General features: G+C 45.5%; 216 protein-coding genes and 1 pseudogene (1 of these 217 cut by a window edge). 192 read left to right on the top strand and 25 right to left on the bottom strand.

Annotated features, from left to right (window positions below):
* The 12 genes from AAC978_RS03355 to pyrE all read left to right on the top strand — a co-directional run.
* A protein-coding gene (locus AAC978_RS03355; RefSeq protein ID WP_341546554.1) for a TraR/DksA C4-type zinc finger protein crosses the window boundary here: on the top strand, positions 1-121 show its 3' end. 548 nt of this gene lie to the left of the window's left edge; only the last 121 of its 669 coding nucleotides appear in the window; its start codon lies beyond the left edge, outside the window; its stop codon occupies positions 119-121.
* A gap of 76 nt (positions 122-197) precedes the next feature.
* Positions 198-656, top strand: a complete 459-nt coding sequence (gene lspA, locus AAC978_RS03350) for a signal peptidase II (protein ID WP_341546553.1) — start codon at positions 198-200, stop codon at positions 654-656.
* 34 nt (positions 657-690) lie between these two features.
* Positions 691-1689 carry an RluA family pseudouridine synthase gene (locus AAC978_RS03345; protein ID WP_341546552.1) on the top strand — a complete coding sequence of 333 codons (999 nt, stop codon included), beginning with the start codon at positions 691-693 and terminating at the stop codon, positions 1687-1689.
* Between the two features lie 227 nt (positions 1690-1916).
* Positions 1917-2471 carry a bifunctional pyr operon transcriptional regulator/uracil phosphoribosyltransferase PyrR gene (pyrR, locus tag AAC978_RS03340; protein WP_341546551.1) on the top strand — a complete coding sequence of 185 codons (555 nt, stop codon included), beginning with the start codon at positions 1917-1919 and terminating at the stop codon, positions 2469-2471.
* Between the two features lie 260 nt (positions 2472-2731).
* The gene (locus AAC978_RS03335) at positions 2732-3670 is read left to right on the top strand and encodes an aspartate carbamoyltransferase catalytic subunit (RefSeq protein ID WP_341546550.1); all 939 of its coding nucleotides are present in this window, start codon (positions 2732-2734) and stop codon (positions 3668-3670) included.
* Positions 3657-4961 carry a dihydroorotase gene (locus AAC978_RS03330; protein ID WP_341546549.1) on the top strand — a complete coding sequence of 435 codons (1305 nt, stop codon included), beginning with the start codon at positions 3657-3659 and terminating at the stop codon, positions 4959-4961. The genes AAC978_RS03335 and AAC978_RS03330 overlap by 14 nt, the downstream gene beginning before the upstream one ends.
* 141 nt (positions 4962-5102) lie before the next feature.
* On the top strand, positions 5103-6191 hold the full coding sequence (gene carA / locus AAC978_RS03325; protein ID WP_341546548.1) for a glutamine-hydrolyzing carbamoyl-phosphate synthase small subunit: 1089 nt from the start codon (positions 5103-5105) through the stop codon (positions 6189-6191).
* Positions 6192-6232: 41 nt separating this feature from the next.
* A complete protein-coding gene (gene carB, locus AAC978_RS03320; protein ID WP_341546547.1) occupies positions 6233-9409 on the top strand; it encodes a carbamoyl-phosphate synthase large subunit in 3177 nt (1058 codons plus the stop codon).
* Positions 9410-9536: 127 nt separating this feature from the next.
* Complete coding sequence (locus AAC978_RS03315; protein ID WP_341546546.1) at positions 9537-10382, top strand: dihydroorotate dehydrogenase electron transfer subunit; 846 nt, start codon at positions 9537-9539, stop codon at positions 10380-10382.
* The gene (locus AAC978_RS03310) at positions 10372-11340 is read left to right on the top strand and encodes a dihydroorotate dehydrogenase (RefSeq protein ID WP_341546545.1); all 969 of its coding nucleotides are present in this window, start codon (positions 10372-10374) and stop codon (positions 11338-11340) included. The genes AAC978_RS03315 and AAC978_RS03310 overlap by 11 nt, the downstream gene beginning before the upstream one ends.
* Before the next feature lie 181 nt (positions 11341-11521).
* Positions 11522-12250, top strand: a complete 729-nt coding sequence (pyrF, locus tag AAC978_RS03305; protein WP_341546544.1) for an orotidine-5'-phosphate decarboxylase — start codon at positions 11522-11524, stop codon at positions 12248-12250.
* A gap of 71 nt (positions 12251-12321) precedes the next feature.
* Positions 12322-12927, top strand: a complete 606-nt coding sequence (gene pyrE / locus AAC978_RS03300) for an orotate phosphoribosyltransferase (protein ID WP_341546543.1) — start codon at positions 12322-12324, stop codon at positions 12925-12927.
* A 131-nt stretch (positions 12928-13058) separates the two neighbouring features.
* Here pyrE and AAC978_RS03295 read toward each other — a convergent pair whose 3' ends face one another.
* Positions 13059-13898 carry a MerR family transcriptional regulator gene (locus tag AAC978_RS03295; RefSeq protein ID WP_341546542.1) on the bottom strand — a complete coding sequence of 280 codons (840 nt, stop codon included), beginning with the start codon at positions 13896-13898 and terminating at the stop codon, positions 13059-13061.
* A gap of 103 nt (positions 13899-14001) precedes the next feature.
* Between AAC978_RS03295 and AAC978_RS03290 the strand changes: the two genes are divergently transcribed.
* The 3 genes from AAC978_RS03290 to AAC978_RS03280 all read left to right on the top strand — a co-directional run bounded on the left by AAC978_RS03290 (position 14002) and on the right by AAC978_RS03280 (position 17348).
* Positions 14002-15735 (top strand): FAD-binding protein, encoded by a 1734-nt coding sequence (locus tag AAC978_RS03290; RefSeq protein WP_341546541.1) that lies wholly within the window; start codon positions 14002-14004, stop codon positions 15733-15735.
* A 286-nt stretch (positions 15736-16021) separates the two neighbouring features.
* Positions 16022-16657: a cytochrome c3 family protein gene (locus AAC978_RS03285; RefSeq protein ID WP_341546540.1), complete on the top strand. Its 636-nt coding sequence runs from the start codon at positions 16022-16024 to the stop codon at positions 16655-16657.
* A 4-nt stretch (positions 16658-16661) separates the two neighbouring features.
* On the top strand, positions 16662-17348 hold the full coding sequence (locus AAC978_RS03280; protein WP_341546539.1) for a formate dehydrogenase subunit gamma: 687 nt from the start codon (positions 16662-16664) through the stop codon (positions 17346-17348).
* Between the two features lie 377 nt (positions 17349-17725).
* On the opposite strand, the gene AAC978_RS03275 is transcribed toward AAC978_RS03280, so the two are convergent.
* Positions 17726-19651, bottom strand: a complete 1926-nt coding sequence (locus AAC978_RS03275; RefSeq protein ID WP_341546538.1) for an Rqc2 family fibronectin-binding protein — start codon at positions 19649-19651, stop codon at positions 17726-17728.
* A 153-nt stretch (positions 19652-19804) separates the two neighbouring features.
* Here AAC978_RS03275 and AAC978_RS03270 point away from each other — a divergent pair, with 153 nt between their 5' ends.
* From AAC978_RS03270 to AAC978_RS03250, 5 genes are all read left to right on the top strand, one after another.
* Entirely contained in the window at positions 19805-22546 is a 2742-nt protein-coding gene (locus tag AAC978_RS03270; RefSeq protein WP_341546537.1) for a calcium-transporting P-type ATPase, PMR1-type, read from the top strand.
* Positions 22547-22715: 169 nt separating this feature from the next.
* Positions 22716-22913 (top strand): hypothetical protein, encoded by a 198-nt coding sequence (locus tag AAC978_RS03265; RefSeq protein WP_341546536.1) that lies wholly within the window; start codon positions 22716-22718, stop codon positions 22911-22913.
* Positions 22914-22958: 45 nt separating this feature from the next.
* On the top strand, positions 22959-23813 hold the full coding sequence (gene dapF, locus AAC978_RS03260; protein WP_341546535.1) for a diaminopimelate epimerase: 855 nt from the start codon (positions 22959-22961) through the stop codon (positions 23811-23813).
* 298 nt (positions 23814-24111) lie between these two features.
* Positions 24112-24606, top strand: a complete 495-nt coding sequence (locus AAC978_RS03255) for an RNA polymerase sigma factor (protein WP_341546534.1) — start codon at positions 24112-24114, stop codon at positions 24604-24606.
* Positions 24603-25976, top strand: coding sequence for a hypothetical protein (locus AAC978_RS03250; RefSeq protein ID WP_341546533.1), 1374 nt, complete (start codon positions 24603-24605; stop codon positions 25974-25976). The genes AAC978_RS03255 and AAC978_RS03250 overlap by 4 nt, the downstream gene beginning before the upstream one ends.
* Here the strand turns inward: AAC978_RS03250 and AAC978_RS03245 are convergent.
* The 3 genes from AAC978_RS03245 to AAC978_RS03235 all read right to left on the bottom strand — a co-directional run bounded on the left by AAC978_RS03245 (position 25969) and on the right by AAC978_RS03235 (position 28843).
* On the bottom strand, positions 25969-26955 hold the full coding sequence (locus tag AAC978_RS03245; RefSeq protein ID WP_341546532.1) for an HlyD family secretion protein: 987 nt from the start codon (positions 26953-26955) through the stop codon (positions 25969-25971). The two genes, AAC978_RS03250 and AAC978_RS03245, sit on opposite strands and share 8 nt — an antisense overlap.
* A 147-nt stretch (positions 26956-27102) precedes the next feature.
* The gene (locus AAC978_RS03240; RefSeq protein ID WP_341546531.1) at positions 27103-28119 is read right to left on the bottom strand and encodes an ABC transporter permease; all 1017 of its coding nucleotides are present in this window, start codon (positions 28117-28119) and stop codon (positions 27103-27105) included.
* A complete protein-coding gene (locus tag AAC978_RS03235) occupies positions 28109-28843 on the bottom strand; it encodes an ABC transporter ATP-binding protein (protein WP_341546530.1) in 735 nt (244 codons plus the stop codon). Before AAC978_RS03235 ends, AAC978_RS03240 begins: the two co-directional genes overlap by 11 nt.
* Before the next feature lie 196 nt (positions 28844-29039).
* Between AAC978_RS03235 and AAC978_RS03230 the strand changes: the two genes are divergently transcribed.
* The 7 genes from AAC978_RS03230 to metK all read left to right on the top strand — a co-directional run bounded on the left by AAC978_RS03230 (position 29040) and on the right by metK (position 34185).
* Positions 29040-29645 (top strand): TetR/AcrR family transcriptional regulator, encoded by a 606-nt coding sequence (locus AAC978_RS03230; protein ID WP_341546529.1) that lies wholly within the window; start codon positions 29040-29042, stop codon positions 29643-29645.
* A gap of 145 nt (positions 29646-29790) precedes the next feature.
* On the top strand, positions 29791-30672 hold the full coding sequence (locus AAC978_RS03225) for a YicC/YloC family endoribonuclease (RefSeq protein ID WP_341546528.1): 882 nt from the start codon (positions 29791-29793) through the stop codon (positions 30670-30672).
* Between the two features lie 15 nt (positions 30673-30687).
* Positions 30688-30963, top strand: a complete 276-nt coding sequence (gene remA / locus AAC978_RS03220; RefSeq protein WP_341546527.1) for an extracellular matrix/biofilm regulator RemA — start codon at positions 30688-30690, stop codon at positions 30961-30963.
* Positions 30964-30975: 12 nt separating this feature from the next.
* Positions 30976-31578 carry a guanylate kinase gene (gmk, locus tag AAC978_RS03215; protein WP_341546526.1) on the top strand — a complete coding sequence of 201 codons (603 nt, stop codon included), beginning with the start codon at positions 30976-30978 and terminating at the stop codon, positions 31576-31578.
* Between the two features lie 2 nt (positions 31579-31580).
* Positions 31581-31787: a DNA-directed RNA polymerase subunit omega gene (gene rpoZ / locus AAC978_RS03210; RefSeq protein ID WP_015263128.1), complete on the top strand. Its 207-nt coding sequence runs from the start codon at positions 31581-31583 to the stop codon at positions 31785-31787.
* Positions 31787-32989 (top strand): bifunctional phosphopantothenoylcysteine decarboxylase/phosphopantothenate--cysteine ligase CoaBC, encoded by a 1203-nt coding sequence (gene coaBC, locus AAC978_RS03205; RefSeq protein ID WP_341546525.1) that lies wholly within the window; start codon positions 31787-31789, stop codon positions 32987-32989. Before rpoZ ends, coaBC begins: the two co-directional genes overlap by 1 nt.
* A gap of 5 nt (positions 32990-32994) precedes the next feature.
* Entirely contained in the window at positions 32995-34185 is a 1191-nt protein-coding gene (gene metK, locus AAC978_RS03200; RefSeq protein WP_341546524.1) for a methionine adenosyltransferase, read from the top strand.
* A 109-nt stretch (positions 34186-34294) separates the two neighbouring features.
* On the opposite strand, the gene AAC978_RS03195 is transcribed toward metK, so the two are convergent.
* From AAC978_RS03195 to AAC978_RS03180, 4 genes are all read right to left on the bottom strand, one after another.
* Complete coding sequence (locus AAC978_RS03195; RefSeq protein WP_341546646.1) at positions 34295-35467, bottom strand: MFS transporter; 1173 nt, start codon at positions 35465-35467, stop codon at positions 34295-34297.
* A gap of 337 nt (positions 35468-35804) precedes the next feature.
* Positions 35805-37412, bottom strand: a complete 1608-nt coding sequence (locus tag AAC978_RS03190) for a gamma-glutamyltransferase family protein (RefSeq protein ID WP_341546523.1) — start codon at positions 37410-37412, stop codon at positions 35805-35807.
* A gap of 94 nt (positions 37413-37506) precedes the next feature.
* Positions 37507-37977 (bottom strand): flavodoxin, encoded by a 471-nt coding sequence (locus tag AAC978_RS03185; protein WP_341546522.1) that lies wholly within the window; start codon positions 37975-37977, stop codon positions 37507-37509.
* 201 nt (positions 37978-38178) lie between these two features.
* A complete protein-coding gene (locus tag AAC978_RS03180; RefSeq protein WP_341546521.1) occupies positions 38179-39420 on the bottom strand; it encodes a solute carrier family 23 protein in 1242 nt (413 codons plus the stop codon).
* A gap of 429 nt (positions 39421-39849) precedes the next feature.
* Here AAC978_RS03180 and AAC978_RS03175 point away from each other — a divergent pair, with 429 nt between their 5' ends.
* The 16 genes from AAC978_RS03175 to hslO all read left to right on the top strand — a co-directional run bounded on the left by AAC978_RS03175 (position 39850) and on the right by hslO (position 56816).
* A complete protein-coding gene (locus AAC978_RS03175; RefSeq protein WP_341546520.1) occupies positions 39850-40170 on the top strand; it encodes a heavy metal-binding domain-containing protein in 321 nt (106 codons plus the stop codon).
* A 172-nt stretch (positions 40171-40342) separates the two neighbouring features.
* Positions 40343-42640 carry a replication restart helicase PriA gene (gene priA / locus AAC978_RS03170; protein ID WP_341546519.1) on the top strand — a complete coding sequence of 766 codons (2298 nt, stop codon included), beginning with the start codon at positions 40343-40345 and terminating at the stop codon, positions 42638-42640.
* A 68-nt stretch (positions 42641-42708) separates the two neighbouring features.
* Positions 42709-43161 carry a peptide deformylase gene (gene def / locus AAC978_RS03165; protein WP_341546518.1) on the top strand — a complete coding sequence of 151 codons (453 nt, stop codon included), beginning with the start codon at positions 42709-42711 and terminating at the stop codon, positions 43159-43161.
* 441 nt (positions 43162-43602) lie between these two features.
* Positions 43603-44571: a methionyl-tRNA formyltransferase gene (fmt, locus tag AAC978_RS03160; RefSeq protein WP_341546517.1), complete on the top strand. Its 969-nt coding sequence runs from the start codon at positions 43603-43605 to the stop codon at positions 44569-44571.
* Positions 44564-45925 (top strand): 16S rRNA (cytosine(967)-C(5))-methyltransferase RsmB, encoded by a 1362-nt coding sequence (gene rsmB, locus AAC978_RS03155; protein WP_341546516.1) that lies wholly within the window; start codon positions 44564-44566, stop codon positions 45923-45925. The genes fmt and rsmB overlap by 8 nt, the downstream gene beginning before the upstream one ends.
* A 14-nt stretch (positions 45926-45939) precedes the next feature.
* Positions 45940-47007 (top strand): 23S rRNA (adenine(2503)-C(2))-methyltransferase RlmN, encoded by a 1068-nt coding sequence (rlmN, locus tag AAC978_RS03150; protein ID WP_341546515.1) that lies wholly within the window; start codon positions 45940-45942, stop codon positions 47005-47007.
* A gap of 2 nt (positions 47008-47009) precedes the next feature.
* Positions 47010-47831 carry an FhaA domain-containing protein gene (locus AAC978_RS03145; RefSeq protein WP_341546514.1) on the top strand — a complete coding sequence of 274 codons (822 nt, stop codon included), beginning with the start codon at positions 47010-47012 and terminating at the stop codon, positions 47829-47831.
* Positions 47832-47870: 39 nt separating this feature from the next.
* Positions 47871-48320 (top strand): FHA domain-containing protein, encoded by a 450-nt coding sequence (locus AAC978_RS03140; protein ID WP_341546513.1) that lies wholly within the window; start codon positions 47871-47873, stop codon positions 48318-48320.
* Positions 48301-49020: a Stp1/IreP family PP2C-type Ser/Thr phosphatase gene (locus tag AAC978_RS03135; RefSeq protein WP_341546512.1), complete on the top strand. Its 720-nt coding sequence runs from the start codon at positions 48301-48303 to the stop codon at positions 49018-49020. Before AAC978_RS03140 ends, AAC978_RS03135 begins: the two co-directional genes overlap by 20 nt.
* Before the next feature lie 4 nt (positions 49021-49024).
* Complete coding sequence (locus tag AAC978_RS03130; protein WP_341546511.1) at positions 49025-50311, top strand: FtsW/RodA/SpoVE family cell cycle protein; 1287 nt, start codon at positions 49025-49027, stop codon at positions 50309-50311.
* Entirely contained in the window at positions 50308-51726 is a 1419-nt protein-coding gene (locus AAC978_RS03125) for a peptidoglycan D,D-transpeptidase FtsI family protein (protein WP_341546510.1), read from the top strand. Before AAC978_RS03130 ends, AAC978_RS03125 begins: the two co-directional genes overlap by 4 nt.
* On the top strand, positions 51723-53444 hold the full coding sequence (pknB, locus tag AAC978_RS03120) for a Stk1 family PASTA domain-containing Ser/Thr kinase (protein ID WP_341546509.1): 1722 nt from the start codon (positions 51723-51725) through the stop codon (positions 53442-53444). The genes AAC978_RS03125 and pknB overlap by 4 nt, the downstream gene beginning before the upstream one ends.
* A gap of 137 nt (positions 53445-53581) precedes the next feature.
* Complete coding sequence (rsgA, locus tag AAC978_RS03115; protein WP_341546508.1) at positions 53582-54475, top strand: ribosome small subunit-dependent GTPase A; 894 nt, start codon at positions 53582-53584, stop codon at positions 54473-54475.
* A 2-nt stretch (positions 54476-54477) separates the two neighbouring features.
* A complete protein-coding gene (rpe, locus tag AAC978_RS03110; protein ID WP_341546507.1) occupies positions 54478-55152 on the top strand; it encodes a ribulose-phosphate 3-epimerase in 675 nt (224 codons plus the stop codon).
* Positions 55149-55826, top strand: coding sequence for a thiamine diphosphokinase (locus tag AAC978_RS03105; protein WP_341546506.1), 678 nt, complete (start codon positions 55149-55151; stop codon positions 55824-55826). The genes rpe and AAC978_RS03105 overlap by 4 nt, the downstream gene beginning before the upstream one ends.
* A 105-nt stretch (positions 55827-55931) precedes the next feature.
* A complete protein-coding gene (hslO, locus tag AAC978_RS03100) occupies positions 55932-56816 on the top strand; it encodes an Hsp33 family molecular chaperone HslO (protein WP_341546505.1) in 885 nt (294 codons plus the stop codon).
* A 157-nt stretch (positions 56817-56973) separates the two neighbouring features.
* Here hslO and rpmB read toward each other — a convergent pair whose 3' ends face one another.
* Positions 56974-57165 (bottom strand): 50S ribosomal protein L28, encoded by a 192-nt coding sequence (rpmB, locus tag AAC978_RS03095; protein WP_341546504.1) that lies wholly within the window; start codon positions 57163-57165, stop codon positions 56974-56976.
* A 173-nt stretch (positions 57166-57338) separates the two neighbouring features.
* On the opposite strand from rpmB, the gene AAC978_RS03090 reads away from it, so the two are divergent.
* From AAC978_RS03090 to AAC978_RS03050, 9 genes are all read left to right on the top strand, one after another.
* Positions 57339-57695: an Asp23/Gls24 family envelope stress response protein gene (locus tag AAC978_RS03090; RefSeq protein ID WP_341546503.1), complete on the top strand. Its 357-nt coding sequence runs from the start codon at positions 57339-57341 to the stop codon at positions 57693-57695.
* 56 nt (positions 57696-57751) lie between these two features.
* Positions 57752-59392: a DAK2 domain-containing protein gene (locus AAC978_RS03085; RefSeq protein ID WP_341546645.1), complete on the top strand. Its 1641-nt coding sequence runs from the start codon at positions 57752-57754 to the stop codon at positions 59390-59392.
* Positions 59393-59522: 130 nt separating this feature from the next.
* Positions 59523-60194 (top strand): L-serine ammonia-lyase, iron-sulfur-dependent subunit beta, encoded by a 672-nt coding sequence (gene sdaAB, locus AAC978_RS03080; RefSeq protein ID WP_341546502.1) that lies wholly within the window; start codon positions 59523-59525, stop codon positions 60192-60194.
* Positions 60195-60206: 12 nt separating this feature from the next.
* Complete coding sequence (gene sdaAA, locus AAC978_RS03075) at positions 60207-61070, top strand: L-serine ammonia-lyase, iron-sulfur-dependent, subunit alpha (RefSeq protein ID WP_341546501.1); 864 nt, start codon at positions 60207-60209, stop codon at positions 61068-61070.
* Positions 61067-63643 (top strand): ATP-dependent DNA helicase RecG, encoded by a 2577-nt coding sequence (gene recG / locus AAC978_RS03070; RefSeq protein ID WP_341546500.1) that lies wholly within the window; start codon positions 61067-61069, stop codon positions 63641-63643. The genes sdaAA and recG overlap by 4 nt, the downstream gene beginning before the upstream one ends.
* Positions 63644-63786: 143 nt before the next feature.
* Positions 63787-63909, top strand: a complete 123-nt coding sequence (locus tag AAC978_RS03065; protein ID WP_341546499.1) for a small, acid-soluble spore protein, alpha/beta type — start codon at positions 63787-63789, stop codon at positions 63907-63909.
* A gap of 223 nt (positions 63910-64132) precedes the next feature.
* Positions 64133-64702 carry an RNA polymerase sigma factor gene (locus AAC978_RS03060; RefSeq protein ID WP_341546498.1) on the top strand — a complete coding sequence of 190 codons (570 nt, stop codon included), beginning with the start codon at positions 64133-64135 and terminating at the stop codon, positions 64700-64702.
* Entirely contained in the window at positions 64692-65456 is a 765-nt protein-coding gene (locus tag AAC978_RS03055; protein WP_341546497.1) for a DUF4367 domain-containing protein, read from the top strand. Before AAC978_RS03060 ends, AAC978_RS03055 begins: the two co-directional genes overlap by 11 nt.
* An 89-nt stretch (positions 65457-65545) precedes the next feature.
* Entirely contained in the window at positions 65546-65977 is a 432-nt protein-coding gene (locus tag AAC978_RS03050) for a hypothetical protein (protein WP_341546496.1), read from the top strand.
* Between the two features lie 117 nt (positions 65978-66094).
* On the opposite strand, the gene AAC978_RS03045 is transcribed toward AAC978_RS03050, so the two are convergent.
* Entirely contained in the window at positions 66095-66235 is a 141-nt protein-coding gene (locus AAC978_RS03045; protein WP_341546495.1) for a hypothetical protein, read from the bottom strand.
* 485 nt (positions 66236-66720) lie between these two features.
* Here AAC978_RS03045 and AAC978_RS03040 point away from each other — a divergent pair, with 485 nt between their 5' ends.
* The 4 genes from AAC978_RS03040 to AAC978_RS03025 all read left to right on the top strand — a co-directional run bounded on the left by AAC978_RS03040 (position 66721) and on the right by AAC978_RS03025 (position 70676).
* Positions 66721-67911, top strand: coding sequence for a hypothetical protein (locus tag AAC978_RS03040; protein ID WP_341546494.1), 1191 nt, complete (start codon positions 66721-66723; stop codon positions 67909-67911).
* A 110-nt stretch (positions 67912-68021) separates the two neighbouring features.
* Complete coding sequence (locus AAC978_RS03035; RefSeq protein ID WP_341546493.1) at positions 68022-68618, top strand: hypothetical protein; 597 nt, start codon at positions 68022-68024, stop codon at positions 68616-68618.
* Positions 68619-68744: 126 nt separating this feature from the next.
* Entirely contained in the window at positions 68745-69155 is a 411-nt protein-coding gene (locus AAC978_RS03030; RefSeq protein WP_341546492.1) for a hypothetical protein, read from the top strand.
* Between the two features lie 648 nt (positions 69156-69803).
* A complete protein-coding gene (locus AAC978_RS03025; protein WP_341546491.1) occupies positions 69804-70676 on the top strand; it encodes a M23 family metallopeptidase in 873 nt (290 codons plus the stop codon).
* Positions 70677-70743: 67 nt separating this feature from the next.
* On the opposite strand, the gene gpr is transcribed toward AAC978_RS03025, so the two are convergent.
* Positions 70744-71730: a GPR endopeptidase gene (gpr, locus tag AAC978_RS03020; protein ID WP_341546490.1), complete on the bottom strand. Its 987-nt coding sequence runs from the start codon at positions 71728-71730 to the stop codon at positions 70744-70746.
* 286 nt (positions 71731-72016) lie between these two features.
* Between gpr and rsmD the strand changes: the two genes are divergently transcribed.
* The gene (gene rsmD / locus AAC978_RS03015) at positions 72017-72559 is read left to right on the top strand and encodes a 16S rRNA (guanine(966)-N(2))-methyltransferase RsmD (RefSeq protein WP_341546489.1); all 543 of its coding nucleotides are present in this window, start codon (positions 72017-72019) and stop codon (positions 72557-72559) included.
* 19 nt (positions 72560-72578) lie between these two features.
* Positions 72579-73088, top strand: a complete 510-nt coding sequence (locus tag AAC978_RS03010; protein ID WP_445900275.1) for an ATPase — start codon at positions 72579-72581, stop codon at positions 73086-73088.
* A gap of 152 nt (positions 73089-73240) precedes the next feature.
* Here AAC978_RS03010 and AAC978_RS03005 read toward each other — a convergent pair whose 3' ends face one another.
* Entirely contained in the window at positions 73241-74398 is a 1158-nt protein-coding gene (locus AAC978_RS03005) for a nucleoside recognition domain-containing protein (protein ID WP_341546488.1), read from the bottom strand.
* Between the two features lie 80 nt (positions 74399-74478).
* Here AAC978_RS03005 and AAC978_RS03000 point away from each other — a divergent pair, with 80 nt between their 5' ends.
* The 4 genes from AAC978_RS03000 (at position 74479) to rpmF (ending at position 77550) form a co-directional block, all read left to right on the top strand.
* Positions 74479-75237 (top strand): patatin-like phospholipase family protein, encoded by a 759-nt coding sequence (locus AAC978_RS03000; protein WP_341546487.1) that lies wholly within the window; start codon positions 74479-74481, stop codon positions 75235-75237.
* Positions 75238-75565: 328 nt separating this feature from the next.
* A complete protein-coding gene (locus AAC978_RS02995; RefSeq protein ID WP_341546486.1) occupies positions 75566-76765 on the top strand; it encodes an acetate kinase in 1200 nt (399 codons plus the stop codon).
* A gap of 65 nt (positions 76766-76830) precedes the next feature.
* Positions 76831-77340 (top strand): YceD family protein, encoded by a 510-nt coding sequence (locus AAC978_RS02990; protein WP_341546485.1) that lies wholly within the window; start codon positions 76831-76833, stop codon positions 77338-77340.
* Between the two features lie 30 nt (positions 77341-77370).
* Positions 77371-77550 (top strand): 50S ribosomal protein L32, encoded by a 180-nt coding sequence (gene rpmF / locus AAC978_RS02985; protein WP_015263092.1) that lies wholly within the window; start codon positions 77371-77373, stop codon positions 77548-77550.
* Positions 77551-77727: 177 nt separating this feature from the next.
* Here rpmF and AAC978_RS02980 read toward each other — a convergent pair whose 3' ends face one another.
* Complete coding sequence (locus tag AAC978_RS02980; RefSeq protein ID WP_341546484.1) at positions 77728-79035, bottom strand: thiolase family protein; 1308 nt, start codon at positions 79033-79035, stop codon at positions 77728-77730.
* Between the two features lie 19 nt (positions 79036-79054).
* On the bottom strand, positions 79055-80359 hold the full coding sequence (locus tag AAC978_RS02975; RefSeq protein WP_341546483.1) for an acetyl-CoA hydrolase/transferase family protein: 1305 nt from the start codon (positions 80357-80359) through the stop codon (positions 79055-79057).
* Positions 80360-80732: 373 nt separating this feature from the next.
* Here AAC978_RS02975 and AAC978_RS02970 point away from each other — a divergent pair, with 373 nt between their 5' ends.
* Positions 80733-82196, top strand: coding sequence for a sigma-54 interaction domain-containing protein (locus tag AAC978_RS02970; RefSeq protein WP_341546482.1), 1464 nt, complete (start codon positions 80733-80735; stop codon positions 82194-82196).
* Between the two features lie 86 nt (positions 82197-82282).
* On the opposite strand, the gene AAC978_RS02965 is transcribed toward AAC978_RS02970, so the two are convergent.
* Complete coding sequence (locus tag AAC978_RS02965; protein ID WP_341546481.1) at positions 82283-83194, bottom strand: LysR family transcriptional regulator; 912 nt, start codon at positions 83192-83194, stop codon at positions 82283-82285.
* Positions 83195-83396: 202 nt separating this feature from the next.
* Here AAC978_RS02965 and AAC978_RS02960 point away from each other — a divergent pair, with 202 nt between their 5' ends.
* The 7 genes and pseudogenes from AAC978_RS02960 (at position 83397) to AAC978_RS02930 (ending at position 91064) form a co-directional block, all read left to right on the top strand.
* A complete protein-coding gene (locus AAC978_RS02960; RefSeq protein ID WP_341546480.1) occupies positions 83397-85451 on the top strand; it encodes an alkaline phosphatase family protein in 2055 nt (684 codons plus the stop codon).
* A gap of 43 nt (positions 85452-85494) precedes the next feature.
* Positions 85495-85594 (top strand): annotated as a pseudogene (locus tag AAC978_RS02955) (TRAP transporter large permease subunit); the annotation flags it as partial.
* Positions 85582-86070: a tripartite tricarboxylate transporter TctB family protein gene (locus tag AAC978_RS02950; protein ID WP_341546643.1), complete on the top strand. Its 489-nt coding sequence runs from the start codon at positions 85582-85584 to the stop codon at positions 86068-86070. The pseudogene AAC978_RS02955 and the gene AAC978_RS02950, both read left to right, overlap by 13 nt.
* A 15-nt stretch (positions 86071-86085) precedes the next feature.
* Entirely contained in the window at positions 86086-87591 is a 1506-nt protein-coding gene (locus AAC978_RS02945) for a tripartite tricarboxylate transporter permease (RefSeq protein ID WP_341546479.1), read from the top strand.
* 149 nt (positions 87592-87740) lie between these two features.
* Positions 87741-88781, top strand: a complete 1041-nt coding sequence (locus AAC978_RS02940; RefSeq protein WP_341546478.1) for a tripartite tricarboxylate transporter substrate binding protein — start codon at positions 87741-87743, stop codon at positions 88779-88781.
* A gap of 307 nt (positions 88782-89088) precedes the next feature.
* Positions 89089-89832 carry a 3-oxoacyl-ACP reductase FabG gene (fabG, locus tag AAC978_RS02935; protein ID WP_341546477.1) on the top strand — a complete coding sequence of 248 codons (744 nt, stop codon included), beginning with the start codon at positions 89089-89091 and terminating at the stop codon, positions 89830-89832.
* A 53-nt stretch (positions 89833-89885) separates the two neighbouring features.
* Complete coding sequence (locus AAC978_RS02930) at positions 89886-91064, top strand: acetyl-CoA C-acetyltransferase (RefSeq protein ID WP_341546476.1); 1179 nt, start codon at positions 89886-89888, stop codon at positions 91062-91064.
* A 180-nt stretch (positions 91065-91244) separates the two neighbouring features.
* On the opposite strand, the gene AAC978_RS02925 is transcribed toward AAC978_RS02930, so the two are convergent.
* Positions 91245-92147, bottom strand: coding sequence for a LysR family transcriptional regulator (locus tag AAC978_RS02925; RefSeq protein WP_341546475.1), 903 nt, complete (start codon positions 92145-92147; stop codon positions 91245-91247).
* 425 nt (positions 92148-92572) lie between these two features.
* Between AAC978_RS02925 and AAC978_RS02920 the strand changes: the two genes are divergently transcribed.
* The 6 genes from AAC978_RS02920 to fabG (AAC978_RS02895) all read left to right on the top strand — a co-directional run bounded on the left by AAC978_RS02920 (position 92573) and on the right by fabG (AAC978_RS02895) (position 100630).
* A complete protein-coding gene (locus tag AAC978_RS02920; RefSeq protein ID WP_341546474.1) occupies positions 92573-93037 on the top strand; it encodes a tripartite tricarboxylate transporter TctB family protein in 465 nt (154 codons plus the stop codon).
* A gap of 15 nt (positions 93038-93052) precedes the next feature.
* Complete coding sequence (locus AAC978_RS02915; RefSeq protein WP_341546473.1) at positions 93053-94561, top strand: tripartite tricarboxylate transporter permease; 1509 nt, start codon at positions 93053-93055, stop codon at positions 94559-94561.
* A gap of 23 nt (positions 94562-94584) precedes the next feature.
* On the top strand, positions 94585-95598 hold the full coding sequence (locus tag AAC978_RS02910) for a tripartite tricarboxylate transporter substrate binding protein (protein WP_341546472.1): 1014 nt from the start codon (positions 94585-94587) through the stop codon (positions 95596-95598).
* Positions 95599-95801: 203 nt separating this feature from the next.
* Positions 95802-97535 (top strand): methyl-accepting chemotaxis protein, encoded by a 1734-nt coding sequence (locus AAC978_RS02905; protein WP_341546642.1) that lies wholly within the window; start codon positions 95802-95804, stop codon positions 97533-97535.
* A 183-nt stretch (positions 97536-97718) separates the two neighbouring features.
* On the top strand, positions 97719-99758 hold the full coding sequence (locus tag AAC978_RS02900) for an alkaline phosphatase family protein (RefSeq protein WP_341546471.1): 2040 nt from the start codon (positions 97719-97721) through the stop codon (positions 99756-99758).
* Between the two features lie 131 nt (positions 99759-99889).
* On the top strand, positions 99890-100630 hold the full coding sequence (gene fabG, locus AAC978_RS02895) for a 3-oxoacyl-ACP reductase FabG (protein ID WP_341546470.1): 741 nt from the start codon (positions 99890-99892) through the stop codon (positions 100628-100630).
* A gap of 102 nt (positions 100631-100732) precedes the next feature.
* Here the strand turns inward: fabG (AAC978_RS02895) and AAC978_RS02890 are convergent, their stop codons facing one another.
* Positions 100733-101473 carry an SIMPL domain-containing protein gene (locus AAC978_RS02890; protein ID WP_341546469.1) on the bottom strand — a complete coding sequence of 247 codons (741 nt, stop codon included), beginning with the start codon at positions 101471-101473 and terminating at the stop codon, positions 100733-100735.
* A gap of 466 nt (positions 101474-101939) precedes the next feature.
* Here AAC978_RS02890 and AAC978_RS02885 point away from each other — a divergent pair, with 466 nt between their 5' ends.
* The 17 genes from AAC978_RS02885 to smc all read left to right on the top strand — a co-directional run bounded on the left by AAC978_RS02885 (position 101940) and on the right by smc (position 121104).
* Positions 101940-102239: an iron-sulfur cluster repair di-iron protein, ric gene (locus tag AAC978_RS02885; RefSeq protein ID WP_341546468.1), complete on the top strand. Its 300-nt coding sequence runs from the start codon at positions 101940-101942 to the stop codon at positions 102237-102239.
* Positions 102240-102339: 100 nt separating this feature from the next.
* Positions 102340-104193 carry a heavy metal translocating P-type ATPase gene (locus AAC978_RS02880; protein WP_341546467.1) on the top strand — a complete coding sequence of 618 codons (1854 nt, stop codon included), beginning with the start codon at positions 102340-102342 and terminating at the stop codon, positions 104191-104193.
* Positions 104194-104283: 90 nt separating this feature from the next.
* Complete coding sequence (locus AAC978_RS02875) at positions 104284-104517, top strand: heavy-metal-associated domain-containing protein (protein ID WP_341546466.1); 234 nt, start codon at positions 104284-104286, stop codon at positions 104515-104517.
* 183 nt (positions 104518-104700) lie between these two features.
* Complete coding sequence (gene ku / locus AAC978_RS02870; protein WP_341546465.1) at positions 104701-105474, top strand: non-homologous end joining protein Ku; 774 nt, start codon at positions 104701-104703, stop codon at positions 105472-105474.
* Positions 105475-105478: 4 nt separating this feature from the next.
* On the top strand, positions 105479-107908 hold the full coding sequence (gene ligD, locus AAC978_RS02865; RefSeq protein WP_341546464.1) for a DNA ligase D: 2430 nt from the start codon (positions 105479-105481) through the stop codon (positions 107906-107908).
* 156 nt (positions 107909-108064) lie between these two features.
* Positions 108065-108634: a transcription factor FapR gene (fapR, locus tag AAC978_RS02860; protein ID WP_341546463.1), complete on the top strand. Its 570-nt coding sequence runs from the start codon at positions 108065-108067 to the stop codon at positions 108632-108634.
* A gap of 17 nt (positions 108635-108651) precedes the next feature.
* The gene (plsX, locus tag AAC978_RS02855) at positions 108652-109659 is read left to right on the top strand and encodes a phosphate acyltransferase PlsX (RefSeq protein ID WP_341546462.1); all 1008 of its coding nucleotides are present in this window, start codon (positions 108652-108654) and stop codon (positions 109657-109659) included.
* 38 nt (positions 109660-109697) lie between these two features.
* Positions 109698-110693, top strand: coding sequence for a beta-ketoacyl-ACP synthase III (locus tag AAC978_RS02850; RefSeq protein WP_341546461.1), 996 nt, complete (start codon positions 109698-109700; stop codon positions 110691-110693).
* 3 nt (positions 110694-110696) lie between these two features.
* On the top strand, positions 110697-111644 hold the full coding sequence (fabK, locus tag AAC978_RS02845) for an enoyl-[acyl-carrier-protein] reductase FabK (RefSeq protein ID WP_341546460.1): 948 nt from the start codon (positions 110697-110699) through the stop codon (positions 111642-111644).
* Between the two features lie 206 nt (positions 111645-111850).
* Positions 111851-111982 carry a hypothetical protein gene (locus tag AAC978_RS02840; protein ID WP_341546655.1) on the top strand — a complete coding sequence of 44 codons (132 nt, stop codon included), beginning with the start codon at positions 111851-111853 and terminating at the stop codon, positions 111980-111982.
* Between the two features lie 239 nt (positions 111983-112221).
* The gene (fabD, locus tag AAC978_RS02835) at positions 112222-113166 is read left to right on the top strand and encodes an ACP S-malonyltransferase (protein ID WP_341546641.1); all 945 of its coding nucleotides are present in this window, start codon (positions 112222-112224) and stop codon (positions 113164-113166) included.
* Position 113167: 1 nt separating this feature from the next.
* Positions 113168-113911 (top strand): 3-oxoacyl-[acyl-carrier-protein] reductase, encoded by a 744-nt coding sequence (gene fabG, locus AAC978_RS02830; RefSeq protein WP_341546459.1) that lies wholly within the window; start codon positions 113168-113170, stop codon positions 113909-113911.
* A 40-nt stretch (positions 113912-113951) separates the two neighbouring features.
* Entirely contained in the window at positions 113952-114179 is a 228-nt protein-coding gene (gene acpP / locus AAC978_RS02825) for an acyl carrier protein (RefSeq protein ID WP_341546458.1), read from the top strand.
* A 313-nt stretch (positions 114180-114492) separates the two neighbouring features.
* Positions 114493-115437, top strand: coding sequence for an NAD(P)H-dependent flavin oxidoreductase (locus tag AAC978_RS02820; RefSeq protein ID WP_341546457.1), 945 nt, complete (start codon positions 114493-114495; stop codon positions 115435-115437).
* Positions 115438-115465: 28 nt separating this feature from the next.
* Positions 115466-116704, top strand: a complete 1239-nt coding sequence (fabF, locus tag AAC978_RS02815) for a beta-ketoacyl-ACP synthase II (protein WP_341546456.1) — start codon at positions 115466-115468, stop codon at positions 116702-116704.
* A 22-nt stretch (positions 116705-116726) separates the two neighbouring features.
* Positions 116727-117515 (top strand): ribonuclease III, encoded by a 789-nt coding sequence (gene rnc, locus AAC978_RS02810; RefSeq protein ID WP_341546455.1) that lies wholly within the window; start codon positions 116727-116729, stop codon positions 117513-117515.
* On the top strand, positions 117508-121104 hold the full coding sequence (gene smc / locus AAC978_RS02805; protein ID WP_341546454.1) for a chromosome segregation protein SMC: 3597 nt from the start codon (positions 117508-117510) through the stop codon (positions 121102-121104). The genes rnc and smc overlap by 8 nt, the downstream gene beginning before the upstream one ends.
* 187 nt (positions 121105-121291) lie before the next feature.
* On the opposite strand, the gene AAC978_RS02800 is transcribed toward smc, so the two are convergent.
* The 3 genes from AAC978_RS02800 to AAC978_RS02790 all read right to left on the bottom strand — a co-directional run bounded on the left by AAC978_RS02800 (position 121292) and on the right by AAC978_RS02790 (position 124668).
* Positions 121292-122530, bottom strand: a complete 1239-nt coding sequence (locus AAC978_RS02800; RefSeq protein ID WP_341546453.1) for an FMN-binding protein — start codon at positions 122528-122530, stop codon at positions 121292-121294.
* 109 nt (positions 122531-122639) lie between these two features.
* On the bottom strand, positions 122640-123293 hold the full coding sequence (locus AAC978_RS02795) for a response regulator transcription factor (protein ID WP_341546452.1): 654 nt from the start codon (positions 123291-123293) through the stop codon (positions 122640-122642).
* On the bottom strand, positions 123271-124668 hold the full coding sequence (locus AAC978_RS02790; RefSeq protein ID WP_341546451.1) for a sensor histidine kinase: 1398 nt from the start codon (positions 124666-124668) through the stop codon (positions 123271-123273). The genes AAC978_RS02795 and AAC978_RS02790 overlap by 23 nt, the downstream gene beginning before the upstream one ends.
* A 252-nt stretch (positions 124669-124920) precedes the next feature.
* On the opposite strand from AAC978_RS02790, the gene AAC978_RS02785 reads away from it, so the two are divergent.
* From AAC978_RS02785 to AAC978_RS02585, 41 genes are all read left to right on the top strand, one after another.
* Positions 124921-126714 (top strand): HD domain-containing phosphohydrolase, encoded by a 1794-nt coding sequence (locus AAC978_RS02785; RefSeq protein WP_341546450.1) that lies wholly within the window; start codon positions 124921-124923, stop codon positions 126712-126714.
* Between the two features lie 132 nt (positions 126715-126846).
* Positions 126847-127275: a metal-dependent transcriptional regulator gene (locus AAC978_RS02780; protein WP_341546449.1), complete on the top strand. Its 429-nt coding sequence runs from the start codon at positions 126847-126849 to the stop codon at positions 127273-127275.
* A 219-nt stretch (positions 127276-127494) separates the two neighbouring features.
* On the top strand, positions 127495-127743 hold the full coding sequence (locus AAC978_RS02775; protein WP_015263045.1) for a FeoA family protein: 249 nt from the start codon (positions 127495-127497) through the stop codon (positions 127741-127743).
* A gap of 44 nt (positions 127744-127787) precedes the next feature.
* The gene (locus AAC978_RS02770) at positions 127788-128537 is read left to right on the top strand and encodes a FeoB small GTPase domain-containing protein (protein ID WP_341546448.1); all 750 of its coding nucleotides are present in this window, start codon (positions 127788-127790) and stop codon (positions 128535-128537) included.
* Positions 128534-129958, top strand: coding sequence for a nucleoside recognition domain-containing protein (locus tag AAC978_RS02765; protein ID WP_341546447.1), 1425 nt, complete (start codon positions 128534-128536; stop codon positions 129956-129958). Before AAC978_RS02770 ends, AAC978_RS02765 begins: the two co-directional genes overlap by 4 nt.
* A 222-nt stretch (positions 129959-130180) precedes the next feature.
* Positions 130181-131119 carry a signal recognition particle-docking protein FtsY gene (ftsY, locus tag AAC978_RS02760; protein WP_341546446.1) on the top strand — a complete coding sequence of 313 codons (939 nt, stop codon included), beginning with the start codon at positions 130181-130183 and terminating at the stop codon, positions 131117-131119.
* On the top strand, positions 131116-131907 hold the full coding sequence (locus AAC978_RS02755; protein ID WP_445900280.1) for an S-methyl-5'-thioinosine phosphorylase: 792 nt from the start codon (positions 131116-131118) through the stop codon (positions 131905-131907). The genes ftsY and AAC978_RS02755 overlap by 4 nt, the downstream gene beginning before the upstream one ends.
* 15 nt (positions 131908-131922) lie before the next feature.
* Positions 131923-132960, top strand: a complete 1038-nt coding sequence (mtnA, locus tag AAC978_RS02750; RefSeq protein WP_341546445.1) for an S-methyl-5-thioribose-1-phosphate isomerase — start codon at positions 131923-131925, stop codon at positions 132958-132960.
* Positions 132960-133592: a class II aldolase/adducin family protein gene (locus AAC978_RS02745; RefSeq protein WP_341546444.1), complete on the top strand. Its 633-nt coding sequence runs from the start codon at positions 132960-132962 to the stop codon at positions 133590-133592. Before mtnA ends, AAC978_RS02745 begins: the two co-directional genes overlap by 1 nt.
* Positions 133593-133651: 59 nt before the next feature.
* Positions 133652-134971, top strand: a complete 1320-nt coding sequence (locus AAC978_RS02740) for an amidohydrolase (protein WP_341546443.1) — start codon at positions 133652-133654, stop codon at positions 134969-134971.
* A gap of 223 nt (positions 134972-135194) precedes the next feature.
* Positions 135195-135563, top strand: a complete 369-nt coding sequence (ylxM, locus tag AAC978_RS02735) for a YlxM family DNA-binding protein (protein WP_341546442.1) — start codon at positions 135195-135197, stop codon at positions 135561-135563.
* 32 nt (positions 135564-135595) lie between these two features.
* Positions 135596-136957, top strand: a complete 1362-nt coding sequence (gene ffh / locus AAC978_RS02730) for a signal recognition particle protein (protein ID WP_341546441.1) — start codon at positions 135596-135598, stop codon at positions 136955-136957.
* A 58-nt stretch (positions 136958-137015) separates the two neighbouring features.
* Positions 137016-137282: a 30S ribosomal protein S16 gene (rpsP, locus tag AAC978_RS02725; protein ID WP_341546440.1), complete on the top strand. Its 267-nt coding sequence runs from the start codon at positions 137016-137018 to the stop codon at positions 137280-137282.
* Positions 137283-137304: 22 nt separating this feature from the next.
* On the top strand, positions 137305-137535 hold the full coding sequence (locus tag AAC978_RS02720; RefSeq protein ID WP_341546439.1) for a KH domain-containing protein: 231 nt from the start codon (positions 137305-137307) through the stop codon (positions 137533-137535).
* 509 nt (positions 137536-138044) lie between these two features.
* The gene (locus AAC978_RS02715; protein WP_341546438.1) at positions 138045-138266 is read left to right on the top strand and encodes a hypothetical protein; all 222 of its coding nucleotides are present in this window, start codon (positions 138045-138047) and stop codon (positions 138264-138266) included.
* Positions 138267-138311: 45 nt separating this feature from the next.
* Entirely contained in the window at positions 138312-138818 is a 507-nt protein-coding gene (gene rimM, locus AAC978_RS02710) for a ribosome maturation factor RimM (RefSeq protein ID WP_341546437.1), read from the top strand.
* A gap of 1 nt (position 138819) precedes the next feature.
* A complete protein-coding gene (gene trmD / locus AAC978_RS02705; protein ID WP_341546639.1) occupies positions 138820-139647 on the top strand; it encodes a tRNA (guanosine(37)-N1)-methyltransferase TrmD in 828 nt (275 codons plus the stop codon).
* 2 nt (positions 139648-139649) lie between these two features.
* Positions 139650-140207 (top strand): RNA methyltransferase, encoded by a 558-nt coding sequence (locus tag AAC978_RS02700; protein ID WP_341546436.1) that lies wholly within the window; start codon positions 139650-139652, stop codon positions 140205-140207.
* A gap of 134 nt (positions 140208-140341) precedes the next feature.
* A complete protein-coding gene (gene rplS / locus AAC978_RS02695) occupies positions 140342-140683 on the top strand; it encodes a 50S ribosomal protein L19 (RefSeq protein ID WP_341546435.1) in 342 nt (113 codons plus the stop codon).
* A 221-nt stretch (positions 140684-140904) separates the two neighbouring features.
* Positions 140905-141414 carry a signal peptidase I gene (lepB, locus tag AAC978_RS02690; RefSeq protein ID WP_445900274.1) on the top strand — a complete coding sequence of 170 codons (510 nt, stop codon included), beginning with the start codon at positions 140905-140907 and terminating at the stop codon, positions 141412-141414.
* Between the two features lie 29 nt (positions 141415-141443).
* Entirely contained in the window at positions 141444-142355 is a 912-nt protein-coding gene (gene ylqF / locus AAC978_RS02685) for a ribosome biogenesis GTPase YlqF (protein ID WP_341546433.1), read from the top strand.
* On the top strand, positions 142300-143079 hold the full coding sequence (locus tag AAC978_RS02680; RefSeq protein ID WP_341546432.1) for a ribonuclease HII: 780 nt from the start codon (positions 142300-142302) through the stop codon (positions 143077-143079). The genes ylqF and AAC978_RS02680 overlap by 56 nt, the downstream gene beginning before the upstream one ends.
* A 125-nt stretch (positions 143080-143204) precedes the next feature.
* Positions 143205-143561, top strand: coding sequence for an NADH-quinone oxidoreductase subunit A (locus AAC978_RS02675; protein ID WP_341546431.1), 357 nt, complete (start codon positions 143205-143207; stop codon positions 143559-143561).
* Complete coding sequence (locus AAC978_RS02670) at positions 143552-144073, top strand: NuoB/complex I 20 kDa subunit family protein (RefSeq protein ID WP_341546430.1); 522 nt, start codon at positions 143552-143554, stop codon at positions 144071-144073. The genes AAC978_RS02675 and AAC978_RS02670 overlap by 10 nt, the downstream gene beginning before the upstream one ends.
* The gene (locus AAC978_RS02665) at positions 144063-144554 is read left to right on the top strand and encodes an NADH-quinone oxidoreductase subunit C (protein ID WP_341546429.1); all 492 of its coding nucleotides are present in this window, start codon (positions 144063-144065) and stop codon (positions 144552-144554) included. The genes AAC978_RS02670 and AAC978_RS02665 overlap by 11 nt, the downstream gene beginning before the upstream one ends.
* 12 nt (positions 144555-144566) lie before the next feature.
* On the top strand, positions 144567-145679 hold the full coding sequence (locus AAC978_RS02660; RefSeq protein WP_341546428.1) for an NADH-quinone oxidoreductase subunit D: 1113 nt from the start codon (positions 144567-144569) through the stop codon (positions 145677-145679).
* A 24-nt stretch (positions 145680-145703) separates the two neighbouring features.
* Positions 145704-146750, top strand: a complete 1047-nt coding sequence (gene nuoH, locus AAC978_RS02655; protein WP_341546427.1) for an NADH-quinone oxidoreductase subunit NuoH — start codon at positions 145704-145706, stop codon at positions 146748-146750.
* Between the two features lie 4 nt (positions 146751-146754).
* Positions 146755-147162, top strand: a complete 408-nt coding sequence (locus AAC978_RS02650; RefSeq protein WP_341546425.1) for a NuoI/complex I 23 kDa subunit family protein — start codon at positions 146755-146757, stop codon at positions 147160-147162.
* Entirely contained in the window at positions 147159-147671 is a 513-nt protein-coding gene (locus AAC978_RS02645) for an NADH-quinone oxidoreductase subunit J family protein (RefSeq protein WP_015263021.1), read from the top strand. Before AAC978_RS02650 ends, AAC978_RS02645 begins: the two co-directional genes overlap by 4 nt.
* On the top strand, positions 147668-148000 hold the full coding sequence (gene nuoK, locus AAC978_RS02640; RefSeq protein ID WP_015263020.1) for an NADH-quinone oxidoreductase subunit NuoK: 333 nt from the start codon (positions 147668-147670) through the stop codon (positions 147998-148000). Before AAC978_RS02645 ends, nuoK begins: the two co-directional genes overlap by 4 nt.
* Before the next feature lie 19 nt (positions 148001-148019).
* The gene (gene nuoL, locus AAC978_RS02635; protein ID WP_341546424.1) at positions 148020-149978 is read left to right on the top strand and encodes an NADH-quinone oxidoreductase subunit L; all 1959 of its coding nucleotides are present in this window, start codon (positions 148020-148022) and stop codon (positions 149976-149978) included.
* Entirely contained in the window at positions 149978-151537 is a 1560-nt protein-coding gene (locus AAC978_RS02630; RefSeq protein WP_015263018.1) for a complex I subunit 4 family protein, read from the top strand. The genes nuoL and AAC978_RS02630 overlap by 1 nt, the downstream gene beginning before the upstream one ends.
* Positions 151537-153000 (top strand): NADH-quinone oxidoreductase subunit N, encoded by a 1464-nt coding sequence (locus tag AAC978_RS02625; protein WP_341546423.1) that lies wholly within the window; start codon positions 151537-151539, stop codon positions 152998-153000. The genes AAC978_RS02630 and AAC978_RS02625 overlap by 1 nt, the downstream gene beginning before the upstream one ends.
* A gap of 338 nt (positions 153001-153338) precedes the next feature.
* The gene (locus AAC978_RS02620; RefSeq protein WP_341546422.1) at positions 153339-153704 is read left to right on the top strand and encodes a YraN family protein; all 366 of its coding nucleotides are present in this window, start codon (positions 153339-153341) and stop codon (positions 153702-153704) included.
* Between the two features lie 76 nt (positions 153705-153780).
* The gene (locus tag AAC978_RS02615; protein ID WP_341546421.1) at positions 153781-154473 is read left to right on the top strand and encodes a response regulator transcription factor; all 693 of its coding nucleotides are present in this window, start codon (positions 153781-153783) and stop codon (positions 154471-154473) included.
* Positions 154474-154505: 32 nt separating this feature from the next.
* Complete coding sequence (locus AAC978_RS02610) at positions 154506-156311, top strand: ATP-binding protein (protein ID WP_341546420.1); 1806 nt, start codon at positions 154506-154508, stop codon at positions 156309-156311.
* Between the two features lie 31 nt (positions 156312-156342).
* Entirely contained in the window at positions 156343-157266 is a 924-nt protein-coding gene (locus tag AAC978_RS02605; RefSeq protein ID WP_341546419.1) for a LysR family transcriptional regulator, read from the top strand.
* Positions 157267-157279: 13 nt separating this feature from the next.
* On the top strand, positions 157280-157477 hold the full coding sequence (locus AAC978_RS02600; RefSeq protein ID WP_341546418.1) for a LysR family transcriptional regulator: 198 nt from the start codon (positions 157280-157282) through the stop codon (positions 157475-157477).
* A gap of 47 nt (positions 157478-157524) precedes the next feature.
* Complete coding sequence (locus AAC978_RS02595) at positions 157525-158211, top strand: substrate-binding domain-containing protein (RefSeq protein ID WP_341546417.1); 687 nt, start codon at positions 157525-157527, stop codon at positions 158209-158211.
* Between the two features lie 258 nt (positions 158212-158469).
* Complete coding sequence (locus AAC978_RS02590; RefSeq protein WP_341546416.1) at positions 158470-159846, top strand: MFS transporter; 1377 nt, start codon at positions 158470-158472, stop codon at positions 159844-159846.
* A 35-nt stretch (positions 159847-159881) separates the two neighbouring features.
* Entirely contained in the window at positions 159882-161768 is a 1887-nt protein-coding gene (locus tag AAC978_RS02585; RefSeq protein WP_341546415.1) for an aryl-sulfate sulfotransferase, read from the top strand.
* A gap of 177 nt (positions 161769-161945) precedes the next feature.
* Here AAC978_RS02585 and AAC978_RS02580 read toward each other — a convergent pair whose 3' ends face one another.
* Positions 161946-163469 (bottom strand): YifB family Mg chelatase-like AAA ATPase, encoded by a 1524-nt coding sequence (locus tag AAC978_RS02580; protein ID WP_341546413.1) that lies wholly within the window; start codon positions 163467-163469, stop codon positions 161946-161948.
* Between the two features lie 362 nt (positions 163470-163831).
* On the opposite strand from AAC978_RS02580, the gene AAC978_RS02575 reads away from it, so the two are divergent.
* From AAC978_RS02575 to AAC978_RS02555, 5 genes are all read left to right on the top strand, one after another.
* The gene (locus tag AAC978_RS02575) at positions 163832-164518 is read left to right on the top strand and encodes a CDGSH iron-sulfur domain-containing protein (protein WP_341546412.1); all 687 of its coding nucleotides are present in this window, start codon (positions 163832-163834) and stop codon (positions 164516-164518) included.
* Positions 164519-164751: 233 nt separating this feature from the next.
* Positions 164752-167682 (top strand): AAA family ATPase, encoded by a 2931-nt coding sequence (locus AAC978_RS02570; protein ID WP_341546411.1) that lies wholly within the window; start codon positions 164752-164754, stop codon positions 167680-167682.
* Positions 167683-167840: 158 nt separating this feature from the next.
* On the top strand, positions 167841-168464 hold the full coding sequence (locus AAC978_RS02565; protein ID WP_341546410.1) for a sigma-70 family RNA polymerase sigma factor: 624 nt from the start codon (positions 167841-167843) through the stop codon (positions 168462-168464).
* Complete coding sequence (locus tag AAC978_RS02560) at positions 168457-168828, top strand: hypothetical protein (RefSeq protein ID WP_341546409.1); 372 nt, start codon at positions 168457-168459, stop codon at positions 168826-168828. Before AAC978_RS02565 ends, AAC978_RS02560 begins: the two co-directional genes overlap by 8 nt.
* Positions 168829-168949: 121 nt before the next feature.
* Positions 168950-169189: a Nif11-like leader peptide family natural product precursor gene (locus AAC978_RS02555; RefSeq protein WP_341546408.1), complete on the top strand. Its 240-nt coding sequence runs from the start codon at positions 168950-168952 to the stop codon at positions 169187-169189.
* A 257-nt stretch (positions 169190-169446) separates the two neighbouring features.
* On the opposite strand, the gene nlpM is transcribed toward AAC978_RS02555, so the two are convergent.
* On the bottom strand, positions 169447-170847 hold the full coding sequence (gene nlpM / locus AAC978_RS02550) for a nif11-like peptide radical SAM maturase (RefSeq protein ID WP_341546407.1): 1401 nt from the start codon (positions 170845-170847) through the stop codon (positions 169447-169449).
* A 368-nt stretch (positions 170848-171215) separates the two neighbouring features.
* Between nlpM and AAC978_RS02545 the strand changes: the two genes are divergently transcribed.
* Genes AAC978_RS02545 through AAC978_RS02530 form a run of 4 tightly spaced genes read left to right on the top strand, consistent with a single transcriptional unit; the run spans position 171216 to position 178382 of the window.
* Positions 171216-172349, top strand: a complete 1134-nt coding sequence (locus tag AAC978_RS02545) for an ABC transporter substrate-binding protein (protein WP_341546406.1) — start codon at positions 171216-171218, stop codon at positions 172347-172349.
* Between the two features lie 15 nt (positions 172350-172364).
* Entirely contained in the window at positions 172365-173303 is a 939-nt protein-coding gene (locus AAC978_RS02540; protein WP_445900279.1) for an NHLP bacteriocin system secretion protein, read from the top strand.
* Between the two features lie 31 nt (positions 173304-173334).
* On the top strand, positions 173335-175554 hold the full coding sequence (locus tag AAC978_RS02535; RefSeq protein ID WP_341546404.1) for an NHLP family bacteriocin export ABC transporter peptidase/permease/ATPase subunit: 2220 nt from the start codon (positions 173335-173337) through the stop codon (positions 175552-175554).
* A 26-nt stretch (positions 175555-175580) separates the two neighbouring features.
* Entirely contained in the window at positions 175581-178382 is a 2802-nt protein-coding gene (locus tag AAC978_RS02530; protein WP_341546403.1) for an NHLP bacteriocin export ABC transporter permease/ATPase subunit, read from the top strand.
* Positions 178383-178525: 143 nt separating this feature from the next.
* On the opposite strand, the gene AAC978_RS02525 is transcribed toward AAC978_RS02530, so the two are convergent.
* Positions 178526-179020, bottom strand: coding sequence for a CarD family transcriptional regulator (locus AAC978_RS02525; protein ID WP_341546402.1), 495 nt, complete (start codon positions 179018-179020; stop codon positions 178526-178528).
* A 400-nt stretch (positions 179021-179420) separates the two neighbouring features.
* Between AAC978_RS02525 and AAC978_RS02520 the strand changes: the two genes are divergently transcribed.
* Positions 179421-179852, top strand: coding sequence for an Hsp20/alpha crystallin family protein (locus tag AAC978_RS02520; protein WP_341546638.1), 432 nt, complete (start codon positions 179421-179423; stop codon positions 179850-179852).
* 75 nt (positions 179853-179927) lie between these two features.
* Here the strand turns inward: AAC978_RS02520 and AAC978_RS02515 are convergent, their stop codons facing one another.
* On the bottom strand, positions 179928-180107 hold the full coding sequence (locus AAC978_RS02515) for a small, acid-soluble spore protein, alpha/beta type (RefSeq protein WP_341546401.1): 180 nt from the start codon (positions 180105-180107) through the stop codon (positions 179928-179930).
* Between the two features lie 253 nt (positions 180108-180360).
* On the opposite strand from AAC978_RS02515, the gene AAC978_RS02510 reads away from it, so the two are divergent.
* The 48 genes from AAC978_RS02510 to AAC978_RS02275 all read left to right on the top strand — a co-directional run bounded on the left by AAC978_RS02510 (position 180361) and on the right by AAC978_RS02275 (position 230251).
* Positions 180361-181197: a TIM barrel protein gene (locus AAC978_RS02510; protein WP_341546400.1), complete on the top strand. Its 837-nt coding sequence runs from the start codon at positions 180361-180363 to the stop codon at positions 181195-181197.
* Positions 181198-181324: 127 nt separating this feature from the next.
* A complete protein-coding gene (locus tag AAC978_RS02505; RefSeq protein WP_341546399.1) occupies positions 181325-181927 on the top strand; it encodes a DUF3786 domain-containing protein in 603 nt (200 codons plus the stop codon).
* 378 nt (positions 181928-182305) lie between these two features.
* Positions 182306-182866 (top strand): hypothetical protein, encoded by a 561-nt coding sequence (locus AAC978_RS02500; protein ID WP_341546398.1) that lies wholly within the window; start codon positions 182306-182308, stop codon positions 182864-182866.
* Positions 182867-183140: 274 nt separating this feature from the next.
* Positions 183141-184244 (top strand): DNA-processing protein DprA, encoded by a 1104-nt coding sequence (gene dprA, locus AAC978_RS02495; RefSeq protein WP_341546637.1) that lies wholly within the window; start codon positions 183141-183143, stop codon positions 184242-184244.
* Positions 184245-184388: 144 nt separating this feature from the next.
* Positions 184389-186479, top strand: coding sequence for a type I DNA topoisomerase (gene topA / locus AAC978_RS02490; protein ID WP_341546397.1), 2091 nt, complete (start codon positions 184389-184391; stop codon positions 186477-186479).
* 1 nt (position 186480) lies between these two features.
* Complete coding sequence (gene trmFO / locus AAC978_RS02485) at positions 186481-187794, top strand: methylenetetrahydrofolate--tRNA-(uracil(54)-C(5))-methyltransferase (FADH(2)-oxidizing) TrmFO (RefSeq protein ID WP_341546396.1); 1314 nt, start codon at positions 186481-186483, stop codon at positions 187792-187794.
* A gap of 611 nt (positions 187795-188405) precedes the next feature.
* Positions 188406-189302, top strand: a complete 897-nt coding sequence (xerA, locus tag AAC978_RS02480; protein ID WP_341546395.1) for a site-specific tyrosine recombinase/integron integrase — start codon at positions 188406-188408, stop codon at positions 189300-189302.
* Positions 189303-189401: 99 nt separating this feature from the next.
* Positions 189402-189932: an ATP-dependent protease subunit HslV gene (gene hslV, locus AAC978_RS02475; RefSeq protein ID WP_341546394.1), complete on the top strand. Its 531-nt coding sequence runs from the start codon at positions 189402-189404 to the stop codon at positions 189930-189932.
* Positions 189933-189943: 11 nt separating this feature from the next.
* Entirely contained in the window at positions 189944-191320 is a 1377-nt protein-coding gene (gene hslU, locus AAC978_RS02470) for an ATP-dependent protease ATPase subunit HslU (protein WP_341546393.1), read from the top strand.
* Between the two features lie 63 nt (positions 191321-191383).
* Positions 191384-192172, top strand: coding sequence for a GTP-sensing pleiotropic transcriptional regulator CodY (gene codY, locus AAC978_RS02465; protein ID WP_341546392.1), 789 nt, complete (start codon positions 191384-191386; stop codon positions 192170-192172).
* Between the two features lie 32 nt (positions 192173-192204).
* Positions 192205-192648 carry a hypothetical protein gene (locus AAC978_RS02460; RefSeq protein WP_341546391.1) on the top strand — a complete coding sequence of 148 codons (444 nt, stop codon included), beginning with the start codon at positions 192205-192207 and terminating at the stop codon, positions 192646-192648.
* Between the two features lie 153 nt (positions 192649-192801).
* The gene (gene rpsB, locus AAC978_RS02455) at positions 192802-193539 is read left to right on the top strand and encodes a 30S ribosomal protein S2 (protein ID WP_341546390.1); all 738 of its coding nucleotides are present in this window, start codon (positions 192802-192804) and stop codon (positions 193537-193539) included.
* A 160-nt stretch (positions 193540-193699) separates the two neighbouring features.
* Entirely contained in the window at positions 193700-194353 is a 654-nt protein-coding gene (gene tsf, locus AAC978_RS02450) for a translation elongation factor Ts (RefSeq protein WP_341546389.1), read from the top strand.
* Positions 194354-194448: 95 nt separating this feature from the next.
* On the top strand, positions 194449-195171 hold the full coding sequence (gene pyrH / locus AAC978_RS02445) for a UMP kinase (protein ID WP_341546388.1): 723 nt from the start codon (positions 194449-194451) through the stop codon (positions 195169-195171).
* Positions 195171-195728, top strand: coding sequence for a ribosome recycling factor (gene frr, locus AAC978_RS02440; protein WP_341546387.1), 558 nt, complete (start codon positions 195171-195173; stop codon positions 195726-195728). The genes pyrH and frr overlap by 1 nt, the downstream gene beginning before the upstream one ends.
* 79 nt (positions 195729-195807) lie before the next feature.
* Positions 195808-196578: an isoprenyl transferase gene (locus tag AAC978_RS02435; RefSeq protein ID WP_341546386.1), complete on the top strand. Its 771-nt coding sequence runs from the start codon at positions 195808-195810 to the stop codon at positions 196576-196578.
* A 10-nt stretch (positions 196579-196588) separates the two neighbouring features.
* Positions 196589-197371, top strand: coding sequence for a phosphatidate cytidylyltransferase (locus AAC978_RS02430; protein WP_341546385.1), 783 nt, complete (start codon positions 196589-196591; stop codon positions 197369-197371).
* A 4-nt stretch (positions 197372-197375) separates the two neighbouring features.
* Positions 197376-198473: a sporulation integral membrane protein YtvI gene (ytvI, locus tag AAC978_RS02425; RefSeq protein WP_341546384.1), complete on the top strand. Its 1098-nt coding sequence runs from the start codon at positions 197376-197378 to the stop codon at positions 198471-198473.
* Between the two features lie 58 nt (positions 198474-198531).
* The gene (locus tag AAC978_RS02420) at positions 198532-199674 is read left to right on the top strand and encodes a 1-deoxy-D-xylulose-5-phosphate reductoisomerase (protein ID WP_341546383.1); all 1143 of its coding nucleotides are present in this window, start codon (positions 198532-198534) and stop codon (positions 199672-199674) included.
* 47 nt (positions 199675-199721) lie between these two features.
* A complete protein-coding gene (gene rseP, locus AAC978_RS02415) occupies positions 199722-200786 on the top strand; it encodes an RIP metalloprotease RseP (protein ID WP_341546382.1) in 1065 nt (354 codons plus the stop codon).
* Between the two features lie 12 nt (positions 200787-200798).
* Positions 200799-201884, top strand: coding sequence for a flavodoxin-dependent (E)-4-hydroxy-3-methylbut-2-enyl-diphosphate synthase (gene ispG, locus AAC978_RS02410; RefSeq protein WP_341546381.1), 1086 nt, complete (start codon positions 200799-200801; stop codon positions 201882-201884).
* A complete protein-coding gene (locus tag AAC978_RS02405; RefSeq protein ID WP_341546380.1) occupies positions 201884-203611 on the top strand; it encodes a proline--tRNA ligase in 1728 nt (575 codons plus the stop codon). Before ispG ends, AAC978_RS02405 begins: the two co-directional genes overlap by 1 nt.
* A 339-nt stretch (positions 203612-203950) precedes the next feature.
* Entirely contained in the window at positions 203951-205258 is a 1308-nt protein-coding gene (locus AAC978_RS02400; RefSeq protein WP_341546379.1) for a putative DNA modification/repair radical SAM protein, read from the top strand.
* On the top strand, positions 205237-206094 hold the full coding sequence (locus tag AAC978_RS02395; RefSeq protein WP_341546378.1) for a TIGR03915 family putative DNA repair protein: 858 nt from the start codon (positions 205237-205239) through the stop codon (positions 206092-206094). The genes AAC978_RS02400 and AAC978_RS02395 overlap by 22 nt, the downstream gene beginning before the upstream one ends.
* 207 nt (positions 206095-206301) lie before the next feature.
* A complete protein-coding gene (rimP, locus tag AAC978_RS02390; RefSeq protein ID WP_341546377.1) occupies positions 206302-206760 on the top strand; it encodes a ribosome maturation factor RimP in 459 nt (152 codons plus the stop codon).
* Positions 206761-206823: 63 nt separating this feature from the next.
* Entirely contained in the window at positions 206824-208311 is a 1488-nt protein-coding gene (nusA, locus tag AAC978_RS02385; protein WP_341546376.1) for a transcription termination factor NusA, read from the top strand.
* 9 nt (positions 208312-208320) lie between these two features.
* Entirely contained in the window at positions 208321-208587 is a 267-nt protein-coding gene (gene rnpM, locus AAC978_RS02380) for an RNase P modulator RnpM (RefSeq protein ID WP_341546375.1), read from the top strand.
* Positions 208584-208880, top strand: a complete 297-nt coding sequence (locus AAC978_RS02375) for a L7Ae/L30e/S12e/Gadd45 family ribosomal protein (protein WP_341546374.1) — start codon at positions 208584-208586, stop codon at positions 208878-208880. The genes rnpM and AAC978_RS02375 overlap by 4 nt, the downstream gene beginning before the upstream one ends.
* Positions 208881-208923: 43 nt before the next feature.
* Positions 208924-211962 carry a translation initiation factor IF-2 gene (gene infB / locus AAC978_RS02370; protein WP_341546373.1) on the top strand — a complete coding sequence of 1013 codons (3039 nt, stop codon included), beginning with the start codon at positions 208924-208926 and terminating at the stop codon, positions 211960-211962.
* 23 nt (positions 211963-211985) lie between these two features.
* Positions 211986-212363: a 30S ribosome-binding factor RbfA gene (gene rbfA / locus AAC978_RS02365; protein ID WP_341546372.1), complete on the top strand. Its 378-nt coding sequence runs from the start codon at positions 211986-211988 to the stop codon at positions 212361-212363.
* Positions 212353-213333 (top strand): DHH family phosphoesterase, encoded by a 981-nt coding sequence (locus AAC978_RS02360; protein WP_341546371.1) that lies wholly within the window; start codon positions 212353-212355, stop codon positions 213331-213333. The genes rbfA and AAC978_RS02360 overlap by 11 nt, the downstream gene beginning before the upstream one ends.
* Positions 213317-214201 (top strand): tRNA pseudouridine(55) synthase TruB, encoded by an 885-nt coding sequence (gene truB, locus AAC978_RS02355; protein ID WP_341546370.1) that lies wholly within the window; start codon positions 213317-213319, stop codon positions 214199-214201. Before AAC978_RS02360 ends, truB begins: the two co-directional genes overlap by 17 nt.
* 72 nt (positions 214202-214273) lie before the next feature.
* Entirely contained in the window at positions 214274-215230 is a 957-nt protein-coding gene (locus AAC978_RS02350) for a bifunctional riboflavin kinase/FAD synthetase (RefSeq protein WP_341546369.1), read from the top strand.
* A gap of 162 nt (positions 215231-215392) precedes the next feature.
* The gene (gene rpsO, locus AAC978_RS02345) at positions 215393-215659 is read left to right on the top strand and encodes a 30S ribosomal protein S15 (protein WP_341546368.1); all 267 of its coding nucleotides are present in this window, start codon (positions 215393-215395) and stop codon (positions 215657-215659) included.
* 175 nt (positions 215660-215834) lie between these two features.
* Entirely contained in the window at positions 215835-217976 is a 2142-nt protein-coding gene (locus AAC978_RS02340) for a polyribonucleotide nucleotidyltransferase (RefSeq protein ID WP_341546367.1), read from the top strand.
* 81 nt (positions 217977-218057) lie between these two features.
* Positions 218058-218810 (top strand): polysaccharide deacetylase family protein, encoded by a 753-nt coding sequence (locus tag AAC978_RS02335; protein ID WP_341546366.1) that lies wholly within the window; start codon positions 218058-218060, stop codon positions 218808-218810.
* A gap of 21 nt (positions 218811-218831) precedes the next feature.
* Positions 218832-219998 carry a D-alanyl-D-alanine carboxypeptidase family protein gene (locus AAC978_RS02330; RefSeq protein WP_341546365.1) on the top strand — a complete coding sequence of 389 codons (1167 nt, stop codon included), beginning with the start codon at positions 218832-218834 and terminating at the stop codon, positions 219996-219998.
* A 5-nt stretch (positions 219999-220003) separates the two neighbouring features.
* Complete coding sequence (locus AAC978_RS02325) at positions 220004-221278, top strand: M16 family metallopeptidase (RefSeq protein ID WP_341546364.1); 1275 nt, start codon at positions 220004-220006, stop codon at positions 221276-221278.
* Positions 221279-221366: 88 nt separating this feature from the next.
* Positions 221367-221825 carry a dUTP diphosphatase gene (gene dut, locus AAC978_RS02320; protein ID WP_341546363.1) on the top strand — a complete coding sequence of 153 codons (459 nt, stop codon included), beginning with the start codon at positions 221367-221369 and terminating at the stop codon, positions 221823-221825.
* Between the two features lie 88 nt (positions 221826-221913).
* Complete coding sequence (locus AAC978_RS02315; protein ID WP_341546362.1) at positions 221914-222216, top strand: hypothetical protein; 303 nt, start codon at positions 221914-221916, stop codon at positions 222214-222216.
* Positions 222217-222227: 11 nt separating this feature from the next.
* Complete coding sequence (locus tag AAC978_RS02310) at positions 222228-222509, top strand: YlmC/YmxH family sporulation protein (protein ID WP_341546361.1); 282 nt, start codon at positions 222228-222230, stop codon at positions 222507-222509.
* Positions 222510-222616: 107 nt separating this feature from the next.
* Positions 222617-223420 (top strand): 4-hydroxy-tetrahydrodipicolinate reductase, encoded by an 804-nt coding sequence (gene dapB, locus AAC978_RS02305; protein ID WP_341546360.1) that lies wholly within the window; start codon positions 222617-222619, stop codon positions 223418-223420.
* Positions 223421-223503: 83 nt separating this feature from the next.
* Positions 223504-224439 carry a dipicolinate synthase subunit DpsA gene (dpsA, locus tag AAC978_RS02300; protein ID WP_341546359.1) on the top strand — a complete coding sequence of 312 codons (936 nt, stop codon included), beginning with the start codon at positions 223504-223506 and terminating at the stop codon, positions 224437-224439.
* Entirely contained in the window at positions 224436-225023 is a 588-nt protein-coding gene (locus AAC978_RS02295; RefSeq protein ID WP_341546358.1) for a dipicolinate synthase subunit B, read from the top strand. Before dpsA ends, AAC978_RS02295 begins: the two co-directional genes overlap by 4 nt.
* A 91-nt stretch (positions 225024-225114) precedes the next feature.
* A complete protein-coding gene (locus tag AAC978_RS02290) occupies positions 225115-226104 on the top strand; it encodes an aspartate-semialdehyde dehydrogenase (RefSeq protein ID WP_341546357.1) in 990 nt (329 codons plus the stop codon).
* A 51-nt stretch (positions 226105-226155) separates the two neighbouring features.
* Positions 226156-227382, top strand: coding sequence for an aspartate kinase (gene dapG, locus AAC978_RS02285; protein WP_341546356.1), 1227 nt, complete (start codon positions 226156-226158; stop codon positions 227380-227382).
* Between the two features lie 30 nt (positions 227383-227412).
* The gene (dapA, locus tag AAC978_RS02280) at positions 227413-228288 is read left to right on the top strand and encodes a 4-hydroxy-tetrahydrodipicolinate synthase (RefSeq protein WP_341546355.1); all 876 of its coding nucleotides are present in this window, start codon (positions 227413-227415) and stop codon (positions 228286-228288) included.
* A gap of 298 nt (positions 228289-228586) precedes the next feature.
* Positions 228587-230251 carry a ribonuclease J gene (locus AAC978_RS02275; protein WP_341546354.1) on the top strand — a complete coding sequence of 555 codons (1665 nt, stop codon included), beginning with the start codon at positions 228587-228589 and terminating at the stop codon, positions 230249-230251.
* Positions 230252-230686 lie beyond the last annotated feature (435 nt).

The following is a 230686-nucleotide window of genomic DNA, read 5'->3' as shown; positions in this document are numbered from 1 at the left end:
CTTTTATGAGGATGGGGATGAAGCGATCGGAGCAGTTCAAGCGGTGGAGACATTGGAAGTTGATGTGGAACCTGGCTTGGACAATACGGTATATTATGGAAGAAGACACGGTCGATCTTAGTAGGTACAGCATTGCCCGCCCCCGCCTTCGTATGTTAAGATAGATGAGCAAATATAGAGTCGGGGAGGGTAACAGATTGTTGGTATGGCTAACCATTGCGGGGATTTGGATTTTCGACCGCGTTTTGAAGGTCTATATTCAAGGGAATATGGTCCCCGGTGAATCAGTCATTGTGATACCCAAAATTTTTCATTTAACCTATGTCTTAAATCCGGGAGCAGCTTTTGGTTTATTGCCGGGTCAGTCCTGGGTGTTTATTCTTACAGCAGTAGTGGTCTTAGCGGGAATAATCTATGCTCAATTGAAGATGTTCCCACGGGAAGAATGGGTGACTCGTTTGGCCTTAGGGCTCATCGGCGGAGGCGCTTTAGGTAATCTTTATGATCGGGTTTTTATTGGTAAGGTTGTGGATTATCTTGACTTCCAGATTTGGCCTTTCGTATTTAATTTCGCCGATAGTGCTATCGTTGTTGGTGTTGGTCTATTGATGCTGATGATGTTCCGGAATGAAACTAAGGAACAGAAGGCCGAGTAAGTTTGGAGAAAAGGGAATGGAATAGGGGACAAGTATGGATTGCGAAGGGTTAAATGGATTAGAAACCTATGAAGAAAATCTAGAGACGGATTTAGGGATAGAAGACTTGGAGCAGGTCGGACTAGGTGAAGCATTGGCACTCGAGCTACCGGAAGGAACCCGCCTGGATGTTGGTGTCACCGAAGTGGTCGACAAGAGCCGCTCTTATGTCCAAGGTCTGATTGGGGACGGTCACGTTCTCGTCAATGGAACCGTAAAAAAATCGAATTATAAGGTACGCTCTGGAGATAAGATTACAGTCGTGATTCCTCCACCGCAAGAGTTGAAGGTGGAAGCAGAAAACATTCCTCTAGATATAGTATATGAGGATGAGGATTTGCTGGTTGTCAATAAACCACAGGGTATGGTGGTTCACCCGGCACCGGGGGCTTGGACAGGGACTTTGGTCAATGCTTTGCTTTATCACTGTCAGAATCTCTCTGGCATCAATGGCGTATTACGTCCGGGAATCGTGCACCGCATTGATAAGGATACCTCGGGGTTACTTGTGGTGGCAAAAAGTGATTTAGCCCACCATGGCTTGGCTGAACAAGTTAAGGCCCATAGCATGACACGCCAATACCAAGCTATTGTGCATGGTGTGTTGTTCGAACCTTCGGGAACGATTGATGCTCCTATTGGCAGGGATCAGGCTGATCGTAAAAAAATGGCGGTGGTTTTTCATAATTCTAAAGAAGCTATAACTCATTATGAGGTTCTGGAGCGTTTTTCTGATTTTACCTATGTTCAGGCTCGCTTAGAAACAGGTAGAACTCATCAGATTCGCGTTCATCTGGCCTACCTTAAACATCCGGTTTTGGGAGACCCGTTGTATGGACCAAGGAAAAATCCTTTTGCTATCCAAGGTCAAATGTTACATGCTCTGCGCTTAGGGTTTATCCACCCGAGGACAGGAGAATATCTCGAGTTTAGTGCTTCGCCACCGGAACGTTTTCAGAAGACTTTACAAGCGATTCGTGAAGGAGAGAGGTAGTTACTATCAGCCCCTGCCCTCTGGATAAGTGAATAAATTATTGATTAATATGCTTTGAAAAATACATGGGAATTCTGATTGACAATGGTTGGCATCTAAGTTAGACTAAAATTGTGATAGCCTTTAAAAAGGTCCTGTGAGACGCAGAAGGCAGAAAGAAGTGGGATAACTGTCTGCTGCGCAAGTAGGCAGTTTTTTTGTACGTATTTAGGCAAGGGGGCAAAGCTTTGGAAGGGATCACAAAGAGCAAGATTCTGGATGCGGATGGAATCCGACGGGCAATCACGCGGATTGCTCACGAAATCATCGAGAAGAATAAAGGAACAGACGGGGTCGTCCTGATTGGAATCCGACGTCGCGGCGTTCCCTTGGCAGAAAGAATTCGACAACGCATCGAAGAATTTGAAGGCGTTAAACTTCCCTTAGGGATACTAGATATCACCTTATATCGAGATGATCTAAGTCGGATTGATATACAGCCGGTGGTTCATCAAACCGAGGTGCCCTTTCCTATAGAGGGGAAGACAGTGGTTTTAGTAGATGATGTTTTATTCACGGGACGAACTGCCCGAGCCGCTCTCGATGCTACCATGGATTTAGGAAGGGCGGAAAAAATCCAATTAGCCGTCCTTGTGGATCGCGGTCATCGAGAACTCCCTATCCGTGCCGATTATGTGGGAAAGAACCTCCCCACCTCGAGCCGGGAGATTGTCTCAGTCTGCATTCAAGAGATTGATGAAGTGGATGAAGTACTTTTGCTAGAGCGTTCTGAACAAAAGTAATTAACATAAGGTATGAAATCAACGCGACTAACTTAAGATACCCTTTAAGAGCTTTCCAGAGAGTGAGCCAAGGGTAGAGAATACAGGGTACTTGTATCCTTATATCCTCTTACCTTTGGTAAGGGGATTTTTTGTGCAACCAACGACTTCGCCTTCAGTAGTTGTGCTCTTAAAGGTTCGGCGAAGCCGGGTTTCTTTAGAGGTATCAGTAAGTTTAAGCTTTTGCTTATTAAATAATAGAACTGTAAGGGGAGAAAAGTATGGGCTGGACTCGAAAAGACATTCTGCATATGGAAGATCTTAAGCCAAGTGAGATTCAAATCATCATCAATACAGCAAAACCCATGAAGGAAATCTTGTCAAGGACCGTAAAAAAGCTACCAACCTTTCGCGGGAGATCGGTGTATAACTTGTTTTTTGAATCCTCTACCCGCACCAGAACTTCCTTTGAAACAGCAGCCAAGATTCTCGGTGCCGATACTACCAGCTTGGCCGTGGCTCAGAGCAGTGTCAATAAGGGCGAAAGTTTGCTGGATACCGTGAGAACCTTGCAAGCCATGAAGCCGGATCTTGTAGTCATTCGACACTCTAGTTCGGGAGCGGCACATTTTCTTGCTAAGGAACTTAAAGCCGGTGTGATTAACGCTGGGGATGGCCAACATGAGCACCCCACCCAAGCCTTGCTCGATTTATTTACCATGCAGGAGCATCTAGGTAGCGTTGAAGGAAAGAAGATTCTTCTCGTGGGAGACATTCTGCACTCCCGAGTCGCCCGCAGCAATGTTTGGGCCCTTAAAGCCTTGGGGGCAGAAGTAGTGCTTGTCGGCCCCCCGACCTTGCTCACCCCCGAAATAAAATCCTGGGGTGTGAAAACAACCTATCATCTCGATGAAGAACTGGCTGGAGCTGATGTCATCATGGCTTTGCGGCTGCAGCTCGAGCGGCAAAAGGCAGGGCTACTGCCAAGTCTGCGGGAATACTCACAGCTTTACGGAATTACTGCCGAACGAGTCCAGCGGACCGGTAAAAAGACCCTGATCATGCATCCCGGACCGGTGAATCGAGGGGTTGAAATTGAAAGCAGTATCGTCAATTCCAGCCAGTCGGTTATTGAAGAACAAGTAACCAACGGTGTCGCCGTCCGCATGGCTATTATGTATCTATTATTGGGAGGAGGGACAAATCATGTGGTGGATTAAAAATGTGCAAGTAGTTGATCCGGCTCAAAGCTTCTCGGGAAACTACGATGTCTTGATAGGAGAAGGTAGAATTATTGAGCTTAAGAAGAGCATGACTGCCGAAGAGGTTCGGGAGAAACTAGGAGAGTCCTCGACATGGGAGGAAATTGACGCTACAGGGAAGTATCTTTTTCCGGGCCTTATCGATGTGCATACCCATCTCAGAGAACCGGGCCGTGAGGATAAAGAGGATATTGCCAGCGGTTCCCAGGCAGCAGTCCGGGGTGGCTTTACCACCATCTTAGCCATGCCCAACACAACTCCTGTACTAGATCAAAAGGCCCTGATCGAATATGTAGTGAACCAAGGAAAAAAGGTTGGCTTAGCCAAGGTTCATCCCATTGCCGCGATGACTAAGGGACAAGACGGGAAGGAACTTGTGGAGATGGTTGAACTGGCCGCGGCTGGGGCGGTAGGCTTTTCCGATGATGGACGAGGGGTTCAGAGTGCAGAAATGATGCGTTTGGCTCTGGAATACGCCAAGCTAACCCGCTGCCCAGTCGTCAGTCATTGTGAGGATGAAAGCCTCGCCCACCATGGGGTGATGCATCGGGGTTTTGTGAGTACTCATCTCGGCTTGCGGGGAATTCCTAGCAGTTCGGAAAGTGTTATGGTGGCCCGCGATCTTCTCTTAGCAGAAGAGGGGGGCGGAAAGCTTCACTTAGCCCATATTTCAGCTAAGGAAAGCGTGGCGCTTATACGGGATGCGAAGAAGCGAGGGGTGGATGTGACTGCTGAAGTGAATCCGCACCACCTGATCTTTACCGACGAGGCCATTGCTGAAACTCCTTACGCTACTTCCTATAAAGTCAATCCTCCACTTCGTACCGAAGCGGATCGACAAGCGTTGATCGAAGGATTGTTGGATGGAACCATCGATATGTTAGCCACCGATCACGCCCCCCACACTTGGGAAGAGAAGGCGAATCCATTTGATGAAGCCCCCTTTGGAATTTCAGGTCTAGAGACGGCTTTGGCGGCAGTATGGCAGCACTTAGTTGTCCCAGGTGTGTTGCCAGTAGAAACACTGATCCAAGCTTGGAGCATGAACCCCGCTCAGCGCTTTCAGCTGACCGGAGGGTCCATAAAGCCGGGGGCAGTCGCCGATTTGGTGCTTTTTGATCCTGAGTACGCAGAGACCATCACCGCTGACTCTCTCGCGACAAAAGGTAAGAACACACCGTTCTTAGGCCAAAAACTTCAAGGGTTGCCCGTGAAAGTATGGGTTGAGGGACGCCTTTGGGAGAGATAAGTAAAGCTCCAGATTATTGAATGGCAAGCGAAATGAAGCGAATTTTAAGTTTAATCAGAATCAAGAGGTAAACAACGGTTAAAGGTAAAGAGTTGTGAAATGGGACCTGTCCCCAGTTCACACTTAGAAGGAGGGCTTAGGATGGCGTTTCTTGTATTGCAAGATGGAACTATGTTTGAAGGTGAAGGGTTTGGAGCATGGCCGGAGGATTTTGAAAAGACGCAAGCTGGGGAAGTGGTTTTTAATACTTCGATGTCAGGGTATCAAGAGATGATCACCGACCTATCCTATTCAGGTCAGATTCTTGTTCTGACCCATCCGCAGATCGGTAACTATGGCTGGCACGATGAGGAAAATGAAGCGGATAAAATCCTCCTTAGAGGGCTAGTGGTTCGGGAACTTTCCCAAGGGGAAGGCAGTGAGCACGGGGATCGATCCTTAGAAGAGTTCTGCAAGGTTCAGCGCATTTGGGGATTGAAGGGAATCGATACTCGGGCCTTAACCCGGCATATTCGCAAGGAGGGCACCTTGCCGGGAGTTTTTGCCCATACTTACCAACAAGGAATGAAGTATTGGGAAGAAAACCCTCAGAATCCCATGGATATGGAAAAGACTAAGCACTGGGTCTACAAGGCAACAGTCCAGGAGAGCTACGAGATCCCCGGGAGTGGTCCTTATGTGGCGGTACTAGACTGTGGGGCCAAACGCAATATCCTGCGCAGCTTGCAACAGCGTGGACTGCGCATTCGCGTGTTTCCAGCTTGGAGCAGTGCCGAAGAAATCTTAGCCAGCTCGCCCAAGGGGATTTTCTTGAGCAATGGACCGGGAGATCCCAGTGACCTTCCCGATTTAGTTAAGACAGTTCAGATCTTGTTGCCCAAACTCCCCATGATGGGAATCTGCTTAGGGCATCAAATTTTAGCCTTAGCAGCTGGTGGTAAAACCTATAAATTACCCTTTGGGCATCGTGGAGGGAACCACCCGGTTCAGGATCTGCGCACCGGCAAAACGACCATGACAGCCCAGAATCACGGGTATGCTGTCGAAGCCGACTCTTTAGCAAGCACAGGCTTTGAAGTGATTTACAAGAATTTAAATGATGGAACGGTGGAAGGGATGGAACATACTCAATACCCCATCTTCTCTGTGCAATATCATCCAGAAGGTGCCCCCGGTCCTGATGAGAATATGGAGCTTTTTGAACGTTTTTTTGCGGCGATTGGGGCGTAAGCTCACCTATTCGACGGCACTTTAGCTAGGAGGAAGAAGTTATGAAAAATATGAAGTGGAATAAGGTGCTCGTGATCGGATCAGGTCCGATCGTGATTGGTCAAGCTGCAGAATTTGATTATGCCGGAACACAAGCCTGCCGTGCCTTGCGGGAAGAAGGAGTTGAGGTAGTTCTCGTCAACTCTAATCCTGCCACAATTATGACGGATCGGGAGGTCGCTGACCGGGTCTATATCGAGCCCCTGACAGTGGAATTTTTAGAACGGATTATCGAAAGAGAACGGCCCGATGGTCTTATTCCCACTATGGGGGGACAAACGGGTCTGAACTTAGCCTTCCAATTAGCGGAGCGAGGAATACTGGAACGCTGCGGGGTGCAGCTCATGGGTACCTCTCTCGAAAGCATTACCAAGGCTGAAGATCGGGAGCATTTCCGGAGTCTGATGAATTTTCTGGGGGAACCGGTACCGCCCAGCGTGATTGTTTCAGAGGTGGGAGAAGCTTTAGAATTCGCTGAGGGAATTGGTTATCCCGTGATTGTCCGACCGGCCTATACTCTTGGCGGTACCGGGGGCGGAATTGCCCAAGATCGTGAATCCCTGCAGGAAATCTGCAAAAGCGGTCTGCAAGCCAGCCTCATTGGCCAAATTCTGGTGGAAAAAAGTGTGGCGGGTTGGAAGGAAATCGAATACGAAGTGCTTAGGGATGGTGCGGGCAATTGCATCACCATTTGTAATATGGAGAATATGGACCCGGTAGGGGTTCATACCGGTGACAGCATCGTGGTGGCTCCTTGCCAGACTCTCACCGATCGGGAGGTTCAAGCCCTGCGTACCTCATCCCGCAGGATTGTGGAAGCTTTGGGGATCGAGGGTGGGTGTAATGTTCAATATGCTCTGCATCCGGAACGCTTGGAGTATGTGGTCATCGAGGTGAACCCGCGTCTGAGTCGTTCCAGTGCTTTGGCTTCCAAAGCCACAGGCTACCCGATTGCTAAAGTAGCTGCAAAAATTGCTTTGGGCTATACTCTTCCGGAGTTGACCAATGCTGTAACCGGAAAAACTTCAGCCTGTTTCGAACCGGCCCTAGATTATGTGGTGGTTAAAATTCCCCGCTGGCCCTTCGATAAATTCTCAGATGCAGATCGTCGCTTAGGTACTCAGATGAAGGCTACGGGGGAAGTGATGGGCTTAGGCAGGAATCTGGAGACGGCATTGCAGAAAGCTGTACGTTCCTTAGAAATAAAAGCTTATGGACTGCTCCTACCCGAGTTGGGAGACCTTTCTGATGAAGAAATTATTAAACGCTGCCAAAAGCCTGATGACCAGCTGCTTTTTATCCTGGCGGAAGGCTTCAGACGAGGCTTTAGCCTAGAGCGGATTCAAAAAGCTAGCCGCTGGAATCCTTACTTTCTGCTGGCTATCCGGCGCATCGTCAAGTTGAGCAATGAGCTCCAGACTACGACTTGGCAAGATGATCTTTTGTTAAAAGCGAAAAGAATGGGCTTTGCCGATCGAGAAATTGCTCGTTTATGGGAGACCACAGAAAAAGAACTTTATGACTATCGTGAGAACAAAGGAATTCGTCCTGTTTTCAAAATGGTCGATACCTGTGCCGGAGAATTTGAAGCCCTCACCCCTTATTTCTACTCCAGTTATGATCAAGAAAATGAGGGAATCCCCTCCCCTAAACGTAAAGTGGTTGTTTTAGGGTCCGGACCGATTCGGATCGGACAAGGGATCGAATTCGATTATTGCTCGGTCCACTCCGTATTGGCCCTCAAGAAAGCTGGGGTGGAGACGATTATCATCAATAACAACCCGGAGACCGTATCCACGGACTTTGATACGGCAGACAGGCTCTATTTTGAGCCCTTAACCCTCGAAGACGTCTCGGCGGTTTTGGACCTAGAACAGCCGGAAGGGGTCATCGTCCAATTCGGGGGGCAAACAGCCATCGGTCTAGCCAAGCCCCTAGCGGAGCGGGGCTATAAAATCCTCGGCACCAGCATTGAGGATATCGACCGGGCAGAAGAGCGGGGTCTCTTCGATGTGGTTCTCAACGCCATCGGCGCCAAACGGCCCAAGGGGGGTCAAGCGTCATCTCTGGAAGAAGCTCGTGCTGTAGCGCTGCAAATTGGCTACCCGCTGATGATTCGCCCTTCTTTTGTCCTAGGTGGCCGTGCCATGGAAATTGTCTATGACCCTGCCGAACTGGAAAACGTAGTCAACCGAGCCATGGCCGATTTCCCGGGTCAAGAGCTCTGGATGGATCAATATTTAGTGGGAACGGAAGTGGAAGTGGATGCGATCTCCGATGGAGAAAATGTGAGTATTCCGGGAATTATGGAGCATCTGGAAAGGGCGGGCGTGCACTCCGGGGACTCCATCGCGGTCTATCCCCCTTTGACCTTGCCCGAGCCGCTAAAAGAACGAATTACAATACTCACCACAGAGATCGCGCGGGCACTCAATGTGTTGGGCCTCTTAAATATTCAATATGTCATACACCAGGGTGAGGTCTATGTGATTGAAGTGAATCCACGCTCCAGTCGTACGGTGCCATTTATCAGCAAGGTCACCGGATTGTCCATTGTGGATTACGCCACAGAAGTTATTTTGGGGAAATCCTTGTTGGAATTAAACCTACCACTGGGTCTGTGGACGGTACCGGAGCGCGTAGCAGTCAAGGTCCCTGTCTTTTCCTTCTCCAAGCTTCATCAGGTGGAGCCCTCCCTAGGGCCGGAGATGAAATCTACCGGCGAGGTAATGGGGGTAGACCGAACTTATGAAAAGGCTCTCTACAAAGCCCTTTTAGCGGGAGGATTCAATATGTCTGCTCATGGTAGCTTGTTGGTTACCTTAGCGGACCGTGATAAGCAAGAAGGGCTATCATTGGTTAAGAAGTTTGTGGACTTAGGATTTCGGATATTGGCTACAGAAGGAACAGCCAAAGCCCTTCGTGAGGAGGGGATTGAAGTAATCCCGGTGGAGAAGCTTCATCAGGGGTCGACGGAAATCACTGATGCCATCCGCCAAGGTGTGATTCAATGCGTACTCAATACTACGACTCATAATAAGAAACAAGCCAGCGATGGCTTTGCGATTCGCCGCACAGCGGTTGAGCAAGGTATCCCTTGCTTTACAAGCTTAGACACGGCCTCGGCCTGGGTTCATGTACTGATGTCCTTTTTACCCAGTCTGATGCCACTCAGTTGAAAAAAGGGGTCTCATCCATAGATTTATGGTCCATTGATTCATTTCGATTCACGAATAAAGAATTGCAGGATTAAAGGTATGTAGAACTGAAATACTTACAGAAGGAAACAAGAAAGGTGGGGTTCTTTTGTTAGGAAAGGCCCATATTATTGCCCATGATTTTGTGGGTGACCCTCTCTACAAAATCAGGAGACTGATTCTCCGGACGGAAGTTGCTCGAGAGGCTCAGCCCGGACAATTTGTCCATGTGCAAGTGGCCAAAGGAATGGATCCGCTGCTACGCCGCCCGATCAGTATCGCGGACATTCAGAGGGAGGCTCAGGAAATCACACTGCTCTACCGCATCAAGGGAAAGGGCACAGAGATATTATCCGAAGCTAAGGTCGGGGAGGAACTGAGCCTGATGGGTCCTCTGGGCCACGGATTTACCCTGCCTGCACGAGGCGAACTCATTTTGGTGGCCGGTGGGATTGGGGTATTTCCCTTGCTCCCCTTGGCTAAAGCAGCTCAGGAGAAGAATCTTGACGTGAGTTTATATTGGGGTGGGGAAAATAAAGGCTTCTTTACTAGCTCTGGGCTGGATCTGTGGCAAGAAGCTAGAATCCCCGTTTTTCTAAGCTCAATGGATGGAAGCATCGGCGAGAAAGGGAATGTTCTGGATCTCCTGAAGAAGCAGGTGGGAAGCCGGCTCAATCATGGTGAGGGTGCTACACAAGCTGCACAAAGTGAAGTTTTATCCGTCGCAGTGTGTGGACCCCAGGTTATGACTCAGGTCGTCAGCGATTACTTTTTACAAAAAGGGGCTGCGGTGGAGGTTTCCTTAGAAGAACGGATGGGTTGCGCGGTAGGAGCCTGTTTGGGCTGTGTCTGCACTCTTAAGGATAAAGTGAGCGGTAGAATTTACAGGGGTAAAGTGTGCAAGGATGGACCAGTGTTTAAAGGGGAGGAGGTGCTCTGGGATTATGAAGGTTAATGGGAAAATCGAAGATAATTATGAGAACTATACAGAAAAGTCTAAGGAAGATATCGACTTGACGGTGGAGCTTGGTCCTTTAACCCTTAGGAATCCTATCATCACTTGTTCCGGGACCTATGGCTTCGGGGATGAGTATGCCCCCTACTGTCCTGTGGAAAAGCTGGGAGGAATCACTCTCAAGGGACTTACTCCCGAGCAGCGCCTAGGTAACCCCTTACCCCGGCTGGCAGAAACCCCTGCGGGAATGCTCAACTCTGTAGGTCTGGAGAATCCTGGATTAGAGGACTTCCTCCAATCCTATCTCCCTAAGGTACGGGAATTACCGACGACGGTTATTGCTAATATCTCTGGGTTTTCCTTAAGGGATTATGAAATTATGGCCAATGCTTTTCAAGCAGGTTCGGGAATTGATGCCATCGAAGTTAATATTTCCTGCCCTAATGTGAAGCATGGAGGAATGCATTTTGGCACTCATCCGGACAGTGCTCAAGAGGTCATCGCTTTGGTCAAGGCTAAGACGAATCTTCCTGTGATTGCCAAGCTGTCGCCCAATGTCACAGATATTGTGCAGATGGCCAAGGCAGTAGAGCAGGGTGGCGCTGATATTATCTCTATGATCAACACCTTGCTGGGTATGAGTATTGATATTGAACGGCGTCAACCCATCTTAGCCAACAAAGTAGGGGGGCTTTCCGGACCGGCGATACGACCAGTGGCTGTGCGTATGGTTTGGCAAGTGGCGCAAGCCGTGAATATCCCGATTATCGGTATGGGGGGAATCCTCACCTGGCAGGATGCAGCGGAATTCATGCTGGCTGGTGCCAGAGCGGTGAGCATCGGCACGGGGAATTTTGTGAACCCGCTGGCTCCTCTCGAGGTGCTTGAGGGAATCGAGGAGTATTGCCGGAGACATGGCTTTGCCGCTGTGAGTGATATCGTGGGATTAGCGCACTAGAGTTAGTACACAAGGATAATGTACTCCGATTAGTACATTAGGTTTTCAAACCCGAGCTGTAGGAAAGATCATCCAATAGAGTGTAAAAAACTAGGTGATACAATGATTCTTACTTCAGATGGATTTTTCATAAAAGTTAGGAGTCTTACAGCTTGCAGTCATGGAAGAAAGGAAGATAAAGATGGAGCAAGAAAGAACTCTTCAGGAGACCACCTCTAAGGTGATGGTAGCCTTGGATGTGGACAGCAGGGAGAAGGCCCTAGCCTTGGCGGACCAATTGCAGGGGAGCGGGTGCTGGCTCAAAGTAGGGATGGAGCTATATAACGCAACAGGGGCGAGTATAATCAAGGAGTTAAAGGAAAAAGGTTTCTCCATCTTCTTAGATCTAAAGCTCCATGATATTCCCAATACGGTGGAAAGAGCGGTTCGGGTTTTAGCGGGCTATGGCGCCGACATGCTCACCATTCACTGTAGTGGTGGTTATGATATGATGGCTCGGGCAGTCCAGGCCACTCATGAGGTCAAGGAACAAGGAAACTCTGAAAAGCGGATGAAGATTATTGGGATCACAGTCTTAACCAGTCTTGATGAAGGAAGACTGCACGTGGAGCTAGGAGTAAACCGTACCCTGCAAAATCAGGTGGTGGCCTTGGCCGAACTTGGGCAAAGGGCAGGTATCGATGGGGTCGTTGCTTCGGCACAGGAAAGTCAGGTCCTCCGTGAGCATTTAGGTCCGGATTTTCTAGTCATTACGCCTGGGATCCGCCCCAGAGGAAGCGAGACCCATGATCAGGCCCGTACTCTCACTCCCATTGAAGCTCTTGAGGCGGGTAGCTCCTATCTGGTGGTAGGCAGGCCAATCACCCAAGCTCCAAGTCCTCGGCAGGCTTTAGAACGTCTCTGGGATTAGAGCCTTAAAATGATATTTAGCTGTAGGGTCGAGATGGATCACGAAGTGATGTTTTGAAAGGAGTTAATTACATGACTATATCCAATAAATCTATATCCCCTGAAGAGGTTTTAGGTATTTTCAGAGAGAGCGAGGCCTTACTGGAGGGGCATTTCCGACTGACTTCGGGAAGGCACAGCCGCCAATACATGCAATGCGCTAAGGTTCTGCAATACCCGCACCATGCAGCTCGCTTGGGTGAGGCACTGGCAGGATCCTTTAAGGGTCACAAGATTGACCTAGTCATCGGACCCGCCATGGGTGGAATATTGGTTGCTCATGAGGTAGGCAAGGCCTTAGGAACGAAGGCACTGTTTACTGAACGAGAAAACGGAGAAATGAAATTACGGCGGGGTTTTGAACTTCATCCGGGTCAGCGTGTCTTAGTTGTGGAAGATGTGATTACAACCGGAGGCTCAGTTCGGGAGGTTATCGAGGTCGTTAAAGCCTATGGAGCTGAACCCGTCGGTGTGGGAGTAATTGTGGATCGCAGTTGTGGAAAAGCTGAGTTTGGAGTGCCTTTAGCCGCTTTGCTGGAGATCGAGATTGAGACCTTCGATCCAGAAGGTTGTCCTCTCTGTGCAGAAGGGATTCCAGCGATTAAACCGGGAAGCCGTGCACTGCCTACGGGAAAATAGGGGATATAATTTTTTGACCTGTCTCAGGGATAAGCAGTCGATTAAAGTTTGGGAGTTAACCATTGAGCAATTTTCCACAAAAAATCCGAACGTATTCTGTTGAATCGTTCGGATTTTTATTATTAACCAAATCAATGTGAAAGTGTTTTGTCCAATGAACTAGGAGTGCTTTTTGGATCCACGCGCACCCATACCAGTAGGTAGAAAAGAGGTCCCTTTTCGGTGTGGTCAATATGTAGCAACCGCCCACCCGTGCAGCTTGCAAAGACATACTCGTGTGCCTCCGCGTATTCCAGCAGAGGAGAAATATCTTGTGGGCACAGGGAGAGGAGGTCATGAGTGGTGATGCAGGTGCGGATGAAATGGCCGCCGGGTTGATAGTAGGCGCGGCCACCCAGTGGGAGTCGAAACTTTTCCACATAGTGGATAAGTGCGCCCAAACCAAGTTGGATGCTGTAAAGGTCAAGCCCTTTTCGGTAGTTCAATTCCTCCAGCGGGATGGTCGCAGACACATAAGTGAAGGGAAGCTGCTTCACCCACTGCTCCATTCCGTAGTCTGGAAGAAAGCCCTCTTTGCGGTTGATTGACACCACAGCCCAGGTTGCCGGGCCGTCGAATTCTTCAACCTTATTCAGAATCCGCACGCCACAGCTCGCGTAGATCCGGGTTTCATGCATTCGTGATAGCTCCAGCCGGAGCATCTCTATTTCACGCTCCAACTCCGCCTCCCGATGTCCCAAGAATTTGTTGTATTCGCAGATGCTGACGAAAGAATCCCGTATGGATTCAAGTTGCATGCCATAGGTGCGCATTTCCTTGGTCAGAAGCGCCACAAGCGCATCGTTTACACTGTAGTCGTAATAGCCGTTTTCCCGCATTTTTGGATTCAGCAGCCCGATCTCTCGGTAATGTCGGATGGTTTCCGGTGTTACACCAATACAATCCGCCAATTTTCGAATGGTAACTTTCACAAATATTTACACCTCCGAGTATTGACTCTGTGGTTGCCCCATAGTTTAAAATACATTTCACAAGCAGTATAGCATATATACAGCTTAATAAGGAGGAAGAAGGATGAAGAAAACAAAGATTATCTCAATTCTATCGGTATTCCTGTGCCTAACGCTGGTGCTGTCGGCCTGTTCCGCCGCCCCCGCCAGTAATGGAGGATCTGCCCCAGCAAAGACAGGGATAGTCCCTGGCGACTACCTTGGTGTGGGTGACGGCCGCAACGGTCAGATCGTGGTTAAGGTCACACTGGGGGCAGACAGCATCGACGCCATCAAGGTTATAAGTGAAAAGGAGACCTACAACACAGGTTCTGTCCCAATTCAGAAATACCCTGATCTGATCGTGCAGAATCAGACCTTGGACCTTGATGTGGTGAGCGGGGCGACAATCAGTAGCTTCGCGTTCCTGAATGCGGTTAAGAATGCTATTACCCAAGCGGGCGGTGACCCGGCCAAGTTTACAGGCAAGGTTACCACGGAGGTGCCTCATGAAGACAGCACAGCGGATGTGGTGGTAGTTGGGGCGGGTGGCGCAGGCATGACCGCTGCCATCAGCGCGGCTAATGAGGGTAAGAAGGTCATCCTGCTAGAGAAGCTTGGCATTTTGGGCGGTACCTCAAATTATTCCATCGAAAGCTTTGGTGCGATAGGGGATAAGACCCATGTTGCGCTGGGCAGCGATGTGACAGCAGACGAACAAGCGGCGACCTTAACAAAGCAAAACCCCAAGGGAACGGCGGAGGCCTTCAGCGTACTGACACATAACAATGGCGCTGCGGCGGACTGGCTTCGCAGTATCGGCGCCCAATTGCCGGTGGCAAGCGGTCAGATCAGTTCCACCGCTTCCCGCGAAGTGGGTGAGTTTGGCAACGCAATCGTGTCAGCCCTTAAAGCGGAATGTGAAAAGGCCGGCGTGGACGTAAGGATCAACAGCAAAGCGACTGAGCTGGTTATGAAGGATGGTGCCGTGGACGGTATCAAGGTTTCCACTAAGCTGGGGGACTATACTATTACAGCTAAAGCGGTGGTCATCGCTTCCGGTGGATTCGGAGCAAACAAGGATATGGTGGTCCAATATGCCCCCGAGCTGAAAGATTATAGGAGTTCCTGTTCCTCCGGCGCCACGGGAGATGGCCATCAAATGGCTCAAGCTGTAGGTGCAGATCTAAAGAATATGGATTATATCCGTGTCAACTTCACCTATACTACCGCAGAAAATGGCTATTTCTATTATATGGGCAGCCTATTCAATACCGGTGCGATTTTTGTAAACAAGGATGGTCAGCGTTTTGTGAACGATCAGGGAGGATATGGAGTAGGACCTAAGGTCGTTGCACAGGGTGGCAGCGGTTGGGCAATCTTCGACAATTCCCTTGTTGCGGGCGTTAAGGATGTGCGTGAGTATGAGAAGCTGGGTCTCTTTGTGAGCGCGAACAGCATTGAAGAACTTGCGGACAAAATCGGCGTGAACAAGGAGAACCTTGTTAAGACGATCAACAACTACAAGGGTTATGTGGCTAACGGTAAGGACGAAGAGTTCGGCCGCGCCATGTTGAACATGACATTCGATGAAGCACCTTTCTATGCCTCCCCCATGACCTGCCGCGTGCAGGGTACCTTCGGAGGTATCGACACAGATGTGAATACCCAGGTGCTTAAAGCAGATGGAAAACCTATTCCGGGGCTGTTCGCAGCAGGTGAATGCGCTAACGTCGGGACTTGGGGAGCCAACCCGGCCGCCGTCAACATCGTGTTTGGCCGTATTGCGGGTCAGAATGCCGCTGCTTACATTAAATAATATCGGAATCACCTGACTTCAGGGTGCCATGTAAAAACATTAGGCAAGATAGTAAATAAAAGAGATAACCTAAGCAAAACAAGAAAAGAAGTAGAAACTGCACTTAAAAATAGTTTCTACTTCTTTTTTATGTCCCCAGAAACTGTAATAGATAAAATCTTTCTTGGTCACAATAATTACTCGTGCATATCCTTAGATATTTCGAGATACAATAACCTTGCTGTGGTCACAGACCTAGACAGGGTCCCCCTTAAATGTTTCGATTTCAGAATATGAGGTAGGGAATATGACGAAGAAAAACCAATGGGTACTTAAAAAACTTATTTTCCTTATTGTCTTTAGCTTCTTGCTGCTCTTTAGCGGAGCAACAGTGCTGGCGCAAGTAGATTGTAATCAGTGTCACGCTAATCAAGTGAACAAACTAAAAGACTCGACACATGCCTCCCTGAGCTGCACGAGTTGCCACAGTGATGTGACTGCCTATCCTCATCCTGAGGGGGTGAAGGTCACAAAGAAGGAAAGTGTTGCCATCTGCAACACCTGCCATACAGGTCGCGTGGCCGAAACCTATCAGCAGAGTTTTCATGGCAAAGGGGTCTTTCTGGGGAGTCAAAGATCAGCCAGTTGCGTAGATTGTCACAGTGCCCACGCGGTTTTAGGACAAGATCATCCTAATTCACTTGTAGCAAAGGAAAATATCCCCCAGACCTGCGCCAAGTGCCATGATAATCCCTCCCCAGGCTTTGCCCAAGGGACGGAGCATTTCGAACTGACTGCTATGGGGCCGGGGAAGCCCATGTATTATACCGCGAAATTCTTTGTTTGGTTAACAATAATTGCTATGACCTTGTTGGTGATTCACATTGAAATGCAGTTGTATCGCGAGCTGCGAACTATATTGCAGACCCGCAACAGGAGGTGACCCCATGGGACAGGATAAAGTGTATGAGCGGTTTGATATACATCAGAGAATTCAGCATATGGGTATGTTCACCAGCTTTTTTGTTCTTACCCTTACAGGTTTGCCAATAAAATTTGAACAAAGCAGTTTTGCCCAAGGAGTTGTGTCCTTGTTTGGTGGTTTTGATAATCTTTTTTATGTCCATCTCCTGGGAGCTGCGCTTATGATTTTCGTAAGTGTATATCACTTGATATATCTGGTGGTTGTGCCTTTAGGTGGCAAAAGAAAGTCCTGGGCGATTATGCCCAATTGGAAAGACTTTAACGATCTCTTTCAGAACCTGGGCTACTTTTTTGGATTCAGAAAGGAACCGGCCCGTTTTGACCGCTACTCCTACAAAGAGAAGTTCGACTACTGGGCGGTATTCTGGGGTATGTTTATCATGGGCGGCTCTGGTCTTTTGATGTGGTACCCTCAATTCTTTACGCAATTCCTACCCCGCTGGGTAATCGATTCATCCCGCTATGCCCACACGGATGAGGCTATCTTGGCTATTAGCGCCATTTTTATCTGGCATTTTTATAATGTCCACTTTAATACCAGATCCTTTCCCATGAGTAAAGTATGGTATGTGGGGACGATGAATCAAGAGGAGATGGAGGAGGAGCACCCCGTTGAATTAGAAAGAATGGAAAGAGATAAAAATATCTAAGGGGTGAAGGTGATGGGAGTACCTCGGTTCAAATATAGTGTGACCCTAATTCTTGTGGAAATGGTTGTTTATGCAGCAGCCCTTGCAGTGATTCTTAATTGGGCCTTTCATTCTGCACTGTAATGAGCTCGTAGAGCTTTAGAAACTATTGTAAGGCTGGTTTACTAGTAGGAGAAAACTTCTTCTGAAGCTATCAATCACTCAATGGCTAACCATGTTAAAGAGCAAGCTCTCCAATTACACCCGCCTCTACCTAATCAGGCTAGGGTGCTAATTGAGAGCTTGCTCTTATTTGGGGGTCAAGATCCTTTGCTTTTCTCAGGATCCGTCATCTGTAGATTTGTTTGTAGATTTATTTGCAGACTAAATTTATAGACTTATTCATGATTCTGGGGAATTTCCTCCGCTTCGCTGGCCAGTAAGCGTTCCAGGATTTCTTCTTTAGGAGTTAAATAAAGGGTCCAATTGGTATCATAGATTACCATGCCGGGTTTAGCGGCATTGGGTTTTTTAATGTTCTTCACATGAGTATAATCCACCGGGACTAAAGTAGAGCCTTTAGCCTGGCTGAAATGAATAGCGAGGGCTGCTGCTTCTTCGAGAGTAGCATCGTCAGGAAACTCTTCGCCTTCGGCAAGTGGTATGAGGACATGGGAACCGGGAATATTTTTGGTATGCAACCAAAGGTCCTGAGGGCGGCCCTTCTTGAGGGTGAGCCAGTCGTTTTGGCGATTATTTTTACCCACGAGAATCGGATGGTTTTGACTGGAAAGATAAACTTTTGGCTGAGGGGACTCGGGTTTGTTGCTGTTCTTATTTCCGTTTTTCTCTTTACCACTGTATCCGGCTTTGCCGTGTTTAGGGGTTTTGCCACGATTTTTATGGTTTGAAGTCTTCTTCCCTTCGTCTTGCGGGGATTTTCCGTGATGCTTTCCTGATAAATAATTTTGCTCAATGAGTTCTTTATGGACTTCGTCTAGCTCCGAGGGAGTGGATGCTTGTTCTAAGCTCAGCAGAACGGAGTTGAGATAAGTAAGTTCACTCTCAACGGCTTCTTGAAGCGGAGTGGTCTTTTGGATGGTGGCCTTAGCTTTATTGTAAAGGCGGTAATAGCGTTGGGAGTTTTCAATGCCCGTAAGCTGTGCGTCAAGGGGAATAGTCAGCTTGGGGAGAGTTTCTTCATTGTAATCTTCCACGAGAATTTCTTTCATGCCTAGTTCAAGCCGGAAGAGGTTAGCGGTAAGCAGCTCACCCCAACGTTGGTACTTGAGACTTTTTCCGGCATTAGCGATAGTATCCTCATAGATGCCCTTTTTCTTGGACAAATGTTGCAAATGCTCCTGAAGGATTTTGCGCAAGGAGCCCCGTTTGGCCTCCAAGGTATTGTTTGAGGCCTTGGTCTGATAGAAGTTTTCCACGGCCTCGGCCAGAGTGGGAAAATCCTGGCTGGGAAGCCCTTGATAGATTTGAAAAGGTAAAAATGTGAAGGCAGTGGGTAGAGAGTTAGGACGTGTTGGTTGAACTCCCTTTTGATAGTAAAGGGTTGGCTCTAAATTAGGGGTAAAAGCAGGGTTAGCCAATTGGGTATAGGCCTGGAAAATTCGCGAAAGGTCAATATCCCCGCATTGGTCAAGAGAAGTCCCCAGTTCCAGTCCGGAGCGGGTCATGATTTCTCTGGCGAGCTCAGGGCTAATTCCTGCATAATGTTTGACCAGGAGATCCACAACCCTTTCGTGGATTGCTTCTTGAAATAGGGCCTCACGCCATTCCTCTTCATTGGTGAGGGGATCTACCTTACCTTGGGAGGGGGGAGCGATGTATTGGCGCCCGGGCAGAACCTCCCGGTGGCGGCTTAAGGCATGGGAATAACGCTTAAGGCCATCTAAGATGGTACCGCTTTGGGGATCTACCAGAATCAGATTACTATGTTTACCCATGATCTCCAGATAGAGATGAAGGGTAGCTAAATCACCATATTCGTTATAGTTTTGCACGGATAAAAGGATGATGCGTTCCAAACCCAGTTGTTCAATGTTAAGAATCTTACCGCCTTCGATATGCTTGCGCAAGATCATGCAAAACATGGGGGGAGAAGCGGGGTTCTTCTTGTTTTTTTGGCTAAGATGGAGACGAGCTGCAGTAGCAGAGATATTGAGGAGCAGACGATAGGATTGCCCTTGGCTACGAAGGTGCAGGTGGATTTCTTCCTTCTCCGGTTGGGTGATTTTATCGATGCGAGCCCCCGTAAGTTGGGGCGCTAATTCACGGATTAGATGGTGCAAAGTGATGCCGTCTAAGGCCATAAGGAATCTCCTCTCTGAGCTTGAAGATCTTTTGAATAGGCTTCATATTAGATTGTCCATAGTATAACACAAATCTTGGGTATTTTTCCTTCTCTTCCTGAATAAGCATGTACAAAAAGGTTGGACAGGTGTCCAGAGGAGGACGATAAAGAGATGCGTCAGCAAGCATGGCATGTTTTGCCTTGGCTCGATGTAGTGAAGGCCTTGGGAGTGAATCCCGGCAAAGGGTTAAGCCCTAGAGAGGTTAGCCATCGGTTGAGTGAGGTTGGGAGAAACATTCTAGAAAGCAAAAAAGGGGTGCATCCCGTTTTCCTGTTTCTCGGTCAATTCAAGGATTTTATGGTGCTCGTTCTTTTGGCGGCAACGATTGTTTCGGCACTCCTAGGTGAAATTGCTGATGCCGTGACGATTATGGCTATTCTCGTACTCAATGCAGTCCTCGGATTCATTCAGGAGTATCGAGCTGAGCGCTCTATCGAATCGCTTAAATCGCTCACAGCACCTGAAGCACGCGTCCTACGGGATGGCCTGGAAAGCAGAATTCCAGCTGCAGAGCTTGTGCCTGGGGATATCGTACTCCTAGAGGCTGGGGATCGCATTCCGGCTGATATTCGTTGGATTCAAGCTGTAAATGTGGAAGTGGAAGAATCTGCCCTGACCGGGGAGTCCCATCCGGTGTCAAAAAGGGTAGCTACCCTGACAGATGAACTAACTCCGATGGCTGATCGGGCAAATATGGGTTATATGGGGACTGCCTTAGTCGCTGGCCGTGGGGCCGGTGTGATCGTGGCCACAGGTATGGAAACGGAAATGGGTATCATTGCCGGCATGATTCAAAGCGTAGAAGAGGAAGAGACTCCTCTGCAAAAGCGCTTAGCCCAATTAGGAAAATACCTCGTCGTTATTAGTATTGCGGTCTGCGGTGTTGTGGTTTTGACCGGTATTTTAAGGGGTGAGGGCGCCTACAAAATGTTTTTAGCGGGGGTATCCTTGGCTGTAGCGGCTATCCCGGAAGGATTACCGGCTATTGTCACTGTAGCGCTGGCTATTGGTGTCCAACGAATGGTTAAACGCAAAGCTATCGTTCGTAAACTACCGGCGGTGGAGACCCTGGGCTGTGCTACCGTAATCTGCTCCGATAAAACCGGAACCCTGACCCAAAATGAGATGACTGTGCGTCAAATCTATGCTGATCGCAAAATGATTGCCGTGACAGGACAGGGGTATGATCCGAAGGGTGAATTTCACGGGGCTGATCCACTAAAGGAAAAGGGACCCTTGCAAAATGCTTTGAAAATCGCATCTCTGTGCAATAATTCTTCCTTGACCCGAAAGGGTGTTCAAGTGGCAGGCATGTTTCGATCAGCTGGCAAAGAGGCGCCCTGGGGAATCGAAGGGGACCCGACCGAAGGAGCTTTGCTCGTTGCGGCTGCCAAGGCAGGAATTTGGCGGGAGACTTTGGAACGCAAAGAAGAGCGGGTTGGCGAAATTCCCTTTGATTCGGATCGTAAGCGTATGAGTGTTATTTATAAAGGTAAACGTGAGAAAAACGCTTATGTTAAAGGGGCACCTGATGAAATTCTTAGACGCTGCACCCATGAACTGACCAGTGATGGGGTGGTTGAGCTCAGTGAAATACGAAGAAGGGCTATCTTTAGAGCTAATGATGAGATGGCTAAGAAAGCACTAAGGGTACTGGCTCTGGCTGAGAAACCCTTGAAAGAATATGAACGAGTCGATGAACGGGTGGAGGAGAATCTGGTTTTTGTTAGCTTAATGGGGATGATTGATCCTCCCCGGGCCAGTGCCAGCAAAGCTATCGTAGTGTGTCACAAAGCAGGAATTAAACCGGTGATGATTACCGGAGATCATCGTTTAACTGCCGAGGCTGTGGCCCGCGAGCTGGGAATTCTTAAAGGAAACAATGGGGGTATCCTGACCGGAGTCGATCTGGATAAAATGTCCGATGAAGAGCTGGAAAAGGAAGTTATGGATGTTTCTGTGTACGCACGTGTGACACCGAAGGATAAGCTAAGGATTGTGCGTGCTTTGAAAAAGAACAATCAAATAGTGGCTATGACCGGGGATGGGGTAAACGATGCACCGGCTGTAAAAGAAGCAGACATTGGCATATCTATGGGCAAGACCGGAACGGATGTGACCAAAGAGGCTTCAGCCATGGTTCTGGCAGATGATAATTTTGCCACGATCGTCGCCGCAGTTGAAGAGGGGCGAGCCATCTATGACAACATCCGTAAGTTTATTCGCTACTTACTTTCCTGTAATATCGGTGAGGTGCTGGTCATGTTCTTAGCAGCATTGGTAGGATTACCCTTACCTTTGTTAGCCATTCAAATTCTTTGGGTCAATCTGGTGACTGATGGGCTGCCGGCGATGGCCCTCGGTGTCGATGGTATGGATAAAGATATTATGAATCGTAAACCGAGAGAACCTGGAGAAAGCATTTTTGCCCGAGGGCTAGCTCGGAAAATTCTTACCCGTGGCTTAATAATAGGTTTAGGAACTCTTTTTGTCTTTGTTGCTGCCCTCTTCCTAGGGGTCAATATGCTGGCCGCTCGGACCATGGCGTTTTCCACCCTGGTCTTCTCACAGCTCTTCCACGTCTTCGATTGCAAATCGGAGACTCGAGGAATTTTCGAGATCAACTTATTTTCTAACCCCTATCTAGTTGCCGCCGTCACCGGCTCAACGATTATGCAGCTCAGCGTCATCTACTTTCCACCTCTGCAAGCTATTTTCAAAACTACGGCTCTCCTTGGCTGGCAATGGGGATTGATTCTATTGGTAGCAGGGGGTCCATCGATTCTTATTGGTATTTATCGATTGGTCAGTAATACTTGGCGTGGCAAAAGAATAATGGTAGGCTCGAAATAAGAAACGTGCTTCTGGGGTCTAGGTGAGTGATTTGCTTGCCTAGACTTTATATTTGACTAAAATCCGTTCAACATGGGCAGAAGAAAGAAAGGGCCCTTTTTAAAAAAGGATTTTATCTGACGGTGAAGAATACCTAGAGGGTATTATTTACGGTAAGAGGAGGACCAAAATGATTGAACTATTCAATGGAGGTATAGTATTAGATAATATTGATCTGATCACATATGCCGTGGTTGGGATTTTAGCGATTTTTACTTTTTCCTTAATCGTAAAAAAGGTGTTTAAGCTGGCTCTTATTTTTGTATTTATCACAATTATTGCCTATTACAATGTTCCAGATCTCATTGCCCTCATAGCCTTTCCCTAAGAGGCTGAGTATGGAATATAAGGGATAAGGAGTTGAGTGGTGTTCATGGAATTCGTCAAAATGCACGGTTTAGGCAATGATTTTGTCTTTCTAGATCAATTTGAGAGTACTACCGACCTAATAGACAGGTCGTATTCGGAACTCGCGCTTAAACTCTGTCATCGTCAATTTGGGGTGGGCGGCGACGGATTTATCGTCGTGCTTCCTTCAGAACAAGCCGATGCCAAGATGCGTATTATTAATTCAGATGGTTCTGAGCCAGAGATGTGCGGCAATGGCATACGTTGCTTTGCCCGCTATATCTATGATCGGGGATATGTGAAAAAGAACCCACTGCAGGTTGAGACCTTGGCAGGTATTCTCACTCTACAACTCGCTCTCGAGGGAGATCGGGTGACAGGGGTTAAAGTGGATATGGGAGAGCCCATCTTAAAGCCGGAGTTGATTCCCGTCAAGGTTCAAGGGGAGCCTGTCGTGGCTGAGACACTACAAGTCGAAGGACAAGAATTTAGGTTTACAGCAGTTTCCATGGGAAACCCCCACTGTGTTGTTTTTGTGGAGGATTATGAAAGCCTCGACTTTAAACGTTGGGGTCCCGCAATTGAAAAGCATGAACTTTTCCCCCGCAAGACAAATGTAGAGTTCATTATCGTTAATAATAGAAACGAACTGACCATGAAGGTTTGGGAGCGTGGGTCAGGCCCGACCCTAGCCTGTGGAACCGGAGCATGTGCTTCTGCCGTGGCGGCGGTCCTGAATGGAAAGACAGAAAGAAAGGTCACGGTACATTTGCCCGGTGGCGATCTTCTGATCGAGTGGGGAAGCGATAATCGTGTGTATATGACCGGACCGGCTACCTATGTCTTTAAAGGGGTAATGCTGGAGGATAGCATAAATTGATTTCTGCCATTAAGAGTAATCTAGTCAATGAATCCATGATACTAACAAATTATTGAGTTGTAGAACATATGGACTGCTTTATTGGGTAGAAGCAGTCCATATTTATCCGATGACAAGCAGCCGTAAAACTATCATGTTCGGGGGGGTTACGGCTGTTCTTAATATCGCTGTTACTAAGTAGCGAACATTAGCAGTGCTGATCATTAGCAGTGCTGATCATTAGCAGGATTTAGAAATAATTCCGGCTGATCGGTCACAAAAACGACTTCCCACCGTCTTATAGTGTGGAGGGGGAAATATGAAAGAAGATTTTTTAACCCTATATAAAAATTCTTTTGACGATATCTATAGATATGTTTTCTTCAAGACAGGAAATCGGTGGGAAACGGATGATATTGTTAGTTCTATCTATGAGAAGGCCTTTCATCGTTATGATCAAGTCCGCGGAAATCCTCGTGCTTGGCTTTTCACCATTGCGCGGAACTCCATAACTGATTCTTATCGGGCTAGAAAGGATACCACTTGGCATGAGTCGACGGATCGTCTTCCCTATATTGATGAAAATTTTAATTCCCTAGAAGATCAAGAGACCTTACTCTGTTTAAAAAAGTCCCTAGCTTTTCTTCCTAGCGAAGATCGAGAATTGATTAAGGCAAGATACTTTGGCAAATTAAAATTCAGGAAAATCAGTGAACTGGTCGGTAATGAGGAGGGGAATTTGCGCAAAAGGGCAAGCCGTATCCTTCAGAAGCTCCGGGTTCTCATGGAAAAATGTTTGGAGGGAGAGTCATGAACGAGGAAAGGGTAGAAAAAAGTTTAGAGAGCCTCGCACAATCCATACCGGTGAACCAAAAGCTCAAGCGGAGCTTATATCAGAAGTATTTGTTTAAGACCTATCGAAAATTTGGCTCGCTAATTGTGGCGGGCTTATTATTGCTTGTTCTCGTGCCAACACTTCTTTGGGAATCACCTTCAGTCAAGGCTGCTGATTTAAAAATTGGTCAATACCTAGTTTTGGCCAACTTGGAGCCGGGCACACCTCATGGGGTCAGCGATTATCATGGAGTAGTCTATATACCTTATCCAGGAGAAGGAATTATTAAAAAGGAAGGCGATGTGCAGAAAACGATCTATGCAGGAGCAGTGAATTGGGTAAAGGTATCCCCTTCTGGTCAGCAGCTCGTGTTTTCGGAAGAGGGGAGCCTCAAGGTGTTGGAGCTCTCTTCTAACCGGGTTACTTCTTTGTTAACTGGGGATGAGAAGGTTTTATATCTCCAGCCTTCCTGGAAAATGGAGGATTCGCTATTTTACACCCGTCAGGAGCTCAGTCCCGGCGAGGTAACTTCAACTATCTATGCTCTAAATCTAGAGACCATGGAGTCCCAAGAGATCACCGCGGGGAGCTTCCCTTCGTATTTAAAAGAAAATAACTCTTTGGTGTATGAGTTTGAAGAGCAAATTGTTTTGCGAGATATGCAGAGTGGAATAGAGACGATTATGGAGCAGGGGAATCAGCCGCAAGCCTCTCCTGATGGCCGTTATATCGCCTATACAAAATACTCCATAGAGCGAAAGGAGCTACAAAAAAACATCGAGCAGGAAGTAATCCTACAAGATGTTTGGATTGCTAGTGTGTCTGATTTTAAGGACAAAAATAAGATTACGGATAACTTTGTCTTGAAGACCATTGATGAGCAAGCATGGCTAGCTAGTCTTGAACCTTCTGCAGAAGTGCAAATATTATCCCTCAGTGGCCGGTATAGCTACTTCTATCCATCCTGGAGCGATGACTCCAAGGGGCTCTACTTTGGGCGAAGGGATTTTCAAGAAAGTCAGATTCCCCTTGCACCTCAGTTAATTCGTGTGGATTTTGTCAATCAGCCACTAGCTGCCCAAGCGACCGTCGAGCAATATTTGCAGGCTATAATCAACGGCAATGATGACTATGCCACAAGCCTCGCTCGCCAGCCTTTTTTAGAAGAGAAGCTAAAGCAGCAACGTCTGTCGTCCTACCAAGTGATCGATACGGGTAAGGAGAAAAATAGGGAATATATAGATGTGCAACTGAGCTGGGAAAAGGAAGATGGATTGCTTAAGAACGAAATTCTTCGCTTCTATCTAAGCAAGGATGAGGGACATTATTGGATTGAGGAAGCTATTTAGCAAGGATGAGTTCGGCTTTTCCGCCTATTTTCAAGGGAACATCCTCTGCAAGGGAGACCTTTACTTTCATACTTTCTTTATTCTTATTGGCCGAGGTTTGCAGGTCCTTAGGTGTATATTGTGCGACTACGTCAATAAAGATGATCGTTCCCTTGTATTCCTCTGGCCCGTTTCTTATGATCATTTCCTGACCGTAGCTGATCTTAGACAGATATTCTTCGGGAATGTAGACGACTAAATGCTTTTCGGTCTCGGAAGCGATATCGGCAATATTGTATCCGGGAGAGACCATATTCCCCAACAAATAGTTCTTGCTGATTATGGTGCCGCCCTGAAGAGCAGTAAGCTTATATTTTGCTAGGTTCTCTTGAGTCTGGCGAATTTGAATCTCCGTCAAGGCTATATCAGCTTGGGCGGAGTCAATTTTTTCCTGAGGAGTTCCCTTTTGAACCAGGACCAGTTTTTGTCTGGCATTGTCTGCTTGCAAAGTCGCAGTTTTAACCGCAGTATCTGCCAGATCCGCTTGGTATTTGACTTTATCCAAATCAGCTTGGGGCACGGCGCCGCCTTTCCACAAGGCTTGGGCGTTTGCATAGTCTTCTTGAACCCGATCTCTGGCCAACTGGGCATTAGTCAAAGCGATTTCAGCCAGTGCGACATTGTTCCGGCTTTGTTGAATTTCTTCAGAATCAACACCGGAGGTAAGCTCAGCCAAGGTTGCTTTTTTCTTGGTCAAGGTTGCCTCAAGTTGCTCTAGAGCATCTTGCTCCTTGCTGTCATCGATTACTGCGATCAGATCCCCAGCCTTGACCTCTTGTCCCAGTTCCAGGGGAAGCTGAGTAATTTTTCCGGCGACCTCGCTGTAATGGGAATAGATTGTCGTCTCCACGATTCCCTCAAACTTCAAGTCGGATGAAGCGCAGCCGCTCATTGCCAGAATCAGGCCACTCAGTCCTACTATCCAAAAGATTCTCCTCATATCCTTGTCTCCTCCCACTGTTCAATATCCTACTGTTCAAAGTATAAAAACTAATGGATTGTTTATTGCTAAGGAAACTGTACCGTAACTCAAAATAATTAAAATCCAATTAACTACTCCAAATTATATGCGATTACAAAATACTGCTTAGATCCGGCGGTATTTCTTTAAGAGGATAGTATTAAGAACCATAAAAAGCACCGAGCACGCGAGGATAACTCCTAAGTCCCAGGCGATTGCCATAAAACCGCTTCCTCTGATCATCACTTCAGTCAAGGCATCGGCTATATAGTACAAAGGCATAACCTTGCCCACAGCCTCGATTCCGGGGGGAAGGTCAAACAGACCGGAAAAAAAGATCTGGGGAACAATAATCAGAGGGATGAATTGAATCATTTGAAATTCATTATTGGCTAAGGTGGAAGCTAAAATTCCCAGGGTAAGGGCGATGATAGCAGAAAGTAAGGTGATAAGGAGTATCAGGGCAAAGGAACCGATCATCATGACTTTTAACACATATACGCAATACCAGGAAATCAGGAAAGACTGCAGAACTGTAAACACACCGAAGCCCAGTACATAGCCGACCACGATCTCCCAGCGTCGAACCGGGGTAGAGAGCAACTTCTCCAGGGTTCCTGAGGTTCTCTCCTGGAGAAAGGAAATCCCCGAGACCAGAAAAACAAAGAAGAAAATTATGAAGCCGATGAGGGTTGCTCCGAAATTGTCGAAGGTGGGCAAGTCCTCTTTGCCATAGACATATTTGACATCAGACTTCAGGTCAGCCCTAGAATAAAGGGTGTTGACCTTGGCCTGTTCCATAGCCGTTAGAGCAGCCTTGGCCTTGCCCGGGTTACTACCGTCTACTTCAATAGAGGACTTGCCGTTATTGATGCTAATAGTGGCGATAACTTCTCCCTGCTCTAAAGCCAAGCGAGCAGTATTTTCGTCATAGCGTAAAGCCTTTACATTAAAGTCCTCGAGCCGATTGATGAAGCCAACCGGGGCATTAACGACGGCGACTTTTATATTAGGAACTGAATCGGCAAGGATAAAGTAAACCAGAGTCAGCAGAAAGATTGGAGCAACCAGCATGAGAGCTAGGGTGCGTCGGTCATGTCGCAACTGGTTTAAGATCCGCAGGGTCATAGCTCTAACTCTCATTGGCTTGCCCTCCGTAATAGATGAAAGCTTCCTCGAGACTGTTTACGCCGATCTGCGCCTGCAGTTCCTGGGAGGTCCCTTTGGCAATTAACCGGCCATCCCTCATCATGGCTAGGTTATGACACTTGTCTGCTTCATCAATGACATGAGTTGTCACTAGGATGGTGGTACCCTGTTCGGCTAGTTTATTTAATTCTTGCCAGATGTTTTTGCGTAAGAGGGGGTCAATGCCGACTGTTGGTTCATCCAAAACCAATACGGGAGGGCTATGCAAGATGGCCATGGCTAAGGAAAGCCGTCGCTTCATCCCACCGGAAAAGGCCTGGACAGGTTTGTGGAGATCGGCGGAGAGATTGACTAAGTCCATAACTTCCGCCGACTTTTTCTTAATGTCAGCTTTACTCATGCCGTAAATTGCTCCGAAAAAATGCAGGTTTTCCGCAGCGGTCAGAGAAGTGTATAAAGCATCGGACTGAGCCATATAGCCAATTTTCGCCATTAAGCTCAGCTTTGGCATCGCTTCATTGAGGACATAGGCTTCACCGGAGGTCGCTTCAAGAATGCCAGCGATTATCTTCACAGCTGTTGTTTTCCCACAACCGGAAGGCCCGAGTAGACCATAGATATGACCATAAGGAATCTCCAGATCAATATCCTTCAGAACATGTTTTTTGCCGAAGAATTTATTTACTCTGCGGACAACGATGCACTGAGAATTTTCCATTGCAATTCTCGTAAAGACACCCCCAATGAGTCTAATTAGTTTCGACAGAGAGTTAGTTTTTAGACAGTGAGTTGATTATTTATCCAGTTAGATTATAATTGAACTGGATTTATCCTTCAATAAACAAAATAGTTCGATATGACTTTTAATAGACGAAGTGGCTAAATCTGTCTATTAAGTGGAAGGGGAATGGCCTATGGCTCCTGCAGATGATCGACGAGTGATAAGAACAAAAGCTGCAATTCGCAGTGCGATGATCTCTTTAATCGAAGAAAAGGGATTTGAAGCTCTGTCGGTTAAAGATATCACCGATAAAGCTAATATTAATCGCAGTACCTTTTATTTGCATTATGTAGACAAGTTTGATCTCTTTGATCAGACCCTCGAAGGAATAACTCAAGATCTTCATAGAATACTCACAGAAATCATTACTCTCACCCCAGACGACTTGCAAGATATCAAAATGCCCTATGCTGTAGTAGTAAAAGTATTTGAATATTTTCTTGCGAATGCAGCATTGATGAAAACAGTCTTAGGCACCAAAGGGAATATAGCCTTGCAAAACAAAATGAAGAAAATAATGTGGAGCGCTCTGTTTGAGAAGAATTTCTCCCCATTAATAAAGAAAGAGAATCTAGTGGTGCCCTTTGAATATTTCGCATCCTATATCGCTGCTGCCCATTTTGGGGTTATTCAGCAATGGCTGGAAAACGGGTGCCGGGAAACGCCTGAGGAGATGGCCCGCATCCTGACAAATCTAACTTTCCGCGGTCCTCTCTTTGCCGCTGGAGTATTCCATTAATCGAGGAGTCTCAGGTGGGTTCCTATTCCTTTTTAGACCTTTTCAGTTGCGTAGATTGCATCAAGGAATAAGAAGTACCCTTAAATTGTTTTTTTGAAGTCCACTAGCTATAATGGAATAAAAGGTTAGAGAAAGTAGGCTTGATATGGCAAATAGCATGACAGGATTTGGTCGAGGGGAAGCCTCAGGCTACGGCTATCAGTTCACCATCGAATTAAAAGCGGTCAATCATCGATTCTTTGAAGCGGCAGTGCGGATGCCTCGCCATCTGAATAGCTTAGAAGATAGGATACGGAAAATCCTGCAGGGAAAGATCAACCGAGGACGCATTGATGTCTTTGTTAATGTTAAGGAAACTGAAGAAAAAAAGAGATTGGCGAAGGTTGACAAAGATTTAGCCCTATCGTATGATAAAACCTTGAAGGAACTGGCTACAGCTCTAAATACGACCTATGAGACAGATATTTATCGCTTAGCGGCTTTGCCGGAGGTTTTTTCAGTGGAGGATGCGGAGATTGATCTAGAATTGATCTGGGAGCCTTTAAGCCTTGCTGTCTCTGAAGCCTTAGCTGGATTCATCGCCATGCGACAGTTGGAAGGCGGGCGCTTAGCTGAAGACCTTTTAGAGCGCTTACATATCATCAAGAATGCCAAAGACGAGATAGCCGGATATACCGATAGTATCGTGGCAGATTACCAAACCCGCTTACAGGAAAGGATTGAGGTTCTTCTGGGAGATAAGGCTATTCTCGATGAAGCTCGCCTGGCTAACGAAGTGGCTTTTTTTGCAGATCGGGCATCGATTACGGAAGAATTGGTTCGCTTGCAAAGTCATATGGACCAATGCCAAGAAGCTCTTAATAGCTCTGAACCCGTCGGGCGTAAGCTTGATTTTCTGGTTCAAGAGATGAATCGGGAGATTAACACCATTGGCTCGAAGGCTAATAATATCAGTATTACACAGCATGTTGTTCAGATGAAAAGCGAATTAGAGAAGATCAGAGAACAGGTTCAGAATCTAGAATAATTGGAGGGTAAAGTTTTGGACATTAAATTGATTAACATTGGGTTTGGCAATATTGTGTCAGCTAATCGTATCATCTCCATTGTCAGCCCGGAGTCCGCTCCGATTAAGCGGATTATTCAGGAAGCGCGAGACGCAGGGATGCTGATTGATGCCACCTATGGCCGCAGAACACGAGCTGTTATTATCTGCGATAGTCATCATGTCATTCTGTCCGCTGTTCAACCAGAAACTGTAGCCCATCGCTTATCGGCGAAAGAAGCTAACAACACTACAGAAGACCCAGCGGATTAAGGGGGAGACATGGTGGAACAGAATCATGGATTGTTGATTGTTCTATCCGGCCCTTCTGGGGCGGGGAAAGGAACCCTTTGCCAGGAACTGTTGAGACAAATGCCTCAGGTAAAGTATTCCGTGTCAGCAACGACGCGCCAGCCTCGTCCGGGTGAAGTAGATGGATTGCATTATTTTTTCCGCAGCCGGGAAGAATTTCAAGCCATGATCGAGCAGGATCAACTTTTGGAATGGGCGGAGTTTTGCGGGAACTTCTATGGAACACCGAAGTTTGCTGTGGAACAAGCCATTCATGCAGGCAATGATGTCATTCTCGAGATTGAAATTCAGGGAGCTTTGCAGGTCAAGAAGCGCTTCTCCCAGGGGGTGTTCATCTTTGTTGTTCCGCCTTCCATGGATGAGCTTGCCCAGCGCATTCATAAGCGTGGAACGGAATCTGAGGAGATCATCCAGAAGAGACTGAAAACTGCCGCACGAGAGCTGGAATACGTCAGCGAGTATGATTATGTGGTCATCAATGATGAAATTCCTATCGCGGTGGATAAGCTAAAAAGTATACTCGTTGCCGAAAAATGTCGTGTCAAAAGAAAACCATATGTATTTCAGGGGGTGTAAATATGAAACAACCTTCCCTCGATATTCTACTCAGTAAAGTGGATAGTAAGTATACTCTGGTATTGGCAGCCGCCAAGAGAGCTCGTAACCTGATGGAAGAACCGGAATTCGAAGCAAACCATCCGGGAGAAAAGCCGGTCAGCATTGCTTTTGAAGAAATTGCTAAGGGAAAATATCATTTTGAATTGACCACTGAGGGAATTAAATAATGTTGGGGAATAAGAAGATCTTAGTGGGGGTTACCGGCGGTATTGCTGCTTATAAGGCGGCAGATGTTGTCAGTAGGTTGCGCAAGCATGGTGCAATTGTATATGTGGCAATGACTAAAGGGGCAACAGAGTTCATTGCCCCTTTGACCTTAAGGACCCTTTCCGCTAACCCTGTCTATGTAGAGATGTTTGAAGAACCCAAGGTATGGAATGTTGAGCATATTGCTCTTGCGGAAGCTGTGGATGCAGTTCTGATTGCTCCTGCTACTGCTAATATATTGGCCAAAATGGCTGTTGGCATCGCCGACGATTTTCTAACCACTGTCTTGCTTGCTACCAGAGCTCCTATCTTCGTGGCGCCGGCTATGAATCATAATATGTATCATCATCCGGTCACCCAAGATAACCTACAAAAGTTGCGGGAACGTTCTGTAGGCATCTTAGGACCGGCTACTGGCTTTTTAGCTTGTGATACGGCCGGAGATGGGCGGATGAGTGAGCCTCAGGAGTTAGTCGAAGCTTTACAGCACTATTTTGCTGCTTCGGGAAGACTGGCGGGAAAAAGGGCTCTAGTTACGGCTGGAGGAACCCAGGAGCCGCTTGATCCAGTGCGCTACCTTGGTAATCGCTCCTCGGGAAAAATGGGCTACGCTGTGGCAGAGGCTTTACAGGAAGCAGGAGCAGAAACAACCCTTATCTCTGCTCCCACTGAACTAGCGACTCCACCGGGAGTAAAGCGAATTTCAATTATGACAGCCCAAGAAATGTATGATGCAGTCATGAGTGAATTTGCGGATGCAGATATTGTGGTCAAAGCAGCAGCAGTTGCTGATTATCGCCCTCAAGCAAGTGCTGCGCAGAAAATAAAGAAGGATGGAACAAGCCGAACCCTTGAGCTTGTTCCTAACCCAGATATCTTAGCAGAGTTAGGTAAGAAAAAAGAACAACAATTCTTGGTGGGTTTTGCCGCTGAGACGGAAAAGCTCTATGAACATGCTCAGGCCAAGATGCAGCGTAAGAATGTAGATATGCTGGTAGCCAACGACGTCACCCAGCCCGGAGCGGGGTTTGGTAGTCCGACCAATATTGTTAGCTTTCTTTTTCCTGAGGGGAGAAGAATCGATCTACCCCAGATGAAGAAGCTAGAAGTGGCTAGGCGCTTGGTTCAAGAGATTGTGGAACAACTCAAGGAGAAGGAGTGATTGATATGGCAAGGAAATTGTTTACTTCCGAGTCGGTAACGGAAGGACATCCCGATAAAATCTGTGACCAAATATCCGATGCGATTTTAGATGCTATCTTCGCCAAAGACCCCAATGCTCGAGTAGCCTGTGAAACCTCAGTGACCACAGGATTGGTGTTGGTAAGTGGTGAGATTACAACCAATTGCTATGTGGATATTCCCAGCACGGTAAGGCAGACCATTCGCGAGATTGGTTATACCCGCGCTAAATTTGGCTTTGACGCTGATACCTGCGCAGTTCTCACTTCTATTGGGGAGCAATCTGCTGATATCGCCTTAGGAGTTGACAAAGCCTTGGAAGCCAAAAACGGTGAGATGTCGGACGAGGCTATCGAAGCTATCGGTGCCGGAGACCAAGGTATGATGTTTGGCTACGCCACTAACGAAACGGATAGCTATATGCCCCTTCCTATCGATTTGGCTCATCGCTTGGCACGCCGCTTAAGTGAAGTTCGCAAGACCGATCTTTTAGATTATCTCCGTCCGGATGGCAAGACCCAAGTCACTGTCGAATATGAGGGCAATCGTCCGGTGCGGATTGATACTATTGTTATTTCCACCCAGCATCATCCGGAATCATCTCAAGAAAGGATTCGCCGCGACCTTCTGGAGCATGTGGTGTTCCCAGTAGTCCCTTCAGAACTACTGGACGAAAAGACCCGTTATTTCATTAACCCAACAGGTCGTTTTGTGATTGGTGGTCCCCAAGGGGATGCCGGCTTGACTGGGCGCAAAATTATTGTGGATACCTATGGTGGTATGGCCCGCCATGGGGGCGGCGCCTTCTCCGGAAAAGATCCCACCAAGGTTGACCGTTCCGCTGCCTATGCTGCTCGTTATGTCGCTAAGAACGTCGTTGCAGCAGGCTTGGCCGATCGTTGCGAAATTCAAATCGCCTACGCTATTGGGGTGGCTCATCCTGTCTCTGTCAACGTGGAGACCTTTGGAACAGCCAAGATTGCCGAAGATAAGATTGTTGAACTGATCCGCACCAACTTCGATTTGCGTCCCGCAGGAATCATTAAGACCTTGGATCTGCGTCGACCCATCTACCGCCAAACAGCAGCCTACGGCCATTTTGGCCGCAATGACCTCGATCTTCCATGGGAAAAGACCGATAAGGCAGCTACTCTTCGGGAACAAGCTGGATTATAAGTTAGAACGTAAAAAGGGGTCGGGTAACATTTTTCCTTTCTTCAAAAATGTTACCCGACTCCCTTTATTATTGCATTATTCTATTCCTAGTGGCTTTGGTTTGAGAAGGTCAAGCCGGTGCGGATTTGTTTTTGGTGAAAAGAATTAAAAATACTATCAAGAGTGCTATAAAACCTGCTGTTCCGCAAAAATATTGGAATCTCAGGGTGGTGATGCCGAGAGCCCCCATAATCGCGGCGTAAACATAACCGGAAAGGAAGCCGCCCAAGTTCATACCGGATACGATGATTGACATGGCCATCGGAGTTTGGCTCGGATGCACTGAGGCACCGGCTAGCATGTTGATAGAAGTCATAACCAGGGTTAAACCAACTCCCATTAATGCTTCACCAATAATAAACAGCACAACGCTTTGGCTAAAGGCAAAGATAACCTGAGATGCGATGAAAAACGCAAATCCAATATTGAGCGTCTGTTTGCCCATTCTTTGATATATTTTCCCGAATACTGTCCCAGCTAGCATACCCCCAACGGTCATGAACATCAAGACAATCCCTGCTACTGAAGAGTTGGCGCCGATGGTTTGGAGAACAAACGACATATTAGTCAGAGATGGAAAGTCCAGGATGGTTACGATCAGGAATACGAGTGCCCAGCCATAGATAGAGCCCGGCAGTTTAAGTTTTTCCTGTGACGCTTCGGCACCTGCAGGGAACTGATGCTTTTTGGGTTCGGGCAAGAATAAGATAACCAGTAAGAGTGTGATCAAACCTAGTGCATGGGCAAGGAAGCTGTAGTTCCATGCGATGGAAGCGAAAACGCCACCCAGTAATTGGAGTACGATTCCGCCGATATTCATGACAACCCCGTTGATTCCCATGATATTTGCTTGCTTATCAGGGGGGATTAGATTAAATATCAATGAAGTATTGAGCGGCATGATCAGGCCAAGTCCTAAACCGAAGAAGGCTCTGGAAACCAGAATTGTGATGAAATTATCTAAGAAATATGGCACTACACCGCCGATGACGAATACGATGGTTGCAAAGATTACTAATGTCCGGTACTTAACGGATTTTCCTGCTATACTACCGCCAATAATGGCTACTGGTATTGAAACAAGGGATGGAATGGTGGAAACCAATAAAATAGTGCTAAAGCCTACACTTGGGAAAGCCGCAGCAATAGATGCAATAGCCGGAGTAATTGTCCCTACGCCCATGGCAATAAAGGCAAAGGAGAAAATCGCCAATAAAGCTAACGATTGCTTCTTTTCACTCATAGGTATCTTCCTTTCGTTAATCATCGCATAATTCTTACTTTGTAAAAGTTTCGATTACTAGGCTACCTACTCTGTTACTTCTAAGCTCGGTGAGTTGTAGTGGATATTACTGAAACAGGAGTGCTAATTAATGTAAAAAGGGGCATGGTCACTAGTTTAGCTATGTCGCTATTTTGCGATAGCTATCCTCCCTTCTCGTTGTTGTTTATATGTCTAGACAAGTTACATTGTACAATAATCTTAATGCTTTGAATACAAATTTATTCCAGTTCTATATTTTAAATTTTGAAGAGCGCGCAAGTCTTAGTTCTTGCGCGCTCTTTGTCAGATTTCACCTTTACCAAGTGGCTACGACGCCATCAGTTCGTTGTTCGGTGGCGCCTATTAACACATCATTTTCATCGCGCCACACAATCTGCCCTCGTCCGAACAGACCGGTATTGCCGCTCCATTCAATATCATGGCCCATGCGACATAAAGCATCGGCGATATGATGGGGGAAGGAACGTTCCACCTGAACATGGCGGTCTTTGTTCCAAAGAAAGCGGGGGGCATCTAAGGCTGCTTGGGGATTTAGGTTGAAGTCAATGGCATTCATCAGTACCTGCACATGGCCTTGAGGCTGCATAAAGCCACCCATGACCCCAAAGGGTCCCACCGCTCTTCCGGCTTTAGTAAGGAACCCGGGGATGATGGTGTGGTAAGGACGCTTCCTTGGCTCTAAGAAATTAGCGTGATGAGGATCTAAGGAGAAGTTGTTGCCCCGATTATGTAGGTTGATGCCGGTTCCGGGAACCACTAAGCCTGAACCAAAGTCCATATAATTGCTCTGGATCATGGAAACCATGTTACCTTCGTTATCTGCAGTAGCTAAGTAAACGGTTCCGCCTTTAGGAGGAGTTCCTGGCTCTGGGAGAAGGGCAGTTTTACCGATAAGCTTACGACGTTCTAACGCATACCCTTCGGAAAGGAGATCATTTACCTTAACACCCATATCCCGTGGATCGGCGATATATTTGCGCCCGTCCACATAAGCCAGTTTAATAGCTTCAATTTGTTTGTGAAATGTATCGATACAATCTTTATCAGTGAATTCAAAGCCTTTGAGAATGTTCAGTGCCATAAGGGCGACTAAGCCATGGCCGTTGGGGGGAATCTCCCAGACGTCATAGCCCCGATAATTGACGCTGATGGGATCTACCCATAAGGGTTGGTATTCCTCTAAGTCCGCTTTGCGAAGATAACCGCCAAATTTTTGGGAGAAAGCATCGATTTGATCGGCTAACTCTCCTTTATAAAAGGCCTGAGCGTTACTCTCAGCGATTTTCGTCAAGGTATGGGCATGATCTGGGGAACGCCACACTTCGCCAATGAAGGGAGCTCGTCCTTGGGGAGCGAAGGTTTCAAACCAAGGGGCATACTCTTCTCCCTTGAGATCATGGGAGCATTTCTCGTAGGCTATCTGCCAATTGTGGCCGAGAATCGGGGATACAGGGTAGCCTTGTTCTGCATATTCGATGGCCGGCTTTAGAGTTTCGGTTAAAGGTAGTCGACCAAAACGCTCTGCTAAAGCAGCCCAGGCTGAAGGTGCTCCCGGCACGGTAACAGGAATCCAGCCATATTGCGGCATTTCACTATAGCCCTTTTTGATTAAATCTTGGCCGGAGAGGGAAGCCGGTGCTGTACCACTGGCATTAAGTCCATGAAGCTGTCCTTTAGTCCAGACTAAAGCAAAAGCATCGCCACCAATACCGTTAGAGGTAGGTTCCACGACGGTCAGACAAGCTGCGGTAGCGATAGCTGCGTCGATGGCGTTCCCGCCTTTTTTGAGGATGTCCAAGCCTGCTTGAGCGGCCAGTGCTTGGGAGGTAGCCACCATCCCGCGGCTAGCATAGTTAAGTAACCGTTTTGAAGCATAAGGGTAGTATAAGGGATCAAATATCATGACTATACCTCCTGAAAAGTTATGTATATACTTGCTATTTGCCATCTTTGCATAGATTAGCTGATTTAGTTATTGCTTTATATAAAGCGAATTTCTAGTTGCTGGAAACTGTTTCGAGCCACCGGGTAATATCTTCCGAATCAACGGAACCATTGGTAGCAATTCCGGGCAAGATGGTAGCTTTTGGACACTCCTTAGCTATATCATCTTCAATTTGGCAGAATCCTCCGCCACCATGAGTGCAAAAGGGGATTACTGTCTTACCAGTAAAATCAAATTGTTTAAGAAAACTCAAAACGGGCGGAGCTACTGTTTTAAACCAGTTTGGCGTACCGATAAAGATTGTCTGATAACCATCGATCGATTCATTTCCGCGAATGAGCTTTGGGCAAAATCCTCTCGAAATCTCATTCCTTACCTCTTTAGCAGCTGTGTTATAGTCAAAAGAATATTTTTTATCAGGAACAAGCTCCCTGATTGTGCCACCAGTCTGCTTAGCTATTTCTAAAGCTAAGTTCTTTGTGTTGCCAAAAAGTGAGTAATAAACTATTAAAGTATCGTTCACTTATAATGGTTTCCTTTCACGAATTGTAGGCCTTAATAGTTGTTTAGATCATAACAGGTTGTATTATATCATTTTATTATCGGGAAATCCCAATTCTTTAAGGCAAAGATAAAGTAGGGGCATCGCAAACTACTCTAAGTAGTTTGCGATGCCCCCTATATATAAAGGATTCAATTCTAAAATTATCCAGATTTAAGTCGTTTACTTAGCTACTTCTTTTTGAATTGTCGCTTGATCCTCTTTTTCTTCCCGAAGGATGAGATTGAGGATAATTCCGGCTAAAGTCGCATAGGCAACACCGTGACTGGAGACCCCGATACCGACGGCAAAGATCACCGAAGCGATGATTAGGTTCTTGCTCTTGGAGAAATCCACTTGCGCCTCAATCAGGGTACGCAGACCAGTGACTCCAATCATACCGAAGAGGTAGAGGGAGACGCCGCCCATGACGGCTGTGGGGATGGACATAATCAAGGCTTGGAGGGGGCTGACGAAACTAAGGATGATGGCGATAATAGCGGCTACCCAGATGTTAAAGGTGCTATAGACTCGCGTAACGGCAAGGACGCCGATGTTTTCGCCGTAAGTGGTTACCGGGGGGCCACCTAAGAAGCTGGCGATGCCGGTAGCGAGGCCATTGCCCAGTAACACTCTATTGAAGCCAGGTTTCTCGATAGGATCTGAGTGGGTGATATTGCCCAGCACAATCATATGGCCAAGGTCTTCGATGATAGTGACAAAAGCCAGAGGGGCAAACATCAGGATCGCAGCCTTATTCAAGCTTGGCATTGCCCATGTGTCAGCATTGATAGGTGAAGCAATAATTTTATCTAGGGAAGCTACGGAAGCAGTTACCCCGGTGAAGTCGACTAAACCGGCGAAAGCAGCGACAATGTAACCGATGATAATTCCGGACAGAATCGGAATGATTTTTAAGAAGCCCTTGGCATAAGTACTCAGAAAAACGGTCACGCCGAGGGTAAATATAGCGATATACCAGTTGTTAGCCGACATGCCTGCAGCGACTGGGGTTAAGCTTAAACCAATAATGGCTACAACCGGGCCGGCCACCACTGAAGGAACGATCTTATGAATCCATGCGCTACCAAAAACGCTCATGAGCGCGAAAAGGATGATATATATAATACCGATGACAAGTGCTCCGCCCATAGCCGCAGCTAAATTATTCTGATCCTTAACAAAATAAGTCAAAGCAGCAATGTAAGCAAAGGAAGAACCTAAGTAAGCTGGGATCATGCTTTTAGTTAAGAGGAGGAAAATGATCGTGCCGATTCCTGAGGAAAGGAGAGCGATGGCTGGGCTTAAGCCAGTTAAAAAGGGCACGAGGACTGTGGCTCCAAACATTGCAAAGACATGCTGCAAGCCGAGAGGAATCGTTTGGGCAAGGGAAAGTCTTTCATGAATCTGAACTTCTTTGATCATGGGTTAGCCTCCTTTTCATTCACAACAAAAAACCTCTTCCTTGCCCGCAAGCAAGAAAGAGGTGCCCATGTCAACATCATCATGGTACGCCATTTCCTTCTTAGCCTCACGGGACTAATTTAAAGGTCATAGAATATTTACCTTGTTTAGAGCATAGCATAGTTAAAATTAGTTTGGCAAGAGATTTTTCACGATATTTTTCGTGAGACTCATATCAATAGTATTCCTTATGGTAATCATAATAAAATATGTATGGAATGGGAAAATAAGGAGAAGGGAGAATAGAAAATTAAGGAGTAGATGATCGAAACCAAATCAGTGCCTTGGAATTCCAAAAAGAAGGAATCAAATAAGTTTCAGAGAATTAGTTCCTGTCAAATACCGGATAACAAGACATACTGATAACTGATTAACAAGGAGGTACATAGTATGATTATGACGACAACTCCCAATATCGATGGGCGAAAAATCCAGTCCTACCATGGAATTGTTACGGGGGAGGCCATTATGGGTGCCAATGTGGTCCGTGACGTGTTCGCCAGTATTACTGATATTATTGGCGGTCGTTCGGGGGCCTATGAAGAAAAGCTTCAAGATGCTCGAGAAATCGCTTTTCAAGAAATGCAACAAAATGCGGCTCATCTGGGGGCTAATGCTGTAGTTGGGGTAGATATCGATTATGAAGTTGTGGGCCAAAGTGGCAGTATGCTCATGGTCAGCGTCTCTGGGACAGCAGTCACGGTAGTATAAAGTAGGAAGATAATCAGAAAAGAAGATAGGATTTAGGTTCCGGGATGTTGGGTAGACCAGCATCCCTTTATTGATTTTTCAGGATATTGGTCATAAGGGGTCTATACCGACAATTCTTCATCTATGTTAAAATGTAAGTTAGGAATAAAAATAGAATGACCCAATGGAGGCGATGAAATTGCATTATGCAGAGGTTCTTGTCGATGTGGCTAATCGTCGCCTTGATCAAGTGTTTCATTATCGTATACCTACGGACATGGCTCTGAAGCGAGGTATGAGGGTCCTTGTGCCCTTGAACTATCGTCAGGTTCAGGGAGTTGTAGTCCGTTTGACTAATGACTTGCCTCTAGGGGTTTCTGACGGCGCAATCAAACCGATTTTAAGTATTGTCGGACATATGGAAACTATCCCAGAGGATCTAATTGAATTAGCTCTGTGGTTAGCAGAGACGACGATTTGTTCTATTGCGCAAAGTCTTCACACGGTTTGGCCCCTCTTAAAAGGTAAAGTGGAGGAGTGGGTTATCCCCATTGCCACCAAAGAAGATGAAGATGTTAAAACTCTACAGATTCTCGATCCGGACACCTATAACGCCTTGGCAGTACTCTTTAGATCGCGAAATAAGGCCTTGTCTCTGAGTATATATCTCAAACGATCAGGACTGAATAAAAATCAAGTTGAGCAGTTAGCCAAGCAAGGATGGCTCAAGCTGGAGTCTCGCTTTACCTCTGGGGTTCCTCAGAGTGTACAAAAGGCTCTTACAAGTGGAGTCACAGCTGAGGCTGATGAGGTGAAGGCTAACGATAGCAAAAAGCTACCTGCGGATTATCGGCGGGTACTCACTCCTGAACAAGGGTTGGTATGCCAAAAGGTCATGGAGGCTTTAGCTAAGCAGCAGTATGAAACCATGCTCTTGCACGGCATCACTGGGAGTGGCAAGACGGAAGTTTACCAGCGAATTATCGGCGAAGTATTAGCTCAAGGTGGCTCGGCTATTCTACTTGTGCCTGAGATATCTCTCACCTCGCAGATCGCTAGATATTTTCGTGAGCACTTTGGTGACCAGCTGATTGTGTTGCACTCCGGTCTGCAGGCCAGTGAAAAGGCTAAGGCTTGGCAAGATATTTTGCAGGGTAAAGTCAGGGTTGTCATCGGTGCTCGCTCTGCTGTCTTTGCGCCTCTTCCCAATCTGCGCCTGATTATTTTAGATGAAGAGCATGAAGGTGCTTACCATCAGGAAGAAAACCCCAAATACCATGCTCGAAATGTTGCCCGCAAGCGTATGGAACAGCTCGGGGGAGTTGTGCTTTTGGGCAGTGCTACCCCTTCCCTAGAAGCCTATGCCGCAGCCCAGACGGGGAAGATTTCTCTGCTGACCATGGGAAATCGGGTCGCTAACCGACCGCTACCACCGGTGGAGGTGGTTGATATGCGAGAAGAACTGATAAAAGGCAATCGCAGCATGTTTTCCCTCTCTCTACAAGATAAGCTCAGAGGGACCTTGGAGCGGGGTGAACAGGGAATGCTCTTCTTAAACCGCCGCGGTTATTCTACCTTTGTTGTGTGCCGAGAGTGCGGCTATGTGGTTCGCTGCAGTCACTGCGATATTGCCCTGACCTACCACACCCAAGGCAATTCCATGCGCTGTCATTATTGCAATCACGAAGAGATTCCCCCGCGAACCTGCCCGGAATGCGGTAGCCGTTATATTCGTTTTTTTGGCCAAGGGACACAGCGTGTTGAAGAGGAGATCAAAGGTCTCTATCCGTCGGCGAGAATTCTTCGTTTAGATTTTGACACCACCCGTTCGAGGGAAGCCTATGGAGAAATCCTGGGAAGATTTCGTCGTCAAGAAGCAGATGTTTTAGTGGGTACCCAGATGATGGCCAAAGGTTTGGATTTTCCCAATGTAACGTTGGTGGGGGTTATCGCAGCTGATCAAATGCTTAACATGCCGGATTTCCGGGCAAGGGAGAGAACCTTCCAGCTCCTAACCCAAGTGGCCGGTCGGGCCGGGCGTAGTGACAAACCGGGACAGGTCGTTATTCAGACCTATGCACCCGAAGACCGGGCGATTATTCAAGCCTCTCACCATAACTTCAAGGGCTTCTTTTGGGAAGAGATCGGCTATCGCAAGGCAAGAAATTATCCGCCCTACACCCATGTGATTCGCGTAACCCTGACCCACGAAAAGGAGGAAAGGGTCATCAAGGGAGCACATAGTCTAGCCCATGCCTTAAATCAAGGACTAGAGTCTCATGAAAATGGGAATACTTCTTTAGATATTCTCGGCCCAGCCCCCGCCGTGATGCCGCGTTTAAAAAATCACTATCGCTGGCAGGTATCAATCAAAGGAAAACGCCTCGATTTTATGCGTGAATTTATGCATCAAGGGGTGCAACGCTTTGCTCACGATTCAAGCAGTTCAGGGGTCCAATTGAATATTGAAGTGGATCCATTAAGTATGTAAGAGCTCTGTCACAGGAATGCGACATGTAATATAATGAATATCAAGTAATATGAGAGGGGAAAAGGTAAATGGCAATTTATCAGATTGTGGAGATAGGTTCAGACGTGTTGAGAGACAAGGCAGTTCCCGTTAAAGAGATTACACCCAATATTGTGAAGCTGTTAGATAATATGCTGGACACACTTTATGATGCCAACGGAGTAGGCTTAGCCGCTCCTCAGGTCGGAGTTTCCAAGCGGGTCGTGGTTGTTGATGTAGGAGATGGCCCCATAGAATTGATCAATCCCGTCATTCTTGAGGCAGAAGGAGAAGACACCGATGATGAAGGCTGCCTAAGCATTCCTGGTATTACAGGCCAAGTGAAGCGAGCAGCCAAAGTCAAAGTCGAAGCCCTCAACCGCAAAGGAGAGCGCCAAGTCATCGAAGGAACAGGCCTATTAGCTCGCTGCTTTCAGCATGAACTTGACCACCTAGAAGGGGTCCTCTTTGTCGATAAAGCAGCAAAAACATATCGGCGATAATTCGTCAAAACAGACTTGATCAGCACTAGGGAAGATACTGGGGTAGTGTTAGAACAGCACTAGAGCAGGTGTTAGAGCAGTGCTATAACAATACTTGAGCAATGCATAAGACAGATGCTTAAGCGGTTACTAGAAAAACAACCCAAGGATTTTGCTTTACAAAAGAGAGCGATTTTAAGCGAGCGGAAGCAAAACTTCGCGAAAAGCGCGCAGCGGAGTCGGGTTGGAAACAGGACGTTTCCAACCAGCCATTGAGCAGGAGCGAATTGGCTGGGCACCCGACGGAGCGGAGAGCTTGAGCGTTAGTTTTGTCCGCGCAGCTTACTTAGCGTACGGTGTAAAGCAAAATCCTGGAGATACAACCTACATATCCCGCTATATATACTCAAAGACATTCCGATCCCTTCAAAGAACCATAATCGATGTTAGGAGAATCACACTATGCGACTCGTTTTCATGGGAACGCCAGACTTTGCCGTTCCAACCTTACAAGCCTTAGTAGCTCACGGACATGAAGTGGTGGGCGTTTTCACTCAGCCCGATCGTCCCTCGGGGCGGGGCAAGGCCCTGAAGCCTAGTCCGATAAAGGTAGTAGCTCAAGAACTGGGGCTTACAGTTTACCAGCCGCAAAAAGTGAAAAACCCCGAAAGTCTACAACTGTTGCGAGAGCTTGCCCCCGAAGTCATTATCGTCGTGGCCTATGGCCAGATTTTATCCAAAGAAATTCTGGACTTGCCGTCCTTTGGCTGTATCAATGTTCATGCCTCTCTCTTGCCGGATTGGCGTGGTGCAGCCCCCATTCACTGGGCCATCTTGGCAGGGGATCAACGGACCGGGGTAACAACAATGCAGATGGATGTCGGATTAGATACGGGCGATATGCTCCTTAAAGTCGAGAGCCCGATTGAGGAAGATACTACCACCGGAGAATTGCATGATAATCTGGCCCACAAGGGAGCTGAGCTCCTCATCACAACCTTGGAGCAACTTCAAATGGGTGAGCTACAGAGTATTCCCCAGAGCGGACCGACACGCTATGCTTCTTTACTTACTCGTGAACATGAGAAGATTGATTGGACACGCAGTGCCCAAGAGATTCATAATCAGATTCGCGGACTGCATCCTTGGCCGGGTGCTTATACGACCTTTCGCGAAGAAACGGTCAAGGTTCATACTTCTAGAAAGGCCTCCCATGAATTAGCGAAGGAATCTTTTCTAAAAGCTCCTAAACCGGGTGAAGTTGTCAATAATACTCAAGAAGGGTTGCTGGTTCAAACAGGGGAAGGACTGATCTTGGTGACGGAAGTTCAGCCGGCGGGAAAAAAGACCATGCCTGCTCGGGACTTTTTCTTGGGGCGCCATGCCCAAGTAGGAGAGGGCTTTGGCGAAGGATGGATCAAGCATGAATAAGCTAACCGCAAGAGCTTTGACTGTTCGGATTCTCATGCGCATTGAGGAAGAAAATGCCTACGCAAACTTGCTTATGCAAAAAGCCCTTCATGATCTGGCCGATCCTCGAGATCGCCAACTGACCACCCTGCTAGTCAATGGTAGCTTGAAAAATCGGCTGACCTTGGATTATGCCTTAAGACGTCATTTGAGCAAGCCTTTATCTTCATTGCCTCATGAGGTGCGCTGGATTCTGAGGGTTAGCGCCTTTCAAATTCTTTACCTATCGAGAATCCCTGCCGCAGCGGCTATCAACGAAGGGGTGGAGTTGACCAAGCGACGTCAAGGGAAGTACACCTCTTTAGTCAATAGTGTTTTGAGGAGGGTCTTTGAAAGCGGTTGGGATATGGCATGGCCGAGCAAGGAAAAAGAACCGAGCCGCTATCTTTCGCTGCGTTACTCTCATCCCGAGTGGATGGTGAAGCGCTGGCTAAAGCGCTATGGTATGGATGAAACGGAAGCCCTCTGTCAAATCAATAATGAACCGGCTCCTGTCTGGATCCGTACGAATACTTTAAAAATTACTCGCGCTCAATTAGCAGAGAGGCTGACTGCCGAAGGGGTACAGGTGACTTGGGGAGAACGGGTGCCGGAAAGTCTGCTTATCGAGGACTTTGGCTCTATTGAGAGGCTCTCCGGCTTTCAAGAGGGACTCTTCACCGTCCAGGATGAAAGTTCTCAATTGGTGGCTCATGTCCTAAATCCTCAAGAAGGTCAAAGGGTCTTAGATGCTTGTGCGGCCCCGGGAGGTAAGACCACTCACTTAGCCCAAAGGATGGAGAATAATGGCGAGATTCAAGCCTTTGACCTCCACCCTCACAAAGTAAAGCTTATTGAAGAGTTGGCCCAGCGCTTGGGAATCACGATCATTCATGCCCAAGCAGGCGATGCACGAGAACTGCAAGGTGTAGAGAATTTATCGTACCATAAGGTGTTAGTGGACGCCCCTTGCTCCGGACTCGGAGTGATACGTCGGCGGGCGGATATGCGTTGGCACAAGACGGAAGAAGAAATTAAATCCTTGCCGGAGCTTCAGTTGTCCTTACTGGAACGGGCTTCACAATGTGTGGCTTTGGGTGGAGAATTGGTTTATTCGACCTGTACCATTGAGCCAGAAGAGAATTTTGAAGTCATTAAAGCTTTTCGAGCCCAGCATCCGGAGTTTGCACCGGTGGATATTGTGGGGGAACTACCCTATTCATTAGACTCTGAACAGGATCGGAAGCAAGCTGCAAAGGGTTTTTTGCAGATTTTACCTCATAAACACGGTATGGATGGGTTTTTCCTGGCTAAATTTCGCCGGGTTGAAGTTTAGGTGGAAAGATTTGGGTGAATACTATGATGAGAACGGATTGCCGTGATTTAAATCAAGAAGAGTTAATCCGGCTCTGTGTTGAGTTAGGACTACCAAAGTTTCGTGGACGTCAGGTGTTTCAGTGGGTTCAGCATAAAGCTATCCAAGACTGGGACGAAATGAAAAACATCAGCGTACTCGATCGGCAAAAGTTGCAAAAAGGGCTAACCTTACAACCCTTTACGAAAGTCAAAGAGCAGGTTTCCCGAGACGGCACCAGGAAGTTTTTATTCCGTTGCTATGATGGAGAAACGATTGAGTGTGTTCTTATGGACTATGATCGACGCAAACACCGCGATCGCCATACAGTCTGTGTGTCCACTCAGATTGGTTGCGCAGTAGGCTGTTCTTTTTGTGCCACAGGGTTAGGAGGCTTACGGAGAAACTTAAGCCCGGGAGAAATAGTTGGCCAGGTTTTGGACATCACCTATATCATGCGTCAGGAAGATCCAGATTTTCGGGTCACCAATATTGTCTTCATGGGAATGGGAGAACCCTTATTGAACTATGACGCCGTCCTTAAAGGGATTGATTTACTGAATCACCCAGAGGGCCAAGGCATTGGTATGCGGCGGATGACGATTTCCACGAGTGGGGTGGCCGCGAAGATTCGCCAACTCGCCAGGGATAATCCTCAAGTAGGGTTGGCAGTCTCCTTGCATAGCGCCAATAACGCGTCTCGCAATCAGCTTATTCCCATGAATCGACGTTATCCCTTAGAAGAATTGATGGCAGCTTGTCAGGAGTATACCGAAATGACAAACCGCCGGATTACTTTCGAGATCGCTTTAATCTCCGGACAAGCGAGTAGGGAGGCTGCCGAAGAAGTAGGACAGCTCTTAAAGGGGCAGTTGTCCCATGTGAATTTGATACCGGTGAATCCTGTGGTAGAGACCGGCATGGCACGTCCTACAGCACGGGAAATTCAAGAGTTTGCCCAGGTTTTAGAGGCTATGGGAATACCTGTCTCTGTTCGCGAAGAAAAGGGAACAGATATCGATGCAGCCTGCGGTCAGTTGAGACGGCAATTGGAGTGTGAGTAGATATGAATCTAATCGCCCGCTTTGAAGAAGTTGCTGAAAACTTATTTACGGGCATGTTTAAAAAGAATAATACCTCAAAGCTACAACCGGTGGAACTGGCCAAAGAATTGGTCCGGACAATGCACAAAAATAAGCAGGTGAGCATTTCCCAAGTCTATGTTCCCAATGTGTACCGGGTTTTTCTCCATTCCGGTGATTGGAGCCCCTTCGCCAGCTTCGGAGATGCCTTTCTCATCGAACTCTCCAAATATCTCTTTGCAGAAGGAAAGAAGAGCAATTTTACCTTCCTGAGTAAACCTTCCATAGAGCTCCATTGCGATGACACGGTAAAGCCCCACGAAATGTTTATTGAAGTGGATTTTGATGATTCCATCGAGGTGCTTTGGGATGAGGATGATGAGTATGAGGAAGATGTTGAGGAAGTCAATGCTGAGGTGGGGTGGCGGGATCATACCAATATCTTTCAGGATGAGGTGCCTTATCATCTCCTAAATTCTCAGCTTCAGAGCAGGAAAATCGCTTACGGCCTCGAAATTATTAAGGGTCCGGATGCTGGAAAAAATTTCCCCCTGGAGGGAGATGAATATCATATCGGTCGCCATGCTCAGTGTGAAATTGTCCTACATGATCCTGAAGTGTCACGAAGGCATCTTAAGCTCAGCCGTGTAGGTGAGGAGTGGCTGCTTGATGATTTGGGTAGTACCAATGGAACATGGCTTAATGGTCAGAGGATCGCCAAGCAGAAGCTTGCCTTAGGAGATCGCATTGAGCTGGGACAAACGGTCTTTATGTTACGTCATCAGGGATTGGCTAGCGGTTATTAGGAAGATTTAGAGTGGTCAATATAATGCGGAGGTTTCTCTATGCAAGGGATTTTGGTACTGGGAAGGATACTGTTTATTGGTTTAATTTATCTCTTCCTTTTTCGGATTCTCACAGCCTTATTAGCTGATTTGCAGCTTAAGGGATTGATTCGCAGGGAAGATAAGGATTTTGGGCGTCTGGAAGTGCTTACGGGAGGAGAGCTTTTGCCCAAAGGTCGGGTTTTTCGGGTCGACCCCAAAGGCTTAAAAATGGGTCGAGGGAAAAACAATGATGTGGTTTTAGCAGATCACTTCGCTTCCCTAGACCATGCCCTAGTACGTCATCAGAAAGGCGTTACTACCCTAGAGGATTTAGGTAGCACCAATGGAACCTGGGTCAATGGTGAGCGAGTTCATTCCTCGGTTCAGTTGGTTGCTGGAGATTATGTGAAAATTGGAAGTATCACCTTCCAATATTCGAGGTGGCAAAATGAGAGTTCTAAGCTTTAGTCAAATGGGCTGTGTACGCAAGAACAATGAGGACGCTTACCTTGTTCTCCCAGAATATCAGGTCTATGCAGTAGCAGATGGGATGGGTGGACATCTGGCAGGGGAAGTGGCGGCACAGACGGCGATTGATGAATTAATTAAAAGTGCTCCTGACTTAATCACTACAGGAAATAAGGAGTTGGAGTGTCAAGTTAAGGAGATCTTGGTTCGGGCGAACAGAGAAGTATTTATGAGCTCGAATCGCAATCCGGCTACTGAAGGAATGGGTACCACCATGACAGTTATCGTGTTTCGGGAGAATAAGGTGGTGCTTGCTCATGTCGGGGATAGTAGAGCTTATGTATGGCGAAATGATCAGTTGAAGCAGCTGACCAACGACCATTCTTTGGTCAGTGAGCTTGTGCGCTTAGGTCAGATTTCTCTTGAAGAGGCGGAAAATCATCCGAAGCGCCATATGTTAGTTCGAGCGGTGGGCGTAGGGTGGGATATTGAGGTTGACGTCCAGCGCTTGGATTTCCAGGCAGGAGATATATTCTTTCTTTGTACTGATGGTGTTTCGAATGTGCTAAGTGATGAAGAGATAGCGGAGGAGTTCTTGCAGGATTGTTCATGGGAAGAGCATCTTGAACATATGCAAAAGTTAATTATTGAGCGAGGTGCACCCGATAATTTTACAGCCTTATGCTGTATTGCGGAGTGACAGAATGAAAAGGGTTTGGATTTTACGATTAATAATTCTGAGCGTGCTTTGGATCGGACTTGGAGTCCTGACCTTAGACGGCAAAGCCAATGAGCAAATCCTCTGGCAGGCGGGGGTCTTTTCCCTGTTGCTCTTAATCGGAGTTGCGGTGGAAAAGCTTGTGGCCTATCGAGGGGATTTGTATTTACTGCCGACCGTTCAGCTTATCCTCGTGATTGGACTAGTCGTTTTAACACGAATACGCCCTGCTGCTGCCCTTAAGCAATTCTGGTGGGCTTGTCTGGGTCTGTTTGTGTTTTATTTTATTCTTTATGCCCTTCGAGATTATCGAGCTCTGGGGCGCTATCGTTATCTTGCAGGTCTGGGGGCGGTGGTGCTGTTGTTCATCACCTTGCTTTTCGGGGTAGCCCAAGGTGGCGCAACCAGCTGGCTACAGATTGGCAATTTGAACTTCGAATCGGAAGAGCTAGTTAAAGTGGCGATGCTCATTTTCTTAGCCTCCTACTTAAGTGAATATGAGGAAATACTTAGAATTGGGACAGTACAGATCGGTCGATTTTCTCTGCCTGATTGGCGTACCTTGGGACCTTTTTTAGCCATGGGAGGATTTTCTTTGCTTCTGTTGGCTGCCCAGAAGAGTCTAGGGACTGCCCTAGTTTTCTTCTCCTTATATGTTTTGGTTCTTTATGTGGTCACAGAACGCTGGATCTATCTGGGGGTTGCTGTACCTGTATTCCTCTGTACCGGGACATTAGGATATTTTCTGTTCGGCCATGTCCAAGTGCGCATCGCTACTTGGATTGATCCATGGGTGGATGCCAGCGGAGGAGGATACCAGATTGCTCAATCCCTCTTCGCTATTGGTGGGGGTAAGATCATCGGCACAGGCCTTGGCAACGGTATCGGAGCTTCTCAGGTACCTGCCGCCAGTACGGACTTCATCTTTGCCATCATTGCTGAAGAACTCGGATTTGCCGGGGCCATGGCAGTGTTGATGCTGTTTCTGATCGTGGTTCTGCGGGCTTTTCATATAAGTGTGAAGGCGGCGGATCGCTTCGGGCAGATTTTAGCAGCAGGTATCGGGATACTGGTGGGGACAGAAGCCATTATTATTTTAGCGGGAGTGACTAAACTCCTTCCTTTGACAGGGATACCCCTGCCTTGGGTTAGCTATGGCGGTAGCTCCCTGCTCATTCACTTCTTGCTTTTAGGCATTTTGGCTAATATTTCTCATGCCGAAGCCGCCGATCCCATGCATAGTAAGCATAAGGGAAGGGAGTATGCAGCATGAAGAAAGGGCTAAGAAATGTTGCGATTGGCTTTTCCCTGAGTATTATCTGCTTGAGCTTTGGTCTTGTTTACTGGCAGGTGGTCCGCTCTACGGACTTGATGGAGAATCCGGCGAATCGTCGCCTCATTCTTCTCGAGCAACGGGTCGTTAGGGGAGGAATTTTCGACAGAAATGGCGAAGTATTGGCACAAACTGACCTGAATGATGAGAAGAAGACACGAGTTTATCCTAAAGGTGAGGCTATAGAGCCTTTGATGGGTTATGCGACACTTCTCCATGGTTCTTCAGGGTTGGAAGCCTACCTAGGGGATTGGCTTTTGGGTATTAAAGACGCCACGGCTACTCAAGCCTTGGAACAGGCTTTCCAGCTACCACGTCGTGGTAATGATGTCGTCCTTACCTTAGATTATCGTCTCCAAAAAGTCGCTTATGAAGGCCTTAAAGGAAAGATTGGATCGGCGGTAGCTTTGGACCCGCGCAGTGGGGAGGTTTTGGCTTTAGCCAGTCAACCCAGTTTTGAGGGAAACGGCCTGGATGAGAACTGGGATAAAATCAGCCAGAAGCCAGGGAGCCCCTTTTTGAATCACGCCTTTGCTCTTTATACCCCAGGCTCTACTTTGAAGATTATGACTTCGGGGGCACTTCTGCGTGCAGGGCTGAACACCGGAGATCTCTACAATTGTACAGGGACAGCGGTGATCAATGGCCAAGTCATCCGTGAACAAAATGATAAGGCACATGGTTGGGTCAATTTTAATCTTGCCTTAGCGGAGTCCTGCAATACTTACTTTGCGACTTACGGAGTGAAAGCCGGAGATAAGCAATTTTTGCAAACAGCTAAAGCCTTCGGTTTTGGCGAAGAAATTCCTTTCGAATTGCCGGTGAAGCTCAGTACCTTGACCAACGAAGCGGCTGTACCCCATCGCTTAGATGAGAATCTTCTAGCCGCCAGTGCTTTTGGTCAAGGAGAAGTTTTAGTTTCACCTTTTCATATGGCTTTGATTACGGCGGGGGTAGCCAATCAAGGTGTGATTATGCAGCCCTATATTGTGGAGCAGGTCAGAGATGAGAACCAAAATGTACTTTATCAGAAGAATCCGGAGCCTTGGTTAACCGCTCTGTCCGCCGATCAAGCAGCAAGAATCAAAAGTGCCATGGTCACGGCAGTTAATGATGGGACAGCTTCCCCTGGTGGCATTGCTGCGTTTCAGGTAGCGGCCAAGACGGGTTCTGCGGAACCGGGAGGGGACGTCCCAACCCATGCTTGGTATATTGCTTTTGCACCAGCCGATAATCCCCAAATTGCAGTAGCAGTTCTTGTGGAAAATGGGGGTACGGGGGGAGGGGCTTCGGCACCCATCGCCCGGGCCATCATCGAAAGCGCATTAAGTCAGAAAGTAGGTGATAACACGTGAGCAAGATATTTAGCAATCGTTATGAAATAATTGAAAAGATTGGATCCGGAGGTATGGCCATTGTTTACAAGGCCAAGGATCTTTTATTAAATCGCATCGTCACCATTAAAGTTCTGCGTGAGCAGTTCACAGCGGATGAGGACTTTGTGCGTCGTTTCCGTAGGGAAGCCCAGTCAGCGGCTAGTTTATCGCATATGAATATCGTATCCATCTATGATGTTGGCAAGGATGGCGATTCTGAGTATATTGTCATGGAGTACGTGGAAGGACAGAATCTCAAGGAGATTATCCGCAGCTATGCCCCCTTATCAACAGAACAAACCTTAGACCTCGGTATTCAGATCGCGGAAGCCATTCACCATGCTCATGAGCATCATATTATTCATCGCGATATTAAGCCTCATAACATACTTGTCACCGATGATGGCCGGATTAAGGTAACAGATTTCGGGATTGCGCGAGCAGTTTCCGCAGCAACGATGACTCATTCGGGAGATATCGTGGGCTCCGTGCATTACCTTTCACCTGAGCAGGCCAAAGGAGTTCAGACGAATGAGCAATCCGATGTCTATTCCTTGGGAATTATCCTCTATGAGCTTTTGACCGGCAAGGTGCCCTATGATGGTGAATCACCCATCGCGATTGCTCTCAAACATTTGCAGGAACAGGCTGTTCCACCCAGTAAGCTGAATCCAAGGGTTAGCCCAGCCTTAGAAAATCTAGTGATGCGAGCGATTGCTAAATCTCCGGACCAGCGCTATGCAACAGCTAAGGAGTTGATGCAGGATCTCCATAAGGTTCAGGCCGGGCTGCCGGTGGATAAGGTCGAGGATAGGGATCAGGATTTAGATAGTACACGCATTCATCGTTCCTTAAGCAATGGGGTGAATTCTGTTTTAGCTTCTGAAACCACCGAGAATGGTCGAAAAAAGAACTCCCGCAAACCTCTTAAGCGTTGGCCCTGGGTTGCTTTGGGAATTTTTGTTCTTGTTTTCGGAGGATTATGGTTTGGATTCTCCAAGTGGTTTAATGTGGACACCACGACAGTCCCACCCTTAGTCGGTAAATCGATTAATGAAGCAGGCTATTTCGTTGAGCGGGCTAAGTTATATTTGGATCCGGAAACCCAAGAAGAAAACAGCGATACCGTAGAAAAAGGGAAGATTACCCGCAGCGAGCCTCAAGAAGGCACTAGCGTAAAAGAGGGAAAGGAAATCAAGATTTGGATAAGCTTAGGCCCTCAACAAGTGAAATTCCCCAATTTTAAAACGGGGGATATAACCCAAGAAACGGCTATCAATAATCTGAAAAGCCTAGGCTTTAGCGAAGATAATATTACTATTCAAGCGGATCAAAAGTCTTCCTTGCCAGCCGGAATTGTGGCTGAGCAAGATCCCGCTCCCGGACTTGATTGGCCCAAAAACGGGTATGTTACCTTGTTTATCAGTGCGGGGAAGGGTGGCCAACCGGAGCCCTTGCCCAGTGTTATTGGCAAACCACCGGCAGAAGCTCAAGCGATCTTAATACAATACGGCTTAGTGGTCACCCCGGCTACTGAAGACTCCACAGAATTCCCACCCGATGTGGTCATGGACACGATACCCAAGCCGGGGACCATGGTCAAAAAAGGAGATAGCGTCAAGATTATTATCTCCCGGGGACCGGGCCCCATAGCTTTCAATCCGGTTATTTTAGGAAGTGTGGCTTATTCCAGATAAGGTGATTAAAAAGAGGAATATCTAAATTAATTAGACTATTAGGGCAAAATATTTCTTGAAGTTTAGTGTGACAGAGAGTTAATGATGGACGGATATTTTGCAGAGTTAGGTCTCCTAAGAAAGGGTTAATTAAACGCATGATTTCAGGAATACTACTCAAGGGCTATAGTGGATTTTATTATGTGTTTGCGGAAGGCCGAGTATGGGAATGTTCCCTGCGCGGTCGCTTTCGTATTCGCAATCAGGAATTTCTGCCGGGAGATCGAGTGAAGATTCTACCGGGGGCAGGAATGAAAGCAACTATTGAAGAGGTGGAACCACGGCGGAATGCTTTGGTCAGACCGACGATTGCCAATGTGGATCAGGCCTTTCTCGTCTTTGCTTATGTATCGCCTGAGCCCGATTTGAACCTGCTGGACCGACTCATCATCCAGGTTACCGCTGCTCAAATTAAGCCCGTCATTATTATGAACAAATTAGACCTAGCAAGGTCTGAAGCAGACCCCTCGGGAAAGACCATCTCTGCAGATGGGTTAGATTTTTACCGAGAGCTGGGCTATGATCTAATCAAGGTTTCTACGAAGACGAGAGAAGGGCTTAAGGAATTGCAAGAACAGATCAATGGGAAAGTGACTGTTTTGGCCGGGCCCTCCGGAGTAGGCAAGTCTAGCCTGCTAAATGCTTTATCCCCCAACTTAGAGTTAAAGACAGGCGATGTGAGTCAGAAACTCAAACGAGGCCGTCACACCACCCGTCATGTGGAGCTTATGGTGTGTGGTGAAGGACTACTGGCTGATACCCCAGGTTTCTCTTCTCTCTATCTTCCCGAAATGAAAAGAGAAGAGCTTACGGATTATTTTGTTGAGTTCCGAGGTGCAGTAGGGCAATGCCGCTTTGCTAATTGTATGCATCATAAGGAGCCGGATTGTGCGGTGAAGGCCGCCGTGGCTTCCGGGATGATTCAGTCCTCACGCTACGAGCATTATGGTCAGTTTTTAGAGGAAGTTATTGCAGCAGAGAGGAGATATTAACGATGATCAAGATAGCCCCTTCGATTTTGTCGGCAGACTTTGCACGCTTAGGGGAGCAAGTGGCTCTAGTGGAAAAAGCAGGTGCCGATATCTTACATATTGATGTGATGGACGGACATTTTGTTCCCAATATTACCATTGGTCCCCTTGTCGTCAAAGCTCTACGTCCTCATTCGAAACTGCGTTTTGATGTCCACCTAATGATTGAAAACCCCGAGCGTTATATTGATGAATTTGCCAAGGCTGGAGCAGACCATATTACTGTTCATTTGGAAGCGACACCCCATATCCATCGGACGATTCAGCAAATCAAGGGTTTAGGACTTACGGCAGGGGTATCGCTCAATCCGGCAACCCCCTTAGATGGAATAAAGTATATTTTGGATGAGTTGGATATGGTTTTGATCATGAGCGTCAATCCGGGCTTTGGCGGTCAGAAATTTATTCCGGCAGTACTTCCTAAGATAGAAGTATTGCATCGCCACTTGGATCAGATGCAATCCTCCTGTGAAATAGAGGTTGACGGCGGAATCAATCCTGATATTGCCCCGGCAGTTGTCAAAGCGGGCGCCACAATTCTTGTAGCCGGAGCGGCTGTTTTTGCTTGCCCGGATCCTGCTCAAGCTATCCAGGAGCTGCGGGCGGTCTGCCAAAAGCATCTCGGTGATCACAAGTGAACATAGCCGTGGTTGCCAACGGAGAATGGGATCAGATATGGGGTAAGCGGGAGTTGTCGACCTATGACCGATTAATCGCTGCTGATGGTGGTGCTAATCGGATTATGGAGTCGGGATATCTGCCCGATGCCGTGGTGGGTGACCTTGACTCTATAAAAGCTGAGTATCTAGAAAGCTGTCGTCAGCAGGGTGTCCGCATTCTAAGCTATCCCTGTGAGAAGGATGAAACAGATCTGGAGCTGGCCTTAGACTATGCAGCTAAAATCAGAGAGGAAGAGGGAATAGGAGAGAGTAGCCCCCACGAAATCAAGGAGATTTTTCTGCTGGGAGCTACCGGAGGAAGAATCGATCATCTATTGGGCAACCTATCCATCATGCATCGTTTTTTAAAAAGAGGGTTGCGGATTCGCATGAAGGATCCTCATCAAGAACTCTGGCTCTTGGCGAGCCAGAAGAAACTGACAGGGCTAAAAGGTCAAAAGCTATCCATCATTCCGGTGACGGAAAAGGCTGTGGTGAGAACTGAGGGCCTCTATTATCCCCTTCATCAAGAAGTTTTACATCAAGATTCTCCACGAGGGATCAGCAATGTCTTCTTAGGGGATGAGGCACTGATCGACGTCTCGTCAGGCACGGTGGCCGTCGTGATCTTACGCTCTGATTTTGCGTCCTGACAAAGGTAGCAGATATTGAACTAGACTTCCTTCCGAGGAGGATTCGACCCTCGTTGAAGGCTAGCTGAGTCAAAAGATAAAAATAGATTGAGGTTGGATAAAACTATGAGCAATAAATATGCCGATGAATTATGGCTAGGTACATTAGGTAATGGTGAGATTCGCTGGGTAGGGATCGGAATGACGAATACGGTGGAAGAGGCTGCCAGTCGCCATCAAACGACGCCAGTGGCCACAGCAGCCTTAGGACGACTCATGGGAGCCTCCCTGCTGTTAGCGAGCTCCATGAAGGCGGAAGAGGCGATCACTTTACGCTTGCTTGGGGACGGACCCTTAGGCGGTGTCGTCGCCGTTGGCAACGCCCGTGGCGAGGTGCGCGGGTATGTTCATGAGCCCCAGGTCGACCTTCCTTTAAATGAGAAAGGGAAGCTGGATGTAGCCGGTGCGGTTGGAGCTGGAGAATTTTGTGTGAGTCGTAGCCTAAGCAATGGCGAGAACTATACAGGCATGGTCCCCATTGTCAGCGGGGAAATTGCCGATGATTTGGTTCATTATCTTCTTACCTCTGAACAGATCCCCTCGGCTGCTCTACTGGGTGTTCTTGTCGAGAAGGATCACCATGTGGCCGGAGCGGCAGGGATGTTGTACCAATTGTTGCCAGGTGCGTCCGAAGAAAGCATTCAGATGCTGGAAAACCGTTTGTCCCAGATCACGGGGATCAGTCAAATTGCTGCGGACAGTGACAGCATGGAGGATCTGGTGCGCAATTTAATGGGGGATATGGAATACCGGGTCTTGGAAAAACGCCCAGTGCATTTTCGCTGTACTTGCTCCAAAGAGCGAGTGGGCGAGACCTTGATCAGCGTGGGCAAAGAAGGTCTTGAAGACTTAATCGAGGATCAGCATGCTGAATTGATCTGTCATTTTTGTAATGAGCATTACAACTTCGACGAAGCGGATTTGCATGAGCTTTATCAACAGGCCAAATAATCCGAGAAAATCAGTTTAATAATACTGTGTCTGTGTTATGATAATACAAAAGAAAGAGCCCGAGTAGCCTCGGGCTCATAAAATAAAAAACTAAAGCTGATATCAACTTAAGTCAATACCAGCCAAGCTTACACTCTATGTTATGAGTTGTTTGTAATTACATTGCACGTTGGACTTTGCCGGACCGTAAGCATCTGGTGCAAACACTGATCCGAGTTGGAGTTCCATTGATGAGGGCGTGAACCTTTTGCAGGTTAGGTTTCCAAGTCCGCTTTGTCCGGATATGGGAGTGGCTGACCTGAATACCTGTAGCAACCCCTTTTGCGCAAATAGCACATACATTAGCCATGCTCTTACCTCCTTTACACCGGAAATGATACTTATGTATTCTATCAGATGTCTGAGAGATAAGCAAGGTTTTTCCTGAGCTTTTCCGGCAAAGGTTGATTTTTATTGAACATTTCATTAATACTTGGTAAAATAGTGACGATATGGACACAGCCGAAAAGGAGGTCCTTGAATATGGGTCAAGAGATTAATAATAATTTAGGGAAAATTGATATTTCAGAAGAGGTAATAGCAACCATCGCCGGTGCGGCCGCGGTCGAATGCTACGGGCTAGTGGGAATGGCCTCCCGGAAATCTACTGATAAGTTTTCCGAGCTTCTGGGCAGAGAAAATCTTGCCAGAGGAGTTGTTGTATCTATCGACGATCAGCAGGTCGTCATTGACTTGTATATTATAGTTGGTTATGGTGTCAAGATTTCCGAGGTAGCTACGAATGTCATGGAACGCGTTCGCTATACCACCGAGAATCTAACCGGCCTGAAGGTTGCGCAAGTCAATGTCAACGTCCAGGGGGTTCGTGTCCTGGAATAACCTGGTTCTGATAGAGTAGGGGGATTATTTTGAAATCAGATGGAGATACAGTCAATATGATTACTGGACTGCAGTGGAAACAGATGATGCGCATCGGTGCCAGAGCTTTGGAACGCAAAAAGCATGATGTGGATGCCTTGAATGTCTTCCCAGTACCCGATGGTGATACCGGAACGAATATGAACTTCACGATTCAATCAGCTGTCAAGGATGCGGAGAAGACTTCGGGAGCTTCTGTTGCAGAAGTTGCGACAGCAGTTTCCATGGGATCTTTAATGGGTGCCCGTGGAAACTCAGGGGTGATTTTATCTCAGCTTTTGCGGGGTATAGCTAAAGGCTTAGAAGGCCACAAGGAAGCAAGTGGTCAGCAGGTTGCCCAAGCCCTGCAGGTAGGGGTAGATACTGCCTATAAAGCTGTGATGAAGCCTGTGGAGGGGACCATTCTCACTGTAGCCCGTGAAGTGGCTAAGGGTGCTCAAAATAGTGCCAAGCATGGTGCCACTCCTTTACAGATACTAAAGGACGCTTATGTTCGGGGCCAGCTGACCCTTGATAAAACTCCTGATATGCTTCCTGTCTTAAAGCAAGCTGGAGTTGTCGATGCCGGGGGACAAGGATTCCTAATTATCTTGAGCGGCTGGATTGCAGCTTTAGAAGGTCAGGAATTTGAGGAAGAGATCGTTCCCGCGACACTACAAGCTGAACCACAAATGACACGGGGTATTACTGCTGTTGAAAATTTGGAGTTCCCTTATTGTACGGAATTCTTGGTCAAAGGACAGAATCTGCGCGTGGAAAAAATCCGTGGCGATTTGGCGGCAAGTGGTGATTCACTCTTGGTTGTCGGAACTGAAGAAGTCGTCAAAATCCATGTCCACGTCAAAAACCCAGGCAAGATTTTGGATTATGCTGTCCAATGGGGATCACTCCATCAAGTAGCAATTCATAATATGCTGGAGCAAAATGAAGCCATGGCTCATGCTCAGAAGCATGAGGAGCTCGAAGAGGGGTCTTTGGAGGAGACACCCTTGGAGGAGAAAGAACATGGTATTGTTGCTGTAGCTATGGGGGAAGGTATTGCCGATGTCTTTAGAAGCCTAGGTGTGGATGAGGTTATTTTTGGCGGACAAACCATGAATCCCAGCACTGAGAACATCGTCGAGGCGGTGCGCAAGGTAGCGGCCAAGAATGTTTATATTCTTCCTAATAACGGAAATATCGTGATGGCCGCACGTCAAGTTAAAGAACTTGTGACCGACCGTAATGTGTATATTGTCCCGACAAAATCGATTCCCCAAGGTATTTCAGCCTTAGTGAATTATAATCCTCAAGTCGATGGTGCTGAAAATGCCAAGAATATGGAGGATGGACTATCTCTCATTAAATCAGGAGAAGTTACCTACGCAGTTCGCGATTCTCAATTTGGAGAACTGGAAATCAGTGAAGGTGATGTCTTGGGACTGATTGAGGATGTCATTCAAGTCACAGGAAAAGACCTTTTGCAGGTTGCTAAGGAAACCCTGGACACCATGAAGTGGAAGGACCATGATTTGGTGACGGTTTTCTACGGAGAGGATGTTACAGAAGAGCAAGCAGAAGAGCTGAGGGCTTGGATTGAAGCAGAGGCTCCCCATATTGAGCTAGAACTGTACCCCGGTCACCAACCCCTATATTATTATATTTTTGGGGTAGAATAATTAGCGATAATGAATTTGCAAAAAATACCCTCCGGAGCGATCCGGAGGGGTTTTTACAATGATAGCGAAAGATAAAATTTGATTGAACAGAGAGTTAGGGGAGTATTCGGAAGAATAAGGAGAGAGCGTTATGGGACGGAGTACCGTTTTTGATTTGATTGGACCGGTCATGGTGGGGCCCTCCAGTTCACATACTGCAGGGGCGGTGCGGTTAGGTGCTATGGCTAGGAAAATATGTGGAGTTCAACCGCTAGAAGCAGTGTTGGCGCTACATGGTTCCTTTGCGGAGACAGGCAAAGGCCACGGTACAAATCTTGCCTTAATTGCCGGGCTATTGGGGATGCGTACAGACGACGAGAGGATTCCGCAGGCCCAAGACATTGCTGATGCGCAAGGCTTATCCATACACTTTAAGTCAGAAGATCTGGGGGATGTTCATCCCAACACGGTAAAAATCAGTCTGAAGGACGGGGAAGGGCGCGAGGTTGTCGTTATTGGCTCTTCCATCGGTGGTGGACGAGTTAAGATTCAAGGAATCAATGAGTTTAGGGTAGAAATCATGGGTGATTATCATACCTTAGTCGTTCTACAAAATGATCTGCCGGGAGTGGTCGCCCAAGTCACCTCCTTGATTGCCTCGACTCAAATCAATATTGCCCAAATGAGAGTTTCCAGGGAGAAAAAAGGTGCGCATGCTCTGATGGTAATCGAGACAGATCAGGCCATCGACCCAGCTGCTTTAGCTTTGATTAAAAAGCTTCCGGCAGTAAACGAAGCCATGGCTATTGAACCTTTAGAATAAGGAGGGAAGTGCATGCGTTCCACTATGGATTATGTATCCCTTGCCGAGCAAAAAGGGAAGAAGATCGGCGAAATCGTCCTTACCGAGCAAGCCGAGGAGGCAGAAAAAAACCAGGATGAGTTGAGCGGTCGTATGGCTCAAAGCCTTCAAGTCATGAGGGAAGCTGTCCAAAGCGGATTGACCGGAGAAAGAAAATCTTTATCTGGATTGGTGGGCGGCGAAGCTCTTAAAGTAAACCAATGGCGAAGCTCAGGGAGGAGCTTAATCGGGGACCGAGTGAATGGTGCTATCGCCAGAGCCTTAGCTGTAGTTGAGGTCAATGCCAGCATGGGAAAGATTGTTGCCGCTCCCACCGCAGGGTCCTGTGGTGTGTTACCGGCAGTATTGCTGACAGCCGAGGAGGCTCTCCAGTCTTCTGAAGAAGAAGTGGTGATGGCCCTATTTTGTGCCGCGGGGATCGGCATGATCATTGCCGACCGGGCCAATGTCTCGGGAGCTGAAGGTGGATGTCAAGCTGAGATAGGGTCTGCCGCTGGGATGGCAGCCGCAGCAGCCGTTGAGCTGGCGGGAGGAGGTCCTGCTGCATGCGCTCATGCTGCCGCCATAGCTATGAAATCCTTCCTAGGGTTGGTGTGTGATCCAGTGGCCGGCCTTGTGGAGGTGCCGTGTGTCAAGCGTAATGCTACAGCTGCGACGGTTGCTCTTGCAGCAGCAGAGATGGCTTTGGCTGGTATAGAAAGTGCTATTCCTCTTGACGAAGTGATCGATGCCATGAACGAGATCGGCAAAAGTATGCCCTGCTCACTTCGGGAAACGGCTCAAGGGGGATTGGCTATTACTCCCACCGGTCAAAGGATTCAGGCGGATTTCTTATGATCGGCAACCAGGGCAAAATAGTTTTGAATCATCTCCAACGCGCCATGGTGGCAGAAGAAAAGCAGGGCTGCTGCAATACGGGTGTTGTGGGTGGCTTCCATTTGTTTTTAAGGGGTATTCTCAGCCGTTTAGAGCAATTGGAGCATGATGGGGATTTTAGCGTGCTTAAGGATATAACCCATCGCTATAAGGATTGGAGTCCTTTACAACGCCGCCAGGCGCTTGCCCATCTGCGCCGTTTTGTCGAAGAACAAAAGGGCTCGGAATCATCCTCGCAAGTAGACCGAAAACAAGATGTAATAGTGATAACTGTGCCAGTAAAGTCAGCAAAACCTACTGAACGTAGTGAACCTAGTGAATTTACAGAATTTTTTGAGTTGAACCTGGGTCCCCAGAAGAATCCCGGTCAACCGAAACGGATTAGTCGATCACTAAACTCTGAGGCTGCAGATTCACATGACATAGGCTTCCGTGGTGCGGATACACATGAGGCAAACTCACATGGACTGGGCTCACATAGCGTAGACTCTCATAGCCCAGACGCACATGGTAAGGAGAGAACCGCAAAGTCTAATCCCCCACGCTCCTTACAGTATCTGAAGGGGGTAGGACCGGAGCGTGCAAAGCTCCTTGCCCAGCTTGGTTTACATAATGTAAGGGATCTTTTCTTTTATTTTCCTCGCCGCTATGAGGATAGGAGTTTGCGACGGATTGGTGAGCTCAAGGATGGAGATGTTGCGACTATCGCCGGCAAAGTCGTTGCCAGCCAGCTCTCCCGAGGAAAGATTAAGATTGTGAAGCTAAGCATCGAACAAGACGGGCGCTTAATCTACGGGGTTTGGTTTAATCAAACCTTTATTCTTAAGCAGTTTCCCGTGGGCACCTCGGTGATTGTGACGGGAAAGGTACGGTGGCAGCAACGGGTTCCGGAGATTCAAGCCACTGATATTCAAAAGTCCGGGACAGTAAAACTTGCTGAGATCATCCCGGTTTATTCAGAAACCGCTCGACTTTCCTCAAAAGTCCTACGGGGTATCATAGAGGGGGTTATGAATCAGGCCTTAGAGTTATTCCCTGAATTTCTACCGGCTGAGGAGGAGGGCAGATGGTTTTCTCGTACTCAAGCTTATCAAGAGATTCATTTCCCCCAAACCTTTCATAGTCTGGGTCAAGCTCGAGAGCGCTTAGTTTTTGAAGAAGTGCTTTTTTTGCAATTAGCTGTTGCTCGTTTAAGAGCGGGTGTGCAAAAGGATGATAGTCCTCAACTGAAGGGCGGGGAACATCTGGTCAAACGCTTCTATGAGCATCTTCCTTTTGAACTAACCCTTGCGCAAAAACGGGTAATTCAGGAGATCTTTCGTGATATGGCCGAGAGGAAAGGTATGGCGCGCTTGGTCCAAGGGGATGTAGGTTCAGGAAAGACAGCCGTGGCTATGGCGGCTTTACTGATGGCAGTAGGCTCAGGGTATCAGGGTGCCATGATGGCTCCCACTGAAATCTTGGCCTTGCAGCATTATCAATCCCTAGCGGTGGCCTTTAAGCCCCTCGGGGTAAATGTTGTTTGTCTTTTAGGTAGTCAGACGAAGAGCGAACGAGATAAGATTCTCTCGGAAATCGCCTACGGTAAGGCACAGGTCATCGTGGGAACCCATGCCTTAATCCAAGAAAGTGTGCAATTTCATTCTTTGGGATTAGCCATAACTGACGAACAACATCGCTTTGGTGTTAAGCAAAGGACTTCCCTCCAGACTAAAGGGGAGAACCCTCATGTCCTAGTCCTTACAGCGACTCCGATTCCCCGTACTCTGGCCTTAACCCTTTATGGGGATCTCCAGCTTTCGGTTCTTGACGAAATGCCTGCCGGTCGTAAGCCAATCATCACCCGTAAACTCACGGAGCGTGGCAGAACGAGCTTGGAAAAGTTCATGGATGAGCAGATGGACAAGGGAAGGCAGGTCTATGTAGTATGCCCTCTTGTGGAGGAGTCGGAAAGCTTGGACTTGATTTCGGCTACGGAACGCTTTGAGTCCTTGCAGGAACGGTTTCCCCACCGTCAGGTAAGTTTGCTTCATGGTCGCATGAAAGGGGCGCAAAAGGAAGAGATTATGGAGGCCTTTCAGAGAGGGGAGGTCCATATTCTCGTTTCCACTACTGTCATTGAGGTAGGGGTCGACGTGCCAAATGCTACCGTTATGGTGATCGAAGGGGCAGAACGATTTGGTTTAGCTCAACTGCATCAGCTCAGAGGTCGAGTGGGAAGGGGAAGTGAACAGTCCTTTTGTTTCCTCTTATCCGATACGAAAAATAGTCGTCGTCTGGATGTTCTCTGTGAGACCCAGGATGGTTTTAAAATAGCTGAGGAGGACTTAAAGCTTCGGGGAGCAGGTGAGCTATTAGGGACAAGGCAACATGGTCTTATGGAATTGCGTCTGGCGGATTTGTCCAGGGATGGTCGACTGGTGGAACAAGCCTATCAGTTTACGCAAAAGGTTCTCGCCCATCCTGAGCGCTATGCCAGAGTGTGGGAAGCATGTGATCAATTTTTTTCTATAGAAAATGTTGGCCTTCATTAAATTCCAACTTCACCATCAATTGTCGTGAATGATTAGGACAGTCTTAGAAGATAATAAAAGCGAAGTGAAGTAAAACAATTAATCGTTATAGCAGCGATGTAGGTCTGCCGAAAGATTTGCAAAACAAAGAGGAGGGCTTACGCATGGCAGATACCAAACAAACGAATCAACCCGTTTTAAATGCTGCGATGGAGCAATTCAAGTATGAAGTCGCACAGGAAATCGGCATCGCAAATCGTAAGCATAAGAAGACCCCTACTACCTAGATTTGAATATATTTTGGCAATAAGAGAGCGGGATTATCCCGCTCTTTTGTTGCGTACCTGCTGAAGATGTTCGGATTTTCTACCAAATCAGTCTAAAGACTGATTCTTGGTGTACGGCTTAAACGGAATTCCTATTTTTAGGTAAAAATATTACGTCACCAAATAACCATAAATGACTATTTAAAGAAATGTATGGTATCATTGTTTTGAGGGGAGTGAATTTATGGTACTGACTTTATTTATTACAATAAAGGATGATCACGAAAAGAATTATATATTAAACTTGTATCAGGACTATTATGGCCTCGTACGCAAGAGCATTTTTAAGATAACTCATGATAATGGAAATATAGAAGATCTAGTCAACGACACTTTTATTAAACTAATTGAAAAGATCTCTTTAATTCGTACTTTAGAGAGTTGCAAATTAGCCACCTATATTGTCTGTACTGCTAGAAGCGTAGCGATTAACTTTATAAGGCATAGAGATGTAGAGAACAAATATTTATTTTATGGAGAGGAGGAAGATATAGCGGAGGGTATTTCTGACTATAAGGTAGTTGAGGATGGCATTATTCTTGAGGAACAGATAGAAGAGATGAGCAGAGCCATATCAAAGCTATCCGAAAAAGAGAAAGATATATTGTATTTTAAATACATATTAGAAATGGATAATGAACAGCTTGGCAAAATTTTAGGGATAGCACCCGCCAGTGTAAGGCAGTATTTAACAAGAAGTCGACGTAAGGCTAGGCAGCTAATCGCAAAGGAGGTGAACCTGGATGGCAGATAACAGACCGGAACAAAACCGAAAAAAGCTTTATGAGGATTACGAAGACAGCTTGTTCAGGTTGATTTTGGATGAAGCTGCTGATAAAGAAGGAAAGGGTTATTTAGAAGAAATGGAACGCCTAAAAAACGATCCGGAATATTTGCCTTCCCGGGAAGCATTCGGTAAATTTACGCTAGAATTAGATAATTATTATAAAAAAGCTAATACCCCCTTAAGAAAGAGGCGCGTTTCAAGGGTTTTAAATAGAGTAGCTATAGCTATGTTGATTGTAATTGCTCTGTTGTTTAGCACAGTAGCAAGTGTGCAGGCCTTAAGAGCTAGAGTGCTAAACTTTTTTATAAATATTCAACAGGATCATACATCTTTTCAGATAAAGGAAAGTAATAACAGCGCGAGTGAAGGAGCTCCGGTTGTCGACTGGACCAAGGCCTATGTACCAACTTATATACCTGAAGGGTATGAAGTCAAGAACATTTCCAGCAGCAGTCTTGTCAAAACAATTACGTTTACCAATCAGCAGAACTCAATCATATCCTATACGGAATTAAGTGAGGATAGCGCACCTGCGTTAGATACAGAGAATGTTGATAACTTTGAGTCAATCGATATCAACGGACATCAAGGGAACATCATTGTTAAGAATTCTTTAGTTACACTTATTTGGGAAATGGATGGACGCATGTTTTTGATTCAGTCCCAAACTAGTGAAGATATAACAATAAAGATAGCTCAAAACGTAAGGTTTGTAGAATAAAGAATTGGAGAAAGAATAAAAAATATGTTGCAAAAAGCTTCCTTGGTTGTCTCTATTTATGAGAAGAGATCAAGGAGGTTTTTGTTGTTATGAAAAGAATAGTCTGTATGTTTCTCATTGTGTTTGTGACTGCTTTCTCGGTTGTGCCGGTTTACGCGGCTCAGACAAAAATTCCGGAAGAACAAAATGTTGTAACTCCTCAATTCACGTATATCTCCAGTATAATTCCAAGCTTTAAAATTAACTCATCAGGAAAATCGACTTCTTATGGAGGTGCCTCTACTTACAATAGTACACATACAATATACGTAAATATTGAATTACAAAGGTATTCAGGGAGCAATTGGAGTACAATCAAGAGCTGGAGCATATCCGGATCTGGAGGTAATTTAGTTGGAACCGAAAATGATTATTATGTTACTAGGGGAACTTATCGGATATGTGTTACGGCTAAAGTATATGACGCATACAGCAATTTAATGGAAACCCAATCAATTTACTCGTCTGCGATAACATATTAATAATAAGCCGTAACAATACTGGAAACTCTTCGGATCAAATTTGCACATCGTCTTAGGCAATCTTGCGTTAAATATAAAAGGTCCATTACTAAAAATAATGGGCCCTTTTATAGTGATTTATTGATCCAAGATAATCCTTTGACATAAAACATAACCAGCGGGTAAGCCTGGATTAGCAGATAGTTTAAAACCGAATTTTACCGTTTCATTGATGGTTAGAAGCTCAGAATAGTCACGATCAAGAACAACCTTCCACATGGCTTCTTATAATTTATGAGTCAAGCCATAATTTACGGTGCCCATAGGAATCATCTTTAAATTAATTTTTATTAACGTTTGATTTCCTCCCGAAAAGTGTTGCAAAAAATAACTACAGTTGTCTTTTAATTATGAAAGGATGGAAAAAGGCTGTTTTTTAGGTTTTTAAAGGGGGGATATGCTGATAAATATTTTTTAACCAAAGAGAAAATCACATGTTAGCATTAGCATTTGCAACACGAGAATATCCAAGGATCAAAGCTAAATATATACAAAGGAGATGGCATAGTAAGGTTTTGGAAAATAACGAGAAAAACTCTAATTATTCAGTAGCGCTATGAGCTCGAGCATACTGGACAGTTGGGCTTGGGATGGGCTTTTTTGGTAGGCTTCGTCCTGGCACAGAGGTATATCATTTTTCCTTGAAAGCAATGTTTCATAACTATTATGTTATTAGTTTTTGAATAGAAAGGGAGTAATTCGTAATGTTAATATTGTTGAGAAAAAAAGCTACAATGACAATTGTTATGACACTAGTGAGTGTGCTTTTATTGGGTTCCGCAGTTCAGGCTCAAACTCAGCCTACTTTGGCTACTTCGGAAATAATTAATGTATTAAAAGTATCAGATGATGAAAAGGAGCTAAAATACTTTGAAAAGTCAGACTTTGGACTAAAGTATAGCATTTCGGATTCTACTCAAGCCTTAAAATTGGTCGAACAAAAATCAGTTGATGCTATAATAGTAAACGAAAAGGAATTAGGAAATATGGAGGAGCTGTTAAACAAACAGTTCCAACAGCAAGGATATATTCTTATTTACAATGGAGAAGGAACATTGTCTGCTGAAAATGTTTATGATGAACTTGGAATAGATTATGCTAAAACTAAAGAAAATGAGATTGGTTGGAAACAAATTGGCCTAGGTATTTATAATCGCTCTGATGGAGTAAGAGTTATTCACAGCCTTTATAGCAAGGAAGAAAAAGATATTAGCAAAAACGAAAGTGAGCTTAAAGAAGTTCTACTGCAAGATCTAGTAGAAGATCATACAAAGCAGCCAGTTCAAAATTCTTCTACAGAAAGTTTTGCCGCACTCGCAGGTACTCCTACACCATGGAATTTATCAAACACTTATTATGATGCTCCCTACGGCAACGTAACAATCACACGAGATTATACTCCTGTTCGTGTTAATAATAATACAAAAACTGCATGGGCTATTCATTCGTACATCTTGACAGTCCCTGGGAGAAGATTGAATCAAAATGGCGATTCTTCATATAGCTATTATGCCGTAACAGATGACATGACATTTAGAATAGCAAAGCGTAATAGTGATGAAGAAATAAATCAGGCATCACCAAATAGTACATCATCATCTTCAACTGCATCTGTAAGTTTATCATATCCAAGCGCAATATCTGCAAGCTGGACCTTTGCGTCAGCGGGGGTTCAGATTACTCATCAATCTAGCACTCCTACCTATGGGCAATGGTATGAATATTTTACTGGTAATACACGAACCTCATCTTATTCTTCTCAACCAGGAGTTGTAGCAACTAACACCGGCAGTTACTTAGATATTGATTATACTATGTATTTGGATTGGAGTTATAATGCTGATATTTTTATGTCTTTGGCGAAAAACCCATCTGATCATATACCTGATTTTTAATTTTATGTAAAATATTTATATAGAACTCTGTTTGAAAATACTACAAACAGAGTTCTTTTACTCTAAAGCTCAAAGTTACCGTCTCAATTTTTTAACAGGGGGGAAAGAGAATGAAAAGTTTAAGTAAAGATATTTTCATTGCAGTTTTGATTGTACTTTTCTTAAATGGTTGCTCCGCAAATATTAAAAATGCAATTAGGGCTGATGGCTTGAATCTTGGCTATGAGGTTAAAAAAATTAGAGAATTTATAGGTGAAGAAATTATTGAATTGAGGCTAAAAAGTTTAAATATAATTACCAATGCAGATGGCACAATAGCAACTATTATATGGGAGATCATTGTGGACGAGAATGGTAGTAAAAAAATAGTAATTGTTGATGGGATTGACGGACATTATGGTATTTCATACGATGGTACATTTGATATATCGCTATCCGACAGCATTCCCATAGAAAAAGCACTAGACACAATACAAGAATATGGGTTAGGAAATATCTTTCTTGAGAATACCGCGGCTAGTTTCGTGCTAGCAATTAAATCACATCTAAGCAAGGATATGTTATATTCAAATCTTGAACAAGTTTATGTTACAGGAGGTAAAGAAATTCAAAATGGGAATATTAATAGTAATGGATTGTATATGATTGGCTTATACCACCTTAACGATGTAGGAACTGGACGAGAATATTTATTTGAGCTTAATTAAGGATTGCTTAAAACTGAGTAAGAAAAATTGAATTTGCCACGAATATTAGTGGTCCCAATTTTTAAGTAATGGCTTATTTATATGAAGCAAGTCTTATCATGAGACTTGCTTCATCGTGGAGGAAATATGAGAAGTTCAAATAATAATGGTTTGGTTATTATGAATATTGCGTTTATCTGTTTTATTACCTTTGTTGGGTTATTCAACAAATATTTTTTCGAAAGCTACGTAATGAATTTCGGTTACAATGTTGTTACGGATTTTATTTATTATTATAGGCATCAAATTATTGGGTTAATCTTCGGTTTAATTTTAGGGTTAGATCACATAATTGAAGAGAGAAAGAAAACTGGAACTTGGAGAATTAATAGATCTAGAGTGCCTTGGTTATTTATCCCCTTGCTGTTGATTGTAGCATACTACCCAAAGATACAATTGTTGCTTAGCGGTTTCATATGGGATGTTGCAAAATATTCAGCATCATATGTGAGTATTCTTTTAGGATACCTTATTTTTACGGGGTTAGATAAACAGTAACATGAAAGTGTTGATTTGAAGCAGGTAAAGAAATTCATAATGGATATATTTAGTGAAAATGTGTGACTAGCTTACATAATCTGAATGATGCAGGGGTAGGCCGAAAGATATTTATTTAGGTTTAAATCGGTTTTGTTAAAGATTGTGAAAAACGAGTAATAACTGGGCTTGAGCCACAGTTAATGATTTTAAGTGCAAGGAAATAGATATATGTATACTCTACTCTCCAATACTTAGAATATGTGAAAAAAGAGATCAAAAGCCGCTCTTTTTGTAGCAAAAGTAATTAATCGCTATAGCAGCGATGTACGTTTGCCATAAGATTTGTAAAAAAAGCAAGCTTCCTGGACGAGTTGTGCATGTCAAATTTGGCACTGGTGCCAAATTTGACATAAACCTAGGATGTCTCTTTTTAGCTTTAGCGGAAGAGGGGCGGGAAATTAAGCAGGGGTTGTTGTGATACTAATTCATCAAGCGACCTCTGCTTCTTTATTTCATGATGATAGAAAGATATTTAACAACACCTCTTAAACCTTTTCGTCATATAATAATAAACCCAATATTACCCTATAGGATATTTATCCACGATACAAGACAACTGCAATTTAAGGATGTTTTGAGATCATATTTAGTAAGGGGATCATGAAAATGGCAACAGGTATAGCGGTAAGCGCTAGTCGGGTTTACTTTGGCCCAAGCACTAGCTTGTATCCATCCGAAGGAAGTTTTGTAGGTCCGAACGAGACTGTCATCATTGTATGGCAGGAAGGCGCTTGGTACTACATTGAGTACTTCATTGGTACCACAGCGACAAAGAAAAGAATGTATATCCAAACCAGTAAGTTATCCAGCATTAGTGGCAGCGTTATCTCAAGGACTCTGTCGGGCACTGCCAAAACAGCAAGTGCTGCAATTACCTATACTGGTCCGGGAACGGGGTATCAAGCGGCTGGTTCGGTAGGTGCGGAGTCGGTAATTGTCTTTAATGAAGTAAGTGGTAATTTTTCCTTCATCGAGTATAATATCTCCGGCACTCAAAAAAAGCGGGCATATATCGAAACAAAAAGGCTCGCTACCTCAAAAATCATGAAGGATCCTATTAACCCTTCCCTGAATTTTACAGGAAGGAATCATGCGGACTTTAGAGTATCCAGAGGAACCCCGGTGTATGCGATGTGTGATGGGACTTTCAAATTCGCATATATTTGGGGGAAAAGGTCCCAAACCAGCCCCGATTCGTACCTTAGCCTTGGCCGAGGAATAAGATTAACACCTGACTCTGGATGGCAAACAGCGGATGGCAGAACAGCTTCGTATATTCAATATGGTCATCTGTCCAGTCTGAACGGTTATTCCACACCAAGTTATATTGAGAATTGTTATCCTTCCTCATCGGGTACGAATTATACAGAAAATAATGTTGTTATCGCGTATAAGGCTGTCAAATGCGGCGATCTGATTGGTTATAGTGGTAATTCCGGAAATAGCTCGGGACCTCATCTTCATATTCAATTTGTGTAATTTTTTAGAGAGGGCATGTGTGATCTTCATCATACACGCCCTCTCTTTTGGGTCCGCTTAGAAATTGTTATTGCATATACATCTGATATTCTTCGGCACTAATGCCGGGATGAAGACTCATGCCTAAAGCTCCAGCGATAATACGCGCGGTGGTCTGAATAAGGGAGTCGACCTCCTTAGGAGTGACCATAAGATTGTTATGATAAGGATACAAGGCCTTTTCTAAAATCTCTTCAAAGACTTTGGGGCTGAATTCCTTGTAGAGACGAAAGAGGGCTGGGCTGGTTTTTAACTCATCCAATAAGGATTCAAGACAGTTGTTGGCAATAATAGCGGCATTCATAACTGTGGGAAGACCGATGGCGATCACTCGGCAACCCAGTGTTTCTTCGGTGATTCCGGTGCGTCGATTCCCCACTCCAGATCCCGGTGAGATTCCTGTGTCGGAGATTTGAATGCTTGTGCCGATGCGTTCTAGAGAGCCGGCAGCTAAGGCATCGATAGCTATGACGAGATCCGGCTTAACATGCTCAGCAATGCCGCGGATGATTTCTGCAGTTTCGATACCGGTTATTCCTAATACACCGGGGGCGATGGCACTGACTTTACGCAGCTTACCCTGCAGCTCAACGGGAGTATAGTTGAACAGGTGGCGTGTCACTAAGCTTTTATCAATGACCTGAGGACCAAGAGCATCAGGAGTCGCATTCCAGTTGCCCAATCCGACAAGGAGAATACTGGCGTCTTCGGATAAGCTCATCAATCCAGTCAGCTCATCGGAGAGAGTCTTGGTGATATCTTGATGGGTCAAATAATTATTATCATGTACTTCTGGGACATCGATGGTGATATAGGTTCCTTGAGGGCGCCCCATTTCCTGGACACCTTGCTCATTTAAGATCTTAATCGTGGTCACCGTGGCATGATCGAGGTTCTCTACCTCCATACTCACCCCGGGGATTTCAGTATTGGCATCTCCTCTTAATAATTCATGGGCTTCAACTGCCAGATCAATATTCACATTAAAGGCGCGCAAAAGATCTGCTTTTTTCAAGGGATTAGACCTCCTTAATATACCAGCTTTAGATGCGTCAAAAAAAATCACTGGCCCTCGCGACCAGTGACCAAGTGAAAAACGAAAGGAAGAACTGGATGGGGGAAGGTCTCGATGAGAAATTTTCGATGACCAATTTTAGTATTCTCTGCAAAAAAACTTTTATTCAAGAAATTTAGGGAAGAATTTTGAAGATTGTGTTATACTTATGCTGATATAAAATAGAGATTTGCTGAAGTAAAATAGATGGCATCAGCACTAGCCCACTCAAAGGTCGTGAAATTTGATGCGAATTATTGCTGGGGATTATCGCGGACAGCGTCTAAAAGCTGTACCAGGGATAAACACTCGTCCTACCGCGGATAAGATTAAAGGAGCCATTTTTAATGTACTACGAGAAAAAGTTCCTGAGGCCAGAGTATTGGATATGTTCTCAGGTACAGGGAATTTAGCTCTTGAAGCCTTGTCGCGAGGGGCGAAAGAAGCAATACTTACTGAAAAGAATCGAATCGCTCAACAGGTGATTCAAGAGAATATTGAACATTTGGGTGTGCAGAATGCCAAGCTTATGGAGATGGATGCCTTTGACTTTCTGGCGCGGCATCAAGAAGAGATTTTTGACCTTATATTTATTGACCCGCCCTATCATTTGGGCCTTGCCGAAAAGTCCTTAAAGCACTTGCTCAATCCATGCCGACTTACATATTCCGGAGTCATTATTGTCGAAACAGCGAAGGATGAAAGCCTTGGGAATGTAGCTCCCTTTGAGATTAGGAAAACGGGAGAATACGGAGATACAAAGATTTGGTATCTGCAAAGAATGGATTAAAAGATTGGAGAGGATCCTCTTGGAAAATGAAGTATTAGCACTACTCGATGAATTAGAAGAGATTGTGGATCGTGGAACCAAGATCCCCATGACAGGGAAAGTTTTAGTGGATGATAATGTGATTTTTGACTTACTCGATCGGGTGAGAACAGCGCTTCCCGAGGAGCTCCAAAATGCTAAATGGGTGCTGGCAGAACGACAAAAGATTATGGATGAAGCGCAAGCAGAAGCCGGACGTTTGGTCGAGCGGGGCAAAAGCTACATCGAAAAAATGGCTGAAGAGAGCGAGGTCGTGAAGCAAGCGCAGGGTTATGCAGAAGATATTGCCCGCCAAGCCCAGGCTTATGCTAAAGAGGTAAAATTGGGAGCGATCCAGTACACAGATGAGATGTTGCTCCAAGTAGAGCAAAGTGTTGCAGAAACCTTGCAGTCTGTACGCCGCAATCGAGAAGATCTGCGGAATTTAGCCAAACGAGATCAGCGAGAAAAGTCAAGCGATAAAGGAAACACGCAGCAAGTGGAGTCCTAGAGGCTTTAACAATGGACAAACAAGCGAGCCGAAAGAATAGGGGATACCTCCGGGTACCCCTTAGTAGCACATTGTATTGTGATTTTAATTACAAGTCCTATACTTCACTTTTGTGCTTTGCTATACTTCGCTTTTCGTGATACGATCGGTAGTTATTTGCGGGAGAAGAAAGCTCGCATCCAAAAGCTTAGTCCTAAGAAAATAAGCATGGTAGCACAGAAGAACCATGAACTCAGGCGCCAGGTTTCCATAAGACTAAATGGGCCAGGCTTGAGCTGGAGAGCGAAGACGGGGAATTTCATAAGGCTTAGAATAATTTGGCTGAGAACTAGGGCGAATATCATGTGAAGTCCCCTCCCCACCACAAAGGGAAGTAGGCGCAAATCTGTGGTACTGGTGAAGCTGGCAACTTGGGCAAAGGAGGAAAGCCCCCCCCAGCCTAAGGCTGCGGCTAGGAATCCAATCTGGAGATGAAGGCTGGAAAAGGTGTCAATGACCGACCGACAGCCTAAGGTTGTTTCAAGGAAAGCGGTCATTAGGGTAGAGACGGCTTGAATCGTAATCAACCCACCTGTGAGTCGAGATAAAAGACTGCCTAGGATCTGGGTGACATGAATAGATTCCAACAAATTGACCAATACAGAGAAAAAGACGATGAAGCCACCTACCAAGAGAAGGGTATTGATACCCTGTCGAACGGCATCGCCAAGCTGTTGGGCAAATGGCCGCGGGTCTTGTCTCTGAGCATCCTGTAGCTCTTGGAAGGCTTTACGTAGAGAAGGCGAGGAAGGAGGATAATTTATAGACTCACTAGACCGATAAAAACGGAAAAGGATTCCGACAAGGAGATTCCCTAGATAAACGGACCCGACAAGGACGATGCCAAGCTCAGGCCTTAACAACATGCTGGAAGCGACCGCCCCGAACATGAATCCTGGGCTGGGATTGCAGGTGAAGGCTAAGAGTCGTTCTCCTTCTACGCGGGTAAGAAGCTTTTTTTCGCGTAGCCTGGTGGTCAGTACAGCACCAATCGGGATGCCTGAGGTATAGCTCATGGCCACCACAAAGGAAGCTTGACCCGGGAGACGGAAGATAGGGCGCATTAAGGGCTCTACTAATACTCCCATAAAGTGAACAAAGCCTGAGGCAAGTAAGAGCTCCGAAAGGATGAAAAATGGCAAAAGCGCCGGTAGTACATAGCGCCACCATAGGGAAAGGCCGTCCGCAGCCGCTCGAACAACCTCTTGGGGAAAATAAAACATGACTATACCTAAGAGAAAAAATGGGATAATGCGAAAGATAGCTGCCATATCTCACCCGTCCTTCCACATAAATATATATGGAGAAAGAGTGCTGGCTAGAAGAGTTTTGGTGGTCAGGAGGGCGAATCATGAAAAGAGGATTGGTTCTGGGATCAGGCGGAGCGCGGGGTCTGGCTCATCTGGGTTTTTTGCAGGTGCTCGAAGAAGAACAGGTCGAGGTCGATTGTATCGTGGGCTGCAGCATCGGAGCTGTTTTTGGTGCACTCTGGGCGGCGGGGGTTGACCTTTATCGCTTGGAACGCTTGATTACCTACCAAGGATTTAGCAAACGGCTCATTGATTTTTCCGTTTCCAGAGACGGCTTTGTCAAAGGAGAGAAGTTCTTAGAAGCTATGCGACTTCTCACTAAGGATTTAACCTTTGCTGAACTACGTACACCCTTAGCTATTGTGGCAACGGATATTGAAACAGGGGAAAGGGTTGTTTTTAGAGAAGGTAGCGTGGCCCACGCAGTTCGAGCTAGCGTTTCCATACCCGGCGTATTTAAGCCCTATTGTTATCAAGGTCGTACCCTCGTGGATGGGGCGGTTAAAAATCGTCTGCCTATCATGGTAGCAAAGGGATTGGGCGCGGAAAGAATTTTAGCAGTGGATGTGAAAAAAGGATTATCAGCCAAGCTCAACACGGCTATGGATGTGATGATGCAATCGTTAGAGATACTGGAAGAAGAAGTCTTTCGGACTCAAAAGGATCACGCTGATTTGCTTGTTCAACCTGAGGTAGGACATATTGGTGTCTTACAATTTGATCAGGCTGTAGAAGCCATTGCTTTGGGGAGGACTGCAGCGAAGTCTAAACTTTCCGACATTATTCGCATTTTTGGTTAAGACTTGAAATGTCGATGATTTGTGTTAAACTTAAAAAGTGTTTTCCATGCAGCGACATAGAAAACTAGCTTGCTTTGCAAGTCTACTAAGCTTCAGAGGAAGTGAAGCTCCACTGAAGTAAGTATCCTTTATCGTGTGAAGAGAGAGAAAAATTCACACGTATTTGTGTTATTTCCTTATAGATATCTTCAAAAGAGGTAAGAGAATGTCTCATTCTGGGCAAAATGATAAGAGAGCATCTTTTGCATTCTTATTGAAGAAGCAAGAAAAGAGAGAAAAAAGAAAAGAAGAAAAATGGGTGGAAAAGAAAATTAGGGGGTAATTTATTGTGAAGGTTCTTGTGATTAACTGTGGGAGTTCCTCGCTGAAGTATCAATTGCTTGATATGGATACCAAGACTCCTATCGCCAAAGGTTTAGTTGAACGGATTGGACTTCCCGGGGCAGTCTTAACTCATCGCCCGGCTTCTGGCGAAAAGGAAATTATCACTGCGGAAATTCCCAATCATACGGTAGCCATACAATTAGTATTAGACGCTTTAGTAAATCCTGAATATGGGGTACTAAAAAGCCTAGATGAAATCGGTGCTGTGGGTCATCGTGTGGTCCATGGCGGTGAGAAATTCGCCAGCTCCGTGCTAATTGATGATGAAGTTATGCAGGCCATTGAGGAGTGCATTGAATTAGCGCCTCTTCATAATCCTCCTAATATCGCAGGCATTGAAGCGTGTCAAAAACTTATGCCCGGTGTACCTCAAGTCGCAGTTTTTGATACAGCCTTTCATCAAACCATGCCTCCCCATGCCTATCTCTACGGCTTGCCCTATGAACTTTATGAAAAATATAAAATCAGAAAATATGGTTTCCATGGAACGTCTCATAAATATGTAAGCCAACGCGCTGCGGAACTCTTGGGTCGCCCTATCGAAGGCTTGAAGCTGATTAGCTGCCATTTGGGCAATGGCTCTTCCCTCACTGCTATTAAAGATGGAAAATCCATCGAAACCTCCATGGGCTTTACTCCCTTGGAAGGACTTATGATGGGGACTCGCTCCGGTGACTTAGACCCTTCAATCGTATCGTTCATTCAACAGAAGGAAAATCTATCCTCTGATGAAGTGAATGAGTTCCTTAATAAGAAGAGCGGAGTCTTAGGACTTTCTGGAGTGAGCAGTGATTTTCGGGATATTGAGCAAGCTCGTGATCAAGGAAATTACCGTGCCGGCTTAGCCTTACAAGTTTTTGCTCATGATGTAAAAAAATATATTGGATCCTATGCAGCAGTATTAGACGGTGCAGATGCTATCATCTTTACAGCTGGCCTAGGCGAAAACTCAGCCGAAATGCGGGCAACGGTTGTGGATGGCTTGGATTACCTTGGTGCAACCCTTGATCCGGAAAAGAATAAAACCCGCGGTCAAGAGCTCGACATCTCCATGCCTGAGGCAACCTGTCGAGTGCTCGTTATTCCTACCAACGAAGAATTGATGATTGCTTTAGATACTTTAGATATTGTAAGTAAGGGTTAAGGAGTTTTCCTTGACAAAGAAAATCGAGCCAACTATAATAATGGTTGTGTATTGGAGTGGTCATTGTGATAATTAATGTCGCTCAAGTTCGCCGTGATGAAAATGGAACTGCTCACTTTGATTTAAAAGAGGATTTTTCTGCTTTTGAATCAGAGCTTGAGGGGATTACGTTTGTCGCTCCTGTGCACGTTCAACTTCAGGTGAACAATACGGGGGATTCTTTGCTTGTCCAAGGTACGATTGATGCTGAGGTTAATGCTCAATGTGGTCGTTGCCTGGAACCTTTTCATTATATGATTCATCAGGACTATGAAGATGAGTGGGTATATGCACCCCAAGCAAGATCAGAGCAAGAGGAGACTGTACTGGTTTTCGATAAGGATGAGGTCGAACTCAGTGAGCGCATTCTTGAGCAAATCGTGTTGGCCTTACCGATGAGGTTTATCTGTTCTTCTGAGTGTAAGGGGCTGTGCCCTGTTTGCGGTGTGAACCACAATCTTCAATCTTGTGACTGTGATCAAGATCAGGTGGATCCCCGACTTGCAGCATTAGCCAGCTGGCCTCGTGAAGATTAATTATTCGAAAGTTAAAAGGGGGTGTAATCCATGGGTGTTGGTCAACATCGCCAATCCAAATCTAGAGTTCGTAAACGTCGGGCAATGTGGAAGTTAACAGCTCCAAACCACATTGAATGCCCCCAATGTCATAAACCTACATTACCACATCATATTTGCCCAAGCTGCGGCTTTTATAAAGCTAAGGAAGTAGTTTCGATGGGTGAGTAATCACAACGAGAGAGAAGCCGTGAGGCTTCTTTTTTTGTGCATTCAGAGAGTGCGATCAAAAAAGCAACGTATTAACCATTGTGAGGTTTATACGTTGCTTTCGTTTCATATTTAGGAGGAGATGAGACAAGAGTCGTCGGAGAGTATAGCTTGGCCGAGGCAAGTTTTATCTAGTGCTTACTCGACCCAAATAATAGCACCCGCACCCTGTGTCAGACCGCCGCAAATCGCACAAGCTGCATACCCGCCGCCGGTTTCTTTGAGATGATAGGCAGCCGTCATCATAATACGTGCTCCACTTGCGGTGTTGGGATGACCAACAGCAATTGCGCTCCCATTGGGATTAAGCTTTTCCTTAAGCTCTTGATAGCGGGTAGGATCATGATCCAAGATGGGCTGGGTTGAGGCCTCTTTGACCATCGCCTGATAGTCACTTTTTAAGAAGCGCTCATTAGCTAAGAGTTTCAAGGAAACCAACGGGACACAAGCAAAGGCTTCATTGATTTCAATTACTTGAATGTCATTCATGGTTAGGTTGGCTTCATCCAGACATTTTTTAATGGCGAAAGCAGGGGAAACAGGCATAATCCTTGGCTGCAAGGCGATGGCCGAGATCCCGACTAGGGTATAGAGAATAGGCAACCCCAATTGTTCGGCATTTTCTCTGGTGGTAATGATTTGAGCGGTAGCCCCGTCATTCATACCTGGGGCATTACCGGCTGTACAAGTCGGGTTGTCGAAAATAGGCTTTAATTTGGCGAGATTCTCGATACTAATATCGGACCGGAATTGCTCATCAATATCTAAAACTTTTGAGGAAACTACCTTTCCTTTACGATCTTTTTGGGTGATTTCGAGAGGCTGCATTTCATTTTTGAAGAATTCACGCTTCCAGGCTTTGTCGTATTTATGGTGGCTGGCCAGAGCTAGTTCGTCCTGTTCTTCCCGGGATACCCCGTACTCCAGGGCGACGTTGCCGGAATCGACAGCGACAGGGGCGTAATCCTTATAGCCCAGGGGGATAATCGGATCTTCAACCATGAAGGAAGAGTGCTTCTTGCCTTCCCAGCGAATGTCGCGGAGTAAAAAGGGGATCGTGCTGAAACTGGTTGAACCCCCGGTCATGACAATTTTGGCTTCCCCGAGTTTGATGCTCCGAGCTCCGTATTTAACGGTACTGAGGGCTGAGGTGCAGGCTTGGTCGAAGGCAATGGACGGAGTCTCGGGTGAGATGCCGGCCTTCAGCATGGTCTGACGGGCGACGACGGGTGTGAAGGGATCTTTGGTGCTGCTGGTATCGCCATTGCCCCACCATACTTCATCGATAAGCGCCGGATCCAGGTTGATTTTAGCCATGGCATTTCTCATGGCAATGGCTCCCAATTCGTACACATCAATATTCTTCAGTGAGCCTCCGAATTTGCCGAAAGGAGTCCGCACGGCGCTGACACAAACGATATCGTCCTTACTTTTTATAAAGCTCATATTGATTCACCTCCTGATTTTATATAGCGCGACCGTATACGGCCCGATATTCCTCTTTAAGCTGTTCGCGGAAATTGGGATGGGCGATGCTGATTAGCGCCGCAGCTCTTTCACTTTCTGATTTGCAGTATAGATTGACAGCGCCATACTCTGTAACAACCCAACGAACATCATTACGCGTTGTCGTTATAGGAGTTCCGGGTTTTAACTGACAGGAAATCCGGGAGATTGTTCCGTTTTTAGCGGAGGACTGAAGAACGATAATCGCTCGGCCATTCTTGGCCGCCCCCGCTCCGCGTATAAAATCTAACTGTCCGCCGATGCCACTGTACTGCTTAGTACCGATGGCTTCAGCACAAACTTGACCGCCTAAGTCAATTTCTAAAGCAGAATTGATGGCGACCATATTATCGTGTTGGGCGATGATGCACGGATTATTAACATAATCTACCGTGCGAAACTCAAACAGGGGATTGTTGTGGATGTATTCATAGACTTTCTTTGTTCCTTGGGCAAAGGCAACCACAATTTTTCCGGGATTGATGGTTTTCTTAGAGCCATTCACGATTCCGGCTTCAATCAGTTCAATCAGACCATCGGAGAACATTTCTGTGTGAATGCCGAGATCTTTCTTGTCCTTGAGGTAATAAAGAATGGCATCGGGAATCGTTCCGGCGCCCATTTGGAGTGTATCGCCGTCTTTAATCAGCGATGCAACGTGGCGGCCGATGGCTTGTGTAACGTCATCCATAGCGGCAAAACGGGTAAGTTCGAGAATTGGTCCATCGTTTTCAACAATATAATCGAGATCATTGACATGGACGAGGGTATCGCCATAGGTTCGAGGAACATTGGGATTAACCTCAGCAATGACTGTCTTAGCGCAATTTACCAGTTCCTTGGAGTGATCCACCGACATGCCCAGACTACAGTACCCATGCTCATCCGGAGGGCTAACCATAGTAATAAAGACATCAGAGCCTAAGTGACCTTCGCGAAAAGCCCGTGGGAACTCATGGAACATCAGTGTGAAAAAAGTTCCACGGTTATCCCACACTGATTTTCTGGTATTGGCACCGAGGAACATGGATTTCAAAATAAAATGACCTTCCATTTCAGGTTTGCAGTAAGGCGAACTGCCAAGGGCCACCCCTTGAATAATGGTGACATTCTCTAATTCGTGGTAACGTTTCACGAGAGCATTGACAAGCAGCTCCGATTCGCTTGCTGCATGGCCGGGTATAACAGAATCGCCTGATTTTACAACTTTTACTGCTTCATCAGCGGTTGTCAAGCGGCTCTTGTACGTTTCTCTCCAATCCATTGGGAAGACGCTCCTTTCAAGAACAAGATTTTTGACTTCTCTATACTTTCAAAGCAAATATCATGCCAAAAAATCTGTTTGCAGTAAAAACCTCGATTTAGACACTTACAAACTGCGGTTTGTACACAGGACTAACCGTTAGAGGGGATATAATCTTCCTTGGGAGGAAGTTGTGTTCAACTAGAGACCGTTATCGCAGAATTAGCATATATAGTAAAAGCACAACATTTATTGTTGTGCTTTTACTATATATATAAATATTGCAACGTGCTGGGGTTTTAAAGTGTTGTCCAATGGTGAATAATAACCTATAATTATCTTTGCTTAATAGTTTTTGTCTAAAAACGCTTTTAAGAATAAAGAAGGTGAAAAAATGATCGAGACAAATAGTTCTCTCCAAAATGACCCCTATTCCCTTGAAGAAGTCATGGACAATTCCTATGATTCGATCTTTGTTACCGATGCTTCCGGTAATATCTTAATGGCTAATCCCACAGCAGAACGGCTTTTGAATTTGCCAATGTCCAAAATGGCGGGTAAAAATATTAGAGAACTGGTTGAAGACGGGTATTGGGATAAATCAATTGCTCTAGAAGCCATCGAGAAAAAGATGACCGTGACCGGATTGATTAAAACCTGGGACAGCCGAAATCTGATGTGCACCAGCCGACCCTTGTTTGATGACCAGGGTCATATTACAATGGTGATCAGCAATAGCCGTGACCAAGATACACTTGTCAAATTAGCTCAAACCCTGGACAAAGAACGAGAACTCGTTCAACGTTATAAAGATGAAGTTCAGTACTTAAGAGAACAGGGATTGGGAAAAGCACATTTGGTTGCTGAGAGTCAGGCCATGAAAAATTTGCTGCTAGAGGCGAATTCCATCGGCCTCACTGATACTTCTGTTCTCCTATCCGGTGAATCCGGTACAGGTAAAGAAGTACTGGCAAAATATCTCTATAGTATTAGTCGACGCTCAAAAGAAGCTTTTATCACGGTAAATTGTTCGGCGATTCCGGAAAGCTTAATGGAAGCTGAATTATTTGGCTATGAAAAGGGCTCGTTTACAGGTGCGGATGCCAAGGGCAAAGCGGGGCTATTTGAGCTAGCCGATAAGGGTACCATCTTTCTCGATGAGATCGGTGAGATGCCGTTGCTCCTTCAGTCCAAATTGTTACGAGTTCTAGAGGATGGCGAAGTGAGAAGAATAGGGGGAACTACGGAAAGAAAAGTAAATTTCCGCTTAATTTGTGCCACCAATCGTGATTTGAAGATGATGGTAGAGCATAAAACCTTCCGGGAAGATCTCTATTATCGGATTAATGTCGTTCCTCTTCATTTGACTCCTCTGCGTGAACGTCCCGAGGATATTATGGCGATGAGCAATATCTTCTTGGAGAAGTTAAACAAAAAGTATGGGCTGGATAAGGTGTTCGCTGCGGAAACCCTGCAAGGATTTCTGAATTATAGCTGGCCGGGAAATGTGCGCGAACTACGCAATTTAATTGAGCGGTTGGCGATCACAACCAGGGATAAGGTGATTGACTATCAAGTTGAGGAAATAAATAGTTTAGCACAGCATACTCCAGCAGCTGCTGCGACTGGAGCTAACGATAGCCGTGACCAGAGTGAGAACTTTAGTATCACCGTAAAGTCAAAAGCTCCCTTAAAAAAAATCATGGATCAGATTGAACAGGAATATATCAAAAATATCTTGCATCAGTGTAATGGCTGTGTAAGTGAAGCTGCGAGGATCTTGCGCATTGACCGCTCCGCTATCTACAGAAAGATTCAGGTCGTTAATCTGCGGGATCAGGAATTAAGGCCAATGTAAAATCTAGCTAAAACTACAATAAGCGGTATCACATGACTACTTGCCTGTAGTCTGCGATACCGCTTATTTATGCATTTCCTTACGCACTACCTAGAGTCTTTATAAAACTCAATAAATTGCTGAATCATAGGGTTGTCTTTATTGTCTCTGTGGATCAATATGCCAATCTGGCAGTTGATTTTATCCCGAATGGGGGTCGTAACCAAGCCTTCTAAAACCTTCGGAAAAAACTTAGCATGTCTGGCGGCGCCTAAGGTGATGTGCTGGCCCTTCTGTAAAATATCATAAAAAGTAAATAAGTTGCTAACAGCGAACTTAATGTTGTCTAAGCCATACTTGGTAAATAGGTCTTCAAAAGGTGAGGGAGACAGGTTGGTAGGTTTATAGACGATCAACTGTTCCTTGCTTAACGCTTTAAGAGAAATGCTTTTAAAGCATTGCTTGGCAAATCGACTATCCTTATGAGAATACACCACGAATTTGAGATTTCTCATCGGGAAGTAGCACAGTTCATCGGTTATTAAATCATTATATAAATCATCAATCAACATGACAATTCCCACATAGTCCTGATTTTTATAGATTTGATTGATAATTTCCGGCATGCCCATTTCTTGATAACTGATCTTAATATTAGGATATTCGCTGGTAAATTTACTAATTACATTAGAATTGCTATCCCCGGCGATATTTGCCGGACAAAGAATGGTTAAATTGCCTTGCCTTTCGGGACGTGTCTTATTGTCATCGGCAAAAATTCGGAACATCTTCTTTTGATCATTCATCACGTTTTGAGCCCATGCCAATACTTGTTTTCCATGTTCTGTGAGCGTAACTCCACGATTAGTCCTTTTCAATAGCTCGGTATTAAAATACCGTTCAGTGGCTGCCATCATCTTGCTCAAATTTGCTTGGGTAAGGTGAAGGTTTTTACTAGCTTTGTTGATCGACTGACAGCGAGCAACTTCGATGAAATATCGCAAGTATTCAATTCTCATATAAGAACCTCCAATTACGACAAGTAGAGCATCTCTGCGCCTTATAAGCTTATTCTATCAGAATGTAATGGTTATAACAATTTAAATATAACCAAACCAATTTTCACAACTAATTCATGGCTACACACCAAAAAAGCTGTGGTATATAGTTTCATTAGTGGGACAAATCGAAATATATATTCATAAGCTAAGGAGGTTTATTATGAAACCAAAAGTATTAACAGAGAAAGTAATTGTCCTCGGCGTCGATGGCTTTGACCCTAGACTAGCCAAGAAGTTTATGGAACAAGGGAAAATGCCTGCCTTGAAACAATTCACACTCAAAGGGTCTGCCAGAGAAGACCTAGTACTCCTAGGAGCAATGCCAACAGTGACACCTCCACTTTGGACAACCTTGGCCACAGGCGCTAATCCCGGAACCCATGGCATAACCTGTTTTTTTGCATCCGATTCTGTGAATATAGACACAATGTACTATAATTTGGATTCCCGCAAATCAAAAGCAGAACCTTTGTGGAACGTCTTTGCTGAAGAAGCCGGAAAGAAGACCTTAGTCTGGCACTGGCCAGGATCATCTTGGCCCCCGACTTCTGATAGTCCTAACCTTCATGTTGTTGACGGCACCCAGCCTTCAGGTATCAATAACGGCATCCCTTTTTTAGATCTCTTGAAAGTGATCACCGGCTCAGAGAAAATCACCTCCAGCCAATACTTGCCTAATACCTCTCATGTGGCCCCGGGCCAAGGCTGTATTATTGACAATGCTGCCGACTTAATGGAAGAAGGAGCGCAGGCGGAGACATCCGTATTTCGTAAAGTCATCGCTGCTGGTAATAATGCCAAAGGCTTTCAATTCAGCATTACCGAGCAAGACGAGTGCGAAATTGAAGCCCTGGGCAATATGATCTGCGATACCATCAAAGCAGCGATTAAACCTGCCGAAGGCTGGGCACAGGCACCGGCCCAGGCCAAAGAATTCACTTTCTTTGTATCTAACGGTTTAGAACGACGCCAGGCCTTAATCCTGCCCAATGAACAAGGGATCTATGATACGATTCAGTTCTATAAATCCAAAAAGGTTAGTGATCCCTATCTGACCCTGAAAAAAGGAGAGATCCGCTTTGATGTCAGCGACACCGTCAAAAATGATCAGGGTCATGACGTCCTCTGCAACCGCAATTATCAGTTGCTGGATCTTGACGAGGACGGTTCGAAATTCAATATCATTATCAACAATGCTTCTCAGGTTGGTCGAGATGATTACTTTCATCCGAAAAGCTTATATAAGGACGTAGTCGAAAACATTGGCAATGTTCCGGTGAATTTCCGGGTCAATGGTTCCAACGAAATACTGGTGCGAGAAACCATGCTCCCCTCTTGGGAAAATTACTGCAATTGGCAGGCTAAGTGTCTGACCTATTTTATGAAGAATAATAAGTACGATATTATATTCTCCCATCTGCATAACTTGGACGGAGTAGGACATTATTTCTGGCATTACGCTTGTAACCAGGAAGAATGGAAGGACAATAATGAGCTTGCTTACCAGCAATTCCAGGAAGAAGCTTACTGCCAAACAGACCGCTATCTAAGCAAGTTTCTACCTTTCCTTGATCAAGGCTGGACTATTATCATTACCTCCGACCATGGTTTGCTGACTCAAGAATATCATGGTGTGATCCTCGGTGAGATTCACGGCGTGAATGTTCCCGTAATGGCTGATTTAGGGTATACTGTCATGGTTAAAGACGAAAACGGCAACGCTACCAAAGAAATCGACTGGTCCCAAACCAGAGCCATCGCCATCCGCGGTGATCATATCTATATCAATCTCAAGGGAAGAAACCCTCATGGTATTGTTGAACCAGCTGACAAGTATGAACTGGAAACCCAGATTATTTCTGATTTATATAACTATCGCGACCCCCATAGCGGCCGCCGAGCTATTTCCGTAGCAGTACGCAATAAAGACGCGGTGCACTTTGGCATGGGTGGGGAAGAATGCGGCGATATCGTTTATTTCACGGAAGAAGGCTTTAATAAAATTCACGCTGACTCACTTTCGACCCAATGGGGATATGCCGATACTTCCGTTTCGCCGATCTTCGTAGCTGCGGGCCCCGGCATCAAAGAAAACTGTGTTACGAAACGTGTGATTAGACAGGCAGATGTCGCTCCCACTATTGCAGCAATTACTGGGGTGAGGGTGCCTGCTCAATGCGAGGGTGCCCCTGTATATCAAATTATAGCTGACTAAAACCAAAAGCCGGGATCTGTGCCGCCCTATAGCACAGATCCCAAAACCACACTTCGCCGGTGCAGTTAAAGCAGCAGCCTCAACCGGAGGGCAGATAATGCCACCTGTAATGGGAGGGGCAGCTTTTGTGATGGCAGAAGACATAAGGAGAGTTCATATGAAAACGTTAACGAAAAATGTCAAGGGTTCCATAGGGATAGTAATAATTGGCTTAATATATTTATATGAAGCATTAAAACTTCCCTTAGGCTCGTTACGTGCGCCTGATTCGGGACTGCTACCGTTAATATTTGTTTCTGCCTTAATCGGTTTTTGCCTTTTGCAAATTGTTATAGATTTTTTACCGAAAAAACAAGGTCATGAAAAGAAGGTGGATGAGGAAACTACCGACCCTAAGAAGCCAATAATTATTATCGTAGCTCTTTGCGTATTTTGCCTTGTTTTAAATAAATTGGGATTTATACTTTCAGCCATCCCGCTTACATTCGTTGCTCTACGTGTTATGCAGTATAAATCCAGAGGGGTTTCTCTTGTTGTGTCAGTGATCGTAACATTAATCATCTATTTGGTGTTTTCAGAATTGCTTGGTGTATATCTACCACCTGGAATATTAGGTTAAGGGAGGTGAATAGCTGTGGAAGGATTGTTACAGGGCTTTGCAAGTGTCTTAACTCCGATGAATCTCACTTTTGCTTTTATCGGTTGTTTTTTAGGAACAATAGTTGGAGTACTTCCGGGAATAGGACCGGTCGGCGCTATGGCGTTACTCTTAGGAGCGACCTATAGCTTACCGGTAGACACTGCTCTAATTATGTTTGCCGGTATTTATTATGGTTCTATGTATGGCGGCTCAACTACCTCAATCTTGCTTAAAATTCCAGGAGAATCAAGCTCAGTAGTTACTGTTATCGATGGTCATCAGATGGCTCTTAAGGGACGTGGCGGGGCAGCCCTGGCTATTTCAGCCGTTGGCTCCTTTGTTGCAGGAACAATAGGTTTAATATTACTGAGTCTTCTGGCGCCTCACTTGGCGGGAGCGGCTGTGAAATTTGGGCCGGCCGAATACTTTGCCATAGCTGTATTTGGGTTAGTCATGTTATCACAGTTAAGTGAACAAGGATTTATTAAATCGATGATTATGGTGGGATTAGGTTTATTAATTGGGACTGTTGGTATAGATCAAATGAGTGGGTATAGTCGTTTCACATTTGGAATTGTTCAATTACAAAGCGGCATGGATTTTATTGCCTTGGCGATGGGCTTATACGGAATAGCAGAGATGCTTCATTTGGCAGAAGAAAAAATAACCCAAAAAGTCGATGTTGAAAAAGTAAAAATGAAGGATTTACTACCTACTCGTACTGAAGCAAAGCGTTCTGTAGGCCCGACACTTAGGGCGTCAATATTAGGTTTCTTTGTCGGCTTGATACCGGGACCAGCGGCTGTAATTTCTACTTTTTCCTCTTATATTTTAGAAAAGAAAATCAGTAAACACCCTGAAGAGTTTGGTAAAGGAGCGCCTGAGGGGGTAGCAGGGCCGGAATCAGCTAATAACGCCGCAGCTGTAGGTGCTTTTGTACCTTTATTATCACTAGGGATACCTTTTGCGCCAGGTACTGTTTTATTATTGGCGGCTATGCTGGTTCATGACGTGGTTCCTGGTCCTCTCTTGATCAGGGATAATCCGGATATATTCTGGGGTGTCATCGCCTCTATGTATATTGGTAACTGTATACTGTTGGTCCTTAATTTGCCTCTGATTAATCTTCTTACCCGCCTTCTCAGGGTACCGGCTAATTTACTAATGCCAATCATTGTCCTCTTGTGTATCGTTGGAGCTTTTGCAGTTAACAATTCTACTACGGAGATTATAGTTATGATTGTGGCCGGTGTAGCAGGCTATATTTTTAATAAACTTGATTTTCCAATTGCGCCTCTTCTTTTGGCTTTGGTACTCGGACCCATGTTAGAATCATCCTTCATCGGAGCGCTAATGATCTCGCAAGGGAGTTTGGATATTTTTGTAACACGGCCTTTGTCAGGCGCTATCTTTACGATAACCGGTCTAGTGATTATTTTGCCATTACTAATCAAAGCTGTTAAAAAATTTAGGAAGGGAAGAATTGACACGGCTTTGTGAAAAACTTCCCTCAGCCTTGAAAGAGATAAAAAAGACCGATCGAGACAATTTGCTTAGAGTACGTGGAAAAGGAGGTGAAGTATTTTCAGATAATGATGTTTATCACTGATTCCTTGCTCTTTTTGTGAATGAGAAATGAGGTCGAAAGGATGGGAAAAACAATGAAAAAAGGAAAAATGTTTTACCTATGTGTAGCTACATTGCTAATTATGGTATCTGTAACTCTTGCGGGATGTAGTAATGGGGCGACTTCCAAAGGAGGAACTGATCCCAAAGAAGGAGCGGTAGTATCAAGCTATCCAGAAAAACCGATCAATTGGTATGTTGGGGTTATGGCTGGAACTTCAATTGACACCAGTGCAAGAAAACTAGCGGTTTTATTAGAAAAAGAACTTGGCCAACCCGTTACCGTAATTAATGTTGAGGGTGGCGGCCAAAACATAATGTATACGAAGGTTAAAGGTGAAAAACCTGATGGCTATACTATATTTAGTCAACAAAGTATCATGCCTATGAATTATGGAATGGGGACCTCGGATATTACCTATCAAGATTTTGATAATCTCTGTAGTTTCATAGCCTCTGATCCCGCACTGATGGTAAGAAGGGATTCTCCATTTAAAACTATGGATGACTTTATTAAAGCTGCTCAAGAAAATCCTGGTAAAGTTTCGGTTGGTTTAGGTTCGGCAACAAGCCCATGGTTGACAACAATCGATTCGATGCATAGAGATCTCGGTCTAACGGTCAATGTTGTTAAAGCAAGTAAAGGTGCTGTAGAATCTACCCAACAGCTGCTCGGTGGTCATATCGATACGATGATGAATGTTATGACTGCTTCACCTGGTCTTATTGAATCAGGGGACGTACGGGTACTTGCCCTTGATGCTGATGAAAGGCATCCGGTATATCCTGATGTTCCCTTGTTTAAGGAATACGGTATTAATGATTTTAACCATTTAGTTACAGGAGTTTCGGCACCGAAGGGATTGCCGCAAGATGTTAAGGAGAAGCTGAATAAAGCATTCGCCAAAATATTAGAAGACCCAACTTGGAAAGAATTTGTCAATACTTCGTTAAATGCTGAGTTTTATTTAACTGGTGACGAATATGATGCGTTCTTAGAAAAAGAGCATAATACCAAGCTAGAGGGCCTCAAAAAGGTTGGACTTTATAAGAGAAAAGACTGATGGCTAAGGCTGTTAGCCGCTTTTAAAAAGGGGGACCAAAGGGTTGCTTAGAAATAACGTTTTTAAGCAGCCCTTAATTATTGGGGTTAAATAGCATAGTTGCAAAAATGCTACATATTGAAGCTTTGCAATACACCATATTGTGATTCTACGACATATTTTAGATGCTTTTACCTAAAGAGTTAAAAAACTATGAGGCACAGTCACTTTTCATAACTTGGCACGCATTTTGCTTGTATTATAATCCATAATTCCAAAAAGATAGGATCTCAAAACGGAAAATGTACGAAGAGGAAGGTGTTTATTCATGACAAAGTTTGCGGGAAGAGTTGCCGTAATTACCGGTGGAGCTCAAGGTATCGGCGCGGCTATTGTGAGAAAGTTTTACGCCGATGGGGCAAAGGTAGCGATAATCGATATCAATGGGTCCGGAGCTCAACAATTGGCCATGGAACTTGATCCCAGCGGTGCTAAGGTGATTGGCCTAGGGTGTAATATCGTTAATCGCTCCGAGGTGGAAACGGTTTTTGGCGAGATTGTTGCCAAGCTTGGTACGGTAGATATCCTCGTTAATAATGCCGGAGTAACCCGGGATGCCATCTTTCATAAAATGACGGAAAAACAATGGGATGATGTGATTGCCGTTAATGGCAAGGGGTTATTCAATTGTACCCAAGTAGCTTGGATGATTATGAGAGAGAAGAAATACGGAAAGATTTGTAATCTATCCTCCACGAATTCTAGTGGCGAGGCCGGGCAGGCTAATTATTCTTTTACCAAGGCCGGAATTATCGGAATGACCAAGAGTCTGGCCAGAGAAGGGGGAAGATATAACATCAATGTGAACTGTGTACGCCCCGGTGTGGTTGATACAGAGATGATGCGGGCTGTGCCGGAGAATATGCTTGAGGACTTTGTCGGCAAAACCGCCTTTAAGAGAATGGGGAAACCTTCGGAAGTCGCTGATGTTATCGCCTATTTGTGCAGTGAAGAGGCTTCCTGGGTCACAGGTGAGGAGCTTCTAGTAGCAGGCGGCTTTATGTATAGATAAGGCAAAGGCTTAATCGGCAGGCATCGGTAGAACAACGATGAGGAGGAAGAGATATGCAAGAAGTTGTGATCGTCAGTGCGGTTCGTACTCCCATTGGTTCATTCGGAGGCGCACTAAAAGGGTATGGGGCTGTTAATCTAGGAGCTCTGGTGATTAAGGAAGCGGTGCATAGAGCGGGTATTCAGGGAGAGCAAGTGGATGAAGTTATCATGGGCAATGTTCTGCAAGCCGGACTTGGTCAGAATCCTGCCCGGCAAGCTTCCTTAAAAGCGGGATTACCTGTGGAAACGACAGCGCAAACCATCAATGTAGTTTGCGGTTCTGGCCTAAAGTCGATAGTTTTAGCCGCCCAGGCCATAATGGCAGGTGATGCCGAGATCGTTGTGGCGGGAGGAATGGAAAGCATGTCAGATGCCCCCTTTGTCTTGGATCAGGCTAGATGGGGCCAACGCATGGGCAACGGAACTGTGGTAGACAGCTTGCTTAAGGATGGTCTGTGGTGTGCTCTCAACGATTATCATATGGGTATCACAGCCGAAAATGTGGCTGAAGAATTCGGGATCAGCCGCGCTGAGCAGGATGAGTTTGCGGCCAGGAGCCAGAAAAATGCCGTAGCGGCTATTGATAGGGGAAGCTTTCGAGAGGAAATCATCCCGGTGGTGATTCCCCAGAGAAAAGGTGAACCGGTTATTTTCGATATTGATGAATATCCTCGTGGTGGTACCACGGTGGAGACTTTGGGGAAATTAAAACCCGCCTTTAAAGCAGACGGTACGGTTACTGCCGGCAATTCCTCCGGCATCAATGATGCCGCGGCGGCTTGTGTACTAATGCTTAAAGAAAAGGCGGACTCATTGGGACTTCCTTATCTGGCGACTATAAGAGGCTATGCGATGGCAGGAGTGGACCCGGCTATTATGGGTGTCGGGCCGGTCACTGCCGTAAAAAAGGCCTTGAAGAGGGCAGACATTGCGCTGGAGCAGCTTGATTTGATTGAGGCCAATGAAGCCTTTGCCGCACAAACCCTAGCCGTGGCCAAGGAGCTGGGTTTTCCTAAATCAAAAGTGAATGTCAACGGAGGCGCCATAGCGTTGGGGCATCCAATCGGGGCAAGCGGAACCCGTATCCTTGTTACGTTGCTGCACGAAATGAAGAAAAGAAACGACAAATTCGGTCTGGCCACCCTTTGTATCGGTGGTGGGCAGGGTATAGCCGTCGTCGTTGAGCGCTAACCCATTAAAGGATTCCCCATTCAGCAGTTCGCGATAGCGATATTGTCCTTACTCAGCCATCTCGTTTACATAGATAGATGACGTTCTAGGACTATATGATCCAGCCAGTGCCTAAAGTGCAAAAGTAAAGCCCCCAGAATCTGGGGGCTTTACTACATCCTTCAGGCGATTGGTCCAAGATCAATCGTTGATATCCGTAAATATCCGCATGAAATTTGTAAGATACAGCGGGTAGTAATTTCGCTTTTTGTGAATAAAGCATATATCTAAGGAGACTTGGAAATCGTCCAACGGAATTATTTTGATTTTAGAGCTTTCCCTTAACCCAGATGCACTAATAAAGGTTTCAGGCATTATGGCAATTCCTAGATTTGATTCTACTAATTTGATAGAGGTTTCATAGGTGTCGGTAGAATAGATCCCATCATTCTTTACGAGATCTCCTAAAAAGCTATCAATTTCTTCGCGATAAATCCCTTGACGACGTAAAATTATTCTTTCATTGAATAGTTGACTGAAAGAAATTTTATCATATTTTGCCAAAGGATGATTATATGATGCAATCGCCACAGAACTAGCATTGAATAATGCATGGTACTTAATACCCGATAATTCCATGAGTGTTTTTATCCTGCTATTTGCCGCGATTAAAGCCACATCCATGGTATCATTAAGAAGTCTCTCGATAATTTCCAATGTTCCGCTTTCAATAAGTTCAACACAAATATCAGGATAAATTTTCACGAATTCTGTCAGCTTTTTTGGAACAAAGTCAAGCCTCGTAATCGGAATAACACCAAGTTTTATCAGTCCAGATCCGGGATTAAGTATTTCCGAAATACCGACTTCTAGCTCAGTATATGCTTCGAGTATGGATTGGACTAATGGTAAAAGTTGCTTGCCTTGCTCGGTTAAGGCGACTTTTCTTCCTTGCTTCTCAAATAATGGTAATCCAATCTCTTTTTGCAATTCATGAATTTGTTGGCTTATTGAAGGTTCACTTATAAAAAGCCTGGCGGCTGCTTCTCGCATTGTTCCATACTTAACTACAGAGTCAAAATAGCGAAGCTGGCGCATTTCCACTAAATCACCTCATTTAATTGATAGTCATAACTTATCAATGATCTTTAATCGTTAATTATCATCACAGGATAACTATAGTATAATTCATTTAAAGGATAAATGGGGAAATAAGATATATGGTTTATGTGAAATCTTTTACACCGGACGAATAACTAATGGTAAACTAATGGGGTTGAACACAAATAATTGTTCGCTTGTGGACTCAAGGGAATCTCTGGCATGCTTTTTGCAATAGTATGTACATGTACAAAAAGAAAATCAGATTAATAGTTCATTAGAACTATGGGAAGGTGATATGGCTGCAGTTTAGATCCAATTATCGGACTAATTCCGAAAGCAAAGGAGGTAAGTTTTATGCACACACAACTTTTTGGTAAAGCTGTAGCTGAACTTTTCCCAGCACCTTGTAAAGGAGGTGAGAAGTAGTGAAAACTTTGCTGGCAGATCGGATAGCCGGTTCTTTTCTCATGATTATTGGTGGCTTGGCTGTTTTTGAGGCGATAAGATTATATCCTATGCATGACAAAGGTTCCATTATCGGGGATGAAACATTTATCGGATTTCTAGGGTTGGCTCTGATAATTCTCGGCTTGCTGTTTGTCTTTATGCTCAAGCCCAAGGAAGAAGAAAAAGCAGAGTTCCCAAGCGGTGAGTTGCGCAAAAAGATACTTTCAGTTATGGGACTACTGTTTACTTATTGGGCATTATTGCAGGTCATAGGCTATCCAGCCAGTACATTTCTTGTCGGTATGGGCTTGTTCCGGACGGTCGGTGATTATGGGTGGCTGCGTAGTTTTGTGTATGCGCTGATACTTATCGTTATATTTTACGGAATATTCGTGCTATGGTTGAAGACCCCATTTCCACAACCTAGAATCAATATTTTTTAATGGCAGGTAATTAAAATGGAAGCATTACAAATGTTGCTCAACGGATTCTCATTGGCTCTTGAACCGACTAATATCCTGATGGCCGCCCTCGGTGCTTTCATTGGCACGATGGTCGGCGTATTACCGGGCTTAGGACCGGCATCGGCAATTGCTATTTTGTTACCGCTGACTGCCGTCTTACCACCTACGCAGGCGATTATTATGCTGGCAGGAATCTACTATGGGGCTATGTACGGTGGCTCCTCGACGGCAATCTTGCTAAACATTCCAGGGGAAGTTGCCTCTGTGCCTACCTGTCTTGATGGTTATCCCATGGCTCAACAGGGCCGGGGAGGGCCGGCGCTGGGGATCGCAGCGATTGGCTCGTTTTTTGCCGGGATACTGGGGATAGTAGCTTTGACCTTTTTCGCTCCTCTTTTTGCTGATCAAGCGCTCAAGTTCGGGCCGCCGGAGTATTTTGCGCTGATGCTCTTAGCTTTAACTGTAGTCATAAGTTTAGGGGGAGCGTCCATAAGTAAAGCGTTAGCAATGAGCTTTTTTGGCTACCTTCTTTCCTTGATCGGAATGGGAACAATAACTAATATGCCGCGTTTAACCTTTGGCAGTACAACATTATGGGGCGGTCTGGATGTCATCAGCATAGTCATCGGTTTGTTTGCCATAAGTGAAGTGCTCAATGGGATTGAAGAGAAAAAGGTTGCCATCTCGATGGGTAATATCGGTTCGGTTTTCCCAAGTCTTAAAGATTTGCGCCAAAGTGCTATGGCGATACTTCGTGGCAGTGGTTTAGGGTTCATCATGGGCTTATTGCCCGGGTGCTCCCCGGCTGTAACAACCTTTCTGGCCTACGATTTAGAAAAGAAATGTTCCAAAACCCCGGAACGCTTTGGTAAGGGAGCTATAGAAGGTGTAGCTGCCCCTGAGTCAGCTAATAATGCCACAAGTTCGGCAGGTTTTATTCCCTTGTTTGCGCTGGGTATTCCCGCCTCACCGCCTTTGGCTGTTCTTCTAGGGGGGCTGATGATTTACGGTCTTACTCCCGGACCGATGCTATTCGAACAGAATGGTAATTTCGTCTGGGCCGTAATCGCCAGTATGTTTATCGGGAATGTTATGTGTTTGGTTCTCAATCTCCCTCTGGTTGGCCTTTGGGCTAAGTTAACACAAATACCCTATGGAATATTAGCACCGATTATCTTACTGATATCTATTGTTGGAACCTATACGATCCGTAACAATATGCTTGATGTTCTAGTCGCTCTGTTATTCGGGGTACTAGGATACTTCCTAAACAAATATAAATGGCCAGTAGTTCCCTTAATAATTTGTTATATCCTTGGTCCGGTGTTAGAGAGGTCACTTATCCAGTCGTTTGATATGGCGTTTAAAAACCCTTTTATTTTCGTTCAACGCCCTATCTCCTTAGCTCTTATCATTATGACCGTTGTCTTTGTAATTATTTCCGTTAAACTTAGGCGGCGGACCCGCGACAGCATAGTTAACTCTGGGTATGCACAGGAATAAATGAATAAATGGGAGGCTTTTAAATGAAAAAGAGTATTGTTTGTCTCATTAGCGTCTTAATCTTGGCTTTGACAGTTGTCGGGTGTTCCTCACAACCAGCCCAAAAGCCAACAGAAACAGCCAAGCAGGAAGATCCCTATCCGACCAGACAAATAGAATTAGTAGTTCCTGCTGGTCCTGGTGGTCTCACAGATCTAACCGCTCGTGCTGTTGCCGATTATGCCAGCAAAAAATGGAATCAGCCTGTTCTGGTAGTAAACAAACCAGGTGCAGGTAACGTCACCGGCTTGCAATATGGTTTATTGCAAGGTAAACCCGACGGATATACTGTAATGGCGGATAATATCGCTTCTTCCGTATTGATGGTTGCCGGAATGACCAATCCGCCGATTAAACTTGAGGATCGCATTTTTGTCTCTAAATTTGTGGAAAATCCCATGTGTTTTTCTGTAGCAGCTGATTCACCTTATAAAGACATGAAAGAGCTTGTCGAGTGGATTAAGCAAAACCCAGAAAAATTAACTCATACCAGTTTAAGTAAGACGAGCATGAATGCACTTACAGCTGCTGAATTGTGTAACGCCATTGGTGTTGATTACACGAAAACCCAACCGATTCTGGTGAAGAGCGGCAGTGAGGGAATTACCATGATTGCCGGAGGCCATGCGATTTTAGGTGACCAGTCTGTACAAGAAACTTATCCATTGGCAACAGGTGGCAAATTAAGAGTTCTGGCTGTCGCCTCCAAAGAGAGAAGCCCACTATTCCCCGATGTACCTACTTGTCAAGAGCTTGGCATAGATATTGATGTTACTTGGTATGGAGGAATAAGTTTACCCAAAAACACCCCTGATTCCATCGTCAAGAAATGGGATGCAATCATCGCTGAAATGTCTAAAGATCCAGAATTTATTGCCAAGATGAAGGAAATTCACGCCAATATCAGCTATCTGAATACGACTGACTATAACAATTCAATCAATGAACAAGTTGAACACTATACTAAACTGTTTGAATCGATTGGCGTTCGGCAGTAGCCCTTAGTAGCTCACAGTCACGCTAAATATTGACTCAATTATTTATGAGAATGGGTTTTTACGAAAATCCATTCTCATTCTCATTCTCAAAATTCCCTGATGGGAAGGAAAGACAAGCAGGGTTGGTTTTTTGATACTACCTTAAAAAAAGGCCCCAAAAAAGGATCTGTTCTAAATTGCTAGAGAAAGTGGGATTAGTAGAAATGGGATGGTTTATAAATTTAAAAACTAGCAAAAAACTTTTTATATGTTTTTTACTGATGGCCCTATTAATCCTGTCCGTTGGGCTTACCGGGGTGTTAAACCTAGTTAAAGTCAACGATAACATCAAAAGAGTTACCCAGGAAGGTATCCGCCCTATTCTGATCTTGGAAGACTTGAATAAGAACTTCGCAAAAGGTGCTGCGGAGATGGCCAACGTAATCTGGAAGAGCCAGGTTTCCGAAGACTACACAGCGCTCAGTGATTCCAGAGAGGTTATTGAGCAGTCGATAGCTGATAATGACCTACTGATTCAGCAGTATCAAATGCTTAACTTAACTGAGGAAGAAAAAGGCCTGTTAGGGGAATTTAAAAGTGAGGTTGCCGTATACCACGATTTGAGAGAAAAGGCGATTACCACAGTTGAACTAAAAAACTATGCCTTAGCCGGAGACTTTAATCAGCAAGCCACCATGCAGCAAGCTAAGGTCGAAGAACTAATCAAAAGATTGATTGGTTTTTCCTTAGAGCATAACGAAGAGCTTCAGCGTGCTTCGGAAGAGGACTTTGCCGAAGCTAGACTGATTATTACGATCCTGACTGCTTGCGGTTTCGTGCTGGCCTTGTTATTCAGCTTGCTTATCGGCAGAATTATCAGCAGACCGATTTTAGCTGCGGTTGAGCAAGCCAAATTATTTGCCCAAGGTGATTTTTCAACAGATCAACAGAAGAACTTAGTGAGAAGGAAAGACGAAATTGGCGACTTAGCCCGGGCCTATGATGATATCGACAGTAATATGAGCCGCCTCTTGGAAAAGGTTGGGACAACTGCCGAGGAGCTAAAGATAGTCGGAGCAGAGTTATTGGCTTCAGCCCAGGAACTGAACACTCAAGGTCAAAGCATCAATGTCGGATCTGAACAGATTGCGGCAGGAATGGAGGAAACGGCGGCGTCCACGGAGGAAATGCTGGCCTCAGGGACGGAGATCAGCAACGGGGCCGCAAGGCTTGCTGCGAAAGCGGCTGAGGGTAATAGGCTCGCCAAAGAAATTGAGAAGAAGGCACAGCTGATGCGTGAAAATGCTGAAGCCTCAATGGGCGCGACCCGAAGCATTTATGGACAGAAACAAGCAGAAATCATATTCGCTATTGAAAACGGTGAAGTCGTTCAGGAAATCGGGATCATGGCAGAGACCATTGCTGGTATTGCCGAGCAAACTAATCTACTGGCTTTGAACGCTGCTATCGAAGCAGCCCGAGCCGGTGAACAGGGGAGAGGCTTTGCGGTTGTCGCCGAGGAGGTACGCAAGCTCGCTGAGCAATCGGCACAAACTGTGGCTGGAATCCAGGAGGTTATCAGCAAGGTAACCCAAGCCTTTAAAAATCTTTCCCAACATTCTTCGGAAATTTTAAAATTTATCGATGAAAAGATAATTCCTGACTATGAAAAGGTAGTGCAGGCTGAAGAACAATACGCGAAGGATGCCAATACGGTGGGGGCATTGGTAGAAGACTTCGCCACGACATCAGGACAAATGCTTATATCGATTGAAGAGGTCAATAACGCCATCCAAACTGTTTCCGCTTCAGTTCAAGAAACCACGAGTAGTTCCCAAGAAATCGCTCAAAATATGCACGAGATGGCCAAGGCCATGGATCAAGTGGCTAAGATTGCCCAGGTCCAAGCAGACCATGCTATGAACCTGAATGGAATGGTCGAGAGCTTCAAATTTTAATGCCTTTTAATTGATAGACTCAGCTTATCAATCGTTCTTAATCGTTAATTATCACACCAGATTAACTATAGTATAATTTTTATAGATGAATGGGAAGCAGTAGATGAAATATCGTGAATATAATCTCTATTTCCCGAAATTTGTTCTAGGATAAGAATTTAAGACGAAAGGATGATTATGAAAATGAAGAGGAAACCTTTAACAGAAAAAATTGCTGTTATCGGAGTAGATGGTTTTGAACCAAAGCTGGCCAAGAAATACTTGGACCAAGGCAAAATGCCCAATCTGCAAAAATTCATAGAAAAGGGTTCTAGCCGCGAAGACCTGGTTTTATTGGGGGCGATGCCTACTGTGACTCCGACCCTATGGACGACGTTAGCTACCGGTGCCTACCCGGGTACCCACGGTATTACCTGCTTCTTTGGACACAATCATGGTCATTTGGATAGTTTGGTTTATAATTTGGACTCCAGGCGTTCCAAAGCCGAACCTTTGTGGAATGTTTACGCTGAAGAGGCAAACAAAAAAACCTTAGTATGGCATTGGCCGGGCAGTTCATGGCCTGCCACTTCAGATAGTCCCAATCTTCATGTTGTAGACGGTACTCAGCCCCAGACCATCAATACGGGAATTGCCGGTGTCGATATTTCCAAGATAGTAGTTGCTTCAGACAAATTTAAAGAGACACAATTTCTGCCGAATACTTCCACTATTACGCCGGGTGCCGGTTGTATCATTGAGAATGTGGAGGAACTGCTCGAAGATGATGGAGAAGTGAGTTATTTAAGAGCGGCGATCTCAAGCGGTGCCAAAATAATTAAAAATATTGTCACTTGTGAAGAAGAAAACGAGATAAATGTATTGGCCAAAATGATCGCCGATTCAGTTAAGTCACCGATCAAAGAAGCTGTGGGTTGGGCTAAAGCACCAGCCGGAGCCAAGGAATTCACAATTATCTTAGGAAAAGGCATCGAACGCCGCCCTGTCTTGCTCTTAGCAAACGAACAAGGGATTTATGACACAGTTCAAGTTTATAAATCAAAGAAAGACGCCGAGCCGATGGTGACCATTGAAGCAGGGAAATCGGTTTATGACGTGGTTGATACCATCAAGAATGATCAAGGGGAAAGCATTTTATGTAATAGGAATTACCATGTCTTAACAATTAAGCCTGACGGTACTGAAGTCACGATGCTAATAGGTATGGCCTTAGATGTGAGCCGGGATGACTTGTTTCACCCTAAGAGTTTGTACAAGGAAGTTATCGATAATATCGGATATGTTCCTAACAGACCTGTAGTGAATGGCGCTAACGAAATACTTGTCGACAAGGTATTTATCCCAACCTGGGATCATTATTCACAATGGCAGGCTGATTGCTTAACCTATTTTATGAAAAATAAGAAATATGATATCATTTATTCCCATCTACACAATGTTGATAATGGCGGCCATCTTTTCTGGCATTTTGCGAAGCACCAGGAAACGTGGAAAAACAACGAGGATGCTTACCAGAAATTTATCGAGAGAATGTATGTTCAAACCGATGAATATATAGGGAGATTCTTGTCCTTTATCGATGAAGGCTGGACCATCATTATCACCTCTGACCATGGTCTAAGTTGTCAGGAAAATCATGGTGTGGAATTAGGTGAAGCAGGTGGAATCACTACCCAGGTCATGGAAGAACTCGGTTATGCCAAAATAATTACAGATGAGGACGGCAATCACGAATTTGATTGGGCCAACACCAAAGCGGTTGCCAGCCGCGGTAATCATATATATCTCAATTTGATCGGCCGGGACGAGCACGGAATCGTTGACCCGAAAGACCAATACGATTTGGAAACCCAGATCATCTCTGATTTGTATCAATATCGGGATCACAAAACCGGCAAACGGGTTGTGGCACTGGCTATGCGCAATAAAGATGCTGTCATCATTGGCTTGAGCGGACCGGAGTGCGGGGATATCGTCTATTTCAAAGAAGAGACTTTCAATGTTATTCATGCGGACTCTTTATCAACTCAAAACGGCTATGCCGATACATCCCTCTCCCCTGTTTTTGTGGCAGCCGGGCCAGGAATTAAAGAGGGTTATAAAACAGAACGGGTTATTCGCCAAGTAGACCTCGCGCCTACCATGGCCTTTCTGAGCGGTGTTCGCTTACCGGCACAGTCTGAGGGATCACCTGTTCATCAAATTCTTACCGAAGAAATATAAAGGGCGCCGGGGTTTCGATAAACAAATTGCCGGATTCAGCTTTCGCTTCTGCTAGTGGAAAATGAATCCGGCACAATCTTTTATACTCACAATAGCCCAAGACAAAAGACTAAAAGTTAGGAGAGAGAAACATGCGACTGACCAATAAAACAGTGATAATTACCGGTTCCGGTCGTGGAATTGGCCGGGCGATAGCCCTGGCTATGGCCAAGGAAGATGCTAAGCTTGTCGTTAACGACGTCAATCAAACTGCCATAGATGAAACAGTAGCCATGATCAAGGATTTAGGCGGGGATGCGATCGGTATTCTGGCGGACATTTCTGATGCCAGACAAGCCCAAGAGCTTGCCCAAAAGACGCTCGAAGCTTATGGGAAGATAGACGTTTTAGTCAACAATGCCGGTATTCTCCGGGATGCCATGCTTCATAAGATGACTCAGGAGCAATGGCAAAATGTTATCGCCATCAATTTAAATGGCGTGTTCAATTGTTCAAGTGTTATTGGCACCATCATGCGTGATCAAGGTTCTGGAAATATCATCAATATTTCTTCAGTGGTAGGGTTATATGGAAATGTGGGACAGACCAATTATGCGGCCACCAAGGGAGCCGTTATTTCCATGATGAAGACCTGGGCTAAAGAGTTAGGACGGAAAGGGATTAGGTCAAATGCGATAGCCCCCGGCTTTATTGGTACGGATATGGTGAAGGGTATGCCCGAGCATATCATCAATCAGATCGAAAGCTCCGTTCCTCTGGGAAGACTCGGCAAGCAGGAAGAAGTCGCTAGTGTCGCGGTATTCTTAGCCTCTGACGAATCAAGTTACATCAATGGTGAAGTCATTCGGGTTGACGGTGGGCTTTATACATAAGTTTGACGAACAACAGCTTCTTTTTTGTTCGAAAAAGAAAACTGTGGATCCCGAAGAATCCACAGTCGTTAATAGTTGAGCTATGGGTACGTTATGAGAGGTCTATTTGCACGTAAAAACACAATTCATGACGGACATGATTTCTTTGTCAATTGAGTAAGTATCATTCATGCCGTAATCAGATATTTCATCCGAGTTAACTGCTGTGATCTGAAATACGCCCATTTTTGCCGATTTCAGGTCGCTAAGCTTCGCACCTGAGTTTTCCGCTACTTTTTGGGCCCTGAGCTTGGCATCCTGGGTCGCTAAGGAAAGCATTTCCACTTTTAAATCGGCAATCTTGGTATAATAATAGCTTGGCGGCATAGACTGGAATTCTACTCCGTCCTGAATTAATTCTGTCGACTCCCGGGATAGGGTTGTGATTTTATCCACATCAGAGGACCGGATTTCGATCTGCTGGCTGAGCCTGTAGGCTTCGATGTTGTTGGAGTAGGAGCCGTTATCAAGAATTGTGTTGATAACACCGGTACTTACCGAGGAGACGGTATAATCTTTCTCTGTCAAGCCGTTTTCTGCTAAGTATTTTTTTACTTTGGCGAGATCACTCTGAAGGGCCTGATAGGTTTCCGACAAGCTGGCATCCTGCCTGCTGAAAGATGCTGTCCAAATAACATAATCGGACTTGATTTGTTTTTTCGCTGATCCTGTAACGGTAACCGTGTTGGGCTGATATTTCGTTTTTACCCAACCATACGTCAAAATGGATGCCGATGCAAATAAGCTGATCGCCATAATCGCAGCGGTGATCCAAATAATAAGGCTTTTTGGTTTTTCAATCATTGCATTATATCCTTCCTTTTCATTTGATAAGGTTTTACTCGCACATTCCCTGTGTTGTTTGAGTAATTCTTTCCTCTTCACAATAACAAGCGTTGATAGAAAGTTATTTACAAAATATTTAATAATAGTTTACGAAAGAGTTAAGATTAAAAGAATAAGTAGGACTTCCAAACCCCCTCGATATAGTTCATGAGAACATATCGAGGTTTTTTTACACTATCAAAAAGTATAAAAGCTTTCCTCGGTAGATAGTATAAGTGCAACAAAGGCTTCCGCCTGCGCTAAGGCAACAAGTGCGAAAGCAGTGCTTTCGTGGCGCAAGCCAAGTTTTCTTTAGTGCTGTATAACCGGGGTTTTCTTTAGGGAAAATTAATATAATTGATTTTAATCAATTTATATTCAGTAAAACACTGCTAGAATAAAGTCAAAGTTCAGGAATGATACGAAAAGAAAGAAGGAATAAGATATGTCAAAGCAATTAGCATTTAAAAAAGTAAAGGAAACCCATTTCAAAACCTTAGAACAATATGTACCGATTGTCGACAGGGTTCATGGCGGTAATCACCCGGAGTTTCATGAAGTTCGTAAACTGTTTGAGATGATTAAAATGAAAACAAAAGAAGCAGCAGAAAGCCCTGATTTAAATGAGGAATTTGCCAGATTACGTGAAGTTACCCATAACTACACGGTTCCAAGTGATGTATGTGAAAGCTATGAAGCGGTGTACAACATGTTAGCCGAAGTAGATAAGGCATACCAAGCTTAATTAGCACTATGTGAACCCAGAAAGCAATTTTGTAAATTGCTTTCTGGAAATCATTCGAAGGTATCTTGGAAACAGAAAATGCGGAGGAAGGAGAATTGGGATGCAGAGATTTATATTAGGTAAGAAAAATCACATAACATGGATCAGCGCAATTTTAATTGCCATCGCCTTTATAAGCAGATTTGCTTTTGAAAATATTGAATTATTTATTTGGTTCTTAGCTACCGCCTCAATACTGGGAGTTGCACCTATTGCTATCCAAGCCTATCAAGCATTAAGGGTGAAGGTCGTCAGCATTGATGTTTTAGTCACAATCGCAGTTGTCGGGGCATTTTTAATTAAGAACTTTGAAGAATCAGCTATCGTTACCTTCTTGTTCTTATTTGGCGCTTTTTTAGAGCAGCGAACCTTGAATAAAACACGTTCGGCAATCAAAGAATTAACTGAGATGGCCCCGGAAAGTGCTTTAAAACAAATGGAAAACGGGGAGTTTGAAGAAGTAGAAGTGGATGAGGTAGATGTAGGGGATATATTACTGGTTAAAACCGGTGCCAAAGTTCCTGTCGATGGCACAGTGTTAAGTGGGGAAGGTCATATCAATGAGGCGAGTATTACTGGTGAATCTGTACCGGTAAGCAAAAAGAAGGATACTCAAGTCTACGCCGGAACGATTTTGGAGAATGGAACCTTGCAAATTGTCGCTGATCGTGTCGGTGAAGATACCACCTTTGGAAGGATTATTGAGTTAGTTGAAGAAGCACAGGATTCAAAATCAGAAGCAGAACGGTTCATTGATCGATTCTCTAAATACTACACTCCGGCAGTTTTGGTTCTTTCGATTATCGTAGGGTTAATTTCACGAAATATTGAACTGGCGATTACCATATTAGTTCTGGGATGCCCAGGAGCCTTAGTTATCGGGGTACCTGTCTCTAATGTTGCTGGCATCGGTAATGGAGCGCGGCACGGTGTTTTACTCAAAGGTAGTGAGGTAATCAATGACTTTAGTAGGGTTGATACAGTAGTATTTGACAAAACGGGTACCCTAACCATAGGGAATCCTAAGGTAGCTGACAAACAGATCTATGCCGAGAACGTCAATGAAGTATTAGGTTACCTTACCAGTGTGGAAAATGAATCAGACCACCCCTTAGCTAAAGCAGTTGTAGAATATATTGGCAATACAAAATTATATCCAGTTGAAAAGACTGATGTTGTAAAAGGTGGCGGGATTGTCGCTGAGGTCGATGGACACCGAGTTGCCGTCGGTAATGTCGCACTCATGGAACAAGAAAGTGTCGAGCTAACTGATAAGGCTCGCGCAGATATTGCCAGCTTTGAAAAGAATGGAAACTCACTTGTCCTAACAGCAGTTGATGGTGAATTAAAAGCACTCATGGGTATTCGTGACCAAATTCGTCCCGGTGTTAAAGAAGATCTGCAGAAGCTGAAAAAGCTAGGGGTTAAAAACCTAGTCGTTCTTTCCGGAGATAACCAAGGAACAGTTGATCTAGTAGCGCGTGAGCTTGGGCTTACAGAAGCTCATGGGCACATGTTGCCGGAAGATAAATCAGCATATATTGGGGAATTACAAGCAAAAGGCCGAATCGTCGCCTTCGTCGGCGATGGAGTAAACGATAGTCCTTCCCTTGCGCTGGCCCAAATCGGTATTGCTATGGGAAGCGGTACTGATGTTGCGATTGAAACTTCAGATGTTGTCCTCATGAATTCAGACTTTAGTCGCTTGCCTCATGCCTTAGGCTTAACTAAGGCAACAGCAAACAACATGCGCCAAAATATTATTATCGCCGTGGGAGTTGTCTTAATTCTCCTTGCCAGCCTTGTCTTCAGTGAATGGATGAACATGTCTATAGGCATGCTAGTCCACGAAGCAAGTATTTTAGTCGTAATTTTCAACGGTATGAGACTCCTTCGCTACAAACTAAGATATTAAAAAGAGACAAAGCTTGATCTAAATCAATTTATATTAACCATAACCAGTGTAAAATAGAGTTATAGTAAAAAGCATAAGGGAGCGATGAAAATGCAAAAAGCAACCATTCAATTAGGAACATTAACTTGTCCGTCATGTCTACAGAAGATAGACAATGCAGTAAGAGCTATAGAAGGTGTAGATAAAGAAAGTGTCAATGTTTCATTTAACTCGAGCAAAGTAAAAGTGAACTTTGATGATGGAAAAATATCGGTAAAGGATATCGAAAATGCTATCGAGAAGTTAGGATATGAAGTGAAAAAGTCACAAGTAAAAGCACTATAAAGCGATTAAAGCAAAACAACCGGTCCTCGTGAGTTAGAACTTACAATCTAGCCATGGGGACCGGTTTTTAGATTGAGGCTCTATGCTTGTTGTATACTCCGCGTTCCTTATAGGGAAAATAAAGATGAAGATGTAGGAATGTTAGAACCATGGCAGAATCCTTGGTCTGGAGGTGTATCCATAATGATCTCGCGTAAATCAGTTATCACTTTCGGTATGGTCGCGATTCCCATCGCCATGTACACAGCTACCCAAGACAATGATATCCATTTCAATCAGCTGCATAAAGAGGACAAAAGCCGTATCAGGTATAAAAAGACCTGCGCTCATTGCGAAAAGGAAATTACGGCAAAGGATATTGTCAAAGGGTACGAGTACGATGATGGCAAGTATGTTGTGGTTACCGAAGAAGAGATCGAAAAGATCAAGACTGAAAAAGAGAAGTCTATTCAGATTCTGCATTTTGCCCAATTGAATCAGATTTCCCCCGTCTACTACAATAAAACCTATCAGGCCGCACCTGAGCCAGGAGGCGAAAAGGCCTTCGAGCTTTTGCGAGCCGCGCTGATGAACGAACAGAAGATTGCCATTGGGAAAACCGTCATGGGCACAAAGGATACTCTTATGGCGATTATTCCCCGGGAAGAGGGGATCCTCATTGCCACGATGTTCTACGCCGAGGATATAAAAGAGCTCCAAAAACAGTATTCAAAACCGGAAGTGTCCGAGCAGGAACGAAATATGGCCAAAACCTTGATCAATGCCATGGACACTCCCTTTGACCCCACCCAATATAAGGATGAATACCAGGAAAAGCTCCGCATGCTCATCGAGTCAAAAATCTCCGGCAAGGAGGTTGTCACTGCGGAGGCTGACAACACCGGAAAAGTCATCGACCTGATGGAAGCTCTCAGGGCCAGCGTGGATAAAGCCCAAAGAAACAAGGAATTAGCATAGTTTTATGACGACGAGGCTGAAGGAATACAACGAAAAAAGAAATTTTGCCAAAACGCTGGAGCCTGAAGGGAAAATAGATTCTGATGAGCAGTTAAGATTTGTTGTCCAACACCATCTGGCCCGCAAAGACCATTATGATTTGCGCTTGGAATGGCAAGGAACTCTTTTGAGCTGGGCGGTACCTAAGGGTCCTTCCTATAATACACATGACAAGAGGCTTGCTGTACGTGTGGAGGATCACCCACTTGAGTACAGGAACTTTGAGGGGACGATTCCTAAGGGCGAATATGGCGGCGGAGTGGTCATGCTCTGGGATGAGGGCTTGTGGGAGCCTCGTGGCAATGTGGAAGAAGGTCTGCATGAAGGTAGCTTAAAGTTCGTTCTAAATGGAAGACGCTTAAAGGGGAAATGGGCTTTGGTCCGACTGAAATCGAAGGACGGAGAGACGAAGGATAACTGGCTTCTGCTGAAAGAGAAAGATGAATACACCAAAGCCGAAGCGGGGATTGCCACATTTACCACCAGCATCCGGACCGATCGTTCCATGCTAGAGATCGAAGCCGGAGCCGAGGTGAGGATCACAAGGAATCCTTTTGAGAGGGCGGGGGTACAGCTGGCGAAGTTGGTGACCAAGGTTCCTGATGGTGAGGATTGGCTTTATGAGTTGAAGTATGATGGCTATCGGATTTTGGCGTTTGTGGAAGGCAATAGAGCTCGGCTGATGACCAGAAATGGTAATGATTATACCGGGCGGTTTTTAGGTGTAGCCACGACCCTTATCAATGGGGCCGCTGGCAGGGCAATGATTCTCGATGGGGAAATGACCGTTACGGACCTTGAGGGCAAGACGGATTTCCAGGCACTGCAAAACTACCTTAAGAACCCCAAGGAGCAAAGCTTAACTTATATTGTCTTTGATCTGCTGGCGTTGGATGGGGCGGATCTGCGAGGGCGTCCCCTAATCGAGAGAAAAGCGACCCTTGAAGCTTTGCTGAAGGATGCCCCCGGAAGCATCTACTATAGTCGGCATGTGATGGGTAAGGGGAAGGAAAGCTTTGCCGCTGCCTGTGAGGCAGGTATGGAAGGAATCATCGGTAAAAAGATGGATTCCTTATACAGCGCAACGAGAAACGGGGACTGGATTAAACTGAAATGTGAGCAAAGGCAGAATTTTATCATCGGGGGATATACCCTTTCGGACAAAAAGACCAGCGGAATAAGCTCGCTCCTTCTGGGGATCTATGAAGGTGAGGACTTCATCTATTGCGGACGCGCCGGAACAGGCTTCAGTGAACGTGAAAGAAAGAAGCTAGCGGAACAATTCAAAAACTTGCAAAAGGCGGAACCATCCTTCTCAGAAGCACCCCAACCAAGATCGAATGAAAGAATGACTTGGCTTGAACCTGAACTGGTCGCGGAAATTAAATTTGCCGAATGGACGGAAGATCAGCTTCTAAGGCAGGCAAGCTTTAAAGGCTTGCAGGCGGATAAGCATCCCCGGGATATCCAAAGAGAAGTCACGGTCAAGGAATTGGATACACCAAAAGAATGGGAGAAGCCAATGGCAACAAAAGGCAACAGCATCGACATCGCAGGGATAAAGATTACCAATCCGGATAAGGTGATATTTGACGAACCAGAAATCACAAAAGCGGATGTGGTCCGCTATTACGAGAAGGTAGCGGAGCGTATGTTACCCTATGTGGGCCACAGAATCCTTAGCATAGTGCGCTGTCCCAAGGGCATCTCACAGACATGCTTCTATAAAAAGCATCCCGGCCCGGATAACAAAGGAATCATCACTCTTCCGGTGACCACCGGCAGTGGAGAAATAGAAGATTATTTCTATATTGAGAACAAACTAGGGCTTATTTCGGAAGCGCAGATGGGGACCCTAGAATTTCACACATGGGGAAGTCGCATCGATGAGCTGGAAAAGCCTGATTTGATGGTTTTCGACCTCGATCCGGATGAGGGAATGGACCTAGGTAGAGTGCGTCAGGGGGTCTGGGATGTTAGAAGTATTCTCACCGAGCTTTCCCTGAATGCGTATCTAAAGACCAGCGGCGGCAAGGGCTATCATGTGGTTGTCCCTTTAAAGCCCTCCGTTTCTTGGGAGGCATTTTATAATTTTGCTCGGGGCATTGCCGAGGTCATGGAGCAAAAATGGCCCGACCGGTATACAAGCAATGTTAGAAAAGCTAAGCGTGCAGGCAAAATATTTATCGACTGGATTCGCAACGGCAGAGGAGCTACCAGTATTGCTCCTTATTCCTTGCGAACAAGAAAGGGAGCTAAGGTGTCTATGCCTATAGCCTGGGATGAGCTTGACACGATTGCCCCAGATAGTATCGATATGGCGGAAGCGCTAGCCAGGATGAGCCGTGCTGACCCTTGGCAAGATTTCTTTCAAGCTCAGCAAAAGCTGAAATGATTCGTGTCTATTTTATCTCCAATCACCTGAACATGTGGTTGGAGATTGTTGTATTTTGGGGTATCCTAACCTATCACTGCTTTGCTGCTTGTCAGCAGAAACATCCTAAGTTATAATATTAGTACCAGGTCGTAAAATGATAAGAGTGGTGGTATTATGACAAGACATCATAAACATGAACGCCATCAAGCGTTACGAGAGGAAATTGAAAATAATCCATTTTCCACGGATGAAGAGCTCGCTAAGCATTTTGGGGTAAGCGTCTCAACCATTCGCCTAGACCGTACTGAATTAAGTATCCCTGAGCTTCGGGAACGTACCCGAGCGGTTGCCCACGGAGCATATGATACCCTTAAGTCCTTAGGTGAAGCAGAGCTTGTCGGTGAGTTACGTGAGCTGCGCGTTGGCGATTCGGGATCAACCCTACTAAAAATTGAAGAGTCAATGGTCTTGAGCAAGGCGCGTGTGACGCGAGGACATCATTTATTCGCTCAAGCTAATTCCTTAGCCATCGCCCTTGTGGATGCGGAGATGGTCGTTACAGGAAGCGTCGATATGAAATTTTTACGCCCAGTCCGTTACGGTGAAGTGGTATTAGCAAAAGGGAAAGTATTGAGCCACAAAGACAATAAGTACCGGGTTCAAATTAAGTCTTATGTTGACCAAGAGGTGGTATTATCCGGGACTTGGGTTGTCTTTTCCATTGAAAAGCCCTTGGAAGAGTAAGAAGGGAGAGTAGCGAAATGAGAATCGCTGTGGATGCCATGGGAGGGGACCATGCCCCGGTTGAGATTGTCAAAGGCGCACTTCGAAGCGTCGAACAATTTGACATTGAAGTTGTTCTTGTTGGACAGACTGAACGTATCAAGGAGTGCTTGCCCCAGGGTGAATTGCCGAAAAGAATCCAGATTCAGGAGGCCTCCGAGGTCGTCGAGATGGATGAGCATCCTGCTCAGGCTGTTCGCAAGAAGAAGGACTCATCGATAGTTGTAGCTACGCGCATGGTCAAGGAAGGAACGGCAGATGCCTTGGTAAGTGCAGGTAGTACCGGAGCGCAGATGGCAGCGTCTTTGCTTGGTTTAGGTCGTATTAAAGGGATTGATCGTCCAGCCATCGTTACCGTGTTGCCTACCTTAGAGGGGGGGAAGCTCATCCTTGATGTAGGGGCGAATCCCGATGCCAAGCCCGAGCATCTTGTTCAATACGCCATGATGGGGAGTATCTATGCCGAGAGCATCCTCGGAATCAAAAACCCTAAAGTAGGGTTGCTCAATATCGGAGCTGAGGAAACGAAAGGAAACGAATTGACTCTGGCTACTTATCCACTTCTTCAGAAATCTCCCTTGAATTTTATCGGCAACGTGGAAGGCCGAGCTGTTCCTTATGGAAGGGACGCGGATGTAGTGGTCTGTGATGGCTTTGTAGGCAATGTGGTCTTGAAGACCACAGAGGGATTGGCTGGGGCACTGTTTCAGCTGATTAAGGAGAAGATCACCTCCACAACGGTACGCAAGCTGGGCGCCCTTGCCATTAAGCCGGGTTTAAAGGAAATCGCTAAGATGCTCGACTATGCTGAATACGGGGGAGCTCCTTTGCTGGGAGTTAACGGGATCAGCATTATTTCCCATGGAAGTTCCAATGAAAAGGCTATCTTTAATGCCATCCGGGTGGCCAAGGAATGTGTGGAGAGCAGCTTTATTGAAGAAATTAAGCAGGAACTTCCGCGATTCGCTTCCGCGCAAGCGGAGTAAGAGAGAACATAATTGCACTCGAGAAAGAAGGATACGTCATGGTAAGTGTAGGTATCGTGGGCACCGGTTCTTATGTACCGGAAAAGGTGTTAACGAATTTTGATATTGAAAAGATGGTCGACACGAATGATGAGTGGATCGTCTCCCGAACAGGAATCAGGGAACGGCATATCGCCGATGCTGAGACACCGGTATCAGAACTGTGCTATCAGGCTGCATTACGAGCTTTGGAAGATGCTAACCTTGCACCGGAGGAGCTGGATCTGATTCTTGTCGCTACCATTACGCCCGATTTTGTTTTTCCGGCCACGGCTTGTATTGTAGCCGAACGCTTAGGTGCGAAGAAGGCTGCGGGCTTCGATCTCCAAGCTGCCTGTACTGGTTTTCTCTATGGGGTTGCAACAGCATCCCAGTTTATTGCGACCGGCATCTATAAAAATGCGTTAGTGATCGGTGGCGAAACCTTGAGTAAGCTCTTAAACTGGGAAGATCGAGGAACCTGCATTTTGTTTGGAGACGGAGCAGGGGCGGCAGTTTTACAGCAGGTCGAAGACGGCTATGGATTTTTGGGCTTTGATTTAGGTATGGATGGCTCGGGTGGTCATCTCTTGCATGTGCCGGCAGGCGGATCCATGCATCCAACTTCCGCTGAAACCGTAGAGAAGAAGATGCACACCATTCATATGGCGGGTAGTGAGGTTTTTAAATTTGCGGTCCGCATCATGGGGGAGACAGCTTTAAAGGCTCTGGCCAAAGCAGGTTTGAATAAAGAGGATATTGACTGTCTTGTTCCCCATCAGGCCAATACGCGCATTGTTGATTCAGCTGTTAAACGCTTAGGCATCGATCCTGATAAAGTGATTGTCAATCTTGACCGCTATGGAAATATGTCAGCAGCCTCGATTCCGGTGGCTTTAGATGAAGCATCACGTAGCGGTCGTTTAAAGTATGCCGACATCATGGTTATGGTAGGATTTGGCGGAGGATTAACCTGGGGAGCCGCAGTTGTAAAGTGGTCCAAGAGAGGAGTTTAATCAGTGATAAAAACAAAGATTTGTGACCTTATCGGTATTGAGTATCCGATTTTTCAGGGGGGTATGGCTTGGACCGCTACAGGAGAACTAGCTGCGGCGGTATCCGAAGCGGGAGGCCTAGGAATTATCGGTGCTGGGCAAGCCCCCGCCGATTGGCTGAAGCAAGAGATCCATAAGATAAAAAAAGTGACAAGTAAGCCCTATGGGGTCAATGTGATGCTTATGTCCCCTTTTGTCGAGGAAGTCATGCAAGTTATCGTCGAGGAACGTGTCCCGGTCATCACCACGGGAGCTGGGAACCCCGGCAAATATATCCCGATGCTTAAAGAAATCGGCACCAAGATAATCCCAGTGGTGGCCTCGGTGGCCTTAGCCAAGCGTTTAGAAAAAGCAGGGGTCGATGCGTTGATAGCCGAAGGCATGGAATCCGGTGGTCATATCGGTGAAATCTGCACCTTACCCCTTGTGCCACAGGTAGTAGATGCTGTGAGTATCCCTGTCATCGCTGCCGGTGGAATCTATGATGGACGTGGACTGATTGCAGCCTTAGCGCTAGGAGCTGAGGGAGTGCAGATGGGAACTCGCTTTATGTGTGCGACAGAGTGTACTATTTCCCCGAAGGTTAAAGAGATGGTTATCAAAGCAAAGGATCGGGATACAGTCGTAACCGGACGTTCCACAGGTCATCCCGTTCGCTGCCTAGGCAATAAATTAACTCGTGAATTCGATCAACTGGAAAAGGCGGGGACACCGCCGGAAGAGCTGGAAAAGATGGGGGCCGGAAAACTACGATTGGCCATGGTTGAAGGAGATATCCAGAATGGGTCGGTGATGTCTGGGCAGATTGCCGGCGCAATCGTGAAACAGGAGTCCGCGGCGGAGATCGTTCGGGATGTGATGGAGGGGGCTGAGCGGGAGCTGGTGCGGCTTAGTGAGCGGTTCGGGAGGTAGCTTGGCTTTCGGTTAGAGCGCTTTGCTGTATTTGAGTAGGGGCTCTGGGGTTTGGTTTATGCTAGTAAGGTTCACCAGGACTTTAGTTTGTGCTAGCAAGGTCTCCAGGACTTTGCTTTACGCGTTCACTCTGTAAGCTACGCGCACCCGTTCTAACGCTCAAGCTCTCAGCTCCGTCGGGTGCCCAGCCAATTCGCTCCTGCTCAATGGCTGGTTGGAAACGTCCTGTTTCCAACCCGACTCCGCTGCAAGCTTTTCGCGAAGAACGGGTAGCTGCTCGCTTAGAAGCCGTTCTCTACTGTAAATCAAAGTCCTTGGGCCGCTTTTCTCAGAATTAGTAGTCGCTCGGTTAGCAGCTCGAGGCGATGCAGGGGCTGAACATGCTTCTGTCAAGACTTGCAGGCATAGCTCTAAGCATCAGTGAGAGGCTCTGTAGGTCCGGTGTGCGAAAAGCTACGCGACCCAGACAGCGATGGAAAACCTTCACGACCCGAGCAACGACCCGAAGATGCAACCCAAACGACGGAAAACCCGCCCTAGCGATCGACCCGAAATCAAGCCGAAAGGAGCAACCGATTTGACCAAAATAGCATGTATCTTCCCCGGTCAAGGCTCCCAATATGTAGGGATGGGCAAAGATCTCTTTGCTACCTCTTGGGGAAATGAAGTTTTAGAGACTGGTAAGCGAGTTCTTGGGGAAGAATTTATAAGGGTCCTCTTCGAAGGACCCGATGAGGAATTGAAAAAAACCGCAAATACCCAACCGGCGATCTTGCTGACCAGTGCGGCAGCCTGGCAGGGGATTCAGGAGTCAGGGCTGCAACCTGATTATTTTGCGGGCCATAGCCTTGGGGAGTATTCTGCTTATGTGGCAGCTGGTAGTATTTCCTTGGCGGAGGCCTTAAGCGTTGTGCGTCGACGGGGTGAGCTGATGCAAGCAGCTGTCCCCGAGGGTCAGGGGGCTATGGCGGCCATTCTTGGTTTAGAAACCCTTAAGGTGGTAGAAGCCTGTGAAAAAGCAAGGGCTGAAACCGGCGGAATTGTAGGACCGGCCAATTATAATTCGCCCGGTCAGATCGTGATCTCCGGAGAGACAGATGCGGTTCAAAAGGCATGTCAATATGCTAAAGAACTGGGGGCGAAGCGAGCCATGCCCTTGGCCGTCAGTGGCCCCTTTCATTCACCTTTAATGAAGGACGTAGGCAGGGATTTGCGCCCTGTGCTCGAAAGTATAAATTGGCAACAACTCAGTGCCCCAGTTATCTCCAATATCGATGCCGCTGAGGTTACAGATCTGGGTGTTGTTGTGGAAAGCTTAGTTCGCCAAGTGAGTGGAGCAGTGCTCTGGGAGCAAACCATCCGCCACCTCGGGGAGCAGGGGGTGGATACCTTTATTGAGCTGGGGCCGGGGAAGGTTTTAACAGGTTTAGTGAAGAAAATTCTTCCCGGAGTAACGCTGCTGAATGTAGAGGATTTAACTTCTCTGGAAAAGCTACTTGCATATTTAAAGGAGAGTAGATAAAATGTTGCTTGATAATAGCGTAGCCATTGTAACTGGTGGGGGGCGTGGTATCGGGCGTGCCATTGCCTTGGAGTTAGCTCGTGGGGGAGCTAAGGTCGTGGTGAATTATGCAGGGCATGCGGAAAAAGCCGAGGAAACCGTGCGTTCCATTCAGGAGATGGGTGGAGATGCTTGCGCAGTTCAGGCGGATGTCAGCCAAGGTGAGGATGTGGAACGACTAATTGAGACCACCCTTAAGACCTATGGTAAGATAGATATCTTGGTTAATAATGCAGGGATCACACGCGATACATTGTTGCTACGCATGAAGGAAGTTGATTGGGATGCAGTATTGGATACGAATCTTAAAGGAGTATTCTTATGCACCAAGGCTGTAAGCAAGTCAATGATGAAGCAGCGTTCGGGAGTTATCGTCAATATCACTTCCGTAGTGGGTATTAGCGGTAATGCTGGGCAAGCGAATTACTCCGCAGCCAAAGCTGGGATTATCGGTTTTACAAAGTCCGTGGCTAAGGAGATGGCATCCCGAGGGATTCGAGTGAATGCAGTCGCCCCAGGGTATATTTCTACGGATATGACGGAATCCTTAGCAGAAGGGGTAAAGGATCAAGTGCTAGGGCAAATCCCCTTGAGCAGAATGGGTAAACCCGAGGATGTGGCACAGGCTGTGGTCTTTTTGGCCTCACCCTTAGCGTCCTATGTAACCGGACAAATTCTTTCCGTCGATGGCGGAATGGCGATGTAGCACATCCCCATCCAGTATTGAGAGGAGGTGAACAGGAAGAATGAGCGCATTTGACAAAGTAAAATCGATCGTGGTGGATCAACTTGGGGTAGAAGAAGATGAAATTACCTTAGAAACAACTTTCGCAGATCTTAATGCGGATTCCTTAGATATCGTTGAACTTATTATGGCTCTTGAAGAGGAATTTGATCTCGATATTCCAGATGAGGATGCAGAGAAAATCCGCACTGTGGGGGATGCTGTAAACTACATCAAGGAAAATAAGTAGTCCAGAGCACATAGAGAGTCCCGTAGAATGCTGCGGGACTTTCTTATAAAGCTTTTTTTCTTTAAGTTCCGCGGGGGTTGCTAAGCTAAATTTAAGAGCAGGTCTTAATTTTATCCTCATGAGGATGGCAAGATGAATTGGCTGGAACTGAGAGATTTATATAAATTCAGAGCAAGGAATAAAAAGTCAACGATGAAAAATCAAAAATAATAAGTCAAAAATGATAAGTCAGAGAATAATAAGTCGAGAATTATAAGAAATCAAAGTGGAAGATATCGGTAGTAAACCTTTTGATTTGAATGGAGGAACTTAAGTGAAAATACCAGAACTCCACCTGGCCCATCATGTCGCCAAAATGCCCGTTATCCAAGGGGGTATGGCTGTGCGCATATCGATGGCCCCTTTAGCAGCAGCAGTTGCAGAGGAGGGTGGTATCGGCATCATTGCCGGGAGTGGTTTAACTGTTGAGGAATTAAAACAAGAAATCCGTGAAGCGAGAAGACGCACTTCGGGAATTATCGGGGTCAATGTCATGTTTGCCGTTAGTGAATTTGCCCAGCTAGTTAAGGCAGCCTTTGAGGAGAAGATCGATTTGCTCATCTCCGGTGCAGGCTTTTCGCGAGATATGTTCACCTGGGGTAAAGAAGCGGGCATTCCTGTGCTACCCATTGTATCTTCGGTAAAGCTTGCCCGTTTATCGGAAAAGCTCGGGGCGGCAGCAGTCATTGTGGAGGGCGCAGAAGCTGGGGGACATCTAGGCACGGATCGATCCATGCGGGAGATTCTTCCGGAGGTTAAGGAAGCTGTAAAAATCCCGGTTATCGGTGCCGGAGGGGTAGTGGATGGCAAGGATGTAGCGGATGTACTGCGGTTAGGGGCCGACGGAGTGCAGATGGGTACTCGATTTGCCCTAAGTACAGAGAGCAGTGCTGCGCCGGAGTGGAAGCAGCATCTTATACAGGCTCAAGATGAGGATATGGTCATTGTGCATAGCCCGGTCGGTTTACCGGGACGAGGGATTCGCAACCCCTTTACTGACGCTTTAGGAGAAGGCAAGGATATGCGGCGGATCGGTTGTGACCAATGCCTTAAACATTGCGAACGCAATTTTTGCATTATGGATCGCTTAATCAAGGCCCAGCAAGGAGATATGAACGAAGGCTTAGTATTCTCGGGTGCTCATTATACTCGGATTAAAAAGGTTTTATCTGTTCATGAAATATTTGAAAATATCCGTGAAGAAATCCTCAAAGCTTAATTCTAGATAAAGTAAAAGGAGGACAAAAATGAATAAGAAGCGAGCGGTAATCACAGGTATGGGAGTCGTTTCCCCTGTGGGCAATACGTTAGAGAAGTTCTGGGATAGCTTGGTTAAGGGACAATCTGGAATTGATTTTGTGACTCGATTTGATGTCAGCGAGATGCCTACCAAGGTAGCAGCCGAGATCAAAGACTTCGAACCTACCGATTGGTTGGATCGTAAAGAAAGTCGACATATGGATCGCTTTACCCAATTAGCTATGGCGGCTGCCAAAATGGCCATCAAGGACTCAGAGCTTGACTTAGATCAGATGGATAAGGGAAGGGCCAGTGTTATTATCGGAACAGGGGTCGGCGGAGTGACAACCCTTGAGCAACAAAAGGAAGTTCTGATGGAAAGAGGCCCAAGCAGAATCAGCCCCTTCTTTATTCCCATGCTGATTTCCAACATGGCGGCCGGTCATATCTCGATCGAGTTTGGCTTCCAAGGCTCTAGCCTTAGTGTGGCTACGGCCTGTGCTTCGGCAACGAACGCCATCGGTGAAGGAATGCGACTCATCGAGAACGGCTATGCGGATGTGGTGGTTTGTGGAGGAACAGAAGCACCGATTATACCGCTGGCTTTTGCCGGATTCTGTGCCATGAAGGCCATGTCTACGGAGAAGGATATTCCTCATGAGGGCTGTCGACCCTTTGATGCCAGACGATCAGGATTTGTCATGGGTGAAGGGGCCGGAATTCTCGTTCTGGAATCTGAAGAACATGCGCAGAAGCGTCAGGCCAGAATCTATGCTGAACTTTCCGGCTATGGTAGCACCTGTGATGCATACCATATTACTTCCCCTGCTCCAGGTGGCGTCGGAGCCATTCAGTCCATGAAGCTAGCTTTAGAAGGAGCTCAGATTCTCCCGGAGGCTGTGGATTATATCAATGCCCATGGCACAGGTACTAACGCCAATGATGCGGCTGAAACAGCAGCCATTAAGTCCCTTTTTGGGGAGGCTGCTCACAAGGTTGCCATCAGCTCCACTAAATCCATGACGGGGCATCTCTTAGGCGCCGCAGGAGCTATCGAGGCTATCGCCTGTGTCTTAACAATTAAAAATGGGGTGATTCCACCGACCATGAGCTATGGTGAGCCGGACCCTGAATGCGATTTAGACTATGTCCCAAATAAAGCACGGCAGAAAGAAGTCAATGTAGCGTTATCAAATACCTTTGGTTTTGGGGGACATAATGCTACAATTGTAATGAAGAAGTTCTAGGTTGAGTAAGGAGTTTTGAGCGGTGGATAATAAACATCACGGCACCGGAAAAGTGCCAAAGCACAATCTCCATGGGAATACACGCCATAAGTATCACGCAGACTCTGTGAAGCGTATTCCTGCTGGCATTGATTTGGCAAAACGGTTGGAGCTAGATACACCTCCTAACCGTTTGTTAACTACCGCTTTGACCCATCCTTCGTACTTGTTCGAAAATCCACAATCCGGTCTTGACAATAATCAAAGGTTGGAGTTTCTGGGTGATGCAATCCTAGATTTTGTGGTGGCAGAATATCTTTACCTGAGTTATCCCGAACGACCCGAAGGGGAATTAACCAAGATGCGGGCTGCGGTGGTCAATGAGAGCACTTTAGCCCGCACCGCAAAAAAGATCCAGCTCGGGAAAGAACTGCTTTTAGGTAAAGGGGAACAAGTCTCAGGCGGTAGGGAAAGACCTTCCATTTTAGCCGATGCGTGGGAGGCAGTGGTAGGAGCCATCTATCTGCAATATGGTTTTCAAGAAGCAAGGCGGGTTATCTTGACTCTGTTGAAGGATGAAATTACTGAAGTGGCACAGGGCAATTATGGAGATTATAAGACCATGCTTCAGGAAAAGGCCCAACGGAAAGAAACAGAGGTCAGCTATCGCATCCTAGCCGAAGAAGGTCCCGACCATAATAAACGCTTTACGGCCGGAGTCTATCTGCAAGGGAGCCTGCGTGGAAAAGGCACAGGACGAACCAAGAAGGAAGCAGAACAACGTGCTGCTCAGCAAGTGCTAGATGAATTAGGAGGAGAGAATAATGGCTAAGGCCGCAGCTCTCCCTGTTTTCTTGAAATCCATTACGATCCAAGGGTTTAAGTCCTTTGCGGACAGAGTGAAGTTGGAATTAGGTCATGGTTTGAGTGTTGTCGTCGGACCCAATGGAAGTGGCAAAAGCAACGTCGCCGATGCGATTCGCTGGGTGCTCGGGGAACAAAGCGCCAAGAACCTGCGCGGAAGCAAGATGGAAGATGTCATTTTTGCAGGAAGCAGCGCGAGACGTCCCGTCGGTATGGCGGAGGTGTCCTTGGTTTTTGATAATACCACAGGAATATTTCCTCTGGATTACCAGGAAGTCGTCATTACGCGGAGAGTCTATCGCGATGGCGAAGGGCAGTATTTTATTAATCGCTCCTCTTGTCGGCTAAAAGATATCCATGAACTATTTATGGACACGGGTGCTGGAAAAGAAGGCTTCTCCATCATTGGTCAAGGCCGTGTAGAGGAATTGCTAAACCAAAAGTCCGAAGATCGTCGAACCATGCTTGAAGAAGCCTCGGGAATCACTAAATACCGAATGCGCAAACGGGAAGCACTTAAACGTTTGGATGAAACAGAACGTAATTTGGAACGGATCAGGGATATCTTAGTAGAAATCGAAGGACAACTGGGCCCCTTAGAAGAACAAGCGGCCATCGCTAAAGAAGCAGTTGAGTTAACTACAGAGCAGAAGGCTCTAGAAATTGAGATTGTTGCTCATGACTTAAAAGAGGTGCGGACAAAGCTTAACTCATCGGCCCAAGAAACAGAGGAGCTTCAAGCAGCGATTGCTGAGACGGTAGCTGCTTTGGGCCAAAAGGAAAGTGAAATCCTCTATAGCAAGGTTAATCTCAATCAAGCCGATGAGAAGATTCAAAAGCAGCAAGAGACAACCTATGCGATCGATCAGTCGTTGAATGAAATCATCCAGGAGATACGACTTCGGAAGGAGCGGGAAGGTTATCTCAATGAGCAAATTTCCCGTGTCACAACGGAAGTTAAGGATAACGAAGAGAAGGTGCGCGGCAGTGCAGAACAACTAAGATCTGTTGAGAGTAGAAAATCCCTTCTCCTCAAGACCATCCAAGAATCTAATCAGACTTTACAAGAGGATGAGCAGCGTTTTGCCGAGGCGAAAGCCAAAAATGGGCTAGAAGAGCTAGAAGCTCTAAGGGGGAATCTAGCCTTAGTTCAGAAAGAACTCACGGAATCAGCAGCGGAAATAAGCCGGGTAACGCACCAAATAGATGCTCTCAGCGCAAGTCAAAATCAATGGGTTCGCGAAAAAAGGGATAAAGAAGCAAGTCTCGCTACTTATGAGCAAGAGGAAGAGGCTATCCTAGACCAAATCAAGGTCCAAGAGGATCGGCATCGGGAAAGTCGGCAAGAGTTAGAGGAAATCCAGCAGGATCTGATGCAACTCCGGGAGCAAAACAAGGTCAAGCAAAGTGAGCTTCGCCAGATGAGTGGCGAGTTAGAAAAGAAATCAGCCCGCTATCATGCTCTAAAGAATCTTGAAGATTCCTTGGAAGGCTATCAACGGGGTGTTCGCGAGCTCATGCAAGCAAAGAAGAAAGGCGTAGCAACCTGTCAACAGCTTTGTGGTACCTTAGCCGATTTGCTACAGGTGGAAGAACGTCACGAGGTGGCTATTGAGGTAGCTTTAGGCGGGGGAATCCAGAACATCGTCGCCGAAACGGAGAAGGGTGCTAAGGAAGCCGTCCACTTTCTAAAAACACATAATTTGGGCCGGGCCACGTTTTTACCCCTTGATGTAATCCAAGGGGGTCAAACTAACGTAGCGAAAGAGGTTGCCAACGATCCTGGATTTATCGGGTTGGCGGTCGATCTCATCACATTTCAGGAGAAATATCGTAAGGCATTTGAATCCCAACTGGGAAGAATCGTCGTGGTTACCGATATGGAGGCAGCGACCCGTGTGGCGCGCGCTTCTGGATACCGTGCTCGGATCGTCACCTTGGAGGGTGATCAGGTTCATCCGGGTGGCTCTTTGACCGGGGGTAGCTACCAGCGTAAAGGTTCCAATATCTTAGGACGATCTCGAGAACTACAGGAACTGCAGCAGGAATGCGAAGCACGACGTCGGCAGCTGCGGGAACTTGAAGAAGAAATCAATCTACTCAATACCCGGATGCAAGGGCAAGAGGAAGGCCTCAAAGCACTTGCCGGGGAAGAGCAAGAATTGAAATCCGCTCTAGCGGTACTAAGAACCCACCAGCTTAACCTTCATGAACAAATTCAGCGCCTGAAGGCTGAAATTACGGACCTCAATCTTCGTCTGGAAGGAATGAATCAAGAGGTTGAGGAACTGCTCCGTCAAAAAACAAGGAGAGAAGAGGAGCAGCTTCAGCATAAAGCACGCCTCCATGAAGCAGAGGGGGCCTTAAGCCTGCAAGAAGAACAAAATCAAAAGGCAAGTCTCGAGCTAGAGGTGCTGCAAGAGAGCTTGACCCAAGCAAAGATTCAGGCGGCTAAGTGGGAGCAAGAGCTTAAGCAAGCCACTGAGCGCATTGAAGAAGGACAGGCCATCCTCTTGGAAAGCAATCAACTCCTCGAGCAAAAACGCCAAGACCTCGTTGAGTTAGAAGAGGGGAAAGCTCGTATAGTCCAAGAGCAAAGGGATTGGGATACCCAACGCCAAGAAACGGCAGAGCTGCAGCAGCAAGCTCAGGAAAAACTGGTTGCCTTACGCCAAGAGCGTGAGGTTCTATCCAAGGAGCTCATAGAGCAGGAACGCTTAGCCCAAAGCCAAAGACAAGAACAGCAAGGCTTGGAGCAAAAGCTCCATAATTTAGAGGTGAGGCTGGCCCGCTGGGATGCAGAGTGGGAGACCGGTTATAAGCGCTTACAAGAGGAATTTGCTTTAACCTGGGAAGAGGCTCAGGCTTACCAAACAGAGCGAAGCCAAGGGGGATTGACTGCTAGGGTTCAAGAAATCAAACAGCGGCTCGAATCCTTAGGCCCTGTGAATCAAGCGGCCATCGAAGAATTCCCCAAGCATAAAGAGCGGTTTGAGTTTTTATCCGTGCAAAAGCAAGATCTCGAAGAGGCGAATGACTCCCTCCACGACCTGATCGGTGAATTAGATGTAACCATGGCCGAACGCTTTCAGGAAGGCTTTACGGCAGTCAATGAGGCCTTCCAGGTGGTCTTTAAAGAGCTATTCAACGGCGGCTTTGCCGAACTGCGGCTAGTCGATCCGGATAATCTTCTGGAGACAGGGGTAGAGATTATCGCCCAGCCGCCCGGGAAAAAGGCCCAGCTTCTTTCCCTGTTGTCCGGGGGAGAACGGGCTCTCACAGCCATTGGTTTACTCTTTGCTCTGCTTAAAGTCAAGCCGAGCCCCTTCTGTATTCTTGATGAGATCGAAGCCTCCTTGGATGATGCTAACGTGAGCCGCTTCGCTCAATATGTCCATCGTCTAGCTAATTCGACTCAGTTCCTAGTCATCTCCCACCGTAAAGGAACCATGGAAGCAGCCGATGTGCTCTATGGTATATCCATGGAGGAGTCGGGTGTATCCAAGCTTCTTTCAGTAAAATTAGCAGAACAAGATAAAGATACCCAGACGGCGTGAGGTGGTTGCGTAAGTTTGGAAGGTTTAATTAAGCCTAATAAATAGACGAAACAACAAAGGATACCTCTCTTCGCATTCCATTCCGGAAAGATTGAGAACGAAGAAATTACTTTATTTAAATATATCAATAAGACCACGTCAATCACCTGACGTGGTCTTAAATATTAAATCACATTAAATTTCCAGCTTAGTAAACGCCTCTATTCAAAGCATCTTTGATAGCCATGAGAATCTTGCTTCCTCTAATTGTAGCACCACTGTGGGTGTCGATATCCTTGACAAAATCTCCGGGCTTATAGAGATCATAGATTGCGGATAGGGGCTTGCCTTCTAGATACTCTAGTGCTTGAAGGTTTTGCTGATACACCGGATAGAGGGGATCGCCTTCCTTCATTTTGAGATAGTTGTTTCCGTTATGAGATAACAGTCGGAAATTGATATCCTTTATAACATTGCCCACTAGGTCAAACTGAATGAGTACTTGATCTTCGAAAACACCTCTATATCTACCGTCTTCATATTCAATGATCGTCCCCACAAAGCCCTCTGCTGGCTTATAAGGTCCTCTATTTAAACCATCATTGACAGCGGAAATGAGTTTGCTTGATCTAATGGTTGATCCACTGTAGGTATCGATATCTTTGACAAAATTACCTGGAGTATAAAGGTCCTTGAGAGTGGACAAGTGTTTACCCTCTAAATGAGCGATTAACTGATTTTGTTGCTCAACAACCGCATATTTAGGATCCCCTTCTTTTAGTTCAAGGTAATTGGTGCCGCCATGTTGTAATGCACGATATTTTACATTTTTCAAGGTATTGTTTTCTAAGTCAAACCCGATGAGGACTTGGCCTTCAAAATTACCTCTATAGGATCCATTTGGATAGTCCTTAGTATTAGCGCTTACATCGGCAACATTATCTGGTGTGTAAACTCCTCTGTTCAGTGCATCATTGACAGCGGATTGAATTTTACTTGTTCTAATGGTAGCTCCGGTAAAACCATCGATGTCATCGATAAAATCCCCGGGTTCGTCGAGGTCGACAAGAGCTGAGAGGGGTTTGCCGGTTAAATACTCCAAGGCTTGATTGTTTTGGACAAGAATTGGGTATTTCTCATCTCCTTCTTTGAGATCCCGGTAATTGGTACCACCGTGCTTTAAGGTCTGAAAAGATATTTCAGTGATATTGTTGTCTGCTAATTTAAAGCGTACTACTATTTCATCACTATAAGAGCCTCTGTACAACCCATCGACGTACTTTGGACCCTCGTCTTTAGCACCGGCATCCTTTTCTGTATTTACTGCGGTAGCTTGGCCCTGTTGTCCAGCATTATTCGTACTGGCTTGGTCCGCTTTAGTGCATCCCGTGAGTGTTAATGTGCTCACTAGTACTACAGAAAGCGCGGCTAATAAAACCCTTTTCATCGATACATGCCTCCCTGAAATTTATATGTGATCTCCTACAGGATTAGCTTAGCATTGAATGAAAGAGGGCGAAATAGTTACTTTTGTCACTAAATAGGTACAAATGTACCTATTCGAATTTATTTCTAAGCCAGTAGCTGGCAGCTTCTGTTCGATTGGATACATTAATCTTCTTAAACATTCTGCTAATATAATTACGCACTGTGTTCTCAGAAACCCCAATTTCTAAAGCAATTTCTTTGTTGATCATACCAAGAGCAATCATTTGCAATATTTTGGTCTCCTGATTGCTTAGATTATGATCACCTCTGTTCTTTTTAGTATCGATTCGCAAGTGATTAAATATATCTTCCGTCGCCGATGTATCGATAACATTTTCTCCCTCATAAACAGAGATGATTGTCTCTATGAGCTTATTGCTTTCGATATCTTTAAGCAGATAGGCGTCTACACCAGCTCGAATGGCTTCTACCACAACCCCATCATCCGTATAGGCCGTTAACATAATAACTTTTGTCTTGGGAGATTGGGTCTTAATGTTGATGCAACCGATAATCCCATCTCCATCGGGCAGCTTATAATCCAATAAAACGACATCAGGTTTCCATTGGGCGGACATACTCACAGCTTCCTTCAAGGTTGCTGCTTCAGCACACACCTCCAAGCGGTCATTCGCAGCGAGAAAAAGTTTCAGGCCTTTCCTCACAACGCTATGATCATCGACAATGAGTACCTTTATTTTATTTGTGATTTCCTTGCTCATAGGGCACAATTAGCTCTACCTCCGTTCCTTTCCTAAGCTTTTTTATACTAAATAATCCATCGATTTGTTGCGCTCTCTCTTTCATAGACTGAATGCCATATTTATCTTTACTATTCAAATCGCTGAGCGAAATACCTATACCATTGTCAATGACCTTGATATGCAAGTATTCGAGTTTAAAATCCAATAAAACTTCAGAGTGTTTAGCCCTTGAATGTTTGACCACATTATTAATGGCCTCCTGCACGATATAATAGACCTGACTTGATTTTCTGGTGGACAGACGCCTTGAAGTAGATAAATCTGCGCGAGCCTTGAGGATGAACTCGATAGTTTGATTCTCGTTAAATACTTTTACTAGTCGTTCAATTTGATCCTTCAAATCTTCCAAGGGTATCGTTTCTAAGGTGGTTTTTGAAATAAACTCCCGTGTCTTCTTGATAGTATCTCCTAAATCCAACTTTATTTCTTGTAACAATTCGGTGGTTTTTGTTTCCTGAGTTGTATTATCTAAAACATATTGCAATTTCAGGCTTGCAGCATAGATGTTTTGGATAATCCCATCATGAATTTCTAAGCCGAGTTTACTTCTTTCTTCATCGATAATTTTCTGTTGTTGCAGCTGCTTAAGTTTCTCCTTTTGCTCCCAGCCAAAAGTTTGCATGACTTTTGACAATAAATATATTACGCCGATGCCAATGGCAATATTGACGAATTTGATCGAAAAACTAAATTCGGCAAGAAATGAGTTATTAATAAGGTTAGCAGGAAAGAAATCCATTTCTTTTAACAATAAGCCATCGATTAATCCATAAACTAAAAAAATATATGCCAATCGTTTGTATCTTTTCTCGATTTCCGGGGAATTTATCTCCCCCATCAATTTAGCATTCATATATAAAGCAAAAGCAGAAGAAATGCTCCCAGTGAGAGCCATACAATAACGTAATAAGAATACATTAATTTTTGGATTGGCAATGAGATAGGCTATTTCGTGTTTAGATAGGGTGATAATGATATAAATAAGCCAAATAGTAAATAACGAAATCGGCAATTTATTTAAGACGCTCTTAAATCTAGTTTTATTTGGTAGCAGGCTAATGCCAAAATACATCAGAAAGGCAAAGGAAATCGCTTTTAGGACTTGATTTGCTAAATATATGTAACTGTATTGATCATGGTATAAGTCAATAATCATGACCATGGCCAGCCACTCGGATAAGCCATGGGTTATGCCAAAGACCCCTAAATATTTCAGGGATCTTACCAAGGGAATATGACTAACTTCTTTTTCTTTTTTGCCATAGGCAAAAACACCCATGAGGATATAAACCATTCCATACATGAGATATAAGAAAAATTTTTCCTGCTCCATTGAACCACCTCCGGTAGTGCCCTAAGGACATTTTCACTAGCTAAGGCTATCGGACTAATTGTAACATAGTTTGTTTGTATGCTCTACCGCACACTATTTTGTAATATTCGGTAGTGCCTTAGGATGGCTTTTGTTCGAAGAATGTTAAATTTGTGGAGATAATGAGAATTAATCTATTTTTTTCAATGATTTTGCGGTATTCTTACTTCAAGCTATATATAGAAATTTCTTGACGAGGGAGAGTGGGTTTGGATGCAGAAGACCAAGAAGAATTATAAGTATGAACCATTAAGACTATGTCTCACCTATTTTCTTTTAGGTGCTCTCTTGATTTTTGTCATAAATAGCATCGCAGCTAACTTAAGACTCAACAATCATGAAGTCTTTGACGGGATGAGTATCTATATTGGTTGGGTATATTTATTGGGCACAACGCCGATTATCTATTATATTCTGCATAGGAATTTCAAAAGCATGGTCCAAGCTGATCTAGCTGAGGAAAAGTTGCAAAAAGGCAATCAGGAGTTGCTGGCGACTTATGAAGAGTTAGAAGCAATGAATGAGGAAATTAAACAACAATATGATGAACTAAGGATCTATAGCACGGAGTTAGCAATTAACCGTGATCGTTTAAAGCGAGCTCAGGCGATTGCCCATGTGGGGAACTGGGAGATTACGCTCGCCGCCAAAGAGATGTGGGCGTCCGAAGAATCCTTTCGCATTTACGGGTTTTCGTATGATTCGCCTATCTTACCGTTGCAAGTAGCTCAAGAGTTAGTGCAAAAGAAAGACCGCCCCAAAATGGACGAAGCCTTGCAGAAATTGATTAAGCTCGATGAACGCTATGATGTGAAATTTAGGATCAATAGACACTCTGATGGCGAGGAAAGGATTCTTCATTCTGTTGCAATTTTGGATAGGGATTCTGATGGAACACCTCTGAAAGTCATCGGAGTCTTGCAGGATGTCACTGAACAAGAGCGCACGGAGGAACAGATGCGCTTTTATGCAGAGCACGATATTATAACGGGTCTCCATAACAGATGGTATTTTGAACAGGAAATCGCGGATATTATGATCAATGCGAAGTCAGTGGGTATCATTATGTGCGATATCGATGGTTTAAAGCTCATCAATGATACGTTAGGCCAGGAAGCTGGAGATCAGTACTTAGTCGCCTTTGCCAATATCCTTAAGGAAGCCTGCCCGCCCGAAGGTGTGGTGGCTAGGATCGGTGGCGATGAGTTTACGGTTGTCCTGAAGGATACTGCTGAAGAAGAGGTAGAACAAATATACCGTTTGATCAATACCGGGGTAGAACATTTTAATCGCAAAAAGCTATCGATGCTTCTTAGTGTTTCGATGGGTGTGTGTTATCGTGAGTTATGTGAACAGGTAACACTGCCTAATGTGCTTAAAGAAGCCGAAGAGCAAATGAACTTCCATAAGCTACTACAAGGTCAAAGCACTAGAAGCAAGACAGTTGATATCCTTATGAAAACCCTAGAAGCCAGAGATTATATCACTGAGGGACATTCGGATCGTCTGCAGCAAATGATGGTAGAGGTCGGAAGAAGAGTTGGCATGGATGAGCTGGAGAAGAGCAGGCTGACGCTATTTGCTCGTTTTCATGATATTGGTAAGGTGGGGATACCCGATTCCATCCTCTTTAAGCCGGGGAAACTCGATAAAGAGGAGTTTGAAGAGATGAAGAAGCACAGCGAGATTGGTTACCGAATCGCCAATGCTTCCCCGGATCTGGCTTATATATCTGACTTTATTCTCAAACACCATGAATGGTGGAATGGCCAAGGGTATCCCTTGGGACTTGACGGTGAGGAAATACCTTTAGAGTGCCGGATTCTGTCCATTGCGGATGCATATGATAGTATGAGCAACGACCGGCCTTATCGGAAAGCGATGGCCTATGAGGATAGAATCGACGAATTACGGAGATTTTCCGGTATCCAATTCGATCCTAACCTCGTTGCCATATTCATTGACCTACTTAATGAATCTCCTGAAAACGGAGGAATTACAACTTAAGAATAGCCATATTCCCAAACGTTTGGGAATATGCCCTGGATATACGGAGAATCAAAGACTTGGGTCATAAAGCAAAATAGCCGAGGCATATAGTAATAGAGGTTGATTATTATAGCCTTGGGGGTGAGAAAGGTGCTTTCACCAAGTATGGAGGACTATTTAGAGGAAATTTATCGGTTCTCCTTGGCAAGGGGTGTGGTTCGGGTGACCGACATCAGCAAGAAGCTAGGGGTCTCCCTTCCTTCGGTATCTAAAGCACTACAAAGGCTTAATAATCAAGGCTATATTAATTATCGACCCTATGAGGAAATCGTCTTAACCGAACAAGGCTGCCAGAAGGGGAACTATCTGGTGGAGAGAAACCAGATGTTGCAAGAGTTTTTGTTTCTCATTCATAGTCAATGCGATATCCCGGCTGAGACAGAGGCCATCGAACATTATATCTCCGATTCCACAATCCAAGCCTTGCACAAATTAGTGGGTTTCTTTAAGCAGAACCCGACCTGCTATGATAGCTTTCTTGGCTTCGAAGGAGTAAAAGACGAAGCGAAGAACCCATAAAAGGGTAAGAGATTAAAAGAATAGAATGGGAAATTGCCCAGATGGGATACCTGATAAGGTTTCAGAATTCTGAAGCCTTTTTGTATTGCATGGGGCATTTTTTTGTGTGGAGTAACACTTTATTTGCGAATTTAATACAGTATTAAAAACGTTACTCGCTTTGAAAATGAAATCGGTGTAAAAGTTAACTCAGTCTAACAATGAAGGGAGAGACATAGGATGGATTCACAATCGCTTGTTCCCTTATCGACCCTTAAACGCGGGGAAAAGGCTTATGTCGTTGATCTGGCCTTGAACGGATTGTTTCGGCGTCGACTTCTTGATTTAGGTATCGTTCCCGGAACCTCTCTTAAATGTTTAGGCTCGGCACCGGCGGGGGATCCCATTGCTTACTTAGTTCGTGGAACAGTAATTGCTCTAAGAAGTGAAGATGCACAGGCTATTCGAGTAAATTCAACTTTAGTATAGAACGTGTTCTTTGCAAAATATGAATACCTTGGAGAGTGACTGAAATGAATTTGAAAATTGCCGAAGGTCAATGGGTCATTGCTCTGGCCGGAAACCCGAATGTGGGGAAAAGTACCGTGTTTAATGCGCTAACCGGGCTCCGCCAACATACAGGCAACTGGCCGGGAAAAACAGTGAATAATGCCCAAGGGTATTTTACTTATCATCATCAAAAATTTATGTTGGTGGATTTGCCGGGTACTTATTCCTTGCTCGCGCATAGTGTCGAAGAAGAAATTGCCAGAGATTTTATTTGCTTTGGTCAACCGGATGCCACGGTGGTGGTTTTAGACGCCACTTCTTTAGAGCGCAATCTTAATCTAGCCTTGCAGATTATGGAGATTACCCCTCGCATTGTCGTGTGTATCAATCTCATGGATGAAGCCAGAAAGCGAGGCATCCATATTGATATTCCTGCCCTGCAACAGGAGCTCGGCGTACCGGTGGTGGCCACAGCAGCTCGCCACAATCAAGGACTTCAAGAATTGCAAAGGTCGATCTATGAGATTGCCGTAGAAAAACAAGCGACTCAGCCAAAACAGATCGTATACTCTGATGATGTGGAAAAGGCTATTCGGATGCTGCAGCCCAAGATTGAGAAAGTGGGGATGGGAAGCATACTGAGCCCACGCTGGCTGGCTTTGCGACTTTTGGATAGTAATCCCGCATTTATCGAGGAGATTGGCCGTTTTGTTTCCTTACAGAGAGAAAGGGAGGATCAGCCTAAAAAAGAGGAGGGAAGAATGGCGTTATGAGCAGTATCAATCCTGTAGATCCATTCTCAAAACTCTATAAGGATAGCGAAGGGATTCGGGACACTTATGGACACTCCCTAGGGGATCGAGTCGTCACGGATATATTTTCTTACTCGGAAAGGTTAGCTAATCAGGTTGTCTGCCGTGAAGGGAAGAAGGAAAGTGAATGGCGATCGCGCATTGACCGGATCGTTATTTCCAGAGCCTTTGGTTATCCTATTATGCTTGGTCTGCTGGGCCTTATCTTTTGGATTACGATTGTGGGTGCTAACCTCCCCTCCCAGCTCCTTGCTACGGTACTGTTTGGCTTCCAAGATGTACTTAGTCAAGGGTTTCATGCTGCTGGGGCTCCTGCCTGGCTTCATGGGGTAATCGTTCTGGGTATGTATCGCACCTTAGCTTGGGTTGTCGCGGTGATGCTACCGCCCATGGCTATTTTCTTTCCTCTTTTCACTATTTTAGAGGATTTAGGGTATCTGCCCAGAGTTGCCTTTAACATGGATCATATGTTTAAGAAAGCTAAGGCCTGTGGCAAGCAATGCCTGACGATGTGTATGGGCTTCGGCTGCAATGCTGCCGGGGTAGTATCCTCTCGGATCATCGACTCACCCAGGGAGCGGTTGCTTGCTATCTTAACTAATAATTTTGTTCCCTGTAATGGTCGCTTTCCGACCCTGATCGCTATTGCGACGATTTTTGTGACGGGCATGGCGGCATTCTCTCAGTCGATCGTGGCTGTGGGATCAGTTGTCTTAGTCGTGATCGTAGGTATTTTTATGACTTTTGCTGTTTCTTGGGCGCTCTCCATGACGCTCTTAAAAGGAGAACCATCCTCGCTGGTTTTGGAATTGCCTCCTTATCGGCGACCAAAAATCCGAGCAGTGCTCTATCGTTCCATGCTGGACCGGACTCTATTTGTTCTGCGCAGAGCCATCGTTATTGCCGCACCGGCTGGGGCTGTGACCTGGATTCTAGCCAATATTACGGTAGGTGATGCCAGCGTTATCAGTCATATGGCAGCTTTTCTTGACCCCTTGGCCAAGGCCATAGGCTTAGATGGATTTATCCTATTGGCGTTCATCTTAGGAATACCTGCTAACGAAATCGTAATTCCGATTCTCCTCATGAGCTACTTAGCCACCGGGCAGCTGACCGACTTCAATAGCTTAATGGAGTTAAAGGAAGTGCTTCTTGCTAATGGTTGGACCTGGCTCACTGCCTTAAACGTTATGCTCTTTTCACTACTGCATTGGCCTTGTGCCACGACCTTGATCAGTATGTATAAAGAAACGGGGAGCAAAAAATGGACCGCTTTGGGCTTTTTGCTGCCGACTGTGATTGCTTTTATTGTGTGCTTTACAGTCGCCCAAGTTGCTTATGGTCTGGGCTTGGTTTCGCCAAGCATTATGGTGGCTCCTTAGGTCTTTGTGCAGCTTTCGGCCGCATTGCTGGTCAAAGTGCTGCAGCGGTAATTCAAGCTTAGTGAAGTGAATGCGTTTCTACTTGCCCTTCTTGCATTTTAGAAAGCCTATATTTCATGTACGGAATATAGGCTTCTTTAATTGTATGAATTCAGTTTGAGAGCCTGACCAGAGTGTGGTACAATAGCATCGAAGGTGTGCCTACATAAGGAGGAAGTCCAGTTGGCAGGTTTTTTTTCGAAATTGAAACAAGGATTATCAAAAACCCGTGATCAATTCGTGGGTAAAGTTGAGGAAATCCTTACAGGAAGACGCAAAATTGATGAGGAACTATATGAAGAGCTTGAGGAAGTTTTGATTCGTTCAGATGTGGGAGTGAATACTTCCTTTGAGCTGGTTGAAAGGTTACGTAAAGAAGTAAAGAAAAGAAAACTTCAGGAGGCAGAGGAACTCAAGGAAGTTCTTCAAGAACTTATGGCTGAGCTGCTGGGAACAGAAGAGGCCATGAATTTTGCTGAGCATGGACCAAGTATCTTTCTAGTTGTTGGTGTGAATGGTGTGGGGAAGACGACGACCATTGGCAAATTAGCCCACTATTTCCGGACGGAAGGGAAGAAGGTCATTTTAGCAGCCGGAGATACTTTTCGGGCGGCGGCTATTGATCAGCTCGAGGTCTGGGGACAGCGAGCTGAAGTGGAGGTTATTAAGCAGAAAGAGGGCGCAGACCCTGCTGCCGTTGCCTATGATGCACTTCAAGCTGCAAAATCTCGGGGAGCGGATCTGGTGATTATGGATACGGCCGGACGGCTCCACAATAAAGTGAATTTGATGGAAGAATTGCGCAAGGTCAGACGTGTGATTGAACGTGAAGTTCCCGGAGCACCCCATGAAGTGTTGCTAGTTTTAGACGCTACAACCGGGCAGAACGCACTTCAACAAGCTAAGCTTTTTCAGGAAGTAGCGGGTGTCACTGGCATTGTACTCACAAAGCTGGATGGAACAGCAAAAGGCGGCGTTGTCTTAGGTATCCAAGGAGAGATTAATATTCCGGTGAAATGGATTGGTGTTGGGGAAGGGATGGAAGATTTGCGTCCCTTTAATCCTCAGGACTTTGCGGAGGCTCTTTTTGACCGTTCGCCTGAAGGGGTTGAAGAGGGCTGAATAGCTATGCGCTCATCGGGGGAACAGGCCTAGAAAATTTAATGCTTCAAGATTCTCACCCAGAAACAATTGCTACTCCTTATGGGGTGGTTACGGTGGATATAGGACATCTTGGGGAGCAGGAGGCTCCGCTTGTTTTTATGAGTCGCCATGGTAAGGGTCATACCTTACCGCCCCATTTGGTGAATTATCGAGCTAATATATGGGCTCTGCAAAAATTAGGTGTCCGTAAAGTTATCGCGACCGCAGCGGTAGGATCCCTTACTTCTCGTTTGCAATTGGGAGATATCGTACTTATGGATCAGTTTCTTGACTTTACCAAGAGTCGGCCGCATACCTTTTATGAAGGGGGAGAACAGGGTGTTCTCCATGTGGATATGACTGAGCCCTATTGCAGATCTCTGCAAGCAGTCATTCGCGCAGCCGGAGAATCCGTAGGTGTTCCTTTACAAGAAGGTGCGACCTATGTATGTACAGAGGGACCACGCTTTGAGACTCCGGCGGAGATTAAAATGTACCACATGCTTGGTGGAGAATGTGTGGGAATGACCAGTGTACCTGAAGTAGTCCTCGCTAAAGAATGTGGTATGTGCTATGCCACGATTGGGATGATAACCAATGAAGCGGCAGGGATTGCCGATCATCCTTTGACCCATGAAGAAGTGATGGTGAGCATGAAAGCCACTGGAAAAACCGTGGCCCAATTGATTCAAAAAACATTTCGGATACTTCGCCCCGAACAGGATTGCCGGTGTCAGTTGGGTAATGCAGAGGTCGGTAAATTTTAGAAAGGCGGTACGAATGTGAAAGCACTAGAATGGATGGGGAATTCTCTACAAATATTAGATCAGACACGCTTGCCCGTTGAGATAAATTATCGGCTGGCTACGACCTATGAAGAAGTAGCTGAAGCCATTGAAACCATGGCAGTCCGGGGCGCACCGGCGATCGGTTCAGCAGCTGCCTATGGCTATGCTCTCGGTGCCCTGCAATATTCAGGTGAACTCGAGGGATTACTGAGCCATATGGAGCAGGTGAAAAACCGTTTGGCTGAAACTCGCCCTACCGCAGTAAATCTTTTTTGGGCACTACGCCGCATGGAAGATCGTTTGCGAGAACAACATGGAGAAACTGATCTGGCTAAAATTCGTCAAGCACTGCTCAATGAAGCAGAGACGATTGCAGAGGATGATCGGCGCGTGAATCGCTTGATCGGTGAACAAGGCAACCCCATCGTTGCCGAAGAAGCTAATATTCTCACCCACTGCAATGCAGGCTCCTTGGCGACAGTAGAGTATGGTACTGCCCTTGGGGTGATACGTACTGCCCATGATTCAGGTAAGAAAATTCATGTTTATGCGGATGAGACTCGGCCTTTTTTGCAGGGAGCTCGTCTAACAGCTTTGGAATTGATGAACGATAAGATACCGGTGACTTTGATCGCCGATAATATGGCTGGATTTTTGATGCAGCAAGGAAAGATTGACTTGGTGATCGTCGGCGCTGACCGTATCGCAGCCAACGGGGATACTGCAAATAAGATTGGCACTTATTCCTTAGCGGTATTAGCCCATGCTCATGGTATTCCTTTCTATGTGGCTGCTCCTACTTCGACCATCGACTTGAAGGTTCCCAGCGGACAAGATATTCCCATCGAGGAAAGGAATCCCCAAGAAATGCGAGAAGTGTTTGGGGTGCAGGTGGCACCGGCTGATGTACCTGTATATAATCCAGCTTTTGATGTAACCCCATCCAAATTGATTACGGGGATTATTACGGAGAAAGGGATTGTTTCCTCCCCTTATTCTGTGAATCTCTTAAAAATGATGGTGCGTTCTTAATGGAAAAAAGGGATATCATCGCGGCGGGTCGAAAAATTGTTGAGAGCGGAATGGTTGCCGGGACTTGGGGCAACATCTCGGCTTGGGATTCATCCCGAGATGGGTATTGGATCACTCCCAGTGGGATGGATTACTTTGCTCTGAGGGAAGAGGATCTTGTTCTTTTGAGCATTGGCAACGTAGTATTAGAGGGAAGCCGCAAGCCCTCTTCAGAGCTGCTGCTCCATGCCGAAATTTATAAGCAACGACCAGATGTCAAGGGAATTGTCCACACTCATTCTCCCTATGCAACAGCCCATGCGGTCTCACGAGTTCCTCTGCCCGGAATGGTCGAGGATTTGGTGATGATTGTGGGGGGGCAAGTGGAGGTGGCGCCCTATTGTCTGCCCGGCACCTTACAATTAGCAGAAGGTGCGGTAAATGCTCTGCAGGAGAGATGTGCTGTGCTGTTGGCTAACCATGGTTTGGTCGGCGTGGGCAGTTCTGTAGAAGAAGCCTTAAAAGTATGCCAAGTCGTAGAAAAAAGCGCTCAAATCCATATTATGTCTCGCCTCTTAGGTGGGCCGGCCCTGTTGAGTCAAGAGGATATTCAATTGATGTGCCGTTCTTATCGACAAAGCTATGGACAATGAATGAAGTAGATGAGACCCCCAATTCCTTGGGGGTCTTTTATAAGCAAGGAGTGAAATATATGGCCAAAATACTCATTCGGGCGATGATTCTGCCCATGACCGGAGCCGAGGATTTCTACCCTGAGGGAGAAATCGCCATTGAAAATGACCGGATTTTTTTCGTGGGCGAGAAAGGGTCGACACCGGACAGTTTTGTTCCTGAGCGCATCATCGACTTGCCTGACGATGTGGTCATGCCGGGGTTAATCAACACTCATACCCATGCGGGGATGACGATGCTGAGAAGTTATGCCGATGACTTGCCCTTGATGCCTTGGTTGCAAACGAAAATTTGGCCCTTTGAAGATAAGATGTTTGATGAAGATATTTATTGGGGAACATTGCTGGCGCTTGGAGAAATGATCCAATCAGGAACCACCACTATGCTGGATATGTATGCCTCGATGAATCATGTAGCCAAAGCTGTTTTAGAAGCCGGAACACGCGGTGTACTAGCTCGCGGTTTGATTGGCAATGCACCGAACGGCGAAAAGGCCTTCGCAGAAAACATCGAATTGGTTCGGAAGTATCATGGGGCAGGCAAGGGGAGAATTCAGATCATGTTCGGCCCCCATGCACCGTATACCTGCTCGGGAGAGTTCCTCCAACGAGTCAAGCAAGAAGCTGACCGGCTTGGGGTAGGGATTCACATTCATGTAGCCGAGACGGAGGATGAGATCGGGACGATCAAGGAGCAATATGGTAAGACACCTGTGCAATGGCTGGATGAACTTGGTTTATTCGGTGGGCATGTGGTTGCTGCCCATTGTGTACATCTCACCGAGGAAGATCGAGACATTTTGGCGCGAAGAAAGGTCTGTGTAGCTCATAACCCCGAAAGCAATATGAAGCTGAACAGTGGTACTGCCCCTATTCCCGAACTACGCTCACGGGGAGTTTTGGTGGGACTGGGTACCGACGGAGCCTCCAGCAACAATAATTTGGATATGTTTGGGGAAATGCGTTCGGCTGCTCTACAACAGAAGCTAGCCAAAGGGGCCACAACCCTACCGGCCTATGAAGTACTGCAAATGGCAACTGTGGATGGGGCTCGGAGCCTAGGGTTGACGGATGTAGGGATGCTTGTTCCTGGCTACAAGGCAGACCTGATATCGATTAATTTTGATCAGCCCCATTTTTATCCGAGATTTTCAGTACCGGCTCATTTGGTGTATGTTGCCCATGCCGGTGATGTGCGTACTGTCATGGTAGATGGAGAACTATTGATGGAAGAACGGCAATTAAAGACCATTGATATTAAGCGAGTGTGTTGCGAGGTTGAAAAGCGGGCAAAGGCGATTGCCGAAAGCTTTTCAGACTCTCCTAATTCTAAAAACTAAAAGTTTCCTTCATATAATATATCGTATTATTTTCTTAAAATAAGATATGGGCGCAAATGAGTTTGGGCGAAATAAGAAATGAGTGCGATTTCAGAAGGTGCTAGGTGCTCAAATTGACATTTGCATTTTTTAGTGGTAGGAAAGTAAAATTACTTGACAAGACCTTGAATATAGCCTAGAATAGCACAGTAAAGTAAAAATCCTTGACGGGAGGGTTTTTGCCGTGGAAAGATTTGCAAAAATGGCATTGCTGGCAGATTTTTATGGACCACTGTTGACTCCTAAGCAAGGGAGGATATGGGATCTCCACTATGAGCAGGATTTCTCCTTGGTAGAAATTGCTGAATCAGAAAATATCAGCCGACAAGCAGTTTATGATTTGCTTAAAAGAACAGAAAAGATCTTACATGGATATGAGGATAAACTAGGACTCATACGTCGTTTTGTGGTCGAGCGCAATAAGTTATCCGAAGTCCATCAACAGATGCGGGAATTCGAAGAAAAGGATTTTTCCAACGGGAATGCCTGGGAACGTCATCAATCCATTAATCAGAAGATTGATGAAATCTATCGGGATATTGAAGCTTCCTAGTCTTAGAGTAAGTCCGGAAAGTGAGGGCTGGTATGTTTCAAGGTCTAAGTGAAAAATTACAAGAAACCTTCAAACGCTTAAAAAGCAAAGGCAAACTCACAGAAGCGGATGTCAATGAAGCAATGCGCGAAGTTCGCATGGCTTTATTGGAAGCTGACGTGAACTTTAAGGTTGTTAAGGATTTTGTCGCCAAAGTCAAGGAGCGTTCTATCGGACAAGAGGTTCTTGAATCTCTCTCTCCTGGGCAACAGGTGATTAAGATTGTTAACGAGGAAATGATTGCCTTAATGGGCGGCGTTTCCAGTAAAATAAATATTTCCTCAAAGCCACCGACGGTTATTATGCTGGTGGGCTTGCAAGGGGCCGGTAAAACAACGCATGGCGCAAAGCTCGCCAATATGTTAAAAAAGCAGGGCAAGCATCCCTTGCTGGTCGCCTGTGATATCTATCGTCCTGCAGCTATCAAGCAGCTTGAAGTTTTAGGGGACCAAATTAAGGTTCCGGTGTTTTCATTAGGACAGGAAAATCCGGTGAAGATTGCTTCAACCAGCCTGCAGCATGCTCTTAGTCAAGGCTTAGATGTGGTCATTATTGATACAGCAGGACGCCTGCACATCAATGAAGAGTTGATGGGAGAGCTCAAGGATATCAAAGCTGCTGTCAAGCCTCACGAAATTCTTCTGGTCGTGGATGCCATGACGGGGCAAGATGCAGTTAATGTGGCGGAAAGCTTCCACGGTGATCTTGGGATTGACGGAATTATCATGACCAAACTCGATGGCGATACCCGGGGTGGGGCGGCCCTCTCCGTTAAAGCTGTCACTGGCTGTCCCATCAAGTTTGCCGGGACTGGGGAAAAGATGGATGCCATTGAACCCTTTTTTCCGGACCGGATGGCTTCCCGTATTTTAGGAATGGGCGATGTTCTAACCCTGATTGAAAAGGCTCAAGAAGCTTTTGATGAAAAGCAAGCTCGGGAGATGGAGCAAAAACTCCGCAAGCAGGAATTTACTCTCGATGACTTCCTCGATCAGATGCAGCAGATTAAAAAGATGGGGCCCTTAGGCTCGCTGCTGGAGATGATTCCCGGTGCCGGGAAGCAGTTGAAGGATGTCCAGATCGATGAGAAAGATATGGCCCATGTGGAGGCTATCATTCATTCCATGACCCAGGAGGAACGTCGAAAGCCAGCCTTAATTAAAGATTCTAGAAAGCGCCGCATTGCCAAAGGAAGCGGTACCAGCATTCAAGAAGTGGGTCGTTTGCTTAAACAGTTTGAGCAGATGCAAAAAATGATGAAGCAATTTGCGGGTGCGCCGGGTATGGGCATGATGGGTAAAGGTAAAAAGGGTAAAAAAGGTAAGAAATTAGGCTTGCCGTTCCCCTTTAAATAATCACGATACAATACATTCGGTTAGCGGATAAAAGTATCCTGATGAGGAGGTGAAAAACATGGCAACAAAAATTCGTCTTCGCCGCTTAGGTGCCAAGAAGAATCCCTTCTATCGCTTAATCGTTGCGGATTCCGATTCACCACGCGATGGTCGTTTCATCGAAGAGATCGGTACCTACGATCCTACGAAACAACCTGCAGTTTTAAACATTGATGAAGAAAAAGCATTGAAATGGTTAGCAACTGGTGCTCAACCTTCAGATACAGCGAAGTCTCTGCTTCGCAAAGCTGGAGTTTTGGCTAAGTACCATGAGTCCAAGAAGTAATTGGATTATTGGGGGTGTTCCTGTGAAGGAACTCGTTGAAGTGCTGGCAAAAGCTTTAGTCGATCGCCCGGATCAAGTGCTTGTGGCTCAATCCGAAACGGATCGATCCGTTCATCTGCAGCTCACAGTAGCTCCAGAGGACATGGGCAAAGTTATTGGTAAACAGGGTAGAATCGCTAACGCCATTCGCACGTTAGTTAAAGCTGCTGCGGTCAAAGATGGACGCAGAGTACATGTTGACATTGATCAGTGATGTTGAGAAGGGCCTTGCGCCCTTTTTGACGTTTCGGATTCGACGCTGAGGTCGGTTGTTCGCGGCTTTTCTTAGTTTTGTTTGGGGTCATTTAGGGATTGCTTTCAAGATTCGGGTCGTGTAGCTTTTCGCACATCGTTCTCTCACTAGCTCCAGGGCTCGCACACTCGCTTTCGAGGGAGCTCCGCCAAACCTCAGGGTAATACCTGGAGTGAACCGGCGGCTCCGCTACCCCCCGAAAGCATCGTTTGCCTAACCGCCCCTTCGCTAAAATCGTTCACTCTTGTGCGAAAAGCTACGCTTAGGGGTCTTTGAAGAAAGCCTCCCGAGCTTCTCTTGAAGTAAAAACTAAGGGACTTCTGAATGAAAAACTCCTGAGCTTCACTTTAAGTGAAGTCTTCGGAGCCTCCTTCAAGAAAAACTCCTGAGTCTTTCCTAAAGAAAATACTATCGGGTCTCTCCCGTGCCCTTCTAAGAATACATAACCTGAAAAAAGCGGCCCAAGGACTTTGCTTTACAGCAGAGAACGGCTTCTAAGCGAGCAGCTACCCGTTCTCCGCGAAAAGCTTGCAGCGGAGTCGGGTTGGAAACAGGACGTTTCCAACCGGCTACGAGGCAGGAGCCGATTTAGCCGACGTCCCGCCGGAGCGGTAAGCTTGAGCGTTAGAACGGGTGCGCGCAGCTTACAGAGTGAACGCGTAAAGCAAAGTCCTGGAGACCTAGCTTACTAAAATTCTAATCAAGTACTTTCCTCAAAAAAAGGAGAAATGCCTCTTATGGACAAGGTTACAATCGGTGAAGTCATCAAGCCCCACGGCGTGCAGGGCGAAATCAAGGTGCATCCCATTACGGATAATCCCAAGCGCTTTAAAAAGCTTCAGGAAGTCATACTCGTGCAGAATCAGGTCCAACGCCGCTTGAAGGTGCTGAATGCTAAGGTTCAAGAATCTGAGATATACCTGACTTTAGAAGGAGTAAACTCTAGGGACGAGGCCGATAAGTTACGGGGCTGGGCAATTAAGGTGGATCGCTCGGAGGTACCGCCCCTTAAAGAAGGCTGGTATTACTTCGAACTTGAGGGTATGCAGGTGTATGAGGGTGAGACCTTATTGGGGACTTTGACCCGTGTGATCGAGACGGGCGCCAACGATGTTTACCTTGTGAAGGGAAATGGTAGGGAGATCTGTGTACCGGCTCTGAAGAGTGTGGTCAAGCATGTTGATGTGCCAGGGCGACGGATGGAAGTAGAATTACCCCTTGGTTTGCTGGATGGAGAAGAGTAAAATGATGCAGTTTACTATTTTAACCCTTTTCCCGGAGATGTTTGCACCACTACAGGAAAGTATATTAAAGCGAGCCCAGGCAGCCAACCTGATGGCTGTTAAGCTGATCAATTTCCGTGATTATGCTCTCAGTAAGCATAAGAATGTGGATGATGTGCCCTATGGCGGTGGAGCAGGAATGGTCCTCAAGCCAGAGCCTATCTTTGCAGCGATAGGGGATTTGCCTCCCTCCCGAGGACAGAGGAGGGTTATTTTGCTTACTCCTCAAGGTGAAGTCTTTCAGCAACGGAAGGCCAAGGAATGGAGTCAGCTCGATGAACTGATCTTTATTTGCGGGCACTACGAGGGATTTGATGAGCGCGTTCGTAGGCTTGCTGATGAGGAGGTATCCCTTGGGGACTTTGTCCTTACGGGTGGAGAGCTGGCAGCCATGGTGATGATTGATGCCGTGGCCCGATTATTGCCTGGAGTGTTGGGAGAAAAAGCATCCGCAGAGGAAGATAGCCATAGTGATGGGCTTTTGGAGTATCCTCAATATACTCGCCCACCTGTTTTTAACGGAATGGAGGTTCCGGAGGTTCTTTTATCTGGACACCATCTTCATATCGAGGGGTGGCGCCGTAAGGAATCCTTAAGACGAACTTTTTTAAAACGTCCCGATTTATTTGTACATACCGAATTTCAAGGAAGTGACTACACTCTTCTTGAAGAATTGTGCCAAGAACTACCTAACCTCGCAGCGGAGAGATTCCGCTGGCAACATCTCAAGCCAAAGCCGAAAAGGTTGAGAAAAAGACCTCAGGCTTCGTTTAACGATGAGGAGGAATAATCATGGGCGACTTATACATCGCTTTAATTCATGCGCCTGTTTATAATAAGAACATGGAAACGATCGCTACCTCTATTACGAACTTGGATATTCACGATATCGCTCGAAGTTCGACGACTTATGGGGTTAAGCGTTACTATATCGTTCATCCTGCACAAGCCCAACAAGAATTAGCCCGGCGAATTATGGGTTATTGGCAAGAGGGTTTTGGTGCGGAATACAATCCCAATCGTCAGGAAGCCTTTGCTCGGGTCAAGTTACTAAGTGAGCTAGCTGAGGTTGAGGAAGAAATTTATCAAGAGCAAGGACGTAAGCCCTTGAGGATTGCTACAGATGCCCGAAGGTATCCCAATACCTTAGATTATGCTACGGTTCGTGCTAAGATTGAAAAGGGTGAGGACCCAATGCTTTTGCTTTTCGGAACGGGATGGGGGCTGCACAAAGACGTCATGGCAAGCTGTGATATCATTTTGGAGCCGATTTATGGTCCAGGGGAATGGAATCATCTCTCGGTACGTTCGGCAGCAGCCATTATTTTAGATCGCCTAAGAGGACATTAAAATTTAAGTTGCGTCCAAACTTTAATTATGATATGATATCACGGTAAAACGGATGGTCCGCTCACTTTGAAAAGCTTGTTTTTTATGGCAAGCTCAGTGTATGAACATCTATGCAAGGAAGGGGGGAATCAATAATGGATTTTATTCGCATGATTGAAGAAGAACAGATGAAAAAAGATCTTCCTGCCTTCCGTCCTGGAGATACTGTACGCGTACATGTAAAAGTTGTCGAGGGTACTCGGGAACGTATCCAGGCTTTTGAAGGAGTTGTCATCAAGACGAAAGGCGGCGGTTTGCGCCGGACTTTCACTGTTCGTCGGGTGACTTATGGTGTAGGAGTTGAACGGACATTCCCACTCCATTCTCCTCGAATCGACCATATTGAGGTTGTACGTCGTGGTGTTGTGCGCCGTGCTAAACTCTACTACCTACGTGAACTTTCAGGTAAAGCTGCGCGGATTCGCGACCGTCGCTAGCAATGAGATGGGCCGGAGCAATCCGGTCCTTTTTATTATTCATTTTTATAAAGCTATTATTTATTGAATTATTTACTTATGCTCAACGAAATTGGCAAATAGCGTTAACTACTACGGATGGATAATTTTAGATGTATTTAGACAATTGATACACTGTATGCTCCTCAAAATTTCTGCTCATACTAGTGAAGAATTTGAAAAGGAGAGGAGAAAATACAGTGATGCATAAGACAAGATTCGGGTGGGTAATCTGGGTTCTGGCAGCAGTTGTGGTTATTGCTGCGCTTTTGCGTTTGTTTGTGCTACAACCTTATGCGATTTCCTCGAATTCCATGGAGCCTACGTTGCTTAACGGCGATAGAATTCTCGTCAACCGTTTTGCTTATCAATACGGAGCCCCGGCGCGGGGAGATATTGTGGTCTTTGCTTATCCAAAGGATACCAGTCGTACTTTTGTCAAACGAGTAATTGCAGTAGAAGGAGAAAGTGTGGAGCTCAAAGGAAATCAAGTCTACGTCAATGGGGCCCTTGTTCAAGAGCCTTATCTGAAGCAGGGAGATTATTCGCCCTTTGAACCAGAGACTATTCCCGCTGAGAACATTTTTGTTTTAGGTGATAATCGCCGGGAAAGCGGTGATTCTCGCGAATGGGGAGTTTTACCCCAAAGCTATATCATAGGAAAAGCATGGTTGGTTTATAATCCGCTCCAAAGATTAAAGTTCTTTTGGTAGCGATAGTTGAGGATTAAGAAGGTGTTTCCTTGAGTATTCAATGGTTTCCAGGTCACATGACGAAGGCAAAGCGGCTGTTGTTAGATCAACTCCGTTGGGTCGATGTGGTCATCGAGTTAGGCGATGCTCGTTTGCCGGAAAGTAGTAGAAACCCTCTGCTTCAAGAGATGTTAGGTGATAAACCCAAGATCGTCATCTTAAACAAATCAGACTTGGCTGATCCTATCCAGACAGAACTCTGGGTAAATGTGCTACGTAAAGTGAGCCCTGTTTTAGCCGTTAGTGCGGCGACCGGAGCTGGGGTTGGCAAAATCGTACCTACCCTGGAGCGTCTCATGGCGGATAAGATTGAGAAATGGGCAGCCAAAGGAATTAGGGCCCGTGCCATTCGGGTCATGGTTGTCGGCATACCCAATTGCGGAAAGTCGTCTCTAGTGAATAATTTGATCGGTAGTGCAAAAGCTAAAACAGGTAACAAACCTGGTGTAACCCGCGGAAACCAATGGATTCGCATTCATGACAAAGTGGAGCTGCTGGATACACCAGGCTTACTTTGGCCTAAGTTTGAAGATCCTGAAGTGGGTATCAAGCTGGGAACCGCAGGTGCAATTCGCGATGAAGTACTGAATCTGGAAGAATTATCGATTTGGCTATTAGCTTGGTTGAAGCAATACTATCCTGATTCATTGAAACGCTATACAGAAAATGTCCAAGACTTAGATCTGGAAGGAATTGGCCGTAAAAGGGGCTGTCTTGTAAAAGGAGGTCAAGTGGATATTTTAAAAGCGGCTCAGATCTTTATTAGAGAATTTCGGGCGGGCTCCTTAGGAAGGTTTACCTTGGATCATATAGAAGAGAAGAGTAGGAAAGAAGAGGATAATAGTTTTGAAAGCGATATCACAAATGAGCATTCGGGAATTGAGCGAGATGCTCAAAACTGAACCCTCGGGTGAATTTCTTAAGGCGTGTGCTCAAGACTCGCGTCAGGGAGTTCGACAACTGATGATCCGCTATCAAAAGGACTGTGAAGTCCGCAAAGCAGAGGCTGTACGGATTCAACACTTGTTAGTGGAAGAAAAGCAATTATGGCAAGCTGGTTATCTCCACATCGCAGGGATGGATGAAGCGGGACGAGGTCCTCTAGCGGGACCGGTGGTGGCTGCCGCCTGTATCCTGCCGGCAAAATTCAATTTACCGGGACTTAATGATTCGAAGAAGTTGTCAGAGAGTAAGCGGGAAAGACTGTTTCAAGAGATAAAAGAACAAGCCTTAGGCTACGCAGTGGGCAGTGCTGAATCCGCGGAGATTGATGCTCTAAATATTCTCCAAGCCACTAAACTGGCTATGAAGCGAGCGGTAGAAAATCTCAAGATTCGCCCCCATTTTCTGCTCATCGATGCCTTAGAAATACCCCTCAAGATCCCGCAAAAAGGAATCATTGATGGAGACGCACTCAGTGCAAGTATTGCGGCAGCTTCCATACTTGCTAAAGTCTCACGAGATCACCTGATGGATGAGCTGGATACGCTCTATCCTGTCTATGGATTTAGGAAAAATAAAGGCTATGGTACACGCGAGCATCTTGCCGCTTTACGTCGCTATGGAGTATGCCCGATCCATCGCCGAACCTTTGCTCCAGTTAAAAATCAGTTGAATATTGTTTGAATAAACTTATAATTTACATTTAGAAGATAAAGCGTACATAATTGTTGACTATTCCTAAACAAATATGGCACAATGAGTTTGGTTTATGGGAATAAAATATTTTTATTATGAAGGGGGGTAAGGAGATGTCAGATAATTTTGCTGCTGTTGGGATAGCACTTGTGGTGGCAATTGCCATTAACATGATTATGATGTTGATGCCCAAACTCTTAGCTCCAAAAAAACCAGTTCCAGAGAAGTTAACACCGTATGAAGGTGGTAACAAAACAATTGGACGTACCTGGTTAGGGTTCAAAAGCAATTATTTTCTTTATGCCCTTGTTTTTACGGCATTTGACGTAGAAACAGTCTTCCTGTTTCCTTGGGCGTTATCGTTCCGACAACTTGGAACCTTCGCTTTTATTGAAATGTTTGTATTCATCGTCATTCTCTTAGTTGGATTCTGGTATGCTTGGAAAGAAGGTGCATTAGAGTGGATGTAGCAAAAGAGAAAGAACTTCGCGAAGCCGAGGCGCTCATGGAAAAAAATGTTCTACTAACCAGTATTGATAAGCTCTTGAATTGGGGTCGTGGACATTCTTTTTGGCCTGTAACCTTCGGTTTAGCTTGCTGCGCTATCGAAATGATGGCGGCAGGTGGTCCGCGTGTTGACATCTCTCGTTTTGGATACGAGGTCTTCCGGGCATCACCTCGCCATGCAGATGTCATGATTGTCGCTGGAACATGTACTCGCAAAATGGCTCCCCTTCTGCGGATGATTTATGATCAGATGCCTGAACCCAAATGGGTTATTGCTATGGGCAGCTGTGCTAGCGCAGGTGGTCCTTTTGCGGATTCCTATTCCATGTTGACAGGAGTGGACAAAATTGTCCCGGTCGATGTTTATATTCCCGGCTGTCCTCCTCGGCCGGAATCCTTAGTATATGGGTTGCTTCAACTTCAACATAAGGTGAACCACCCAGATAAGGTGAGGTTATTGAAACATGGGAAATAATGATGTGTTAAGAAAACGTGTGGATGAGTTAGCAGCGCGTGTTAATGGCAAAGTCGAAGAGATGATCGACACTTTGGTACTTACTGTGCAGGGCGCTTATATTACAGAAACCCTTACAGCAGCAAAAAACTTCGCGGATGTACCATGTGACTTTCTCCACGACATCGCCGGAGTGGACAAGGTAACCCATATTGAAGTTGTCTATCAGATGACAAGCCTTCGTGGGCCACAAAAGCTGCGCGTTAAAGCGATCGTCGATCGCGAGAAACCGGTAATTGATTCTGTGACCCGAATCTGGGCAGGCGCCAATTTTATGGAGCGGGAAGCTTATGATATGTTTGGTATCCAATTCACAGGTCACCCGAACCTGAAACGGATTTATATGTGGGATGATTTCGAAGGATTCCCACTGCGTAAGGATTATGTCACAGAACCTGTGGAAGTTCGCAATACTATGCGTGTACGCAGAGATGATGAGTAAGGGGGTAAAACCATGTCAGAAATGTACCAAGAAGGAACAGAAGAACTTCTTTTAAACATGGGCCCCCAACATCCGAGTATGCACGGTGTATTTCGGATGATCGTTCGTTTGCAGGGGGAAACAGTAACAGGAATTGAACCAAAGATTGGCTACCTCCATCGTGGGTTGGAGAAGCTTGCGGAGAGTCGGACATATACTCAGTTTATTCCGTACACCGACCGCTTAGATTATCTTGCTTCACCACATAATAATATGGCCTATGTTCAGGCCGTAGAGAAGTTAATGGGAGTTGAGGTTCCCGAGAGAGCAGAGTATTTACGGATAATTTTTGCTGAACTAGCGCGATTCGCTAGTCATCAAGTGTTTATTGCCAGTGCTGCTTTGGATATAGCGGGCTGGACAGCGTGGGGATATCCTTTCCGTGATCGGGAGAGAATCCTCGATCTGTTTGAAATGACATCAGGTAGTCGCTTAACCGTCAATGCTATGCGGATCGGTGGCATGAGCTTTGATCCTACTCCAGAATTTTGGGCTGCCTTAGAATCGTTCGTAGATGATATGCCGGAAAAAATCGAAGAGTATTATAACATCTATCTTGGCAATGAAATTACCCAAGGCAGATTGAAGAATGTCGGAATTCTTTCTAAGGAAGCGGCAGAGAATCTTTGCATTACCGGCCCAGCCCTTCGTGCATCAGGAGTACAATACGATGTGCGTAAGGCAGAACCTTATGGAATCTATGATCGTTTTGATTTTGATGTCCCTGTACTTTATGGCTGCGATTCATTCGACCGAAACATGATTCGTTTCTTGGAGATGAACGAAAGCCTCAAAATTATTCGTCAAGCGATGCGGGATATCCCCGAAGGTCCGGTTATGGCGAAAGTACCCAAAATCATTAAGCCCCCTGTTGGGGAAGTGTATCACCGTGTGGAAAATCCCAAGGGTGAACTCGGTTTCTATATTGTAAGCAACGGAACACCGAAGCCAGAACGGGTGAAGATTCGGGCAGGCGCCTTTGTCAATCTTCAATGTTTAGAGGAAATCGGTGTTGGGACCTATATTCAAGACCTTATCTGTAGTTTTGCGTCATTAGATGCAGTACTTGGTGAAGTGGATAAGTAATACTCTCAACGAGGGGAGAATAAGATGGACGCTATAAATAATTTGCCAGTGAAAATTGCGGATGTGATCCGCGGTTTGTTCGCAGATCCTAACTCCATCTGGGCCGACCTCACTATGACTTTAATCGGGATGATTTTGGTCATTGTGGTCATTGTAGTTGCAGCACTTTTTCTAGTTATTTTAGAACGTAAAGTGGCTGGCTGGGCTTCGCAACGCCCCGGTCCAAATCGATTGGGTCCTCGCGGATGGTTTCAGACCATAGCAGATGCCCTGAAGCTCTTGGGTAAAGAAGATTTTACGCCAGGGAATGCTGACAAAGTAATGTATAAAATTGCCCCTATGTTTGTTTTTGGTATTCCAATTTTGACCTTGGCCATCGTGCCTTTTGGCTACGGAATGACGGTAATCGACTTAGAACTGGGAATATTCTTTTATCTGGGGGTCACCTCAGTATCTACCTTGGCATTCTTAATGGCCGGTTGGAGTTCTAATAATAAATATTCCTTAGTTGGTGGCATGCGTGCAGTTGCGCAAATGATCAGTTATGAAATTCCCTTGATTTTCTCATTATTGGGTGTTGTCATGCTGACTCAGACGTTCAACTTAACGAAAATCGTCGAGGCACAAGCTACAATTCCATTCATTTTCTTACAGCCATTAGCATTTATTATCTTTTTGATTTGCGGCCAAGCTGAAGTCAACAGAGCGCCGTTTGACCTTTTAGAGGCTGACCAAGAAATTATCGCCGGGCCCTTTACGGAGTATTCAGGTTTGCGTTGGGGATTATTCTACCTCGGTGAATATGCAAACTTGGTCGCTATGTGTGCCTTGGCTGCAACAGTCTTCTTAGGTGGTTGGCAAGGGCCGGCAATACTACCAGGTGTGGCTTGGTTCTGGTTAAAAGTAGGTCTATTGATTTTTGTTTCTATGTGGGTGCGTTGGACATTCCCACGGATTCGGATCGACCACTTGATGCATTTTGCCTGGAAGGTCTTGTTACCGCTCGCGCTTCTCAACATTTTGTTGACGGGTTTGGGGATTTATATCTATCAACTCGTGATTGGAGGGTGACAGAGTGTTAGGTAAAGGGTTATTTAAGGGTATGGGCATCACCATCAAAAAGATGCTCGGACCAAACATCACAGAATTCTATCCAGAGGTTTTACCAAATCTTCCTAAGACGGTTAGAAGCTCCATGGGATTGGAACCGGAAAAATGCATTTCTTGTTCCTTATGTGCAATGGCCTGTCCAAACGAAGTTATTACCTTAACCAGTGAAAAGAACGAGAACAACAAAAAAGTTCTTCAAACTTACCACATGGATGTTGGACGGTGTTTATTCTGTGGCTTATGCACAGAAGCATGTCCGACAAATGCACTTACCGTGACCCAGGAGTTTGAGAATTCGGTCTTCTATCCTGAGGATTTGGATTGGGATATGATCGCGCGTTCCAAACGCAATCGGAAGGAGGGCAACGAATGAGTACTATGGCGACCGTTGTGTTCTTCATTTTCGCCATAATCGCCGTGGCTTCGGCTTGGGGAGTTGTCACCTCGAAAAACATTGTGCACAGTGCCTTTTTCCTGGCACTTTCCTTTGCGGGAGTAGCCGTCCTGTATATTTTGTTAAACGCTGAGTATCTTGCAGCAGTTCAATTACTTGTTTATGCAGGTGCTATTTCGATTATGGTGATTTTTGCAGTGATGTTAACCTTAAGGGGAGATGTCGCGGATAGTAGTCCGGTGACCAAAAAATGGGCTTCTGGTGCTTTAGTCGGCTCCCTTGTGTTTATTCTTTTAGCTTTGGTGATTTTGACTCACAGTGATTGGCGTATTCTGGCCATGCCAGCTCTTGCCGGAGGGACGACTGTTGAGCTCTCCAAACTGCTTTTGACATGGTATATGGTACCCTTTGAAGCGGCAGCCATCCTGTTGACACTAGCGCTCATCGGGGCAGTGATTATCGCGAAAGGAGGGCATGAAAGCAGATGAGTATAAGCGTTGGGCTTGGATCCTATTTATTAGTTGGAGCGATGCTTTTTTGCCTAGGGCTCTACGGAGTTTTCGTGAAACGAAATATCATTGCTATTCTTATGTCTATCGAATTAATGCTTAATGCAGTCAATATTAATTTTGTGGCTTTTAGCCGGTTTGCCCCCTGGGCTGATCCTGGGACAAATCCACTGATTGGACAGGTTGCCGCAATCTTCGTGATTGTTGTGGCCGCAGCTGAAATTGCCGTGGGCTTGGCTTTAGTTATTGCCATTTACCGTAATCGCCGCACCACAAATGTGGATGAGTTCAATTGGTTGAAGTGGTAGAGAGTCAATGGAGAGGTAGGTGTTCAAGGAAATGAATGATCTTTTTCAATGGGCATGGTTAATCCCGTTTTTGCCCTTTCTGTCGTTTCTGCTCATAGCCTTAGTCACGAAGCGATCCAAAAGACTGTCCTCCACCATTTCAATATTGGCGATTCTTACTTCGTTGGGATTGGCCATTGGTATCGGTATTGGTGTAATTCAGTCCGGTTCGCAAGTCGTTGAAAACCCTGTGCTGACCACGGTGAATTGGCTCAGCATAGCTGGTCTTCAAATTGACTTTGGCACACTCATTGACCCAATGAGTGCGATGATGCTTTTTGTTGTTACTTTGGTAGCATCTATGGTTCAGATCTATTCGATCGGTTACATGCATGGAGACCCAGGGTTTTCACGCTATTATGCATTCCAATCCTTATTTGCTGCTTCCATGCTGGGCATGGTCTTAGCAACAAATCTGTTACAACTGTTTATCTTCTGGGAATTGGTAGGACTATGCTCTTATCTGCTCATTGGCTTCTGGTTCTTTAAGGTATCTGCTCGCGAAGCTGCGAAGAAGGCCTTTATTACCACCCGGGTTGGGGACTTTGGTTTACTCTTAGGAATCTTGTTCCTATACAACCAATTTGGCACCTTAGATTTCTATGGTCCTGGTTCCTTATCCGTTCAGATGGCGACGAGCTTTCAAGATTTTGCTCTGATCGGTGGGGTAAGTTATCTTACTGTCATGGCAGTCTTAGTCTTCATTGGACCCATTGGGAAATCCGGTCAGTTTCCTTTACATGTCTGGTTACCTGATGCCATGGAAGGTCCTACACCCGTCAGTGCCTTGATCCATGCCGCTACCATGGTTGTCGCCGGTGTGTACTTGGTTGCCCGGATGTTCTTCCTGTTTGATAACGCATCACCTTTTGCCCTGCAGCTGGTGGCAGGTATGGGAGCCTTTACGGCGATCTTTGCCGCGACTATAGCCATTGCTCAGGACGACATTAAACGGATTTTGGCCTATTCAACCTTAAGCCAATTAGGTTATATGATGTTCGCTCTGGGGGTTGGCTCCTTAACTGCTTCTATGTTCCACTTAATGACTCATGCTTTCTTCAAGGCCTTGATGTTCTTAGGAGCAGGTTCTGTGATTCATGCTCTCCATGAAAAGCAAAACATCTGGGATATGGGCGGACTTTGGAAGAAGATGCCGATTACCGGTACCACCTTCTTTATCGGTGTCCTAGCGATCTCAGGTATTCCACCTTTTGCTGGATTCTTCTCAAAAGACGAGATTTTGGCCGCAGCGCTGCATAATGGTCATCCCGTGATTTTTGCTGTGGGCTTGTTTACCGCATTTTTGACAGCCTTCTATATGAGCCGTCTTTTCTTCGTAGCCTTTATGGGCAAGGAAAAACCGGAGAATCATCCCCACGAATCTCCTTGGGTAATGACTTTGCCGCTGATCATTTTAGCATTCTTCAGCATCGTCGGCGGATGGGTTGCTTTACCTGAGCACAATTTTGGTTACTTTGTCCATTATGGTGAATTCCACCATGAAGGGATTGATTGGACGATAGCTTCTATATCTATCCTTGCCGGAGTTCTTGGTATCGGCTTAGCTTATATCACTTACGTGACCCGAGCTATCAAAGCTGAGAATGTAGTGGCACGTTTTCCTGGAGTCTATAAACTCCTCAAGAATAAGTATTATATCGACGAAATCTACCTCTGGTTCATCCATAAGGTTATGGATGGTATCGTTGCTAAAGTTCTTTACTGGTTTGACCTGTATATTATTGATGGCATTGTCAATGGGTTGGCATTCCTCACTCGCGGTTCTGGTCGTGTACTTCGCAAGACCACAACAGGTCAGCTACAAACTTATGCCTTAGTCTTCTTCTTTGCGGTCGTCGTCATCTATATTGTCTTTGCTCTAGGAGAAGGACAGCTTTCGACGCTTAATCCCGCAGCTATGCTAGGAGGTGTTAAGTAATGTCGACATTGGCGCTTCAGCCCGAAGTGGGCTCTTTGATTCTGCCATTGGCACTGTTAGCACCCATTCTAGCAGCACTCGTAATTGTCTTCCTTCCTAAGGAAGAGGGGAAAACGATTAAGTTAGTGGCAGCACTAGGTACTCTCACTTCCTTGTTGCTTTCGCTCTATGTATTCTTTGCATACGACCGCTCCTTGGCAGGTATGCAATTTAATCTAACGATTCCGCTCATTCCTGATATCGGTGTTAACTTAGCGTTCGGAGTTGACGGTATCAGTATTCCCATGCTCCTACTCACGAACTTGATCGCGTTTACAGCGGTGTATTCTTCTTGGAATATTGACAATCGTGTCAAAGAATTTTTCGTTCTACTTTTAATATTGGTTGCCGGAGTTATGGGAACCTTTATTGCTCGCGACTTGTTTATCTTCTTCCTTTTCTATGAAATCGTGGTTATCCCTATCTATATCATGGTTATCATCTGGGGAAGTACGAAACGAGTGTCCAAAGAATATGCGGGTATGAAATTGACCATTTACCTTTTGATTGGATCTGCCTTCTTGCTCGTAGCGATGGTTTCCATTTGGGTTAATGCTACGAATCAGTTTGCGGCCATGGGTCAAGGACCAACCTTCATGTTTGATCAACTGGCAAGGCTCCAGTATGATGAGACCTTCCAGATTATCATCTTTGGTCTCTTAACCTTTGGTTTTGGATCATTGATCTCCATGTTCCCCTTCCACTCTTGGTCTCCCGACGGTTATGCTGGCGCTCCTACAGCAGTCAGTATGATCCACGCTGGGGTCTTGAAGAAAATAGGTGGCTACGGCTTAATTCGTCTAGGACTGTTGTGCTTCCCTATCGGAGCGAAGTTCTGGGCGCCAGTGATTGCGGTTTTAGCTCTTGTTAACGTTCTTTATGCTGCGTTCATTGCTTTAGCACAAAAAGACCTCAAGTATGTTGTCGGATACTCATCCGTCAGTCACATGGGATATGTCCTGATCGCCATTGCGGCCTTGAACGTCACCAGTGTTACGGGTGCAGTAGCCATGATGTTCGCTCACGGTGTCATGTCAGCTCTCTTCTTCTCCATGATTGGTTTTATCTACGAGAAGACCCATACCCGGAATGTTGTTGAACTCGGCGGGCTGGCCCATCAGATGCCACGTCTGGCTGTTGGGTTTTTGATTGCAGGTATGGCTGGTCTTGGCTTGCCAGGAACTGTGAACTTTATTGGAGAGTTTACCATTTTCATTGGTACAGTTAAGACTTTACCGGTCCATGCGATTGTCGGGGTTGCCGGGATTATCATCACTGCAGTTTATTCCCTTCGCCTTATTGCCAATGTCCTATTTGGACCACGTCGTAAGGAATGGGATCATTTGAAAGACCTCCACGGTCCGGAGTTAGTTCCGTTGGTCATCTTGGTCTTTGTCATAATCATAACGGGTGTATTCCCGAACACCGTACTGCAACTGATCGACACCGGGGTCCATTCCTCAGGATTAGCCAAGGTGCTTGAAGTCGTGACTCAGGCGAAGATTGGAGGGTTGTTCTAATGGTGACTTTTGAATTATCTTTACTCACAACAGAAATCATTATGGCAGTCCTTAGCCTTGGCTTATTTGCAGTAGGGCTCATCCTCCCACGTGGTTCAAGAAAAGGCATGTTTCCTCTCACGATATTTGCCATATTGGGGACCCTTGCTTATGCTCTCTATGATTTCTTCTATGGGGGGAATGCAGCATTCCTCAACGGAATGTATATGCATGATCAATTTGCAGGTTTCTTCAAGATTCTCTTCTTAGTGGCGGCTCTGCTTGTTGTACTTTCAACAAAATCCTATGTTGCCAAATTTCAAGCGTATCGCGGAGAGTTTTATCCTTTGCTGCTGATTGCTATTTTGGGCATGATGCTTATGTCTGGAGCAGGGGATCTAATCACGATGTATGTGGGCTTGGAGCTCATGACCATCACCTTCTATATTCTTGTAGCTTATCATCCCAATGATCCAAAATCCTCGGAGGCAGGTATTAAGTATTTAGTCTTGGGAGCTACTTCCTCGGCAGTGCTTCTCTACGGCATCAGCCTCATCTATGGATTGACAGGATCCACGCAGATGTTTGCAGTGGCTATGGCTCTGGGTACAGATGTCAACGCGGTGACAATTCTTGCAACCGTGATGCTGCTCGCTGGATTCGGCTTCAAGATTAGTTTAGTTCCTTTCCATATGTGGGCACCGGATATTTACGAAGGAGCTCCTTCCCCGGTAACTGCCTTCCTAGCAACAGCTTCCAAAGCAGCCGCTTTCGCAGCCTTGGTGAGATTCTACCTCTTGATGATGTATGGTCAATCCTTCGCTGAAACTGGGCTGGTTCTACTCCTTATTTTGGCTGCTTTGACTATGATTATCGGTAACTTGATGGCTTTCCCACAGAAGAACATTCAACGCTTGATGGCGTACTCGGGGATTGCTCAAGCGGGTTACATCATGGTTGGTATCATTGCAGTGGCCATTCCAACGGTTTCGGTCTTTGTGGATGGTATCAAGGGTGTGCTCTTCTACCTGATGATTTATGTCGTCGCCAACTTAGGTGCCTTTGCAGTCATTACTCATGTGGCTCAAAGTCAAGGTAGCACGGAGATTAAAGACTATTCCGGTCTTGCCAGACGCTCGCCACTCGCCGCGGCTGTGCTCACTATATCTTTCCTTTCCTTGGCTGGTATTCCACCACTTGCAGGGTTTGTGGCTAAATTCTATCTCTTCTCGGCGGTGGTCAATCAAGGTTTTGTTTGGATTGCAGTGATTGGTTTCGTGATGAGTATGATCTCAGTCTACTACTACTTGTCCGTCGTTAAGGTCATGTATTTGGGAGACGGTGAAGGATTGCCGGAGGCACCTGTACATGGTGCAGCTAAGTTTGGCATGTTGTTGTCCATGATTGTAACCGTCATTTTGGGAATCTATCCTACACCGCTTGCTCAAATGGCTATTACAGCGGCAGCAAGTTTGGTAAAATAGATTCTTATCAGTAGAAATAGTTTTACAGGAGCCTCAGCATTTGCTGGGGCTCTTTTATTTATGCAGTCTTAGTACTTCCTTCACTAATACATGAAAAATATCTTTGTCTGGATCTAGTAGCTTATCCACAGTGAAATCGCTCTCTACTGTATGTTAAGCTACGCTCACGGGCCATTTTTCTGGGTAGAGATTTTGGAACATTAGGACAGGCAGGGAAAGGAGACTAGTTTGGAGAAGGTAAGAACAGATGAAAGAAAGCAAAACAAATGATAGTAAACTGGGATTCACGTTAAGCATCAATCTGGGGTAAAGATAGGCAAAGAAAAGAGGAGTCGCAGGTGAGTGAACAGAGAAGGAACCTAGGGATGTTTGGAGAGGAACTCGCTGTTAAACATATTATGCAAGCCGGACTGACTATTCTTGACCGTAACTATCGCTGTCCTATGGGAGAAATGGATATCATTGCTCGAGAAGGGGAGACTGTCATTTTTATAGAGGTTCGGACACGCACCACCGGTAAACGCGGCTGGGGTGAAGAAAGTATAACCCCGCAAAAAAGGGCTAGACTGAATCGTATCGGGACCCATTTTTTAAAATATCACAACTATAAAGGCTGGCCTCCCCTGCGCTTTGACTTAATTGCCATACGTATCCCGGATCAACCGGACAATCCTGCGGAAATGTTGTGGATCCGTGGTATTTAGGAAAAAGTATCGTATTTGTAAGAATATAGAGGTATGATAAAATGCATATAGAGGACTATGCTTAAGGAGGACAGCTATGAATCCGATATTAGTAATCGATGATGAAGAACGCATTCGCCATTTAGTGCGTATGTACCTCGAAAGAGAAGGATATAGTGTCGATGAGGCTGACAATGGGCGTGAGGCGCTCGAGAAAATTCAAAAAAAGGAATATGCTTTACTCATTATCGATCTCATGATGCCTGAGGTCGACGGATGGAAAGTATGCCGAGATGTTCGGGAGAAATCCGATATACCCATCATCATGCTAACAGCTCGTGGAGAAGAGTTTGACCGGGTTTTGGGATTTGAATTGGGTGCAGATGATTATTTAGTCAAGCCCTTTAGCACCAAGGAGCTAGTAGCGCGGGTTAAAGCCCTTTTAAGGCGTTCCGGGGGTAACATAACGGCTAACTCTTCTGATTTAGTCTATGGATCTTTAAAAATTGAGAAGGATAAGCATCGTGTGTCCATCGATGAAGAACAGATTACTTTTACCCCTAGGGAATTTGAGCTCTTGTACTTTCTGGCGAAAAATCCCAGTCGTGTATTTTCCAGAGAACAACTTATGGAGACGGTTTGGGGCTATGATTTCTACGGAGATGCACGGACGGTGGATACCCATGTTAAAAAAATCAGGGAAAAACTGGCAGATCCCAAAATTAGAGGCATGCTTGCAACAGTGTGGGGTGTAGGCTACAAATTTGACCCCGAAGCAATTAATGAATAAGTGAATTTTGAACTCGGAAAGAGGAGAAAAAGTTGAAGTTTGAACTTCGTCCGCGTAGTATCAGTATGAAATTATGGGCTGCCATTACCACTTTTATTCTCGTAGTTTTAGGTGGTTTAGGGGTAACCATTACTCTACTATTCGGTGATTTTTATTTTCAGCAAACTTTAGACACTTTAGGTGACGAGGTCAAGGAAATATCCCATTACCTTGGCGATCAGCCTAATTGGTCGCAACGCTTATTTGCTATCGATGAAATCCGCTTATCTTCAGATACTCAAATGGTTGTCATTGACCGCTATAGTGAGATTATTGCTATCAAAGGGGAGAATGTCGGAGCGAGCTTTGGTACGAATGACCGTATTGGTTGGGGTGATGCTTCTGGCGAGATGAGCTGGCTGATTCGTTCCTTATACCCATCCGATTTTTTAACTCAATCAGATATAGCTGAAGTATTAGGCGGAAAAGTAATCACCATTAAGGCCATTCCTCGGAATCAGACGGGTCAAGCTATGTTAATCGCGGCGGCGCCTATCGGGGATCCTAGCGAAGCCATTGTGGTATTGGGAACCTCACCGGCCCCAGTTCAAGCTAGTATAGATGCGTTTCGTCGCATGACCTTATATGTTTCCCTGGGGGCGGTTGTATTAGCGACTCTCGTCAGCTTGATTTTCGCACGCCAATTTACCCGTCCCTTAGCCCTCATGCAAAAAGGAGCCAGTCAAATGGCTAACGGTGACTTCCAACCGATCACCGGAGTCAGAAGTCGTGATGAGTTGGGTGAACTCGCCAACGCATTGAACTCCATGGGCGAAAGTCTAAAAAACCATATGACCTGGCTTTCTGAAGAGAGGAATCTCTTGCTGGGGATTGTGGAAGGGATTAGTGATGGAGTAATTATGCTTGATGATGAAGGTGGTATTCTCTATTGTAATGAACCGGCGAAGGCCATTTGGCAGGGGGCAGGGCAAGAAGAAGAGTTATCCACGCGAAAAGGACAGCTAATGGTCTTTTTGCGCGAATTTATGGGTAACAGCGACCTTGACCAAAAGATGCATTTTAATTTAGGGACCCAAGTTCTTCAGGTAGCGATGGCCACAACTCAGTCAGAAGATGGTAAGCAAGGTTATGTGGCAGTGCTGCGAGATATTACGGCATCCTTACGAGCTGAAAAGGAACGGCGTGACTTTATGGCCAGTGTCACCCATGAATTGAGAACTCCACTCCATCTCATCCAAGGATATTTAGAAGCGATTCAAGATGAGGTTATCCCCAAGGAGGAGCAATCGGAGCATATTGATTTGGTATTGGAAGAAGCTAAGCGCTTAGCAAAGCTGGTTATGGAGCTTCAGGAACTGGATCGCTTTGATAACTGGAGAAACTTTGACAAGAAAGAGATCGATTTGGCTAGCTTTCTCCAAGAGCTACGCTATCGTTTTCAAGGGCGGTCCGATGATTTAGGTATTCACCTAGAGATTGAGACCGGCTCAGGGGTTATCTTTGCCAACCGAGACCGGCTGCTGCAAGTCTTCATTAATCTGATGGAGAATGCCTTCCGTCATACCCCTGTAGGCAAGTGCGTACGAATTAAGATTAAGGAATGTGCTGAACGGATTCAGTTCAGCGTCGAAGATGAGGGGGAAGGTATTCCTGATTCAGCTCTACCGCACATTTTCGAACGATTTTACCGAGTGGATAAATCGCGCTCACGCAAAGAGGGTGGTATGGGCTTAGGACTATCCATTGTGGCGCTCATCGTTGAAGCCCATGATGGTGAAATTAGGGTTGAAAGTGAAGTCGGTAAAGGAACCACCTTTAAAGTTATCCTGCCTAAGTAATAATAATAGTAATAGTATTGGGGGTGTTACTTTGCGCATAGAACAACTTCAGCATATTATCGAAATAAACAATAAGAAATCCATCTCTGAAGCAGCGAGGACATTCTTTATGGGTCAGCCACAACTTAGCCATTCTGTGAAGAATCTTGAAGATGAGCTGGGCTACAAAATATTTCGGCGCAATCGAGCGGGCTTAATTCCAACTTGCCTAGGGCAAGAAGTCATTGGTATGGCCCGAGAAATCATTAATAGTATTGAAGTACTTAAGTCTCTGGCAGGAGGTGAAGCTAATCTAACCGGAAATTTCAGTCTGATTCTTGCCCCGGGAGTGTTCAATTCTTTTGCCGGGCTTCTGATATCGCGTTTTCATGAAAAATATCCCAATGTTAATCTTGTGCTTACAGAGGACATAGGCATTGGCATCGTAGACAAGGTAGCCACAGGGGCATGTTTGATGGGGGTCACAGTTTGGACTAGTAATTATGATGAGACAATGCGCAAGCTCCTTGATGAAATGGACATGGCCTACGAAGAAATAATTCAGGATGATATGTGCTTGATTATTGGCTCACATCATCCTTTAGCAGCTAAAGAGACCATAAGCTTGGCAGAATTAGAAGGAATGACTATCGTCGATTATCGCGGCAGGTATCGAAATTCACTGCGAAATTGTGGGATTGATACAACGAAGAGTGAATTTCTGATTATTTCTAATCGTGAAGTCATGAAAACAATCATTGCTAAGAATCAGGCATTGGCTGTCTTTCCCCGTTTCTTTTTTTACAATGATCCTTATTTCGAACAAGGGCTACTGAAATATTGTGCTCTTGAAGGGGTAACCGATGAAATTAAAATGAAAATGTATCTTGTCTATTCCAAAACTGAACCTCTGTCTCATTCGGCAAAGCAACTAAAGAAGATACTTATGGATACAATTATCGACAATTGTAATTAAAGGAGAAATTCCTATGCGTATCGAACAGCTTGAGCAAATCGTAAAAATTGATGAATATAGATCGCTGTCTAAGGCGGCCAATGCTCTTTTTCTCAGTCAACCCTCCTTGAGTGTATCCATAAGTCGACTGGAAGAAGAGCTGGGCCTAAAGATCTTTGAACGCAGCAGCACAGGCGTTGTCCCTTCAGAACTAGGGGAAAAACTGTCCTAGAGCTGGCAAGATACATCTTAAACTTAAGTGAAAAAATCAAAGGAATCATGGAAGAAGAAAACGTCCCGATCCGTAATCTTCAGATGGCTGTCCCGGGAGCCTTTGCCAATGCCATAGTCCCTGATTTACTTATGAAATTTCATTCTCTTTATCCAAAAGTTCGTCTAGATATTCATGAGACACCTTATTATGAGATTGTAGAGAGCATGGATAAGGGAGCCTATTCCATCGGTGTAGTAACCTGCGATCCAGAAGGTAAGAACAATTTACTCAAGCAGTTAAAAGAGGTAGATATCGAATGTGAGATTATTTCCGGAGGTCAGACTAGATTGTTCGTTTTTTTAAGCAGTAAGAACCTTCTGTCCGATCGAGAATGGCTCAGTTCCTCCGATCTCAAGTCCATGAAGATGATTTCCTATAAAGAAAACTATATCCAGGTTTCCAAAATTTTGAGACATCAACTCAATAAACCAATTATTGTTGAAGATATTGAACTGCTTAAAAAGCTTATCAGCGATGACTTCGGATTCTCGATTTTTCCTGAGATTTTATCTTTTAACGACTTATATATGAGCAGTGGGATGATTAAAGCCATACCGGTTCAGGAGTTAAGTGAAGAGTTTGATATTTTTATCTTATACACGCCCTACGAATCCCTATCATATATCGAAAAGGAATTACTGGCCCTGGTTAAGGAATTGATTCAGGATAATATGGTTAAACAGAAGCAATAAGGAATGTAATAGACAGGTGAATGGATATATGCACTATAATAAGTGCATATATTTTTTTTCACATGTCTAGCATACCAAAACCTATATTTCACAAAGCATACGAGATAACCTAGAATAAAATTAATCTATAGATTCTATTTGATTTAGTTATCCTTAAACGATTCTACAAAGTCTTAAAGGAGGGGTTGTGAAAGTACGGCCTTTCTTCATGGCGGCACAGTATAGTATAGGCACATTATGAAAAGGATGTGGAAATGTATGAGTTTAGAAATTAACCCCGGTAAGGAAACTTTAGTTTCCGGTGGACCCAAAGTCAAGAAACTGAATAACTATTTTGATGGACTACCAGTGTCCAGACAACACCTGTTCTTATTTATCATTATTGTACTATCCTACTTTTTTGAGCAAATGGATAATAACAACTTTTCCTTTATCGCTCCAGCCCTTATTAAAGGCGGATTTTTCCAGCAACACCAACTTGCCACGATTACCTCTACCTATTTCCTTGGTATGACTCTTGGTGGATTATTGGGTGGGTTTGTTTCTGACGCTATTGGACGTCGTAAAACCTTCTTGTTAGCAATGTTGATTTTCTCATCTATGTCTATTCTTAACGGTATAACAAGTAACTTTACCGTCTTCGTATTTGCCAGAGCGGCTACAGGCTTCGGAATTTTCATGATGATGGTCACTTCGATTGCTTATATCGCGGAAATGGCTCCCGGAGAAAGTCGGGGTAAATGGCAAAGCTTGACCGCTGCTGGTGGATTCATGGCTATGCCGGCTATTGGATTTATCTCCAGAGCGATTATTCCTACAGGTCCAGAAGCCTGGCGGATTATTTTCTATCTGGGTGGTTTAGGCTTTATAAGCTTCGTTTTGGGTTTCAAATACCTTAAAGAATCTCCTCGATGGCTAGTAAGTAAAGGCAGGATTGCTGAAGCTGAGAAGGTTGTTGAAGAACTAAGTGGTGTCGCTGTCGATTTATCAGAAGCTGCAAAGCATACTCCTCCAAAAGTAAGCTTTGTTGAACAGTTTTCAGGAATGTTTAAAGGGAAGTATCTTAAACGTACTCTTATTTTGCTAGGCTTTGGTATTCCTATCAATATTGCTAGCTTTGCAACATCCGTCTGGACACCGACCCTCCTGACCATGAAAGGGTTTACTCTCGAGCAGAGCTTAACGATCGGTACAGCATTTATGCTGGGCGGCCCGGTGGGACTGTTCCTCTCCTCACCCTTCTCTGACAAAGGTGGTCGAAAGATACCGATAGCAATTGGTGTTTTAGCAGGTGCTATCACAACCGTTATTTTTGCCAGCTTGGGCAACACCTATATGGTCGTTATGGTCGTAGCATTTATGTTAAACGCTTTAGGTATGGGTACTGGTTTTATTGCCATGGCTTATGTACCAGAACATTACCCGACAAAAATGCGCAATACTGCTGTAGGCATTGTCAACGCTTGCCAGCGTCTTGGTGTATCAGCTTCTCAACTCTTTATCCCCCTCATTATGGCAGGCTACGGCTTTAAAGGACTATACCTCGGGATTGCCGGTTTAATGACATTTGCGGGCCTGTTCATACTTGCCCTAGGTGCGCGTACAGGTGGGAAACCGCTGGAGGAAATAGACTAAAATCACGGAGTTCGAAAAGTAAGGAGTGTTGAACAATGAATCCGATTAAAAGTGAACAAATTCCCCATATTATCCATAAGCAAAGGGATTTGGAAGAAGCTTTTTTAGCTGAATTCTCAGCAGGTAGCTATACCATTGCTAACCCCCTGATCAAACTCGATCCTTATGATACTTGCCCCCTAACTGCTATGGTATTATTTGAAACACCGGCGGCCACTGAAGCGACGATTATCGTGCGTGGTAAAGAGCATGCTGGGGATATTCGCCATACCTTCCCGGCAGGTAAGAAGCATATTCTGCCCATCTATGGTCTCTATGCTGATTACGAAAACAAGGTCGATATCGTTATGGCTAATGGTCAGAAGAACACGATAACGATCAAAACCGAACCACTTCACCCCGATGTCCCAGTAGCCACCTCAATCAAGACGACGTCTGAATACATGGGGAACAATCTGATGTTCCTAACTGCCGCTATGCGGGCAATGCCTGTCGGCTATGACTATGCAGGAGATGTTCGTTGGTATGCCACGAAGAACTTCGCTTTTGATCTCAAGCGGCTACCCAATGGACATATTCTTGTGGGCACTGAACGATTAGTGAAGATGCCTTATTTCACTACTGGTCTTTACGAAATGGCCTTTAGTGGGAAAGTATTCAAAGAATATCGTCTGCCCAGTGGCTACCATCATGATCAATTCCCTATGGAAGATGGCAATATCTTGGTTCTCAGCTTTGATTTCTACTCGGGTACGGTAGAGGATATGTGCGTATTGTTGGATGCCAAGACAGGAGAAATCCTGAAATCTTGGGATTATAAAAAGGTCCTGCCTCAGGATGTAGCCGGTTCAGGAAGTCAAGATGAGCATGACTGGTTCCATAATAACGCTGTTTGGTACGATAAGAAGACGAATAGCTTAAGCTTTTCCGGTCGCCACCAAGACGCTGTCATCAACATCGATTATGAGACAGGGGAATTAAACTGGATTATCGGCGACCCGGAAGGCTGGCCTCAAGACATGGTGGATAAATATTTCTTTACCCCGGTTGGTGATGGGGAATTTGACTGGCAGTATGAGCAACACGCTTGCGTCGTTTTGCCTGATGGGGATATCATGCTGTTTGATAACGGCCACTTCAGAGCAAAGAACAAAGAAAATTACTGGCCTAACAGCAAGAACTTCAGTCGTGGCGTCAGATACCGCATAGATACCGAAAAGATGACCATCGAGCAAGTATGGCAGTATGGAAAAGAACGGGGCGCCGAATTCTTCTCTCCTTACATTTGCAATGTGGAATATTATAATGAAGGTCACTACATGGTTCACTCCGGTGGCATCGGCTATGAAAATGGTAAAACCTGCGAAGGTATGGCGGTTATGAAAACAATGCTGCCGGAGTTTAAGGATAATGTCTATACCTTCAATTCCATCACCTGTGAGCTCAAAGACGATGTGTTAATGTATGAATTACATGTGCCGGCGAATTGTTACCGCGCTGAAAAATTACCGCTCTATTATGCAAACGAAACTGTGGAATTGGGCGAGGGAGAAATCCTTGGTAACTTAATTATGACCAAAGAAACAAAAATGAAGATAAAGGCTGAAGAGACAGGTGCACCGGTGCCCGAGCATTATGTAGCATCCATCACCGAAGAAGAAGATCGAATTCTCTTTAACGCCATCTTTGACGCTGGCGAACTGGCCCAATTGCTCCTCGTAGATGAAGCCGGTGGGGTAAAACGATATCCGATCAATACCGTACCCCAGGCATTCCAGGCCATGTGCGTAGGAACCTTCCAAAAGGCAGACCCACGCAACATTGATACCTATATTAACAAGACTGGATTATCTGGAAAATATGAGGTGAAACTTGTCGCCGATGAAAAAGTCTATGAGACCGGAGTAAGTTTCACAGCATAATAATGCTAATAACAAATAAAAATAGATATAAAAAGTACTAGAAATTAATAAAAAACGATATCGATAACAACAATAAGAACCGGCGAGAGAATAGAGGTCTGCACCTATTCTCCCGCCGGTTCTATTTTTTTGGGGAAAGATTCTTCGCTTTATGGGGAATACAATGACATTCCGAGGTCAGTAGGTAACTGTACGATCTAGTGCCCTATATTGAAGAGCTTCGGCGAGATGACGGGGTAGGATATAGCTCTCGCTATCTAAATCGGCAATCGTGCGGGCGACCCGTAGTATTCGATCATGGCTACGGGCGCTCAGGTGTTGTCGATCAAAGACATTGCGCAGTAACTGCTCACTGATGGAGTCTAGGCCGCAAAATACTGATGTTTCCGCCGCACTCATCTCAGCATTGGTTTTGCTTTCGCCCAGACGAGCCCATTGGCGCTGGCGAGCTTGAAGAACCCGGGCCTGAACAGTTTGGGAAGACTCACTATCTGGATGACTGTGTAGTTCGTCAAACTCCACTCGCGGAACTTCAATATGTAGATCAAAACGATCAAGTAAAGGTCCGGATATGCGCCCCCGATAGTTATCGATTTGTCGCGGTGTACAGATGCAGGAACGCTTCGGATCCCCATACCAACCACACGGACAAGGATTCATACTGGCGACAATGCTCAGACGGGCAGGGTATTTGATGCTGCCTCGTTGACGGGTAAGGGTTAACTCACGATCTTCTAAGGGCTGGCGTAGAGACTCCAGTACTTCCCGGGAAAACTCCGGCAATTCATCAAGAAAAAGAACTCCATGATTAGCAAGAATAAGCTCTCCGGGTTTCATATCCCGCCCGCCCCCCAGAATACCAGCCGCTGTTGCCGAATGATGAGGTTGGCGAAAAGGCCGTGCCTGAATAAGCTGACCGTTGTGACCGAGCAACTCGGCCACACTATAAATTTTGGTAACCTCCAGGCTCTCCGCGCGTGTAAGAGGGGGGAGGATCCCGGCATAGGCTTTGGCTAGCATGGTTTTTCCAGAGCCGGGAGGTCCAAGCAAGAGGAGATTGTGACCCCCGGCAGCGGCAATTTCTAAAGCTCTTTTCGCTTGCTGTTGCCCACGTATCGTATTTAAATTGATGGTATCATCCGAAGGTAGTTCTCCGGGGGAAGATTCTGCTTGAGGTTGGGCAAGAAACAGATCCTTCTCTAAAGAAGAGATGAGCTGTGCCAGATTATCCGTCGAATCGCTAGTAATTTCTTCAATTAGGTTGGCTTCCTGTTTGTTCTCGGGAGGAACGACCAGGCTAAAGGTGGAGTGCTGGGCTAAAGATACAGCCATGGCGAGGACTCCGGGGACCGGTCGTAGTTGCCCCTCGAGGGACAATTCGCCGACAAAGACTGTAGTGGCAAGGCTCTTCGTTGAACATTGCCCAGTAGCCGCCAAAATACCGATGGCAATAGGCAGGTCCAGACCGGAGCCGTTTTTCTTCAGATCAGCCGGAGCTAAATTGACCGTAATGCGCTGTAAAGGGAAATCAAACCCGGAGTTTTTAATGGCCGAACGCACGCGCTCCCGTGATTCTCGGACTGCCGTATTGGGAAGGCCAACAATATCAAACCCAGGCAGACCGTTGGAGACATCCACCTCTACCCGAATTAAATGAGCCTGAATTCCGGAAACCGCCATACCATGCACAGAAGCAAACAAGCTAATCCCTCCCATAAGAGGAAGAATTCGACAGTAATCTGTATTTTCCTTCCAGAACAATTTGTGGATTAATTGTCGATTAATCTATGGTCTTTATCAAGCGATGATATTAACAAATATACAAAAAAAGTATCGTAAGAAATTGCCTAATTATCAATATGGTGCTCCATAGCCTGTAGATATTGATTTGGGCAAGGAGCGGACAGTTTTATTGAATAGGTTTTATAGAATTCCTACCCGGTATTTGACTTTATTCTTCCTTAAGTGATAACGTTGAAAAAGGGATAGGTTAACTTATAGTGAAAAAGATTGCAGTGAAAAAGATTGCTAGGACTAATATTTTTGAAGGAGAGTTGATGATAATGGACGAGGATAAACGCGAATGTAAGATTACAATTATCAAGGATGGCCCCTATATTGTCACCGGAAATGTACCCTTACAGGAAAGCATCATCACACCTAAGGGCAAAGCCTACGAGTATCTACCGGGGCGGGAGTTGCCACAGGCTGAAACCTATGCCTTATGCCGCTGCGGTAAGTCAAAGAATCCACCCTTCTGTGATGGTTCACATGTCGATTGTGAATTTCATGGTACAGAGACTGCTTCCCGAGACAAATTTGTCGACAGGGCTGAATTATTTGAAGGACCGGAATTGGATCTTTTAGATGACAATCGCTGCGCCTTTGCGCGTTTCTGCCACAGTGAAAAGGGGAATGTCTGGGAACTGATCGAAGAATCCGACAAGGAAGGGTTCCGAGAGCTGGCAATAAAAACGGCTGTTGAATGTCCGGCCGGAAGATTGCAGGTGATGGATAAAACCGGCAAGGTCATTGAACCTGAATACGAGCCGTCCATAGAAATACTCCAAGACCCTGAGAGGAAAGTCAGTGGCGGGATATTTGTCAAAGGCATGATTCCCCTTGAATCAGCAGACGGATCTATTTATGAGATCAGAAACAGATATGTCTTGTGCCGTTGTGGTAAGTCAAGGAACAAACCTTTCTGCGATGCGACACATGTGCCTATGAAATACAAAGATAAGGAATAATATGCGGGGCTGTCGCCAAATGTTTGTGAGAAAATGTTGGTGACAGTCTCTCTTTGAGAAAGGTTGTGCTTTCAAAATCGGATACGTGTACGATTTTGAACGTGCGAGAAGTGAAGCATACGCATACTTGAAAAATTAAATTACCACGGAACGAAAGTGAGAAGGATTTTTAGTGGAGATAGTCTAATTTAAGGATAAGAGTGAGATTATTGACGATGGAAGGGGGAATATGCTTGAGGAACCTAAAGCCAAAAGGCACTGAGGCACTCCTGAAACGCCCCCGTTTGTTGGATAGGATTGCTCTTCCCGGCACACAGCTTACCTACATACATGCTGATGCAGGCTATGGTAAAACTACCCTCCTGATGCAATATGCAAAAGGACGTGACGATGTCGTCTGGATGGCTTTGGATGGAAAGGATCAAGAGCTGTTATTCTTTTTGCAGCATCTGGAATCTTCGCTTAGGGAGAGACTGGTTGAGTTTGAGTTTCATGCCACGGACTATATTCCCTTTACAGGGAGTGCTACCTTTGTTTCAGTTGTTCTCGCGGCATTGCTGAAGGCTATCGGTAGCAATACCCTGACCATTATCTTCGATGATATGCATCTGATTACCAACCAGCAGTTAATAGAGCTTCTCTCGGAAATGGTCAAGGGCTGCCCCCCTCAGATTACTCTGATCATGGCTAGCCGTCATGAACTATGGAGTGGTCTTTTTCGCTTAAAAATGGCCGGTGGAGTTACGGAGCTAACCAAAAAGGATTTGAGCTTCAACGAGGAGGAAGCGACAAGACTATGGGGATTTTTCGACGAAGCGGCCTATTCGGCCACTGAGGGCTGGACCTTAGCTATTCAATCCTATCGTTTGGCAACGGAGGGCAATAATGAACTCTCTTTAGCAAAGCTTGAGGCTGAGCGAGATATCAGTCGCTATCTGTTTAATGAAATATTTATGGGGCTGACGGAGGAATTCCAGGATTTCTTGAAAGCTACTTCCCGGCTCCCGGAGCTGGAGGTTGTAACCTGTAACCATTTATTAGATATAGATCATGCTCAGAAAATTCTCGAAGAACTTGTCCATAGGAATCTTTTTACATTAAGAACTTCTGACACTACATATCGCTACCACACCTTATTCCGTAGTTTTTTACAACATAATGATGAGGGCCATGGCTGGCGAATCCTACAGAAGGCTAAGGAAAGATACTATGTGAGTGGAGATTATGGGCGGGCTGTTGAGTACGCCTTCTTGGTTGAGGATGGGAGAATCATTCAGAACTGTATTAGTGCGATGGCAGGAGAAATCATCGCCCAAGGGTGCAGCAGAGATTTGAAAAGGTACTTTGATTTTCTCCAGGTTCGCCACGTTGAACTTACCCCAAGAGTTCAGCTAATCAAAGGGATTTACCTTTCTGATCGCGGTGACTTTTACCAAGCAGAAAAATACCTCAGAGTAGCAATGCCCCAGTTAATAAGCGAAGAGAAGGATTTGTATATACTGGCCATGACCCATTCAGCAAGAGTACTGCGCAATAGGGCTTCCTTCGCGGAGAGCAATGCGTGTCTGGATAGCCTGCTACCCCTGCTGGAAGGCGCACCCATGACAGCTTGGTACGGAGTTGTAATCGAAAAGATTCACAACTTAACTCTCATGTCCCAGTTATTCGAGGCCATGGATTTAACGATGGCGATGATGAATAAATGCTTAGTGAATGGTGACTTAAGAATTAAGGGCTGGTTTGAGCGCTATCTCACGGTGATTTATTTTTATAAAGGAGATTATAAAAATTGTTTGAAGGCTTATGAAAAGTCTCTAGCCATTCCGCAAGAAGAGCAGGACCAGCTGATGCGCCATGGCGTGGGAGTCTATGCGGCTAAAGCTTATCAGATTGTCGGGCAGGAAGAAAAGGCATTACTCCTGCTAAATACGGAGCTTTATCGGATGCGCCAATTGGGACTTCATGAAGAATTTAGTATCAATTATCTGTTGTATGCCGAAACCCTTAATACCGCAGAGCAGTTAAAATATTACTTGGGAGAAGCTACTGATTTTTCAGTCTCTGATCGTTATCTGAACATGGCGGAAGAATATGCTATATTAAATCGTAGCACTCGCGAGCACTGGCTATTTGTGAAGATATGGAAGGCTTGTGCGGAAATCTTGGAACATCGGGATAAAACTGAGCAGATTATTGCCGAGATACATATGCTTATCGAAGATACCACACCCTTTTTTCAGACCGTGGCTTATGGGCGGATGGCGAATGCCCTGCAAGTGCTAAAGAAGGATAAGGAGCAGTATATAGAATACTATAAAAAATCGATCACTATTGGCGAGAGAATTGGCTGCTATGCCTATGCAACCCTTGCTTATGGCAAGCTAGCGGCCATCTATTTGGCAGAAGGTGACGCAAAGCAGGCTCAGAACTATACTCGCCGCTTTCTGGAGCTTTCCCGCCAATATGATCACCGCTACTACATGCGCTTTAAGCCGCTTTTTGCAACTGTCTTGAAGCAAGCAGCAGATGCAGGCATCATGCCGGAATATACCCGCGAGCTCCTCAACTATGGAGGATATATTAGTGCTCGGGTCTATATCAACACCCTAGGGACCTTTTATATTGCACCTGCTTATGAACGGAAAAGCCCGATTAAGATCCGTACTCAGAAAGCTCGTGAGCTTTTAGCTTATCTATTAGAGCATCGTGAAGGAGTCAGTAAAGAAAATATTTTCAACGACCTGTGGTGGGACAGCGAAGCAAATGTGACTAGTTTATTTCATACCCGCCGCGGTGAAATAAGACGGGCTTTTGAGAGCGTAGGTGCCGGTAATCCCATCGTATATGAGCGTGGTTTGTACCATCTAAAGATGGCTGAAATTAGTTGTGATCTCGATGCTTTCCAGCAAGCCGCAACTGCTTTTGTCCAGCAGCCAAGCTTTGGCAATGCCCAAAAGGTTGTGGAACATTACACCGGTCGCTATCTGAATGACTTGGAGGCACTTTGGGCAGAAAGTTCAAGGCTTCGCCTGGAGGAACTCTTTCTTAGTGCAGCGGCAGTCCTTCAGGAAGGCTATGCAGAATCAGGGGAGAAATCCAAAGCTAGAGAGTTGACACGGCGGTGTGCGAAGATGGGGCATTCCATCGCGAGCAGTGAAAATTAGTTATTAACGAAAAGAGTAACTCAAAGTGTAACATAAAAGGAGGAAGACCAGAGATGGTGTTCCTCTTTTTATGTTATACCCCGGCACCTGTCGTCAAAATAGGTAAATTAAAGAATAATAGGGTAATTTGCAAAATATGGTGGCACTTTTGGTGGTAGTTGGTTTTTTATAATCAGACTACGCACAGAAGTTTTCAGATCGAGGGGGGACCGGCCATATTTACTCAAGGGTCAGGAAGAGCGTTGATTGAACTTGCCGAAAAAGATGAGACCTCCTTTACAGATTTATACAGTTGTTACTTTCCTAGGATTAATAATTATGTACATTATCGGGTGGCTGATTATCATGACGCCGAAGACCTGGTAAGTCAAATCGTCGAAAAAGTGTTTGCTAAAAATCACTATTACCAAAAGGACAAAGCCCCTTTTTCTGTCTGGCTTTTTCGTATTGCCCGGAATACCATCACAGATTACTATCGAAGTCGCAAGGGAGTACATATTATTTCCCTCGATGAATACACCAAAAATATTGCAGCTCGTGAGCCGGATCCGGTAACTATTGTGGAATTAAATGAGATCCAACATCACCTCCTTAAGGCCATTGCTTGCTTAAGCCAACGTGAACAAGAGATTATTGCTTTGAAGTTCTGGAGTGGCCTAAGTAATCGTGAGATCGCCAAGCTTGTTGACATCAGCGAAAGCAATACAGGTGTTATTCTCTTTCGGGCCATGCGACAGTTGCGCATAATCTTGGCAAGCCAAGGGATGTGTATCTATGAATGAGAGGCAGCAGGCGGAAACTTATATGATTTATCTCGAGCAGATTATTGCCGGAGAAAAAGACCTAGGACTGGTGGAGGATCCTGAAATTAGAAAGCTATTATTCCTAGCTCAAACGATGCTGACCCATGACTTAAGTGCTAACAGTAAGGTACGCGATAGCTTAAAGGAGAAAATTTTAGCCCAATTAGACCAAGCCAAACCGGTTGACTTAAGGGAATTCAGTGGAGATGAAGAATTAGGTGAAGAGGATTTGGATTATGTTGCTGCAGGTTTTTCTCAGCAGCTTAGTTGGCAAGAATGTCCGAGATGTGGTTCAAGGTCAAGGAATATTACTGTGGACGGCCGATGTCCAAACTGTAAATAACCATTGTGAAAGTCAAAAAGTTTTGTCTTAAGCTATTGTAATACTATCCTGAGAAAATCGTATTAACTGTTGAAAAGGTTAATCTGTGTACAGGGTACACAAAAAATAGGAGGGAATATTAATGAGTATCGAATCCGCAAAAGCATTCATGGAGAAAATGAAAACCGATCAGGACTTTGCCAAGAAAGTTATGGCAGCCAAGGACGCGGAAGAGCGTAGGGTACTGGTAAAAGAGGAAGGCTTCGATTTTAGCGCTGAAGAACTAAAGGATCTAGGCGACGAAATGAGTGACAGTGAGTTAGATGCTGTTGCCGGGGGCGGTTGCCTTCTAGATTCCTGTGGCTTAAGAGAAGTATTCTAAGATTCCCTAGCGACAACCCAATGGACTGAGTCGATTCAAGCAGGGTTAGTCTAGTAGAACAAAGGCGACCACGGGTCGACCCTACAACGTAGGTATACCAATATGTAGAGAAGCATCTCTGGTCGCCTGTTTACTACACATTAACTACCAATGAAAAACAAAAAAATGTACTTTCTTATACGTATAAAATAAGGGAGCTGTGTGAAATCACAGCTCCCATGTTTCATGTCCGACAATTGTCTGATTGCCATTTATAATTATAAAAAATCTAGAGGGCAGGGTTTGGGAGGAATAATTTGTTCATTGACCAAAAAAGCTTGGTCATCAGGGCTGAGGTTTGACACGATGACGGTTGCCAGTTCAAGTTCACGACGTCTTAGGCGGCAGATATCTTCTGAAGGAATATATTGGGAGCCGCTGGAGCTAAGATTATCGTGCAGGCAGCCACCCGCACAATAGTGGCTGGCAAAGCAGGATGCGCAGTTTGCCTGAGAGACTAGGGGCCTTTGGAGATAATCATCTCGGTTGAATTTCTCATCACCCACATGGCCCATTTTATAGTCATCATTGCCTACAAAGCGATGACAGGGATAGATATCTCCCGTTACAGATACACCGACCATCTTGCGACCGACACCACAAAAATGATATTTATGGCGATTGTGTAGCAAGGCTACCATACCAGGGTAAATCCCATAGCCAGCGCTGCTTGCCTTTAAACTTCGGAGGATATCTTTATCTCTACTCCGGATATGGAGTAACCAGGTTGCCGCTTCTTGCTCTAAAGCTTGGAGTTGTACTTGAATTTTGTGGATGCTGTTGTTTTTATCAGACTCATCAGTGAAGAGGGAGTGGGAAGCTGGAGCAAGGGAGAAGGTGGTAAATCCGATGTCTTGCAGGGTGTCCTTAATAAGTTGTGGATCGGTATCACCCCAAAGAACTGCATGTCCGGAAGTATTAGGAGCGAGAGCTAGTAGTGTTTTGATTTTCGGCACAACCGAGTCATAAGAACCCTGACCGTTGGCAAAAGGACGTTGGGCATCTTGGATCTCCTTTGGTCCATCAAAGCTAATCTGGACGGAAATCTGTTGCTCATTAATGAAAGACATTTTTTCCTCATCTAACAAAGTAGCATTGGTTGTCACAAAGAATTCGACTTCTTTATGGGCTTCTTGAGCTTTTTTGTTAGCATATTCCACAATGGTTTTCATGAGGGGGAAATTAATTAATGGCTCACCACCAAAAAACCCCAAGTAGATTTTTTTCATTTTCCCCGACTTAGCGATCAACCAATCCACAGCTTGTCTGGCCGTGGTGTTGTCCATACTGCCGCCGGTTCCGTACTCGCCACCATCGCCATAACAGTAAATACAGCGAAGATTACAGGATTGGGTAAGGAAAAGATACATATAGGTGATGGGGGCGGGTTCCATATTGGGGACTGAAGTGTTTTCTTTCGTGCCTTCCCGAATTAGATCCCATGACCTGAGAAGTTCTTCTTGACTTACCGGAAGAGTTGTTTTCTGCTCCCGGATACTATATAGGATCGATAAAAGTTCCGTGCTCACTCGAAAAGCCGCCATCTTTTCGATATTTAGCAGATAATGATCACCTCGGTATTCAAACAGATGAAAGGGACTGACTTCCTTTTTGCTCATGCACTTCTCTCCCCAATGTTCATTTACTAGTTAATACGTTAAAAGCTCTGGTGCATTACAGTAATTCCATGCATTACTGGGCCACGATAAATAATAGTATAATTCTCTGGCATCCTGAGTGTCAGCTAAGAAGCTAGATTCCCCATTAGCCTATCCCTCAGGAGGACACAGTGGCTAGTTGCTATTATCAAAGATTATTGTAATGGTTGATCAAATCTAACGTATTAAATTGATATGGATAAGTCTGCGGTTATTTGTAGACTTGCTAAATTTTAACTTGAGATAATCTTTAACCTATGGAGTTAAATCCTTTGGACTTTCTTAGGCTAACACGGAAGAGAGAATAATTCAGAGAGCAAGGTGTAGATATGCTGAAGAGTAGAACGATCAAAAAGTCTATAGTCATAATGCTCTTTTTAGGACTCAGTCTATGGCCACAGGGATGTACTAGGGTCAACACAAGTGAGGAAGTCCTCATCGGTGTTGCTTGGCCGTTTGCCTCCTTAGATGATTTGTTTGAAGAAGGTCTTGATCTAGCCGTTCAAGAGATTAACGATCAAGGCGGCATACAAGGCCGCAGACTGAGCCTGCTCAAAGCTGATGATGAGGCGGAGCTGGAAAAGGGACTGGCCATTGCTCAAGCCTTCGCGGATAATGAAGGGATTCGAGCGATCATCGGTCATCGCAATTCCTTTATCTCGATTCCGGCATCCTCGATTTATGATCAAGCTGGGTTGGTGATGGTATCCCCCGCCTCGACTTCACCGGAACTTACACAGCACAATTATACCCATGTCTTTCGCAATATTCCCTCTGATGAGGAAATCGCTCGGCAACTGGCAATTTACCTTGCGGAGCAGGGTCATGAACGGATGGTTATTTATTACACTGATGACTCGTACGGCAATGGTCTGGCTAATGCTTTTGAAGACTATGCTGGTGCTCAAGGAATAACGATCGTGGATCGTTTTAATTACTATGGCAATCTGGAAGATTTAGAACGTTTGCACGATAAGTGGCAGGCTTTTGGTTTTGATGGAATTTTCATTGCCAAGATCGCGGCGGAAGAGGGAACTCAATTTTTGTTGGATGCTAGAGCTGTAAACATTGAGGTGCCATTAATCGCCGGGAATTCATGGGACTCACTTTCTTTGACCAAAGTCACCGAGGTTAAGGCAGAAGGGTTACTGGTGGGTTCCTTCTTTAATCCCAAACTTCCTAGTTCCAAGACCCAAGCCTTTGTGGAAGCCTTCCGGGAGGAATATCAGCAAGCACCCACCTCTTATGCCGCAACAGGCTATGATGCGGTCAATTTGCTAGCAGCTGCCTTAGAAAAATCTGATTTGGCTAACCCTGCTACAGTTGCCCAAGAATTAAGAAATTTGGGGGCATGGGAAGGCGTGATAGGGGTGCACCAGTTCAATGGGCGGGGTGATGACATCGGCGACCTGGTAGTGCTGAAGAAGGTCAAGGACGGACGTTTTGAGTATCTTAAGCATTAATGGGAGGTGCAGATGATGAGGCAAGGGTTATTTCGTGATGTTTCTTTGACAAGACTATCCTCTCCGGAGCAACTTGATCAACGTATTCAGGTGACTTCACCGAAGGCTTGGCTGGCCTTATTAGCCATCGGCCTGATTCTTATAAGTGGGGTCGCTTGGGGACTATTAGGGAGCATCCCCACGAAAATTCAAGGACAAGGAATTCTTCTCAATAATGGGGGTGTATTTTCTCTGCAGCATCACGTCTCTGGCCGGATCAGTGATATTCGCGTGAAGGTTGGGCAGGAGATAAGGCAAGGGGATGTCGTTGCGAGAATTGAGCAACCAGAATTAATTTCTCAAATCAATGAACTCTTAAGCAACCAAGCTGCTATGGAGAACAATGGACAAGGAGAAGATCCAGCTTATGCCGAAATCGCAACCCGGATACAGCAGCTCCGCAGTGAACTAGTGTACCGAACTCAAATAGTATCAGAAATTGATGGTCGTATCTTAGAGATAAATATGACCAAGGGAAGCATTATCAAACCAGGAGATACGCTGGCGACCCTTGAACAGTATGGTGATACAGTCAAGCTAGAAGCAGTAGTGTATGTTCCTGCCGAACAAGGTGGACTGCTCCGTCCCGGTATGGAATGTCAGATTTCCCCGACTACGGTCAACAAAGAGGAGTACGGCTACTTATTAGGGAGAGTAAATACAGTCGCAGAGTATCCGGCGACTGCCCAGAGTATGCTGCAAACCCTGGGCAATGAAAACCTGGTTGCTTTATTAGCTGGGCAAGGTGCTCCCCTATTGGTGAAGATTGACTTGGTTCCCGATAGCGCCACTGAAAGCGGCTATCGCTGGTCATCTCCCACGGGCCCCCCTATGTCCTTTCAGAGTGGGACCATCATAACCTCAGAGATTATCACACAACGGGAGAAACCCATTCAGAAAGTCATACCCTTTTAAAATAAGGGGGCGGAAGGGAGGGAGAGATTAGGTGATAAAGAAGAAAATCGTTAAGGTCCCTACTGTACTGCAGATGGAAGCGGTAGAGTGCGGAGCGGCGTCTCTGGCTATGATCCTAGCTCATTATGGGAGGTATACTACCCTAGAGGAATTAAGAATTGCCTGTGGTGTATCCAGAGATGGGAGTAAGGCCAGCAATCTCCTCAAAGCCGCCCGGAGTTATGGTCTGGAGGCAAAGGGATTTCGTAAAGAACCGGAAGCGTTGCGAGTGATGCCTTTGCCCTTAGTCATCCACTGGAATTTTAGTCATTTTCTTGTTCTGGAAGGCTTTCATAAAGGAAAAGTATATCTAAACGACCCGGCGGCAGGCAGAAGAGTCGTAACGGAGGAAGAATTCAATCTAGCCTTTACCGGTATTGTTCTCTCCTTCACCCCAACCCCAGAATTCCAAAAAGATAGTAAAAAACCCAATTTAAGCACTGCCTTAAAGAAGAGGCTTAAAGGTTCAGAGAAGGCTTTAATCTATATCATTTTGCTGGGTCTGGCCTTAGTTATTCCCGGCTTGATAATACCCATGTTTTCCAAAGTATTCGTCGATGATATTCTCTTGGGCGGATTCGATTCCTGGGTGTTGCCCTTATTACTGGGAATGGGCATTACGGCAATGCTCAGAGGGATTTTAACTTGGTTGCAACAGTATTATTTGCTTCGCTTGGAAACGAAGATTGCCCTGGTCACCTCCGGACAGTTTTTGTGGCACATCTTTCGTCTGCCCAGTGAGTTCTTTTCGCAGCGTGCGGCAGGTGATATCACTTCCAGAATACAAAGCAATGATAAGGTAGCAAAGCTCTTATCTGGGAAACTGGCGACTACGGCACTCAATGTTCTTATGATTATATTTTACTTTGCGTTAATGCTCGCCTATAGCTGGATTTTAGCCTTAGTAGGGCTGGCAATCGCGTTGATCAATGTAGTTTACTTGATTGCGGTATCTGCCCGGCGAGTCGATCTGAACCGCAAATTACTTCAAGATGAGGGGAAACTGATTGGCTCGAGTATGGCGGGCCTGCAGATCATCGAAACCCTCAAAGCCACGGGATCAGAAGACAACTTCTTTGCTCAATGGTCAGGATATCAGGCGAAATTGCTCAATGCAGAACAAGAATTGGGGGTTTCTTCTCAGTTTTTATCCGTATTCCCCACCTTTTTAACCGGTATCAATAACGCACTCGTCTTAGTGATCGGCGGTTTCCTGATTCTCGATGGACAAATGACTATCGGCATGCTGGTGGCTTTCCAAAGCTTAATGAGTAGCTTTATGACGCCGGTCACCGGGCTGGTGGGCCTTGGAGCTGAGCTCCAGGAGATGGAAGGCGAGATGAATCGTTTAGACGATGTCTTAAAATACCCCCTCGATCGGGAACTCGAGGATCATGAGGGTAGCAGGGGCAACGCATCGGTCGCTACCAACGATGTCAACAAGGCTCACGATCCACAGGAAGGAAAGGCTTCATTTTCGACAGGGCAAAAGCTCTCGGGTTATGTGGAACTAAAGAATATCACCTTTGGTTATAGTGTTTTGGAACCGCCCCTGATCGAGGATTTCAACCTAAGCCTAAAACCCGGATCACGGGTAGCTCTGGTCGGCGGCTCCGGTAGCGGTAAATCAACCATTGCCAGGATCATTGCCGGCATTCACCATCCTAGGTCAGGCGAGATTCTTTTTGATGGACAGCCCCGCTCATCTTTCTCCAAGGAAGCGATCTGCAATTCCTTAGCTATGGTGGATCAAGAAATTTCTATGTTTCAAGGAACGGTCAGGGAGAATATTACGCTCTGGGATGGAACCGTTTCAGAATTTGAGATGATCCGGGCGGCTAAGGATGCATGTATCCATGATGATATTACTGCTCGCCCGGGGGGCTATGAGCAAATGGTGGAAGAGGGCGGTAAGAATTTTAGCGGAGGCCAGAGGCAGAGGCTGGAAATAGCCAGAGCCCTGGCCCAAAACCCGGTTATTCTGATTATGGATGAGGCTACCAGTGCTCTCGATCCAATAACTGAGAAAAATGTGGATGAACATATTCGTTATCGGGGGTGCACGTGTATTATTGTCGCCCATCGCCTTAGTACTATACGGGACTGTGACGAGATCATTGTGTTGGAAAAAGGGAAGATAATTGAGCGAGGAACCCATGGGTCGCTGTATGAGGCCGCAGGGACTTATGCAAAACTGATCGCCACGGGTTAAGCAAAATAAATAGTCGTGATCGGCAGGTGAGCGAGATAGATAATTGGGAGTCGGTTAAGCAAAAGGGAATAAGAGTCCCTTTGGATGGTCAAAAAACGTTTTTCCTTCAGGACAATCACTATATTTGGCTCGTAGAGCAGGGGAAAGCGGCTGTTTTTTTAGCGACTATGGATGATAAGCTACAGGCAGGGACCAAAACCTTCTTGTTTGAGGCCTATCCTGGCGATTTGCTTTTCGGAGTAACTCCTGAAGGCTCTCCTTGCAAAAAGGGACTGTTGGTCTCTGGACTATTGGGTTCGAGCCTCCTGAGAATTGACATCAAGGAACTGAGGGAGCTGCTTAGCAACAGAATAGAAGCTGATGAAGAAGGTGGTAAGGGTCTCCAAGGGGCATCTCGTGATGAACAACAAGTTTACGAGGCTATAAGTCAATGGTTGTATACGTTAGCCAAGATTAGTCGGAGTGAAAAATACTCAGAGGAAGAAGTTTCTGCTCTCAGTCTCGGATTTTCCCAGGATGAGGTTGCTTCCGCCGCCTCTGAAGCTATTTCTGAATATGAGTATTTAACCAATGATTCCCTCCGTGCAGGGTACCATTCGCAAGTGCTACAAGCGGCGAGTGATACCTGGGACGAAAAAAAGGAGTCAGAGCAGAAAAGGCTGGAAGAGAAAAGCAGATCCGATCAACGATTGATGACCAACGCTATTTTCAAGCTGGCGGCCATCACTCAAAAAGTGGAAACCAAGGCGGCTTTAGAAGATCAGACTGGAGATCCCTTACTGGATGCTTGCCGCCTCTTGGGTCAAACCATGAAGATGAAGGTCATCGCACCTCCAGAAGCTCTAGGGAACCAAAGAGAGTTGCATCTGGATGATATCGCCCGGGCTTCACGGATGCGGGTGAGGGAAGTAGCCTTACAAGGCGATTGGTATACACAGGATAGCGGCCCTCTTTTAGGCTATATGAAAGAAGACCATCGTCCGATTGCCTTAATCCCTTCCGCACCAACAAAATATTTACTCCACGATTATACCCAAGGGGTCACCAGGCCTGTTGATCGAGAAACAGCAAAGGAGATTGATGTCTTTGGTTTTGTCTTTTACCGTCCCTTTGCTGAAAAGAAAATCACGGCACGTGACCTACTAACCCTAGGCCGGGAAAATAGCTGGAGCAGAGACTTGCTCATGATCCTTTTGATGGGTGTTTTGGGTGGTATCTTAGGGACAGCCATCCCTCTAGCCACAGGAATCATCTTTAGTACCATTATTCCTGAAGGGGGGAGGGGGCACTTAGTCCAGATTGCATTTTTTCTGGGAGCTAGTGCCTTAGCCACGATGATCTTCCAGTTTGTGCGTAGTTTAGCGACCTTACGGATTGAGGGAAAAATGGAAGGAGCTATCCAAGCAGCTATTTGGGATCGCTTGTTGAGTCTACCAGTGCCGTTTTTTAAACAGTTTCCTGCCGGTGAATTGGCAATGCGGGCCATGGGCATTAGTCAGATTCGCAAAATTCTTTCAGGTGTCACTTTAAATACAGTTCTCTCCAGCATCTTCTCAGTTTTTACCCTTGCCTTAATGTTCTATTATGATCGTAAGCTCGCTGGTGTGGCTACGGCCTTACTAGCTTTAGCCCTGATGGTCATGGGATTTCTAGGCTTCCGGCAAGTGGGCTATGAACGAAAAATATTAGATATATCGAACCGTATTTCGGGGATGATGCTTCAGTTGATCGGCGGTATCACGAAGTTTCGGGTAGCTGGAGCTGAGGCTAGAGCTTTTTACCGCTGGGCTGAGAGGTTCAGTGAACAACGTCAGTTCGTCTTTAAGAGGAGACTTCTGGGTAACTGGCAGACGACCTTTCATGATATTTTCCCCCTTCTGGCCAGTATGATTGTCTTTTATACTCTTACTGCCGGACATAGCCTGCTATCTCCGGGGGAGTTTATCGGCTTCAATGCAGCTTTTGTATCCTTTACCCTCTCCGTGACTTCCTTGACAGAATCGATTATAGGTGCTTATATTGTGATCCCTCTCTATCAACGGGCGAAACCGATTCTAGACACCCTGCCGGAGTATGATGAGACAAAAGTCACCCCTATCCCCCTGCGAGGCTCGATCGAAATGGATCATATCTCTTTTCGCTATAAAGAAGATGGGCCTCTAGTCTTGAAAGACGTATCTTGCCATATTAAGGAGGGGGATTATGTCGCTTTAGTCGGCACTTCCGGCTGCGGAAAGTCGACGTTGTTAAGGATCTTGTTGGGCTTTGAGAAACCAGAGACTGGCAAAATATACTACGATGGACAGGACTTAGAAAAAGTCGATATACGGGCGATCAGGAAGCAACTGGGCGTGGTGTTGCAAAATGGTCAACTCATGTCAGGGAATATCTTCACAAATATTGTGGGTGCTAATCCTTATCTGACGATCGACGATGCTTGGGCAGCAGCCCGAATGGCCGGAATTGATGAAGATATCCAGGCCATGCCCATGGGAATGCATACCATGATCAGTGAGGGAGCTTCGACGATCTCCGGTGGACAAAAGCAACGTTTGATGATTGCCCGAGCGATAGTCAACCAGCCTAAGATACTCTTCTTTGATGAAGCTACCAGTGCTCTGGATAATCGAACTCAGGCCATTGTCAGTCAAAGTCTCGACCGGTTGAAGGTCACCCGGATTGTCATCGCCCACCGCTTGAGTACGATCATTAACTGTAATAAGATCATCGTAATGGATCAAGGAAGAATCGTTGAGAGTGGTACCTATGATGAACTGATGAGCAAGGGCGGAGTTTTCGCGAACCTTGTACACCGACAACTCGCTTGAAATCTAGGCAATACCGCCACCGTTCAGCAGCATAAAAAAGTGACACCAATCATTAACAAAAGATTGGTGTCACTTTTTTACCGTGGTAAAGCACATTTATCCTATGACTACCGGCGGTAAAGCTCCAGATTAGTTGACTGATTTTACTGAACATGTTCAAGAATATAGGGAAGCACTTCATCCGGTGAAATATTTAATGCTAAGGCAAACTCTTCGTGCAGATTTTTTTCTGCAGCTTTCATAATGTCGTCGTCGGCTTTTGCTAATTTCTTGCCTGCTTCGAGCCGTTCTTGTTGTTCCATATATAAGGCTTTGATTACTTTTACCCATTCTTCGCTTTGACCCGTTTTAAGAGCCGCTTTGTAGCTTTCGTTCTTATGCCGATCATCGCTAGCCAAGATGGGTTCCAGTTCAGGCATAGTTGCAATTAATGATAAAACATCTTCTCTGGTCATGATGGGGCGCATCAAAACCTTAGGATTGTTTACGGGGGTCTTGATTGTTATATTGTTGTGATAAGCCGGTTGTAAAACATAGTATTCTGTATCATTATCGCTTATATCCTTTTCTCTAACAATATCTACGATTTCACATGATCCGGTTGAGCCGTATACCACATAATCATTAATTTTAAACATTTGTTATTCCTCCTTCTGGGTAATCTAGTATTAATACCTGTCCATTGCTAACCACCACTAATGCGTTTACCTGATTAAGCTAGATAAGTGGCGATAAGCCTCGGACATAGAAAGCTAGCTTGCTGTGCAAACTTTAGCTGACTCGTCCACGGAGTGGATAACTCAACTAAGCTTCAGATGAAGTGGAAACTCCGTCTGAAGCAAGTTTTCCATATACAATAGAACCGAAGTTCTGCAACTGTTATTTAACAATTAATTATAACACAAAATTTCCTGCCAAGTAATTGCCTGTTATTTACATTTCTTATAAATGCTTGATAACGGTATGATATTATCAGCAATTGCCATACTAGATTTGAAATGAATTAAGCAAAAATGAAAACATTGAGAGGTGAGAATGATGCCATTAGCCCCTTATGACTCTTTTCGGGTGCTTGACCAGTATTGGGATGATATAAATCGCAATCTCCTAAGGGGAAGAGGAAAGGAGGACCTTGCCCAGTTATTGTATCGAGTCGATGTGGAAGAAACTTCTTCGCAAATTTATGTCACAGCCGAAATACCGGGTCTTGAAAAGAAAGAAGATCTTCATATTGAAATTGACGAAAATCAGTTGACCATTAGTGGAGAAATTAAGCGTGCAAATACGGGAGAAGGACGTTCGTCACATCGTGTAGAACGGTATTATGGGAGATTCAGCCGGACATTAACGCTTCCGGCAGTGGTTAAGGCCGATGGAGCGCATGCTAGCTACAAGAACGGGGTACTAGAGTTGTCCTTCCTTAAGGATAGTCATCCCGCTGCCCGTACAATCGAAGTAGATTTTCATTAATTTAAAAAAGAGATGCACTATTAAAGGGATTAACTCTATAATGTGAGTTAATCCCTTTGAGTTACTTTCTATACATCAGGACATACGACCAGACATATTGCGTTCAGCAATCTCAATCGCTTTCTTTACCATATTTCCACAATCCTTGGATGAAACTCCGCTGAATCCTTCTTGTTTTAAGGTGTCCGAAAAACCAAGCTCTTGCGCGATTTGTTGTTTGAGGTTATCAGACATAGTACTGCGGCGTCTGGACATCTAGATTCCTCCTTTCATTTCAGGCAAACGAAGATGTCTTGCACTTCAGCAAGTGATTCTAGTTTGTGTCACCAGCCCTTTTTTTATGTGAAGTAAAAGATTGTTTCAATATAATCATCAACAGTATAGATATATTGCAGAGGCTAGGGCTACAAAAATTGGTTGTATTGGTTAAAACATGGTATTCTGGGAAAAAGTCTAAGTCAATTCTAACGGAGATTTCTCACGGGAGACTAATGAGGGAGGGATTTATTTGCCGTTGTTATTTGGTACTGCCGGCGTTCCGATATCGTGCCCAGAGCGGTCGACGGAAGCCGGGGTCAAGAGAATCCGTGAGCTTGAACTGGATGCCATGGAAATAGAGTTCGTGCAAGGTGTCCGGATGAAGGAGGAAAAGGCTCGCAAAATTGCCAGCATAGCGATTGCAGAACATGTTGCTTTAAGCTGCCATGGTCCATACTGGATCAACTTCAATTCTCGAGAACCAGAAAAAGTAACTGCTAGCCGTGAACGCCTATTGCATAGTGCACGAATCAGCAAAATACTTGGGGTAAGAAGTGTGGTTTTCCATCCGGCTTTTTACCATGACGATGAGCCCCAGGTAGTGTTAGAGCGAACCGCAGGGGAACTCATGAAAGTTCGTGAGATTCTGGATGCGGAGGGTAATGATATCATATTAAGACCGGAGACCACAGGAAAACCATCACAGCTCGGTACCCTTCGCGAGGTTTTAATTTTAGCCCAAGAGGTGCCCGGAGTGCTCCCTTGTATTGATATCAGTCATCTTCATGCACGCAGTAATGGACAGATTAATACTTACGATGAGTTTTGCCAGGTTCTCGAAGAATCCGCTCAAACTCTTGGAGATCTATGGGTGAAGAATGCGCATTTTCATGTTTCAGGTATAGATTACGGACTAAAGGGCGAAAAGAAGCATTTGGTTTTGGCTGATGCCGATCTCCGTTATCCGGAATTGATGAAAGCACTGCACACCTTCGGGGTTGAAGGCTTAGTGATTTGTGAAAGCCCCAACCTTGAAGTCGATGCTTTACTAATGCAAAGGACCTATCGTAGCCTGCGTGACAGGTAGAATAGAAATCGCCTAAATATTTTAGAAGGAAAAACGTAAGGAGTGCAAGAATTAGAGAGTTAATAATAAATTAACGCTCTAGGGTGCCATAAGAAAAGACAAATGAGCGTCAAGGGAGGAAAAGGGAATGAATTACTCGGCTGCCCATGATATTGCTCTAGCCAAACTCCGCGAAACGACATTTGACGATATAGCGGAGTACTCAGGTTATCCAATCGATGGAAACAGGATTAATATCGAATTCCTTGGCCAGAAATTCTCTGTAGACTATCCATCAGGTCAGTTTTTCAAAGACACGACAAGCGATGGAGAAATATCTCTACCACTTCAAATCCTTATTCTTCATTATTTAGCAAATCGCTCCCTTGCCATGCAAACAGGCCAGTTTATAACCTTCAAGGAGCTTCCGGGTGGAAGTATCTATAGTCAGCCCTTTGCCAACCGAGCCATTAATCCCTTAGTCAAGTTCTTTGGTCACAATCCTCAAAGCTTAGTGGAAACTGCGTGTAAAATAGGCGGAGTGCCTGTCTCTTTGGGAGACGCTGCAGTCTCTGTTGAAGTGTTTCCTAAAGTTCCCATCACTTTAGTCCTATGGGAAGGGGATGAAGAGTTCCCGGCCTCAGGTAATATTCTCTTTGATCGATCAGCCGGATCGATTCTGCCTACTGAAGATTATGCTGTTCTAGCAAGCGCGTTAGTTTTTGCCTTGCGAAACTTAGCCACGGTTTAGCTTTGGTGACTCCTTAATGCGTTGATGAACAAATCTAACAACTTTGGAAAATCATGTCGAAGAATGAGAGCATTTTAATATTTTTATCGAAAAATAGTGTTGACTCAGAGGAATACAGTCTTTATAATGCAAAATGTAAGAAGACAGATCGTCCTTACGACGTACTTGCGAGGGCACACAATTATGCCAGGCAAGCCGTTTTTTGGCTGAATACTTGTCGATGACAATTGTTGCATATGCAATAATTGGATCATGCAAACTGATCAAGTAATAATGAGTTTTTTCACGGGTCAAAGCAGTTAAGCTTGTTCAATAGTCAAGTTTTAGCTATTAAGCTAAAAAATATAAATCTGTCCACAAGTATAGGGAGGAAAAGTAATGAAAAAAGTTTTGGGTGTTGTACTTTCTTTAGGTTTATTAGTCGGACTCGCAGGTTGTTCCAGCCAAACTCCGGCAACTGGCTCTACTAACCCTCCAGCCGCTGTTGAGCCTATTAAAATGGGCCGCGTAGATGCTGCTGCTCATGGTACTAATGCTGTAACTATTGCTGTTGTTGCTGTTCAAGGTGATAAAATCGTAGGGGTTTCCCTTGACGAATACCAATTCATGCCTGCTGATAAGGCTACAGGTCTTGCTAATAGCGAAGGTCTTGCCGCTAAGAACTACAAAGATCCTGCTCAAGTACTGGCTTCCAAAATGGTCAACAGTGAGTACTACAGTAACAACATGAAAGAAAAAGCTGGATCTACAGTTGCTTATGCTGATAACTTTAATGCCATAGTAGAGTTCTGCGAAGGAAAAACCATCGCTGAATTAGAAGGTGTTCTCACCTCTACTCCTGCAGAGAAAATGCCTGTTGACACAGTAAGTGGTTCTACCTTAGCTGATACTGCTGGTTATGTTAAAGCTATTGTTGACGCTGCTAAAGCTGCGAAATAATTTTGATACACTAACTTAAGAATTCGCAGACAACAAACGAGTGCCGCACGATCTAAAGAGATGGTGCGGCACTCGTTTGTTGTGAGTTTATATTACATATTTTTGGGAAATGAATAATTGATTAGGAGATTTCCGTGAAGCTACGCAGGAAAATTCCTCCAATGTCGCGAAATGATGGACGACGAGGAGGAATGCTTTGGTGAAGAATATTGAGAAAGATAGAGATAATGGCCTTTCCCAAAATGCTCTTGCTGAGGAAAAGCAGATTCGCGCAATGATCCACTCAATACAAGGCATTGGTAGCGGTAAACTGCGTCGACTTATTGCTCGGTTCGGTAATGCTTGCACTGCTTGGCATCATTTAGTAGAAGAGCCGGGATCTACTGAAGACCCCTGGCTACTACAGATTAGCCAAAAACTTAAGGAGTTGGATTCTAGTGAAGTTGAAGAGCGACTTCATGCTCAAGGAATTAATATAGTCATTCCGGAAGAGGATGGTTATCCAGAATTATTACGCCAGCTAGCGGATGCCCCACCACTTCTTTATTATAAAGGTCAACTCTCTCCCAGCAAGGAATCTCTAGCAATTGTCGGAGCACGCAAGGCTACACCCTACGGAAGAGCTGCAGCTGAGGCTCTTGCCAAAGAAATTGCCGAGGAAAGGATTGTCGTGGTTAGCGGTCTAGCTAGAGGTATTGATACAGCTGCTCATCGCGGAGCATTGGCTGGGCAGGGAATAACTTGGGCGGTTATGGGATGTGGTCTTAGTTTCATGTATCCGCCAGAAAATCAAAAGCTCTCCGAAGAGATCATGGCAAATCAGGGTTTGCTTTGGAGTGAGTTTGCTCCGGAGACTCCTCCTGAGCCCCAGTTTTTCCCTGCACGTAATCGATTGATTAGTGGCATGTCACGTGGAGTTGTCGTCGTTGAAGCAGCACTGAAAAGCGGAGCATTAATTACAGTAGATTTTGCTTTGGAGCAGGGTCGCGAAGTATTCGCAGTACCTGGACCTATATTTAGTCAGATGAGCAGAGGACCCAACCATCTTATCCGACAAGGCGCCAAGTTGATCGAAGGCTTTCAAGATATTTGCTCGGAAATTCCCGCCTTTACCGAGGGGAGAGGCTCTAGTACCCCTAAAGAAACAAATAGTATCATGTCGACAAATAATGGGCAAGACAAGAAAAAACCACAATTAAGCAGTGAGCAAGAAAAAGTTCTAGAAATGCTGAGCGACCTACCGTGTCATATCGATCAAATCACGTTGAATGCAAAGATTGCTCCGGAACTAATTCCTTTAGTGCTGCTTGAACTCCAACTAGCGGGGAGAATAGAGCAACTCCCTGGCCAGCTTTATGTATTAGCTTATAAGAGCTAGACATACTAAGAAAAAGAAGATAATATTAGGCTAGTTTGAGGGTGTGACAGCTACACACCAAGAGCATTTCAGTTGATTTAAAGCTGTGCTTGTGATATGAATTGTATAATTCGTTATATCTGTGATTATATCTTGAGGTGATGTATGGCTAAAACACTTGTAATCGTGGAATCTCCGGCTAAGGCCAAATCTATTAGTAAATTTTTGAGCAGTAACTATACAGTTAAAGCATCCATGGGACATTTGCGGGATTTGCCGAAAAGCCAAATGGGGGTTGATGTCGATAATGACTTTGAACCCAAATATATTGCTATCCGTGGTCGAGGAGATCTCATTAAGGAGCTTCGGGCAGCCGCCAAAAATGCTAGTAGGGTCCTTTTGGCCTCTGACCCTGACCGTGAGGGAGAGGCGATTGCTTGGCATTTGGGACATCTACTCGGCCTAGATCTGACAGAGAAGTGCCGTATTGAGTTCCATGAGATTACAAAACCGGCAATTACAGCAGCAATTAAGCAACCTCGGCAAATCGATTCCAGCAGGGTGGATGCCCAACAAGCACGTCGTGTTTTGGATCGTTTGGTGGGGTATCAATTGAGCCCTCTACTTTGGAGAAAAGTGAAAAAGGGGCTTAGTGCCGGACGGGTTCAATCGGTGGCTGTTCGACTTGTCTGCGATCGCGAGGAAGAAATCACGAACTTTATTCCCGAGGAGTATTGGAGCCTGACAGCTTCCTTGGCTAGTGCGGGAGGGGTATTCTCCGCAAAGCTGGTCAAAAAGCAGAATCAGAAGATAACCATTGCCTCGGAAGAAGAAATGAAGAAAGTTCTCGAAGATTTAGAGAGTCAATCCTTCCAAGTGCAAGAAGTGCGGACGAAGGAAAAGAAAAAACAGCCCTCACCCCCCTTTATAACGAGTAGCTTACAGCAGGAAGCTCATCGTAAGCTCAATATGTCGCCTAAGCGGACCATGATGCTTGCCCAACAACTATACGAGGGGATTGAGTTAGGCAAGTCTGGGAGTATTGGTTTGATTACCTATATGCGTACTGACTCTGTTAGAATCTCCGAGATAGCTCAAGAGGAAGCGAAGGAGTTTATTCTCGATCAGTATAGTGCAGATTATTATCCACCGGAACCTCGACAGTTTAAAAGTAAGGGCCGAGCTCAAGAAGCTCATGAGGCTATTCGCCCCACTTCTGTATTGAGAACTCCAGATTCCTTGAAGGAATTTTTGTCAAGAGATCAGCTTCGTCTTTATCGTTTGGTATGGGAGCGTTTCCTAGCAAGTCAAATGAGTGCTGCGCTAGTCGATACCCTCACTGTTGAAGTAGAGGCAGGAGGATATCTATTTCGTGCGAATGCTTCCACGGTACGTTTTCAGGGATATCTCGCCGTGTATGAAGAAGCGCAAGATGAGAATGAAGAACAGCAGGAAGGAGCTCTCTCAGCCAATATTCAAGCAAACGAAATGCTTAGTGTTGTTAACTTACAGGAGAAGCAACATTTCACTGAACCGCCACCGAAATATACGGAGGCCTCACTGGTGCGCAAGATGGAGGAAGAGGGAATTGGTCGTCCCAGTACCTATGCTCCAACTATTGAAACTATACTATCTAGAGGCTACGTGGCCAAGGAAGGGAAGCAGCTTTCTCCTACTGAATTAGGGGACATTATCGTTACTATTTTAAAAGAGTATTTTCCGGAAATCGTTGATCTAGAATTCACTGCGAATCTGGAAATGAAGCTGGATGATATTGAGGAAGGGACTTTGCCTTGGAAAAATGTTATTCGGGACTTTTACGGCCCCTTCGCGGTGTCCTTAGAAGAAGCCGAACAGCGCATGGATAAAGTGCAGATCGAAGACAAGGTTTCTGATGAAATATGTGAAAATTGCGGCCGCAATATGGTCATTAAAATGGGCCGCTATGGCAAGTTTCTGGCTTGCCCTGGCTTTCCGGAATGTCGGAATACGAAGCCGCTTTTGGAAGAGGTCGGAACAAAATGTCCTAACTGCGGCAATCCTTTAGTGATTAGGCGCAGCAAAAAAGGTAGAAAGTTCTACGGATGTAGTTCCTACCCTGAGTGTGAGTTTGTTTCTTGGGAATTACCGGCTTCTGAACCCTGCCCCAAATGTGGAGGTTTAATGGTTGTTAAGACATCCAAGCAAGGAAAAAGATACGCCTGCACGAATACGGAATGCCGCTATGACAGGCAAGTAGAGGAGCAAGCAGAATAATATGCCATCTATTAAAGTAATCGGAGCGGGTCTGGCCGGTGCGGAAGCAGCTTGGCAGATCGCACGCCAGGGAATAGAAGTAGAACTTTATGAGATGAGGCCGGTGAAGATGACGCCGGCCCATCATACGGATAGTTTCGCTGAATTGGTCTGCAGCAACTCCCTTAAAGGTGCAGGATTAGAGAATGCCGCCGGACTGCTCAAAGAAGAAATGCGCCGCTTGGATTCTTTGCTGATGCGAGTGGCAGACCAGGTCGCAGTACCGGCCGGAGGCGCTTTGGCCGTCGATCGCGAGAAGTTTTCCGTATCGATAACAAAGCTTCTTGAAGAGCATCCCTTGATTCATGTTCGCAGAGAAGAGGTTAAAGAGCTTCCCCAATCAGAGGTTGCCATAGTCGCAACGGGACCCTTGACCTCTGATGAGTTAGCGCTAGAAATTCAGAAGGTGACCGGCGAAGATGCGCTGAGTTTTTATGACGCCGCTGCGCCTATCGTCACTTTAGAGTCAATCAATATGGACAAAGCTTTCTGGGCCTCCCGCTATGACAAAGGGGACCCAGATTATTTAAATTGTCCCATGACCGAAGAAGAGTATAAAAACTTCTACAATGAGCTGATTGAAGCTGAGACCGCGGAAGTTAAAGGTTTTGAAAAAAGTAAGATTTTTGAAGGCTGTATGCCCGTCGAAGTCATGGCCTCCCGTGGGGAGCAGACCTTAACCTTTGGCCCTCTAAAGCCCGTAGGCCTTATTGATGCCCGCACTGGAAAGCGTTCCTATGCTGTCGTTCAGCTTCGCAAGGAAAACAGAGAAGGCACCCTCTTTAATCTTGTAGGATTTCAAACTCATCTCAAATGGGGTGAGCAACAGCGAGTATTTCGTCTTATCCCGGGACTGGAACAGGCCGAATTCGTACGCTACGGCGTCATGCATCGCAATACGTTCTTAAACGCCCCCAAGATATTAAAAGCAGACTACAGCCTCCGACAATCACCCAACTTATTCTTTGCCGGTCAAATCACCGGTGTCGAAGGTTACGTAGAATCCATAGCCAGCGGCTTAGTTGCAGGCCTCAACGCCGTACGTCGCCTCAACAATCAACCCACCCTTCTTTTCCCCGAAGAAACTGCCCTCGGCTCTCTCGCCCGCCACTTAGAAGGCTCCCCCAGCGTGAACTTCCAACCCATGAGTATCAACTACGGACTCATCCCTCCCCTCGAAAAACGCATCAAAGCCAAAAAAGAAAAGAACGCCAAAATCTCCGAACGAGCCCTTGCGAAGCTCGAAGAGTTCAAAGCCGCCGAGGGACTGAGTTAAGCAGATTGATCCTAGATTTATTTATTCTATGACTAAGGCTACTTTAGATTAGGCTGTCTACTCTTATTTAGCGGAGAGTAATGTAAATACCGGAATTGCGGTAATAATAGTAGTCGGGGCAATCACGAGAACTGGGATATCTGAAATGCTAAGGCAAACACTCGAACACTCCACCATAAGCATAGCAAAAACTCTTACCGTTCTGATAAGATTACTCGCTAGGATACTCTTAAGGTTACTCACTCTTAAAGATACTCTTAAGGTTACTCATAGGGTACTCATAAGAAATACCCAAGGATTTTGATTTACAGCAGAGAACGGCTTCAAAGCGAGCAGCTACCCGTTCTTCGCGAAAAGCTCGCCCGCTTTTCGGGATGGCGATTTAGACGGGACGAAAGCCGGATGAGGCTTTCGCCCAAGCCGCGACGCCACAGACGGAAACTTAGCGGCGCAGGTACCGACGGAGCGAAGTGCTCGAGCGTTAGAACGGGTGCGCGCAGCTTTCAGAGTGAACGCGTAAAGCAAAAGCCTGGAGACCAACTGACTTTTTAGGAATACCATTCCATAGTTCGCAAGAGATAGCCAGAACAAATCATGGGAGGGAATGCCAAGTGCAAGCCGACCACGCCCTCAGCCTTTTCGACGGCCAACTAAAAGCCCAAAATCGCTCTGAACACACTCTCATCGCCTACCACAACGACCTCGTTCAGTTTTTTGATTTCGCTGCCCTTGAGTTAAGCGTAGAACCAGAGCAACTCACTGTGGATCAAGTGGACATTTATATCGTCCGTAGCTTTCTCGGCCAAATGACAGACCGAGGCCTGGAAAGAAAAAGTATGGCTCGTAAACTTTCTGCCCTCAGAGCTTTTTTTAAATTCCTTTGCAGGGAAGGTATCCTGCAGAAGAATCCAGTCCAAAGGATTGCCACACCCAAATTAGGTAGAAAACTCCCGCACTTTCTTTCTATAGAAGAGCTAAATCGCCTTACCCAAGCACCCGATTGCACAACACTACTTGGGGCACGGGACCAAGTGATCTTAGAGCTTCTCTATGGATCCGGCTTAAGGGTCAGCGAGCTAGCCGGACTTAATCGCCAAGATATTGAAGCAGAGAGTTTCCTTCTACGGGTGCGGGGAAAAGGCAACAAAGAGAGAATTATTCCACTTACACGCTATGCTATAGAGGCCACACGGAATTACTTGGGGATGAGGGAAGATAGCCAGGAGGCACTGCTCCTCAATTACCAAGGCACACGGCTTTCTGTTCGCTCCATTCGCCGCATACTTGATCACTTGGCTTTAGAGTCCGGATTGTCTCAGCATCTACATCCTCATATGCTACGCCATTCCTTTGCCACCCACTTGCTCGACGGCGGTGCAGATTTGCGCAGTGTTCAAGAACTACTAGGTCATGCTAAGCTTTCCTCTACCCAAATTTATACCCATTTAACCAAGGAGCGATTGCAGGAAGTATATGAGCAAAGTCACCCCCGAGCCAAGAAAATATAAACATCTTATTAAATTTTCTCAATAAGACAGCAATTGTAGACAATTCTATTGACACTAAAGTAATTATTCTGTAAACTGCCGATATAAGGAGGTTTTCCGATGTTCCATGCAACCACTATAGTTGCCATAAAAAAGGGCGAGCAAGTAGCAATGGCTGGAGATGGCCAAGTTACCATGGGTCAAGCAACCATCATGAAGCATAGCGCAAGGAAAGTTCGCCGGTTGTTCCACGGTAAAGTCCTTGCAGGGTTTGCTGGTTCTGTTGCGGATGCTTTCACTCTCTTTGAAAAGTTTGAACACAAGCTTGAGGAATATCAAGGAAACCTGCAAAGGGCAGCCGTAGAGCTTGCCAAGGATTGGCGGATGGATAGGGCGCTTCGCAACCTCGAAGCCCTGCTCATTGTAGCCGATCAACAAAGTATGCTTTTGATTTCTGGTTCAGGTGAGGTTATCGAACCGGATGATGGAATAGCAGCGATAGGCTCCGGTGGAAATTACGCATTAGCAGCAGCAAGGGCCTTGGCTAAGAACACAGATCTTCAACCGGGTCAACTTGTCCGCGAAGCTATGGCGGTCGCTTCCTCTATTTGTGTTTTTACCAATGACCAAATTATCGTGGAAGAATTGTAAGGAGGATACCCATGGAACAACTTACACCACGGGAAATTGTCCGTGAATTGGATCGTTATATCGTTGGTCAGAATCAAGCGAAACGGGCTGTTGCCATCGCCCTGCGCAATCGGTACAGAAGGGTTTTGTTGCCGGAAGCCATGCAAGAGGAAGTTCTACCTAAGAATATTCTAATGATTGGTCCTACGGGTGTTGGTAAGACGGAGATTGCCAGGCGACTCGCCAAGTTAGTACGTGCCCCTTTCCTTAAAGTAGAAGCCACCAAGTTTACTGAAGTAGGCTATGTTGGAAGGGACGTTGAGTCCATCATTCGTGATTTAGTCGAAATTGCTTTGCGAATGGTTAAAACAGAAAAGATGGGAGAAGTTGAGGTTCAAGCAGCAAAGTCTGCCGAGATACGCCTGGAACATTTGCTTGTTCCGGGGAAACGGTCGGAAACCAATACCTCAAATCCCTTTCAATTTTTATTTAATCAGAATCAAGAAAAAGAAGAGACAGTGACTCCTGAGATTGAGCGGGATCGCAGCTTTGTGAGAGAACGCTTGCGCCGTGGTGAACTAGAGGACCAGGTTATCGAGGTCGAGGTCGAAGACAATCAGCCTCTGTTTCCTGATTTTTCGGGCACGGGGATGGAGATGAACTCCAATCTGCAAGATATGATGGCTGGAATGCTCCCCAAAAAACGCCATAAACGAAAAGTTACGGTCAGAGAAGCTCGTCGCATCTTAACTACAGAAGAAGCGCAAAAGCTCATCGACCAAGACGAAGCTGTGCAAGAAGCTATTCGTCGTACGGAGCAAGAAGGAATGGTTTTCCTTGATGAAATCGATAAAATTGCTGGAAGAGACGGAGCTTCAGGCCCGGATGTTTCCAGAGGCGGTGTACAAAGAGATATCCTACCGATCGTGGAGGGCTCGACCATTAATACTAAGTACGGCCCTGTTAAGACGGATCATATCCTCTTTATTGCCGCTGGTGCCTTTCATGTGGCAAAGCCCTCGGATCTTATTCCGGAGCTCCAAGGACGGTTTCCTATCCGTGTAGAACTAGAGTCCCTAAGTGTCGAGGATTTTAAGCGAATTCTCACCGAGCCTCAATCCTCACTCATCAAGCAATACAGCGCACTACTGGAAACAGAGGGAATAAAGGTCGAATTTACCGAGAATGCTATCGACGAATTGGCAAAAGTTGCTTACGAAGTAAACTCAAATACGGAGAACATCGGGGCGAGGAGACTTCATACCATTATGGAGCGAGTTCTTGAAGAATTATCCTTTGAGGCCTCAGAGCTCCCTGATGATTATACAGTCACGATCAATCGTGAATATGTTCAGCATCGTTTAGGAAATATCGTAAGAAATCAAGATCTCTCACGATATATCCTTTAAAGCTAGAGAAACGGAATTAAGTAAAAACAAAACAGAGTGTTCCAAAATAAAGGAGGTTTTTTTGTGAAAAACTTATTAGAAAAAACTAGAGCGATTAGTAAACTTATCCAAAAGGCTGCTGGCCATGATGTGGATTTTGACGAAATGGCCAAAGTACTGAGCGAGTCTATTCAGTCCAATTGCTATATTGTCGGTCGACGTGGTAAGATTCTTAGTTATCATTTTATGGAAGCCTTCGGCTGTGACACAATGCAAGAAATCGTCGTTCAGAGCGAGCGTTTCCCAGAAAGCTATAATGAAGGTTTGTTAAAGGTAACTGAAACACGCACCAACACAGCTCAAGTTGCCAATGGTTGCGTATTTAATGATAAGGAACGCTGTCATTTCAACAATAAGATCACGACGATTGTGCCTATTCTCGGTGGCGGTGAGCGAGTTGGCACTTTGGTGCTAGCTAAGTTTGATCAAGATTTTGGCGAAGGGGATTTAATCCTTGCTGAATATGGCGCAACTGTTGTTGGGATGGAAATTCTTCGTAATAAAGCAGAACGTGCAGAAGAAGAAGCGCGGAAGAAAGCTGCTGTACAGATTGCCGTGGGGACTTTATCCTATTCCGAATTAGAAGCGGTTGAACATATCTTTGCTGAACTAGGTGGTGGCGATGGCTTATTGGTTGCTAGCAAGATCGCTGATCGTGTGGGAATCACCCGTTCAGTGATAGTCAACGCTCTTCGTAAATTTGAATCAGCTGGTGTTATAGAATCTAAATCCTTAGGAATGAAAGGTACCTATATTCGGGTCCTGAATGATCATCTCCTCGAGGAATTAGACAAGATTAGTCATAATAAGTAAATAAGTGCGGACGTAAGGGTGGAGTGATTGCTATGGAAGATCAAGTGTATTCCTACCAATTGAAACCTTTAGTGATTCCGGGTGTGCTCTATCTCGCGATGGCTCCGATTCTATTTGCTATGTTATATTATGGTCTCAAGATATCTGCTTTGGAGACTGATATCCTGCGCTGGGTCTATATTATTACTGCCGTAGGGATTGTCGCGATATGGATCTATGGTCGGAGCAAGAAATTTCACGTCGCTGGTAGTCAGTTAGTTTTTAGCTCGCTGAGAGGAGAGCGCCGTCTCTCTTCAACAGAGATTCGAAGAATTGCGCTTTTTACGAACAAACTAGGGAAGGAAATTGTCCAGATCAAAACTAAGAACCAGGATTATTATCTAACCGACCTCTACTTTCCCTTTCCGGAGTTAATGATGGATTTGGAACAGTATATTAGAAAGAACGAAATCCGGACAAACTTCTCCTTATCGTAAGCTTTTTGTTGCAATGAAGTTCTAATTGTGATATTCTATTCGCAGTGTGAAATTATAACACACGCAGAGGGATTGAGGCTTATGTTCCCGAGAGATCGGGTAAGCGGAGAGATGAACCTGCGGAGGAAAAAACAAGAAAGGAGGTGCAACACTATGGCTGTAATTTCTATGAAGCAATTACTAGAAGCCGGTGTTCACTTCGGTCATCAAACTCGTCGTTGGAATCCTAAAATGGCTCGTTACATTTTTACGGAGCGCAATGGTATTTATATCATTGACCTGCAAAAAACCGTAAGAAAGGTAGAGGAAGCCTACAATTACGTTCGGAACTTGGCTGCTGATGGTGGCACGATTCTGTTCGTAGGCACCAAGAAGCAAGCTCAAGAATCAGTGAAGGAAGAAGCTGAACGTTGTGGCATGTATTATGTCAATGAGCGTTGGCTCGGCGGCATGATGACCAACTTCCAAACCATTCAGAAGCGCGTTAGTCGTCTTCGTGAATTGGAGAAGATGGAAGCTGAAGGGGTTTTTGATGTTCTTCCCAAGAAAGAAGTTGCTGCTCTTCGTCATGAGATGGAGAAACTTGAGCGTTTCTTAGGCGGAATCAAGAACATGAAGAAGCTTCCTGATGCCTTATTTATTGTGGATCCTCGCAAAGAGCGGATTGCAGTAGCAGAAGCTCATCGCCTGAATATCCCCATCGTGGGTATTGTCGATACGAACTGCGATCCTGACGAAATCGACGTAGTCATTCCTGCGAATGATGATGCCATTCGTGCAGTGAAGCTTTTAACCGGTCGCATGGCTGATGCAATCATTGAGGGACAACAAGGAAGCATGGATGAAGCGGCAGAAGCTGAAGCGGCTGCTGAGGAAGTCGTTGCTGAATAATTATCCCCCATACGGGCAAAGGTAGATTAGTAGAGGGGCAGGGTGAAGAAGGGGTGGTTAAAGCTTCCCGGATGCTCATCCTGTCCCTTTTGTATGATGCTTAATAGCGTGAATTCTATTTATTAGAGGAATACATATATTTGTTTGGAGGGTTATATTCATGGCAGAAATCAGTGCAGCTCAAGTAAAGGAGCTCCGTGAACGGACCGGAGCCGGAATGATGGATTGTAAGAAGGCGCTTAATGAAGTCGGTGGCGATATGGACAAGGCGATTGATTACCTTCGTGAAAAAGGTCTCGCCGCAGCAGCGAAAAAAGAAGGTCGTATTGCAGCTGAAGGTGTTGTTGAAGCCTATATTCATGGTGGCGGAAGAATTGGTGTCTTGCTTGAAGTCAACTGTGAAACAGACTTTGTTGCTAATACCGATGATTTTAAACAGTTTACCAGAGATATTGCTTTGCATATTGCCGCAGCAAAACCTCTTTACCTTACTAAAGAAGAGGTACCTGCCGATGTTTTAGAGCATGAAAAAAATATTCTCAAAGCCCAAGCTTTGAATGAAGGCAAGCCAGAGAAGATTGTTGAAAAAATGGTTGAAGGAAGAATCTCCAAATACTACAAAGAAGTATGTTTATTGGAGCAAGAATTTGTCAAAGATCCAGATAAGACCATTAATGATCTTGTTCTTGAGAAAACTTCTAAAATTGGCGAGCGTATTGTCATTCGCCGCTTTACCCGTTATGAAATGGGCGAAGGCATCGAAAAGCGTCAAGAGGATTTTGCAGCAGAAGTTATGAAAGAAATGAACCGCTAAGGTAAGCAAAAAGAGGACACTTAGGTGTTCTCTTTTTAGGATAATGAAGAGGATTATTTTTTATCATGTAGAAATATATAGTTGGAGGTTCATCAATGGAAACACCACGATATCGCCGGGTTATCTTGAAACTTAGTGGGGAAGCGCTGGCTGGAAATCAAGGCTATGGAATCTCCCACGACATGCTTGTTAACGTTGCAGAACAAGTTGCTGAAATTCAAAAGCTTGGGATTGAAGTGGCTTTAGTGGTCGGTGGTGGAAATATTTGGAGGGGAATAGCAGGAAGCAAGCAAGGCATGGATCGAGCAAATGCCGACTACATGGGGATGCTCGCCACAGTTATGAATGCTTTAGCCTTGCAAGATTCCTTGGAAAAGACCGGTGTTGCTACACGGGTTCTATCGGCGATTGAGATGAGACAAGTTGCTGAACCCTACATTCGCAGACGCGCAATCCGTCACCTGGAAAAGGGTCGCATTGTCATTTTTGCGGCAGGTACCGGTAATCCATATTTTTCAACAGATACCACTGCAGCCTTACGTGCAGCTGAGATCGAAGCCGAAGCGATACTTATGGCCAAACGTGTGGATGGAGTATATGATTGTGATCCAGAGAAGAACCCGGATGCCAAGAAGTACGATAAGCTCACGTTCTTAGATGTTCTTAATCAAGGCTTGGGAGTGATGGATTCTACAGCAGCTTCGTTGTGTATGGATAATAACATTCCCCTTATTGTATTTGACTTAAATAAACAGGGTAATATTTTAAAAGCTATCATGGGTGAATCCGTTGGGACATATGTAGGGAGGGACAAATAATGATTTCTGACGTTTTAAAGGAAGCCGAGGATCGGATGGTAAAAGCCGGTGAGGCGCTTAAGCGAGAATATGCTACCATACGTGCAGGGCGAGCTAATCCGAATATGTTAGACAAAATCACTGTAGAGTACTATGGTACTCAGACTCCCGTAAATCAACTAGCCAACATTTCTGTACCGGAGCCTCGTATTTTGGCCATTCAACCCTGGGATAAGACCAGCCTTCCCATGATTGAGAAAGCCATCCTAAAATCTGATCTAGGCTTAAACCCATCCAGCGATGGAACAGTCATTCGTTTAATCATTCCCCAATTAACCGCTGAGCGCAGAACGGAAATTGTTAAAACCGTTAAGAAGAAAGCCGAAGAAGCTCGAGTTGCCGTACGTAATATTCGTCGTGATTGCAATGACAGTCTGAAAAAAGTCGAGAAGGACCACGCAGCTTCTGAAGATGAGGTTAAAAGGGCTCAAGATGACGTTCAAAAAATGACGGATAAACACATCAAAGAAATTGATCGTATCATGGACACCAAGGAAAAGGAAATCATGGAAGTTTAACTTCAGAAGATGTTTTGACCCCCTTGAAACTGAAGGGGGTCTTTAGCCTCTTTACAGGCTGCCCATTGGAGGTGTGATAATGTGGCGTAGATTTTGGGAAAAAAATGAACCTGCCAAAAACATAGTTGAGCAAATTGATAAAAACAGGTTGCCACGACATATCGCCATCATCATGGACGGTAATGGAAGATGGGCTCAAAAACGTGCCTTGCCCCGTTCCCTAGGCCATAAAGCGGGTGTTGAAGCACTGCGTGATATCGTAAAGGCCTGCTCTAATTTAGGTGTTGGAGTCTTGACTGTTTATGCGTTTTCCACTGAGAATTGGAGCAGACCCAGAGAAGAAGTGAATATTCTTATGAGCCTTCTGACCGATTATTTACGGCGTGAACTGGATGAACTGCATGAAAATAAGGTGCGCGTGCAAATGATTGGCAATCGGGAGCAGCTCCCGTTAGAAGCTCAGAAGGAATTAGAGCACTCCATGGAAAAGACGAAGCAGAATGAGGGGCTTATCCTGAATTTAGCCTTGAATTATGGTGGCCGGGCTGAAATAGCCAGTGCGGTACAACGGCTCTGTGAAAAAGTCGTCCAAGGGCAGATCAAGCCCGAGGAGATTTCAGAGGCTATCATAGCCGACCATTTATTTACTTCCGACTTGCCTGATCCGGATTTGCTTATTCGTACCTCCGGAGAACTTCGTATCAGTAATTTTTTGCTCTGGCAAATTGCCTATACCGAGATAGTTGTTACAGATTGCTTGTGGCCTGATTTTAATCCAGAGCGCCTGGCTGAAGCCATTATCGATTTTCAAAAAAGGGATCGTCGCTTCGGCGGGTTGAACAAGCAGTAAGGAGAAGCATATGCTAATTAGAACACTAAGCGCATTAGTTTTGGTCCCAATTCTGTTGGGATTAACGTATTTGGGAGGGCCATATATTGCGTTGCTAGTGATGAGTATATCCCTCTTAGCACTTAAGGAAACTTTAGCCATAGGGCAAAAAATGGGATTCAAAGCATGGTATATTAGCACGGGAGTGTTTTCTATTGTCTGGCTATTGCTGATTTTTCGAGGTGGGACCCAGTGGTTGTTGCCTTTATTGTTGGCATGGTTGCTTTTTGCGATGGGAAAGATGGCGTTGTATTACCCGAAGGTGAATCTTGGCGAAGCAGGATATAATTGTTTCTCACCTCTTTACACGGTGGTTTTATTATCTCACCTTTATCTCATCCGTGGTTTGACGGAAGGAATGGCTTGGGCTTTATTCACGTTTATTTTGGTATGGGCAACAGATACCTTTGCATACCTTATAGGGAGAGTCCTAGGGAAACATTTGTTAGCTCCGCAAGTAAGCCCCAAAAAGACTATCGAAGGATCTCTGGGCGGACTTTTCTTTTGTATAGTAAGTGGTATTGTTGGGTATAAAATCATCGGTGGGGCCCCTTGGAGCGCGTATTTTGTATTAAGTATCATCGTCGGTATCAGTGCTCAGATTGGTGATTTGTTCGAATCTGCTTTGAAACGCAGTGTAAGCATCAAAGATTCGGGGAAACTTATTCCGGGACATGGAGGAATTCTTGACCGCTTTGACAGTCTCATCTTCGTGATTCCGATCATGTATTATTGGGCATTGATTGTGGGGTGATTGCGTGGACCTTCAGGGAGAACAGAGGCTAAAACAAAATATCAACCGCCTAGCAGTGATTACTTTTGTGTTGGTGTTGCTTAAAGTCGTTACCTTCTTCTTTAAGGAGTTTATGCCGGTCTTTAGTCAACTCATGAGCAATCTTTTATCGGCGTTTTTGCCATTTTTCATTGCTTTCTTTATAGCACTTTTGCTGGAACCTTTGGTCTTAAGATTTATGATCAGCATGAAGGTTCGCAGACCCATTGCAACGCTATTCGCCCTGCTGATTGCCATATTGGGCATAGGCAGTATTCTCTTTTTAATCGTTGCTCGTCTTTATACAGAGCTTTCGGAATTAGCTGTTTCACTGCCGAGCTATGGACATATGGTCACTATCTTTAATAATATTCTTGATACGGTTGAGAACTTTATCCAGCTCAACCCTCAAGTCCAAATTACGCTAAATAATACAACGCAGGGACTCATGGATAACTTGCAGGGTTGGGCGCTTTCAGGCAGCCTACTTCTGCTAAATTTCATTTCTGCTTTGCCTGGGGTTTTTATCGTCTTAGTGATCTCCATTGTGGCCACTTTCTTTATGAGTGCAAGTTATCCGGGAGTTAAGAGCTTTTTTAGCAGCTTGTTTCCCGGTCGTTGGAAGCCCGGCGCCCAATCCGTAAGTCGTGATCTGGGTGCAGCGATTGTGGGATTTGTACGTGCCGAAACCATTCTTATATCGGTGACAGGTATTATTCTAACCTTGGGCTTAGTGTGGATGGGTAATCCCTATGCCTTTACCATTGGCTTCATTTCAGCCTTCTTAGATTTGCTTCCCATTGTCGGAACGGGCATGATTTTTATACCTTGGATTGTCGGTTTATTAATTTTAGGGTCTGTATCAGAGGGTATTAAGCTCTTAGTACTCTATCTGATCGCCATGGTAATCCGCCAAATCTTGGAGCCCAAAGTTATGTCTCAAAATATTGGCATCCATCCTTTGGCCACCCTCATTTCCATGTATGTGGGCTTAAAGTTATTGGGTGGTTTTGGCTTGATCCTAGGGCCGGGATTAGTGATTATTTATGAGGCCATCAGAAAAGCTGGATTTTTTAAGAAATAAAGGCATTAATCGAGATTTATTTATTAATAATTAGGAATGACTCCCAAGGAGTGATCGTGTGAAGAGATTGACAATTTTAGGCTCTACGGGGTCTATCGGAACGCAAACACTGGATATTGTCCGTCTAAATCCAGATAAATTTGAGATCTACGCTTTGGCAGCGGGCAGGAATGCCGAGGAAGTTGAACGCCAGGCCCGGGAGTTTAAACCCCGAGTAATAGGCTTAATGGATCATAAAGCTGCTCGGGAACTAAAACAAAGGGTAGCAGATTTAGATGTTGAAGTCGTTCAAGGAATGGAGGGACTTCTGAGTTCGGTTACCGATGAGGCACCAGATACGATTGTCACCGCTATCAGTGGCCGCATTGGTTTAGAACCTACTTTAGCGGCACTCCAGGCGGGAAAAGATATTGCCTTAGCCAATAAAGAAACCTTAGTTGCCGGCGGTGACTTGGTCATGGAGACGGCGAAGAAGTTTAAACGACGTATTCTTCCCGTGGATAGTGAGCATTCTGCTATTTTTCAATGTTTAGAAGAAGATGAACGCACTCTAGAAAAGATTATTCTGACGGCTTCCGGCGGCCCTTTTCGTGGTTGGTCTGCCGAAAAAATAAAGGAAGTAACTCCTGAAACAGCTTTAAAACACCCTAACTGGGCCATGGGAGCAAAGATTACTATTGACTCAGCGACGATGATGAATAAGGGTCTGGAGGTTATAGAGGCTCACCATCTTTTTAACATGACCTACGATCAGATTGAGGTGCTCATCCATCCCCAAAGTGTGATTCATTCTATGGTACAATATTGCGATGGGAGTGTTTTAGCTCAACTAGGTAGACCCGATATGCGCCTGCCTATTCAATATGCTTTGAGTTACCCCACCCGCTGGCCGAATCCTTTAGAACGACTTGATCTAAAGGGAAAAACCCTAACCTTTTTCGACCCGGCTGAATATGATTTTCCAGCTTTAAAGCTTGCTTATGCATGTGGACGCCGTGGCGGGACCTTGCCCGCAGTCATGAATGCGGCCAATGAAGTTGCGGTTCATGCCTTCTTGGCTCGCCGCATACCCTATCCTGAGATCATACGCTTAGTAGAGCGAGTGAGCACAGAGCATGATGTGTTAGATGCCACGGATTTGGAAACCATACTTAATGCTGATCATTGGGCCCGGATGCGTACGGAAGAGCTTATCGGGTAAAACATAGAAACTGAATGCCGTATGATTAGGATGGAGGAGGGTTAAGTTTGCTAAGTGCGTTATCGGTCGTGTTCGCCTTCGGGCTTTTGGTTATTATCCACGAGTTGGGCCATTTTATTGTGGCTCGCCTGAATGGCATCAAGGTACTGGAGTTTGCCTTTGGCTTCGGGCCAAAGATTATCGGCTTTAAAGGAAAAGAGACCAACTACTCTCTGCGTCTTATTCCCTTAGGTGGCTTTGTAAAACTGTACGGCATGGACGCTGAGTTCGACGAGAATGGGAATCAAAGCATTGCTCCCACTAATGATCCACGTAGCTTTAATAATAAAAAAGTATGGCAACGGATGTCGGTAATTGCTGCCGGTCCGATCATGAACTTAGTTTTAGCCATTTTTCTTTTTATCATTGTCTTTGCCTTTTTCGGAATTGCCACAGCTAATGATACAAATGTTGTAGGCACCTTGATTGAAGGGATGCCGGCTCAAGCGGCGGGGATTCAACCGGGGGATAAAGTCGTGTCGGTCAATGGGGTAGAGACCACTACTTGGACTGATCTGACCCAAGCCATACATAAGATGCCGGAAAAAGATATAACTCTTGTGATTGAACATGAAGGACAGCAAAGAGCCTTAACCATAAAAACCGAGTTAGATGCGGCGTCGGGGCATGGCTTAGTTGGCATTGGCCCCGAGGTCACCTATCAGAAAACCTCCCTTCCTGAAGCGGCTCAATACGGATTTAAGCAAACCGTCAGCTTCACACGCTTGGTCCTTGTCACTTTAGCTCAGATGGTTACCGGTGAAACAAAAGCAGAACTGGGAGGACCAGTAGCTATTGTGCAGGCCATCGATCAAAGTGCTGAGTCAGGCTGGGAGAATTATCTAGGCTTTATCGGGATATTGAGTATCCAGCTGGGGTTGCTCAACCTTTTCCCGATACCGGCTCTGGATGGTAGTCACCTGGTCTTTCTGCTCATCGAAGGCCTACGGGGCAAACCCATGAATCCTGAACGTCAAAACTTTATTCATTTCTTGGGATTCATTTTCTTAATGGCTTTAATGCTCGCCGTGACCTATCAAGATATTTTAAAACTCTTTGCTGGCAAAGGCTAAGGAGGCCTAGATGTGGATCGAAAAATGACAAAAGCAGTGAAAATTGGTGACGTCACTATCGGGGGCGGAGCTCCTGTCGTCGTCCAATCTATGACCAATACGGATACCCGAGATATTCCTAGTACCTTGGCTCAAATTCACGCCTTAGCCAAAGCTGGGTGTGAGGTTGTACGACTTGCCGTCCTGGATCGTGATGCAGGATATGCTCTCCGAAAAATTGCCTTGCAGAGCGAACTGCCTGTGATCGCTGATATCCATTTTGATTATCAGCTGGCGTTACTGGCTATCGAACAAGGGGTCCATGGCTTAAGGTTAAACCCCGGCAATATCGGTGCTCGTTGGAAGGTTCAGGAAGTCGTCCGGGCCTGTAAGGAAAGAGAAATACCCATCCGGATTGGGGTTAATGCAGGCTCACTGGAGAAAGAAATCTTAGCAAAGTATCAAGGTGTAACACCTGAGGGCATGGTCGAAAGCGCCTTAGGACATATTCGCTTGCTCGAAGAAGAAGGATACGACAAAATCAAGGTATCGTTAAAGGCTTCCCATGTACCCCTAATGTTGGGGGCTTATCGGAAGATGGCGGAGTGTGTTGATTATCCCCTTCATGTGGGAGTCACCGAAGCCGGAACCGTACGCTCAGGGGTATTGAAGTCGGCCGTAGGAATCGGCAGCCTTCTGTCTGAAGGCATTGGCGATACACTCCGCGTTTCCCTGACGGGAGATCCGGTTCAAGAAATCCCTGTGGCCTTAGAGATTCTTAGAGTCCTTGGCTTAAGAAATAGGGGAGTGGACCTGATCAGCTGCCCTACCTGTGGTCGGACCCAGGTTAACCTCGCAGAATTGGCTGAGAAGGTGGAGGACAAGCTTTCCAATTTGCCTCCCTTGGATCGACCTTTGAAAGTCGCGGTCATGGGATGTGCGGTGAATGGACCCGGAGAAGCCCGGGAAGCAGATTTTGGCATAGCCGGCGGCAAAGGGATGGGACTACTCTTTAAAAAAGGGGAGATTGTCGCCCGTTTATCTGAAGAAGAGCTGTTGCCCGCTTTGCTCCAAGAAATAGAGAATTATGTGAAACAGTATGGAAAGGATGAACATTAATGCGTGTAAGCCAAATCCTTAATCCGACCCTGCGGGAGGTTCCTGCCGAGGCGGAAGTTGTTAGTCATCAGATGCTGGTTAGGGCAGGGTTAATTCGTAAAGCCGCTGCCGGTATCTATACCTACTTGCCCTTAGGCTTACGTGTATTGCGTAAAATTGAGCAAATCGTCAGAGAAGAAATGGACGCCAAGGGAGGACAAGAAGTCTTACTCCCGATTATTCAGCCTGCTGAGCTATGGAAGGAGAGCGGTCGCTGGGATATTTACGGACAGGAGCTGATGCGCCTCAATGACCGCCACAATCGAGAGTTTTGCCTAGGACCAACTCATGAAGAAATCATTACCGATTTGGTGCGGGGAGAAGTCCGTTCCTATAAGCAATTGCCCTTGCTTCTGTATCAGATACAAAACAAATACCGGGATGAGCGACGTCCTCGCTTCGGCTTAATGCGTGGCCGGGAATTTATCATGAAGGATCTCTATTCGTTTGACCGGGATGAAGCGGGTTTGGCTGAGAGCTATAAAAAAATGTATGATGCTTATACTCGTGTCTTTACCCGTTGCGGCTTAACCTTCCGTCCTGTTGAGGCAGATGCGGGAGCTATCGGAGGCACAGGCGGCACCCACGAATTCATGGTTTTAGCTGAATCAGGTGAAGCTGCCGTCGTCTACTGCCCGGATTGCGATTATGCTGCTAATGTGGAGAAGGCTGAATGTAAGCCTACGACTGTGGCTAGTACAGCGCCTACCGGTGCTTGCCGTAGCGTCGATACACCAGGAACAAAGACCATCGAGCAGGTAGCAGAATTCCTGGGCGTGCAAAAGAGCGATCTAGTTAAATCGCTTCTTTATCAAGGTGATGATAAGCTCTTCCTTGTCCTCGTTCGCGGCGACCGGGAAATCAATGAAATCAAAGTGAACAACGCCCTTGGCCCCTTTATCAACTTGCAGCTGGCCAGCCCCGAGGCTGTGCTTGAAACACTGGGTTGTGAACCTGGTTTTGTAGGCCCTGTAGGTGCACCCAAGGATTTAAAGGTAGTCGCTGATCTAGAAGTACCGTTGATGGTTAAGGCTGTTTGTGGCGCTAATGCAGAGGACAAGCATTATGTAGATGCTGTGCCAGAGAAGGATTTCCGCATAGATCAGATTCTAGATCTGCGCATGGTGGAAGCTGGAGAGCCCTGTCCCCAATGCGGCAGCCCGCTCAAAGAAGCACGAGGCATCGAAGTCGGTCAGGTCTTCAAACTGGGAACCAAGTACTCCAAAGCCCTCAACGCGGTATTCCTTGATGAGAATGGTGCTGAGCACCCCTGTGTCATGGGTTGCTACGGTATCGGAGTCAGCCGTACCATGGCTGCAGCCATTGAGCAAAACAATGATAAGGACGGAATCATTTGGCCCATTCCCATCGCTCCTTATCATGTGATTGTAGTTCCTGTGAGCATGAAAGATGATCAAGTTCGTGAAACAGGCGAAAAACTATACCAAGAGCTTCAAAAACTTGGGGTAGAGGCTGTCCTAGATGATCGGGATGAGCGTCCAGGTGTGAAATTCAAGGATGCAGACCTTGTGGGCTATCCCTTGCGGGTCACGGTGGGAAGCAAAACTCTCGCCAATGGGGAAGTTGAGCTTCGTGATCGCAAGACCGGGGAAATGCAGCTCGTCAAGGTCGAAGAGCTGGCGAGTCGCGTGCAGGGGATGATTCGGGAAGCAGTAAGTAATATATAAGTTCTTATAGAATATCTGATCCCAAAAAAGTAGCTCCAACATCTTAGATGTTGGAGCTACTTTTTTCCTTGTGTATACCGATTTGTAAATGTATTATGCAATGAATTCGCCATGATACTGTTCCGGTAAAGCTAAAGGAAAAGCATGGGTATAAGTCAAATTTGGCACTGGTGCAAAATTTGACAACACCGATCCGTCCAGGAAGTTTGCCTTTACTTATGAAGATTCTCATCAGTCTCCTGACTTTGCTTGTTCTTCAATAAACATTGCAAGAACAAGCAATCCCTCTTGCGCGAATGTATGTTCTGGTATATTCTTATCCTAATGGAGGGGATGGACATGGACATATTTGATAAACTGACCATACTGGCAGATTCAGCAAAATATGATGTGGCTTGTACCTCAAGCGGAGTGGAGCGGAAGGGCAGCTCTGGAAGCATTGGCAGTGCCGCCGCCGCTGGGATCTGCCATAGCTTTGCGGCCGATGGACGGTGTATCTCCCTACTCAAGGTTTTGCTGACCAATATCTGCGCCTATGACTGTAAATATTGTATTAATCGCAGCTCCAATGATATTCCCCGAGCAGCCTTTACACCCCGCGAGCTTGCGGAGCTTACGATCAACTTTTACCGTCGCAACTATATTGAGGGGTTATTCTTAAGCTCAGCGGTCATTAAAAATCCGAACTATACTTCTGAGCTTTTGATTCGGACCTTAGAACTGTTGCGCGAGGAATACCGATTTGCCGGATATATTCATGCCAAGGCAATTCCTGGTACCGATAATGAGATTCTGACCCGGCTGGGATATTTGGCAGACCGGGTGAGCATTAATATTGAGCTTCCCTCCCAGGAAAGCTTGAGACTTTTGGCTCCCGATAAGAGCAAGGAATCTATTCTTCGGCCGATGGGTCTTATTAAAGGAACAATTGCGGAGAATTCTACGGATTTGGTGAAATATCGCCATGCTCAGAAATTCGTTCCAGCCGGTCAAAGTACTCAGCTCATCGTCGGTGCTACCCCTGATACGGACTATAAGATTTTGACCCTAGCGGAAGGGCTATACAATAAATATAAACTGAAAAGGGTATTTTTCTCGGCCTACATTCCGGTTGCCGAACACAGTCTATTGCCAGCCGTTTCAGCCAAACCGCCGTTGATGAGAGAGCATCGTCTTTATCAGGCGGATTGGCTCTTGCGGTTCTATGGTTTCCAAGCACAAGAATTATTAGATGAAGGCCATCCGAATTTTAATCTTCAGGTCGATCCTAAGTGCAACTGGGCCCTTAATCATATGGACCAGTTTCCGGTCGAAATCAACCAAGCTCCTTATGAAATACTTCTGCGCGTACCGGGCATCGGCGTCACCAGTGCCCGCCGGATTTTGCGGGCGCGGAAAATATCCCCCCTAGATTTCATGGGATTAAAGAAATTGGGTGTTGTGCTCAAGCGTGCCCAGTATTTTATTCTCTGCAAAGGAAAAACCCTTGAGGGACTTAAATTATCTCCCCATAATGTGATGCAAGCCCTGATGTCTGAGCGCGTCATCGCCCGTCTGCCTTCTCAAGCTCCCCAGCAGCTATCCTTGTTTGAAGAGCCGCCCATTTCTCGAGAGGATGTGGTTCAGTGTTTGACGGGTCAACTTTAGTCTACAAATATGATGGAAGCTTTGAGGGACTCCTATGCTGTGTATTCGAAAGCTATGAGCGAAAGGAAATTCCTCTCGATATTCTCCCACCCGAAGGCCAACCCGGCCTTTTTGATATCACCAAATACATCGAGACGGATGATCATAAGGCCCAGCGGGTCTATGATTCCATCCCCATTAAGATTTCCCTGGAAGCTCAAGAACTGGTGAAGCTTGCTTTCCTTACCTGTGCTTTACATAAGGAACGTTTGATTTTCTATTTTCTAAGGCTGGGATACAAGGTGGGCGGGAAGGTCATGGGGATGCTGACAGATGATTATGTGAACGCCTTACAAAAAGCAGTGCAGAACTTAACATTTGAAAGCCATCGCCTCAAAGGGTTTGTCCGTTTTTCTGTTTACAGCGAAGCTTTAGTTGCCATAATCGAACCTCGAAATTTTGTTTTGCCACTTTTAGCGACGCACTTCTCCAACCGTTTTGGCAACGAAGTCTTTATGATTTTTGACAAGACACACAAAGCAGCGCTCATCCATCAAGCAGGCCGAGTGGAAATCGTCGATGTTGAGGATTGGGAATTGCCGGAGCCGGAGGAAAAGGAAGCAGAATACCGCCGGCTATGGCAGCAGTTCTATAAGACGATTGCCATTGAAAGCAGAAATAATCCCCGTTGCCGTATGAACTTCATGCCCAAACGCTTTTGGAAGCATCTGACGGAGTTTTATCCTGAACAGAAAAATAAGGCAGGAAAGGCAGGAGAAGCGAAAGAAGATAGGGTCCAAGGAGAGAAAACCATAGCGAAGCGACGGTTAGGCTCACTGGCCATCGAGCAAGAATAGAATATTTAGGTTATACCAAAGCAATGCTCGCTAAGAAATAATTAAATAGCTTGCACATCCTAAGGCTATATGCTATAGTTTAATGAAGAGAAATTTATATGCAGAAGAGGAGTGGGTCTTGAACCCACTCTTTCCTTTGTTTTGTATAACTCATCGTAACCTTCGCAACACTAGAGATAGTGGTTATAAAATAATAGGAGGATGGCTATGGGAAAATCCATTATAGAACAGGTTGAGGCGATTATTACTCCGGTTATAACCGAACAAGGGCTTGAACTGGTTGACATCGAATATGTCAAGGAAGGTGCCCATTGGTATCTCCGTATTTACATCGATAAAGAAAACGGTGTCGATATTGATGATTGTACGAATGTAAGTCATTTAGTAAGTGAAGTTTTAGATAAAAATGATCCCATTACCCAAGCTTATATGCTTGAGGTGTCTTCACCGGGATTGGAACGACCACTGAAGAAGGATGAAGACTTTGAACGTTTTAAAGGGAAACTGGTACACGTGCTGACCAAGGAACCTTTTCAAGGATATCAAGAATTTACCGGGTATCTCGTAGGTTTGATTGAAGATGACATCGTGCTTGAGTATAAAAAGGAAAAAGTAGTCATTCCTAGAACCATAGTAGAGAAGGCAAATTTAACCTTTGAATTCTAAGCATAGCCTGAGACTTTGTAGGGTAATGTTTTTAAAACTTAATATAAGGGGGAAGAATAAAAAATGAATATGGAGTTCATTGAGGCCCTCCATGAATTGGAGAAAGAACGGGGGATCTCAGCGGATATTTTGTTTGAAGCTATTGAAGCAGCTCTAATATCTGCCTACAAGAAAAATTTTGCTTCATTACAGAATGTTCGAGTACATATCGACCGAGCTACCGGTGAGTTTAAGGTATTTGCTCGCAAAAATGTCGTTGAAGAGGTTGAAGACGCAAGGACTCAGGTGAGTTTAGAAGATGCCCGGAATATTGAACCTAATTATACGATCGATGATGTTGTAGAATATGAAGTTACTCCTCGTGAGTTTGGGCGCATTGCCGCACAAACAGCTAAACAAGTCGTTGTCCAAAGAATCCGTGAAGCCGAACGTGGTATGATTTATGATGAATACATCAACAGAGAAGGAGATATCGTCACTGGGATTGTTCAACGCTATGACCAGAAAAATGTGATCGTGGACTTAGGCAAAGTAGAAGCAATCTTAACAGCCCAAGAACAAATACCTGGCGAGACGTATCAACCTTATGAGCGGATTAAAACTTACGTGGTTGAAGTAAAGAAAACCACCAAAGGACCGCAAGTGATGTTATCTCGTACTCATCCTGGCCTAATTAAGCGTTTATTCGAATTAGAAGTGCCAGAAATCCATGATGGCTTAGTAGAGATCAAGGGAGTGTCCCGTGAAGCTGGTGCTCGTTCCAAGATCGCAGTATATTCTAGAGATCCTAACGTAGATCCTGTAGGGGCTTGTGTTGGGCCTAAGGGTAGTCGCGTTCAAACCATCGTCACAGAATTGAAGGGCGAAAAGATCGATATTGTAAATTACTCAACCTATCCTGAGGAATTCGTAGCCAATGCCCTCTCTCCGGCTAAAGTAGTCGGCGTTTATCCAAAACCCAATGAAAAAGTCGCCTTAGTGGTTGTTCCTGACTATCAACTATCCTTAGCAATTGGTAAAGAAGGGCAAAATGCCCGCTTAGCCGCAAAATTAACCAATTGGAAGATCGATATCAAGAGCGAATCCCAAGCTTATGCTCAGAATCTTATTCCTGAGACGAATGAAGATCTAGGTGAATACGAGGAATATGACGAATTCGCCGAATATGAGTACGAGGATTACGAAGAATATGATGACTACGATGAATATAATGAGAATGCCGAATACGTGGAAAACCCAGAGTACTCCGAGGACTATGAGGATGAATTAGCATACGATGAGAAAGCTGTGTATACAGAGCCTAATGAATCCGTTGATGGGAGTCTTCCTTACAATGAAAACGAGGGCTATGATCCCAAAGCAGGATATGAAGGCTATGAAGAGCCGGCAATAGCAGAAGTGACTAATTCTGGTGAGGATGTTACTTACACTGAGGCAAGTACTAAGGAAGAAAAGCTGACAGAACGAGACCGGTCGATGCAGAAATACTTTGAGGTCGATGAGAAAAACAGCCGCAAGGAGAATAAGAAAAAAAGCAAAGGAAAAAGGTAGGTGAATGCTATGAAGGCACGCAAAATTCCGCAGAGAATGTGTTTGGGCTGTCAAGAAATGAAACCAAAGAAGGAACTTATCCGTGTAGTTCGTACACCAGAAGGAACGATAGAGCTTGACCCCACTGGCAAACGGAATGGACGTGGCGCATACATTTGCCCGCAAGTAGATTGCTTCAAAGCGGCAGTTAAAGGGAAACGCTTCCAGAAAGCCCTGGAACTTGAGCTATCTCCCCAAGTGATTGAGGAATTAGAAAGGAAGTTGGGCGGTTCGTGATAGATCGAATCTACTCACTCTTAGGTCTGGCCAGAAGAGCGGGAAAAATCACCTCTGGTGAATCACAGGTTGAGGCTATGCTGAAAAAAAGGAAGGGACATCTTCTTATTTTGGCAGAGGATGCTCAAGGAACACATAAAAAGTATCAACAATGGGCGGAAGACCTGCGCTTGCCTGTTATGATTATAGGAACTAAACTAGACTTAGGAGTGGCCATTGGGCTTTCCCCGAGATCTACGGTTTTGGTAATGGATGATGGCTTTGCTAAGGCCATCTTAAAGATAAGGAGTTGACGCCTGGAAAGTTTATACGTGCTGAATATGTGGGGGTGGTATTTTGAGTATACGTGTTCATGAATTAGCCAAGGAATTAAATCTAAGCAGTAAAGAAGTGATGAGTCGCCTGAAAACCATAGGTGTAGATGTAAAAAACCATTTGAGTGCCGTAGAAAATGCAGATGCCAATCAGCTGCGGACTCAAAAGCCGCACAGTAAAGAGCAAGTTTCGGATTCTGGGAAATCTGCACCAACACAGGAGAAGAGTAGCCCGGCTCAAGGTTCAGGAGAAGGAGATCGTGGCAATTCTCAAGGTTCACAGGTAGCAAGGACTGAAGGCCGTCCGCAGGGACAACGTCCGGTAGGGCCGGAAGGCCGTCCGCAAGGACAACGCCCAGTAGGACCAGAGGGCCGTCCGCAAGGACAACGTCCGGTAGGACCAGAGGGCCGTCCGCAAGGACAACGTCCGGTAGGACCAGAGGGCCGTCCTCAAGGACAACGTCCGGTAGGACCGGAAGGTCGCCCTCAAGGACAACGTCCAGTAGGGCCAGGAGGCCGTCCGCAAGGACAACGTCCATCAGGAATGGAAGGTCGTCCGCAAGGACAACGCCCACCGGGAATGGAAGGTCGCCCTCAAGGACAACGTCCACCAGGAATGGAAGGTCGCCCGCAAGGACAACGTCCACCAGGAATGGAAGGCCGTCCGCAAGGACAACGTCCACCAGGAATGGAAGGTCGTCCGCAAGGACAACGCCCACCGGGAATGGAAGGTCGCCCGCAAGGACAACGCCCACCAGGAATGGAAGGTCGTCCGCAAGGACAACGCCCACCGGGAATGGAAGGTCGTCCGCAAGGACAACGCCCACCAGGAATGGAAGGTCGTCCGCAAGGACAACGCCCACCGGGAATGGAAGGTCGTCCGCAAGGACAACGCCCACCGGGAATGGAGGGCCGTCCGCAAGGACAACGTCCACCAGGAATGGAAGGTCGTCCGCAAGGACAACGTCCACCAGGAATGCAGGGTCGTCCCCAGGGACAGCGCCCAGCAGGAATGGAAGGCCGTCCGCAAGGGCAACGTCCGGCAGGAATGGATGGTCGTCCCCAGGGACAACGTCCAGGAATGGATGGCAGACCTCAGGGACAAAGACCACCTCAAAGACCACCTCAAAGACCACCCGCAACCCCCAGCGCACCAGCCGTAGAACAACCGCCGAAACGTCAAATTGGCGATAAAAAGAAGCCACAAGATCGTAGTTTTGAACGCAAAAAAGAGATGGAAAAGGAAATGCGTTCACCGCGAAATAATAAACGTCATATGAAACAGGCACCACGAGAAGTTCGCGATACGGCTCCTAAGCATATCGTCATTCCGGAGAGTATTACAGTTCAAGAGTTGGCCTCGAGAATGAGCCGTAAATCTGGGGAAGTCATTAAGAAGCTAATGGACTTGGGAGTTATGGTAACCATCAATCAAGAGATCGATTCAGAAACAGCAACTATTATCGCCGGAGAAATGGGAGTAACAGTTGAAGTAAAGGTAGAGAAGCCAATCTCGGTAATTGAAGAGATTGTGGATAATGAGGAAGATTTGCGCCCTCGTCCGCCTGTCGTTACAGTTATGGGGCATGTAGACCATGGTAAGACTTCACTTCTCGATGCCATTCGCGCAGCCAACGTCACAGCGTCCGAGGCGGGTGGAATTACTCAGCATATTGGTGCTTATCAGGTTGAGATCAAAGGACAAAAGATTACCTTCCTTGACACCCCAGGACACGAAGCTTTCACAGCTATGCGCGCACGTGGGGCTCAAGTAACCGATATCGCTGTCCTAGTTGTAGCAGCGGATGATGGGGTTATGCCTCAAACCATCGAGGCCATCAATCATGCTAAAGCAGCTGATGTTCCGATTATTGTAGCAATCAATAAGATGGATAAGGAAGACGCTAATCCGGACCGAGTGAAGCAAGAAATGACGGAGCATGGGCTAGTGGTCGAAGAATGGGGCGGCGACACCATTACTGTTCCAGTTTCGGCAAAGGCTCGCATGAATATTGAACAGCTCTTAGAAATGATCCTTCTTGTAGCTGAAGTCAAAGAGCTCAAGGCAAACCCTAATCGAATCGCTACAGGAACAGTGATTGAAGCGGAGCTCGATAAAGGTAAGGGACCTGTTGCCACTATGCTCGTTTCTAAAGGGACATTGAATGTTGGGGATATCATTCTGGCAGGCGCTACCTTCGGTCGAATTCGAGCGATGGTGGATGACAAGGGACGCCGTGTGAAGAAGGCTGGACCATCGACACCGGTGGAGGTTCAAGGACTTAACGAAGTTCCCATTGCCGGTCAAGTCTTTCATGTTGTGGAAGACGAAAAACATGCTCGCCAGATTGCTGAAGCACGCGCCAATGAGCGTAAAGCTGAGGAAGTACGGCAGATTTCCAAGGTAAGCTTGGAAGACCTCTTTGATCGAATCAAAGAGGGAGAAGTCAAAGAATTGAATGTCATCATTAAAGCTGACGTTCAGGGTTCAATTGAAGCCTTGAAGCAATCCCTTCTTCGGTTGTCGACCAGTGAAGTGCGCGTTAACCCGATCCATGGCGGAGTAGGAGCCATTACTGAAACCGATATTATGCTGGCTGCGGCTTCTAATGCCATTATTATTGGGTTTAATGTCCGTCCCGATGCCAATACGAAAGCTACAGCAGAACTGCAAGGAGTTGATATGCGCCTTTATCGCGTCATCTATGATGCTATTGAAGACGTTAAGGCTGCCATGACAGGAATGCTGGACCCCGACTTCAAAGAGGTAGTCCAAGGCAGGGCGGAAGTTCGCCAAGTCTTCAAGGTGCCTAAAGTGGGAGCAGTGGCAGGATCCTATGTCCTCAACGGGAAGATTACACGACACTCTAAGATTCGTGTGATTCGCGATAGTATCGTTATTCATGAAGGCGAATTGGAATCTCTAAGACGCTTTAAAGATGATGCTAAAGAAGTTGTGGAAGGTTATGAATGTGGTATTGGGGTTGCAAACTTCAATGACATAAAAGAGGGAGATATAATCGAAGCCTTTATCATGGAAGAAGTTAAACGACAACTATAATCACTCCTATGGAGGGAGATCACATGGCTAAACATCGTTCGAGTAGACTCGCAGAGACCTTGAAACATGAAATATCTCAGTTAATTCGGGAAGATCTTAAGGACCCTCGAATCGGCTTTGTCACTGTAACTAGTGTCGACGTTGCCGATGATCTTGGCAGTGCTAAAGTCTATGTTAGCGTTTTGGGTGATTCTCATGCAGCCAAAGACTCTATGGATGCCTTGAAGAGTGCGGCGGGCTTTGTCCGCAGTGAGATTGGCAAAAGGGTCCGGTTGCGCTACGCACCGGAAATTGTGTTCAAATATGATACCTCCATTGAGCATGGAGCTCATATTGCACAACTACTCCGAGGGGTTAAGCACGAGGAACCCGCTAATGAGGGCGAATCCAATGACGAATAGAATAGCTTATCAAATGGCTGAGGAGTTAAGAAAAGCGTCAAAAGTGGCGCTTTTCTCCCATGTATCCCCTGATGGAGATTGCATCGGTTCGATGCTGGGACTGGGCTTAGCGTTAGAAGCTTTAGGAAAAGAAGTTTATATGTACAACTCCGACCCGATTCCTCGGAACCTGAGTTTTTTACCAGGGGTGGAAAAGATTCAAACGGAGCTGCCTGCTCCTTTTCCCGAAATCTTGCTTTTTGTGGATTGTACGGACTTACAGCGAGTTAAACTAGAAAATGAAGTTTTTCCGGCAGACTCCCTAATTCTGAACTTAGATCATCATATTTCTAATCAGAATTTTGGCCATATCAATTGGATTGATAGCCAGGCTAGTGCTACCGGTGAAATTGTTTATGCATTGATACGCTTGCTTGACGTAAATCTAACCCAAGATATTGCAACAAATCTGTATACCGCGATTCTGACGGATACCGGATCGTTTAAGTATTCAAATACCACATCGAAGACTCATCAGATCGCCGGAGAATTGATGGATTCAGGAATTAATTTTGCGGATATCCACCATCATGTGTTTGACAGAACTCCTCAGGCGAAACTAGAACTGCTTCGTCGTGGTCTGAATCAGTTACAAATTTTGGCGCAAGGACAGTTTGCCATGATGACTTTGCACAAGTTTGATTTTGAAGAAATTGGTGCGGAGGAAAGCTTGGGCGAAGGCCTTATCGATCATGCACGGACCCTTGAAGGGGTTGAAGTAGCCGCACTAATGAAGGAAGTCAATTCCTCTGTTATTCGGGTGAGCCTCCGCTCAAATCGATGGTTTGATGTGAATAAGATTGCCAGTCACTTTGGTGGCGGAGGGCATAAGCGGGCTGCTGGATGTACCCTTGATATGCCTTTAGAGGAGGCTCAGAAGCTACTTGTGCAGAAGGTTGAGGAGGAACTGGCCCTTGGACGGAGTTGCTAATGTTCTTAAACCGGTGGGTATGACATCCTCCGATGTCGTCGTTCGCTTACGGAGAATACTAAGCACCCGTAGGATTGGGCACACGGGTACCCTTGACCCCGATGTAATGGGTGTATTGCCTATCTGCGTGGGGAAAGCAACTCGTTTGGCTGAATATCTTACGAATCAAGGAAAGTCCTACCGTTGTGAGATAACCTTTGGGATCACAACGGATACCCAGGATGCTTCAGGTGAAATATTAAGTATAAAACCGGCCCAAGTTAGCGAAATGGATTTTCGAAGTATCATCCCGGCCTTTAGTGGTTCGATTCAACAGATTCCTCCTATGTTCTCCGCAGTCAAGCATCAGGGGAAACGTCTTTATGAATTGGCTCGTCAAGGGGTAGAAGTAGAGAGAAAATCTCGAGAAATTTGCATCAGTCGGATTGATCTTAAGGAATGGACGACGGAAGAGTTTCCCAAAGCTGTTTTTGAGGTGGATTGTTCGAAAGGGACATATATACGAACACTTTGTCATGATATAGGAATAGCTCTTGGGTGTGGAGCCCATATGTCAGGCCTTGTCCGACTCCGCTCGGGACCCTTTCAGATTGAAGACAGCATATCCCTGGAGGCAATCCAAGAGTGTATGGAAAGAGAAGATTATTCTTTTTTAATTCCTTTGCCGAAGGTTTTGGAATTACCACGTGTGAGTTTACCTCCCCAACGAGCTGCAGCTTTCCGCAATGGACTTTCTACAGCGAAGAATCAAGTTGAGGAAAAGACCCAAGGTGTTGAGGGGATGGAAGTCCAGGTGTTTAGTGAAGGGAACTTTTTGGGGATAGGTATTTGGAGAGAGCAGCAACTATGTCCCCACAAAGTTTTTTGATGGATTCGATGCATCTTTTTGATCATCCTCTATAAATAATGTATCGACTAAGGTAAAGTTAGGTTGGGATATATGCAAATCATACGAGAATTTCCATCAAGCCTTGAAAACCAGTGTGTGCTGGCCTTGGGGAATTTTGATGGAGTGCATTTAGGACATCAACGCTTACTACAAAGCGGTTTATATCAAGCGACTCAAAAAGGGGTGGAGCTTGCGGTTTTACTTTTTGAACCTCACCCCTTGAAGTTGCTATTTCCGGAGCGTGTCATGGGTTTTTTGACGACGCAAAAGGAACAATTACGCTTATTTTCAGAAATAGGTGTGGACCGAGTGTATCTAATGCCTTTCACAAGGGAGATGGCAGAAACCTCTCCTGAGGGGTTTGTCAAGGATATCCTCGTCAAGCTCAATGTAGTTCATCTTGTCGTGGGTTTTAACTACTCATTTGGAGCCTTTGGGAAGGGAACACCCGAGGATTTGCAGCGTTATGGTCAAGAATACGGGTTTGAGGTCAGTGTGCTGCAACCCCAGACTCTTAACGGCAAAGTAATTTCGTCTACAGCTATCCGTAAGGCCTTACTAAGTGGAGATATGTCAGCAGCAAAGAAGCTCTTAGGAAGGGCTCATAGCCTATGTGGAATTGTGGTGGAAGGCGAAAAACGCGGTCGCCAATTAGGCTATCCCACGGCAAATCTAAAGGTGTTTGATGATTTGCTGATACCCAAACGCGGGGTCTATGCAGTTTGGGCTGAGATAGAGGGGCGGATTGTACAAGGCATGATGAATATTGGAATGAAGCCTACTTTTCATGAGGATTATGCCCTTACGGTAGAAGTTCATTTTTTTGATTTCTGCGGAGATCTTTATGGTCTGGAGCTTGCCTTGTTCTGTGAAGAGAAGATTCGCGACGAGCGGAAATTTTCCGGCATTGAAGAATTAAAGGTGCAGCTCGAGCGGGACGCCCAAAACGTAAAAAGAACGCTACACGGCATTACAAGCGAGCATCATCAGTCTCTTAGTGCCACTTAAGGTCGCAGCTAAAGAGTTTCTTAGGTTTATTTTCGCTACAACTTTACAAATTACAATTTTTCTTGTAAAATACATGAGAACATGTGAACCGCTCGCTCGGGATCGCGTTCTCCGTCGCAACCCTGGGCAGCAGGCGATTAAATTATTGGAGGTAGATTACTCATGATGACACCAGAAAAGAAACAAGAACTTATTGCGAAGTTCCAACAACACGAAGGTGATACTGGTTCACCGGAAGTCCAAATTGCGTTACTTTCCGAACGTATTGCGTATTTAACAGAGCACTTCAAGACTCATAAAAAGGACCATCATTCCCGTCGTGGTCTCTTTAAGATGATCGGAAAACGTCGTGCCCTGCTTAACTATCTTAAGGACACAGATTTCAATCGCTATCGTCAAATTATTTCTGACCTTGGCTTACGCCGTTAATCCCGGTGAATTTAACCCGAAAAATGGAGAGAAGAGAGAGGCAGTTTTCTGCTTCTCTTTTTTATATATATAACACTAGTTTTTTTAATCAAAATGCAGGAAATAATAAGAAAATGTCGAAGATGGTTCAAGTTAAGAATGAAAAAGAGTATGAGTGAATTAAGGAGGTTCCACAGTGCAACAGGAAGTATTTGAACGTTCGATTCAGGTCGGAGGCCGAACCATGACCTTTCAAACAGGGAAAATCGGCAAACAAGCAGGTGGCGCTATTTTCTGTCGGTATGGAGATACAGTTGTTTCAGCATTTGCGACCGGAAGTTCTCAACCAAGAGAAGGGATTGATTTTTTTCCTTTGACCGTTGAGTTTGAGGAAAGACTCTATGCTGCCGGGAAGATTCCCGGAGGATTTATTAAACGCGAAGGACGTCCCAGTGAAAAGGCTATTCTTTCCGCACGCCTCATCGACCGTCCGATTCGCCCTCTTTTCCCTGAAGGTTACCGCAATGATGTTCAGGTTGTGGCTCAAGTAATGTCTGTAGACCAAGACTGTGCATCGGATATTACGGGAATTAATGCGGCTTCAGCAGCATTAACGATTTCAAATGTTCCCTTTGAGGGGCCGGTAGCTGCCGTGACGGTGGGACTGATCGGGGAAGAATTGATTATTAACCCCACAGTAGAGCAATCCGAAAAGAGTGTGATGCACCTCACTGTTGCAGGAACCAAAGATGCAGTCATGATGGTCGAAGCTGGAGCTCAAGAGGTATCCGAAGCTCTTATGCTGGAAGCCATTATGTTTGGCCATCGAGAAATCCAGCGCATCGCTGAGTTTTTAGAGGATTATCGCCGGGAAGCACTCGAAAAGAATTTGGCTAAGCCCAAGCAAGAGGTTGTAGCCCCACAGCTTCCGGAAGACATTGTCATAGCCGTCAGAGAATTCGCTTATGATAAAATGGATCAGGCAGTTCGTACGGAAGAAAAGAAAGCAAGAGAGGAAGCCATTCGACAAGTTAAGGAAGAGGCCTTAGAACACTTTGCCGAGCAATTTCCAGAGGATACGAAAACTATCAATAAGATATTAGAAGACTTTGTACATAAAATTGTCCGCCGCTTAATTACCGTTGAACATATTCGGCCTGATGGGCGGGCTTTAGATGAGATTCGCCCTATCAGTGTAGATGTTGGTATCTTGCCGAGAACCCATGGCACTGGTCTGTTTACACGGGGGCAAACCCAAGTACTCACGGTAGCTACTTTAGGAGCTGTGGGTGATGAACAAATCTTAGACGGATTGGGCCTAGAAGAATCGAAACGTTATATGCATCATTATAATTTCCCTCCCTATAGCGTTGGCGAAACTCGCCCCATGCGTGGACCCGGCCGTCGGGAAATTGGCCACGGTGCCTTAGCAGAACGTGCTCTCGTACCGGTGATTCCCGATGAGAACGAATTTCCTTATACCATTCGTTTAGTATCGGAGGTTCTGGAGTCGAATGGCTCCAGTTCCATGGCTTCGGTCTGCGGAAGCACCTTGTCTCTGATGGATGCAGGAGTTCCGATTAAGGCCCCAGTAGCAGGTATTGCCATGGGCTTGATTAATGAAGAGAATCATATCGCAATTCTGTCTGATATCCAAGGCATGGAAGACCATGATGGAGATATGGACTTTAAGGTAGCGGGAACCAGTCAAGGTGTCACAGCCTTACAAATGGATATAAAAATCAAAGGTGTATCCCGCGAGATTTTGGAGAGAGCTCTTACTCAAGCAAAAGCGGGTCGACTCTTTATCTTGGATAAAATGTTATCCGTAATCGAAAACCCTCGTGCCGAACTTTCTCCTTATGCACCCAGAATCATCTCCTCATCGATTCATCCTGATAAGATTCGTGAGGTTATTGGACCTGGAGGCAAAACCATCAAGAAAATCATTGACGAAACCGGTGTTAAGATTGATATCGAAGATGATGGCCGTGTCTTTATTTCGGCAGTTGATGGCGAAGCCGGTGAGAAAGCCCTTAAGATCATCCAAGCCCTTACGCAAGAAGTGGAAGTTGGGCGAATCTATAATGGTCGCGTAACTCGCGTTATGGACTTTGGAGCTTTCGTAGAGGTCATCCCTGGGGTACTGGGCCTTAACGGTAAGGAAGGACTCGTTCATATTTCTCAACTAGCCCATAACCGCGTTGAGAAGGTAGAAGATGTCGTTAAAGAAGGAGACGAAATCCTCGTAAAGGCTACAGGTATTGATAAACAGGGTCGCTTGAATCTATCACGCAAAGAAGCACTACCCAAACCTAATGGGAATGCCCCCACATAAGAAGGAATAGTTAAAGAAGTCCTTCGGAAATATTCTGCATTCGTCTCCCCTCGCATAACCTTAAAGGAAGGGGGTAGACGAATGCATGTTTTTAGGGTTTCTTTTAAGAATTTAAAGATTTTCGGCCTTGTGCTGATCTTGGCGGTTAGCTTGCTGATTCATCAGCGAGTGATAGGGATAGTGGCGAGCCTTCCGCTACCCATCGAGCAAGTGAAGACTGAGCAAAAAGTCATTGCCCTTACCATCAATGTAGACTGGGGTGGAGAGTATCTACCGGGTATACTGGAAGCCTTAGAGCAACATCATGCCAAAGCCAGCTTTTTCCTTACCGGTCGCTGGGCTAAAAATAATCCCGAACTGGTCAAAGAGATTCAGGCTCGAGGACATGCTATTGAGAATCATGGTTATTCCCATCCTCATCCTGACCAGCTATCGATTCAGGCCAATCAAGAAGAGATCCTCAAGACTGAAAGCATTATTCAAGAGATTACTGGGCAGAAGACCAAGTATTATGCTCCGCCCTATGGTGAAAGAGGAGCCTCAGGTCTCAAAGCAGCTGGAAACCTTGGTTATACCACCATCCTATGGACATTAGATACAGTCGATTGGCGCCCAGAAAGCACCCCGGAGGTTATTACCCAACGGATCGTTGATCCAGCTGTACGATTTGGGATCAAGCCGACCCATTTGGGTGCAATTGTATTAATGCACCCAAAAGAAAATACGGTGAAAGCTTTGCCGAATATTTTAGGACAACTCGCCGATCAAGGATTCCAGTTCATTACAATAAATGAACTGATAACATTGACAGGAGTCGGAAATACTACCTCATAGACTTAAAAGTGAGGTGGTAGAATGGTGAGGCAGAAATGGGCGCAAGCCTTGCTTTGCGTTTTTATTTCGATACTCGGGTTAGGAATCAATGGTGGACCTGTGTTCGCTCAAACTGAAGAAGTCAATCATGGATTAATTGAGGCCCATTCGATGAGTATTAGTGCAGACGCAGCTATATTGATGGATGCAACTAATGGCGAGACTCTTTATAATAAAAATGCTCATAAACAACGACCACCAGCCAGTACGACAAAAATATTAACAGCTATTCTAGGACTCGAATTAGGAAGACCTGATGAATTAGTTGTTGTGAGCGAAAAGGCGGCCGCGGTTGGTGAATCCACCATTCATTTGGACCCTGGGGAGAAGATACTCCTCTATGAACTGATTACTGGAGCCATGGTGAAATCAGGAAATGATGCCTGTGTGGCAATTGGGGAGCAGATTGCCGGAACTGAAAAAGATTTTGTACGGCTTATGAATCAAAAGGCGTTTCTGATCGGGGCTAAAAACACCCATTTTGTCAATACCAATGGCTTGCCTAACAAGAATCACTATTCAACAGCCTATGATTTGGCGCTTATGGCACGTTATGGGCTACAAATCCCCGCCTTTACCTCGATTACACGACTAAAAGAGACGGAGATTCATTTTATTGAGCCTGATTTTTTTATGAATTTAAGAAATACCAATAAATTATTATGGAATTACCCCTATACTGACGGAGTGAAGACAGGGACCACCACTGCGGCAGGCAAGTGTCTAGTAGCAGCCGCGACCAAGGATGGCCGTCAGCTGATTGCTGTGGTTCTAAATGCCCCGAATCGCTTTGGAGACGCCCAAAAGTTATTGGAATGGGGCTTTTCAAATACAGAAACGATTACGATCGCTCAAGCAGGAGATGTTGTCGATGTCTCTCGGGAGGGCTCTGAGCCCTTAATGGCATTTGTGCAGCAGCCCTTGCAGGTAAGTGTCCTTAAGAAAGATGAGGAGAAGCTAGAAAAGAAAATTCAATGGACAAGGGATTCTCATCTCCCCATTGACGGTGGCGAAGAAATCGGCGTTTACGAGGTGTGGTTAAACGAGAAAAAGTTAGGTAGCACACCATTGTATGCGGAATGTCGAGCGGAGATATTTGACGGCTGGGATCTAAAAGGGAGACTGACGAATCTCATAGAGGGGAAGTGAAGAGAGTGTATCAAAAAACGGAATTGCCTAATGGAGTTCGCATCATCACAGAGGAAATCGATTATGTACGTTCAGTCGCAGTGGGAATATGGGTAGGAGCAGGCTCTCGTGACGAGAGAGCAGGATATGAGGGAATATCTCATTTCATTGAGCATATGTTCTTCAAAGGAACGAAGAATCGCACGGCTAGAGATATTGCTGAATCCTTGGAAGCCGTGGGGGGACAACTTAATGCCTTCACAACCAAGGAGTATACCTGCTACTATGCCAAGGTTCTCGATGATGATATAGATTTAGCTATGGATGTCCTCAATGATATGTTTTTCGAATCCTTATTCGATGAAAGCGAAATCGAGAAAGAAAAACGAGTCGTTATTGAAGAAATAAAGATGTATGAGGATTCTCCTGATGAAATTATCCATGACTTGTTTTCCGATTATGTGTGGAATGACCATCCTTTGGGAAGGCCGATTCTAGGAACCGAGGAAAGCATCAAGGAGCTAAGTCGGGAAAAAATCCTAACATACATGGACCAACATTATGCGCCAGATAATCTGGTCATTGCTGTTGCCGGGAAAATAAAGCATGATGAAGTCTTAAAGAAACTTGTTCCCCTATACGGAGAGTTTAAACGGGGAGGAAGAAGAGTATTAGAGGGTACACCTAAGGGTAAACAGGTTCAAAAAATGATTACCAAGGATACAGAGCAAATGCATCTGATCCTAGGTGTTCCGGGATTAGGTCAAGAGGACGAGGATCTTTATCCCATGCATATCATCAACAACATCTTAGGGGGTGGGTTAAGTTCTCGATTGTTTCAGGAGATCAGAGAACAGCGGGGAATGGCTTATACTGTTTTCTCCTACCACTCCACTTATGTGGACACAGGATTGTTTGCCATTTACGCTGGGACAACCCCTTCTAATTCTCAGGAAGTGGTGGAATGCGTGCTAGCAGAGATTTTAGATATGAAGAGGAATGGCATCACTCAGTCTGAGCTTGATCGAACAAAGTCGCAAATCAAAGGTGGATTATATTTAGGCCTAGAATCTGCGAACAGTCGGATGAGTCGTTTGGGTAAGACTGAATTAACCTACAACCGAATCATCTCACCGGAAGAAGTCGTCGAGAGACTGGAACGAGTAACCTTGGAGGATGCCCAAAGGATTGTGAATCGCTTGTGGAAGAAGGACAGCATCAGCCTCCTTATGTTGGGACCGGAAGGCCATGAAGTTAGTTTGGAAGATATCTATAAAAAAATCGGCTGGACAGAAGATTGAAACAAAAGTTCAGGTAGGAGAATACCCTGCCTGAACTTTTAATCTAGAATGTTGAAGTGTGCAGTTTAGAGACACGGAGGTAAGGATATTGGGTACAATTACTGTGAAAATCACCAGCGTGAGAAAGAATAAGTCAATGAATGTCCCCAAATACGCAACACCGGGAGCAGCGGGAGTCGACCTTCGGGCCGCACTAGACGAGGAACTGGTTGTTGAGCATGGACAGATTGTAACGATACCGACCGGGATAGCGATTGAGCTTCCCCATGAGGGAGTCGGAGCCTTTGTTTTTGCTCGCAGCGGCCTTGCCTTAAAATACGGCTTAGCCTTAGCCAATGGCGTAGGTGTTATTGATTCAGACTATCGGGGTGAAATTCAGGTCGCCGTGATTAATCACGGCAAAGATTCCTTTACCGTGAAAGATGGGGATCGTATTGCCCAAATGGTTTTTCTACCTGTGTTTATCGGAAACTTTGAGGTTGTAGAGCAGTTAGATGAATCCTTGCGGGGAAGCGGAGGGTTTGGGTCGACTGGTGTTTCTGGTTAACGCCGGACATAAGAAAATTATTGATCGAAAGATTAAAGTTCTAGTGAGCTTGAACTTGTCATACAAATCCCATAGAGGGGGTATGGCTATGCAAGTCCTAGGACTTTTTTTACTTAGTGTAGGTATCTTCGCCTCGCTTCGTTCTAGGCGGTATCTACTGATGTGGCGTTCAGAGAACAGATCGAGCTTACTATCGGCTTCAATAACCCAGTTAGTAGGCACAGCAGGGGGTATTTATCTTTCCCTTGAACTCTTATTTTCCTTTTTAAGAATTCCGGAAGATTGGTGGAATCCATCCACCTTTGTTGTAGAGCCCCTCGCCGTTTTTTCTCTCGTCCTAGCCATTCTGCAACCCTTTGTCATACAGTTGTGGCTAAAAGTAAGGAAATAGGAGGAGATAAAATGCTATTGAGTGATTTGGCAGGAAAAGAAATTATCAATCTGCATGATGGTTCAAAACTTGGTTTAGTGGGAGATGCAGATTTGGCTATAGCAGCAAGTGGGTCCATTGAAGCCATCATCCTTACCTCCCGCTCAGGGTTTGCAGGTTTTTGGGGAAACCCCAATGATCGGGATCGAGATCTGCTCGTTATTCCTTGGGATTCCATTAAAAAAGTAGGTGCAGAGGTTATTATTGTGGATATGAGTAGTAGAACAGAGCGAATAAACAAATATTCTGTTTGACATGAATACGTTAATTAACTAAAATAGTAAAAAAGGTTGAACAACCCCGAATCGCCATAGGCAGCGGGGTTGTTGACTATAGGTATGGCTCTTAGGGGGGGTTAGCATTGAAGAAAATCCGGGTTTTTGTTTCTGGAGCCGGTGGAAAAATGGGAAAAGAGGTTATGCGTACGATCCTAAATCAAGGAGATATGCTCCTTGTAGGCGCATCCGATGCGCGTCAACAAGGGAAGGATATTGGCGAGGTTCTTGGCGTTGCTCCCCTAGGGATTGAAATATCTGGTCCTCTAGAAGTGGCCCATCTTCGCGAAGCTCAAGCAGATGTGATGGTGGATTTTACAAATCCGCAATCAGTTTTAAAAAATGCCAAATGCGCATTATCTGCTGGAGTGATTCCTGTTTTGGGCACGACGGGGTTAGATGAAGCCGACATTGTCGAAATTCGTGATCTTGTGGATCAAACGAAAGTCGGAGCCTTTATCGCTCCGAATTTTGCTATTGGTGCTATTCTCATGATGCGCTTTGCTCAAGAAGCGGCAAGATATTTTCCTAATGTTGAAATCATCGAATTACATCATGATCAAAAATTAGACGCGCCTTCAGGAACTGCTCTAAAAACTGTAGAGTGGATATCAGAAGTCAGAAAACCTTTAGTGCAGGGACATCCAAACGAGTATGAAAAAATTAAGGGTTCTCGGGGTGGCGATGTGGAAGGCATCCATATCCATTCGGTGCGGCTGCCTGGTTTTATAGCTCACCAAGAAGTTATTTTTGGCGGCCTTGGACAAGCCTTGACCATTCGCCATGATGCATTTTCGCGTGAAACCTATATGCCTGGTGTTATGGTGGCTATTCGCAAAGCAACCCAGATTACAAAATTGGTCATAGGACTTGAGAATTTTCTTGAATAGGAATTGATATCGGGAACCGCACTTAACTTTCCCTCATATACTGGATAGTAGTCATGGGACACAGTCTCAAAGGGGGCTTAAAGATGAGTGCGGGTTTAACAGGAATTCGAGTAGCTGTAATTGGAGGGGATGACAGAGAAATTTATATGATCCCAGAGCTGCAAAAGCTTGGTGCCTACATAGTCGGGGTCGGATTTGAAAAGGCAGCTCCGTTGGAAGGAGTAACTTTACTTTCTTCACCTATTGAAGCGGTGGCGAAGGCGGATGTTTTACTTTTTCCTATGTATGGCACTGATGAACGTGGCGGGGTCAAAGCCAAGTATTCGGATTCACCTATTGTGCTGAACAAGGAATTTTTGAAAGAGGTTCCACCCCATGTGACCCTTTTTATTGGCTGGGCTCGGCCCGCTTTGAAGTCTGCAGCAGAGTTGTTGGGGATTCAGGTAGTGGAGACTGCGAATCTCGACCAACTTGCAATTCTTAATTCCATTCCATCGGCAGAAGGGGCCATTCAAATGGCTATGGAAGCATCACCTCTAACAATCCACGGTAGCGAGTGCTTTGTGCTCGGCTTGGGAAGATGTGGATGGACGTTAGCCCGGACGTTAAAGGGGATGGGAGCTCATGTCACAGGGGTCGCCCGTAAACCTGCGGATTTAGCAAGGGCGATAGAAATGGGGCTCGAAGCAGTTCATTTTTCTGACTTGGAGGATAGGGTTGGGAAAGCAGATATGATTTTCAACACCGCCCCCCATCTGATCCTTGACAAAGCACTGCTAGAACAATTGAATAAAGAAGCGGTTATTATTGACATTGCTTCAATTCCTGGAGGCACGGATTTCGAATACGCGAAGGTTTTAGGCATCAAAGCCTTGCTTGCGCCTGGTTTACCTGGTAAGGTTGCTCCCAAAGCAGCAGGAAAAATATTAGCTCAAGTTTACCCGCAACTTATTCTTCGCCACCTGACCACAAGTATGAATACTTCTTTAAAGTTAAGAAGTGGAGGTGACGAAGTATGAAATTAGACGGGTTGAAGATTGGTTTTGCAGTCACAGGCTCCCATTGCACCTTACATGAAATCACTGAGGTCATGCGTAAGATGGTCGAAGAAGGAGCGGATTTGACTCCCATCATCTCCTTCGCTGTAGATACAATGGATACACGGTTCGGCAAGGCTGAAGATTGGAAGAGCAAATTTGAAGAAATAACGCAAAAGAAAATAATCCAAACCATTCCGGATGCGGAGCCGATCGGGCCCCAGAAAAAATTTGACTGTCTGCTCATTGCACCATGTACTGGAAATACATTGGCGAAACTAAGCAATGGAATCACAGATACACCGGTGCTTATGGCAGCGAAAGCTCATCTTCGTAACCAAAGGCCCTTAGTGATTGCCATCTCAACTAATGATGGACTTGGCTTAAACGCAAGGAACATTGGAACACTTTTATGTACAAAAAATTTATTTCTCGTCCCATTTGGGCAGGATAGCCCAGCTACAAAAGCGAATTCATTAGTGGCGCATATGGATATGATTCCAGATACAATCCTTATGGCCTGTGAAGGAAAACAAATTCAACCTATTTTAGTTGATTATCACTAAAACTCAGACGGATCGCCTTGATTATGGTGCTGTGCTTTTAGGACAGCACCATTTTCATACATCCGCCGAAGAGATCTAAGGAGGATCATTTATGCCGAATGTTGCGATTGTTGGTGCTACAGGTGCAGTTGGACAAGAGTTCTTGAAGATTCTTGCCGAGAGGAACTTTCCGGTGGGAGAATTACGCTTGTTAGCGACGAAGCGTTCCGCAGGTAAGACTATGGTTTGGCAAGGAAGAGAGATCGAAGTTCAAGAAACAACTCATGATAGCTTCAAGGGGATTGACATCGCCTTATTTGCCGGAGGTTCATCCAGTACGGAATATGCTCCCTCGGCAGTGAAGAGCGGAGCTGTGGTCATTGACAACAGTAGTGCCTATCGCCTTGACCCTGATGTTCCACTGGTTGTGCCTGAGGTCAATCCGGAGGATGTAAAATGGCATAAAGGGATTATTGCAAATCCAAATTGCTCGACAATTATTATGGTCGTAGCCATGAAACCGATATTTGATCTAGCAGGAATTAAGAGAGTGGTCGTATCTACTTATCAAGCAGTTTCTGGAGCAGGTCGCGAGGGGATCGAGGAATTGGAAGATCAGGTCCGCAGTTGGGCAAACGGAGATGAATTAAAGAATCACACCTTCCCCTATCAAATCGCGTTTAACGTCATTCCACGGATTGATGTGTTCCAGGAGGGAGACTATACAAAAGAAGAGTGGAAGATGGTCAAGGAGACCCAAAAGATATTCCATGTAGATGATATGGCTATTACAGCAACCACAGTTCGTGTGCCTGTTCTAAGAAGTCATTCTGAGTCCATTAACATAGAAACAGATAGAAAAGTTGCTATTGAGGAAGTTAAGACGGCCTTGCAGAATGCCCAGGGGGTGATCGTAGTCGATAATCCGGCTGAAGATCAATATCCCATGCCTTGGTTTTCCTCTGATAGTGATGAAGTCTATGTAGGGCGTATTCGCCAGGACTTTTCAATTGAGAAGGGAATCAACCTCTGGGTTGTCGGTGACCAGATTCGCAAAGGTGCGGCAACCAATGCCGTACAGATTGCAGAACTTTTATTATAAAAAATCAAATAAAAATTTAATAGATAGCTTTTGGCGTCAGGAGGAGTTCAGGTGCGTGTTTTAGTCCAAAAGTTTGGGGGAACATCGGTATCTAGTGCTGAACGTCGTGCTCAAGTTGCTGCAAAAGTCTCTGAAGCAGTGCAAGAAGGGTATTCACCAGTGGTTGTGGTGTCTGCCATTGGACGCAGTGGTGATCCATATGCAACGGATACCTTTATCAATCTGGTGAAAGGGATTGCGGTTGACTCTCCTAAGCGAGAAATGGATTTACTCATGAGCTGTGGAGAAATAATATCTGGAGTTGTTTTGACCAGTACTCTAAAGAATTTAGGTCTCGATGCCGTGTTATTAACCGGAGGGCAAGCGGGGATCATTACTAACAATTGTTTTGGCGATGCTCGTATTATTCGTGTAGAGCCTAAGAACATTCTCAATCAGTTAGAGGCAGGACGCATTGTCGTTGTCACGGGATTCCAAGGAGTTACGGAAGATGGTCAGATTACTACATTAGGCCGCGGGGGAAGTGATACCACAGCCGCTGCCTTGGGGGTAGCGTTAAATGCTGAGAATATTGACATCTATACCGATGTGGAAGGGATTATGACCGCCGATCCACGCATTGTTGAGGATGCCCGTATCCTAGATGTGGTAACCTATAACGAAATCTGCCATCTCGCCCATCAGGGAGCAAAGGTGATCCACCCCCGTGCCGTCGAAATTGCTATGCAGCGTAATATACCCATTAGAATTAAATGTACCTTTTCAGATGCACCCGGTACCTTAGTAACCTGTATGCAACCGGACATGGGTGTCGGAACAGATATAACAGGGGATCGAACGACTACAGGAATTGCTCATACACCAAACGTAACCCAAATTAAGGTGCCTACCCTAGATACTCCCGATCAATTGCAAGCCAATAAACAGATATTTAAGGGTATGGCATTGGCAGACATCAGCGTAGATTTTATCAGTGTTCAACCAGAGGGTGTGTTGTTCACAGTGCCTGATGATTTAGCTGAAAAAGCTGTAAAGATTCTAGAAAACTTAGGATTCAAGCCTTCAAGTGTACCAGGATGTGCCAAAGTATCTGTGGTTGGGGCTGGTATTGCAGGCGTACCAGGTGTCATGGCTGACCTAGTGCACGCATTATCGGATGCGGGAGTTCGTATTCTCCAATCTGCAGACTCCCATACTACAATTTGGGTATTAGTGAATAAAGAGGATATGATTTCGGCTGTGCAAGCACTCCATAATAAATTTCTATTAGGCACATGACGAAAACAAGTAAATGAGGAGCTGAAAAGTATGGCCTTAAATAGAATTATGACGGCAATGGTCACTCCCTTTGATGAGAAATTGGAAGTTAATTATGCTGAGGCAGAGAGATTGGCTCTTTATCTCATAGAACATGGCTCTGATGGGATTGTCGTTTGCGGTACTACGGGTGAATCGCCAACAGTTACGGCTGATGAGAAGCTTGAACTTTTTAGAGTGGTAAAAAAAGCAGTGGGCAATCAGGCTACAGTTATTGCCGGAATTGGTTCGAATACTACAGAAGGTAGCATCAGTCTGGCTCGTAAAGCCGAAGCCACGGGGGTTGATGGACTTATGGCTGTAGTACCTTACTATAACAAGCCTTCGCAAGAGGGTATGTACCAGCATTTTCGTGCTATTGCCGAGGCCACAAGCCTGCCCCTGATGATGTACAACATTCCTGGGAGAACCTCTGTTAATCTATTTCCGGAAACAGTGCGCAGACTCAGTGAAATTCCCAATATCACATCCATAAAGGAAGCTGCCGGTTCCATGGACCAAGTCAGCGAACTTAAACGGGTTTTACCGGATGACTTTATTATTTATAGTGGGGATGATTCCTTAACCTTACCCATGCTGGCTTTAGGTTGTAACGGAATCATTAGTGTTGCAGCACATGTAGTCGGCGATGAAATGAGAAAAATGGTCGAGGCTTGGTTTGCTGGTGACCTCCAAACTGCGCTTCAGTGGCATTTGAAACTTATGCCCATGTTTAAGGGGGTATTTGTCACTACGAATCCTGTTCCTGTAAAATATCTATTAAGGAAAGTTGGTATTAACGCCGGTGGAGTTAAACTTCCACTCGTTTGTGCATCTCCTAAGGAAGAAGCTTTCTTAGATAACCTTTATCTAGAAATTAAAGGATAATGTCAGCAGTTAGACAACTTATTATTAATGTGAGATATGAGCAGAAATTTACCGTTTTTTCGGTTAAATTTCTGCTTTTTCATACTCTTGTTATTCCTTAATATATTAGCTATAATAAGACGAATGTATTGTGCGGTGAGTTTAATATTATTTCACGGAATACTGGCGAGTACCAAGGGCGTTGTATTCGTTACGGCATTTCGAATCTTTTTGTTCCATTTTTGTGGAATAAAAGATTAGTTCATTAATTGGCACAATAAAGCTATCATAAGGTAAAATATGGCGGAGGTGTAAAGGTTTGCCAAAGGAACATAAAGTTCAGATTATCCCTTTAGGCGGTTTAGGCGAGATCGGCAAAAATATGACCGTGATTCGCTACGATAATCAAATGATCGTCATTGACGCGGGTTTAGCTTTTCCTGAAGAGGAAATGTTGGGAATTGACGTTGTCATACCTGATTACTCCTATTTATTAGAACATAAAGAAATGGTTCAAGGAATTTTAGTAACGCATGGTCATGAAGACCATATTGGTGCTTTACCTTATCTTTTAAGGGATTTGGATGTCCCTCTTTATGCCACTCGATTAACTTTGGGCATCATTCAATCAAAATTGAAAGAAAAACATTTGAACGACATAAATGCAACAGTCGTTCAACCCAGAGACACAGTTAAAATAGGTGTTTTTAAAGTGGAGTTCTTAAGTGTCAATCATAGTATTCCAGACGCGGTAGCCATAGCAATTCATACTCCTCTAGGAACTATAGTCCATACCGGCGATTTTAAAGTGGATCATACGCCGGTCACAGGAGAAAAGATTGATATTCATAAATTCTCTGAGTTGGGAGACAAAGGAGTCCTTTGTCTAATGTCCGATAGCACGAACGTGGAGCGACCTGGTTTTACTAAGTCTGAGCGAAGCGTTGGCCACATGCTTGAGGAAGCATTCAAAGGAGCCATGGACCGAATCATCATTGCCAGCTTTGCTACCAATGTGCACAGACTACAGCAGGTGATTACAGCGGCCTATAATACCAACCGTAAAGTAGCAGTCGTGGGACGAAGTATGATCAACATCGTGACGATAGCCTCTGAGTTAGGCTATCTAAAAGTTCCCGAGGGTACATTAGTCGATGTGGACGAAATTGTCAACTTACCAGGTAACCAAGCCTGCATACTAACCACTGGCAGTCAAGGCGAACCGATGTCGGCATTGACACGTATGGCCATGAGTGACCATCGGCGCATTGAGATACAACCAGGGGACACAGTCATCATTTCCGCTAACCCGATTCCGGGCAACGAAAAATCCGTATCAAAAACAATCGATCTCTTGTTTAAATTAGGGGCTAATGTAATCTATGAATCTTATCAAGGGATGCATGTTTCCGGGCACGCTAGCCAAGAAGAATTAAAGCTTATGCTCAATATGATTCGCCCCCAATATTTTATCCCTGTTCATGGCGAATATCGCATGCTTATTAAGCATGCGGAGCTAGCTGAACAATTGGGAATTGCTAGAGAGGGTACTTTCGTTGCCGATAATGGCACGATTATCGAATTCACTCGCCATGGAGCAAGCATTGCCGGAAAGGTACAAGCAGGTAAAGTGCTCATCGATGGGCTTGGGGTTGGTGATGTCGGCAATATTGTGCTGCGCGATCGTAAGCAGCTTTCTCAAGATGGGATATTGATTGTGGTGATGACTATTAGCCGTGCTTCAGGTGCAGTGGTCGCTGGTCCGGATATAGTGACCCGTGGTTTTGTCTATGTGCGTGAATCAGAATTAATGCTTGACGAGGCAAAAGAAAAGGTAAGGCAGACCATGTCGCGCTTAAGAGATAATCATGTAACGGAATGGGCGATTCTAAAAGGCCAAGTCCGTGAAACTTTGAGTAAACATTTTTATGAGAAAACTCGCCGCCGTCCCATGGTCCTACCCATTATCCAAGAAGTCGAGTAGTATATCTCTGTATGTAGATGAGAGAGCTGATAAGGCTCTCTTTTACTTATCTATAGAATAAGTATGGTAATGAATATTCTGGTATCTAGGTGTGAATAATAATGGAGGTTCGGATTCGGATGATAGTTAGAAGCTAGAGAGACAAACAAACAGTATCACGAGCTTAAAAACCTTATCTAAAAAATAGTTGACAAGAGATGCACTCCAGTGGTACTATAACAAAGTTGCCGCTGGGGAAACCCCAACCGGTAAAGCAAGAAAAAATAGATTCTAAAAAAGATATTGACTTTCAAGTCAAACTCTGATAGAATCTATAAATGTCGCCACTGAGTGCGGCGGCGCCGAAAAGCGCCACCAAGAGTGACGAAAAGAAACCAAAGATGGTCTTTGAAAACTAAACAACAAGGAACAGCCAATGACTCGTCAAATGAGTAA

Source organism: Desulfitobacterium sp. THU1 (assembly GCF_038181555.1).
Classification (GTDB): Bacteria; Bacillota; Desulfitobacteriia; order Desulfitobacteriales; family Desulfitobacteriaceae; genus Desulfitobacterium.
The sequence above is the reverse complement of the archived record's forward strand: the minus strand, read 5'-3'. Positions and strand labels throughout refer to the sequence as shown.

Bases quoted from the DNA above. Each gene is read 5' to 3' on its own strand.
- AAC978_RS03345 (WP_341546552.1), top strand. From the start codon at position 691: ATGGATTGCGAAGGGTTAAATGGATTAGAAACCTATGAAGAAAATCTA.
- AAC978_RS03335 (WP_341546550.1), top strand. From the start codon at position 2,732: ATGGGCTGGACTCGAAAAGACATTCTGCATATGGAAGATCTTAAGCCA.
- AAC978_RS03330 (WP_341546549.1), top strand. From the start codon at position 3,657: ATGTGGTGGATTAAAAATGTGCAAGTAGTTGATCCGGCTCAAAGCTTC.
- carA (WP_341546548.1), top strand. From the start codon at position 5,103: ATGGCGTTTCTTGTATTGCAAGATGGAACTATGTTTGAAGGTGAAGGG.
- carB (WP_341546547.1), top strand. From the start codon at position 6,233: ATGAAAAATATGAAGTGGAATAAGGTGCTCGTGATCGGATCAGGTCCG.
- AAC978_RS03310 (WP_341546545.1), top strand. From the start codon at position 10,372: ATGAAGGTTAATGGGAAAATCGAAGATAATTATGAGAACTATACAGAA.
- pyrF (WP_341546544.1), top strand. From the start codon at position 11,522: ATGGAGCAAGAAAGAACTCTTCAGGAGACCACCTCTAAGGTGATGGTA.
- pyrE (WP_341546543.1), top strand. From the start codon at position 12,322: ATGACTATATCCAATAAATCTATATCCCCTGAAGAGGTTTTAGGTATT.
- AAC978_RS03290 (WP_341546541.1), top strand. From the start codon at position 14,002: ATGAAGAAAACAAAGATTATCTCAATTCTATCGGTATTCCTGTGCCTA.
- AAC978_RS03285 (WP_341546540.1), top strand. From the start codon at position 16,022: ATGACGAAGAAAAACCAATGGGTACTTAAAAAACTTATTTTCCTTATT.
- AAC978_RS03280 (WP_341546539.1), top strand. From the start codon at position 16,662: ATGGGACAGGATAAAGTGTATGAGCGGTTTGATATACATCAGAGAATT.
- AAC978_RS03275 (WP_341546538.1), bottom strand. From the start codon at position 19,651: ATGGCCTTAGACGGCATCACTTTGCACCATCTAATCCGTGAATTAGCG.
- AAC978_RS03270 (WP_341546537.1), top strand. From the start codon at position 19,805: ATGCGTCAGCAAGCATGGCATGTTTTGCCTTGGCTCGATGTAGTGAAG.
- AAC978_RS03265 (WP_341546536.1), top strand. From the start codon at position 22,716: ATGATTGAACTATTCAATGGAGGTATAGTATTAGATAATATTGATCTG.
- dapF (WP_341546535.1), top strand. From the start codon at position 22,959: ATGGAATTCGTCAAAATGCACGGTTTAGGCAATGATTTTGTCTTTCTA.
- AAC978_RS03255 (WP_341546534.1), top strand. From the start codon at position 24,112: ATGAAAGAAGATTTTTTAACCCTATATAAAAATTCTTTTGACGATATC.
- AAC978_RS03250 (WP_341546533.1), top strand. From the start codon at position 24,603: ATGAACGAGGAAAGGGTAGAAAAAAGTTTAGAGAGCCTCGCACAATCC.
- AAC978_RS03245 (WP_341546532.1), bottom strand. From the start codon at position 26,955: ATGAGGAGAATCTTTTGGATAGTAGGACTGAGTGGCCTGATTCTGGCA.
- AAC978_RS03240 (WP_341546531.1), bottom strand. From the start codon at position 28,119: ATGAGAGTTAGAGCTATGACCCTGCGGATCTTAAACCAGTTGCGACAT.
- AAC978_RS03235 (WP_341546530.1), bottom strand. From the start codon at position 28,843: ATGGAAAATTCTCAGTGCATCGTTGTCCGCAGAGTAAATAAATTCTTC.
- AAC978_RS03230 (WP_341546529.1), top strand. From the start codon at position 29,040: ATGGCTCCTGCAGATGATCGACGAGTGATAAGAACAAAAGCTGCAATT.
- AAC978_RS03225 (WP_341546528.1), top strand. From the start codon at position 29,791: ATGGCAAATAGCATGACAGGATTTGGTCGAGGGGAAGCCTCAGGCTAC.
- rpoZ (WP_015263128.1), top strand. From the start codon at position 31,581: ATGAAACAACCTTCCCTCGATATTCTACTCAGTAAAGTGGATAGTAAG.
- coaBC (WP_341546525.1), top strand. From the start codon at position 31,787: ATGTTGGGGAATAAGAAGATCTTAGTGGGGGTTACCGGCGGTATTGCT.
- metK (WP_341546524.1), top strand. From the start codon at position 32,995: ATGGCAAGGAAATTGTTTACTTCCGAGTCGGTAACGGAAGGACATCCC.
- AAC978_RS03195 (WP_341546646.1), bottom strand. From the start codon at position 35,467: ATGAGTGAAAAGAAGCAATCGTTAGCTTTATTGGCGATTTTCTCCTTT.
- AAC978_RS03190 (WP_341546523.1), bottom strand. From the start codon at position 37,412: ATGATATTTGATCCCTTATACTACCCTTATGCTTCAAAACGGTTACTT.
- AAC978_RS03180 (WP_341546521.1), bottom strand. From the start codon at position 39,420: ATGATCAAAGAAGTTCAGATTCATGAAAGACTTTCCCTTGCCCAAACG.
- AAC978_RS03175 (WP_341546520.1), top strand. From the start codon at position 39,850: ATGATTATGACGACAACTCCCAATATCGATGGGCGAAAAATCCAGTCC.
- priA (WP_341546519.1), top strand. From the start codon at position 40,343: ATGAAATTGCATTATGCAGAGGTTCTTGTCGATGTGGCTAATCGTCGC.
- def (WP_341546518.1), top strand. From the start codon at position 42,709: ATGGCAATTTATCAGATTGTGGAGATAGGTTCAGACGTGTTGAGAGAC.
- fmt (WP_341546517.1), top strand. From the start codon at position 43,603: ATGCGACTCGTTTTCATGGGAACGCCAGACTTTGCCGTTCCAACCTTA.
- rsmB (WP_341546516.1), top strand. From the start codon at position 44,564: ATGAATAAGCTAACCGCAAGAGCTTTGACTGTTCGGATTCTCATGCGC.
- AAC978_RS03145 (WP_341546514.1), top strand. From the start codon at position 47,010: ATGAATCTAATCGCCCGCTTTGAAGAAGTTGCTGAAAACTTATTTACG.
- AAC978_RS03140 (WP_341546513.1), top strand. From the start codon at position 47,871: ATGCAAGGGATTTTGGTACTGGGAAGGATACTGTTTATTGGTTTAATT.
- AAC978_RS03135 (WP_341546512.1), top strand. From the start codon at position 48,301: ATGAGAGTTCTAAGCTTTAGTCAAATGGGCTGTGTACGCAAGAACAAT.
- AAC978_RS03130 (WP_341546511.1), top strand. From the start codon at position 49,025: ATGAAAAGGGTTTGGATTTTACGATTAATAATTCTGAGCGTGCTTTGG.
- AAC978_RS03125 (WP_341546510.1), top strand. From the start codon at position 50,308: ATGAAGAAAGGGCTAAGAAATGTTGCGATTGGCTTTTCCCTGAGTATT.
- rsgA (WP_341546508.1), top strand. From the start codon at position 53,582: ATGATTTCAGGAATACTACTCAAGGGCTATAGTGGATTTTATTATGTG.
- rpe (WP_341546507.1), top strand. From the start codon at position 54,478: ATGATCAAGATAGCCCCTTCGATTTTGTCGGCAGACTTTGCACGCTTA.
- hslO (WP_341546505.1), top strand. From the start codon at position 55,932: ATGAGCAATAAATATGCCGATGAATTATGGCTAGGTACATTAGGTAAT.
- rpmB (WP_341546504.1), bottom strand. From the start codon at position 57,165: ATGGCTAATGTATGTGCTATTTGCGCAAAAGGGGTTGCTACAGGTATT.
- AAC978_RS03090 (WP_341546503.1), top strand. From the start codon at position 57,339: ATGGGTCAAGAGATTAATAATAATTTAGGGAAAATTGATATTTCAGAA.
- AAC978_RS03085 (WP_341546645.1), top strand. From the start codon at position 57,752: ATGATTACTGGACTGCAGTGGAAACAGATGATGCGCATCGGTGCCAGA.
- sdaAB (WP_341546502.1), top strand. From the start codon at position 59,523: ATGGGACGGAGTACCGTTTTTGATTTGATTGGACCGGTCATGGTGGGG.
- sdaAA (WP_341546501.1), top strand. From the start codon at position 60,207: ATGCGTTCCACTATGGATTATGTATCCCTTGCCGAGCAAAAAGGGAAG.
- recG (WP_341546500.1), top strand. From the start codon at position 61,067: ATGATCGGCAACCAGGGCAAAATAGTTTTGAATCATCTCCAACGCGCC.
- AAC978_RS03065 (WP_341546499.1), top strand. From the start codon at position 63,787: ATGGCAGATACCAAACAAACGAATCAACCCGTTTTAAATGCTGCGATG.
- AAC978_RS03060 (WP_341546498.1), top strand. From the start codon at position 64,133: ATGGTACTGACTTTATTTATTACAATAAAGGATGATCACGAAAAGAAT.
- AAC978_RS03055 (WP_341546497.1), top strand. From the start codon at position 64,692: ATGGCAGATAACAGACCGGAACAAAACCGAAAAAAGCTTTATGAGGAT.
- AAC978_RS03050 (WP_341546496.1), top strand. From the start codon at position 65,546: ATGAAAAGAATAGTCTGTATGTTTCTCATTGTGTTTGTGACTGCTTTC.
- AAC978_RS03045 (WP_341546495.1), bottom strand. From the start codon at position 66,235: ATGTGGAAGGTTGTTCTTGATCGTGACTATTCTGAGCTTCTAACCATC.
- AAC978_RS03040 (WP_341546494.1), top strand. From the start codon at position 66,721: ATGTTAATATTGTTGAGAAAAAAAGCTACAATGACAATTGTTATGACA.
- AAC978_RS03035 (WP_341546493.1), top strand. From the start codon at position 68,022: ATGAAAAGTTTAAGTAAAGATATTTTCATTGCAGTTTTGATTGTACTT.
- AAC978_RS03030 (WP_341546492.1), top strand. From the start codon at position 68,745: ATGAGAAGTTCAAATAATAATGGTTTGGTTATTATGAATATTGCGTTT.
- AAC978_RS03025 (WP_341546491.1), top strand. From the start codon at position 69,804: ATGGCAACAGGTATAGCGGTAAGCGCTAGTCGGGTTTACTTTGGCCCA.
- rsmD (WP_341546489.1), top strand. From the start codon at position 72,017: ATGCGAATTATTGCTGGGGATTATCGCGGACAGCGTCTAAAAGCTGTA.
- AAC978_RS03005 (WP_341546488.1), bottom strand. From the start codon at position 74,398: ATGGCAGCTATCTTTCGCATTATCCCATTTTTTCTCTTAGGTATAGTC.
- AAC978_RS03000 (WP_341546487.1), top strand. From the start codon at position 74,479: ATGAAAAGAGGATTGGTTCTGGGATCAGGCGGAGCGCGGGGTCTGGCT.
- rpmF (WP_015263092.1), top strand. From the start codon at position 77,371: ATGGGTGTTGGTCAACATCGCCAATCCAAATCTAGAGTTCGTAAACGT.
- AAC978_RS02980 (WP_341546484.1), bottom strand. From the start codon at position 79,035: ATGAGCTTTATAAAAAGTAAGGACGATATCGTTTGTGTCAGCGCCGTG.
- AAC978_RS02975 (WP_341546483.1), bottom strand. From the start codon at position 80,359: ATGGATTGGAGAGAAACGTACAAGAGCCGCTTGACAACCGCTGATGAA.
- AAC978_RS02970 (WP_341546482.1), top strand. From the start codon at position 80,733: ATGATCGAGACAAATAGTTCTCTCCAAAATGACCCCTATTCCCTTGAA.
- AAC978_RS02965 (WP_341546481.1), bottom strand. From the start codon at position 83,194: ATGAGAATTGAATACTTGCGATATTTCATCGAAGTTGCTCGCTGTCAG.
- AAC978_RS02960 (WP_341546480.1), top strand. From the start codon at position 83,397: ATGAAACCAAAAGTATTAACAGAGAAAGTAATTGTCCTCGGCGTCGAT.
- AAC978_RS02950 (WP_341546643.1), top strand. From the start codon at position 85,582: ATGGCAGAAGACATAAGGAGAGTTCATATGAAAACGTTAACGAAAAAT.
- AAC978_RS02940 (WP_341546478.1), top strand. From the start codon at position 87,741: ATGGGAAAAACAATGAAAAAAGGAAAAATGTTTTACCTATGTGTAGCT.
- fabG (WP_341546477.1), top strand. From the start codon at position 89,089: ATGACAAAGTTTGCGGGAAGAGTTGCCGTAATTACCGGTGGAGCTCAA.
- AAC978_RS02930 (WP_341546476.1), top strand. From the start codon at position 89,886: ATGCAAGAAGTTGTGATCGTCAGTGCGGTTCGTACTCCCATTGGTTCA.
- AAC978_RS02915 (WP_341546473.1), top strand. From the start codon at position 93,053: ATGGAAGCATTACAAATGTTGCTCAACGGATTCTCATTGGCTCTTGAA.
- AAC978_RS02910 (WP_341546472.1), top strand. From the start codon at position 94,585: ATGAAAAAGAGTATTGTTTGTCTCATTAGCGTCTTAATCTTGGCTTTG.
- AAC978_RS02905 (WP_341546642.1), top strand. From the start codon at position 95,802: ATGGGATGGTTTATAAATTTAAAAACTAGCAAAAAACTTTTTATATGT.
- AAC978_RS02900 (WP_341546471.1), top strand. From the start codon at position 97,719: ATGAAGAGGAAACCTTTAACAGAAAAAATTGCTGTTATCGGAGTAGAT.
- fabG (WP_341546470.1), top strand. From the start codon at position 99,890: ATGCGACTGACCAATAAAACAGTGATAATTACCGGTTCCGGTCGTGGA.
- AAC978_RS02890 (WP_341546469.1), bottom strand. From the start codon at position 101,473: ATGATTGAAAAACCAAAAAGCCTTATTATTTGGATCACCGCTGCGATT.
- AAC978_RS02885 (WP_341546468.1), top strand. From the start codon at position 101,940: ATGTCAAAGCAATTAGCATTTAAAAAAGTAAAGGAAACCCATTTCAAA.
- AAC978_RS02880 (WP_341546467.1), top strand. From the start codon at position 102,340: ATGCAGAGATTTATATTAGGTAAGAAAAATCACATAACATGGATCAGC.
- AAC978_RS02875 (WP_341546466.1), top strand. From the start codon at position 104,284: ATGCAAAAAGCAACCATTCAATTAGGAACATTAACTTGTCCGTCATGT.
- ku (WP_341546465.1), top strand. From the start codon at position 104,701: ATGATCTCGCGTAAATCAGTTATCACTTTCGGTATGGTCGCGATTCCC.
- ligD (WP_341546464.1), top strand. From the start codon at position 105,479: ATGACGACGAGGCTGAAGGAATACAACGAAAAAAGAAATTTTGCCAAA.
- fapR (WP_341546463.1), top strand. From the start codon at position 108,065: ATGACAAGACATCATAAACATGAACGCCATCAAGCGTTACGAGAGGAA.
- plsX (WP_341546462.1), top strand. From the start codon at position 108,652: ATGAGAATCGCTGTGGATGCCATGGGAGGGGACCATGCCCCGGTTGAG.
- AAC978_RS02850 (WP_341546461.1), top strand. From the start codon at position 109,698: ATGGTAAGTGTAGGTATCGTGGGCACCGGTTCTTATGTACCGGAAAAG.
- AAC978_RS02840 (WP_341546655.1), top strand. From the start codon at position 111,851: ATGGCTGGTTGGAAACGTCCTGTTTCCAACCCGACTCCGCTGCAAGCT.
- fabG (WP_341546459.1), top strand. From the start codon at position 113,168: ATGTTGCTTGATAATAGCGTAGCCATTGTAACTGGTGGGGGGCGTGGT.
- acpP (WP_341546458.1), top strand. From the start codon at position 113,952: ATGAGCGCATTTGACAAAGTAAAATCGATCGTGGTGGATCAACTTGGG.
- fabF (WP_341546456.1), top strand. From the start codon at position 115,466: ATGAATAAGAAGCGAGCGGTAATCACAGGTATGGGAGTCGTTTCCCCT.
- smc (WP_341546454.1), top strand. From the start codon at position 117,508: ATGGCTAAGGCCGCAGCTCTCCCTGTTTTCTTGAAATCCATTACGATC.
- AAC978_RS02800 (WP_341546453.1), bottom strand. From the start codon at position 122,530: ATGAAAAGGGTTTTATTAGCCGCGCTTTCTGTAGTACTAGTGAGCACA.
- AAC978_RS02795 (WP_341546452.1), bottom strand. From the start codon at position 123,293: ATGAGCAAGGAAATCACAAATAAAATAAAGGTACTCATTGTCGATGAT.
- AAC978_RS02790 (WP_341546451.1), bottom strand. From the start codon at position 124,668: ATGGAGCAGGAAAAATTTTTCTTATATCTCATGTATGGAATGGTTTAT.
- AAC978_RS02785 (WP_341546450.1), top strand. From the start codon at position 124,921: ATGCAGAAGACCAAGAAGAATTATAAGTATGAACCATTAAGACTATGT.
- AAC978_RS02775 (WP_015263045.1), top strand. From the start codon at position 127,495: ATGGATTCACAATCGCTTGTTCCCTTATCGACCCTTAAACGCGGGGAA.
- AAC978_RS02770 (WP_341546448.1), top strand. From the start codon at position 127,788: ATGAATTTGAAAATTGCCGAAGGTCAATGGGTCATTGCTCTGGCCGGA.
- AAC978_RS02765 (WP_341546447.1), top strand. From the start codon at position 128,534: ATGAGCAGTATCAATCCTGTAGATCCATTCTCAAAACTCTATAAGGAT.
- AAC978_RS02745 (WP_341546444.1), top strand. From the start codon at position 132,960: ATGGAAAAAAGGGATATCATCGCGGCGGGTCGAAAAATTGTTGAGAGC.
- AAC978_RS02740 (WP_341546443.1), top strand. From the start codon at position 133,652: ATGGCCAAAATACTCATTCGGGCGATGATTCTGCCCATGACCGGAGCC.
- ffh (WP_341546441.1), top strand. From the start codon at position 135,596: ATGTTTCAAGGTCTAAGTGAAAAATTACAAGAAACCTTCAAACGCTTA.
- rpsP (WP_341546440.1), top strand. From the start codon at position 137,016: ATGGCAACAAAAATTCGTCTTCGCCGCTTAGGTGCCAAGAAGAATCCC.
- rimM (WP_341546437.1), top strand. From the start codon at position 138,312: ATGGACAAGGTTACAATCGGTGAAGTCATCAAGCCCCACGGCGTGCAG.
- trmD (WP_341546639.1), top strand. From the start codon at position 138,820: ATGATGCAGTTTACTATTTTAACCCTTTTCCCGGAGATGTTTGCACCA.
- AAC978_RS02700 (WP_341546436.1), top strand. From the start codon at position 139,650: ATGGGCGACTTATACATCGCTTTAATTCATGCGCCTGTTTATAATAAG.
- rplS (WP_341546435.1), top strand. From the start codon at position 140,342: ATGGATTTTATTCGCATGATTGAAGAAGAACAGATGAAAAAAGATCTT.
- lepB (WP_445900274.1), top strand. From the start codon at position 140,905: ATGCATAAGACAAGATTCGGGTGGGTAATCTGGGTTCTGGCAGCAGTT.
- AAC978_RS02675 (WP_341546431.1), top strand. From the start codon at position 143,205: ATGTCAGATAATTTTGCTGCTGTTGGGATAGCACTTGTGGTGGCAATT.
- AAC978_RS02665 (WP_341546429.1), top strand. From the start codon at position 144,063: ATGGGAAATAATGATGTGTTAAGAAAACGTGTGGATGAGTTAGCAGCG.
- AAC978_RS02660 (WP_341546428.1), top strand. From the start codon at position 144,567: ATGTCAGAAATGTACCAAGAAGGAACAGAAGAACTTCTTTTAAACATG.
- nuoH (WP_341546427.1), top strand. From the start codon at position 145,704: ATGGACGCTATAAATAATTTGCCAGTGAAAATTGCGGATGTGATCCGC.
- AAC978_RS02645 (WP_015263021.1), top strand. From the start codon at position 147,159: ATGAGTACTATGGCGACCGTTGTGTTCTTCATTTTCGCCATAATCGCC.
- nuoK (WP_015263020.1), top strand. From the start codon at position 147,668: ATGAGTATAAGCGTTGGGCTTGGATCCTATTTATTAGTTGGAGCGATG.
- AAC978_RS02630 (WP_015263018.1), top strand. From the start codon at position 149,978: ATGTCGACATTGGCGCTTCAGCCCGAAGTGGGCTCTTTGATTCTGCCA.
- AAC978_RS02625 (WP_341546423.1), top strand. From the start codon at position 151,537: ATGGTGACTTTTGAATTATCTTTACTCACAACAGAAATCATTATGGCA.
- AAC978_RS02615 (WP_341546421.1), top strand. From the start codon at position 153,781: ATGAATCCGATATTAGTAATCGATGATGAAGAACGCATTCGCCATTTA.
- AAC978_RS02600 (WP_341546418.1), top strand. From the start codon at position 157,280: ATGCGTATCGAACAGCTTGAGCAAATCGTAAAAATTGATGAATATAGA.
- AAC978_RS02595 (WP_341546417.1), top strand. From the start codon at position 157,525: ATGGAAGAAGAAAACGTCCCGATCCGTAATCTTCAGATGGCTGTCCCG.
- AAC978_RS02590 (WP_341546416.1), top strand. From the start codon at position 158,470: ATGAGTTTAGAAATTAACCCCGGTAAGGAAACTTTAGTTTCCGGTGGA.
- AAC978_RS02585 (WP_341546415.1), top strand. From the start codon at position 159,882: ATGAATCCGATTAAAAGTGAACAAATTCCCCATATTATCCATAAGCAA.
- AAC978_RS02575 (WP_341546412.1), top strand. From the start codon at position 163,832: ATGGACGAGGATAAACGCGAATGTAAGATTACAATTATCAAGGATGGC.
- AAC978_RS02560 (WP_341546409.1), top strand. From the start codon at position 168,457: ATGAATGAGAGGCAGCAGGCGGAAACTTATATGATTTATCTCGAGCAG.
- AAC978_RS02555 (WP_341546408.1), top strand. From the start codon at position 168,950: ATGAGTATCGAATCCGCAAAAGCATTCATGGAGAAAATGAAAACCGAT.
- nlpM (WP_341546407.1), bottom strand. From the start codon at position 170,847: ATGAGCAAAAAGGAAGTCAGTCCCTTTCATCTGTTTGAATACCGAGGT.
- AAC978_RS02545 (WP_341546406.1), top strand. From the start codon at position 171,216: ATGCTGAAGAGTAGAACGATCAAAAAGTCTATAGTCATAATGCTCTTT.
- AAC978_RS02540 (WP_445900279.1), top strand. From the start codon at position 172,365: ATGAGGCAAGGGTTATTTCGTGATGTTTCTTTGACAAGACTATCCTCT.
- AAC978_RS02525 (WP_341546402.1), bottom strand. From the start codon at position 179,020: ATGTTTAAAATTAATGATTATGTGGTATACGGCTCAACCGGATCATGT.
- AAC978_RS02520 (WP_341546638.1), top strand. From the start codon at position 179,421: ATGCCATTAGCCCCTTATGACTCTTTTCGGGTGCTTGACCAGTATTGG.
- AAC978_RS02515 (WP_341546401.1), bottom strand. From the start codon at position 180,107: ATGTCCAGACGCCGCAGTACTATGTCTGATAACCTCAAACAACAAATC.
- AAC978_RS02505 (WP_341546399.1), top strand. From the start codon at position 181,325: ATGAATTACTCGGCTGCCCATGATATTGCTCTAGCCAAACTCCGCGAA.
- AAC978_RS02500 (WP_341546398.1), top strand. From the start codon at position 182,306: ATGAAAAAAGTTTTGGGTGTTGTACTTTCTTTAGGTTTATTAGTCGGA.
- dprA (WP_341546637.1), top strand. From the start codon at position 183,141: ATGATCCACTCAATACAAGGCATTGGTAGCGGTAAACTGCGTCGACTT.
- topA (WP_341546397.1), top strand. From the start codon at position 184,389: ATGGCTAAAACACTTGTAATCGTGGAATCTCCGGCTAAGGCCAAATCT.
- trmFO (WP_341546396.1), top strand. From the start codon at position 186,481: ATGCCATCTATTAAAGTAATCGGAGCGGGTCTGGCCGGTGCGGAAGCA.
- hslV (WP_341546394.1), top strand. From the start codon at position 189,402: ATGTTCCATGCAACCACTATAGTTGCCATAAAAAAGGGCGAGCAAGTA.
- hslU (WP_341546393.1), top strand. From the start codon at position 189,944: ATGGAACAACTTACACCACGGGAAATTGTCCGTGAATTGGATCGTTAT.
- AAC978_RS02460 (WP_341546391.1), top strand. From the start codon at position 192,205: ATGGAAGATCAAGTGTATTCCTACCAATTGAAACCTTTAGTGATTCCG.
- rpsB (WP_341546390.1), top strand. From the start codon at position 192,802: ATGGCTGTAATTTCTATGAAGCAATTACTAGAAGCCGGTGTTCACTTC.
- tsf (WP_341546389.1), top strand. From the start codon at position 193,700: ATGGCAGAAATCAGTGCAGCTCAAGTAAAGGAGCTCCGTGAACGGACC.
- pyrH (WP_341546388.1), top strand. From the start codon at position 194,449: ATGGAAACACCACGATATCGCCGGGTTATCTTGAAACTTAGTGGGGAA.
- frr (WP_341546387.1), top strand. From the start codon at position 195,171: ATGATTTCTGACGTTTTAAAGGAAGCCGAGGATCGGATGGTAAAAGCC.
- AAC978_RS02435 (WP_341546386.1), top strand. From the start codon at position 195,808: ATGTGGCGTAGATTTTGGGAAAAAAATGAACCTGCCAAAAACATAGTT.
- AAC978_RS02430 (WP_341546385.1), top strand. From the start codon at position 196,589: ATGCTAATTAGAACACTAAGCGCATTAGTTTTGGTCCCAATTCTGTTG.
- AAC978_RS02405 (WP_341546380.1), top strand. From the start codon at position 201,884: ATGCGTGTAAGCCAAATCCTTAATCCGACCCTGCGGGAGGTTCCTGCC.
- AAC978_RS02400 (WP_341546379.1), top strand. From the start codon at position 203,951: ATGGACATATTTGATAAACTGACCATACTGGCAGATTCAGCAAAATAT.
- rimP (WP_341546377.1), top strand. From the start codon at position 206,302: ATGGGAAAATCCATTATAGAACAGGTTGAGGCGATTATTACTCCGGTT.
- nusA (WP_341546376.1), top strand. From the start codon at position 206,824: ATGAATATGGAGTTCATTGAGGCCCTCCATGAATTGGAGAAAGAACGG.
- rnpM (WP_341546375.1), top strand. From the start codon at position 208,321: ATGAAGGCACGCAAAATTCCGCAGAGAATGTGTTTGGGCTGTCAAGAA.
- rbfA (WP_341546372.1), top strand. From the start codon at position 211,986: ATGGCTAAACATCGTTCGAGTAGACTCGCAGAGACCTTGAAACATGAA.
- AAC978_RS02360 (WP_341546371.1), top strand. From the start codon at position 212,353: ATGACGAATAGAATAGCTTATCAAATGGCTGAGGAGTTAAGAAAAGCG.
- AAC978_RS02350 (WP_341546369.1), top strand. From the start codon at position 214,274: ATGCAAATCATACGAGAATTTCCATCAAGCCTTGAAAACCAGTGTGTG.
- rpsO (WP_341546368.1), top strand. From the start codon at position 215,393: ATGATGACACCAGAAAAGAAACAAGAACTTATTGCGAAGTTCCAACAA.
- AAC978_RS02335 (WP_341546366.1), top strand. From the start codon at position 218,058: ATGCATGTTTTTAGGGTTTCTTTTAAGAATTTAAAGATTTTCGGCCTT.
- AAC978_RS02330 (WP_341546365.1), top strand. From the start codon at position 218,832: ATGGTGAGGCAGAAATGGGCGCAAGCCTTGCTTTGCGTTTTTATTTCG.
- AAC978_RS02315 (WP_341546362.1), top strand. From the start codon at position 221,914: ATGCAAGTCCTAGGACTTTTTTTACTTAGTGTAGGTATCTTCGCCTCG.
- AAC978_RS02310 (WP_341546361.1), top strand. From the start codon at position 222,228: ATGCTATTGAGTGATTTGGCAGGAAAAGAAATTATCAATCTGCATGAT.
- dpsA (WP_341546359.1), top strand. From the start codon at position 223,504: ATGAGTGCGGGTTTAACAGGAATTCGAGTAGCTGTAATTGGAGGGGAT.
- AAC978_RS02295 (WP_341546358.1), top strand. From the start codon at position 224,436: ATGAAATTAGACGGGTTGAAGATTGGTTTTGCAGTCACAGGCTCCCAT.
- AAC978_RS02290 (WP_341546357.1), top strand. From the start codon at position 225,115: ATGCCGAATGTTGCGATTGTTGGTGCTACAGGTGCAGTTGGACAAGAG.
- dapA (WP_341546355.1), top strand. From the start codon at position 227,413: ATGGCCTTAAATAGAATTATGACGGCAATGGTCACTCCCTTTGATGAG.